Source organism: Arthrobacter sp. USHLN218 (genome assembly GCF_037144715.1).
In the GTDB taxonomy this organism is placed as follows: Bacteria; Actinomycetota; Actinomycetes; order Actinomycetales; family Micrococcaceae; genus Crystallibacter.
In genome coordinates this window covers 165,573-390,531 of the sequence record NZ_JBBCYT010000002.1, presented here as the reverse complement: position 1 = coordinate 390,531, position 224,959 = coordinate 165,573, and the positions used below count along the sequence as shown (strand labels likewise).

Sequence of the window (224,959 nt, the reverse complement as noted above, 5' to 3'; positions counted from 1 at the left end):
GGTGTCCGTCTCCGAGCGGAAGGTGTGGCCCTTGGCCACCAGGGACGCCTTGATCTCGGCGAAGTTCTCGATGATGCCGTTGTGGATCACGGCCAGCTGGTCATCGTCGGCCAGGTGCGGGTGCGCGTTCTGGTCCGTCGGCCCGCCGTGCGTGGCCCAGCGGGTGTGGCCGATGCCGGTCAGCGACTGCGGCAGCGGCCGCTCCTCGAGCTCCTCGATGAGGTTGCTCAGCTTGCCGGACTTCTTGCGGGACTCGATGCCGCCGTCCGCGATAACCGCCACGCCGGCGGAGTCATAGCCGCGGTACTCCAGGCGGCGTAGCCCCTCCAGCACCACGTCCAGGGCGCCGTGGCTGTCAATACCGGGGGCCAGATCCGAGCCGCCATCGGCGACCAGAACGTCGCGGCGGCCTACATAACCTACGATTCCACACATGGCACCAAGCCTACCTGCTGCCGCCGCCACCCACGCGGGAGGCCTGCGCGCACGGGCGCCGCGCCGCCGTCGTCGTTTTGGGTAATGCCCCGGCCAGCAGGCACAATTCTTAGGTGATTGATGACGCACCGAAGGCAGCGCCGTCGAACGGTGAGAGCAACGTCACACCCTTCGTCGAGCTGGACCGCCAGACCTGGTCGCGCCTCTCGAACGAGATCGAGCAGCCGCTGAACCACGACGACGTCGAACGGCTCCGCGGCCTCGGCGAACAGCTGGACATGAACGAGGTCCGCGAGGTCTACCTGCCGCTGTCCCGGCTGCTCAACCTCTACGTCGGCGCGGCCGGAGAGCTGCACAAGGCCACCACCACCTTCCTCGGCGAGCAGACCCGGCGCGTGCCCTTCGTCATCGGCGTCGCCGGTTCCGTGGCGGTCGGCAAGTCCACCACCGCCCGCGTGCTGCGCGAGATGCTGCGCCGCTGGGAGGGCACGCCGAACGTGGAGCTGGTGACCACCGACGGCTTCCTCTACCCGAACGAGGAGCTCCTCCGCCGCGGCCTGATGGAGCGCAAGGGTTTCCCCGAGTCGTACAACCGCCGCGCGCTGCTCCGCTTCGTCAGCGAGGTCAAGTCCGGCGCCGAGGAAGTCCGCGCTCCGTACTACTCGCACCTGACCTACAACATCGTGCCGGGCAGGGAGATCGTGGTCCGCCGGCCGGACGTGCTGATCGTCGAGGGCCTGAACGTGCTGCAGCCGGCGCGGCCCCGCGCGGACGGCCGGTCCGGCCTGGCCCTGAGCGACTTCTTCGACTTCTCCATTTACGTTGACGCGAAGACCTCCTTCATCGAAGAGTGGTATGTGACGCGTTTCCAGAAACTGCGCAGCTCCGCCTTCGCCGATCCCGAGTCCTACTTCCACCGCTACGCCTCGCTCACGGACGAGGAGGCGCGCGAGACCGCGCTGGGCATCTGGCACCGGATCAACGAGCCCAACCTCGAGCAGAACGTGCTGCCCACCCGCGGCCGGGCGCAGCTGGTGCTGACCAAGGACGCGGACCATTCGGTCCGCCGGATGCTGCTGCGGAAGACCTGAGATGAATACTGCCAAGCCCGTGCTCCTCGCCGCCGCCCTGCTCGGGTTGGCCGGCCTGATGGCGGGCTGCGCCCCCGGCGAGCCGCCCTCCCCCGGTGAAAGTACGACGGCGGTGTCCCCCGGCGGCGCATCCGCCTCGCCTTCCGCCTCTGCCGGCGGCTCCCCCTCGCAGGGAACCGGGCCCGCAACCAGAAGCCCGGAACCGGCGGAGACCTCCGCGTCGGCATCGCCGACGGGGGCGGAAACCGAAGAACCTCAGGCCCAGGGCGGGCACGACGACCCGGCGCGCATCGACGTCGTCGTTAATAAGCAGCGCCCACTGGAGCCGCTGGATTACTTCCCCGCCGACCTGGCCACCCCCGCGCTCACCCCAGGGCCCGGCGGGGACGACGCACAGCTGCGCGCCGCCGCGGCCAAGGCCGCCGAGCGGATGTTCGCCGCCGCGGCCGCCGACGGCGCCCCGATGACCGTGCTCAGCGGCTTCCGCTCCTACGAGACCCAGGTCGCGACCTACCAGCACTGGGTCGACGTGAACGGGAAGGCCGGCGCGGACCGCGTCTCGGCCCGGCCAGGCTTCTCCGAGCACCAGACCGGGCTGTCCATGGACATCGGCGATGCCTCTGGCTCCTGCCGCCTCGAGGCCTGCTTCGCCGACACCCCCGCCGGCGCCTGGGCGGCGCAGAACGCGCACCGCTTCGGCTTCGTGGTCCGCTACCAGCCCGGCCAGGAATCCGTCACCGGTTACTCCGCCGAGCCGTGGCACCTGCGCTACATCGGGACCAAGGACGCCGGCGCCATGTTCAGCAGCGGCGCGAAGACGCTGGAAACCTACTACGGCCTGCCCGCCGCACCGGATTACCGCTGACCCGTTCACGGTTTGTTCGCCGTTGATCCCTCCGGCCGGCGAGCGTCGCGTGTAGATTGAGCGCCATGCTCAAGGGATTCAGAGATTTCATCATGAAGGGCAATGTCATCGACCTTGCCACCGCCGTCGTCATCGGGGCTGCCTTTAGCGGCGTCGTCAATGCTCTGGTGAAAAACGTCCTGATGCCATTCATCGCCGGCCTGTTCGGCTCCCCCAACTTCGACGACTTCGCGGTCTGGAATTTCAACGGCAACCTCGTCCAGTTCGGTGTCCTGCTGACCGCCATCGTCAACTTCCTGCTGATCGCCGCCGCCATCTACTTCATCATCATCGTCCCGATGAACCACATCATCGAGCGCCGCAACCGCCTGCTGGGCATCACCCCGGGAGAAGAGGCCGTGGATCCCCAGATCGCGCTGCTGACCGAAATCCGCGATTCCCTGCGCACGCGCCAGTAGGCCCGCAGCCGACCCTCAACGCCAGGAGGCCTTCCCGAAATTCGGGAGGGCCTCCCGGCGCTTCGAGCCGCAAGGTGCTGGCGGGCCGGCTAGACGTCCCGCTCCCGGCGCGGCGTGCCGCCGGTCGGGGCGCCGCCCGTCGGTGCCGTGCCCGGCGCCCCGGCCCCGGTGGCTCCCGTCTGGGCGGCGTCCGACGCGTCGGTACCCACCGAGGCCTCTTGCCGCGGCGCAACGTAGCCATGGTCCTCGTTCATCGTGGTCTCGTCGAACGGGTCCTGCCCGGAGAGCACGCGCTCGGCCTGGTCCTTGTCGAACTCGTGCGTCCACTGGCCGATCACCACCGTCGCCACGGCGTTACCGGTGAAGTTGGTCAGGGCCCGGGCCTCCGACATGAAGCGGTCGATGCCGACGATCAGCCCGACGCCCTCCACCAGATCCGGCCGGTGTGATTGCAGGCCCGCCGCCAGCGTGGCCAGGCCCGCACCGCTGACCCCGGCGGCACCCTTGGACGCGATGATCATGAACACCAGCAGCGAGATCTGCTCCCCGAGGGCCAGCGGCTTGCCCATCGCCTCGGCCACGAACAGCGCCGCCATCGTCAGGTAGATGGCCGTGCCGTCCAGGTTGAAGGAGTACCCCACGGGGACGGTGATGCCGACCACGGAGCGGTCCACGCCAATGTGGTTCATCTTGGCGATCAGTCGCGGCAGCGCCGCCTCGGAGGACGAGGTCGAGACGATCAGCAGGTACTCCCGGGCGAGGTAGCGCATCAGCCGGAAGATGTTGATGCCCGTAACGAGCTTCAGGATCGGGCCCAGGACCAGCACGATGAAGAGGATGCAGGTGATGTAGAACGCCACCATCAGGGTGCCCAAGCTGACGATCGCCTGGAAGCCGGTTTCGCCGACCACCGCGGCGATCGCACCGAACGCGCCGATGGGGGCCAGCCACATGATCATGATCAGGATCCTGAACACCAGCGCCTGGATGTAGCTGACCGCCTGCAGGATCGGCACGCCGGACGGCCCCATCTTCTGCAGCGCGAACCCCACGAGCAGTGCGATGAACAATGTCTGCAGGATGTTGCCCTCGGTCAGTGCGGAGAGCATCGACGTCGGAATGATCCCGAGGACGAAGTTGACCGACCCGCCCTCGCCCTCGCCCTTCGGTGCCTCGACGCTCCCGCTGGAGATGTTCAGTCCCTCGCCGGGCTGGATGATGTTGCCGACCACCAGCCCGATGGCCAGCGCGAACGTGGACATGATCAGGAAGTAAGCGAGCGCCAGGCCGCCGACCTTGCCGACCGTCGCCGCCTTGGCGATGGAACCGACGCCGAGCACGATGGTGCAGAAGATGATCGGCGCGATCATCATCTTGATCAGCGCGATGAACCCCGTACCCAGCGGTTTCAGCGCAACGGCGACCTCCGGAGCCACGAAACCGAGGATGGCGCCGAGGACCACGGCGACGATCACGGCGATATACAGGAAGTGCGTGTGGTCCTTTTTCTTGGCGGGCGCGGCCGCCGGCGCGCGCTGTTCCGGGGGCAGCTGGTGCGAGGAAGACATTGCAGACTCCTTTGTCAGAACCGGTCTTGCCTGCTCCTCCAAATGTCCCACCGGGGACACGCCAGCACCATAGAAGCTGCCGATTCCGTGCCCTTTGCGCCTGTCTAGCGCGGCGCCCCGCGCGTAAAATGGGCGGCATCACCAGGGGCCCGCCTCGGTGACTCCTGGTCCGATCCGGACGGAGACCCCCGTGCACCCCCAACCAGCCCCTCGTTCCGCAATGCGCCCGCCCCTCGGCCGTACCGCCGCAGGCCTGCTGGGTGCAGCCGCGCTCCTCGTATCAGCCGGTTCCGCGCCGGCCTTTTCCAACAACGACGACGACCGCTCCGAGGTCATCAAGCTCCCCGGTGCGTCCTCGGCCGAAGGCATCGCCGCCGACGACGACGGCACGTTCTACGCCGGCGACCTGTTCAAAGGCGACATCTTCCTCGGCGACCTGGACGAGGGAACCGCGGAGCAGTTCATCGACGCGCCCGCCGGCAGGATGGCGCTCGGCATGGACCTCGACACCCGCAGCGACACCCTCGCCGTGGCCGGCGGCACCACCGGCGACGCCTACTTCTACGACGTGGACGACGGCGACACTATCGCGACCGTAGCCCTCACCAAGGACGCCAACGCCTTCATCAACGACGTCATCTTCACCGGCGGCGGCGCCTGGTTCACCAATTCGGTCAAGGGCGAGCTGTACTTCGTCCCGGTGGACAGAGACGGCGACATCGGGGACGTCGAAACCCTCGCCCTCACGGGGCCCGCCGCAAAAATCACCGGCGACTTCAACCTGAATGGCATCGCCGCCACCGACGACGATGACACCCTGATCGTCGCCCACACCGCCAACAAGGCGGTCTACACCGTGGACACCAACGACGGCGAGAGCCGGGTCATCGCGGGCGTCAAGGTTCCGTACGCGGACGGCATCGAGCTCGACGGCCGAACCCTCTGGGTCGTGCAGAACTTCGACAACAAGATCACCCGCTGGCGCCTCGATTCCGACCTCGAGAGCGGCAGGCTCAGGGACACCATCACCGACAAGGCCTTCCAAGTCCCGACCACGGCCGCCCGGGTCGGCGACCAGCTGCTGGCCGTCAACGCCAAGTTCGACACCGGCCTGCCGCCGAAGGCCAAGGAGTTCGAGGTGGTCGTCGTCGACGCCTACGGCGACGACTGACATCCTTCCGCGACGCGGCCTGGGCTGTCCTGGCGCGACGCGGAACGGCCGGCGCCACGACGCCCGGGTACGAGAGCAGCCCGGGCCTCGTGGCCCGGGCTGCGTCCCATTCCTGCTGCTTCGTTGGCCGCCGGTTAGCCGGCCGCTGTCTCGGCGGGCGACGCCTTCAAGGCGAGGTGCTGCTTGACCGCCTCGGCTAGGCCTTCCGCGACGGCCTGGGCGGTGTCCATGTCCGCAGCCTCGACCATCACGCGGACCACGGGCTCGGTACCGGAGGGGCGCAGCAGCACCCGGCCGGTCTCGCCGAGTTCGCGGGAGGCCTCCTCGACGGCCAGCTGCAGGCCGACATTGGTCTTCACCGCGGCCTTGTCCACGCCCTTGACGTTGATCAGCACCTGCGGCAGCCGGTTCATCGCCTTCGCCAGGTCCGAGAGCGGGCGACCGGTCTTGGCGATCTGCGCCGCCAGCTGCAGGCCGGTCAGGACGCCGTCGCCGGTGGTCGCGTGGTCCGAGAAGATCACGTGACCGGACTGCTCCCCGCCGAGCGAGTAACCGTTGGCGCGCATGCTCTCGAGCACGTAGCGGTCCCCCACCGCGGTCTCTTCGATCCGGATCCCGGCCTCCCGCAGCGCGAGCTTCATGCCCAGGTTGCTCATCACGGTCGCTACGAGCACGTTGTCCTTCAGCTTGCCCGCGTCCTTCAGAGCCAGGGCGAGGATGGTCATGATCTGGTCGCCGTCGACCACGATGCCCTGCTCGTCCACGGCCAGGCAGCGGTCCGCGTCGCCGTCGTGCGCGATGCCCAGGTTCGCGCCGTGCTTGACCACGGCCTCCTGCAGCTGCTCCAGGTGGGTCGAGCCCACGCCGTCGTTGATGTTCAGCCCGTCCGGCTCCGCACCGATCACTATGACCTGCGCGCCGGCGTCCGCGAAGACCTGCGGCGAACACCCGCTCGCGGCACCGTGGGCGCAGTCCAGCACAATCTTCAGCCCATCCAGGCGGGCCGGCAGGGTCTGCAGCAGATGCACGATGTAGCGGTCCTCGGCGTCGGAGAAACGCTGGATCCGGCCGACCTCGGCACCCGTCGGGCGGCGCCGCTCGGCCTTCATCTCGGCCTCGATCGCGTCCTCGACCTCGTCCGGCAGCTTGTGCCCGCCGCGCGCGAAGAACTTGATCCCGTTATCCGGCGCCGCATTGTGCGACGCGGAGATCATCACGCCGAAATCCGCGCCCAGGTCCGCCACGAGGTAGGCCGCTGCCGGCGTCGGCAGCACACCGGCGTCGAACACATCCACCCCGGCACTGGCCAGGCCGGCCGAAACCGCCGCGCTGATGAACTCGCCGCTGGCCCGCGGGTCCCGCGCCACCACGGCCACCGGCCTCTTGCCCGCCGGAACCTGCTCGTGGCCCAGCACCACGGCAGCAGCCTGGGAAACCTCCATGGACAGCTCGGCGGTAATCAAACCATTGGCCAAACCGCGGACACCATCGGTACCAAATAATCTAGACATCGCTAGCCATTTTACGGGAGCAGGGGCGCGAAAACTGACATGTCCCCCGCCGTCGCGGCGTTTGCACGCTCCAATCCGCGCCAGCACGGGACAGTGGTTTGCTACACATTAGGACGCCGCCGCCGTCGTTCTCCCCCTGCCGGATGCAGGCGTTCCCCGCCGACCGCAGTCGATCTTCGGGTTAAAGCGGAGCACCCCGCCCGGTGGAAAACCACTGGACGGGGTGCCGCTGCAGTCCGGGATGGGCCCGGCGAAGCAGGTTTAGCGCTTCGAGTACTGCGGAGCCTTGCGGGCCTTCTTGAGACCGGCCTTCTTGCGCTCGATGATGCGAGCGTCGCGGGTCAGGAAGCCGGCCTTCTTCAGGGTCGGACGGTTGTTTTCCCGGTCGATCTCGTTCAGCGCACGGGCAACACCCAGGCGCAGCGCACCGGCCTGGCCGGAGGGGCCGCCGCCGTGGATGCGGGCGATAACGTCGTAAGCGCCTTCCAGTTCCAGGATCTTGAACGGATCGTTCACTTCCTGCTGGTGCAGCTTGTTCGGGAAGTAGTTGGCCAGCTCGCGGTCGTTGATGGTCCACTTGCCCGAACCCGGGACAACGCGGACGCGGGCAACGGCTTCCTTGCGGCGGCCGACGGCGGAGCCGGCCACGGTCAGGGCCGGGCGCTCCTTGACAACGGTCTCGGAAGCGGGAGCGCTCTCCGAGGTGTAGCTGGTGAGGTTCTCGCCCTCGTTGTTCAGCTCTTCAGTATTCTGAGCCACGGTTCTCCTTGAATAAATTCTTTAGCTAGGTGGCCAGGACTACTGGGCGACCTGGGTGATTTCGAAGGACTTCGGCTGCTGGGCACCGTGCGGGTGCTCCGGGCCTGCGTAGACCTTCAGCTTCGACAGCTGCTGGGCAGCCAGGGAGTTCTTCGGCAGCATGCCCTTGATGGCCTTCTCAACTGCGCGCACCGGGTTCTTTTCCAGCAGCTCGGCGTAGTTGACGGAGGACAGGCCACCCGGGTAACCGGAGTGGCGGTAGGCACGCTTCTGTTCGAGCTTGGCGCCGGTCAGGGCTACCTTCTCAGCGTTGATGATGATGACGAAATCGCCCATGTCCATGTGAGGAGCAAAGGTCGGCTTGTGCTTTCCGCGCAGCAGTGTTGCGGTCTGGCTGGCAAGACGACCCAGGACAACGTCGGTGGCGTCAATGACGTGCCACTGGCGGTTGATATCGCCGGGCTTCGGAGTGTACGTACGCACGGTTTTGGCCTTCGTTTCTTGTTTGCAAGTAGCGGCGCGCCCAGTCGGGCACGCACACAAGTTCTCTCATGCGCTACCGGAATCTCAGGTGAGGACTGAAATGTAACCAGTGGTCCAAGAGGCCCCGGCCAGGTCCGCGGATCAGGTAGCCCTGCAACCGGGCAAACACACAGACATGGACGCATCGAGGTTGGACACGCACAACAGCTACCAAGGATATCGTGCAGCCCTACTAAAGGTCAAAGGGAGGGTTCCTGCTCTGCCCCCCACAGGCCGGCTGCGCAGGATCTCGTTCGCCCCGCATCGAACGAGACACGCCGATAGTTCCAGAATCACATAACGGTTTGATAACAACAACAAAAACAGCTTGGTTAAACCTTGTACTTTTCGTTTACTATGGATTTCGGTTGGGGGCCATATTCAACTCCTTCGAGACTTCCCTCTCGGAATAGTTGGGGGCATTTCTGCGGTATCTCCCTGCCATCAGTAATGAATCCGTGTAATGACTTCCCGGTCATTCTCACCTCAGGAGTTGAATCCAATGCTCGGACTGTACTTGAACGCGCGCAATTTCGTCACCAACCGCCTCTCCCGCGAAGAAAAGGGCGCCACTGCCGTTGAATACGGCATCATGGTCGCCCTCATCGCCGTCGTCATCATCACTGCAGTCACCCTGCTCGGCGGCGGCATTCAAGATATGTTTACTGAAGCGCAATGCAAGATCAACGGTGGCACATTCACTGCGGTTGCGGCTGGTGCCAAAGCCGGAACTGCAACCTGCGCCCCGTAATCAAGCCGCGGTCGAGCCTGGTTGTTGGGGCTGTCCATTTGAAAGCAGCTGGACAGCCTCAACAATCCTCGATGATCGTCCTGAATGATGCGGAGTACTTCTGAACGGGGTGCGGCAGCAGTGGAATTCGCGCTGGCCGTACCGTTACTGTTGCTAATTCTCTTAGGAATATTAGAGTTCGGGCGTGCCTACAACACGCAGATATCTCTGACCCAGGCTGCTCGTGAAGGTGTGCGGGTCATGGCAATCGAGGACGATGCTTCTCTAGCAGAAGCTTCAACAATTCAAGCGGCTGCGACGTTAGATCCCGCTCGCATGGTTATCGAAATTGAGTCACGCGATCCATCTTTGAGTGGTCCTGTGACGGTCAATGAGTGTAAGCCTGGGCATCAGGCAACAGTGCGCGTCACGTATAATCTGCAGACGCTGACAGGCTTTATCGCACCCTTCAGTCTGACGGGACAAGGGGTCATGAGATGCGGCGGGTGAAGAAGGCCGAGAACGATGATGGTGCGACAGCCGTATTGGTAGCCATTCTCTTGGTGGTATTACTGGGGTTTGTTGCACTAGCCGTTGACCTCGGGCGTCTTTATGCAGAAAAGGCTCAGCTTCAGAATGCCGCAGATGCAACGGCACTATCCATCGCCAAGTCTTGCGCTGATGCACCAGGCAGCACTCTCTGCCTCGCTCCAACTACACACGCGGAGACCTTGGCACAAGAGAACGTCAACGACGGCACAGTAAGAATTGTCAAAGCAGACACCTCTGTCCCCAACCGTGTGAGTGTGACCACCGGGACGAAGGACAATAGCGGCGAATCGCTGCCGTATCTGTTTGCTCCAATACTTGGTCTGACAGGAACTGACGTTCGTGCCTCGGCAACTGTGGCTGCGGGTGGCATCTCGGCAGGCCCGGCGGCTTTTCCCCTGGCGTTTTCGGAGTGTCAGTTCACGCTGTCCGGCGGAGTACAACTCATCGCCAGTAAAGGCGTGACCATGCCTGGATGCACATCCAAGAGCGGCAACGTCATTCCTGGAGGGTTCGGTTACCTCAAGTCACCGGACCCTACAAAGTGCGATGTTTATGCCCAGGCCTCGACAACCATCGGCGTTCCCAGCGACACGGGCAATGCCAGCCCTTCAATGTGCGAGGCGCTTCTCGAAAAGTGGATGAGCGCACTGGAGCAACCGGATGGAGAAGTCGTTGTCCTGCTGCCCGTATTCGATAAGGCCGAAGGCGCAGTCGGAACTGGATCCGGCGGGAAGTACTTCATAAAGAGCTTCGCCGCTTTCAGCGTCATGGGTTGGAAGTTCAGTGGTGGCGATTGGAAGGCGTCCAAGCCGATGGAAGATCCATACCTCTACAAGAACGCAGAGTTCGTTGGGCAGAAATGTACCGGCGACTGCCGAGGAATCATCGGCAAGTTTATTCGATTCGCAACACTCGACGAGGACTTCAAGACGGGTGGCACCAGTGAACTGGGCGCAAACCGAATCTTCTTCACCAAGTGACTAATTCAGGATTGGGGAACTAATGAAGTCACGTCTCGTAGCTGCCATCGGCGCGGCCCTTTTGGCGATAGTAGGTGCACTACTGATATTTGCATATGTAGGCAACGCCGATGATCGAGCCATGGCAGATATGCAACCTGCCTCCGTCCTCGTCGTGAAGACTGCGGTACCTGCCGGCACTCCCGTCGAATCTCTCAGCGCTTCAGTGACAGAAACGACTCTTCCTGCCTCAGCAGTTGCCCCCTCCGCGATAACAGACCTGTCCGAGAGTGCAGGGAAGGTTACCGCTGCAGATCTGGTACCTGGTGAGCAACTACTTAACGAACGACTCGTTGCTCCTGAGGACGTTCAGACAGCCGGAGCGGTCAATGTCCCGAAAGGGCTACAGGAAGTCTCCTTTCAGTTGGAACCGCAACGCGTTGCAGGAGGTCGTCTCGCGGCTGGAGAGCACGTCGGTGTCTATATCTCGATGGATAAGGGCGGTCTCGAAGCCAGTCCCGACAAGGAAACGACGCAACTCGTGGTCAGGAAAGCGCTTCTGACAGCCATCCAGCGTGCCCCACAGCCGGTGACTGAGGGGGGCGCGACCGATGCGCAAGCGCTGCCGGAAGGGTCAATGCTTGTCACCGTCGCAGTCGACGACAAAGCGGCACAGAAAATCGTGTTCGCAGCAGAATTCGCGAAGATTTGGCTGAGCAAGGAGCCTGAGGACGCAAAGGAAAGCAAGCCCGAAGTGGTTCAGCGCTCCGAGGTCTACCGATGAGCCGCTTCATTTTCATCGGTTCGGACAGTGCTTTCGAGGAGAAGCTACGTCTGGCCGTCGCGGGCGGGCTGCCGGGAGAGATCACCACTTTCAGTCCGGACGCAGCGGCGATGCAGCCAAGGGAACTGCTGTCCTTCGTCACCGGTGAGCGTCCGGAGGTCCTGATCCTAGGGCCGGGTCTTCCCGTCGAGGACGCACTGCGCCTAGCAACGGTTTTCGACGTGCAGTTTCCTGAGATCAGCACCGTTCTAGTCGCTGAGGGCACCCCCGACCTGATTCTGCAGGCCATGCGCTCGGGAATCCGCGATCTGCTGAACCCTATGGCTGACATTCCCTCAATTCGCGTTCTGTTGGAAAGGGCGTGCCAGGTTTTCGCCAGCCGCTTCCGGCTCGAACAGCCGGGCACAATCCAGCCACAGGAGCAGGGGATGGTCATCGGTGTGGTCTCGCCGAAGGGCGGGGTAGGCAAGACGACGATCGCCACTAATGTCGCGGTGGGACTGGGCAAGATGGCCCCGATGAACGTTGTCTTGGTGGATCTCGATCTCCAGTTCGGCGATGTTGCCTCCAGCCTGTACCTGAATCCCGAGCACACCATCCTCGATGCTGTTTCCAATCCTGCGAGCCAGGACGCTATGGTCTTGAAAGCGTTCCTGACCGTCCATCCCGCGAACATCTACGCCTTGTGTGCACCGCTGGACCCGGTGGCAGCCGACTTCGTCTCTGCCAATCAGGTGACCCACTTGCTGCGGCAGTTGACCGCCCAGTTCCGCTACGTCGTCGTCGACACCGGCCCCGGGCTGACCGAGCACGCCCTCGCCGCCTTGGAGCAGTGCACGGACGCCATCTGGGTGGCCGGGATGGATGTCTCCAGCGTCCGCAGCCTGCGCCTGGGAACTGATGTACTCCGCAAGCTGGAACTGCTGCCGGAGCATCGTCACGTGGTGCTGAACTTTGCGGACACGAAGTCCGGACTTGCGGTCCGGGACGTCGAGGCGAGCCTGAACGCTCCGGTCGACATCGCGCTCCCCCGCTCGAAGGCGCTGAGCTACGCGACGAACCGCGGTGTTCCTGTGCTGCAGGAGGACGTTAAGGACCCGGCCACCAAAGGGTTGAAGTCCTTGGTGGAACGCTTTGATCCGGCTTGGCGGGAGAAACGCCGGAGCCTTCACCGCAGGGCGGTGCTTCAATGAAGCTCTCCGAACGGCTGGGTGCCCTGACCCCGACTCAGCCGGAGTCGCTCCCGTCGCCCGCGGTGGTTCCTGCGCTTGTCCCGCCAGTTGCCGCCAGGCCCAAGCCTGCCCTCGTCGCGGCAGACCCGGTAGTTGCGCCGGTGGATGCCTTAGCAGGACTAAAGCAGCGGGCTGCGACGGCATTGTTCGACCGTATGGGTGCCAGGATCAGCGACACCTCGATGACCGAAGAGGACCTTCGGGCGATGGCCCGCGAGGAACTGGGCCAGATCATCGACGAGGAACAGGTGCCGCTCTCTGTCGAAGAGCGCCGTCGCCTCATCCGCGATGTCGCTGACGACGTCATGGGCTACGGGCCGTTGCAGCGCTTCCTCGATGACGAGAGCGTCACCGAAATCATGGTGAACCGGATGGACCAGATCTACGTCGAGCGCAAGGGGCACGTCACCTTAACTGACGCGCGTTTCGGCTCCGAGGAGCATCTGCGCAAGGTTATTGAACGGATCGTGTCCAAGGTTGGACGACGGATTGACGAGTCCTCGCCTCTGGTTGACGCGCGTCTCGAAGACGGGTCGCGCGTCAATGCGGTCATCCCACCCCTGGCTGTGAATGGGTCCTCGCTGACGATCCGTAAATTCAGCAAGGTGCCTCTGACAGTCCAAAACCTCATCAACTTCGGGACGATGACTCCCGAAATGGCCGAACTGCTCGATGCCTGCGTCAAGGCCAAGCTCAACATCATCGTCTCCGGCGGCACCGGCACAGGTAAGACGACGCTGCTGAACGTGCTGTCGTCATTCCTCCCCGAGTCCGATCGGATCGTTACCATCGAGGATGCCGTGGAGCTACAGCTTCAACAGCAGCACATCGTGCGGCTTGAAAGCCGGCCTCCGAACACCGAGGGCAAGGGCGCCGTGACAATTCGCGACCTCCTGCGGAACTCACTGCGTATGCGACCCGACCGAATCGTGGTGGGCGAGGTCCGCGGCGGCGAATCGCTCGACATGCTGCAGGCCATGAATACCGGTCATGACGGTTCGCTCTCGACCGTGCACGCAAACTCGCCGCGTGACGCCGTGGCCCGCCTCGAGACTCTGGTGCTGATGGCCGGAGTGGATCTGCCGCTCCGCGCGATCCGCGAACAGATTGCCTCCGCAGTGGACCTGATCATCCAGATCGCACGCCTGCGCGACGGCACGCGACGGATCACCCATGTCACCGAGGTCCAGGGCATGGAGGGTGACGTTGTCACGCTCCAGGACGCCTTCGTATTCGACTACTCCGCCGGCGTCGGTCCCGACGGCCGTTTCCTGGGCCGGCCGGTACCGACGGGCATCCGGCCCCGTTTCATCGAGCGGTTCGAGGACATGGGCGTCACCGTTTCCCCCGCTGTCTTCGGCCAGCAGTCACGACTGGGCGGGAGGCACTAGCCATGCCTCTGCTACTCATGTTGGGAGTCGTACTCGTGCTGGCCGGAATCCTGCTGGGGTTCACGGTCCTGCAACCGCAAGCAGCAACGTTGCCGCGCGACCGCCGGCGGCCGTTTGAGGAAGAATCCACCTCCAAGCTGTCACGCTTTGCGGGTGCCGCGGTACGTCTGCTTGAGGAGCAACTGAAGCGACGCCCTACCCGAATCTATCGGCGTGAACTGCTGGAACTGGCCGGTCTCAAACTAAGCCAGGCTGACTACATCATCCTAGTCACCGCGGGAACGCTCGTTGCCGGGGCCGTGGGAACCCTCCTGCGCGGCTTTGGGCTTGGGCTGCTGTTTGGGCTGGTGTCACCGTTCCTTGCACACTTCGTGTTAGTAATCCTGATCAGCCAGCGCCGTGCGAAGTTCGATTCGCAGATGGGCGACCTTTTGCAGTTGCTAAGCGGCGGTCTGCGGGCCGGCCACAGTATCCTGCGAGCCATCGACGCCGCCGCGGCGGAGGCCGATGCTCCCACGTCCGAGGAAATGCGGCGCGTCATCACCGAAACAAGCTTGGGCAAGGACCTGCTTGAATCGCTGATGGATACGGCGCAGCGGATGGAGAGCGAGGACTTCACCTGGATTGCCCAGGCGATCCAGATCAACCGCGAGGTCGGCGGCGATCTGGCCGAGGTGCTCGACCAGGTCAACGGAACGATCCGGGAGCGCGCCGAAATCAAGGGCCAGATCAAGGCTCTCTCGGCCGAGGGCAAGTTCTCCGCGTACATCCTGATGGCCCTGCCGATCGGCATTGTCGTGATGCTGAGCGTGGTAAATCCGGGCTACGTTGGTGTCCTTTTCTCCGAGCCCCTCGGCTGGGTCATGATCGGCGTATCTATCATCCTGATGATCGTCGGCGGACTGTGGCTTCGCAAGATCATCGACCTGAAGTTCTGACGGGGCGGGATTATGAGTCCAACAGTCTTACTGGGAACCCTGCTGCTCGGCGGATCCCTCGGCTACTTGTCCTGGCTGCTCCTTTCGAATGACAAGAGGGGCCGCCGCGCGGTCCTACGGAACCTCAAGCGCGGTTTCGAGGTGGGTGAGAACGGCAAGCAACGCGACCTTGGATTCTTCTACCGGCTGGGCTGGAAGCTCACTCCGGCCGGGTACGTACAGAAGCTCGACCGGTTGCTGGCCTTGGCCGGGCGTCCTGCATCCATGCCGCTGGAAAAGCTCCTGGCATCGAAGCCTGCCCTAGGGATAGCCGGAGGAGTGCTCGCGTTTCTGATGATCAGCGCGAACCTCAGTTCCACGATGGTTCTGCTCGGACTATTCCTCAGCGTTCTCAGTTACTTCATTCCGGACCTCATGCTCTACAGCAAGGGGCAGGAACGGCAGCAGAAGCTGCAACTGGAGCTGGCTAATACTTTGGACCAGATGCTGATTTCAGTGGAGGCCGGGCTGGGTTTCGAGGCGGCCATGGCCCGTGCGGGCGCGAATGGCAAGGGGCCGCTTGCTGACGAGCTGGTCCGTACCTTGCAGGACATGCAGGTGGGCAGGAGCCGCCGCGAGTCCTACCTAGCTCTGGCCGACCGCACGAACGTGCCGGAACTGCGCAGCTTTGTGAAGGCGATTGTGCAGGCCGACGCCTACGGCATTGCCCTCAGCGGCGTGCTGCGGACTCAGGCGAAGGTCATGCGTGTCAAGCGGCGGCAGCGGGCCGAGGAGAAGGCGATGAAGCTGCCGGTGAAGGTGCTCTTCCCGCTGATGTTCTTCATCTTCCCGGTGCTGTTCATCGCGATCCTGGGACCGGCCGTCATCAACGCCATCAACACCTTCAGCGGCCAGTAGGCCGACGTAGGCTCGGACGGTGGACGTGATTGTCGTGGGTGGTGCAGCCCTCCTCGGAGCGGCGGCGGGCTGGTTCGTCTTTCCGCTTGCGCAGCGGGAGGAACGGACGGCGGTGCCGCGGAGCTGGCGGGTGCAGATGGCCGTGGGGTCTGGGCTGCTGTGCGGGCTGATGGCTTGGTTCTTTGGAGCAAGTGCGGTGCTGCCGGCGTTCTGCTATTTGGCGGTGATGGGGGTCCTGCTGGGTGCGATTGATGCTCGGCACAAGCTGCTGCCGAATCGGTTGGTGCTGCCGTTCCTGGTTGGGGCGCTGGTTCTGTTGGGCTCGGCAGCGGCGGTGTCCGGGGCCTGGTTGCAGTTGCTGGGGGGCTTGCTTGGCGGGGCGGCGCTGTTTGCCTTGTACCTGGTCATGGCATTGATCAAGCCAGGCGGAATCGGCCTGGGCGACGTGAAGCTAACGGCCGTGGTGGGGCTGTACGCAGGCTACCTGGGCCTCGATGCGTGGTTGCTAGTGCTAGTTGGGGCGTTCCTGCTGAACGCTGTGGCCATTGTGGTGCTGATGCTGGCGAGGGTGCTCAACCGGAACTCGGACATTCCATTTGGGCCGGCAATGATTGCGGCTACCTTGCTTGCACCGATGCTTGCTTGAAATTTTTGTAAGTCTCCGCCGGGGGCCGGGGTGCCCGGCCGCATCAGACCAACAACCCTTGACTTACTCCGACTCAGCGGTCCGCATGGCGCGGGTCTGCTCGGCGCGTTCGAGGAGCGCGCTGGCCGGCGGGTAGGCCACTTCCTCGAGGACGAGCGGGTGCGGGGGCGCGAGCTTGGTCTTGGAGTCGCGGACCTGGGAGGCGAGGCGTTCGGCGAGCCAGGCGGGCTCCTGCTCCCCCGAGCCGACCATGAGCGAGGCGCCGACCAGGGCCCTGACCATGTTGTGGCAGAAGGCGTCGGCCTGCACCGAGGCGGTGATGACGCCGTCGTCCCCACGCTTGAATTCGAGGTGCTGGAGTTCGCGGATGGTGGTGGAGAACTCCCGCGGTTTACAGAAGGACAGGAAGTCGTTAACACCCAGGATCCGGCTCCCGGCATCGTTCAGGAGCTCGACGTCCAGCGCGTGCTTATGCCAGAGAGTGATGTTGCGCGCGAGCGGATCCCAGTTCGCGGGGCGGTCGGCGATGCGGTAGCTGTAGCGCCGCCACAGGGCGGAGAACCGGGCGTCGAAGCCCTCCGGGGCCAGCCCGGTGGTGTGGACTTCGATGGCGCCGGCGAGGTCGCGGTACGGGACGGGCGCGCCGACCCGGCCGCCGAGGACCTTGGCCAGGACTCCGCGCAGCCGGCGGACCAGGGACTCTGCGGGGTCGATGTCGCGGCCGCGGGCCAGGGCCTCCCACTCCCCCGGCTCCAGATCGAAGTGCACCACCTGCCCCCGGGCGTGGACTCCCGCGTCGGTGCGTCCGGCGACGGTCAGCCGGACCGGGCGCCGGATCAGGGTGGCGAGGGCTTCCTCGACGGCCCCCTGCACGGTCAACAGACCGGGCTGCACGGCCCACCCGCTGAACGCCCCGCCGTCGTACGCCAGATCCATCCGGACACGCAGAAGCCCGCCGTCCGGATTGGGGACGGCGGGCTTCTGTGAGGTCATACCCTCCAGTTTAGAGGGAAGGAGAAGCTACTTCTTCTCCTCGGCCTCCGGGGCTTCCTCGGCGGATTCGGCCGACGGAGCGGACTCTGCCGATTCGGCAGACTCAGCGGACTCGGCGGATTCCGGCGACTCGGTCTCGGCAGCTTCCTCAGCAACCGGAGCCGGCGCGGCGGTCTCGGCGGCCTTCTCGGCTTCCTTGACTACGGCCTGCTTCGGGGACAGCGGCTCCAGCACCAGTTCGATGACGGCCATGGGGGCGTTGTCGCCCTTGCGGTTGCCGATCTTGGTGATGCGGGTGTAGCCGCCTTCGCGGTTCTCCACTGCCGGGGCGATGCCGGTGAACAGCTCGTGGACGATGCCCTTGTCGCTGATCGTGGCGAGCACGCGGCGGCGGGCAGCCAGGTCTCCGCGCTTGGCGAAGGTGATCAGGCGCTCGGCGTAGGGGCGCAGGCGCTTGGCCTTGGTCACGGTGGTGGTGATCCGCTTGTGCTCGAAGAGCGCTGCTGCCAGGTTGGCGAGCATCAGGCGCTCGTGAGCCGGACCGCCTCCGAGGCGCGGACCCTTAGGGGGGGTAGGCATTTCTTTATCTCCTCATATGGTGCCGTTTGGCGCTACCTAGCACCACGACGGCGAATTCCTGCGTTTTAGAGTTCGTCCTCGCCGAAGGCTTCTTCGTCCTCTTCGATGGCGGCAGCGCGGGCGGCCAGGTCGAATCCTGGAGGGGAATCCTTCAGGGACAGACCCAGTTCGACAAGCTTTGCCTTGACCTCGTCGATGGACTTCGCACCGAAGTTGCGGATGTCCATCAGGTCGGCCTCGGAGCGGGCAACGAGCTCACCCACGGTGTGGATGCCCTCACGCTTGAGGCAGTTGTAGGAACGCACGGTCAGCTCGAGGTCCTCGATGGGCAGAGCCATGTCGGCAGCCAGGGCGGCGTCCGTCGGGCTCGGGCCGATCTCGATACCTTCAGCCTGCGTGTTCAGCTCGCGGGCCAGGCCGAACAGCTCGACCAGGGTGGTTCCGGCAGAGGCGACGGCGTCGCGCGGTGCGATGGAATCCTTGGTTTCGACGTCGACGATCAGGCGGTCGAAGTCGGTGCGCTGCTCAACACGGGTCGCCTCAACCTTGAAAGTGACCTTCAGGACCGGCGAGTAGATGGAGTCAACCGGGATGCGGCCGATCTCCGAGTCGCCGGACTTGTTCTGGGCTGCGGAAACGTAACCGCGGCCGCGCTCGATGGTCAGTTCGAGCTCGAACTTGCCCTTTTCGTTCAGGGTGGCGATGTGCAGGTCCGGGTTGTGGAATTCCACGCCGGCCGGCGGGGCAATGTCCGCAGCGGTGACGACGCCGGGGCCCTGCTTGCGCAGGTAGGCCACGACGGGCTCGTCATGCTCGGAGGAGACTGCCAGGTTCTTGATGTTCAGGATGATCTCGGTGACATCTTCCTTGACACCCGGAACGGTGGTGAACTCGTGCAGGACCCCGTCGATCCGGATGCTGGTAACGGCGGCACCGGGGATCGAGGACAGCAGGGTACGGCGGAGGGAGTTACCAAGGGTGTAGCCGAAACCCGGCTCCAGCGGCTCGATGACGAACCGGGAGCGGCTGTCCGCTACTACTTCTTCGGTAAGAGTTGGGCGCTGTGCAATGAGCACTTAGATTTCCTTTCAGCGAGCGTCCGCTATATGACGCAACACGAATTGGTGGAAAAGGGCGGCTAGTCAGCCGGAAGTGGCCCCTTCGGCCGCTGCCCGGATCCCCGCGAGGGAACCCGGCCAGCGGCCGAGGGAACGACGAAACGGCTAATTAGACGCGGCGGCGCTTCGGGGGACGGCATCCGTTGTGGGCGCTGGGGGTGACGTCCTGGATGGAGCCGACCTCGAGGCCAGCGGCCTGCAGCGAGCGGATGGCGGTTTCGCGTCCGGAGCCCGGGCCCTTCACGAAGACGTCGACCTTCTTCAGGCCGTGCTCCTGGGCACGCTTTGCAGCGGACTCAGCAGCCATCTGCGCGGCGAACGGGGTGGACTTGCGGGAGCCCTTGAAGCCAACCTCGCCGGCCGAAGCCCAGGAGATGACCGCACCGGTCGGGTCCGTGATGGACACGATGGTGTTGTTGAAGGTGCTCTTGATGTGCGCCTGTCCGAGCGCAATATTCTTCTTATCCTTGCGACGCGGCTTACGCACCGCTCCACGAGTCTTGGGGGGCATGTATTTCTCCTACAAAGGTTGTTTGGTAGCTAGAGGGCCAGCTGTTTAGCGGGTCTTCTTCTTGCCGGCGACGGTGCGCTTCGGGCCCTTGCGGGTACGAGCGTTGGTCTTGGTGCGCTGTCCGCGGACGGGCAGGCCACGGCGGTGGCGGAGGCCTTCGTAGCTGCCGATCTCGACCTTGCGGCGGATGTCGGCGGCGACCTCGCGGCGGAGGTCACCTTCTACCTTGTAGTTGCCCTCGATGAAGTCACGCAGCTGCACGAGCTCCGCGTCGGTGAGGTCCTTTACGCGGGTGTCCGGGTTGATCCCGGTCTCCGCGATGGTCTGCTCTGCACGGGTCTTACCCACGCCGTAGATGTAAGTCAGGGCGATGATTACCCGCTTTTCGCGGGGAATATCTACGCCAGCGAGACGAGCCATATTGGCGGTTCTCCTTGTTGTATCCGGAGGTCTGAAACAGCACCGTCCCTGTTGTCCAGGTCCCCGGCCTCCGTACCGGGGGTGTGCAGGTTACCCTGCGGTGCTGCCTTATTGAGTTACTACGCGCGGGAGCGCCCCTGCCGAAGCAGGGAGCTTAGCCCTGGCGCTGCTTGTGGCGCGGGTTCTCACAGATCACGATGACGTTACCCTTGCGACGAATCACCTGGCACTTGTCACAAATCCGCTTGACGCTCGGCTGGACCTTCATGGTTTTCCTTTGCGTTATTTGCAGTTGTTGCTTGCGTAACTACCTCGGCCCGCAGTTGCCCGCGGGAATCGGTCTTTACTTGTAGCGGTAGACGATACGGCCCCGCGAGAGGTCGTACGGGCTGAGTTCCACTACTACCCGGTCCTCGGGGAGGATCCGGATGTAGTGCTGACGCATCTTTCCTGAGATGTGAGCAAGCACAACGTGTCCGTTAGTCAGCTCAACGCGGAACATCGCGTTGGGCAGAGCTTCCTGCACAGTGCCTTCAATCTCAATGACACCGTCTTTCTTAGCCATATCCTCCGCTAACGTCAGTAACCACCACAGTGTGGGGCTGGAATTTTTGGGTTTGTTCGCCTCGAAGCCTTCGACGAAAGCCGCCGTTTCCGGCGGTTTCGGACCCGGAACTGGGCACGAAAACAGAGACAACCAACAGACAACTCTACCCCAGAGGGTCGTTTAAGTTAAATCCGGATGCTTTGCAAGTACGACGGCGGGTGTCTCCACTGCTTCGGCACTCGCCACCGCGTCCGCTATGGCCAGGCGCACCGCCTCGGCCGCGAGGACCTGCAGGTCCATCCGCGGATCGCTGTCCGTTCCGGGAACGAGCTCGCGCCGGCACGTCGCCAGGGCGAAGACGACGTCGCCGTCGGCCAGGGTGTGCGAGGGACTCAGCGCGCGGGCCAGTCCGGCGTGCGCGGCCGACGCAGTCCGCTTGGCCTGCGCGGGATCCAGCACCGCGTTCGTGGCGACCACGCACAGTGTCGTGTTGAGCGGACCGGCCTGCGGCGGACCTGGTTCGGACGGCGTCCGGTCCGGGGCCGCCGTCCCGGGTACGCCCGCCCGCGCCTGTGCCCCGGTAGCTCCCGCGCGCGACACAACTTCCGGGGCGCCGGCGGCGTTGACCACCGCGAGGGCACCCACCACGATGTCCGCGTTGTCGCCGTCCATCCGCAGCGAGGCCGTCCCCACTCCCCCTTTGAAACGGCGCCGGTCCACGGCCGCGCCGGTCCCGGCGCCGACGTTGCCCCGCCGCACCGCAGCGAACTCCCGAGAGGCGCCCGCGGCCGCTGCGGCGTCGTACCCCATCTGTTCCGTGGGCCGGGCCATCACGTCCCCGCCCCGGCCCAGATCGTAGATCGCCGCCGCCGGAACGATAGGAACCACGGCCTCGCGCGTGCGGAAGCCCCGGCCCTGCTCCTCGCACCAGCGCTGGGCGCCGTGCGCCGCGATCAGACCGAACGTGCTCCCGCCGGCCAGCACCACCGCGTCGACCTCCGGCACCAGCGTCGTCGGATCCAGCGCGTCCGTCTCATGCGTGGCCGGCCCTCCCCCGCGCACATCCACGGACCCGATTGTCGCGGGCGGCGGCAGCACCACCGTCACGCCCGTCAGCCAGCCGTCGCCGATCCGCTCGACCTGGCCCACCCGGATCCCCGGCACGTCCGTTATGGATGACATGGCCTCATCCTGCCACGTGTCCACGCGACACGGCGCCGGGCTCAGTCGAGGGCGACGGGGGTGACGCCGAGCGGGGCGAGCTTGGCGACGCCGCCGTCCTCCGCGGTGAGCACCCAGATGCCGCGCTCGTGCACGGCGACGGTGTGCTCCCACTGGCAGGAGCGGGAGCCGTCGGTGGTGACGACGGTCCAGTCGTCGTCGAGGGTCTTCGTCTCGATGTCGCCGCGGACCAGCATGGGTTCGATGGCGAGGCACAGTCCGGGGCGGATCTTCGGGCCGCGGTGCTTGGTGCGGTAGTTGAGCACGTCCGGGGCCTGGTGCATGGCGGTGCCGATGCCGTGCCCGACGTAGTCTTCGAGGATGCCCAGCGGCTTGCCGGGGACGCTGCTGACGTAGTCGTCGATGGCGTTCCCGATGTCGCCGACCCGGGACCCGTTGGCCAGGGCGGCGATACCGCGCCACATGGCCTCTTCGGTGATGTCAGAGAGGCGCTGGTCCTCCGGGTCCGCCGTGCCGACGATCACGCCGCGGGCCGAGTCCCCGTGCCAGCCGTCGATGCTGCAGCCGCCGTCGATGGAAAGGATGTCGCCGTCCTCCAGGACCTTGCCGCCCGGGATGCCGTGGACGACTTCCTCGTTCACGGAGACGCAGACCGTCGCCGGGAAGCCGTGGTAGCCCTTGAAGTTGCTCTTGGCTCCTTCGGCGTCGAGCACAGCTTCGAAGGCGGCGTCGATGTCCGCGGTGGTGGCGCCGACGACGGCGGCTGCCTGGGCGGCGTCGAGGGCGCGGCTGACCACGAGGCCGGCTTTGCGCATCCGGCGGATCTGCTCGGTGGTCTTGTATTCGATGCTGGGCTGGCCGAATGCCATGTGCTGGATTCCTTCTGTTCCTGCTAAGGCCGCAGGCCCTGTCCGGACGAACAGGGCCTGCGGTTAAGGTTGATGCCTGGTTAGGCGGTGACGCTCTTGAGCGCGTCCATGATGCGGTCGGTGACCTCGTCGATCGGCCCGATGCCGTCCACCTTGGTCAGGATGCCGCGTTCGGCGTACCGGGCCACGACGGCCTCGGTCTGCTCGTGGTAGAGGTCCAGGCGGTGCCGGATGACCGTCTCGTTGTCATCGGCGCGGCCTTCGAGCTCCGCGCGGCTGAGGAGGCGCTTGACCAGTTCCTCGTCGTCGGCGGTCAGCTGCAGGACCACGTCCAGCGAGTCCTCGCTGTCCGCCAGGATGCTGTCCAGCTCCTCCACCTGCGCGGTGGTGCGCGGGTAACCGTCGAGCAGGAAGCCCGGCTCGACGTCGTCCTGCTTCAGGCGGTCGCGCACCATGTTGTTGGTGACGCTGTCCGGGACGAAGTCTCCCTTGTCGATGTACTTCTTGGCCTCGATGCCCAGCGGGGTCTCTTCCTTGACGTTGGCGCGGAAGATGTCACCGGTGGAAATGGCGACGATGCCCAGCCGCTCGGAAATGCGGGAGGCCTGGGTTCCCTTGCCCGAACCGGGCGGGCCAATAATGAGCATCTTCGTCATCGCAATAGTCCTTCGTAGTGGCGTTGCTGTAGCTGGGCATTGATCTGCTTGACCGTCTCAAGACCCACACCCACCATGATGAGGATCGAGGTTCCGCCAAACGGGAAGTTCTGGTTCGCGTTGATCAGCACCAGTGCGATCAGCGGAATCAGGGCCACGAGGCCGAGGTAGAGGGCACCCGGCAGCGTGATCCGGGCAAGCACGTAGGAGAGGTACTCCTCCGTGGGGCGGCCGGCGCGGATGCCCGGGATGAAGCCGCCGTACTTCTTCATGTTGTCCGCCGTCTCCTGCGGGTTGAACGTGATGGAGACGTAGAAGTAGGTGAAGAAGACGATCAGCAGGAAGTAGACCACCATGTAGAGCGGATGGTCCCCGCTGACCAAGTAGGTGTTGATCCAGTTGACCCATTCCGGCGGCGCCGTGGTGCCGTCCCTGGGCGTGTTGAACTGCGCCAGCAGTGTGGGCAGGTAGAGCATCGACGACGCGAAGATCACCGGGATGACGCCGGCCATGTTGACCTTGATCGGGATGTAGGTGCTGGTGCCGCCGACAGTGCGGCGGCCGACCATGCGCTTGGCGTACTGCACCGGGATGCGCCGCTGCGACTGCTCCACGAAGATGACGGCGGCGACCACGAACAGGCCGATGATGATCACGCCGATGAAGATGTTCACGCCCTGGGCGCGGAGGATCTCACCGAGCGAGGACGGGAAGCCGGCGGCGATCGAGATGAAGATCAGGATCGACATGCCGTTGCCGACGCCCTTCTCGGTCACCAGCTCGCCCATCCACATGATCAGGCCGGTACCGGCAGTCAGGGTGATGATGAGCAGGATGATCGTGACAAGGTTGTCGTCCGGGATGATCGGCACCGGGCAGTTGCCCAGCAGGGTGCCGCTGCGGGCCAGCGAGATCAGCGTGGTCGCGTTCAGCAGGCCGAGGGCGATGGTCAGGTAGCGCGTGTACTGGGTCAGCTTGGACTGGCCCTGCGCGCCTTCCTGGTGCAGTTCCTGGAACCGCGGGATCACCACGCGCAGCAGCTGCACGATGATGCTCGCCGTAATGTACGGCATGATGCCCAGGGCGAAGATGGACACCTGCAGCAGCGCGCCGCCGCTGAAGAGGTTCACGAACTGGTAGAGACCGCCCGTGGTGTTGCCCAACGCCAAACATTGCTGAACGTTGCCGTAATCAACACCGGGGGCCGGGATGAAGGCACCCATGCGGTAGATGGTGATGATACCGAGCGTGAACAACAACTTGCGTCGCAGGTCAGGCGTCCGGAATACCCGGCCAATTGCGCTAAGCAAGCGTCCTCCTGAAAGTCATTCGATGCCGCCGAGCGGCATTACACAAGAACCGAGTCTATCGGTTCAGCATGGACCGGCTGAACTCGGGCCGGTGAATACGGGCTTTTAACGAAAAGAAACTCTTGGTGGCCGGCTTGGACCGGCCACCAAGAGTTTACTCATGGGCTGTGGATGACCACTAGCGTCGGAATCTAGAGCTCCGTGGTGGAGCCGCCGGCGGCAGCGATCTTCTCAGCGGCACTGGCGGAGAAGGCGTGAGCCTTCACATCGACCTTGACGGTGATGTCGCCGGTGCCCAGAACCTTTACAGGCTGGTTCTTGCGGACTGCGCCCTTGGCCGCCAGTGTCTCCACGGTGACCTCGCCGCCCTCGGGGAACAGCTCGTTGAGCTTGTCCAGGTTCACGACCTGGAATTCCACCTTGAACGGGTTCTTGAAACCGCGCAGCTTCGGCAGGCGCATGTGCAGCGGCAGCTGGCCACCGGCAAAGCCTGCCTTGACCTGGTAACGGGCCTTGGTGCCCTTGGTACCACGGCCAGCGGTCTTACCCTTGGAGCCTTCACCACGACCAACACGGGTCTTGGCGGTCTTGGCACCAGGGGCAGGACGCAGGTGGTGGACCTTCAGAGTCTTCTCTTCTGCCATTCCTACTTCGCCTCCTCAACCTTTACCAGGTGAGAAACAGTGTTGACCATGCCCACGGTCACGGCGTCGGCGTTGCGGACAACGGTGTGTCCGATCCGCTTCAGGCCCAGTGAACGCAGCGTGTCGCGCTGATTCTGCTTGCCGCCAATGACGGACTTGATCTGGGTGATTTCCAACTGTCCTTCGGACGGAGTCAGATTCTTCGGGGTCGTCTGCATGATTAGACACCTGCCTTCTGCTGGAGGCTGCGGAGCAGCACCGGCGGAACGACCTCGTCCATGGGCAGCCCGCGGCGGGCAGCCACGGCCTGCGGCTCTTCGAGGCGACGCAGTGCATCCACAGTGGCGTGGACGATGTTGATCGCGTTGGAGGAGCCGAGCGACTTCGACAGCACGTCGTGGACACCGGCGCACTCGAGTACGGCGCGGACCGGGCCACCGGCGATAACACCGGTACCTGCTGCTGCCGGACGGAGCATGACGACGCCTGCGGCTGCCTCACCCTGAACGCGGTGCGGGACGGTGCCGGCCACGATCGGAACGCGGAAGAAGGACTTCTTGGCCTCTTCCACGCCCTTGGCGATAGCGGCCGGAACTTCCTTGGCCTTGCCGTAGCCGACACCGACCAGGCCGTTGCCGTCGCCGACAACTACCAGAGCGGTGAAGCTGAAGCGGCGTCCGCCCTTGACGACCTTGGCGACGCGGTTGATGGTCACAACGCGCTCAAGGTACTTGTCCTTCTCGGCGTCGCGGGCGTTGTCGCGGCCACCACGGCCGCCACGGTCCCCACGTCCGCCGCGGTCGCTGCGCTCTCCACGACGGCCGCCGCGGCGGTCATCCTGGGTCGAAGCCTTCTCTGCGGCGCCTGCGGTCGCGGTGGTCTCAGTTGCTTCAGTCACCTGAGTTTCCTTTTCGTTATTCTCAGCGGTCACAGTGCCAGCCCACCTTCGCGTGCGCCGTCGGCCACTGCCGCGATGCGACCGTGGTAACGGTTACCGCCGCGGTCGAACACTACGGCCTCGACACCGGCAGCCTTGGCACGCTCGGCGACGAGCTCGCCGACGCGCTTGGACTTGGCGGTCTTGTCGCCGTCGAACGAACGCAGGTCGGCTTCCATGGTGGAAGCCGAAGCTACGGTGATGCCCTTGCTGTCGTCGACAACCTGGACGAACACGTGGCGCGCGGAGCGGTTGACCACCAGGCGCGGACGGGCCGCGCTGCCGGTGATGCGCTTACGGACGCGCAGGTGGCGGCGGCCGCGTGCGGCAGACTTGCTCTTACCCTTAATTCCGATAGCCATGATTACTTACCAGCCTTTCCGACCTTGCGGCGGATCTGCTCGCCAGCGTAACGGATGCCCTTGCCCTTGTAGGGGTCCGGCTTCCGCAGCTTGCGGATGTTGGCAGCAACCTCGCCGACCTGCTGCTTGTTGATTCCCGATACAGAGAGCTTGGTCGGACCCTCTACTGCAAAGGTGATGCCCTCGGGAGCCTTGACGGGGACCGGGTGGCTGTAGCCGAGGGCGAACTCGAGGTCCGATCCCTTGGCCTGCACGCGGTAACCGGTGCCGACGATTTCCAGGCTCTTCTTGTAGCCCTCGGTCACACCGATGATCATGTTGCTGATCAGGGTGCGGGTCAGGCCGTGGAGGGAGCGGGATTCGCGCTCGTCGTTCGGGCGGGTAACGGTCAGGGTGCTGTCCTCCAGGGAAACCTGGATCGGGGAAGCGACCGTGTGGGTCAACTCGCCCTTGGAGCCCTTGACGAAAACAACGTTGCCGTCAACCTTGACCTCGACGCCGGAGGGAACGGTGATGGGGAGACGTCCAATACGTGACATTATTCTCTTTCCTTCCCGTTACCAGACGTAGGCGAGGACTTCGCCGCCCACGCCCTTCTTGCCGGCCTGACGATCAGTCATCAGTCCGGAAGAGGTGGACAGGATAGCGATGCCCAGGCCACCCAGCACGTGCGGCAGGTTGGTGGACTTTGCGTAAACGCGCAGACCGGGCTTGGAGATACGGCGGACGCCGGCAAGCGAACGCTCGCGGTTGGGACCGAACTTGAGGTCGATGGTCAGCTTCTTGCCAACCTCAGCCTCTTCTTCCTTCCAGCCGGCGATGTAGCCTTCGGCCTTCAGGATGTCGGCAACGCGTGCCTTCAGCTTGCTGTACGGCATGGACACAGTCTCGTGGTATGCCGAGTTTGCATTGCGCAGACGAGTCAGCATGTCTGCGACAGGATCTGTCATTGTCATGGTGGGCTCTAGCCCTTCCCCGTAACGGTTTCCGTCGGTACGGACCTGTTACGTAGTTGGTTTAGTCTTCGGTCTGGAACGGGAAGCCCAGCGCCTTGAGCAGCGCGCGGCCTTCCGCGTCGGTCTTGGCGGTGGTGACTACGGTGATGTCCATACCGCGTACACGGTCAATCTTGTCCTGATTGATCTCGTGGAACATGGACTGTTCGGTCAGACCGAAGGTGTAGTTGCCGTTGCCGTCGAACTGCTTGCCGTTGAGGCCGCGGAAGTCGCGGATACGGGGCAGGGCGAGGGTGACCAGGCGGTCGATGAATTCCCACATGCGGTCGCCGCGCAGCGTAGCGTGCGCACCGATCGGCATGCCTTCGCGCAGCTTGAACTGTGCGATGGACTTGCGGGCCTTGGTGACCTGCGGCTTCTGGCCGGTGATCTGGGTCAGATCGCGGACGGCGCCGTCGATGAGCTTGGAGTCCTTGGCGGCATCTCCAACACCCATGTTGACGACAACCTTGACCAGGCCGGGGACCTGCATCACGTTGGCGTAGTTGAACTCGTCCTGCAGGGCCTTCTTGATCTCGCTGGCGTAGCGAGTCTTCAGACGGGGGACGATCTTCGTGACAGTCTCAGTCATTAGAGGTCCTTCCCGGAGCCCTTGGCAACGCGGACGCGCACGGTGCGCTCCCGGCCATTGCGCTCGACGGTTTCGGTGCGGTAGCCAACACGGGTCGGCTTCTTCGTTTCGGGATCGACAACGGCCACGTTGGAGATGTGGATCGGGGCCTCGACAGTCTCGATGCCGCCGGTCTTCGTGCCGCGCTGCGACTGGCCGACCTTGGTGTGCTTGGTGACGCGGTTGACGCCTTCAACCAGCACGCGGTTGGTCTCCGTGTAAACCTTCAGGACCTTGCCCTGCTTGCCGCGGTCGCCGCCGCGGTCCTGCTTGGCACCGGTGATGACCTGGACCAGGTCACCCTTCTTGATCTTGAACTTAGCCATGGGTTAGAGCACCTCCGGAGCAAGCGAGATGATCTTCATGAACTTCTTGTCGCGAAGCTCACGGCCCACCGGGCCGAAGATACGGGTACCGCGGGGGTCGCCGTCGTTCTTCAGGATCACTGCAGCGTTCTCATCGAACTTAATGTAGGAACCGTCCGCGCGGCGGCGTTCCTTCTTGGTGCGAACGATGACAGCCTTAACGACGTCACCCTTCTTGACGTTGCCGCCGGGAATTGCATCCTTGACGGTGGCAACGATAACGTCGCCAATGCCTGCGTAGCGACGTCCCGATCCACCGAGAACGCGGATGGTCAGGATTTCCTTGGCACCCGTGTTGTCGGCGACCTTTAGTCGCGACTCCTGCTGAATCACTTATAACTCCTGTCGTCGCGCCGGTTCTCATGAAAATGAGCCTTGCGGAACGGATATGGGATACCCCGCACCGTGCTCCCCCTGCCCGCGCGTGAGCGCAAAGCCGAAGGCGGTTGCGGGAATTTGCCTATTCTGTCCATGCGGAAAGGTGGATAGTCTTCCCAAACGGCACAGGCAAGATTACTAGTTTATTACCAAGACACCCCGGACGCGAAATTCAGCTGAATCTGCGGCCAGGGGCTCGTACTTTTCAAGGGGATCGCTCCCCTTCAAACCCATCCCCGGACAGCTCGCCGGCTGCTGCCGGAACGTGACCGAGGCGGGAAACCTAAGGGGTCGGACCCGCCCGCCGTGCGGGCGGGTCCGACCTGCAGGAACCAGGTCCTACTTAGCCTTTTCGATGATCTCGACCAGGCGCCACCGCTTGGTGGCGGAGAGCGGACGAGTCTCGGCCAGCAGAACCAGGTCGCCGATGCCGGCGGAGTTCTGCTCGTCATGGGCCTTCACCTTGGTGTTGCGGCGCATGACCTTGCCGTAGAGGGCGTGCTTCTTGCGGTCTTCGATGTCGACGACGATGGTCTTGTCCATCTTGTCGGAGACCACGTAACCGCGGGCGGTCTTCCGGTTGCCGCGAGCCTGTGCTGCTTCAGTCACAGATGCTTCCTTCTCACTCATTTGGCATCATCCTCGGCGGCCGGGGTCTCGGCGGCTTCCGCGGACTCGGCCTTCTTGGACTTCTTTGCCTTCTTCTCAGCCGGAGCTTCCTGGGAAGCTACAACCTCGGGCCGGATACCCAGCTCGCGCTCACGCAGCACCGTGTAGATGCGGGCGATGTCGCGCTTGACGGCGCGCAGGCGACCATGGTTTTCCAGCTGACCGGTGGCGGACTGGAAACGGAGGTTGAACAGCTCCTCCTTGGACTTGCGCAGCTCCTCGACGAGACGGTCCTTGTCGAAAGTCTCGAGCTGATCGGTTGCGAGTTCCTTCGAACCAACTGCCATTTCTATTCACCACCTTCGCGACGCACGATGCGTGCCTTCAACGGCAGCTTGTGGATCGCCAGGCGAAGGGCCTCGCGAGCTACCTCTTCATTGACACCGGAGAGTTCGAACAGAACCCGTCCCGGCTTGACGTTGGCTACCCACCACTCCGGCGAACCCTTACCGGAACCCATACGGGTTTCGGCCGGCTTCTTGGTCAGCGGACGGTCCGGATAAATGTTGATCCAGACCTTGCCGCCACGCTTGATGTGGCGGGTCATGGCGATACGGGCCGCTTCGATCTGGCGGTTGGTGACGTACGCAGGCGTCAGAGCCTGGATACCCCACTCGCCGAAGCTGACCTGGGTGCCGCCGGTAGCGTTGCCCGTGCGGGACGGGTGGTGCTGCTTGCGGTGCTTGACTCGACGTGGGATAAGCATTTAAGCCTCTCCTCCTTCTGCAGCCGGAGCGGCTGCTTCCGCAGCGGGAGCCTCGGCCTTGGGGGCCTCGGCAGCTGCAGAGCGGTCAGTACGACGGCGGCGGTCACCACGGTCAGCCGGGCCACGGCCCGGACGGTCGCCACGGCCGCGCGAGGACGGAGCGGCGGCCTGCTGGGCAGCCAGTTCCTTCGCGGTCACGTCGCCCTTGTAGATCCAGACCTTCACGCCGATGCGGCCGAAGGTGGTCTTGGCCTCGAAGAAGCCGAAGTCGATGTTCGCGCGCAGGGTGTGCAGGGGCACACGGCCTTCGCGGTAGAACTCCGACCGGCTCATTTCGGCGCCGCCCAGACGGCCGGAGCACTGGACACGGATGCCCTTGGCGCCGGCGCGGGTTGCGGACTGCATGGCCTTCTTCATCGCGCGGCGGAAGGCCACGCGGGAAGTCAGCTGCTCGGCGATGCCCTGGGCAACCAGCTGTGCTTCGATCTCGGGGTTCTTGACCTCGAGGATGTTCAGCTGGACCTGCTTGCCGGTCAGCTTCTCCAGCTCGCCGCGGATGCGGTCTGCTTCGGCGCCGCGGCGGCCGATCACAATGCCCGGACGGGCAGTGTGAATGTCCACGCGAACGCGGTCACGGGTGCGCTCGATTTCAACCTTGGCGATACCTGCACGCTCCATGCCGGTGGACATGAGCTGGCGGATCTTGACGTCCTCGCGGACGAAGTCCTTGTAGCGCTGGCCGGCCTTGTTGCTGTCAGCGAACCAGTGGGAGACGTGGTCGGTGGTGATACCGAGGCGGAATCCGTGCGGGTTTACTTTCTGTCCCACTTACTGGTCCTCCTCTTTCTCCGGGGTAGCGACAACAACCGTGATGTGGCTGGTCCGCTTCTTGATGCGGTACGCGCGGCCCTGGGCCCGCGGCTGGAACCGCTTCATCGTCGGGCCCTCATCGACAAAGGCCTCGCTGATGTAGAGGTCGCTCTCATCGAAGGCAACGCCGTCACGGTCCGCGAGAACGCGGGCGTTGGCGACTGCCGATGCGAGTACCTTCGAAACCGGCTCCGAAGCTGCCTGCGGGGCAAACTTCAGAATTGCCAGAGCCTCATTCGCCTGCTTGCCACGAACAAGGTTGACGACGCGCCGGGCCTTCATAGGCGTTACGCGGATGTGGCGCGCAATAGCCTTGGCTTCCATTGCTTTCCTTCTCTCGTCTTCTGCCGTACGAGCCAGCGCCTAGCGGCGCTTGCCCTTACGGTCGTCCTTCACATGGCCGCGGAAAGTCCGCGTCGGGGCGAATTCGCCGAGCTTGTGCCCGACCATCGACTCGGTGACAAACACCGGAATGTGCTTGCGTCCGTCGTGTACGGCGATCGTGTGCCCGAGCATGTCGGGGATGATCATCGAACGGCGGGACCACGTCTTGATGACGTTCTTGGTGCCCTTTTCGTTCTCTGCAGCGACCTTCACGAAGAGGTGCTGATCGACGAAGGGGCCTTTCTTCAGGCTGCGTGGCATGTTCCCAGGCTCCTATCGCTTGTTCTTGCCAGTACGACGGCGACGCACAATGAGCTTGTCGCTTTCCTTGTTGGGGCGGCGGGTACGGCCCTCGGGCTTACCGTTCGGGTTGACCGGGTGGCGACCACCGGAGGTCTTGCCCTCGCCACCACCGTGCGGGTGGTCGATCGGGTTCATGGCCACACCACGCACGGTCGGGCGGATGCCCTTCCAGCGCAGACGGCCGGCCTTGCCCCAGTTGATGTTGGACTGCTCGGCGTTGCCGACCTCGCCGATGGTTGCGCGGCAGCGCACGTCGACGTTGCGGATTTCGCCGGAGGGCAGACGGAGCTGGCCGTACTTGCCTTCCTTGGCGACGAGCTGGACCGAAGCGCCGGCGGAGCGGGCCATCTTGGCGCCGCCGCCCGGACGCAGTTCAACTGCGTGGATAACGGTACCCACCGGGATGTTGCGCAGCGGCAGGTTGTTGCCGGGCTTGATGTCGGCGCCGGCTCCGGCTTCGACAACGTCGCCCTGCTTCAGCTTGGCCGGGGCCAGGATGTAGCGCTTGGTGCCATCAACGTAGTGCAGCAGTGCGATGCGGGCGGTGCGGTTGGGATCGTATTCGATCTCGGCAACCTTGGCCGGAACGCCGTCCTTGTCGTGGCGACGGAAGTCGATCAGACGGTACTGGCGCTTGTGGCCGCCACCCTTGTGGCGGGTCGTGATCTTACCGGAGTTGTTGCGGCCGCCCGTCTTGGACAGGGGGCGGACCAGCGACTTTTCCGGAGTCGACCGCGTGATTTCAGCGAAGTCGGCTACGCTCGAGCCACGGCGGCCCGGGGTAGTCGGCTTGTATTTACGGATTCCCATAATTTATTTCCTCGTTAAAGTGGTCTCCGCTTAGGAAAGCGGACCGCCGAAGATGTCGATTGTGCCTTCCTTCAGGGTGACAATCGCGCGCTTGGTGTTCTTGCGCTGTCCCCATCCGAAACGGGTGCGCTTGCGCTTCCCGGCACGGTTGATGGTGTTGATCGAGTCGACCTTGACGGAGAAGATCTTCTCCACGGCCAGCTTGATCTCGGTCTTGTTCGAGCGCGGGTCGACCAGGAAGGTGTACTTACCTTCGTCGATCAGGCCGTAGCTCTTTTCCGAAACGACGGGTGCAATGACGACGTCGCGGGGGTCCTTAGCGGTGGTCGCGCTCACTTGGCGTCCTCCTTGTTCACAAATGCCTCGTAGGCAGCCTGGGTGAAGACCACGTCGTCGGAAACGAGCACGTCGTAGGTGTTCAGCTGATCCACGTAAATGGTGTGAACTTCCTCGATGTTGCGCAGGCTCAGGGCCGCCACATCGTTGGCACGCTCGATAACGACAAGCAGGTTCTTGCGGTCGGTAACCGAACGCAGTGCCTCGATGGCGCCCTTGGTGGACGGCTTCTCGCCGGACACCACTGCGTCGAGGACGTGGATACGACCGTTGCGGGCCCGATCCGACAGGGCGCCGCGCAGGGCAGCAGCCTTCATCTTCTTCGGGGTGCGCTGGCTGTAATCGCGCGGGGTCGGACCGTGGACAACGCCACCGCCGGTCATGTGAGGCGCACGGATCGAACCCTGGCGGGCGCGGCCGGTGCCCTTCTGCTTGAACGGCTTGCGGCCTGCACCGGAAACCTCGGCGCGGGTCTTGGTCTTGTGGGTTCCCTGGCGGGCAGCAGCGAGCTGGGCGACGACGACCTGGTGCAGCAGCGGCACGTTGGTCTGGACGTCGAAGATCTCTGCCGGCAGGTCAACCTTTACAGTGTTAGCCATTGGACTAGGCTCCCTTCACAGCGGAACGGACGAGAACGACCGACCCGCGGGCACCGGGGACGGCACCCTTGATCAAGAGCAGCGACTTCTCGGTGTCAACAGCGTGAACGGTCAGGTTCAGCGTGGTGTGGCGGACGGCGCCCATGCGGCCGGCCATGCGCAGACCCTTGAAGACGCGGCCCGGAGTGGAGGCGCCACCAATGGAACCCGGCTTGCGGTGGTTCTTGTGGGCACCGTGGGAAGCGCCGACACCGGAGAAACCGTGGCGCTTCATGACACCGGCGAAACCCTTACCCTTGGAGGTTCCGACGACGTCGATCTTCTGACCGGCTTCGAAGGTCTCCACGGAGAGTTCCTGGCCGAGCTCGTAGGACTCGGCGTCCGAGGTGCGCAGCTCAACGAGGTGGCGGCGGGGGGTGACACCGGCCTTCTCAAAGTGTCCGGCCAGCGGCTTGGACACCTTGCGGGGGTCGATCTGGCCGTAGCCGATCTGGACGGCGGTGTAACCGTCAGCATCTGCATTGCGCAGCTGAGTGACGACGTTGGAGTCGGCCTGGACGACGGTAACCGGCACAAGGCGGTTGTTCTCATCCCAAACCTGGGTCATACCGAGCTTGGTGCCCAGCAGTCCCTTTACCTGGCGTGTAGTGGTAGACATAGTAATCCGCACTCCCCTACAGCTTGATTTCGATGTTCACGTCTGCAGGCAGGTCAAGACGCATGAGCGAGTCAACGGCCTTCGGCGTGGGGTCAATAATGTCGATCAGGCGCTTGTGAGTACGCATTTCAAAGTGCTCACGGCTGTCCTTGTACTTGTGCGGCGAACGAATAACGCAGTACACGTTCTTCTCGGTGGGCAGCGGCACGGGGCCGACTACCGTTGCGCCTGCACGCGTGACCGTCTCAACGATCTTCCGTGCTGAAACATCAATGACCTCATGGTCATATGACTTCAGACGGATGCGGATTTTCTGTCCCGCCATGGCGTCTCCGCTCTCTTTCTCAGTGCTGCTCTGTTAATTTCCAGTTCTGCGCCCCCGGAAGGCCCGCACGGGCTTACCTGGCGCGCCTCCAACAGGCTGAATCCGGAAATTTCCGGGTTCCTCACCCTGCCGAGGCTCCGACCCCCGCGCTCGGGCGTGTCGCATGCATTCTGCATAGCTTCGCCCGGCAAGATTGGGGTGGGTTATATTTGGGCTCCTCGCTTCATGGAACCTGACCCTGCACCGGGCATTATCCCGGTCGGGACGCGGTCGCGCATGAAGACACACGGAAGCGCTTGAACAACTCATCTAGTGTGGCAGATATCGTCACGAAACGCGAATCGAGGGCCCGGTGCCGCGGTTTCCCATCCTTGCGGCTAGAATCCGGCAACATTGTCGCGGTTGTCGCGCGTACATCGGCCTGAAGGCCGGCAAGGGTTCCTGTGGATGGGACCGTGACTAGTCTAACCCGAGGTGAGATGCTGCTTGCTACCGGCCAGCGTGCGCCGGTCCAGTGAGCGCAAGGACCAGTCGATGGGCATCTCACCCGAAAGCCTGGCGGCCATGATTCCGCCGGAGTTCACGCTCGGGGTCGCCACGGCGGCCTTCCAAATCGAAGGCGCGCTGGCAGAGGACGGCCGCGGGCCCTCCGGCTGGGACGCTTTTGCCTCGGAACCTGGCCGCATCGTGAACGGCGACACCGCCGATGCCGCCTGCGACCACTACCACCGGATGGTCGAGGACGTGGGGCTCATCCATGCGCTCGGCGTCGACTCCTACCGGTTTTCCCTCTCCTGGCCGCGGATCCAACCGGATGGGCGCGGCCCTGCCAATCCCGCCGGCGTCGGCTTCTACGACCGGCTGCTCGACGAACTCCTCGAACGCGGCATTTCTCCGATGTGCACGCTCTACCATTGGGACACACCGCTGCCGCTCGAGGGGGCCGGCGGCTGGCTGAACCGCGAGACCGCCTACCGGCTGGCGGACTTCGCGGAGATTGCCGCGTCCGCCTTCGGCGACCGGGTGCACCGCTGGGTCACGATCAACGAACCGACGACCGTCGCACTGAACGGCTACGGGCTCGGCATCCACGCGCCGGGCCATGCCGGACTCTTCGACGCCGTGCCGGCCGCGCACCACCTGGTGCTCGCCCACGGGCTGAGCCTGCAGGCGCTGCGCGGCGCGAACGTGCCCGGAGAGATCGGCATCACGAACGTCTACTCCCCCGTGGTTGCCGCACGCGGCGGCTTCATCAACGCCCGGCTGGTCGAACTGTTCGACATCCTGCACAACGGCATGTTCTCGGACCCGGTCCTGCTCGGCCGCTACTCCGATTTCAACCCGTTGCTGACGCCGTTCCTCCACTACCTGACCGAGGTCAGCGCCGAGGACCTGGCGATCATGTCCCGGCCCCTGGACTTCTACGGGCTGAACTACTACTTCCCCACCAGGATCGCTCCCGGGCCCGGACCGAGCACCGGGCCGGACGCCATTGCGGAGGGGCTGCCGGAGCACACGCTCGACGACAGTGCCAACCTACCCTTCCACTTCACCGGCTGGGCCCAGTATGAGCGCACCGGATTCGGCTGGCCTGTGGCTCCCGATTACCTCGCTGTCGCCCTCACCGAAATGGCCCGGCGCTACCCCGGGCTCCCGCCGGTGTTCATCACCGAGGGCGGCGCGAGTTTCCATGACGTCGTGGTTCGGGACGCCCTCACCGGCGAGCCCCACATTGCCGACGTCCAGCGCATCAATTACCTTGCCGACCATCTGGCGTCGGCTATCGGCGCGACGTCGCCCGGCGGGCCTGCCGAAGCCATCGACCTGCGCGGCTACTATGTGTGGACGCTGATGGACAATTTCGAATGGGCGGCCGGCTACAGCCAGCGGTTCGGCCTGGTCTATGTCGACTTCGAGTCGCAGCAGCGGATCCCGAAGTCCTCCTACCGGTGGCTGCAGGACGTTACGTCGCTGCGGGCCGAAGACCTGAGTGTCGGCTCCCGCTGACCTCAGCGGTGCCGGGCTTGGGTGCCCGTGTTACTGCTTGTCGTAGTTATTGGCCCGGCGGATCCGCTTGGCCCGTTCGATCTCGTGCCGGAAATAGCGCCGGCCCCACATCACCGCGCTGGCGACGGCGACGACTACGCCGATGACAATCCAGAATACGATCCACTCCATGCTCCGATCCTACTGCCGTCCCGGCTCCGGCAGCGGCGGAAGTGCGGAGCCGCCGCTGCCAAATTTGTGCCGGATCCACAGGTTCGAGCGGTTCGGACGAGACTAATCTGAATAGTGTCCGAATGCTGCAATGAGGAGCTGGACTTCATGCTCACAACAACGAAAATGACTACGGTCCTGCCGGTCAAGGACATGGACCGCGCGCGCGAATTCTACGAGAAGTCTTTGGGCCTGAAAGCCAAGGGACTCCTCGATGCGGATACCTTCATCTTCACCAGCGACGGCAATACCGCGCTCGAACTGCTTCGTCGTCCGGATCTTCCGGCGTCGGAACATACGGCGGTCAGCTTCGAAGTCGCCGACCTGGATGCGGAAATGAAGGACCTGGAGGGCCACGGCGTCAGGTTCGAGGACTACGACCTGCCCGGGCTGAAGACCGAGAACCACATCGCCACCTCCGACCACGACCGGTGCGCATGGTTCACCGATACGGAAGGAAACATCCTCTGCCTGCATCAGAACCTGATGTAGCCGGCCTTAAAAACAGGAAGCCCCGCTGCAGTGCAGCGGGGCTTCCTTAGTTCGGTCCGGCTCCGCCGGGACCGCAGGGCGGCCGGCGGAACCTACGAAACCAAGTTACTTGGTGATCTTGGTAACGCGGCCCGAACCAACGGTGCGGCCACCCTCACGGATAGCGAAGCCGAGGCCCTCTTCCATGGCGATCGGCTGGATCAGCTCAACGCTCATCTCGGTGTTGTCGCCCGGCATAACCATTTCGGTGCCTTCCGGCAGGGTGATAACGCCGGTGACGTCAGTGGTCCGGAAGTAGAACTGCGGACGGTAGTTCGAGTAGAACGGGTTGTGGCGGCCGCCTTCATCCTTGGACAGGATGTAGACGTTGGCCTCGAAGTCGGTGTGCGGGGTGATGGAACCCGGCTTCACGACGACCTGGCCGCGCTCTACGTCTTCGCGCTTGATACCGCGGAGCAGCAGACCACAGTTCTCGCCAGCCCATGCTTCGTCGAGCTGCTTGTGGAACATCTCGATACCGGTGACCGTGGTCTTCTGGATCGGGCGGATGCCGACGATCTCGACCTCGGAGTTGATGGCGAGGGTGCCACGCTCGGCGCGGCCGGTAACAACGGTACCGCGGCCGGTGATGGTGAAGACGTCCTCGATCGGCATCAGGAACGGCTTGTCCTTGTCGCGGACCGGGTCCGGGATGGACTCGTCCACAGCATCCATCAGGTCCTCAACGGACTTGACCCACTGGGGGTCGCCCTCGAGGGCCTTCAGGCCGGAAACGCGGATGACGGGAGCGTTGTCGCCGTCGAACTCCTGGGAGCTGAGCAGCTCGCGGACTTCCATTTCGACGAGGTCGAGGAGTTCCTCGTCCTCAACCATGTCAGCCTTGTTCAGCGCGACCAGCAGGTAGGGAACACCAACCTGGCGGGCCAGCAGAACGTGCTCGCGGGTCTGGGCCATCGGACCGTCGGTAGCGGCAACCACGAGGATCGCGCCGTCCATCTGAGCTGCACCAGTGATCATGTTCTTGATGTAGTCAGCGTGGCCGGGAGCGTCAACGTGTGCGTAGTGACGCTTCTCGGTCTGGTACTCGATGTGCGAGATGTTGATGGTGATACCGCGCTGGCGCTCTTCCGGGGCAGAGTCGATAGCTGCGAAGTCACGCTGCTCGTTGAGATCGGGGTACTTGTCAGCAAGCACCTTGGAAATGGCAGCGGTCAACGTGGTCTTACCGTGGTCAACGTGACCGATGGTACCGATGTTGACGTGCGGCTTAGTCCGCTCGAACTTTGCCTTCGCCACGGGTTCCTCCTAGGACGTTTTGAAAAGACATGCTCTCCGGCAACGCTTCTCGCTGCCGAAACCTGAACAAGTCTACTTCGGGCTTGGATATTTGGGGAAATTACAGAGTCCTCCGGCTGCGCACAATACCTGCGCGCCCCGTCAGCCTGTGTGCAGTCCTTAGGCCGCGGCTCAGCCGCAGGACTGCGAGGTGGTTGCCGTCCCGGCGGACAGGGACGGCAACCGGAGATTACTCGCCGCGGACCTTCTGGATGATCTCGTCGGCTACTGCCTTCGGGACCTCCGAGTAGCTGTCGAACTGCATCGAGTACACCGCACGGCCCTGGGTCTTCGACCGCAGGTCGCCGATGTAGCCGAACATTTCGGACAGCGGAACGTTGGCGCGTACAACCTTCACGCCCGAGGCATCTTCCATGGACTGGATCATGCCGCGGCGGGAGTTCAGGTCACCGATGACGTCACCCATGTATTCCTCAGGGGTACGCACCTCGACGGCCATCAGCGGTTCGAGCAGGATCGGGTTGGCGCGACGAACGCCTTCCTTCAGGACCTGGGAACCGGCGATCTTGAACGCCATTTCCGAAGAGTCGACGTCGTGGTAGGCACCGTCAAGCAGGATGGCCTTGACGCCCACCATCGGGTAGCCCGCGAGGACACCCAGACGCAGTGCGTCCTGGATACCGGCATCCACCGAGGGGATGTATTCGCGCGGGATACGGCCGCCGGTGACCTTGTTCTCGAACTCGTAGAAGGTACCGCCAGCGGTATCCAGGGGCTCGAAGGAGACCTGGACCTTTGCGAACTGGCCGGAGCCACCCGTCTGCTTCTTGTGGGTGTAGTCGACCTTTTCGACGGACTTCTTGATCGTTTCGCGGTAGGCCACCTGCGGCTTGCCGACGTTGGCTTCGACCTTGAACTCGCGGCGCATGCGGTCCACCAGGATGTCCAGGTGGAGCTCGCCCATGCCGCCGATTTCGGTCTGGCCGGTCTCGTCGTTGAGGGAGACGGTGAACGTCGGGTCCTCATCGGAGAGTTTCTGGATAGCGGTCGACAGCTTCTCCTGGTCGCCCTTGGTCTTCGGCTCGATGGCCACGAAGATCACCGGCTCCGGGAAGCTCATGGACTCGAGCACGATCGGGTTCGCCGGGTCGCACAGGGTGTCACCGGTGGTCACGTCCTTGAGGCCGATGGCCGCGTAGATGTGTCCGGTGGTGACTTCGTCAACCGGGTTCTCCTTGTTGGCGTGCATCTGGAAGAGCTTTCCGATGCGCTCCTTCTTGCCCTTGGTGGAGTTGATCACCTGGGCGCCGGAAGCAGCCTTGCCGGAGTAGACGCGGATGTAGGTCAGGCGGCCGAAGAACGGGTGCGTGACGACCTTGAACGCGAGGGCCGAGAACGGCGCACTGGCGTCAGCCTGGCGCTCCAGGACGGTCTCTTCGTCGTTCACTGCGTGGCCCTGGATGCTGGGAACGTCCAGCGGGGACGGCAGGAAGTCGATCACGGCGTCGAGCATGGGCTGGACGCCCTTGTTCTTGAACGCGGAACCGCAGTAGACCGGGTAGATCTCGGAGTTGATCGTCATCTTGCGGATGCCGGCCTTGAGTTCCTCGATGCTGGGCTCTTCGCCCTCGAGGTACTTCTCCATGAGCTCTTCGGAGGACTCGGCAACGGCCTCGACCAGCTGCGCACGGTATTCCTCGGCCTTGGCCTGCAGGTCCGACGGGATCTCTTCGACGTCGTAGTCGGCGCCCATCTTGACCTCGCCGCGCCAGGTGAAGGCCTTCATGGTCAGCAGGTCGACAACGCCCTCGAAGTCGTTCTCGGCGCCGATCGGCAGCTGCATGACCAGCGGCTTGGCACCGAGGCGGTTGATGATGGTGTCAACGGTGAAGTAGAAGTCGGCACCGAGCTTGTCCATCTTGTTGACGAAGCAGATGCGCGGCACGTCGTACTTGTCCGCCTGGCGCCACACGGTCTCCGACTGCGGCTCAACGCCCTCCTTGCCGTCGAAGACGGCAACGGCGCCATCGAGGACGCGCAGGGAGCGCTCAACCTCGACCGTGAAGTCCACGTGACCGGGAGTGTCGATGATGTTGATCTGGTTGTCGTTCCAGTAGCAGGTGGTAGCCGCGGAGGTAATGGTGATACCGCGTTCCTGCTCCTGTGCCATCCAGTCCATGGTTGCGGCACCGTCGTGCGTCTCACCGATCTTGTGGTTAACACCGGTGTAGAAGAGGATGCGCTCAGTGGTGGTGGTCTTACCGGCATCAATGTGGGCCATGATGCCGATGTTGCGGACCTTCTTGAGGTCGGTAAGCACGTCGAGTGCCACAGTTTCTCCCTTTTTAGGTGAGCAATTGGCGACGGCGGCGGATCACCGCCGTCGCCGGTAAAGCTCTATTACCAGCGGTAGTGGGCGAAGGCCTTGTTGGACTCGGCCATCTTGTGGGTGTCTTCGCGACGCTTCACAGCGGCACCGAGACCGTTCGATGCGTCCAGGATCTCGTTCATGAGACGCTCGGTCATGGTCTTCTCGCGGCGGGCCTTGGAGTAACCGACCAGCCAGCGGAGGGCGAGGGCCGTGGAGCGGCCCGGCTTGACCTCGACGGGAACCTGGTAGGTTGCGCCACCGACACGGCGGGAGCGGACCTCGAGGGCGGGGCGAACGTTGTCCATGGCCTTCTTCAGGGCAGCCACGGGATCGTTGCCGGTCTTGGCGCGGGCACCTTCGAGGGCACCGTAGACGATGCGCTCGGCGGTGGACTTCTTACCGTCAACCAGAACCTTGTTGATCAGCTGGGTAACCAGCGGGGATCCGTAAACCGGATCTACGACGAGCGGCCGCTTGGGGGCCGGACCCTTGCGGGGCATATTACTTCTTCTCCATCTTCGCGCCGTAGCGGCTGCGAGCCTGCTTGCGGTTCTTGACACCCTGGGTATCGAGAGCGCCACGGACGATCTTGTAGCGGACACCCGGCAGGTCCTTCACACGGCCGCCGCGCACCAGCACGATGGAGTGTTCCTGCAGGTTGTGGCCAACACCGGGGATGTAGGCGGTAACTTCGATGCCGCCGCTGAGGCGGACACGGGCCACCTTCCGGAGAGCCGAGTTCGGCTTCTTCGGAGTGGTGGTGTAGACGCGGGTGCAGACGCCGCGCTTCATGGGGCTGCCCTTAAGCGCGGGCGCCTTGGTCTTATTGACCTTAGGTGAGCGGCCCTTGCGGACCAGCTGGTTAATCGTAGGCACTTACGTGATCTCCGTTTATCTAGGCTTTGCCTCGCCGGCTTTTTCGCGAGGCCAGGCACTGTCGGTCGTCTTCGCAGCTGCGGTGAACGACCCTAGGCATGCAAAGGTGTGGCATTCACCGCGCAAGAACCCCGCGGACCGGAAACAGGCTCCGCCTCCGCCACTCAAGAGCGGGGAAACGGCCTTCATCCACTGCCACACAAAACAATCGAGTAACAGTCTATCAGACAATCGCCGGCGCCCCTCATCTGCGGTCCCCCGCCATCATGCACGCCCACGCATAGCCTCGAGCAGCCGTTCCTCCAGCGTGGGGACGAGCGTGCGCATGTAGGTCCGGGTGATGTGGTTCTGGTCCGCGTAGATGAGCACATTGCCGATGACCGCCGGGCACGTGGTGTCGCCGCAGAAGGCGTCGGTGAAGTCGAGCACGCGTGCCTTCGGGGCGAGCCCGGCCGCCTCCCGGGTCAGGTCCTTGCCGGCCAGCCCATCCTTGCGGGCCTGCCCGCACTCCTGGGGCTCGTCGTAGTTCAGGGCCACGCAGTCACGGGCCAGTCCCCCCTCGCGGCGGGGCAAGGGCGTGTCGACGATCGGGTAGACGTCCACGCCCGCGTCGGCGAGGTCGTTCCAGTATTCCGCGAATCCTGCCGCGCCGGGACGGTGGCCGGTCTTGGAATTAACGAAGTTGGCGCCGGCGTAATAGGAGGTGACCACAGCGTCCACGTCTCCCCCGCCGGTGAGCCGTTCCATGGTCTGCTCGTTCGGTTCGGTGCACTCCAGGTTTCCGTCCCGTTCCTCCAGCCGCATTTCCGGGTTGAACGGGCAGGAGTTGTGCAGGTAGGTCAGCAGCCGCCAACCGCGTTCCTTGGCGATCGGTTCCAGCGCTGCGAACCACTGGGCGGCATGGGAATCCCCGACCAGCGCGACCGTGAAGTCCGAGTCCTTGTCGCCGAAGGCGCATTCCCGTGTCTCCGTCGATTCGGCCAAACTGGCGCAGTCCTTGCCATTGAAGACGTCCTTGGCAGCCAGCCCGGGGTCCGGCACGATCACGTGGCTGTCGGCGGTAAACGTCCTGTCGGCAGCCTTGGTCATCGCGCCGCCGCCCAGATCGTCGGGCGGGGATGCCAGCAGGGCTTCACCCTGCTCCGCCCGCTCCGCGAGGATGCGCTCCTGCTGGTTGCCCGGCACAAACGCGAGCGTCCCGACCAGCACGGTGGCGGCGGCACCGGCCGCAAGCGGGCGCCAGGCGCGGAGATTGAGCCAGCCGAACTTCCGCACCGGCGTCTCCACCCAGTAGAAGCTGAGGGCCGCCAGGGCGAACGACGCGGCGAGCAGCAGCAGGCTGGGCGCCGGGCCCGGCTCCTTCCCGGCCAGGGTCTTGTAGAAGACGATCAGCGGCCAGTGCCACAGGTAGAGCGAGTAGGAGATGTTGCCCGTCCACTGCACCGGCTTGAGGTCCACGAGGCGGTGCAGCGAAAGCCTGCCCGAGGTGCGTCCGGCGGCAATGACGGCCATGGTCCCGAGGACCGGCAGCAGGGCGGCGGCCCCCGGGAACGGGTCCGCGCCGTCGAGCAGGAAGGCCGCGGCGGCAATCGTCGCCAAGCCCGCCAGGGCCAGTAGGCTGCGCAGCTGCTGCCAGCGCTCCGTGTAGCTGAGCGCCGCGGCCAGCAGGCCGCCAAGGCCCAGTTCCCAGATCCGCGTGGGGGTGATGAAGTAGGCGGCCGGGTTGCCGGTGTCGGTGAACCAGAGCGCGAAGGCCAGCGAGGCCGCCGTCACCCAGGCAAAAAGTACGACGGCGAGCCGTGCCGGCGAGGGCCCGGAGTGCCGGGCGGCGGAGGTGAAAGTGCTGCGCCGCTTGCGGATGACGGCGACGGCCAGCAGGACCAGCAGCGGCCAGAACAGGTAGAACTGCTCCTCCACCGCCAGCGACCAGAAATGCTGCAGCGCGGTCGCCGAGTCGGCGGCAGCCAGATAGTCCACCGAGTCTGCGGCCAGTACCCAGTTCTGCAGGTAGAACGTGGAGGCCAGGGCCTGCGTGCCGACCTGTGCCCACTGGGTCATCGGGGCCAGCAGCAGCGTGGCGGCGAGCACCACGCCGATGGTCAGCAGGGCCGCGGGAAGGATGCGGCGCACGCGTGCGGCCCAGAAGTTGCGCAGCGACAGGGTGCCGGTCCGTTCGACCTCGCGAAGCATGTGGCCGGTGATCAGGAACCCCGAGATAACGAAGAAGACGTCCACGCCGACGAAGCCGCCCGGCAGCCAGCGCGGCTCCAGATGGTAGGCCACCACCATGAGCACCGCGAGGGCGCGCAGGGCTTGGATTTCGGGCAGGAACTTGCGCCGGGCCTTCAACTGCATGTCTTGCAGTCAGTCATGTCCAGGTAAACAGCGGGTTGATTCGACATGAACGCGCCACCGCCCGGCCCTGCTCAGCGGGTCTGATTGGCCGCCACGAGCGCGCTTTCCAGCTGGTCGGCAAGCGTGAGGATGTAGGTCCGCGTGACGTGGTCGCGGTCGCGGTAGATCATGACGTTCCCGATCACCATCGGGCAGGAGTCGGCGCCGCAGAATTCGTCGGAGAGGTCCACCACCCGTGCCTGCGGCGCAAGCTTGGCCGCCTCCGGTGTCAGGTCCTGCCCGTCATAGGCAGCCGAGCGCGGCTGGCTGCACCGCTCGGGGTCGTCATAGTTGAGGTCCACGCAGTCGCGCGGGTCCGCTCCGGCGCGCGCCGTGGGCGTGTCCGCGATCGGGTAGACGTCGATCCCGGCCTCGGCGAGCCGGTTCCAGTACTCCGCAAAGCCCGCGGCGCCTGGCCGGTGCCCCGTGCCCGCGTCCTCGAACTCGGAGGACGCGGAGTAGGAGGTGATGACGGCGTCGATATCTCCGCGCTCGAGCAGCCGCTCCATGGTTTCGCGGTTCGGCTCTGTGCACTGCAGGTCGCCCTCGGTTTCCAGCGTGCGCGGCTCCGGGTTAAACGGGCAGGAATTGTGGATGTAGGTCAGCAGCTTCCAGCCGCGCTCCTTGGCAATCGCGTCCAGGGCCGGCGTCCATTGTCCGGCGTGCGAGTCGCCCACCACCGCCACCGTCGGGGCATCGGCATCGCCGCCGCTGTGGTCGAAGGTGCATTCCGGGGTCTTGGCGTCCGGCTTCTGGGCCACGCAGTCGCCGAAAGCGAATTCGTCGTCGACGGCGACGTTCGGGTCGGGGACGATCACCTTGTCTGGTCCGGTGAAGCTGCGGTCAGCCGCCGGGTCCATCGCGCCCGCACCGAACCGGGCCGGCGGTGCCTGGAGCAGTTGCTCGGTGTGCGCCGTCCGCTCCGCCACCAGCTGGTCGCGCTGCTGCATCGGCGCCATGGCCAGCAGGCCGACGACGCCCATCGCCACGAGCCCGGCCGCGATCGGCCGCTTGGCATACCCGCGCAGCCAGCCCGCCCGGCGCACCGGCGTTTCCACAAAGTAGTAGCTCAGGGCGGCCAGCCCCACCGAGGCGGCGGCCAGCAGCAGGCTCTCCAACGGTCCCGGGGCCCGGTCGGCCAGCGTGCGGAAGTACATCAGCACCGGCCAGTGCCACAGGTACAGCGAGTAGGAGATGTTGCCGAGCCATTGGACGGGCCGGGCGTCCGTAACCCGATGCAGCGACAAGGAGCCCTCGGTGCGTCCCGCGGCGATCACCGCGATGGTGCCCAGGACCGGCAGCAGTGCGGCCGTGCCGGGAAAAATGGTGGCGCCGTCGAACACGAACGCCGCTGCCAGGATGGCCGAAATACCGCCCAGCGCCAGGAACTTCCGCAGCCGCGGGTGCCCGGAGGCGTCCCTGAGCACCACCGCCAGCACGCCGCCGAGCGCCAGCTCCCAGATCCGGGTCGGGGTAATGAAGTAGGCGGCCGGGTTGCCGGAATAGCTGAACCAGATACCGAACGCGAGCGACGCCGCCGCCACGACGGCCAGGGCGGGAAGGATGCCGCGGACGATATTCCGTCCGGCCCTGCGGGCGAGCACGGCCGCGGCCAGGACCAGCAGCGGCCAGAACAGGTAGAACTGCTCCTCCACCGCCAGCGACCAGAAGTGCTGCAGCCCGGTGGCGCTGCTGGCCGAGGCCATGTAGTCCACCGACTCCCCCGCCAGCACCCAGTTCTGCACGTAGAAGGTGGAGGCCAGGGCCTGGGAACCGATTCGCTCCCACTGCGTCATCGGGCTTAACCCGAAGGTTGCCAGGCAGACCACGGCGATGGTCACCAGCGAGGCCGGCAGGATGCGGCGCGCACGGGCGGCCCAGAAGGCGCCGAGCGAGACGCGGCCGGTGTCCCGCAGCTCACGCAGCAGGTGGCCGGTGATCAGGAATCCGGAGATGACGAAGAAGACATCGACGCCGACGAAGCCGCCGCGGAGCAGCCAGGGCTGGAAGTGGTAGACGACCACCAGCAGCACCGCCAGGGCCCGCAGCGCCTGCACCTCGGGCAGGAATTTCCGGGGCTTTTGGCTCGGGCTCTCCTTCGGGCGTGCGGCATCAAGGCTCGCGGTCGACAGCATGCCCGCCAATATAACAAAGAGATAACAGGGAGGTCGAAAGCGGGCTGGTGCCAGGTGCGGAGCGGTCCGGACGGGCCTGGCCCCGGGAGCGGGGCCGCCTTGGCGCGCCTAGTGCTGGGCGCGAAGCGCGTCGGTCACCTTGGCCGACGCGTCCTGGAGTTTGGGCAGCGCCGTCGCGACGGCCGCCTCGAGGTCCACGGTGCTGTCCGCCAGCGAGGCCTGCATCGACATGTTCAGCGCCGCGGCGACGCTGCCGTCCGGATTCAGGATCGGCACGGCGACCGAGCGCAGCCCGTTCTCCAGTTCCTGGTCCACCAGGGACCAGCCCTGCCCGCGGACCTTGTCCAGCTCGGTCCGCAGGGCCTCGACGGTCCCGATGGTCTTGCCGGTCAGCGGCCGCAGCTCGACCTGCGCGAGGTACTCCTCGAGCTCCTGCTGCGGCAGTCCGGCCAGCAGGACCCGCCCCATCGAGGTGGCGTAGGCCGGGAAACGCGTGCCGACGCTGATGCCCACCGTCATGATCCGGCGCGTGTGGATGCGCGCGATGTAGACGATTTCGCCGCCGTCGAGAATGGACGCGGACGTGGATTCGTGCAGCTCGGCGGAGAGTTCCTCCAGCACCGGCTGCACGAGCTGGGGAAGGGACTGACCCGCCAAATACGAGTACCCGAGCTGCAGCACCAAGGCCGTCAGCTCGAAGACCCGCCCGTCCGTCCTGACATACCCCAGGTCGACCAGGGTATGCAGGAAGCGGCGGGCGGTGGCACGGGTCAGTCCCGTTCGTTTCGAGACCTCGCTGAGGGTCATGCTGATGTTGTCGGCATCAAAGGCCCGGATGACGGCCAGGCCGCGGGCCAGCGACTGGACGAACTGGTCGCCCGGCAGTTTGGTCTCGGTCATGTTTCCCTGCTGCAGTTCTGGACGTGCTCTCCGGCTACTCGGCCGGAAGCAGCTTAACGTCCATCTTGGACTGCAGTTCCTCGATAGTGGTTCCGAAGGTCTCGCGCACGCGGACACCGTCTTCGCCAATCAGGAAGACAGCCTCATTAGTGTATACGCGGGTGACACAATTCACGCCCGTCAGCGGGTACGTGCACTCGGGCACCAGCTTGGACTTGCCGTCCTTGGTGAACAGGGACATCATCACGTAGACGTCCTTGGCGCCGGTGGCCAGGTCCATCGCACCGCCGACGGCGGGAATGGCGTCCGGCGCGCCGGTGTGCCAGTTCGCGAGGTCGCCGGCGGCGGAGACCTGGAAGGCCCCGAGCACACAGACGTCCAGGTGGCCGCCGCGCATCATCGCGAAGGAGTCGGCGTGGTGGAAGTAGGATGCGCCGGGCAGCTCCGTCACGGGAATCTTGCCCGCGTTGATCAGGTCCTCGTCGATCTCGTCGTCCTTGGCCTGCGGGCCCATCCCGAGCATCCCGTTCTCGGTGTGCAGCGTGACATCCTGCTCCGCGGTCAGGTAGTTCGAGACCAGGGTCGGCTGGCCGATGCCCAGGTTGACGAACGATCCGGGGGCAATGTCCTTGGCGACGAGCCGGGCCAGCTCGTCCTTGGTCAGCTTCTCGCTCACTGGTTCACCTCATGTTCCGTAACGGCCGGGGCCTTCCCATCGATCTTCACGACCGTGTCCACGTAGATGCCCGGGGTCACGATGACCTCGGGATCCAGTTCCCCGGTTTCGACGATCTCGTTGACCTGGACGATGGTGTGCTTGGCCGCCGCCGCCATGATCGGGCCGAAGTTGCGGGCCGTCTTGCGGTACACCAGGTTGCCGGTCTTGTCCGACTTCAGGGCCTTGATCAGCGCGAAGTCGGCGTAGATCGGCGACTCGAGCACGTAGCCCTTGCCGTCGATGACGCGGGTCTCCTTGCCCTCGGCCAGCATGGTGCCGTAGCCGGTGGGCGTGAAGAAGCCGCCGATGCCGGCGCCGGCAGCGCGGATCCGTTCGGCGAGGTTGCCCTGCGGCACCAGCTCCAGCTCGATCTCCCCGGCGCGGTAGGCGGCATCGAAGTGCCACGAGTCGGACTGCCGCGGGAACGAGCAGATGATCTTCTTGACCTTGCGCTCCTTGATCAGCAGCGCCAGGCCGGCGTCGGCCTGTCCGGCGTTGTTGTTGACCACGGTCAGGTCCTTGGCGCCGCAGGCGAGCAGCGCGTCGATCAGCTCCATCGGCTGGCCGGCGTTGCCGAAGCCGCCGATCAGCACCGTGGCGCCGTCATGGATTTCGGCTACTGCTTCCTGAGCCGATTTGGCAATCGTGAGCATACGCTCCGTGCCTCCTTACTTCTTGGTTGCGTTGACGTTTTCGAGCACGACGGCGAGGCCCTGGCCGACGCCGATGCAGATGGCGGCGACGCCCCAGCGGTCGCCGCTGGCCTCGAGCCGGCGGGCCAGCGTGCCGAGGATGCGGATGCCGGAGGCGCCCAGCGGGTGGCCGATGGCGACGGCGCCGCCCCAGGCGTTGACGATCGCCGGGTCGATGTCCCAGTTGTCGATGCAGGCCAGCGACTGTGCGGCGAAGGCCTCGTTGAGTTCGACGGCGGCCACGTCGGCCCAGCTGATCCCGGCGCGCTTGACGGCCTGGTTGGCCGCCTCGACCGGAGCGAAGCCGAAGAACTGCGGCTCCAGCGCGGAGGCGCCGCGGCCGGCGATGCGGGCCAGCGGCTGCAGGCCAAGCTCGGCGCCGGCGGCCTCGCTGCCCAGCAGGGCGGCGGACGCGCCATCGCTCAGCGGGGAGGCGTTGCCGGCAGTGACGGTGCCGCCAGCGGTGTCGTCTGAGACGGCGCGGAAGACCGTCTTGAGCCCGGCGAGCTTCTCGGCGGAGCTGTTCGGGCGGATGGTCTCGTCACGGGTGAGTTCGGTGCCCGGGACGGTAACGATCTGGTTGTCGTACTTGCCCTCGTTCCAGGCGGCGTCGGCGAGGTTGTGCGAGTTCGCGGCGAACTCGTCCTGGCGCTCCCGGGAGATGCCGTGCCGCTCGCGCAGCTGCTCGGTGGCCTCGCCCAGGGAGACGGTCCACTCCTTCGGCATCTTCTTGTTGACCAGCCGCCAGCCGAGGGTGGTGGAGGCCAGCGTCATGTCGCCGGCCGGGTACGGCTTCTCGGTCTTGGGCAGCACCCACGGGGCACGGCTCATGGATTCGACGCCGCCGATGATGATCATGTCCGCGTCGCCGGTGTTGATCTGGCGCGAGGCGATGATCGCGGCATCCAGGCTGGAGCCGCAGAGCCGGTTGACGGTAGTGCCCGGGATCGAGGTGGGCAGCCCGGCCAGCAGGGTCGCCATGCGGGCGACGTTGCGGTTCTCCTCGCCGGCACCGTTGGCGTTGCCGAAGATGACCTCGTCGATGCGGGCCGGGTCCAGGCCCGGGGCGCGCGCCACCGAGGCCTTGACGACCTCGGCGGCCAGATCGTCAGGCCGCACGCCTGCCAATCCTCCGCCGAACTTTCCAAACGGGGTGCGGATAGCGTCATAAACGTACGCCTGGTTCACTAAGGACTCCTTCGACCGCACCTCGTCCGGATGCGGGCTCTGCTCCGGTGCGGCCCCGGCGTCCACCGACAGCCGCGGCCGCACCACTGGAAATGCTCGTCATGCCGCACCCTGGACCATCATCCGAAACCTTGCGGGGTTCGCATGACGAACATGTGTGCGACATAAGAACTATAGCTAGTCCGTTCCGGCCTCGTCAAGGGTGGCGAAGACGCCTTGGGCGACCTTGAAGGCGACGTTCGCCGCCGGCACGCTGCAGTAGATGGCCGACTGCAGGATGACCTCCTTGATCTCGTCCCGGGTCATCCCGTTGGTCAGCGCCGCGCGCACGTGCATCGCCAGCTCTTCCCAGTACCCGTTGGCGATCATCGCGGTCAGCGTGATGGCGCTGCGGGTGGTGCGGGGCAGGCCCGGGCGGGTCCAGATGGTGCCCCATGCGTACCGGGTAATCAGCTCCTGGAAGTCCTGGGTGAAGTCGTCGATCCCCGCGTTGGCGCGGTCGACGTGGGCGTCCCCGAGGACCTCTCGGCGGACGGCCATACCGTCGTCGTATACGTCCTGCTGGGTCTTGGCCGGATCGAAAGTCCGGGTCATTTCACTCACTTGCGAGTGCTCCTTCGGTGTGGATTGCGGGTGGACTACTCAGGCGGCGAGGAAGAACTCGCGCAGCAGCTTGGCGGTTTCCTCCGGCGCCTCCAGCGGCGCCTGGTGCGCGGCGGAAGCAACGACGGCGGCGCGGCCGTTGCGCACGCCGGCCGCCGTGGCCTCGGCGAACGGCGGAGGGCAGACCTCGTCCTGGCCGCCGGCGATCGCGATCACGGGCGTGCCGATTTCGCCGAGGCGGTTACGGACGTCGAAGCCGGCCAGTGCCTCGCAGGCGTGGGCGTAGGCGAAGCGGTCGGCATTCTGCAGCGTGTGCAGCAGCCGCGTGGTGGCCTCGGAGTTGGCCTCGATGAAGCCCGGGGCGAACCAGCGCTGGGCCGAGCCCACCACCATGGTCGGCGTGCCCGAGTTCCGGACGGTTTCGGCCCGGTCGAGCCAGGCCTGCGGTTCGCCGATCTTGGCCCCGGAGCAGAGGACGCCGATGCCCTTGAACAGGTCCGGATAGTCCAGGCCCAGCTGCAGGCCGAGCGCGCCGGCCAGCGAGACGCCGGCGTAGTACAGCGGCGGGGCTGCTTCGATGTCGCCGGAGGCACGCAGCTTCTCCACGACGTTGGCGACGGCGGTGGCCAGTTCCGCCACCGTGAAGGTTTCCGTCGAGGCCGCGCTGGCGCCGTGGCCGGGCAGGTCGAGTCCGACAACCTGGAAGTCCGCGAGGAAGGGGACGGCGTCGATCCACAGGGCTTGGGCCCCGGTGCCGAGCCCGGCTCCGGCCAGCAGGACGGGCTTGCCGTTGCCGCCGGCCGAGAGCAGGGTGGGGGTGATTTGGGGGACGGTCATGCTTGGCTCCATTCTGCAAAGTGCTTGGTGATCCGGTTGATCAGTTCGTCGCTCTGGCCCAGGTAGTTCGCCGGGTCCAGCAGCGCCTCCAGCTGCGCGTCCGGCAGGTCCTGCTCCGGCACGGTGCGGCGCAGCTGCTCGGCGAACGGCGCTCCCCCGGAGAGGGAATCGTTCACCAGCGCCTGGACCTTGGGCTTGCCCGAACCGGGGGTCCCGCCGTCCAGCAGCGGGGCGACCGCGCCCATGATCTTCTCGCTGACCACGAGCGGACCGGTGATGGCGAGGTTCTGCTGCATCCGGTCCCGGTGGACCACGAGGCCGCCGGCGAGTTCGGCCAGGTGTTCCGCCGCTCCCCCGACCAGCCGCAGCAGCTGGCGCAGCGCCTGCCACTCGACATGCCAGGAACCGTCCGGACGCTCGTCGATCGCGCCCGCCGCGGCGGCCTGCACCTGCGCCAGATAGCCCGGCGCGGCCAGCGCCGCGCTGCGGATCAGCACGGACAGGACCGGGTTCTGCTTCTGCGGCATCGCCGAGGAGACGCCCCGGCCCTCGGCGCGGGGTTCGGACAGCTCGCCGAACTCCGGCCGGCTCAGCAGCAGGACGTCGTTGGCGACCTTGCCGGCGGCAGCCAGCACGTCCGCCAGCGCCGCGGCCAGGGCCGTCACCGGCAGGCGGTTGGTCTGCCACGGGGCGACCGGATCGGCCAGCCCCAGGCGCTCGGCGAGCCGCGCCGCAAGACCCAGCGCACCGCCGTCGTTATTCTCCCGGGAGTCCGCGACCGCAGTCAGCGCGGCCATGGTGCCGGCCGCCCCGCCCCACTGCAGCGGAAGCCGGGAGGCGGCCTCGGACAGCTGCACGCCGGACTGCCCGACGCCGGCGAGCCAGTTGGCTGCCTTGAGCCCGAAGGTCGACGGGAGCGAGTGCTGCGTCAGCGTCCGCGCCACCGTGACCGTGCCGCGGTGGTCCTCGGCGAGCTTCGCCAGGGAACGGGATGCCGACTTCAGGTCGGCCGTGATGACCTGAAGCGCGCGGGAGGCCATCACCAGCAGGGCGCTGTCCAGGATGTCCTGGCTGGTGGCGCCCTTGTGGATCGCGGCCGCCGCGGCGGGATTCCCGGGCTTCACCTGCGCCCGCAGGTCCGCCAGCAGCGGGATCACGGGGTTGCCGCCGCCCTGCGCCCGCTCTGCCAGCGACGCGGCATCGTAGTATTCGGCCACAGACGCGGCCGCCACGGCGGACGGAATGGCGGCATCGATGTAGCCGGCGTCCGCCAGCACGCGGACCCACTCCAGCTCCACGTCCAGCATGGCCTGGATGAACTTGTAATCGCTCGTTAAACGGGACACTGCTGTCCCGGCCGAGGCCGGGGACAGCAGCCCGAAGTCAGCGTCATCCGCTGTATTCATCTGTGATTAGGCTCCCGGGTAGGTCAGGAAGACCGTCTCGTTCGCGCCCTGCAGCCGGATGTCGAAACGCAGGTCGCCGTTCTCCTCGCGGGTGGCGATCAGCGTCCGGCGCCGGTCCTCCGGCAGCGATGACAGCAGCGGGTCGTTCGCCAGCGCCTCGGTGTCCTCCGGCAGGTAGATGCGGGTGAACAGCCGGTTCAGCAGGCCGCGGGCGAACACCGTCAGCAGGATGAACGGCGCCTTGCCCTCTTCGGTGGGACCCGGGTTGACCGTGGTGAAGGTGTAGTGGCCGACGTTGTCGACGGCGACGCGGCCCCAGCCTGTGAAGGTGTGGTCATCGCGCACCAGCGAGCCGTCCTTGCGGGAGATCTTGCCGTGCTCGTCCGCCTGCCAGATCTCCAGCATGGAGTCCGGGATCGGTTCGCCGTGGCCGTCGCTCACGACGCCGTGCAGCCGGATGGAACCCGCGTGGGCGCGGTGCACCAGCTCGTGGCCCTTCTCGAAGGGCAGGGCGTAGCCGTAGAACGGGCCGATGGTCTGGCCGGGGGTTGCGACAAGCTTGGTCGTTGCCTCAGTCATTATTCTGCGTCCTCGTCTTCTATCCAGGTCCGGTTGCTGCCGGTGAGCACGATGTCCCAGTTGTAGCCGGTGTTCCACTCATGGCTGGTGATGCTGTGGTCGTAGGTGGCCACCAGGCGGTCGCGGGCCTTCTGGTCCGTGATCGCCTGGTAGATCGGGTCCAGCGGGAACAGCGGATCGCCCGGGAAGTACATCTGGGTGATCATGCGCTGCGTGAAGTCCGTGCCGAACAGCGAGAAGTGGATGTGGGCCGGGCGCCAGGCGTTGTGGTGGTTCTTCCACGGGTACGGGGCCGGCTTGATCGTGGTGAACCGGTAGGAGCCGTCGTCGCCGGTGATGCAGCGGCCGACGCCGGTGAAGTTCGGGTCGATCGGGGCCGGGTGCTGGTCGCGCTTGTGCACGTAGCGGCCGGCGGCGTTGGCCTGCCAGATCTCGACGAGCTGGTTGCGGACCGGGCGTCCGTCGCCGTCGAGCACCTTGCCCTGGACCACCATGCGCTCGCCCAGCGGTTCGCCGTTGTGCTGGATGGTCAGGTCGGCTTCCAGGGCATGCACGTCGCGGTGGCCGAAGGCCGGAGACCAGAGCTCAATGGTCTCCGGGTCCGTGTGGTGCAGGTCCTTGGTCGGGTGGCGCAGCAGCGAAGAGCGGTACGGCGCGAAGTCGATCCGCGGCTGCGTCTCCTCCCGGCCGCCGTCCTCGACGCTCTTGCGGTAGGCCGCGTGGATGTCGTTGATTTCCTTGTTAATGGTCTCCTGCGAGTCCGCGGTGGCGGCAGGATCCAAAACATGGCTGTTCTCGAAACTTTCCGACTGCATTTCGGTGCTCATCGAGAACTCCTTTCTTGCGTTGCTGAGACGTGGATAGACGCGGATTAGTCGTAGATCGAGGAAATGGAACGGCGGGCGGCCGGCGCTGGCCGCCCGCGGGTCCAGTCGGCGGAACCTGGTGTTAGCTGTGCGGCCAGCCGGTGTAGGACTCGGCCAGGTACTGCTGGCCGTAGCGCGAGCTGACCACGGTCTGCAGCTCGCCCAGGGCACGCTTGACCTCGAAGGGGTTGGCGTCCTTGCGGGTGTGCAGCATGTTGGTCATCCAGTAGGAGAAGTTCTGGGCCTTCCACACGCGCTTCAGGGCGCGGTCGCTGTAGCCGTCGAGCAGTTCCTTGGACTTGGTGCTGTAGTACGAGTCGATGGCCTCGAAGAGGACCTTGACGTCCGCCAGGGCGAGGTTCAGGCCCTTTGCGCCGGTCGGCGGAACGGTGTGTCCGGCGTCGCCCGCCAGGAACATGTTGCCGTAGCGCATCGGCTCGCAGACGTAGGAGCGGAACTTCAGGATCATCTGTTCGAAGATCGGGCCGCGCTTGAGCTGGAAGCCGTCGGGGCCGTCCACGCGCTTCTGCAGTTCGTCCCAGATCTGGTCCTCGGTCCACTTCGAGGCGTCTTCGTTGGGGTCGGCCTGGAAGTACATGCGCTGGACGGTCTCGCTGCGCTGGGAGATCAGCGCGAAACCGTGCGGCGAGTTAGCGTAGATCAGTTCGTCGGAGCTCTTCGGGGCCTCGGTGAGGATGCCGAACCAGGCGAACGGGTACTCGATGAAGTTGTCCGTGCGGTGCTCCTGCGGGATGGCCCACTTGCAGATGCCCTGCGAGCCGTCGGCGCCGACGAGGATCTCGCAGTGGATTTCGAAGAGCTGGCCCTCGGAGTCGGTGAAGCGGATCTTCGGGGTGTCCGTGGTCATGTCCAGCACCTCGGTGTCGGTGACCGAGTAGCGGACGTCGCCGCCGTCGCGCTTGCGGGCCGCGGCCAAGTCGACGAAGACCTCGTTCTGCGGGTAGAGCGTGACGGTCGCGCCCACGAGATCCGGGAAGTTGAGGCGGTGCGATTCGCCGTTGAAGCGCAGGTCGATGCCCTCGTGCTCCATGCCTTCGGTCAGGACGCGGCCGTTGATTCCGGTGTCGGTGAGCATCTTGACGGAGCCGGCCTCGAGGATGCCGGCCCGGTGGGTGGTGCGGATCGTCTCGTGGTCGCGCTTCTCCACCACGATGTTCTCGATGCCGGACTTCGCCAGCAGGTGGGACAGCATGAGGCCGGCGGGGCCGCCGCCGACGATGCCGACCTGCGTCTTGATGATCTGCGCATTCGCGCTCATAAATGCTCCTTCATGGATCCTGGGAGGGCTTTGATCCAGTGTGACTGAGCCTACAAGCGGTCCGCCTGCCCAATCTCATTCAATGGGAATTGCGACGGCGGCGCTTCGGTTCCGCTCGGCTTCTCCCCTACCGCGCGGGCGATGCCGCGGGCTCCGGCCATCAGCACCGGCACAAGCGACTGCAGGTTTTCGAAGCCCAGCGGCAGGACGACGCCGATTGCCGCGATGGCGTGCCCGTTGCGTCCGAGGACGGGCACGGCGAGGCCGGTGGTGTCGGTATCCACCCTCCCGTCGAAGGCGGCGTAGCCGCGCTTGCGGATCTCTACCAGGTGGCGGCGGAAGTCGAAGGAGACGGCGTCGACGCTGGCCACGGCCTCGGGATGCCGGGTCAGGTACGACTCCTGGACATGATTGGGCGAATACGCCAGCTGGACCATGCCCAGCGCGGTCCGGTGCACGGGCATCCGGCCGGCGATCTTGGCCTGGTTGACCACCGACGTCCGGCTGGACAACCGCTCGATGACCAGCACGTCGTCATCCTTGAGGATGGCCAGTTGGGTGTGCTGGCGGACCACCGACTGGATGTCCTCCATGAAGGGCATCGCGGCCTGCGCCATGTCCACCGCGGGAGAGCTGCGGTTGGCCAGCTCCCAGAGCCGCAGCCCGAGCCGGACCTGCCCGTTGGGTTCCTTGCTCAGCAGCTCATGCCGGGCCATCTCGTCCACGAGGCGGTAGGCCGTGGCCAGCGGGACGTCGGCACGGCGCGAGAGGCTGGCCACGGTCATGGAGGACTTCGTGGCGTCGAAGGCGCTCAGGATCCGGACGAACCGTTCCAGCATCGAATCCCCGGAACGCGAATTGGCCATATGCCTAGGTTCTCACGTTAACGCAGGAGCGCCCCCTGCTCCCGCGGTGCGGGTACAGGGGGCGCTCCTCAATCAGGAAGGCCGATGCCTAGAGTAGGGCGCGAGGGAGCGCCCCTAGAGTGGGGCGCGAGGGCCCCGGCGTGGCGGCGAAGCCGACACACCGGGAGCGCCCCAATCTTTAGCGGTAGTCGCCGCCCATGTCGTAGTCATCCAGCGGGATGGCATGGAACTCGGGCGTCAGGCCGCCGTCGACTCCGGGGTAATCGAAGTCGCTGAAGGCGCTCGGGCCGGTGAACAGGTTGGCCTTGGCCTCCTCCGTCGGCTCGACCGCGACATTGTTGTACCGCTCCAGGCCGGTGCCGGCCGGGATCAGCTTACCGATGATCACGTTCTCCTTCAGGCCCAGCAGCGGGTCGGACTTGCCTTCCATGGCCGCCTGGGTCAGGACCCGGGTGGTCTCCTGGAAGGAAGCCGCGGACAGCCAGGACTCGGTCGCCAGCGACGCCTTGGTGATGCCCATCAGCTCGTCACGGCCATTGGCCGGGGTCTTGCCTTCGGACACTGCCTTGCGGTTCTCGGCCTGGAAGCGGCTGCGCTCGGCGAGCTCACCCGGCAGCAGGTCCGTCTCACCGGACTCGATGACGGTGATGCGGCGCAGCATCTGCCGGACGATGACCTCCACGTGCTTGTCGTGGATCCCGACGCCCTGGCTGCGGTAAACGCTCTGGACCTCGTCCACCAGGAACTTCTGCGCCTGGCGCGGGCCGAGGATACGCAGCACCTGCTTCGGGTCCTTGGCACCGACCACCAGCTGGTCGCCGACGTTGACGTGCTGGCCGTCTTCGACCAGCAGCCGTGCACGGCGCAGCACCGGGTAGGCAACTTCCTCGGATCCGTCGTCCGGAGTGACGATGATGCGCATCTGGCGCTCGCCGTCCTCGATGGACACGCGGCCGGCAACCTCGGACATCGGAGCCACACCCTTCGGGGTACGGGCTTCGAAGAGCTCCTGGATACGCGGCAGACCCTGGGTGATGTCGCCCGCGGAGGCTACACCACCGGTGTGGAAGGTACGCATGGTCAGCTGGGTGCCCGGCTCGCCGATGGACTGTGCGGCGATGATGCCGACGGCCTCGCCGATGTCCACGGTCTTGCCGGTGGCCAGCGAACGGCCGTAGCAGAGCGCACAGGTACCGACGGCGGACTCACAGGTGAGCACGGAGCGGATCTTGACCTCGGTGACGCCGGAGTTGATCAGCTGATCGATCAGCACGTCTCCGACGTCCGAACCGCCGGCGGCCAGCACGTTGCCTTCGGAGTCGACGACGTCGACCGCGAGGGTACGGGCGTACGCCGAGTTCTCCACGTCCTCGTGCCGGTGCAGCTCGCCGTTCGAGTCCACGGTGGCAATCGGGGTGTTCAGGCCGCGCTCGGTGCCGCAGTCCTCTTCGCGGACGATGACGTCCTGCGACACGTCCACCAGGCGTCGGGTCAGGTAACCCGAGTTGGCGGTACGCAGCGCGGTATCGGCCAGGCCCTTACGGGCACCGTGCGTCGCGATGAAGTACTCCAGCACCGACAGGCCCTCGCGGTAGGAGGACTTGATCGGACGCGGGATGATTTCACCCTTCGGGTTTGCCACCAGGCCACGGATACCGGCGATCTGGCGGACCTGCAGCCAGTTACCACGGGCACCGGAGGACACCATGCGGTTGATGGTGTTCTCCTTGGTCAGGCTCTTGCGCATCGCGTCGGCAACCTCGTTGGTGGCCTTGTTCCAGATGTCGATCAGTTCCTGGCGCCGCTCGTCGTCGGCGATCAGGCCCTTGCCGTACTGGGACTCGACCTTGGCAGCCTGTGCTTCGTAGCCTTCCATGATGGCGGGCTTCTCGGCAGGTGCCGCGATGTCGGAGATCGCGACGGTCACGCCGGAGCGGGTCGCCCAGTAGAAACCGGCGTCCTTGAGGTTATCCAGCGTGGCCGCGGTGACGACCTTCGGGTAGCGCTCGGCCAGATCGTTGACGATCGAGGAGAGCTGGCCCTTGTCCGCAACCTTCTCCACCCAGGGGTAGTCCTCAGGCAGGGTCTCGTTGAAGAGCACCTGTCCGAGCGAGGTTTCGATCAGCGCCGGCTGTCCTTCTTCCCAGCCTTCCGGAGCCGCCTGGTCCGGGCCCGGCACGAAGCCCGGGACGCGGATCTTGACGACGGCGTTCAGGTGCAGCTCGCCCGCATCGTGGGCCATGATGGCCTCCGCCGGGCTGCCGAAGACGCGGCCTTCGCCGGCGGCACCTTCACGCTTGGTGGTCAGGTGGTGCAGGCCGATGATCATATCCTGCGAGGGCAGGGTCACCGGACGGCCATCGGACGGCTTCAGGATGTTGTTCGAGGACAGCATCAGGATGCGGGCCTCGGCCTGGGCCTCCGGGCTCAGCGGCAGGTGCACGGCCATCTGGTCGCCGTCGAAGTCCGCGTTGAACGCGCCGCAGACCAGCGGGTGCAGCTGGAGTGCCTTGCCTTCAACGAGCTGCGGCTCGAAGGCCTGGATGCCGAGGCGGTGCAGGGTTGGTGCACGGTTGAGCAGCACCGGGTGTTCGGTGATGATCTCTTCCAGCACATCCCAGACCTGCGGGCGGTAACGCTCCACCATGCGCTTGGCGCTCTTGATGTTCTGCGCGTGGTTGAGGTCCACGAGCCGCTTCATGACGAAGGGCTTGAAGAGCTCCAGCGCCATCTGCTTCGGCAGGCCGCACTGGTGCAGCTTCAGCTGCGGACCGACGACGATCACGGAACGGCCCGAGTAGTCGACGCGCTTACCCAGCAGGTTCTGGCGGAACCGGCCCTGCTTGCCCTTGAGCATGTCGGACAGCGACTTGAGCGGACGGTTGCCCGGTCCGGTGACCGGACGGCCGCGGCGGCCGTTGTCGAACAGCGAGTCGACCGCTTCCTGCAGCATGCGCTTTTCGTTGTTCACGATGATCTCGGGGGCACCGAGGTCCAGCAGGCGCTTCAGGCGGTTGTTGCGGTTGATCACGCGGCGGTACAGGTCGTTCAGGTCGGAGGTCGCGAAGCGGCCGCCGTCCAGCTGGACCATCGGGCGCAGTTCCGGCGGGATCACCGGGACGGCGTCCAGCACCATGCCCAGCGGGCTGTTGGTGGTGGTCAGGAACGCGTTGACGACCTTCAGGCGCTTGAGCGCACGGGTCTTGCGCTGGCCCTTGCCGTTCTTGATGACGTCGCGCAGCGACTCGGCCTCTGCGGCCAGGTCGAAGGTCTCCAGGCGCTTCTTGATCGCCTCGGCGCCCATCGAGCCCTCGAAGTACAGGCCGTAGCGGTCACGCAGCTCGCGGTAGAGGCCCTCGTCACCCTCGAGGTCGGCGATCTTGAGGTTCTTGAAGCGGTCCCAGACCTGCTCGAGGCGGTCGATGTCCGCATCGGCGCGCTTGCGCACGTTGGCCATCTGGCGGTCCGCGGAATCGCGGGCCTTCTTCTTGTCGGCGGCCTTCGCGCCTTCGCCTTCGAGGCGGGCCAGCTCGTCCTCGAGGTCTCGGGCGATCGCCGCGATGTCGGAGTCGCGGGTGTCGGCCATCTGCTTCTTCTCCAGGTCGTGCTCGACCTGCAGGTTCGGCAGCTCCTCGTGGCGGCGTTCCTCGTCCACGCTGGTGATCATGTAGGCAGCGAAGTAGATGACCTTTTCGAGGTCCTTCGGCGCCAGGTCCAGCAGGTAGCCGAGGCGGGAAGGAACACCCTTGAAGTACCAGATGTGCGTGACCGGAGCGGCCAGTTCGATGTGGCCCATGCGCTCGCGGCGGACCTTGGCGCGGGTGACCTCGACGCCGCAGCGCTCACAGATGATGCCCTTGAAGCGCACGCGCTTGTACTTGCCGCAGTAGCATTCCCAGTCGCGGGACGGGCCGAAGATCTTCTCGCAGAAGAGGCCGTCCTTCTCGGGCTTGAGCGTGCGGTAGTTGATGGTTTCCGGCTTCTTGACCTCACCGTAAGACCAGTCGCGGATTTCTTCCGCGGTGGCAAGGCCGATTCGCATGAGGCCGAAGGAGGATTCGCTGGACATATGGTCCCTGTTCTCTCTTGTTCTCTAGATCTGAATGTCTTTGACGGGTACGGAAAGAGGTACGACGGCGGGCGGCCGGCTGGGTAGCGCCGGCCACCGCTGCGTCGCTAGACCTCTTCTACAGAGCTCGGCTCGGCCCGCGACAGGTCGATGCCCAGCTCTTCCGCGGCCCGGAAGACTTCTTCATCCGAGTCACGCATTTCAATCGTGGTGCCGTCCGTGGAGAGCACTTCCACGTTCAGGCACAGCGACTGCATTTCCTTGATCAAGACCTTGAAGGACTCGGGAACACCCGGCTCGGGGATGTTCTCGCCCTTGACGATGGCCTCGTAGACCTTCACGCGGCCGTGGATATCGTCGGACTTGATGGTCAGCAGTTCCTGCAGGGTGTACGCGGCACCGTAGGCCTCCAGGGCCCACACTTCCATTTCACCGAAGCGCTGTCCGCCGAACTGCGCCTTACCGCCCAGCGGCTGCTGGGTGATCATGGAGTACGGTCCGGTGGAACGCGCGTGGATCTTGTCGTCCACCAGGTGGTGCAGCTTCAGGATGTACATGTAGCCCACGGAGATGGGGTCCGGGAACGGTTCGCCGGAGCGGCCGTCGAACAGCCGGGCCTTGCCGGAGGAACCGATCAGGCGGTCGCCGTCGCGGGTGACGTTGGTCGAGGCCAGCAGCCCGGTGATCTCGTGCTCGCTGGCGCCGTCGAACACCGGCGTCGCAACCGTCGTCGAACCCGACTGGCGCGGCAGGTTCGGCAGGTTCTTGACCCACTCCGGATCGCCCTCGATGTTCCAGCCCTGCTTGGCGACCCACCCGAGGTGGATTTCCAGCACCTGGCCGACGTTCATACGGCCCGGAACACCCAGCGGGTTCAGGACGATGTCCACCGGAGTACCGTCCTCGAGGAACGGCATGTCCTCGATCGGCAGGATCTTGGAGATGACGCCCTTGTTGCCGTGGCGGCCGGCGAGCTTGTCGCCGTCCGTGATCTTGCGCTTCTGGGCAACGTAGACGCGGACCAGCTGGTTCACGCCCGGGGGCAGCTCGTCGTCGTTGTCGCGGTCGAAGATGCGCACGCCGATGACGGTGCCGGACTCGCCGTGGGGCACCTTCAGGGACGTGTCGCGGACTTCGCGGGACTTCTCGCCGAAGATCGCGCGCAGCAGGCGCTCTTCCGGGGTGAGTTCGGTTTCACCCTTGGGGGTCACGCGGCCCACCAGGATGTCGCCGGCCTCGACCTCGGCACCGATGTGGATGATGCCGCGCTCGTCCAGCTGGGAGAGCACTTCCTCGCTCACGTTCGGGATATCGCGGGTGATCTCCTCGGCACCAAGCTTGGTGTCGCGGGCGTCGACCTCGTGCTCCTCGATGTGGATGGAGGTCAGCACGTCGTCGGAGACGATGCGCTGGCTCAGGATGATGGCATCCTCGTAGTTGTGTCCTTCCCAGGACATGAAGGCCACCAGCATGTTCTTGCCCAGCGCCAGCTCGCCCTGGTCCGTGGAGGGACCGTCGGCGATGATGCTGCCGAGCTCGAGTCGCTGGCCCTCGGCCACCAGGACGCGCTGGTTGTACGCGTTGCCCTGGTTGGAGCGGGCGAACTTCATGATCGGGTAGTGCGTCTCGGTGCCGTCGTCGTTCAGGACGGTGACCAGGTCGGCAGACACCTCGGTGACCACGCCGGCCTTGGCGGCCACGACGGAGTCGCCGGCGTCGACCGCAGCGTAGCGCTCCATGCCGGTACCGACCAGCGGTGCCTCCGAACGCAGCAGCGGCACGGCCTGGCGCTGCATGTTGGCGCCCATGAGCGCGCGGTTGGCGTCGTCGTGCTCCAGGAACGGAATCAGGGCGGTTGCCACGGACACCATCTGGCGCGGGGAAACGTCCATGTAGTCGACGTCTGCGGCCTCGATCAGGACCGGCTCGCCCTCGCCGCCGCGCTGGCGGACCAGCACGAGTTCTTCGGCGAAGCGGTTGCTCTCGTCCAGCGGCGCGTTCGCCTGGGCGATCACGCACTCGATCTCGTCATCCGCGGTCAGGTAGTCGATCTGGTCCGTGACCAGGCCGTCGACGACCTTGCGGTACGGGGTCTCGATGAAGCCGAACGCGTTGATGCGGCCGTAGGAGGCGAGCGAACCGATCAGGCCGATGTTCGGGCCTTCAGGGGTCTCGATCGGGCACATGCGGCCGTAGTGCGACGGGTGGACGTCGCGGACCTCCATGCCGGCGCGGTCGCGGGACAGGCCGCCCGGGCCGAGCGCGGACAGGCGGCGCTTGTGGGTCAGGCCGGCCAGCGGGTTGTTCTGGTCCATGAACTGCGACAGCTGGGAGGTTCCGAAGAACTCCTTGATGGCTGCCACGACCGGGCGGATGTTGATCAGGGTCTGCGGAGTGATGGCCTCCACGTCCTGGGTGGTCATCCGCTCGCGGACCACGCGCTCCATGCGGGACAGGCCGGTGCGGACCTGGTTCTCGATCAGCTCGCCGACCGCGCGGATGCGGCGGTTGCCGAAGTGGTCGATGTCGTCGACCTCGACGCGGATCTCGTGGTCCTCGCCGTCCCGCTTGCCCGGGATGGCCTTCTCGCCGGCGTGCAGGGCGACCAGGAACTTGATCATCGCGACGATGTCGTCCAGGTTCAGGACCGAGGCGTTCGGATCATCCAGCGGGGTTTCGACGCCGAGCTTGCGGTTGATCTTGTACCGGCCGACCTTGGCCAGGTCGTAGCGCTTCGGGTTGAAGTACAGGTTCTCCAGCAGGGAACGTGCAGCGTCGACCGTCGGCGGCTCGCCCGGACGGAGCTTGCGGTAGATGTCCAGGAGTGCGTCTTCCTGGGTTTCGGTGGTGTCCTTTTCCAGGGTGGCCCGGATGGAGTCGTACTCGCCGAAGGTCTCCAGGATCTGGCCTTCGGTCCAGCCCAGGGCCTTCAGCAGCACGGTGACGGACTGCTTGCGCTTGCGGTCGAGGCGGACGCCGACCTGGTCGCGCTTGTCGATCTCGAGCTCGAACCAGGCGCCGCGGGAGGGGATGATCTTCGCGGTGAAGATGTCCTTGTCGCTGGTCTTGTCGGCGGTGCGCTCGAAGTAGGCGCCCGGAGAACGGACCAGCTGGGAGACGACGACACGCTCGGTGCCGTTGATGACGAAGGTGCCCTTCTCGGTCATCAGCGGGAAGTCGCCCATGAACACGGTCTGCTGCTTGATCTCGCCCGTGTTGTTGTTCATGAACTCCGCCTTGACATACAGCGGAGCGGAGAAGGTGGCGTCGCGGTCCTTGCACTCCGCCATCGTGTACTTGGGATCAGCAAATTCCGGCTCGGAGAAGCTCAGGGACATGGTGCCCTGGAAGTCCTCGATCGGGGAGATCTCTTCGAAGATGTCGGACAGACCGGAGGTCGTCGCTACGCCCTGGTTGTTTTCTTCCTGGGCCTTCTTGACCCGCGCCTTCCAGCGCTCATTGCCGACCAGCCAATCGAAGCTGTCCGTCTGAAGGGCAAGGAGGTTGGGGACATCCAGCGGTTCGTGAATCTTAGCGAATGAGATCCTGCGGGTGGCGCCATCGTTCGATGAGGCGTCCAGCAGGCTGTTAGCGGTATCAGTATTAGAGGTGCTCGAGGCGACCAAGAGAGGGATCCTTCCACAGACCTTCAGGCTTGTACGCGCCTCCGCACTTCCGGCACACCAAAGTGCCGGTACAACCTGACCGGATCCGCTATATGATCCAAGCCCCCGCCGGATTCCTGTTAAATACAGGAAGGCGTGGCAATGCCCACCGCTATATGAAGGCCGAAGGTTAAGAGGGAAGACGCAAATAATTATTCTACGCCGCGGTTTTGTGATTGTCCAGCGGACGGCAGAATAGCCGGAGGATGCTTCGGCCGCAACGGTCTTCCTCCGGTGTGTCGGCGATTGACGCCAGGACGACGCCAACCTCGAACCAATCGGGCCGGTCCGAGCGTGCCTCTTCCCCCCGGCATCAGCTTGGAACAACGCTTCGGTCCGCCGTGTTCCATTCTATGGGAACGCGTCGATTTCCGGCGCCAGCTAACTGTAGCCTTTGTGCAACCGCAATTTCAAGGACGAAAGCGAGCAAACGGCAGTGTCAGAGAACCAAACGGACCGCAACGACGTCGTCATCCTGGGTGGCGCACGCACGCCCCTCGGCCGTCTCAAGGGGCAACTGGCCGCCTTCAGCGCCGTCGAACTCGGCGGCAAGGCGATTGCCGGCGCCTTGGAACGCGCCGGGATTTCGCCGGACGCGGTGGACGCGGTCATCATGGGCCAGGTCGTCCAGGCGGGCGCCGGCCAGAATCCCGCGCGCCAGAGCGCCATTGCGGCCGGGATCGGCTGGAACGTGCCGACGGTAACCATCAATAAGGTCTGCCTCTCCGGGCTCGCCGCCATCACCGACGCCGCGCGGCTGATCCGCAGCGGCGAAGCCAGCGTCATCGTCGCGGGCGGCCAGGAATCGATGACCAACGGGCCGCACGTGCTTCCCGGCTCGCGCCAGGGCTTCACCTACGGAAGCGTCAACCTGCTCGACTCCGTGGCCCACGACGGCCTCACCGATGCCTTCGACCACGAATCCATGGGCGCTTCCACCGAGCGGCGGAACGCGGAGCTCGGCATCGGACGCCAAGCCCAGGACGAAGTCGCCGCCGCCTCGCACCAGCGGGCCGCCGCCGCGGCCGAGGCCGGGATCTTCGACGGCGAGATCGTGCCGGTCGCCGTGCCGCAGCGCAAGGGCGAGGACCTTGTACTCACCCGGGACGAGGGCGTGCGGCCGCAGACCACGGTGGAGACCCTGGCCCCACTGCGCCCGGCCTTCGCGAAGGACGGAACCATCACCGCCGGCAACTCCTCCCCGCTCTCCGACGGCGCCGCCGCCGTCGTTGTTACCTCCCGCGGATACGCAGAAGACAACGGACTGCCCTGGCTGGCCGTCGTCGGCAAGCCCGGACAGGTGGCGGGTCCGGACACGTCGCTGCACTCGCAGCCTTCCAATGCAATCTCCCAGGCCCTGAAGCGGGCCGGCTGGACCACCGCGGACCTGGACTTCATCGAGATCAACGAGGCGTTCGGCTCCGTGGCCGTGCAGTCGCTGAAGGACCTGGACTACCCCGCGGAGAAGTGCAACCTGCACGGCGGCGCCATCGCGCTGGGCCATCCGATCGGAGCCTCGGGCGCACGGCTCGCGCTGCACGCCGCGCTCGAACTGCAGCGGCGCGGTACGGGCAGGGCCGCCGTGTCCCTGTGCGGCGGCGGCGGCCAGGGCGAGGCCCTGCTGCTGTACCGCGACTAGGAGCGGCACATGCCCGAAGAGACCGGGATGGACCGGTTCCTGGCGGACGCGAAGGAACGCGGGCTCGACGTCGAGGTGGTACCGCGTCCGCCGGCGCGCAGCCTGCCGGAGGCGGCGGAACTGCTCGGCATCCGGCCCGCGGACATCGTCAAGTCGCTGGTCGTCAAGCACAAGGACGGTTCGTTCCTGTTTGCCCTGGTCCCGGGCGACCGGCAGATCTCCTGGCCCAAGCTGCGGGCTCTGCTGGGCGTGAACAAGCTCTCGCTCCCGCCGGCGGACGTTGCCTTCGCAGCCACCGGCTACCCGCGCGGGACCATCACGCCGCTGGGCAGCACGACGGCCTGGCCGGTATTCGCCGACGCGGCGATCACGGGCCGGCGCATCTCGATGGGCGCCGGGGACCACGGCCACTCGGCCTTCCTCCAGGCCGACGCGCTGATCGAGGCCCTCGGCGCCACCACCGCGGATATCAGCGAGCCGGCCTGACCCGCGGAGCAGGCCGGCCGGCCCGGAAACAGCAGAAGAGCCCCGCACAGCAGTGCGGGGCTCTTCTAAGTGAAGCTAAGAAGCTTACTTGACGGTGACGGTGGCACCGGCAGCCTCGAGGGCTTCCTTGGCCTTGTCGGCAGCTTCCTTGGTTGCGCCTTCGAGGACAGCCTTCGGAGCGCTGTCGACGAGGTCCTTGGCTTCCTTCAGACCCAGGGAAGTCAGGGCACGAACTTCCTTGATCACTGCGATCTTCTTGTCGCCGGCAGCTTCCAGAACGACGTCGAATTCGGTCTTCTCTTCAGCGGCCTCAGCGGCGCCACCGGCGGCCGGGCCGGCAACGGCAACGGCAGCAGCGGTAACGTCAAAGGTCTCTTCGAAGAGCTTGACGAAATCGGACAGCTCGATGATGGACAGTTCCTTGAAAGCTTCGATGAGCTCTTCGTTGGTGAGCTTCGCCATGGTAGGCGTCCTTCCTGTAAGTGGTGTTCAGCGCTTCGGCCTGGCACCAAGAGTTGTGGTTGGGAAGAGAATCAGTTCTCTTCTGCGGCAGCCTCGGCCGGAGCCTCGGTTGCCTCTGCAGCGGGAGCTTCTTCGGCGGGAGCCTCGGCTGCTGCCGCGCCCCCGTTCTCCTCCAGCTTGATGCGCAGAGCGTCGACGGTGCGAGCCAGTGCGGACATCGGGGCCTTGAGCACACCGGCCACGCGGGCCAGCTGGAACTCACGGGACTCGAGAGCGGCCAGCGCTGCAACAGCGGAAGCGTCCAGGGACTTGCCCTCGAAGAATCCGGTCTTGATGACGAGCTGCGGGTTGGACTTTGCGAAATCCGTCAGGGACTTGGCGGCTGCAACAGCGTCACCCTTGATGAAGGCGATAGCAGTAGGTCCGGCAAGCTGGCCTTCGAACGCGTCGATGCCGGCTTCCTTGGCTGCAATGCCAGTCAGGGTGTTCTTGACGACGGAGAACTTGGTGTCCTGGCCGAGAGAAACACGCAGCTCCTTGAGCTGTGCAACAGTAAGCCCGCGGTATTCGGTTAGGACTGCAGCGTTGGATTCCTTGAAATCAGTGGTGATTTCCGCAACTGCTTCCACCTTGTTTGGCGTTGCCATAACCCTCCTTCCGGGGAATAGTGCCGGTGGATCGGGCCGCACGCATAAAAAACGCCCCGGGCAGATGCACGGGGCTTCGCCTCGACATTCGGCCCTGCGGCCGACATGGAGGATTGCTTCGTTCACCTGCGCAGGCCGTCCCAATGCATGGGACTTTCGGTTCATTTCCAGGGGAAATAAACGACCGGCGGTCTTTGGTGCCTCAAGCTTACGGGACGCGTCCCCCGGTCACCAAATTGACGACGTCGTCCGCCTCCTCGGGCGGGACGCCTGCCCGCCGCCGGGGTACTGCTCCGGGCGGGGCATCAGCGGGATACCGGCACCTTGCGCCGCTCGCCCTTCAGGAAGATCAGCGTGTAGGCAAAAGCGGCCATCGCCGTGCCGACGAGCAGCAGCAGGCCGATGGCATAGCTGTTCTCCTCGGCATTGTAGGTGGCGCCCATGATCAGCGGAGGGAAATAGCCGCCCAGTCCCCCGGCCGCACTGACGATGCCGGTGACCGCTCCGACCCGCTCCGGCGGCGAACTCGTGCCCACCCAGGCGAAGACACCGCCGGTGCCGAGGCCGAGGGCGCCGGCCATCGCGAGGAAGGTCAGGCCGGCGGGGATCTCGCCGTCGGGCCGGAGGTTGACCACGAAGGCCAGGACGGCGACCGCGGCGAGCGAGAACAGGACGACGGGCTTGGACCCGACCTTGTCCGCGATGATGCCGCCGACGGGCCGGGCGATGACCGCGGCGAGGGCGAAACCCGCGGTTCGGGTGCCGGCCCCGGTGGGATCCATCGCGTAGATGTCGCGCAGGTAGGTCGGGAGGTAGTTACTGAAGGAGACGAAGCCGCCGAAGACGATGGCGTAGAGGAAGCACATCTCCCAGGTCACCCGGAGCTTGGCCGCCGCCACGAGCTTGGGGACCACCGGGTTCCGGTTGGGCTGCCAGTCCGGGGCCTCGCGCATCTGGAACCAGACGAGGCCGGCGACGGCCACCAACAGCGCCGCTACCAGCAGGTGCGTGGGCAGGTAGCCGATCCAGCCGACGAGCCGCGGCGTCATGAAGGCAGAGAGCGCGGTGCCGCCCATGCCCGCGCCGAACACGCCGGTTGCGAAGCCCCGCCTGGACGGGTGGTACCAAGGGGTCACGAAGGGAATGCCGACGGCGAAGACGGTTCCGGCCACGCCCAGCAGGAAGGCGCAGGCGACCAAGAGCACGTAGGACTCCATCATGCCCGCCATGGCCACCAGCAGGACCGCGGGCGCCGCGGCCAATAGCACGGCGGTGAACATCTTCCGTCCGCCGAACCGGTCGGTCAGGGCACCCGCGACGATGCGGCCGAGCGAGCCCACGAATACCGGCATGGCCACGAGCACGGACGTCTGCGTCGGGTTCAGGTCCAGCATGTCGGTATAGCGGGCGCTCAGCGGCGCAATGATGGTCCAGGCCCAGAACGCCGTGACGGAGGCGGTCGTGGCCAGCGCCAGGTTCCTGGCCTGCCCGGGGGTGCGAAGTTCCATCGCGGCGTCTCCCTACTTCCGTTGCCGGTCCCGCGTCCCGACAGGCTGCCAGCCGGGATGCTGCTCCCGGCTCCCGGGGGCGCGGCGCACGTCCCTGCTGCGGTAGATGATGTACGGCCGGAACAGGTAATGCAGCGGGGCCGTGAAGGCATGCACCAGCCGGGTGAACGGCCAGATCATGAACAGCAGCATGCCGATCAGCGTGTGCACGTGGAAGGACAGCGGTGCGCCGGCCATGGCGGCGATGTCCGGCTGGAAGATGAAGAGGGACCGGAACCACGGCGCCACGGTCTCGCGGTAGTTGTGCCCGTGGCCGCCCAGGAAGACGCTGGCCAGCGTGGTCCAGAGGCCGAAGACGATGGCCGCGACCAGGACGATGTACATCAGCTTGTCGTTCTTCGTCGTCGCCATGAAGACCGGCCCGGTCCGGCGCCTGCGGTAGACCAGGATGATGATGCCCCCGAGCGTGCAGACCCCGGCAATGCCGCCGACGAACAGCGCGTTGAAGTGGTAGAAGTCCTGGCTCATGCCGATGGCTTCGGTCCAGGATTTCGGGATGACGAGGCCGAAGAAGTGGCCGGCGATCACGGCCAGGAGGCCGAAGTGGAAGACCGGCGAGCCGATCCGCAGCAGCTTGGACTCGTACAGCTGCGAGGAGCGGGTGGTCCAGCCGAACTGGTCGTACTTGTAGCGCCAGATGCTGCCGCCGACCAGGATCGCGACCATGACATAGGGCAGGACGCCCCAGAGCAGAATGTCCATCAGTGCCTTCCCTGCATCGGAAGCAATCGGGGATCATAGGGCTCCAGGCCTACGCTTTCGGCCGGCGGGCCCAGGCCGGCCATCTTCATCACTTCCTGCCGGTCCGCCGGCGAGGCCCCTGGCAGCGTGCCGCAGATGGCCTGCAGGATGCTCGCGTGCGCCAGGCCGTCATCGACCAGGGCGAGGCGGAGCATTTCCAGGCTCGCGCGGTACTGGATCAGCAGCTCCCGCCCGGCCTCGAGGTCCACCGTGGCGGCGAATTCCAAGACCATGGGCAGGTAGTCGGGCAGCTCGCCGCGGGTGTTGACCAGCATCCCGCTGTCCCGGTAGACGCGCTTGAAGCGGGCCAGGACTTCGCCGCGGCGGCGGGTGTCGCCGTCGGTCCAGTAGGACAGGTGCAGGGCATGCCGCCTGCTGAGGTCGAACTCCTGGACGTAGCCGGCCTGGACTTCGGCGAGGGGCCTGGAGGCCAGCCGGTCCAGCACCGCCGCGAAGGCTCCGCCGAGCCCGCCGAACTCCGCCAACGCCGCCCGGATAAGGGGAACGCGGCCCAGCAGTTCCTCGTCCGGATAGCCCAGGCACCAGGAGGCCGCCTGGTAGAGCACCCGCTGCTGCCGCATCATCACGGTTCCCGGCCCTGCCGGCCCTCCGGCGGGTTTCCGCCCGGCCCCTCGGGCCCCGGTTCCCCGTAGTCCGGGCCCGGGCCCGCCGTTCCGCCCCCGTGGGCCGGGGAGTCGGGCGCCATCTGCGGGATGTCCTGCGACTCCGGGAACAGCCCGCGCGGAACGCCGCGGCCGTCCCAGTTCAGCAGGTTGACCCGCCCGCGCAGTTCTCCGGGTTCGGCCTGCCCGCCCGAAGTCTGCCGCTGCTTCAGGGCGTAGAAGTTCTCCACGGCCACGGGCGTTGGCCTGCCGCTGGCTTCTCCGAACGGCTCGGATGGATACATGCCCGGTCCCTCATCGAAATCCAGTGAGCAGCCCATCTCCTCGAGGTTGTGGGCCTGCTCTACGTGCGCCTTCGGGATCACGTAGCGTTCGTTGTACTTGGCGATCGCCATCAGACGGTACATCTCGTACATGGCCTCGGACTCCATTCCGACCGCTTCCGGGATGGAGTCGTCCGGGTCATTACCCAGGCTGATCCCGCGCATGAAGGAACGCATGGCGGCGAGCTTGCGGAGCACACCGGTCACGATGCCGGTATCGCCGGCGGTGAAGAGCTCGGCGAGGTACTCGACCGGAATGCGGAGCGACTCGATCGCCCCGAACAGGTTTCCCGCGTCCTCGGCATCGTGGCCCTGTTCGCTCAGCAGGTCGACCACCGGGGACAGCGGCGGCACGTACCAGACCATCGGCATCGTCCGGTATTCCGGATGCAGGGGCAGCGCCACCTTGTAGACCTTGGCCATGTTGTAGACCGGTGAGCGCCGGGCGGCGTCAAGCCAGTCTTCCGGGATGCCTTCCCCGCGGGCCGCGGCGACTACCTCGGGATCATTGGGATCCAACATGAGGTCCAGCTGGGCCTGGTACAGCAGCTTCTCGTCCTCGATCGACGCGGCCGCGGTGACCCGGTCCGCATCGTAGAGGAAGATGCCGATGTAGCGCAGCCGGCCCACGCAGGTCTCCGAGCAGACGGTCGGGATGCCTACCTCGATGCGCGGGTAGCAGAACGTGCATTTTTCGGCCTTGCCGGTCTTGTGGTTGAAGTAGATCTTCTTGTAGGGACACCCGGTCACGCACTGCCGCCAGCCGCGGCAGCGGTCCTGGTCCACCAGGACGATGCCGTCTTCCGTCCGTTTGTAGATCGCTCCCGAGGGGCAGGAGGCCATGCACGACGGATTCAGGCAGTGCTCGCAGATCCGGGGCAGGTAGAACATGAACGTCTGCTCGAACTCGAACCTGATCCTGTCTTCGGACTCCTTGCGGATCCTTTCGACGACGGGATCCAGATGTCCCATTTCCGCGGCGCCGCCCAGATTGTCGTCCCAGTTGGCGGACCACTCGACCTTCGTGTCCTTGCCGGTGATCAGGGACTTGGGCCTAGCAACGGGAAAGTCGTCCCCCAGCGGGGCGTCCGTCAGCGTTTCGTAGTCGTAGGTCCAGGGCTCGTAGTAGTCCTCCAGCTCCGGCTGGACCGGGCTGGCGAAAATGCCGAGGAGCTTCTTCAGCCGGCCTCCGCCCCTGAGCTTGAGCCGCCCGCGGCGGTTCAGCTCCCACCCGCCGCGCCACCTGTCCTGGTCCTCGTAGCGGCGCGGATACCCCTGGCCCGGCCGCGTCTCGACGTTGTTGAACCAGACGTATTCCGTGCCGGCCCGGTTGGTCCACGCCTGCTTGCAGGTGACCGAACAGGTATGGCACCCGATGCACTTGTCGAGGTTCATCACCATGCCGACCTGAGCCATGACCTTCATCAGTACGTGACCTCCTGCGAGCGCCTGCGGATTGTCGTGACCATGTCCCGCTGGTTTCCGGTGGGACCCAGGTAGTTGAACGCGTACGCCAGCTGCGCATAGCCGCCGATCAGGTGCGTGGGTTTGACCAGCAGGCGGGTGTTGGAGTTGTGGATGCCGCCGCGCCGGCCCGTGGCCTCGGATTTGGGTACGTCGATGGTCCGTTCCTGGGCATGGTGGACGAACACGACGCCCTCGGGCATGCGGTGGCTGACGATTGCGCGGCAGACGTAGACGCCGTTGGCGTTGACGCACTCGACCCAGTCGTTGTCCGACACGCCGATGGATGTGGCGTCCTCGGTGCTGATCCAGCAGGTCGGACCGCCGCGGGACAGCGAGAGCATGAACAGGTTGTCCTGGTACTCGGAGTGGATCGACCACTTGTTGTGCGGCGTGAGGTACCGGACCGTGACCTCGCGGGATCCGTCGGCGCCGAGCCGCGGTTCGCCGAAGAGGCGGTGCATGTCCAGCGGGGGCCGGTAGATCGGCAGGGCCTCGCCCATATCGCGCAGCCAGTCGTGGTCCAGGAAGAAGTGCATCCGGCCGGTGAGCGTGTGGAACGGCTTGAGCCGCTCGATGTTCGTGGTGAAGGGTGCGTAGCGCCGGCCGCCGGTTTCGGAGCCCGACCATTCCGGGGAGGTAATGACGGGCACCGGCGCGGACTGGGTGTCCGCGAAGGTGATGTGCTTCTCTTCAGAGCCCAGCGCGAGGTCCACCAGCTCGCGGCCGGTCTGCTTCTCGAGTTCCCGGAAGCCGTGGACGGCCAGCTCGCCGTTGGTGGTTCCGGAGAAGGTCAGGATGGCTTCGGCGAGTTTGGCGTCCGTCTCGATCGCCGGCCGCCCGTCCGCCGCGCCGCCGAGCATCACGCCGTTCTTCCTGGCCAGCCAGCCGAGGGCGTGGTCCAGCTTGTAGTTGATGTTCTTGACGGTGAAGCCGAGCCTGTCCGCCAGAGGCCCGATGGCGGACAGCTTGTCCGCGATCGCCGTGTAGTCGCGTTCGACGACGGTGAACACCGGCATGGTCTTGCCCGGCACGGCCGGGGTGGTTCCGTCCCGCCAGTCCCGGACCACGCCACCGGGCTGGGCGATCTGGCCGGCGGTGTCATGCTGCAGCGGCACGCTGACCAGGTCCTTGCGGACGCCGAGGTGGGTGGCGGCCTGCCGGGAGAATTCCGCCGCCAGCTCGTGGAACATCTCGAAGTCCGACTTGGTCTCCCAGGGCGGGTCGATGGCGGGAGTGAAGGCGTGCACGAACGGATGCATGTCCGTGGAGGACAGGTCGTGCTTCTCGTACCAGGTGGCCGCAGGGAAGACGATGTCGGAGAGCAGCGTCGTCGACGTCATCCTGAAGTCGGCCGACATCAGCAGGTCCAGCTTGCCTTCCGGCGTCTCCTCATGCCACGCGACCTCCCGGGGCCGGGCCATCGATGCCTCGGCCTCGTTCCCCATCACGTTGTGGTGCGTGCCCAGCAGGTTCTTCAGGAAGTACTCGTTACCCTTGGCGGACGACCCCATCAGGTTGGACCGCCAGAGCACCAGCGTCCGCGGCCAGTTCTGCGGTGCGTCCACGTCCTCGATCGCGGGATTCAGGGTGCGGTCCCGGAGCCTGTCGGCCACATAGCCCGCGGCGCTGCCTGCCAGCCCGGCATCCACGGCCCGCTCGGCCTCGGCCGCAAGGTCCAGCGGGTTCCGGTCGAACTGGGGATAGAAGGGCATCCAGCCCAGCCGTGCGGACTGGGCGATGGCGTCAGCCGTGTGCTTGCCCTTGAGGTGCCCCTCCGCCAGCGGCGAATTGAGCGAGTCGGCCGAGTAGCCGTCGTTGCGCCACTGCCCGGTGTGCATGTACCAGTACGACGTGCCCGTCATGGTCCTCGGCGGACGCGACCAGTCCAGGGCGTTCGCCAGCGACACCCAACCGGTGATCGGACGCGTTTTTTCCTGCCCGACGTAGTGCGCCCAGCCGCCGCCGTTGCGTCCCATGGATCCGGTCAGCAGCAGCAGCGACAGGATGGAGCGGTAGGTCGCGTCACCGTGGAACCACTGGCAGATTCCGGCGCCCATGATGATCATCGAGCGGCCGCCGGACTGCTCCGCGTTCCGTGCGAACTCGCGCGCGATCCTGATGCACTTCCTCGCGGGGACGGAAGTGATCGCCTCCTGCCACGCCGGAGTGTAAGGCGTGGCACCGTCGTCGTAGTCCTCCGCCCACTCCCCCGGCAGCCCGGCGCGACGGACGCCGTACTGGGCGAGCATCAGGTCGAAGACCGTGGTCACGAGCTTGCCGCCGACGCGGCGCACGGGCACGCCTCGGCGCAGCACGGAGCCGGACCCGTCCGGCGCTTCGAAGCACGGCAGCTTGATCTCCGAGGTCTCGCCGCCGGCCTCGTAGAGGCTCAGCCGGGGTTTGACGTCGCCGAGTTCCAGGTTCCACTTGCCCCGGCCGGACTCGCTGTAGCGGAAACCCATGGACCCGTTGGGGACCACCGGCCGGTCCGTCACCTCGTCCAGCAGCACGGTCTTCCACTCGGCGTCCTCGCCGCCGTCCAGGTCCGGCAGGTCCGCCGAGGTCAGGAACTTGCCCGGGACCAGGGAGGAGCCGTCCGGCGCCGGCGTGAGGGTGACCAGGAACGGCAGGTCGGTGTACTGCCTGACGTACTCCGAGAAGAAGGGCACCTGGCGCTCAACGAAGAATTCCTTGAGTACCACGTGCCCCATCGCCATCGCGAGCGCCGCATCCGTGCCGGCCTGCGCCGGGAGCCAGTCATCCGCGAACTTGGTGTTGTCCGCGTAGTCCGGGCTGACCGTGACCACCTTGGTGCCCCGGTAGCGGACCTCGGCCATCCAGTGCGCGTCCGGGGTCCGGGTGACCGGGACGTTGGAGCCCCACATCATCAGGTAGGTCGAGTCCCACCAGTCCCCCGACTCGGGGACATCCGTCTGGTCGCCGAAGACCTGCGGGCTGGCCACCGGCAGGTCCGCGTACCAGTCGTAGAAGCTGGTCATCACGCCGCCGATGAGCTGGATGAACCGCGTGCCGACGCAGTGCGAAACCATGGACATCGCGGGGATCGGCGAGAAACCGGTGCAGCGGTCGGGACCATAGGTCCTGATGGTGTGGACGTGGGCCGCGGCGGCCATCTCGATGGCTTCCTGCCAGCTCACCCGGACCAGGCCGCCCTTGCCGCGGGCCTGCTGGTACTTCTTCCGGCGCACCGGGTCGCCCACGACGTCCGCCCACGCCAGCACAGGGTCCTTCAGCCGGGACTTGGCCTCGCGGTACAGCTCCAGCAGCACGCCGCGGGCATACGGGTAGCGCACGCGCGTGGGCGAATAGGTGTACCAGGAGAAGGCGGCGCCGCGGGGACAGCCGCGCGGCTCGTACTCCGGGCGGTCGTTGCCGACGGAGGGATAATCGGTCTGCTGCGATTCCCACGTGATGATGCCGTCCTTGACGTACACCTTCCACGAGCAAGACCCGGTGCAGTTCACTCCGTGGGTGGACCGGACGACCTTGTCGTGGCTCCAGCGGTCGCGGTAGAAGACATCCCCCCTCCGCCCGCCCTCCCGGTAGACCGCGCGTCCGTCGTCGCTCTCGTCCCAGCGGGTGAAGAACCGTCCAAGAGCCAGCATCGCGTCCGAGGCGCTGCCGTCGGTTCCGGGTTTGATGGGTCCGGCTGCCATGGCCTCACCCTACGAAACGAACTGGCGGATGACTAGAGAAATTGGTATGGGATCTCCGCAATTAGCCGGCGGGAGCCTCACCATTGACCCGTCAGGCGCGGATGAAAACCGCCGATGCAGCTGCGGACTCCACCATCAGGTCGCTGAGGGCGACGACGACGTACCAGTAGGTGTGTCCGCGCGCCACCCCCGTGTCCACGAATTTCTCCGGGTTGCCGCGCCTCCGGTGGACCTGGCGCAGGGCGCCGGCCTGGGAGGGGATGTAGGCGCTGGAATTGGCGCCAGCCTCCCAGCGGTAGACGGCGTAATGCCGCGGCAGCGTTCCACTGGTGGCTCCGCGCCAGACCAGTTCGACGCCGGATCCATTCCACTTCGCGCTGCTGATCACGGGTGCGTAGGGGCGCTGGGCACCGAGGTGCGACATGACCGGGGTCATCGCGACCCGCCGGTAGAACTTGTTCTTGACCAATGTCATGCAGCCCAGCGCGTCGGCGCGCACGGACTTGGCGGAAAAGTAGACCTGTCCGGCCACCCTCGCCGTCGCCCGGCACTTGGCGCTGTGGTTGTAGAGCTCCCGGGCATCCTGCCAGTCCGCGCCCTGGGCCGGGTCGCCGACCTTGTAGGCGGCCTCGCCGATGTAGAGCTTGCAGTTGGTGCCCGCGACCTGCGCCGACCACCACTGGACCAGCGTGTTGTAGTCCGCCGCCGGATTTCCCTGGTGCCAGTAGAGCTGGGGAACGACGTAGTCGAGCCAGCCCTGCTTCACCCAGTTCCGCGAATCGGCGAAGATCCCGTCGTAGCTCTGGAAGCCGGACGTGGCCGAGCCGCGGCTGTCGGTGGAGCTGTTCCGCCAGATGCCGAAGGGGCTGATGCCGAAGAGCATCCGCGGCTTCGCGGCAAAGATACGCGTGCTCAGGTCCCGGACGAAGAGGTTGACGCTGCGGCGGCGGAAGTCCGCGAGGCTCTCCCCTGGGAGCTTGTAGGCGTTGTAGGCGGCGCTGTCCGCAATGGTCTGCCCGGCGACCGGATACGGATAGAAGTAATCGTCCAGGTGGATGCCGTCGACGTCGTACTTGGACACGACCTCCGCGATGACCTTGATGATGAAGCTGCGCACCGCGGGAAGTCCCGGGTTGTAATAGCGCCGGCCGCCATACGCGAAGGTCCAGCTGGGGTTCTTCCGCGCGGGGTGGGAGGCGACGAGGTCTGCCAGGCTGGCGGTCATGGAGGCCCGGAACGGATTGAACCACGCGTGCAGGTGCAGGTCGCGGGCGTGGGCCTGGCTGATGGCGTAGGCGAGCGGATCGTAGCCCGGGTTCCGGCCCTGCGTTCCGGTCAGGTAGCGGGACCAGGGCTCGCCGGCGGTCGAGGGCCAGAAGACGTCCCCGGACGGGCGGACCTGCAGCATCACGGCGTTGAGGTTCAGTCTGCGGGCTAGGTCCAGCCAGCCTCGGAGTTCGGTTTGCTGCACCGCGGCGGCCAGGCCGGCACGCGACGGCCAGTCGATGTTCACGACGGTGGAGAGCCAGAAGCCGCGGAACTCGTGCTTGGGCATGTCCGTGACGCGCGGCGCTTCACGCGAGGTGATCCGGTAGACACGGTTGATGACGGCGGCCGCGAGGCTCAGCTGGAGCGGGCCTTCCGGTCCGGCCTCCGTGACGGCCCGGGAGAGCCGCCCGCCGAGGAGTCCTGCGGCGCCGAGCACTGCCACGGCCGCCGCCGCCGTGAACTGGCGCCGCGAGAACGACGGTTCTGCTTGCGCTCTTAGGCTTGTTGGGATTTCCCTTCCGGTCATGCCCCGCTCCCCAACGTGGAAGGTACCGCTGAATCCACGTTACGCCCGGATCGGCTCCCGCTAAAGAGCGGCCGGATAACGGTTGGGGCGCTCAGGCAGCGGGTCCCGCCAGCCTCTTCTGCCAGGCGGCCTCGTGACCCACCGGCACGAAGCCAAGCTCCAGGTTGATGGCCAGCATGTGCCCGTTCTCGGAGGCGTTCCAGGTCAGCAGCCGGCGGGCCTCCGGCCAGATGGCGGCGGCCCGCCGCAGGTTGGCAGCCTTCACCAGCATGCCCAGGCGGTGGCCGCGGTGGGCGCCGAGGACCAGCGTGTCGTCCTGGAAGACCACCTCGGGTTGCTCCGGGTAGTACTCCAGCAAGGTGTGGCCCGCGAGCTCGCCGGTCGGGCGGTGCAGCGCCGCGGCCACGAGCGTGCGGGCTCCCTTGGCCCGCGCTTCCGCTTCATAGTGGCGCACCCGGTCGGCGTCCCAGCGCTCTTCCCCGTATTCCAGCCGGCCCTGCGGGATGTCGGTACTCATCCGCTGGCGCAGCAGGGCGTATTGGCCGACGAATTCAAGCGGGCAGCTGTCCTCCCACATGACGAGGCCGTAGTCCAAACCGGCCCGTTCCTGCGCGGCGGCCAGCAGCGCTTCGGTCCGCTCGGCATCGGGCGGCAACGCCAAGGCGGAAATCCGCTCGACCTGTTCCAGCACGAAGCCGGAGGCCAGGGCGAAGCGGACCGATGCCGACTCGGCCCGCAGCGCATCCGGGCCCGAGCGGGGCAGCACGGCCGTCGCGGAGGCCTCCGCCGGCAGTCCTGCTTGCTTGGCCCAGCTCATCAGCACCTTCCGCCCGGCGGCCGCGGCCTCCTGCTCGGCCATCCGGAGCAGCCTGGTGCCGATGCCGCGGCACCGGTACTCCGGATGGACCATCACGTGGACGAAGGCGTTCTCCAGGTTGTCCGCCAGCGGGAACTCCAGCAGTGCACGCCCGACATGCCTGCCGCCGACCTGCGCCGCCCAGAGGCGCGACACGGCGTAGCCGCTCGGCCGCGAGGACTCCAGACGCGTGGCGGGGCTGGCCCAGAAGTCGTTGTTGCCCCACGCCAGGCCATTGACCAGGTTGGCCAGCTGCGCGGAGGCAACGAAGGCCGCCGCGCCGGCGGATTCCAGCGAGTCCGGAACCGCCAGCGCGGCGATGCTGATGGAGCTCTGCGTCATCGATGCAGACTACCCCGCGCAGCCGGAGGCAACAATGAAGTATCCGGCGGCCGTCTCCCTCAGCGTGGTCACCGTGCTGTCCCCTTGGCCCATGTAGCCCTGGGAGCCGGCCGCGTAGTAGGGGTTGTAGGGGTTCGTGCCGTAGCTGACCGCCCGGCCCTTGGCCTTGTGTTCGGCGTTGGAGGCACTGCCGCAGTAGAGGGCGTCCTGGTCATTGCTGACGATGACGTTGGCCGCTGCGACGGCACTCTTGCCGGCCCGGTCCACGGCCGTGGCAGTAACGGCGGCCGTCCCGTTGGCCTGCCCGCTGGTGTCCCAGCTCCAGCTGTATGGCGCCGCCGAATCTGTGCCGAGCAGCCGGCCGCCCGCACGGAATTCGACCCGGTCCACTCCGCTGTCATCCGCCGCGTCCGCTTCGAGCCGCACCGTTCCGGACACCTCGGCGCCCTCCTGCGGGCTGAGCAGCTGCACTGTCGGGTCTTCGGTGTCCTCGACCGGCTCAGCGCCCGCCACCCGGCGGTTGTTCTCGAAAAAGAAGTCCGTGATGTAGGCCGGGTAGTTGATGCTGTTCGTGGTGACATAGCTGCCGCCGGGCCCGCCGCCCGCGGGCCAGTTGTGCCCCATGCCGGTGTTCTGGATCAGCGAGACCCGCGGCCCCTCGGCGTCCGAGTAGAGCGTCCCGGTGCCTGCGGTGTTGTTGCCGGCCAGCCCGGAGAGGCTGAATGGGCTGGTGGTCCCCGCGCCGTAGATCTCGGCCATGATGCCGGCATTGAGCACGTTATAGCCCGGAGCCACGGTGGTGTCGTTGCTGCCGTAGATGACGCTGGCCACCTGGGTCTGGAAGGCAGACCCGGTGCTGCCGGCAAAGTTGCGGCAGGTCTGGACTCCTGCGGCCTTGGAGACGGCGACGGAGCCGATCTGTCCCGAGGTGGTGCCGACGGTGGGACCGGCGTTGATCCCCACTCCGGCGAAAACATCCGGTGCCAGGCAGCCCATGACCATAGTTTCCCCGCCGCCGGACGAGAGACCGGAGATGTAGAGCTGGTCCTTGTCCAGGTTCAGGTCCTCACGCGCCAGCAGGCTTTGCGCCAGCTGCAGGAGATTGTCATCGTGCCGCGACGGATTGCTCCGGCTGTGGTTGGCATCGTAGTAGTCCCAGCAGCCGAGCAGCACGCCGCCGTTGGGTGCATCCGGCGCCGCAACCACCATGCCGTAGGCATCCGCTACGGCCTGCCAGTTGCCCGCGCTGGCCAGGGTCGAGGCGGTCTGGACGCAGCCGTGCAGGCTGACCATCAGCGCCCGTTTTCCCGCCACGGCCGGGGCGGTTGCCGGAACGTAGAGTTTGACGCTCATCCCCGCAATCGATTCCGTTGCCCAGGCCCCCGGGGATGCAACACCCGCGCCGCCGGTCCCGGCGCTGCAGCCTGGCAACGACTCAAAGCCCGGAGGACAGGCCAGCGAACCTGCGGAAGCCCCGGCCGGTGGAGTTCCTACAGCCAAAACAGCGGCCAGGCCAACCGCTGCAGCCCCCGCCGCCAGGATTCGGATCAAAGGTTTAACAAACATTCCAAGTCCTCCGCTCAACGCCATTGTCGCCACCCCAGACTAGGAAGCCCTTAAGGGTGCCGACAATGGCCAATTGTGCAGAGCAGGACTGCAGCGCTGCAGGGTACCGACGTCCCTGCAGCGCTCTTCCCGGCGACGGCCTAGGACAACGCCGTTGGTGCCGGTCAGGTGTTTTCGGCGGCCTGCGCCTCTTGGGCAGCTGCCTGCGGGGCAGGTACGGGCGGGGCCGGCCTGGCCGCGGCGGAGGGCCTCGCATCGAGCTGGCGGTTGAGCGTGATCGCAGCGTCAATGAGGGAGAGATGGGTGAAGGCTTGCGGAAAATTGCCGATCTGCTCGCCGGTGAGAGCGATCTCCTCCGAATACAGCCCCAGGTGGTTGGCGTACGTCAGCATCTTTTCGAAGGTGACGCGCGCCTTGTCGAGCTGGCCGGCCCTGGCCAGGGAGTCGACGTAGGCAAACGTACACAGGGAGAACGTGCCCTCGGAACCGCGGAGGCCGTCGGGGGAGGCTTCGGGATCGTACCGGTAGACCAGGCTGTCGCTCACCAGCTCGCCGTCCATCGCCTGCAATGTCGAGAGCCACATCGGGTCGGTCGGGGTGATGAACCCGACCGAACTCATCCGCAGCAGCGAAGCATCCAGGACATCGGTTTCATAGTGCTGCCGGAAGGCTTTGCGGGTCGGGCTCCATCCCCGTTCCATGATCTGGTCGTAGATTGCGTCCCGTTCGGCACGCCAGCGGTCCAGAGGGGCGGGACGTCCGTGGCTTGTGGCCAGGCGGATGCCCCGGTCCAACGCCACCCAGTTCATCAGCCGGCCGTAGGTGAAGTCATGCCGGCCTCCCCTGGTCTCCCAAATGCCCTCCTCGGGCTGGTCCCATTTCGCACACACCCAGTCCAGGAGGGAGCGCACCTTCTGCCATCCCTGATGTCCCATGACGAGGCCGTGCTGGTCGGCGAAGTAGATGCTGTCGAGCGCTTCGCCGTAAATGTCGAGCTGCAGTTGTCCGGCCGCTCCGTTGCCGATGCGGACCGGGCTCGACCCCCGGTAGCCCTCCCAGTGCTCGATGACCTCCTCTACGAGGTCGCTGGAGCCGTCGACCCGGTACATGATGTCCAGCGGGCCGCTGCCGCTGCCGGCTTCCTGCTCCTCGACCCGGTCCTTCAGCCAGCGGCCCAGTGCTGCGGCTTCCTCCGTGTATCCGAGGCCGAGCAGGGAGTAGACCGAGAAGGAAGCATCGCGCACCCAGGTATAGCGGTAGTCCCAGTTGCGTTCCCCGCCGACCTGCTCGGGAAGCCCCGCCGTGGGGGCCGCCACCAGGCCGCCGCTCGGCGCGTAGGTCATCAGTTTGAGCGTGATCGCGGAGCGGTTGATTGTCTCGCGCCAGCGGCCCGAGTACGTCGACAGCCCAACCCAGTGCTTCCAGAAGGCTACGGTCTCATCGAACAGCTGCTGCACCTCGGCCACCCGTACCTGCCGGATCGGACCTGCCGTGCCGGTCTCGAGGATCAGGCCGCGGGTCTGCCCGGCCCTGAGACTGAGCTCCGCGTGCACGTCACCATTCTCGTCCGCACCTCCTTTGGCGAGTCGCTCGTCGTCCGGCTCGCGGACGACGTGCATGGTCATTGCCGTCCGAGGACCCTCGAAAACGGCGCCGTCAGCGGTCAGGTGCGTCTTATGCGCCTCGCGTGCGTAGTCGAAACGGGGCGCGATGTCGAAGGCGAAGCTCATCTCGCCCCGGACGCAGCGGATCATCCGGACCAGCCGGTGCCTGTCCGACGCCACAGCGCCGGTCACGGGCATGAAGTCGATCAGTTCGCCCACGCCTGCCTCGCTCATGAACCGCGTGACGAGGATCGCCGTATCGGGAAAGTACAGTTGCTTGCTCGCGAAAACCTCCGCCGTCGGTCGCGTCCTGAGATGGCCGCCACGCTCGTGATCGAGCAGGGCCCCGAAGATGCTCGGCGAGTCGAACCGCGGCGCACAGAACCAGTCGATGGAACCGTCCGTGGCCACGAGTGCCGCGGTCTGGAGGTCTCCGATGAGGCCGTGGTCTGAGATGAGCGGGTAGCCAGACATCGGGATCCTTTCGCTGAAAGTCGGCGCCTGCCATCGGAAGGCAGGAATCGCACCCTCAGTATCCGGCCGCGCCGGTAGCGGCGAATCATCCGCAGCGGGTGATGCCACCCGCCCGTGGCTGCGGCCACACTCAAGGTGCAGCGCCCAGTGGGCGACGGTCCAGTTCCGCGGAAGGCGGGAGCCGCATGAGCGGAAGCAGTGTTTCGCAACGCCCGTCGAGCGCCCTGCGCAGGGTGCTTGTTCCGCTTGCCCTCGCCCAGTTCATCTGCAGCTTCGCCGGCTCGAACATGAACGTCATGATCAACGACATGAGCGAGGACCTCAACACCACGGTGCAGGGCATCCAGACGGCGATCACGATCTTCCTGCTCGTCATGGCCGCGCTGATGATCCCCGGCGGGAAGTTGACCGACCGTTACGGACGGAAGCGGTGCCTGATCGTCGGACTCGCCGTCTACGGGGTCGGCGCCCTGATCAGCGCAGTCTCTCCAAATCTGGGTGTCCTCATCATCGGAAACTCGATCCTCGAGGGCATCGGAACCGCACTGCTGATCCCGCCGGTGTACATCCTCACCACGTTGCTGTTCACCGAACTCACCTCGCGGGCACGCGCCTTCGGGGCGATCAGCGCGATGGGAGGTGTCGGCGCGGCTGCGGGGCCCCTGATCGGCGGCCTGATCACCTCCGCGATCAGCTGGCGGGCCGCGTTCGTCTTCCAGGCGCTGATCATCGTGCTGATTATCCTGCTCAGCCGCCATATCAAGGATCCCCTGCCGCCGGACCCGTCGAGCGTCTTCGATACCGGCGGCGCCGTCCTGTCGGCTGTCGGCCTCATTCTGGTCGTCATGGGCATCCTGGCCGCGGACAACAGCACTTGGCTGATGATTTCCCTGCTCGTCGCCGGCGCTCTCGTGCTGCTGTGGTTCTTCCTCTCGATCCGCGCCAAGGAACGTGCCGGGAAGGAGCCGCTGCTCTCGACGAGCCTGTTCCGCAACCGCACGTCCAACCTTGGCCTCGTGACGCAGAACATCCAATGGCTGGTGCTGATGGGGACGTCGTTCACGGTCGCCGCCTACCTGCAGGTGGTGCGCGGCTACAACGCCATCGAGACCGGCGTGATCTTCACGGCGGCCACGGCAGGACTGCTGCTGTCCTCCTTCGGAGCCGAGCGCTTCGCGAAGCGGCGGGCGCAGCGGACCCTGATCATCCTGGGCTTCGCCTTCACGGCCGGCGGCATCGCGCTCCTGCTCGCCATGGTGGGCAACTCGTCGACCCCCTGGGCTCTCGCGCCGGGCCTCTTCCTGATCGGGTTCGGCATCGGGGTCATGCTGACCCCTTCGGTGAACATCGTCCAGTCCAGTTTCAGCGAAGACCAGCAGGGCGAAATATCGGGCCTGTCCCGCAGCGTGTCGAACCTCGGCTCTTCGCTCGGCACCGCGATCGCCGGAACCATCCTCGTTGCGGGCCTCAGCCACGGCGGGTACGCCGCCGCCATGGCCGCGCTGGCGGTCGCCGGGATCATCGGACTCATTGTCTCTGTATTCCTCCCCCGCGGCAGGATTCCGGGAACCTCGGCGGTGGACCAGCCCGGGGCCGCCTGAAAGCCGCGCGCGGCCAGCGAGCCCGTGCCCTCGCGCATCCGGCGGTGCCGGACCTGCATGCAAGTTCCGCACCGCACATGCAAAAAGCACCCGCAGCCGATATGGCTGCGGGTGCCTTTGTGCGGCAGTAGTGCGTTACGCCGCGGTGACGACCTTGGTCACGTTCGGGTCGACGGAGATGCCGGGGCCGAAGGTGGTGGACACCGTGGCCTTCGAGATGTAGCGGCCCTTGGAAGCGGACGGCTTCAGACGCAGCACCTCTTCCAGCGCGGCGGCGTAGTTCTCGGCCAGCTTCTGGGCGTCGAAGGACACCTTGCCGATGATGAAGTGGAGGTTGGCGTGCTTGTCGACGCGGAAGTCGATCTTGCCGCCCTTGATGTCGTTGACAGCCTTCGCCACGTCCGGGGTAACCGTTCCGGTCTTCGGGTTCGGCATCAGGTTACGCGGACCGAGGACCTTGCCCAGCCGGCCGACCTTGCCCATCAGTTCCGGGGTCGCGACCGCGGCGTCGAAGTCGGTCCAGCCGCCCTGGATCCGCTCGATCAGGTCATCCGAACCCACGAAGTCGGCGCCCGCGGCGATGGCTGCTTCAGCCTTGTCGCCGGTAGCGAAGACCAGCACGCGGGCGGTCTTGCCGGTGCCGTGCGGGAGGTTGACCGTGCCGCGGACCATCTGGTCGGCCTTGCGCGGGTCAACGCTCAGGCGGAATGCGACCTCAACGGTGGCATCGAACTTGGAAGGGTTGGATTCCTTCGCCAGGGTGATCGCCTCGAGCGGGGCGTACTGCTTGCCCGCCTCGATCTTGGCTACAGCTGCCTCATATGCTTTGCTGCGCTTTGCCATCTGCTTTTTCTCCTTATGCAGTTGTGGTCTGCGGACCGCGCCCGGCCCTGCCACAACGACGGCGACCCGCGGGTCATGCGGAAGGTTCCGCCGTCGTTCTTTGTATTGTCTTGTTACCGCTGGGGACTTAGCCCTCTACGGTGATGCCCATCGAGCGGGCGGTGCCGGCGATGATCTTGGCCGCGGCCTGGATATCGTTGGCGTTCAGGTCTTCCATCTTCGAGGAAGCGATTTCCTCGACCTGGGCCTGGGTCAGCTTCGCGACCTTGACGGTGTGCGGAGTGGCCGAGCCCTTCTGCACGCCTGCAGCCTTCTTGATCAGCTCGGCGGCCGGCGGGGTCTTGGTGATGAAGGTGAAAGAGCGGTCTTCGTAGACCGTGATCTCAACCGGGATCACGTTGCCGCGCTGGGATTCCGTGGCGGCGTTGTACGCCTTGCAGAATTCCATGATGTTCACACCGTGCTGGCCAAGTGCAGGACCGATCGGCGGGGCCGGGTTGGCGGCGCCTGCCTGGATCTGCAGCTTGATGAGGCCGGTGACCTTTTTCTTGGGGGCCATATCGGGTCCTTCTCTTCTTTGCGTACCGGAGGCACAGGAGCGTGCCGGCGGTGGTTGGCCACCCTGGCGAGGTGGCCGGCCGCGCAGGACGGGTAAAGCGGGCCGGCCTGCGCGAAGTTTTTAAGATTAGTGGATCTTGGTGACCTGGTTGAACGAGAGCGTCACCGGGGTTTCGCGCTCGAAGATGGTCACCAGCACCACCAGCTGCTGGGACTCCGGCTTGATCTCGGAGATCGTGGCCGGGAGGGTCTCGAACGGGCCGTCGTTGACGGTGACCGACTCGCCGACCTCGAAGTCCACAGCGATCGGCGCAGCGGCCTGGGCTGCCTTCGCCGGCTTACCGGCTTCCGGCTTGGCCGCGGTCACGGTGTGCTCGAGCATGGAGAACACTTCGTTCAGGCTCAGCGGCACCGGGTTGTGGGCGTTGCCGACGAATCCGGTCACACCGGGGGTGTGGCGGACGGCGCCCCAGGAGGCGTCCGTCAGGTCCATGCGGACGAGGACATAGCCGGGGATGCGCACGCGGTTGACGATCTTCCGCGTGGTGTTTTTGATCTCCACGACCTCTTCCATGGGGACCTGGATCTCAAAGATGTAGTCCTCCATGTTCAGGGTCTGGATACGGGTCTCCAGGTTGACCTTCACACGGTTTTCGTAGCCGGCGTAAGAGTGGATGACGTACCAGTCGCCCGGCTGCCGGCGGAGCTTGGTACGGAAGGCTTCGACCGGATCTTCCTCCGGCTCGGTTTCTTCGGCGGCAGGCTCCTCACCCTCGCCGGTTTCTTCTGCGGCGGCCTCGGCGTCATCGCCGGACTCATCCTCAGCGTCAGGCTCCTCGCCCTCGCTGGCTTCATCGGCGTCGGCGTCGGCAAGGTCCTCGGCAACGTCGAAAGCCGGCGCCTCATCGGCGCCGGTCACGGTGGCCTGATCCGGTGTCTCCAGATCAGCGGTTTCCTCGGTGTTCTGCGACTCGAGTTCCTGCTCGGACACTTAGCTTCCTGCTTTCTTCTTCAGCTCTGGTTGGTTCGCTCTGCCTGCCTGCCAGGCCCGCGCGTTGCCCGCCGTTTCCGGTACGAACGGCAGAATCCTGAGCAAGGACGCTACTGTTCCGGCGCTCCGCCACCGAAGATGAACATTGCGCCCTGACCGAAGACGAGATCCAAGACTGTCACGATCAGCATCATGATGATGACGAAGCCAATCACCACGAGCGTGTAGTTGAGCAGTTCCTTGCGGGTCGGCGTAACGACCTTCTTCAATTCCGCGATGACCTGGCGGATGAAGAGGATGATCTTGCCGAAGAATCCACGCTTTTCGGGGCTCTTGCCCGACGGGCGTCTCGAGCTTCCGGCAGCCGTTTCGGTCAACCTGTGCCTCACTCATCTAGTCCGGTAGCCGGTGAGCCGGTCCGCGACCGGCAGCACCGCTGGCGTCACGCCATGACTTGCTTGAACTGCTGCTTCCCGCCGAGACGGTAATGCGCAGGGCAGACAGGACTCGAACCTGCAACCTGCGGTTTTGGAGACCGCTGCGCTACCAATTGCGCCACTACCCTTTGGGTTGATCCACGAGCGCCGCAACCTTCACAGGCACGGCACATCATGGCGTTCTTCAACACCGGAGATCAAGTGTACGTCAGGGAATCCCTTTCGTCGAACCGACCTCGTCCTCCCTTCAAAGGGGGACTCTCCATTATGCAACATTTCCGGCCCAGCACCGAACCGGCTTCCTCGGCCGCGCCTGCCGCGCACATGCCGCTTCCTGCCGCTTCCGGTCACGCGGGACAGGCGCGGCGGCAAAGCTTTAGACTGGCCGGGAACAGTTTTGACGCTTAATCAGACGGGAAATCCATGCCTGCCACCGCGCGCATCTCACAGCGCATCGCCGCCATTGCCGAATCCGCCACCCTGGCTGTCGACGCCAAGGCCAAAGCGTTGAAGGCAGCCGGCCGCCCGGTCATCGGGTTCGGCGCCGGCGAGCCCGACTTCCCTACTCCGGACTACATCGTGGAAGCAGCGATCGCTGCTGCCCGCCAGCCGAAGTTCCATCGCTACTCCCCCGCCGGAGGGCTCCCCGAGCTGAAGCAGGCCGTCGCGGAGAAGACCAAGCGTGATTCCGGGTACGAGGTGGAACCCGCCCAGGTGCTCGTGACCAACGGCGGCAAGCAGGCCGTCTACGAATCCTTCGCCACCCTCCTTGATCCGGGCGATGAGGTCCTCGTCCCGACCCCCTACTGGACCACGTATCCGGAGGCCATCCGGCTTGCCGGCGGCGTCCCCGTCGAGGTCTTTGCCGGCCCGGAACAGGGGTACCTCGTCACCGTGGACCAGCTGGAAGCGGCCCTGACCGAGCGGACCAAGATCCTGCTGTTCGTCTCGCCGTCGAACCCCACCGGCGCCGTGTACTCGCCGGAACAGGTCGCCGAGATCGGAAAGTGGGCCGCGTCCAAGGATCTCTGGGTCATCACGGACGAGATCTACGAGCACCTGACCTACGACGGCATGCCCTTCACCTCCATCGCTACGGCCGCCCCGGAGCTGGGCGACAAGGTGGTCATCCTCAACGGCGTGGCCAAGACCTACGCGATGACCGGCTGGCGTGTCGGATGGATGATCGGGCCCAAGGACGTCATCAAGGCGGCGACGAACATGCAGTCCCACGCCACCTCCAACGTCGCCAACGTGTCGCAGATGGCGGCCCTGGCTGCGGTTTCCGGGCCGCTGACCGCCGTCGACGAGATGAAGGTCGCCTTCGACCGCCGGCGCAAGGCGATGGTCACGGCACTCAACGAGATCGAGGGTGTGGAGTGCCCGACGCCCAAGGGCGCGTTCTACGCCTACGCGGACGTCCGCGGGCTCCTGGGCAAGGAGATCGGCGGCGTGCGTCCGGCGACATCGGCCGAGCTGGCGTCGCTCATCCTGGACAAGGTCGAGGTGGCGGTGGTGCCGGGCGAGGCCTTCGGTCCCTCCGGGTATGTCCGCCTGTCCTACGCCCTCGGCGACGAGGACCTGGCCACCGGCGTCGGCCGTCTGCAGGAGTTCCTCGGCACCGCCAAGTAGGCCCCTCAGCGCCGGGCAAACGGCGGCGCGTGCTCCGGCAGGGGGCCGAAGGCGATCATGCGCGCCGGAACCGCGCGCAGCGGCGGCAGGTGCCGGGCGGCGAAGACCAGCAGCCGCGGCACCCCGGCCGGGCTGTCACCGCGCTTGGCCGAAAAGAGGATCTTGTGCAGCCGGCGCTGTGCCTCCTGGACCAGCACGGTGGGCAGCTGCCGCCGGCGCTGGACCCTGGCGAGCTCCCGGCTTCCGACCTGGCCGCGACGCAGCGGCGCGGCCAGGAGGCGGGCGGCCGCGACGGCGTCCTGGATCGCCAAATTGATACCGACTCCGCCCGCCGGCGACATGGCGTGGGCGGCATCGCCGATGCAGAGCAGGCCCTCGCGGTACCAGCGGCTCAGCCGGTTCAGCCGTACGTCGAGCATGTGCACGTCGTCCAGGGATTCGATCGCTCCCAGCCGATCCGCGAAGTCCGGCCGCAGGTTGCGCACCCGCTCGCGGAAACGCTCCACGCCCTCGGCCCGGATCCGGGCGTCCTCGCCCTTGTGCGTCAAGTATCCGATCTGGAAGAAGTCCTGGCGAAAGAGTGCCACCATCGCTTCGTTCGGCCCGAAGGACGGCACGATGCTGGCTATCCCCCCGAGCTCATGGTGGAACCGGGGAAGCCGGAACCACCAGACGTCGAAGGGGACGGCAAACTCCCGCGGAGTGAGCCCGGCGAGCCGCCGCAGGCTCGAATCCCTGCCGTCGCACGCAACCACCAGCTCCGCGCGCAGTTCCTCCTCGGGCGCCGCCGCCTCGGCCAGCCGGGACCGGCCGCTGCCGGTATCCCGGTTGCGGTAACGCACGCCGGCCACCCGGCCATCCTCAGAGACCAGCCCGGTGACTTCCGAGTTCATCAACAACCGGAACGTCGGTTCGCGGGCGGCAGCCTCGGCCAGGAAATTCAGGAAGTCCCACTGCGGCAGCATCGCGACATAGTTGTAGGGGGCCCGCAGCCGCCCGAAGTCGCCCACCGGAAGCCTGCCGCCGGCCGGCAGGGGCAGCTGGAAATTGTCGAGACGGCTCTGCGGCAGCCGGCGGAAGTCATCGCCCAGGCCGAGTTCGTCCAGCAGCCGGATGGTGGAGGCATGGACGGTGTCCCCGCGGAAATCCCGGAGGAAGTCCGCATGCTTCTCCAGCACGGCGACTTCCAGGCCCGCGCGGGCCAGCAGCAGGCCCAGCATCATTCCGGCCGGCCCTCCTCCGGCCACGATGCAGGAGACCCTCAGGCGTCCGGCCCCGTCCCGGCGTTCCGGACCCTGCCGCCGCTGCGGATGCTCCGTTCCCGGAGGCATGGCTGCCATGCTCCAGTGTAGATCCGCCGGTGCGCGCAGGCGGACTACAGGATGCGGCGGTCCACGGCCCACCGGGTCAGCTCGTGCCGCGAGGAGAGCTGCAGCTTGCGCAGCACTGCCGAGACATGGGTCTCGACGGTCTTGATGGAGATAAACAGCTCCTTGGCCACTTCCTTGTAGCTGTAGCCTCGCGCGATCAGCCGCATGACTTCCAGCTCCCGGGCCGACAGCTTGTCCAGCTCATCGTCCACCGAGGCGACGGCGGCGGTTCCGAACGCGTCCAGCACGAACCCTGCCAGCCGCGGCGAGAACGCGGCGTCTCCCCCGGCCACCCTGGCCACGGCGTCGGATATCTCCGCCCCGGAAATGGCCTTGGTGACATAGCCCCGCGCTCCCGCGCGGATAACGGTCACCACGTCTTCCGCGGAGTCGGAGACGCTCAGGGCGAGGAACCTGGTTTGTCCCAGCAGCGCCGCGCAGCCGGCCACGACTTCCGCCCCGCCGCCGCCGCGTCCCCCGGGCAGGTGGACGTCCAGCAGAACGACATCCGGCATGAGCGCGTGGATCACCTCGATGGCTCCCTCGACGGTCGCGGCCTCGCCGACCACCTCGATCCGCGCGTCCAGGTCCGCCTTGAGGCCCGACCTGAAAATAGCGTGGTCGTCGACGACCACGGTGCGGATTGATGGGGTCATGATGCTATTCCTTCCTCGGGATACTTCAAGCTCAGCTGCACCTCGGTGCCATTGCCGGTGTTGCGGATGCGCGCCTCGCCGCCATGCCGTTCCATCCGGTTGATCAGGGACTCACGCACGCCCAGCCGGTCCGACGGCACGTTGGCCAGGTCGAATCCCGGACCGCGGTCGCGGACGAACACCTCGGCGCTGCCCGGACGGCACTCCAGGTACACCGAGATGCTGCCACCCGCGTGCTTGGCTGCGTTCTGCACGGCCTCGCGGGTGGCGTGGACCAAGGCCTCGTGGCGGTCCGTCACGGCGGCGTCACCAACGGCGACGACGTCCACGGGCTGGCCGTAGGCGTCCTCGATTTCGGCGGCGACCGACTTGATCCGGTCCACGAGGTTGCCCTGCTCCTGCCGCTTGTCCCGGTAGAGCCACTCGCGCAGTTCGCGCTCCTGGGCACGGGCCAGCCGGGTGACGTCCTGTTCCGAGGACGCCCGGTTCTGGATCAGCGCCAGAGTCTGCAGCACCGAATCGTGCAGGTGGGCCGCGATCTCCGCCCGCTCCGTTTCCCGGATCCGGCCGGACCGTTCGGACTCGAGGTCCTTCCAGTACTTCAGGCCCCAGGGCGCCAGGACGAGCCCCACCCCGGCCAGCACGGCGAGGGAGGCGAACATGGCCGGCCACATCAAGTCCCAGCTGATCGAGCCCGAGACCATCGCGAAAATCCCGGCGATGACCAGCGCCAGCCCGATACCCAGCCGCACCGCGCCTTGGGCACCGCTGGCACCGGCCCGGTCCATGATTCCGGCGCGGCGTGTGTTGTCCAGCTGCATCCAGGCGATCACGGCGCCGCCCGCAATCGCGGCCAGCGGGAGCCAGGTCCCCCAGGGCACGTTGAAGCCGGCCATCTGGGCCACGATGGCGGCGCCGGCGAGCACCAGGCCCGCGCCGAGCACGATCTCCCAGCCCCCGCGGCGCATCAGCCAGGCGGCCGGTCCGCCGTTCGGGGACGGCGCCCCGGCGGTCCCGCGGCTGCCCGAATACCCTGCGGTTGTTCCCGTGCCTGCGCCCGCGGCACCGCCGGCTCCGGCACCCGCCACGACTCCGGCGGCCGCCCCGGTCCCGGTTCCCGGGGCGTCCGGCCGAGCGCCGAAGCTGCGGGCGAAGTTCCCGGCGATGTTGCGGGGGTTGAAGGCCTGGGCCTCGTTGCGGACCGCTTCGTCCGCCGTCGGCACCAGCAGCCACAGCCACGCGTACAGCAGCAGGCCTGCTCCCCCGCCCAGGGCCAGCAGGACCATGGCCACCCGCACCAGCTGCACGGGCGCTCCCAGATGGTCCGCCAGCCCGGCACAGACGCCGGCAATGAGCCGGTCGTTGGAACGGACGAGGGGTGCGCGCATGGCTTAATCCAAACACGGACGGCCAGCCGACAGGGACCGTGGTCAGGGAGACTTCGGGGCAGGTCGGGGACGGTTCAGGGTAGCCCCCCATAGAATCCGGACCGCTGGCGTTGGAATGATCGGGTTATGACTTCCAATCCCTCTGGCCCCACCGGTCCGGAACGCCCCGGGGACGTGCCTGGCGGGGATGCTGCCCCGGAAGAGCGGCAGCAGCCCAATGACCCGAACGACGGCGGTGCCTCCTCGAGCGGCGCGGTGCCTCCGGGCGGCGGCTTCCCTCCGGGCGGCGGCTTCCCTCCGCCCGCGGCGGGCGCTGTTCCGCCGATACCCGGCAGCGTCCCGCAGCCGGACAGCAACAGCTTCTTCAACTGGTTCCGCAGCCTGGGCATGCCGCGCGGCGCGGACCGATGGATCGGCGGCGTCGCCTCCGGCGTCGGGCACCGCACCGGTCTGGACCCCGTTCTGGTCCGCGGCCTCTTCATCCTGGTCGCCCTGTTCGGCGGCTTCGGCGTCCTCCTTTACGGCCTCGCCTGGGCCCTCCTTCCGGAGGCCGACGGGCGCATCCACGCCGAGGAGGCCGGCCGCGGCCACTGGACGGCTGGGATGACCGGCGCGCTGATTGCGACGATCCTGGGCCTGTTCGACCGCCCGTTCGGCTTCTTCCGCGACGGCGACTGGGGAATCAGCGCCTACCTGTGGGCCGTGGTGTGGGTCGGCGCGCTCGGCTATTTCATCTACTGGCTGGCGACGCGCAACCGGAACAACCCTCCGGCGCCGGAGAGCACGGGCTATCCGGCGGCGGGATACCCCGGAACGACCGCACCGACCGGCCGCCCCGGCCCGGCAGCACCGGGCGATACCGGGTCCGCGGCCGGTGCCGCGTACCTGTCCGGCCAGTCCACCCCGGGCGGCCCGACCAGCAGCTTCCGCTCCGGCCCGGCCGGGCCGACCAGCGGCTTAGGCCCGGTACCCGGCGGCGCCGCTGGTTCGGCCAGCGGCCTCGGCCCGGACCCTGCACGCCCCGTCCCCGGCAGCTTCGGCTCCCCGCCCGGCATGGCCGCACCCCTGTACACCCCGCGGCCGCCGGTCCCGGCTCCGCCGCGGCCCCGGCGCCTCGGCCCCTCGGGGGTGAGTATCGCCCTCACGCTCGGAACCGCGATGGTGGCTGCCGGCGTCGTACTTGCCCTGCCGCTGCTGCTGGGCACCGATGCGGGCGTGGCCATCCTGCCGGTGGCTGTGGCGGCCGCACTGCTGTGCATCGGGGCCGGGATCGTGGTCCTCGGGCTGCGGGGCCGCACCTCGGGCATCCTCGGTTTCCTCGCCGCCGTCGGCATCGTCCTGTCCCTCGTGACCACGGCCGGCGTGCAGTGGACCACGGCGAACTACTCCGTCGGCACCCAGACCACCTGGACCAGCGAATCCGGCGCCCCGCCCAGCGAGGGCTACAGCATCGTGGCGAGCCAGGGCAGGGTGGACCTGAGCGACCTCGGTACCGGCAGTTTCGGCGGCCCGACGGAGGTGCCGGTCAACACGGTGGCCTCCAACGTCGAGATCGTCGTGCCGGCCGGAAAACAGGTGCAGGTCCAGTCCTCGCTGGCTATGGGCAACATCGAATACCCGGGTGCGGCCGGCATCCAGCGCCGGTCGGGACTGTGGCAGCCGGCCACCTTCACCATCAACGACGACGGCTCCTCGCCCGACGTCATCTTGCAGATCAGGGGCGCAGCCAGCAATGTGGAGATTGTCGAAGCGCCGGAAAGGGGTAGCTCGTCATGAGTTCGCAAACCAGTAACGACGGCGGCATCATCACCGGCCCGAGCACCGGCACCATTGTGTGGGGCCTGATCGCGGTGGCGGTCAGCCTGCTGGTGCTGCTCAGCGTCGTCTTTGGCCTCAGCTTCGATTTCGGCCAGGTGCTGATCGTGCTGCTGATCGGCTCCGGCCTGGCCCTCGTGGCCGGCGGCATCTGGGGCGTGCTGCGCACCCGGGAAAAGGCAGCCAACCCCTACCGCTCCTCCGACCGGGATACGCCGTAACGCCAGCCGGCGGCCCCGATCACCCGACCCCAGCCCTCGAGACGAAAGAACCTGCATCCATGGACTCCTTCTACCGCTTCCTTCGAGCCATCCCGCTGCGCCGTGGCCCCAACCGCTGGCTGGGCGGAATCTGCGGGGGCATCGCCGCCAAGTTCGGCTGGGACCCGACCCTGGTCCGGATCGTGACGCTCCTGCTCTTCCTGGTGCCGGGAATCGGCGTCGCCGGCTACCTGGTGGTGTGGCTGCTCCTGCCCAACTACGACGACAGCATCGCCCTGGAGCGCCTACTGGCCAACAAGAGCCTGGGCCGCTGAACGGCACTGCACCGACGCACCCGGGGCCCCCGCAGGAACCTGCGGGGGCCCCGCCTTTTCCCGACGGGGATGTGATCGGCCTCAGGGTCTGTCTAGAATCGACTGGGGCCCGACGGCGCGCTCCGGACTTACGAGCAGGCGCGAAGAAGGTGGGTTCGAAGTGAAGATCGGCATCATGACCAGCGGCGGCGACTGCCCCGGCCTGAACGCGGTGATCCGCGGTGCCGTGCTCAGGGGCATCAAGACCTACGACCACGAATTCGTCGGCTTCCTCGACGGGTGGCGGGGCGTGGTGGACGGCGAATGCATCGACCTGCCGCGGCACAAGGTACGGGGCATTTCCAAGCAGGGCGGCACCATCCTGGGCACCTCGCGCACCAACCCGTATGACGGGCCGAACGGGGGCCCGGAGAACATCGCCGCGACGCTCGCACGGCTGGGCGTGGACGCCGTGATCGCGATCGGCGGCGAAGGCACCCTCGCCGGCGCCAGGGAGCTGACGAACGCCGGCCTGAACATTGTCGGCGTCCCCAAGACGATCGACAACGACCTCGACGCCACGGACTATTCCTTCGGTTTCGATACGGCCGTCCAGATCGCGACGGAGGCGATCGACCGCCTGCGCACGACGGGCGAGGCCCACCACCGCTGCATGATCGCCGAGGTCATGGGGCGGCATGTCGGCTGGATCGCCCTGCATGCCGGCATGGCCGCCGGCGCCCACGCCATCCTGATTCCGGAACAGAAGGTCTCCATGGAGCAGGTGGCTTCCTGGGTGACGGAGGCCTACGAGCGCGGCCGCGCACCGCTGGTGGTCGTGGCCGAGGGCTGGGTCCCGGAGGACGAGGACAAACCGTGGGCCGAACGCGGCGTGGACGCTTTCGGCCGCCCGCGGCTGGGCGGCATCGGGGAGCACCTTGCCCCTGAGCTGGAGCGGATGACCGGGCTGGAAACCCGCGCCACCACGCTCGGCCACATCCAGCGCGGCGGCGTGCCCTCCGCGTACGACCGGGTCCTCGCGACGAGGCTGGGCATGGCCTCCGTCGATTCCGTGTCGGACAAGCGCTGGGGCACCATGGTGGCGCTGCGCGGGACCGAGGTCGTCAGCGTCGGTTTCCAGGAAGCGGTGGGGAATCTGAAATTTGTTCCGCAGCATCGCTACGATGAGGCGGCTGTCCTCTTCGGCTGAGCTTCAGCTGCGCGTAGGCTGACAGCATGAAATTGGACTCAGGCACATGCGACATTGTGCTGCTGGCCTGGGCACGGCTGCTGGGCTTCGAGGACACCGCTTTCGCCGGGGACGTCGGGCGGCTAACCCGCATTAACAACGACGCCGGGAAGCTCACCTTTGTGCGGCTGTTCGGCCGGTCCGCCCTGGTGGGACCCGAGTGGGCGCTGGAGGCGGCCGCGGCCTACTCCGACACCGAGCTGGCGGAGCATCGCACGCTGCTGCAGCTCAGCCGCGGCTACGGCGGAAACGGTGCCGGCAAGGCGCAGCTGTACTTCGCCGACGACCTCCCGCTCGTACAGCCGGACGAGGAAATCACCGTGTCCACCTTCACGGACGATGCGCTGCGGCTGGAGGCTTTGTGCCCGCCGGACGACGTCAATGAGGTCGGCCTGAGCGGCATGGACAAGTCGTTCGTGCTGATGGACGGCGCGGATCCGGTGGCCGGCGCGGGCTTCCAGGAATGGCAGCAGATCCTGGGGCATATCTCCGCCCTGACGCTGCCGAAGTTCCGGCAGCGCGGCATCGGCTCGCTGGTCGCCGCCATCGCCGGCCACGAGGCACTCACCGCCGGACTGATTCCGCAGTGGCGCGCCCACGAATCCAACGCGGCGTCCAAGGCGACCGCGCTGTCTTTGGGGTTCGTCGAAGCAGGGACCCAGACGTCGGTCTACCTGAAAGCCGGCACCCACTAGCCGCGGGACCGGCGCAGTCCGGCCCGGCGATGGCGAGGCGCTGTCCTCCGCCGGTTCCCCGGCCCCCGTCGGACCGGTTAGCGGGGTCCGCGGAGCAGGCCTGCGGGACGGCCGACGACCTGGCCGGCGTCCGGGGCCACGATGGCTTCCTGGGCCGCGTCGTAGGTCTCGTCCCCGTCGACCACGAGGAGGGCCGCCGACGGGTCCACCGAGCGCTTGATCACGGCGAGGGCCACCGGACCCATTTCATAGTGCTGGACAGCGGACGTCACCCGCCCAACGGCGCGTTCGCCGAGCCGCACTTCGCTGCCGCGGGCGGGCAGGGTGTGTTGGGAGCCGTCCAGCTGGAGGAAGACGAGCCGGCGCGGCGGATGGCCGAGGTTGTGCACCCGGGCGATGGTTTCCTGCCCCTTGTAGCAGCCCTTGGCGAGGTGCACGGCGGTGCGCAGCAGGTCCAGTTCGTGCGGGATGGTCTTGTCGTCGGTCTCCAAGCCGAACCGTGGCCGCCACGCGGCGACGCGGAGGGCCTCCGCGGCCCAGGCACCGGCCAGGTCCCGTCCGGCCACGGCTGCTTCCAGCTCATCCGCGGGGACGAGGTACTCGAACCAGGTGCGCTCCCGGCCGGGGTGGCTGGGTTCTTCGATACCCGTGTAGGCAAAGCCGCCGGCGCCGATCTCGGGCCAGGGGTCCTGCCAGGCGAGGCGCTCCTCGAAGCCGGCCTGCGCAGCGGCGGCACCGACCACGGCCCAGTCTCCCGATACGTCGGCTACATCCACGCGCAGCATGAACTTCATGCTCGCGAGCCAGGCGGCGAGGCCTTCGGCTTCGAAGGACTCGACGATCAGCCAGCTCGTGGCGCCGTCGTCGATGATGCTGACGTCGTATTCGATCCGGCCCTGCACGGTCAGCAGCAGGGTCTCGCGCGATTCGCCGGGCTTCAGGTCCAGCAGCAGCTGCGAGGAGAGGGTGTTAAGCCAGCTCAGCCGGTCTTCTCCGGCTACAGTCACGACGCCGCGGTGGGACAGATCCACCACAGCCTCGCCGCGGGCCAGCAGCCTCTGTTCGCGCATCGGGTCCCCGTAATGGGCGGCGACGCCGGCATCCGGTTCGGAGGCTTCGACGGCTCCGGGGCGTGACAGCAGGGGGCTTCGGTAGCTCATATCCTTGGTCAACGTCCTCGGGTCAGGGTGCATTCCCGCCCTTGCTCAGGCGAGCTTTTTCAGGATGGCGGACGCGTGCGCCTTCAGTTCCATGCCCTGGCTCGACGAAACGTCCCAGCGCCAGAACAGGTCCCCTTCGACCAGCCCGAAGATCCGGGTGGCGGCGTTGTACTCCTTGGACTGCGAGCCCCGCATCACCATGTCCGTGGCCAGCTGGATCTGCGGCCCCTTGATCTGGCCGTAGTACAGCTCGCAGATTCCGCCGGGGTGCACGATGGTTGCGGTGATGTCGAAGCCACCGGCTTCATTGCGCAGTTCCTCGACCTCGTCCGCAGACTTCAGCGCCGGAACGATTTCCGCCGGGATCAGCCCCGGCCCGACGTCGGCGTCATTGAGCTTGCGGTCCAGTGCCCAGAAGCCGGACTCGACGGACAGCGGCCTCAGCCTGGTGCCGTCCTCGTCGGTGAGCCAGCTCTCGGCGTCGTACTGCAGGAAGGGCAGGCCATGCTGCCGGAAGGTGACGGACTGGAAGAAATACTCCGAATCCGCGTCCCCTTCACCGAGCCGGCCGGCGCCCTCCCAGGTGCCCAGCAGCCAGGACAGCGGCACCAGCTCGGGTGTCAGGTCGGTGGGTAGTTCCATCGGCATGGCCGAAGATCAGTCCTTTACCTCTGGCCCTTGAACAGGCGCCATACGACCAGCCCGGCGAACCAGGCCATGGACAAACCGGCAACAACAAGCAGGGTCAGGAAGAAAATCTCAAGAGCAAGATGCGACATAGCTCCATACTAACCGGCGGGTCGGAGCGGTGATGACGCATTACGCCCCGTCGGACGGCGCGCCGAACCGGGTCCGTCAGCTCAGCAGCATCTTCTCGAGGAAGTAGACGAGGCCTCCCGATGCCATCACCGGGGCGGCCCCAACCGCGAGTGCAGCCGGCAGCTGTTCGGGGCTGCCCTCTGCCAGCACCAGGCGCCGGAAGCAGACAACGACAATGCCTACGAGGGCTCCCACCACGGCGGCGGGCAGAAGCGGAACGTCGGAAGTGACGGTGGCGCCGAGCATCCCGGTCAGCACCGCGAGCAGCACGCCCAGCGGAGCCACCAGGCGGTCCGGCCACGGCAGCACGCAGACCGCAATCGACATCAGCATGCTGATCCCGGTGACCAACATCATGCCCGTGTCGGCCTCATTGTCGGCGAGCCGGTCGGCGGCCACCCAGCCGGCGCCGAGGACCGCGAGCACCAGGCCGGTGCTTGCCCCGAAGGTCGATTCGAGGCGGTGCGGCTGTCCGGTCCCGCGGACCAGCTGCACCATGAAAACCGCCATCACCCCCAGGGCGACGACGACGACCGTCCAGGCCAGCGCCATGCCCGATGGTGCCACCGAGGCCAGCACGACGGCGCCGACGCCGGCCAGCGAGATCAGGGTGGAGAGCGTCTTGCGGGCCGGGATGCCGAGCAGCTGCGGCCAGCCGACGCCGACCATCAGCGCGCCCGCGCAGGCGACGGCGACTACCGCCGCGGGCGACCAGTAGCTTGCGCCGATCACGGCACTCAACAGCACGGCTGCAACGACCGCGACGATCCACGTTCTCACCCGGCCATCCTGCCTTATTACGGGAATGAGTGCGACAACACTCACCGCCCCGGCCCCTCGGCGCTATACTTGTGCCCAATCATCCGCACCCTGCTACAGCCTGCCCGCCGGATGATTCGCCCGTCGATGTGCGCCGAATCAGCCTTCGGGGAGGAAACATGCCGCACATTCTGCTCCTGACCAACAGCCCGGGATCCTCTGTTGAGGTGCTCCCCGCCCTGGAGCTGCTCAACCACAAGGTCCGCATCCTTGCGGCCGAGCCCACCGCACTGCTCGAGGCGGATCCCGCCGACGTCGTCCTGGTGGACGCCCGCAAGGACCTGGTGGGTGCCCGCAGCCTGACCCAGCTGCTGAAGGCCACCGGCCTGGGAGCCCCGCTGATGCTGGTCCTCACCGAAGGCGGGATGGCCGCAGTGTCCGCCAACTGGCTGGCCGACGACGTGGTCCTGGACAGCGCCGGCCCGGCCGAGGTGGAAGCGCGCCTGCGGCTCGTCGTCGCCCGCGCCAACCACGCCGAGGAGGAAACCAGCACGGAGATCCGCGCCGCCGGCATCGTGATCGACGAGGCCAGCTATACGGCCCGCGTGGGCGGCCAGCCGCTGAACCTGACCTACAAGGAATTCGAGCTGCTCAAGTACCTGGCGCAGCATCCGGGGCGCGTCTTCACCCGTGACCAGCTGCTGCATGAGGTCTGGGGCTACGACTACTACGGCGGCACCCGCACCGTGGACGTCCACGTGCGGCGGCTGCGCGCCAAGCTGGGCTCGGACAACGAGGGCCTGATCGGCACTGTGCGCAACGTCGGCTACCGCTTCACGCTGACGCGCTCCGGCGAGGCCACGGAAGCCGGCGCCGAACAGTCGGTCTGAAGCCCGCCCGTTTTACCGGCCCGCGCTAGGCTGTGGTCATGAACGCACTGTCTTCGTCCGACTGGCCGGTACAGATTTTCAAGGGCGCACCCGAGGCCGAGGTGCTGGGCAGCGTCCGCGCCCTCGCCGCCGCTGCCGAGGAGGCGGACGGGAACCCGCCGCTCTCCGAACAGACCTGGGTCAACCTCCGGGCATCGGATCCGGACCAGCTGCTCGTGCTGGCCACCTATGCCAACGAGGAGAAATCGGACCCGGCCCGGGCCAGCGCGCTGGCTGGCGTCGCCGTCGTTAATTTCCCCGCCCACGGCGAAGACGCCGGCGTACTGGAACTCGTAGTGCACCCGGAGTACCGCAACCAGGGCGTGGGCACCGGCCTCGCCGCCGAGCTTCAGGAGCACGCCGAGCTGCCCGCCCTGCGCGCCTGGTCGCACGGGGACCACGAGGGGGCGGCCAAGCTGGCCGGCCGCTTCGGCTTCGCCCCGGTGCGCGAACTATGGCGCATGCGGCTGACCCACGCGCAGCAGCTCCCCGACGTCCGGCTCCCCGAGGGCGTTTCGATCCGCTCCTTCGTGCCGGGCCGGGACGAGCAGGACTGGCTGGCGGCCAACGCCACCGCCTTCGCGCACCATCCCGAGCAGGGCGGGCAGACGCTGGCCGATCTTGAGGCGCGGATGGCCGAGCCGTGGTTCGATCCCGAGGGTTTCCTGCTGGCGGTGAATGACCAGGACGGCGCTCTGCTCGGCTTCCACTGGACCAAGATCCATCCGGGCACCGGCGCGCATCCTTCCATCGGCGAGGTCTACGTGGTCGGCGTGACGCCCCGGGCCCAGGGCACCGGGCTGGGGAAGGCACTGACCATCGCCGGCATCAAGCACCTGCACGACAAGGGCCAGCAGGCCATCATGCTCTACGTCGACGGCGACAACGCGCCGGCGGTGGCCCTCTACCGCAAGCTCGGCTTCACGCGGTGGGACACGGACGTGATGTACGCTCCGGCCGCGGCCTCGGGCGGCCGGAACGAGGGATAACCTAGTCTCATCGGCCCCGCCACGCCCGGGGCGCTCGCACCACCCTTGAAGCTGAGGAGACCTCCCATGGCTACCGAATCGGCAACTCCGGCTGCCGCCTACCGGCTCGGCTCGTCCGAAGCGGCCCCCGCCCGCGCGACCCAGGACAGGATCGACATTCCTGAATTCGCGCCGTCGCTGGTTCCGGACGGCAATTTCACGCCCGACGACAGGTTCCTCGACCGGGAAATGAGCTGGCTGGACTTCAACGCCAGGGTGCTGGAGCTGGCCGAGGACCCGGACCTCTACCTGCTGGAGCGGGTGAACTTCCTCTCGATCTTCGCCTCCAACCTGGACGAGTTCTTCATGGTCCGCGTGGCCGGGCTGAAGCGCCGGATCGCCACCGGCATCGCGGTGCCCTCCGCCGCCGGGACCAGCCCGCTGGAGCAGCTGGAACAGATCATGGTCGAGGCCCACCGGCTGCAGAGCCGCCATGCCCGGGTCTTCGCCGAGCACATCCGGCCGGAGCTGGCGTACGAGCACATCCACGTCGTCCGCTGGTCCGAACTGACGGACCAGGACCGCGACTCCCTGACCGCCATGTTCAAGGAGAAGGTCTTCCCGATCCTCACCCCGCTCGCGGTGGATCCGGCCCATCCCTTCCCCTACATCTCCGGGCTCTCGCTGAACCTGGCCGTGGTGGTGCGCAACCCCGTCAGCGAGAAGGAACTCTTCGCCCGCGTCAAGGTACCGGACCAGCTGCCGCGCCTGATTTCCATCGACGGCCCGCGGGCCGGCTCGATCCCGGGCCGCACCGCGCGGTTCATCCCGCTCGAGGACATCATCGCCGAGCACCTGGACCTTCTCTTCCAGGGCATGGAAGTCCTGGAACACCACACCTTCCGCGTCACCCGCAACGAGGACCTGGAGGTCGAAGAAGACGACGCCGAGAACCTGCTGCAGGCGCTGGAGAAGGAACTGCTCCGCCGCCGGTTCGGCCCGCCGGTCCGGCTGGAGGTCACCACGGACATCAACCCGAGCGTCCGCGAGCTGCTGGTGCGCGAACTCGGCGTCGAGGAGTCCGAGGTCTTTGCCCTGCCCGCGCCGCTGGACTTGCGCGGCCTGAGCGTCATCTCCGGCATCGACCGCAATGACTTGCACTTCCCAAGCCAGCTGGCCCACACCAGCCGCTACCTCAACGAGAGCGAGACCTCGAAGGCGGCCAACGTGTTCGCCGCGATGCGCCGCCGCGACATTCTGCTGCACCACCCGTACGACTCCTTCTCCACATCGGTCCAGGCCTTCCTGGAACAGGCCGCCGCGGATCCCAAGGTCCAGGCCATCAAGCAGACGCTGTACAGGACCTCGGGCGACTCCCCCATCGTGGACGCCCTGATCGACGCCGCCGAAGCCGGCAAGCAGGTGCTGGCCCTGGTGGAGATCAAGGCCCGCTTCGACGAGCAGGCGAACATCGACTGGGCGCGGAAACTCGAGCAGGCCGGCGTGCACGTGGTCTACGGGATCGTGGGCCTGAAGACCCACTGCAAGCTCTCGCTCGTGGTGCGCCAGGAAGGCGACCGGCTGCGCCGCTACTGCCACATCGGCACCGGCAACTACCACCCCCGCACGGCGCGCTATTACGAAGACCTGGGCCTGCTCACCAGCAATGACCAGATCGGCGAGGATCTCTCCAAGCTGTTCAACCAGCTCTCCGGCTACGCCCCCAAGTCCACCTTCAAGCGGTTGCTGGTGGCCCCGCGTTCGGTCCGCAGCGGCTTGATCGACCGGATCGAGGCGGAGATCACCAACCGCAAGGCCGGGCTGCCCGCGCGCGTGGTCATCAAGGTCAACTCCATGGTGGACGAGGCCATCATCGACGCCCTGTACCGCGCCTCGCAGGCGGATGTGCAGGTCGACGTGATTGTCCGCGGCATCTGCGCGCTGCGCCCCGGGGTGCCGGGGCTGAGCGACAACATCCGGGTCCGTTCCATCCTGGGCCGCTTCCTTGAGCACTCCCGCGTGTTCTGCTTCGGCAACGCCGGCGACCCGGTGGTCTTCATCGGCTCCGCGGACATGATGCACCGCAACCTCGACCGCCGCGTGGAGGCCCTGGTCCAGCTCGCTTCGCGCGAAGACATCGCCGAGCTGATGGGCCTGATGAACCGCTACCTGGACCCCGGAACGGCCAGCTGGCACCTGGACAGCTACGGCCGCTGGACGCGCTACCACAAGGACGACGCCGGCAACCCCCTCAGCGACATCCAGTCCTGGCTGTTGGCCAGCCGGGACCGCCAGCGCTCGGGCACCCGGCGTTGATGGCGAAGAGCAAGACCCAGAAGATGACCGATCAGGAGTCCTCGACCCAGGACGTCACCGTGACGGCCGCCGGGGCGCTCTGTTGGCGCTCCCGGCGGGGCCAGCTGGAGGTGCTGCTCATCCACCGCCCGCGCTACGACGACTGGTCCTGGCCCAAGGGCAAGCTGGACGCCGGCGAAACCAACCCGGAGTGCGCCGTCCGCGAAGTGATGGAGGAAGTCGATGTCACCGTGCAGCTGGGCATTCCGCTGCCCTCCATCGAATACCCGGTGGCATCGGGGCTGAAGAAGGTCTACTACTGGGCCGCCAAGCTGGAGAAGAGCACGCCGCGGCCGGACGGCTCCGAGGTGGACGAGATCCGCTGGTGCACGCCGGCCGAAGCGTCCCGGATGCTCAGCAACCCGTCGGACCGGGACCCGCTGCAGGCCCTGGTGGACGCGCACCGGCGCGACGAGCTGGAAACGTACCCGTTCGTCGTCGTACGCCATGCCAAGGCGCGCCCGCGCTCGTCCTGGGCCCGTGCGGAAGGCGAACGCCCCCTTGCCGCCACCGGGCAGCGCCAGGCGCTCGCCGTGTGCCGGCTGCTCAGCGCCTGGAAGCCTAAGCGGATCGTCTCCAGTCCGTGGACCCGCTGCATGCAGACCATCACGCCGTATGCCCGGTTCAACCATGCCCGGATTCGCACGGTGGACGCTATCACCGAGCACAGCGCGCACCGGAACCCGAAAAAGGCCCGCGCCGCCATCAAGGGGCTGCTGGATAAGCGCAAGTCCACTGCCGTCTGCACGCACCGCCCCGTGCTTCCGCAGGTCATCAAGGTGCTCAGCGCCCACGCCTCGGACGAGCTGGCCGCACAGCTGCCGTCCAAGGACCCTTACCTGAAGCCCGGCGCGGTGATCGTCTGCCAGGTCAGCGTGCACCACCCCGGCCGGATCCTCTCCGTAGAGCACTACGACGCCTACGACGACTGACGGGGCGCGGACCGGGGGCGGCACGAAAGGCTGGGCGGCTGGCCCTGCTTGCTTCCGGTCCGCGTCCCCGCCGTTTAGGCTGCTGGTCATGAGCACATTCAACGAACTTCTCGCGGAACAGATCGGGCACGAGTTCGCCGCGTCCCAGCAGTACGTCGCCATTGCCGTCTGGTTCGACAACGAGGACCTGCCCCAGCTGGCCAGGCACTTCTACCGGCAGTCCATCGAAGAGCGCAACCACGCCATGATGCTCGTGCAGTACATGCTGGACCGGGACCTGAAGATCAGCATCCCCGGCGTACCCGCGGTGCGCAATGACTTCGCGGACGTCGTGGATCCGATCCGGCTGGCGCTGGAACAGGAGAAGACCGTCACCCGGCAGATCGAGGCCCTCTTTGCCGCCGCCCGCGCCGAGACGGACGCGCTGGGCGAGCAGTTCATGCTTTGGTTCCTCAAGGAGCAGGTCGAGGAGGTCGCCTCCATGTCAACGCTGCTGACCATCGCCGAACGCGCGGACAACCTCTTCGACATCGAGAACTTCATGGCCCGCGAGTCCGTGGGCGACGACGGACGCGACTACGGCGCCCCCGAAGCCGCCGGCGGCTCCCTCTAGCCGCCGGCGGCTCTGCCCAGGCGGCGCTCCCGGGACCACCCGCCCCACCTCCGTCGGTGGTCCCGCGGAGCCCGGCTAGACTGGAGGGCGTGACGTCTACGCCCCCTTCTCCAGCGGACCGGCCAATTCCCACTCCCTATGAGGACCTGCTGCGCGACGTCCTCGCCAACGGGACGCAGAAGGCGGACCGCACCGGCACCGGCACCCGCAGCGTCTTCGGCCGCCAGATCCGTTACGACCTGGCCGAGGGCTTCCCGCTGATCACCACCAAGCGCGTGCACTTCAAGTCCGTGGCGCTGGAGCTGCTCTGGTTCCTCCGCGGGGATTCCAATGCGCGGTGGCTGCAGGAGCGCGGGGTGCGCATCTGGAATGAATGGGCGGACGACGACGGCGAGCTGGGTCCCGTCTACGGCGTACAGTGGCGCTCGTGGCCCACGCCGGACGGGGGCCACATCGACCAGATCGCCGAGCTCGTCGACGGGTTGAAGGCGAATCCGGACTCGCGCCGGCACCTCGTCTCGGCCTGGAACGTCGCCGAAATCAGGAACATGGCGCTGCCGCCCTGCCACGCCTTCTTCCAGTTCTACGTGGCGGACGGCAAACTGTCCTGCCAGCTCTACCAGCGCAGCGCGGACATGTTCCTGGGCGTGCCGTTCAACATCGCCTCCTACGCGCTCCTGACCCTGATGGTCGCGCAGCAGGTCGGCCTCGAGCCGGGCGAGTTCATCTGGACCGGCGGGGACGTCCACATCTACGACGACCATCTGGCGCAGGTCAACGAGCAGCTCAGCCGGGAACCGTATCGGTATCCGCAGCTGAACATCCTGCGCAAGCCCGAGAGCATCTTCGGCTACGAGTACGAGGACTTCGAGGTGGCCAACTACCGGCACCACCCGACGATCAAGGCGGCGGTGTCCGTATGAGCGCCGCGGACCGCAGGGTGGTCGGCCTGCTCTGGGCGGAGAGCTCCAACGGCGTCATCGGGCGCGACGGCGACCTGCCCTGGCATCTGCCCGAGGACCTGGCCCATTTCAAGCGCACGACGAGCGGCCATCCGGTGGTCATGGGCCGGAAGACCTGGGAATCCTTCCCGGAGAAATACCGGCCGCTGCCCGGCCGGACGAACATCGTGATCAGCCGCCGCCCGGAGCTGCGCAGCGAGGTTGAGGCCGCGGGCGCCGTCGCCGCCGAGTCCCTCGAGGAGGCCATGGCGGCCGCAGCCGGGAGCCCCGGCAGCGAGGAAATCTGGATCATCGGCGGCGGGGAAATCTTCCGCGAGGCCACCGCCTTGGCGACCACCGCCGTCGTTACCGTCATCGACATGGAGACGGACGGCGACACCTACGCCCCGCAGCTGGGCGGAAGCTGGACGGCCGAGGCCCGTGAACCGGCCGAGGGCTGGCTGACCTCGGGCAACGGCACGCGCTACCGGATCGAGCGCTGGACGCAGCCACCGGCCTGACCGCGCCAGGCGAGGCCGGGGTCACGTTTTTGCCGCTGCCCATGGCCGCTGACCTAGAATGGTAGGCATGACTTCAGCAGCAGCTTCTGCCCCTGCCCGGTCCGTCGGCCTCATCGGCTGGCGCGGCATGGTCGGCTCCGTCCTCATGCAGCGCATGCAGGACGAGGGAGATTTCGACCTGATCAATCCTGTCTTCTTCTCGACGTCGAACGCCGGCGGCAAGGCCCCCGCGTTCGCCGAGGGTGCCGGCACCCTGCAGGATGCCTACGACATCGAGACGCTGGCCAAGCTGCCGATTATCGTGACCGCCCAGGGCGGCGACTACACCTCCGAGGTGTACCCGAAGCTGCGCGACGCGGGCTGGGACGGCCTGTGGATCGATGCGGCCTCGACGCTTCGAATGGCCGATGACGCGATCATCGTGCTGGACCCGGTCAACCGCGACGTGATCGACGCCGGCCTGGACCGCGGCGTGAAGAACTTCGTCGGCGGCAACTGCACCGTCTCCGCGATGCTAATGGGCCTCGGCGGCCTCTTCAAGAACGGCCTGGTCGAGTGGGGAACCTCGATGACCTACCAGGCGGCCTCCGGCGGCGGCGCCCGGCACATGCGCGAACTGCTGAACCAGTTCGGCACCCTGCACGGCGCGGTCGCTCCGGAACTGGCGGACCCGGCGTCCGCCATCCTCGAGATCGACCGGAAGGTCCTCGCCCAGCAGCAGGATCCGGCCATGGACTCCTCGCAGTTCGGCGTGCCGCTGGCCGGCTCCGTCATCCCGTGGATCGACAAGGACCTGGGCAACGGCCAGTCGAAGGAAGAGTGGAAGGCCGGCGCGGAGACCAACAAGATCCTGGGCCGCGGGTCCGGAGAGCGCATCCCCTTCGACGGGCTGTGCGTGCGGATCGGCACCATGCGCTGCCATTCCCAGGCGCTGACGCTGAAGCTCACCGAAGACCTGTCCGTCCAGGAAATCGAGCGGATCATCGACGCCGACAACGAGTGGGCCAAGGTGGTTCCGAACACCAAGGAAGCCACGGTGGAGCAGCTGTCTCCGGTCAAGGTGGCAGGCACCCTGGACATTCCGGTGGGGCGCATCCGCAAGCTCGACATGGGTCCGGAGTACATCAGCGCCTTCACCATCGGCGACCAGCTCCTCTGGGGCGCCGCCGAGCCGCTGCGCCGCATGCTGCGGATCGCCACCGGCAACCTCTAGGCCGCGCCGGCCGCCGCGCTTCGCGGCGGCACGCTTGACGGAGCCCGCTCCCCTCTCGGGGAAGCGGGCTCCCGCCTTGCGCGGTGCTTTCCCTGCGGCTGGCCGCGGAATCGTGCTTCCGGCCGGTCGCCGGCCCGGATGTCCTACACACCCGGGCCGGCCGCCGGGCATTCCACAACCCGCTTCGACGCCCCGGCCCGGAGCCTCGAAGCGGGATAGCGTGGAAGCGTTCCCTTGACCCCGGCGGAAGGCATCCGATGAACAGACCCTGCGTGGACCGGTTGCTGGGGGTCTTCTTTTTGTTCTGCAGCGCGGAGCAGGAGCCGGTCACGGTGGAACGCAACGAGCGCGTCCACGCGCACCTGAGGAAGTACCTGGACGCCTGCGGCGACGACTACGTGAACCTGGAGCAGCTGCAGCTCCTGGCGCTGGAACGGCAGTTCCGGCCGGACGGCGCCTTCGCACGGCTGATGGGCGCCGACGAATTCCTCACGGCGCTGCCGGCCTTCCTGTCCCCGGTGTGGCTCTTGGGCCGCCGGCTCGACCGGAAGGTCCAGATCAGCATCAGCAGCAAGCTGGTGCACTGGATCTGCACGAAGCGTCTGGTGGACTTCCGGGCCCACCGCGAGGACCTGATCCTCTTTCGCAGGGCCCAGGATGCGGCGAGCCAGCGCGGACCGTAAGAATCAGAGCGAGCAGCCGATCAGCAGCGGTTCCGGGTGCAGCCGGATACCGAAGGTGCTTTCAACGCCGTCGCGGACGGTCCGTCCGACGGCGAGGATGTCTGCGGCTTCTGCGTTTCCCCGGTTGGTGATCGCCAGCGTGTGCTTGGTGGACAGCGCGGCCCGGCCGCCAGCCACCGCAACGCCGTCGACGGCTCCGTTGGCTGTTCCTGCCAGGCCGAAGCCCTTGCCGAAACCGGACCGGTCGATCAGCCATGCGGCGCTGAGCTTCACCTGGTCCCCCGTGGGCCAGCGCGGCGCGTCGGACGGCAGGTGTTCCGCCGCAGCCGGCGGGACAATCGGGTTGGTGAAGAAGGAGCCGGTGCTGTACGTGTCCCGGTCGGCCGCGTCCAGCACCATGCCCTTCGATGCCCGCAGCCGGAGGACTTCGCGGCGGACATCGGCGGCGGGCGCCTGCTCCCCCACCTCGACGCCCAGAGCCCGGGCCAGCTCGGCGTAGCGCACCGGAGCACCCAGCGCGTCGCGGCGCAGGCGGAACCGGACGGCCAGCACAACATAGCGCGGCGAGCCGTTCAGGGTGGTCTGCTTGAGCAGCGAATCGCGGTAGCCGAAGCCAAGCTCGCCGTTGGTGAAGGTTCGCACCCGGGCCTCCTGGCGGTCCCAGGCCCGGACGTTCTCCAGCGTGTGGGACACCTCGGCTCCGTACGCCCCCACGTTCTGTACCGGTGTGGCTCCGGTCAGCCCCGGGATCCCCGAGAGCGCTTCCAGCCCCGCCAGTCCCTGCCGGACGGTGGCCTCGACGAGCTCGTCCCACTGCTGTCCCGCTTCGACGTCGAGCAGGACGGCCCCGCCCGCGGCGCCATCCTCGGAAACCTCATAGCCCGAATTCGCGATCCGCAGGACCGTTCCCGGATACCCGTCGTCGGAAATCACCAGGTTGGACCCGCCGCCGATGATCAGCAGGTCCTCGCCGTGCTCGTCGGCCGACCGGACCTCGGCGATAACGGCCTCTTCGGAAACGGCCTCGACGTATTTCGCCGCCGGGCCTCCCACCTGGACGGTGGTCAACGGGGCCAACCGCACGCCGGCTGCGGCGTCGCTGCTACCAGGCACGGACCACGGCCTGCGCTTTGACCAGCACCTTCTGGCCGGCGGACGTGACCGTCAGGTCCACCCGAACGGTCGAGTTGGCCTCGTCGACGGCACCGACGACGCCCGTGACCTCGATGGTGGCGCCCGGACCGTCAAGGTCCTCGACGACCACTGGCTTGGTGAAGCGGGTCTGGTAGTCGACCACGGCACCGGGATTGCCGATCCAGTCCGTCACGACCTGCACGGCCGCACCCATAGTGAACATGCCGTGGGCAATGACGCCCGGGAGGCCGACCTGCTCGGCGAAACGGCCGTTCCAGTGGATCGGGTTAAAGTCGCCGGAGGCAGCGGCGTAGCGGACCAGGTCCCCTCGAGAGACGTCGATGGCTGCCTTGCCGATCTCCTGGCCGACGGACAGCTCGTTCAGGGCAACAGTCACTGGCCCTCCCCTCTCACCAGGATGGACGACGTCGTGGTGGCGATTGCCTCGCCTTCCGCGGTGCTGATTTCGGCGCGGGTGGTGATCATCGCGCCACCGCCCATGGACCGCACCTGGTCCACGTGGAGTTCGGCCACGAGCTCGTCGCCGGCGACAATCGGCCGGTGGTGTACGAAGCGCTGGTCGGCGTGGACCACGCGGGAGAAGTCGATCCCGGCCTCGGGGTCCTCAATCAGCTGGGCGTCCGCGCGCTGGGCCACGATGATGGCGAACGTCGGCGGTGCGACCAGGTCCTTGTAGCCGAGCTCACGGGCCGCCTCAACGTCGTAATGGGCCGAGTGGGTGGCCTTCACGGCGCGGGCAAACTCGCGGATCTTCTCGCGGCCAACACTGTAGGCATCACCGGCCGGATAGACGCGGCCGGCGAGCTCGGGGTTGACCCCCTTCTGCTCTGTCATGGAACTCCTTTGAGCGGGCGGAAACAAGCTTGGACAAGCCTAGTGCAGCGGCACCGGGAAGCCGCACGGGGCGGCGGCTCCGGAAGAGTCAGCTGCCCCTGCCGGATCGCGCGGCCGCCTGGCGGGCGCGGGCGTCCCGGGCACGGACCACCAGGCCGGCGAGGTGGGTCAGCAACCCGGTGATGATGAAGGCCAGCGCGACCCACGTCAGCGGCTGCACGCTGGCGAACGCGGCAAAGATGGACATCAGGATACCGACGCCGATGAGGACCATGGCTGAGATGACCAGTTTGCGGTACAGCGGCGAGCCAAGATCCCACGGGTTCATGCTCCAAGGTTATCGGTTGGAGCCGCAGATTCCTCAACCGGGCGAGCCCTCCCCCGCCGCACAACAACGACGCCGGGACCCGCGCAAGGCGGTCCCGGCGTCGTCGTTTAGGGTCTGGTCAGGCGGTTTGCCCGCCGTGCTTGCCCTCGGCGACTTCCTCGATGAGCTTGGCGTTGAACGCCTCAAGGTCGCCCGGGTTGCGGCTGGTCACGAGGCCCTGGTCCACGACGACTTCCTCGTCCACCCAGGTCGCCCCGGCGTTCTTCAGGTCGGTGGCGAGCGTGTGGTACGAGGTCAGCTTCCGCCCGTCGATAACGCCGGCCTCGATCAGGATCCACGGACCGTGGCAGATCGAGGCCACCGGCTTCCCGCTCTCAAAGAAGGCTCGGGTGAAGTCCACGGCGTCCTTCTCGACCCGCAAATGGTCGGCGTTGACGACGCCGCCGGGAATGACGAGGGCGTCATAGTCCGCCGCGTTGGCAGCTTCGGCGGCCACGTCGACGGGGAACTTGTCCGCCTTGTCCACGCCCTTGAAACCCTGCAGTTCGCCCGTCTTCGGGGCGACCAGCACCGGTTCCGCACCGGCGTCCTTGACCGCCTGCCACGGGCTGGTGAGTTCGACCTGCTCAACGCCGTCCGTCAGCAGGAAGGCGATCTTCTTTCCGGAAATGCTCTGTTCAGCCATGATTCCTCCAGTTCTTCGCAGAATCTTCGGGAGTTGCTCCCTCCCCTACGCTAACGAGATCGCCCGGAACTAAGCAAGCTGACTTTCTCGCAGCCGCACGCATTCCGGCAGGCATGTGGCGGTCCGGAGTCCGCCATCCCGCCAGGTCTCGATCCGGTCCGGGCGTGCCGGGCATGATAACGATCCGGCATTGCCCCCTGCCCCCTGCGCGCCCGGAGTGGGATGATCATCTCCCGGCTCTGCGGCATTTCCCCGATGCCACCCCCTGCGCCGGCCAGATTATGCAGCACTCCCGCTGGAAGGAGACTCCGGTGCCCGATCCCAACCGCGAACACGCACAGATCATGCGAGACCTGTCGATGCAGATGCTGACGACATTTCCTACGGCCTCCGTCTTTCACTGGCAAGTCGTCGAGGACCCGAAGACGGACGAGCCGCATGCCTACATAACGATGCTGCTGGATCACGAGGGCGGCCGCCTCGACGAACTGTTCCCGCCGGGCAATGTCGACTGGACGGGCTATGCGGAGCAGCAGATCGTCCGCCGCTACGAGCGGCAATTGGGCTGGGCCAGCAACGAACGCGATGCCTCCTACGTCTTCTCGGTGAAGGATGCCCGCGAAATCACGGACACCGAGGGAACCTGCACCATGGATCCGGGTTACGAAAACCACCCGGGCCTGGAGTGGCTCCGGTAGCAACGGGGACAGGCCGCGGCCCGCGGGCGGTACTGCGGGAGACCTTATCCTTGTGGGATGGAAAGCAATAAGCCGGGCATGCTGCTGGAGGACGTCGTGGACCTCCGGCAGCTTGCCGTGGCCTTGATCGATATCTCTTCGGACGTGCGCCGGAAATCCCATGAAGATGCCGGCGTCCCGCTGCTGCCCAACGGAATGGTGGACATCATGCGTGTCATCGAGGCCCACCCCGGCATTACGGTGGCCGAAGTCGCCGCCCGGCTAAACCGCCAGTTCAGCAACATCAGCACGCAGCTCCGGGAACTCGTGGCCCGCGGCCTCGTGACCCGGGTCCGCGACACTGCAGACAAGCGCTACGTCACGCTGCACCCCACTGCGGAATCGGAACGCATCAGGACCCTCCTCGAAACGATGTGGGCCGATACCTTGGGCACCGCTGCAGATAAGCTGCGCCCCGAAGAGAGGGAGCAGATCTCCGCCAGCCTGCCGGCCCTGCAGCGCCTGGCAACGCTCATCGGGGAACCGGACTAAGCTCACATCCCGGTGGGGCCCATTTCTTTTCGAGCACACTTATACTTTTGTAAGTATTATCGACTGCCCCAAATCTCTTTCAACCGGAAAGGCATCCATGAAGAACACCCTGGCAGAGAGCACTCCGCCCGGAAACGTCGCCGCGGCAGAATCCGTTGACCCCGAGAGGGTCCCGCCCAAGCGGATTGCCGCGGTAATCACGGCGCTGGTGCTTTCGGCACTGATCATGATCCTCAACGAGACGGTGCTGACCGTCGCACTGCCGAACCTCATGACGGACCTGGCCATCGAGGCCACTACCGCTCAGTGGCTGACCACCGGCTTCATGCTCACCATGGCCGTGGTGATCCCGACCACCGGCTTCATGCTGCAGCGCTTCACGACGCGCGGGCTCTTCGTCTGGGCCCTGCTGCTGTTCATCGTCGGCACCGCGCTGGCTGCCGTCGCCCCGACCTTCGCCGTGCTGTTGGCCGGACGCATCGTGCAGGCGGGCGGCACGGCCATCATCCTGCCGCTGCTAATGACTACCACCCTGACCTCCGTCCCGGTCCGGCACCGCGGCACGGTCATGGGCCTGAACTCAGTGGTCATCTCGGTAGCACCGGCCATCGGCCCCACCCTCTCCGGGGCCATCGTCGGCTCCATGAGCTGGCGCTGGGTCTTCGGCCTGATGGTGCCGGTTGCCATCATCGTGTTCCTCTTCGGCATCTTCGCCATCAAGACCGGCAGGGAGACCCGCAAGGCTCCCCTGGACGTCCCCTCGGTCATTCTCTCCGCCTTTGCCTTCGGCGGTATCGTCTACGCGCTGTCCTCCATAGCCGACCTGATGCAAGGCGCCTGGTCGCCCATCGTTGCTCTGGTGGTCGGCGTCGCGGCCCTGGCACTCTTCGTCAAGCGCCAGCGCGTCCTGCGCAAGATTGAGTCCGACCTGCTGGACCTGCGGCCCTTCACGGTGCGCAACTTCCGCGTCTCCGTGGTCATCGTCATGATCGCGATGGCGACCATGCTCGGCACCGTCATGGTGATGCCGATCTTCATGCAGAACGGCATGGGCCTGGACACGCTGACCATCGGCCTGGCCCTGCTGCCCGGCGGCCTGATCCAGGGCGTGATCTCGCCGATCGTCGGACGCATCTACGACAAGGCCGGCCCCCGCCCGATCGTCATCCCCGGCGCCGTCCTGCTCTCCGGCGGACAGTGGCTGCTCGGCAGCGTCCACGTTGACACACCGGTCGGCATGATCGTCGCCTTCCATACGGTGTTCTGCGTCGGCATGGCCATGCTCATGACGCCGCTGATGACCGTTGCGCTGGGCTCGCTGCCGCGCGAGCAGTACGGCCACGGCAGCGCCATCATGAACACGCTGCAGCAGCTGGCCGGCGCCGCCGGTACCGCCGTCCTCATCGCGGCCATGACCATCGGGACGAGCATGGCGGCGGCCAGCGGCATCGCCGGCAACGTCGCCCTGGTCGACGGCGTCCGCGTCGCCTTCACCGTCGGCGGCGTCCTGGGACTCGTCGCCATCGCGTGCGCGCCGATGGTGCGTTCCCCTCAAGACAGGCACGGACCACTCCGCCCAAGGCCTGTCGGTAGCCGCTGAAACGACGGGCTAATTGTTCGGTTCTGTAGCCTTCGAGACTGTCGGTGCCGACCAGCTGGAGAGGAGTTTAAGGTGCTCTTCGTGTTTGGTCCCGGGTTCGGCCGTGTAGACGCTGAGTTCGTTCGCCACACCCGACACCGCGGGCAGGGCGAGGGACTGGTAGAACAGTTCCAGGTAGCCGACGACGGGGTGCTGCAGGCGTTTGATTCCCTCGTGGCGGAAGCGGATGTCGTGGGCGGCCCACAGGGTCCGGAACTCGGGGCTGAGTGTGGACAGTTCTCCCACGAGTTCGCGCAGGGCCTTGTCGTCGGGCGCCCGGCCGGCTTCGGCGCGCAGGAGGGCGGCGCTGGTTGCGGCGCCGGCGTCCCAGTCAATGAAGAACTCCCGTGAGGCCGGATCGAGGAAGTGGAAGCGCGCGAAGTTCGCACGGCCGTGGGCAGTGGTCGTGGCACTGGCGAACATCGGCGCGTGAAGGGCGCGGGCCAGCGGGTTGCTGGTGAGGACGTCGAGGCGGCCGTTGCGGATGAACGCGGCCGACAGGGTGATGGAATGCAGCAGCCACCGTACCGGGTCCGCGACCTCGGTGTCCTTGGGTCGGGCCGGCCCGCGGCGGGCGGGTCGGGCTGCGCGCGCCAGCTCGAACAGGTATCTGCGTTCCTCATCGTCCAGTTGCAGTGCCCGGACGACGGCCTCGAGGACGTCGTCCGATACGCCGGCGATGTTGCCCTTCTCCAGCCGTGTGTACCACTCGGGGCTGACTCCGGCCAGAACGGCGACCTCCTCGCGGCGCAGCCCGGGAACACGCCGCCGGCTGCCGGCGGGCAGTCCGACCTGCTCCGGACGGATCCGGGCGCGGCGGCTGGCCAAGAAGTCCCGGATGTCGGCGCGGTTGTCGGGGGCGTTGTCCATAGATCCACGATAGGTCTCTCCGGCGTTGGTTAAGGGGGGAGAGTTTGTGCCCCCATAAACGCAGCCTTCTTCCCGGGTGAAGGGACAGCTGAAATCGATGTTGAGACAAATTCGATGACAGCGAGGAGTTTTTCGCATGCAAGGGGAAAACCCCTGCCTCCAGACCGAGAACCGGCCCGACACGATCGAGCGCCGGCCGGCCCGGCTTCCGTTCGTGGTCTATGTGCTGGCGTTGGGAACGTTCCTGATGCTCACCACCGAGTTCGTCGTGGCCGGCATTCTGCCGCAGATCGCAGGCGACCTGCAGGTCCCCGTCGCCGAGGCCGGCCTGCTGATCACGGTATTCGCGGCCGGAATGGTGGGCGCACCGCTGATGGCGATGCTGACACGGCGGCTGCCCCGGCGGCTGACGCTGATCCTGGCGCTGGTCGTCTTCGCGGCCGGTCACGTGGTCGTCGCCCTCGGTTCCACCACCGGGGTGCTGCTGCCCGCACGGTTCTTGACCGCGTTGGCCACCGGGTCATTCTGGGCGGTCGCAGCGGTGGTCGCCACCCGAGCCGCCGGCGAGGGCGCTAGCTCTCGCGCCTTGGGGATCGTGAACGCCGGAGGCATGCTCGCTACCGTCATTGGCGTCCCGCTGGGCGCGTTCGCCGCGCAGGTCACCAGCTGGCGCGGAACCTTTTGGGCGCTGGCCATCCTCGCCGTCGGCGCGATGGCGCTGATTGCCCGTCACGTCCCCCGGGACGGTGCCGCCCACAGGCCGGTATCGATCGGCTCGGAACTCACGGTTCTGCGCTCGGGCCGGCTGTGGCTGGCGCTGGCGGCCTGCTCCACCACGACCGGTGGGGTGCTCGCCGCCTATTCCTACATCGCGCCGCTGCTGACCGACCAGGCGGGCATGCCATCCGGTCTCGTGCCGCTGGTCCTCGCCGGTTTCGGCGTCGGGTCACTGGCGGGCTCGCTCGTAGGCGGCCGGCTGGGCGACAGCCATCCCCACGCAACGACGATCCTGGCTCCCGGGGCGACCGCCATCATCCTCGCGGGCATCTGTTTCGCGGCCGACGCCCCGATCCCCCTGACCGCCCTCATCGTTCTGCTGGGACTCGTCGGCTTGGGCGCAAACCCGGTGCTGGTCGCCCTCGCCGTCCGCTATGCCGAGCACGCCCCCACCCTGGGATCCGCCCTGGCCGTCGCGGCCTTCAACGCCGGCACCGCCGCGGCCTCCTGGATCGGCGGGATCGCCCTCGCCTCCGGCCTCGGCGCCACCGGTCCTGTGGCCGTCGGAACAGCCGTCGCCACCCTGACCCTGATCCCCACCATCGTACTCGCCCTCCTCCACCGCCGCGCTACCGCAACGGCGGCCGAACCCGTGGCTGCTGCCGCCGCGGCTGCTTAGGCACGGCGGAGCGACATCCACGTTCACTCGGGAACATGGCCACCCCGACGTCGAAAACCAGGCTATCGGAAGAAACAGAGAGAGAAATCATGCGTGCAACCCTCATGTACGGTCCCGGGGACGTCCGCGTCGAGGACGTCCCCGACTCGACCATCAAACAGCCCACGGATGCACTGGTCCGTATTACCGCCTCCTGCATCTGCGGGTCTGACCTGCACCCCTACCACTCCATGGACGCCGCCCACGGGCCGGCCCGCATGGGCCACGAACTCATCGGCATCGTCGAAGACACCGGCTCTGCGGTCACCACCCTCAGGAAGGGCGACCTGGTCGTCGCTCCCTTCGCGATCTCCGACAACACCTGCGAATTCTGCCGTGAGAACCTGCAGACCTCCTGTACCCACCACGAGGCTGGCTTCTGGGACGGAATCCCGGACGAGGGCGGCCAGGCCGAAGCGGTCCGCGTCCCCCTGGCCGACGGCACCCTCGTGAAGCTGCCCGTCGCGCCCGACTCCGCGCTCATGCCCTCCCTGCTCACCCTCGCCGATGTGCTGGGCACCGGCTACCACGCCGCAAAGATGGCGGATGTGAAGCCGGGCAACCGCGTCACCGTGATTGGTGACGGAGCCGTGGGACTGATGGCCGTGCTCTCAGCCAAGCGTCTGGGCGCCGAGCAGATCATCCTCATGGGCCGCCACCAGACCCGCACCGCCCTGGGCCGCGAGTTCGGCGCCACCGACGTGGTCGCCGCCCGCGGAGAGGAAGGCATCAGCCAAGTCCGCGAACTCACCGGCGGCCACGGCTCCCACGTGGTCCTCGAAGCCGTCGGCCACATGCCCGCCTACGAGCAGGCGATCGGCGTCGTCCGCCCCGGCGGAGTCGTCAGCCGCGTCGGCGTACCCCAGTACGAAGACGCGCCCATCGGCTTCGGCAGCCTCTTCCGCCACAACATCCGCCTCGCCGGCGGACCCGCACCCGTACGCGCCTACATCGATCAGCTGCTGCCCGACATCCTCGACGGCACCATCGAGCCGGGCAAGGTCTTCGACGCCACCACCGACCTCGACGGCATCCCTGCCGGGTACAAAGACATGGACGACCGCACCAGCCTCAAAGTCCTCATCAAGCCATAAGCCCGAGGACAGACCACGCGTAAGGAGGACCACCAGCAGGCGGCCCTCCATCCCCGGCCTCGCCGCGCACGAGCTGTGTCGTCCCGCAGGCCGGTGCGACATGAGAACCCTCTTTAGAAAAGGAATCTTCACCCATGAACCCCACCTACCAATTCGAGGGACAGGTCGCCCTCGTTACCGGTGCCGCCTCCGGCATGGGCCTGGCCGCCGCCCGCCACTTCGCCGAGGCCGGCGCCGCCGTCGTCCTCGCAGACATTGATCGGGACGCCGTGGAGAAAGTTGCGCGGACTCTTGTCGATGCCGGTCATGAAGCGCTCGGCATTAGCTGCGACGTCGCGGATGAGGAGCAGGCCGCCGCGATGGTTGACCAGACAGTCAAGGCCTTCGGTCGTCTGGACATGGCCTTCAACAACGCCGGTATCCAGGTCCCGCCCTCTGACGCCGCCGACGAGACGGCTCAGAACTTCGATCGCGTCAACGCCGTGAACCTGCGCGGCATCTGGGCCGCGCAGAAGCACGAGCTGCGCCAGATGCGCATACAAGGCTCCGGTGCAATCGTTAACTGCTCCTCGCTGGGAGGCCTGGTCGGCCTGCCCGAGCGCGCGGCATATCACGCCTCCAAGCACGGCGTGATCGGCCTGACCAAGTCCGCCGCCGTCGAATACGCACCCAAAGGCATCCGCATCAATGCCATCTGCCCCGGTGTGGTCGATACCCCGATGGTCTCCGGCATGCTGGAGACCCAGGCCGACGCTATGGCCGAGATCCTCCGGGAGCAGCCCATCGGACGCCTCGGCGGGGCTGACGAGGTTGCCGCTGCCGCGGTCTGGCTGTGCAGCCCAGGCGCGAGTTTCATTGTCGGCGTCGCCCTGCCCGTCGACGGCGGCTTTACGGCACATTGATTCCGGGCTGGTGAGCCATACGCCTGGCCGGTCACAGGCGGGCAGTCCGCCCGATCAGCCCTGTAATACGGCGTACTGGGAAGTGTGGGAACGCGGCAGGCGGGCCGCGTTCCCGACGTGCCCGGTTAGGTCGGTTCGGATCCGGGAGGCGGAAGGTCGGGGTTCAGGTCCTGGATCCGCGGGTCCTCGGCGGTCCAGACTTGGAGCACTGCCCACGTAACGGCGGCCAGCGGGACCGCGAGCACCGCCCCTATGATGCCGGCCAGGATAGTGCCTGCGGTGAGGGCAAACAGGATGACCAGGGCGTGCAGCTTCAACGACCTGGCCATCACCACCGGCTGAAGCAAATGGTTTTCGAGCTGGTTGACTGCGATCACAACCCCGGCCACTATGACGGCGACAAGCGGACCCTTCGCGACCAGCGCCACCAGCACCGCCAACACGCCGGCGAAAGTGGCGCCGATTAAAGGAACGAAGGCGCCCAGGAAAACGATCATGGCCAGCGGGACTGCCAGCGGCACCTGAAGCACCAGCAGCGTGATACCGATGGCGGTGGCGTCGATCAGGGCGATGATCGCCGTGCCGCGTACATAACTGCCCAGCACCTCAAGGGTGCGCTGACCTGCCCGGCGCAGCTTCGCTTCCCGCGCGCCGCTGAACGGACGCAGCAGGAAATTCCAGATCATTGCCCCGTCCTTGAGCAGGAAAAACAGGACAATGACCATGAGGGCTGTGCCAGCCAGGAACTCCGTGGCCACAGAAAGCCCCGTCAGTGCCCCGGAACGGGCCTGGGCACTGGTGGCGAAATCGATCAGGGCCTGGCGCCCCTGCCCCAGTTGGTCCTGCGTGATCGGCAGCGGCCCGTTCACGAGAAAGGAGTCCAGGCGGTCAAGTCCAGTGGTGCCGGCGGCAAGAAGTTCGTCCCACTGGCTGCGGACGGCCATCACGATCAGGGTACCGGTAACCGCCAGCACTGCCAGCAGACTCAAAAAGGCGATCAGGGTTGCCGGTACGCCGGGGAGGCCCTTGCGGCGGAGCAGGTTCACGAAAGGACCGATCGCCGCGGCGAGGATCAGCGCAATAAGCACCGGAATCACCAGCAAACGGACTCGCAGCAGCCCGTAGACCGCCACGCTGATCAGAGTCAGGAGCAGCAGGATCTGGGCGCACCGGCTGCCCACCCGTCCCAGCCTGTCCTGCCACGCGCCGCCCCTGAGGGCGGGTGTCGGAAACGGAGAAGATGATGCCATATTTGGTCCCTCCAAGGGTGAATGGCCGGGCGTCCAGGCATCGCGGCTTGCCGGACCGGGTGTGCGTCACAGTGTATGGCGGGCTTGCCCTGCTGTGGCGCCTCCGCCACATATTTCCCCCATCAGGCGCACCTGGAAGAAGGAGAGCAAACCTCTCGCCCTGGCCCTGGATCCCACGGGCCCGGCACCAGGACGGCCGGACGCGGTCTGGGTGAACTGCCCGTCCGGCGCCGTTCCAGCACGGGATGGGCGGCCGCGCCGGACCGGCTGCGGCCGCAGGCTCTCCGTCCGGGGCCTAAGAATTCATAGCCGGAATTCAGATCAGCTGCATCCGAGTGCTTCATGGCGTCCCGGCCCTCACCTGCCCCGCTGCTTCTTCGGTGAAGCAGGAGTGGACGCTGCGGGCCCACCGTGCTCTATCCCGTCGCCAGCCAGGTAAATCTCCCGCCCGTGTCCCGCACAGGCAGCAAGAAAGGGCAGGTCCTTCGACTCCGTGAGCCGCAGACCTGCCCTTTTGTTGTAGCGGTGCCGGGACTCGATCCCGGGACCTCACGATTATGAGTCGTGCGCTCTAACCAGCTGAGCTACACCGCCACGAATGGGAACGCCCGCGCTGCGCCTTTTCGACACAGACGCGGGCTCCGCCATTCAGAGCCCCCCACCGGAATCGATCCGGTGACCTCGTTCTTACCAAGAACGCGCTCTACCACTGAGCTAGGGGGGCAACGGAGAAATACATTACCAGCAGATTCGGCCAGAGTGAAATCGAAATGGCCTGTTTGTGTCCAGTCCCACATAAACCGGCCTCCGCCGCCGTTTTTGAGGCCTATGCGCGCTATGGAAACGCTCTTCGCTCCGCGCCGGGCGGGGACGCCCCCGTCCCGCAATCCAGGCGGCGGATCGGATGGTGCAGTGAGATTGCGCACAAAAAGCGGGAGGCACCCGCAGCCTGTCTGGCTGCGGGTGCCTCCCGAAAGGTCAGCTGGGGCGCTGAACCTTGTTCCTAGTAGCTGGAGTGCCGCGGCTTCCGCGCTCCGGCGCCGTGTCCGAAACGGGATTCCCCGCGGTCCGCACGGTCCTTGCCGAAGCCGCGCTCGCCGTCGTACTTCTTCTTGTAACCGCCACGGTCGCCATCAAACTTCTTCTTGAAGCCGCCACGATCACCGTAGCCGCCCCGGCTGCCCGCGAAATCCTCGCGGTCGCGGCGCGGTTTGCGGCCGGAGTCGAGCTCAAGGTGGATGAGCTCGCCGCCGATCCGGGTTTTGGACAGCGCGCGCAGCTGGTCCTGGGACAGGTCCGAGGGCAGCTCGACCAGGGAGTGGTCGCTGCGGATGTCGATGCCGCCGATCTGGGCGGAGGTCAGGCCGCCCTCGTTCGCCAGGGCGCCGACGATGGAGCCGGGCATGACCCGCTGCCGGCGGCCGACGGCGATCCGGTAGGTGGCGTTGCCCTCGGTCAGCGGGCGGCTGGGCCCGCGGGAGCCGAAGCCGTCCTTCTTGCCGCCAGCCAGGCGCGCCTGCTTGGCGGGCGGCGCCGGCAGTTCCTCCATCAGCAGCGGACGTCCGCCCTGGGCCATGTGGGCCAGCGCGGCGGCGATCTCCACGGCGGTCACGTCGTGGTCCGCCTCGTACTTCTCCACGAGCTCGCGGAAGACGGTCAGTTCCTCGGACCCCAGCGTTTCGGTGATCCGGCCGGCGAACTTCTCGAGACGGTTGGCGTTGACGGAGTCGACGGTCGGCAGGTGCATCAGCTCCACGCTCTGCCGGGTGGCCTTCTCGATGGCGCGCAGCAGGTACTTCTCGCGCGGCGTCATGAAGAGGATGGCGTCGCCGGTGCGGCCGGCGCGGCCGGTGCGGCCGATCCGGTGCACGTAGGACTCCGTGTCATGCGGGATGTCGTAGTTGACGACGTGGCTGATCCGCTCGACGTCCAGGCCGCGGGCGGCGACGTCGGTGGCCACCAGGATGTCCACCTTGCCTTCGCGCAGCGCTTCCACGGTGCGTTCGCGCTGCTGCTGCGGGATGTCGCCGTTGATGGCGGCAGCGGTGAAGCCGCGGGCCTTGAGCTTGTCCGCAAGATCCTCGGTGGCCATCTTGGTGCGGACGAAGGCGATGACGCCGTCGAACTCTTCGGTCTCCAGGATCCGGGTCATCGCGTCAAGCTTGTGGGCGCCCATGACCTGGACGTAGCGCTGGCGGATGTTGGAGCCGGTCGACGTCTTGGACTTGACCGAGATCTCGGCCGGGTCCTTCAGGTACTTCTTGGCGATCCGGCGGATGGCGGTCGGCATGGTGGCCGAGAACAGGGCCACCTGCTTCTCCTCGGGGGTCTTCGAGAGAATCTGGTCCACCTCTTCGGCGAAGCCCATGCGCAGCATTTCGTCGGCCTCGTCCAGCACCATGTACTGGAGTTCGGACAGGTCCAGCGAGCCCTTTTCGATGTGGTCGATGACGCGGCCCGGGGTGCCGACGACGACCTGGGCGCCGCGGCGCAGTCCGGCCAGCTGCGGTCCGTAGGCGGAGCCGCCGTAGACCGGGAGGACGGTGAAGTCCTCCATGTGGGCGGCGTAGGACGAGAAGGCCTCGGCAACCTGCAGCGCGAGTTCGCGGGTCGGCGCGAGCACCAGGATCTGGGTCTTCTTGGTGGCCGGCAGCTCGGCCATCCGGGACAGTGCCGGGATGGCGAAGGCTGCGGTCTTGCCGGTGCCGGTCTGGGCCAGGCCGACGACGTCGCGGCCTTCCAGCAGGACCGGAATGGTCGCGGCCTGGATCGGCGACGGCTTCTCGTAGCCGACGTCGGTCAGGGCCGCCAGGACACGGCCGTCAAGGCCGAGGTCGGTGAAGAGTACGGTTTCTTCCTCGGATGCCGCCTGGGCCGGCGCAGCGGCTTCGGTTTCGGACACGGTGGAGGTGGGATTTTCGGACACGAAGGTTCCTCATATTCATTTCGGGGAACGGAAGCCACGCAAAGCATGGCCGTCTCAAGGAGACGGCGACGTCCTGGGAGGCTCATTGACACAAGTCCGGCGCTGTTGCAATCCCGCGGCAGGACTTTCCGTCACAGCTGCTGGCCGCCTCCCGGCGGTCTGTATGACGCTTTCGACAGCCGGCGCTCCCAAAATGAAACTGTCCGCAATAGCTGCGGACCCAACACACCAATCAGACGCGACGCGCCGAAATAAGGGAATACCGGAGTGGGGGATGTATCCATCATACGGCATCCGCGCCGCCAGCCGGTCCGTGCAAATACGACGGCGGCGGTGAGCTTGGGCACAGGCGCCCCGAGGCGGCTGCGGTGCGGCTCCCCGCGCGACCGTCCATCGAGCAGCAAATGCCCCTGTCAGGCGCAGAAAGGGCATCTGCTGCACAGCCGGAGCTGGTCGAGGGACGGGCGGATCTGGGGGCTTCGGGCGGGCCCGCTGTCAAAGCCCGTCCAGGGTCGCCTCGGCCCACTCGACCCAGGCGTGCTCGAAGACGATGCCGGCCTCCAGCACCGCGAGCTGCAGGTGGCTGCCGCGTCCGGTGCCGCCGGTTAGGCCTGCGCTGCCGGTGCGGCCCGGCGGGAAGGTCTGTTCCTTCAAGTCGAGGTAGGTTCTCAGCTGGCGGCGGTGGAGCCCCAGATGCCGGCGCAGCTCGGGGCCGATGTCCGGCGAGCCCAGGACGGCGGAGGCCCGGAGGCGGATCATCAGTTCCTCGCGCACCGGCCGCGGATCCTGCTGCCGTCCCGTCCAGTCCGCCAGTTCCGACCGGCCGGCAGGCAGGACCTCATAGTCCTTGGCGCGGCCGCGGGAGGAGCCGCGGCCGGTGGAGCGGACCATGCCGTCGCGCTCCAGTCCGCCCAGTTCGCGGTAGATCTGCTGGTGCGTCGCCGGCCAGAAGAAGCCGAAGGACCGGTCGAAGCGCCGCGCCAGCTCCGCCCCGGACCCGGGCTTCTCCAGCAGCGCCGTCAGGATGGCGTGGCGGAGCGACATCAGATCACCGCGGCCAGCCGGACCGCCTGGTCGATGGCGCGTTTGGCGTCCAGTTCGGCGGCCACGTCGGCGCCGCCGACCAGATGGACCTTCAGGCCCGCGGCCTCGAGCTCCGGCAGCAGCTCGCGGCGGGGCTCCTGGCCGGTGCAGAGCACCACCGTGTCCACGGCGAGTACACGCTCGGTGCCCTCGACGCTGAAGTGGAGCCCGGCGTCGTCGATCCTCCGGTAGGTCACGCCCGGAATCATGGTCACGCCCTTGTCCTTCAGCTCCGTCCGGTGGATCCACCCCGTGGTCTTGCCCAGCCCGGCGCCGATCTTGCTGCTCTTCCGCTGCAGCAGGTAGGCCGTCCGCGCCGCTGGCCGCAGCCGGGGCCGGGACAGGCCGCCGGCAGCCGCGTAATGAGGGTCGATCCCCCACTGTGCGCGGAAAAGCTCCGGATCCAGCGCCTCGCTAGGGCCGGCCTCGGTGAGGAAATGCGCGACGTCGAAGCCGATGCCGCCGGCACCGAGGATGGCCACGGTGGCCCCGACCGGCTTCCTGCCCTGCAGTACGTCGAGGTAGCCCAGCACGGAGGGATGGTCCAGCCCCTCGATCTCCGGCACCCGCGGCAGCACGCCCGTGGCGAGGACGACCTCGCCGAATCCCTCGGCCTGGAGCGCCTCGGCGGTGGCACGTGTCCCCAGCCGCAGGTCGATCCCGCCTAGTTCCAGCTGCCGCCGGAAATACCGCAGCGTCTCGCGGAACTCCTCCTTCCCGGGGATCCGCGCGGCCAGGTTGAACTGCCCGCCGATCCTGTCCGCGGCCTCGAAGAGCGTGACGCGGTGCCCGCGCTCGGCGGCCGCGAGCGCGAAGCCCAGGCCCGCCGGCCCGGAGCCCACCACGGCGAGCCGCTTCTTCTCCTCGGCCGGCCGCAGGACTAGCTCGGTTTCGTGTCCGGCGCGCGGGTTCACCAGGCAGGAGCTCACCTTGCCGGCGAACGTGTGGTCCAGGCACGCCTGGTTGCAGGCGATGCACGTGTTGATTTCGTCGGCCACGCCGCGGGAAGCCTTGAGCACGAATGCCGGATCCGCCAGCAGCGGCCGCGCCATCGAGACCACGTCCGCGCAGCCGTCGGCCAGCACCTGCTCCGCGGTCTCCGGCGTGTTGATCCGGTTGGTCGCGATCAGGGGCAGGCCGGTCCGCCCCATGAGCTGCCCGGTGACCCAGGCGAAGCCGGCCCGCGGAACGGATGTGGCAATGGTGGGAATGCGGGCCTCGTGCCAGCCGATCCCGGTGTTGATCAGGGTGGCTCCCGCCGCCTCGACGCCTTGCGCCAGGTCGATGACCTCGGCCAGCGAGGAACCGCCCTCGACCAGGTCCAGCATGGACAACCGGTAGATCAGGATGAAGTCCGGCCCTACCCGCTCCCGGGTCCGGCGCACGATCTCGAGCGGGAAACGGATGCGGCTGGCGTAGTCCCCGCCCCAGGAGTCCGCCCGCCGGTTGGTCCGGGCCGTGATGAACTCGTTGACCAGGTAGCCCTCGCTGCCCATGATCTCGACGCCGTCATACCCGGCCGACTGGGCCAGCCAGGCCGCACGGGCGAAGTCCTCGATGGTTTGCTCGACTTCCGCGGCGTCCAGTTCCCGCGGGGTGAAAGGGCTGATCGGGGCCTGCTCCGCGCTGGGGGCCACCAGGTCCGGGTGCGCGGCGTAGCGCCCGGCGTGCAGCAGCTGGAGGGCGATCCTGCCGCCGGCGGCGTGCACGGCTTCGGTGATCGTCCGGTGCTCCGCGGCCTCTTCCGGGGTGGAGAGCATGGCGCCGCCGGGAGCCAACCTTCCCGCCTCATTCGGCGAGAAGCCGCCGGTGACAATCAGGCCGACGCCGCCGCGCACGCGTTCCGCATAGAACGCGGCGAGCCTCTCGAATCCGCCCGGGCGTTCCTCCAGGCCCGTGTGCATGGAGCCCATCAGCACCCGGTTGGGCAGCGTGGTGAAGCCGAGGTCGAGGGGTTCCAGCAGGCGGGGATACGGACCGGTCACACTGCGCTCCTTTGCACAACAAGTTGCATAAACGCTATGCCACGGCCGCTCGGGTGGCAAGAGCCGCGGCGGTTACGGCGCCGTCGCCGGAGCCTCGGCCTTCGCCCGCTTCAGCGCCCGACGCACCGCCCGGAGGACGTTGCCGCCTAAGGTGATTTCGCCGTCGTTCTCCGACTCCAGCAGCGCCCGTGCCTGTTCCAGGCCCAGCCCGCCGGAGACGTCCGCCACCGACACCCCGTGCCTCGGGCGGTACAGCACCTCGACGCTATCCCCCGCGGCGATCGCTCCGGCGGCGTCGACCTTCAGGTAGGCGCCGGGCAGGCCCTTGGCCAGGAAACGCTTGGCCCATTGCGGCTGGTCCATGTGGCGGCCGAAGGTGGCGCACGGGATGCGCGGCATGGTGACCGTCACCGTCACGGCCTCGCCGATCCGCCACCGCTCCCCCACCAGCGCGCCGCTGACCGGCAGCCCCTCGGTTCGCAGGTTCTCGCCGAAGAGTCCGGCGGGAATGTCCCGGCCAAGCTCCGCGGCCCACTGCGCGGCGTCTTCGGCTGCGTAGGCGTAGAGCGCCTTCAGCTCCCCGCCGTGGTTCTTCCTGTCGGCCTGGACGTCGGCGCGCAGGCCCAGTTCGTGGACGGCCACCGGACCGGCCACGGGGCGCTTGTCGATCGCCGTGATTCCCACCTTGCTCTCGTCCGGTTTGAGCGCGTGGACGCGGCAGACGGCGAGCAGGGTTCCGTGAGTCATGAGGCTAAGTCTATGTACGACGACGGCCGCCCGCCTTTCGTGCGAAAGGCGGGCGGCCGTCGTCGGTAGCCCTGGGGCCCGAAGGTGGACGCTCAGAGGCTGGCGAATGCCTGCTCGAGGTCGGCGATCAGGTCCTCGACGTCCTCGATGCCCACGGAGAGCCGGATCAGGTTCTCCGGGACGGCAAGCTCTGTGCCCTTTACGGACGCGTGCGTCATCTGGGAAGGGTAGTTGACCAGCGACTCGATGCCGCCGAGGGACTCGGCCAGCGTGAAGACGCGGGTCGATTCGGCGATCCTGCGGGCGGCGGCCTCTCCGCCGTTGAAGGACACGGACACCATTCCGCCGAAGCGGCGCATCTGCTTCTTGGCCAGCTCGTGGCCCGGGTGGTCCGGCAGGCCCGGGTAGTAGACGGCTTCCACCTCCGGCCGGCCCTGCAGCCATTCGGCGACGGCCTGCGCATTGGACGAGTGCCGGTCCATGCGGACGCCGAGGGTCTTCAGGCCGCGCGTGGTCAGGAACGCATCGAGCGGGCCTGAGACCGCGCCCACGGCGAACTGGACGAAGCCGACCTTCTCGGCCAGTTCGTCGTCGTTCAGTGCCACGGCCCCGCCGATCACGTCCGAGTGGCCGCCGATGTACTTGGTGGTGGAGTGCACCACGATGTCCGCGCCGAAGGCCAGCGGATTCTGCAGGTACGGCGACGCGAAGGTGTTGTCCACGACCAGCAGTGCCCCGGCGTCGTGGGCCACCTTGGCCAGGGCTTCGATGTCCGTGACCTTCATCATCGGGTTGGACGGGGTCTCCACCCAGACGAAGCGGGTCTTGTTGGCCTTCACCGCTTCGGCCACGCGCGCCTGGTCCGCCATGTCGACGACGGTGTGGCCGATGCCCCACGGGCCGAGCACGCGGTTGATCAGGCGGTAGGTTCCGCCGTAGGCGTCGTTGCCCAGCACGATGTGGTCGCCCGGTGCCATCAAGGCGCGGATCAGGCCGTCCTCCGCGGCGAGGCCGGACGAGAAGGAGTAGGCGTACTTGGCGCCCTCGAGGGCGGCCAACTGCTCCTGGAGCGCATCACGGGTGGGGTTGGTGCCGCGGCCGTACTCGTAGCCCTCGCGCAGCCCGCCGATGCCGTCCTGGGCATAGGTGGAGCTGAAGTGGACGGGCGGGACTACGGCGCCGGTCCGCGGTTCGAAGGCCTGTCCGGCGTGGATGGCGCGGGTGTTGAAGCCGCCGGTGTTCTCTGCAGTCATGTGGTCCTCTTCCTTCAGCTCGTCAGATAGGTCAGCAGGTCGTGGCGGGTCAGCACGCCCACCGGCGCGCCCTCGAGGGTCACGAGAAGCGCATTGGCGGTCTGCAGCTTTTCCCGCGCGGCCGACAGCGAATCCAGGGCGCCGATGAGCGGCATGGTCGCTCCCATGTGGTCCCCGATCTTGTCCGTCAGCTTGGCTTCGCCCTTGAACAGCTGGGCGGTCAGCGTGCGCTCGTCCACGGAACCGAGCACCTCGCCCATCACCACCGGCGGCTCCTGCGAGAACACCGGCAGCGTGGAAACGCCGTATTCATTCATGATCCCGACGACGTCGCGGACGGACTCGGTCGGGTGGGTGTGGACCAGTTCCGGCATCCGGCCGTTCTTGCCCTTGAGGATCTCGCCGATCGTAGCCTCCTCCCCCGCGGCGATGAAGCCGTAGGAGCGCATCCACTCGTCGTTGAAGATCTTGGCCAGGTAGCCGCGGCCGGAGTCCGGCAGGATGACCACGACGACGTCGTCCGGGCCCAGGTCCTTGGCCACGCGGAGCGCCGCCACCACGGCCATGCCGGAGGAGCCGCCGACGAGCAGCCCTTCCTCCTTGGCCAGCCGGCGGGTCATCGCGAACGACTCCGCGTCGTTCACGGCCAGCACGTCGTCCGGCACGGACTTGTCATAGTTGCCCGGCCACATGTCCTCGCCGACGCCTTCGACGAAGTAGGGGCGTCCGCTGCCGCCGGAGTAGACGGAGCCTTCCGGGTCCGCGCCGATGATCTTCACCGGGCCGGACGGGCGGTCCGCCGAGACTTCCTTCAGGTAGCGGCCGGTTCCGGTGATGGTCCCGCCCGTGCCGGCACCGATCACTACGTGCGTGACCGTGCCGTCGGTGTCGCGCCAGATCTCCGGCCCGGTGGTCTCGTAGTGGCTCTGCGGTGCGGCGGGATTGGAGAACTGGTCCGGCTTGTAGCCGCCGTCGATCTCGCGCACCAGGCGGTCCGAGACACCATAATAGGACTCGGGGCTGTCCGGGGCTACCGCCGTCGGCGTGACCACGACATCGGCGCCATAGGCCTTGAGCACGTCCCGCTTCTCCACCCCGACCTTGTCCGGCGTGACGAAGATGGACTTGTAGCCCTTCTGCTGCGCCACCAGCGCCAGGCCGACGCCGGTGTTGCCGCTGGTCGGCTCGATCACGGTGCCGCCGGGCTTGAGCCGGCCGTCCTGCTCGGCCGCTTCCAGCATCTTGACCGCGATCCGGTCCTTGATGGAGCCGCCGGGGTTGAAGTATTCAACCTTCGCCAGGACGGTGGCGGCGATCCCCTCGGTCACTTTGTTGAGTTTGACCAGCGGGGTGTTTCCGATCAGGTCCAGGACAGAATTGGCATACTTCATGCGCCCAAATCTACCGGTCCCCCCAACGGCACTCATAGCCGGCGCTAAGAAAGCTTCACATCCGAACGCTGCCGCCGCGGCCCTCGGATCGTGCGACGATTAAGCCATGCCCCCGCTGACCGCCTCCGCCGCCCCACGCGCCGACGCGGTCGCCGAGCTCATGCTCCCGGCGGACTATGACCTGGCGGGAACCCTGGGTGTCCTGGCCCGCGGGAAGCAGGACCCCACCATCCGGTTCACGCACGACGGCGTGTGGCTGGCGTACGCAGCGGCGGAGGGTCTGGTGTCGCTGCGGTTAACGGCCCGGCGCGGCCCGCAGGGCACCACCGTCGAGGCCAGGCTTTGGGGTCCCGGGGCGGACTCGGCGCTGGCCGGGCTCCCCCGCCTGCTCGGCGCCGACGACGACTGGAGCGCCTTCGATGATCCGGGCTTCCAGGCCACCCTCCCGACACTCGTGTCCCGTCCGCGCCGGCTGCATCCCGGGCTGCGGCTGCCCGCCACCGGCCGGATGGTCGACGCGCTGGTGCCTGCCGTCCTCGAACAGAAGATCACCACGATCGAGGCCCGCTACTCGTGGCGCTACCTGGTCAGCCGGCATGGTTCGCCCGCCCCCGGTCCCGCCCCCGACGGCCTGAAGGCGGCCCCTTCCGCGGGGCAGTGGCGCCGCATCCCCTCATGGGAATGGCATCGCGCCGGCGTGGACTCAAAGCGGTCGGGCACCATCCTGCGCGTCTGCGGCGCGGCCTCCGGGCTGGAACGCCTGGCCGCCGCGGAGCCGGGAGATGGACTGGCCGCGAAACTGTGCTCGGTTCCCGGGATCGGCCCCTGGACCGCCGCCGAGACGGCCCAGCGCACCCACGGCGATCCGGACTCGGTCTCGGTCGGAGACTTCCACCTCGCCGCGTTCGTCGGCTACGCACTGACCGGGCGCAAGACGGACGACGCCGGCATGCTGGAACTGCTGGAGCCGTGGCGCGGGCACCGCCAGCGCGTGGTGCGGATGCTCGTGCTCAGCGGCTTCCGCAAGCCCGCCTTCGGACCGCGGCTGGCCCCGCAGGACCACCGCTTCCATTAGTTCGCATCCGGACCGGCGTGCAGCCGCCCGGCGGCGGCCTCCCGCATCTCGCCCTTCCGGATTTTCCCGGAGACCGTCATCGGGAATTCCCGGTAGATCTCCACGTACTTCGGGATCTTGTAATGGGCCAGCCGGCCCCGGCAGAACCGATCGATATCCGGCGCCGTCAGCTCGGCCGCTCCCGGCTTGAGGATGATGCAGGCCAGCAGCTCCTCGCCGTACCTCTCGTCCGGGACGCCGATCACCTGCACGTCCTGGATGTCCGGGTGGGTGTAGAGGAAGCCCTCGATTTCGCGGGGATAGATGTTCTCGCCCCCGCGGATGACCATGTCCTTGATCCGGCCTTCGATGATGATGTAGCCGTCCTCGTCCATGCTGGCCAGGTCCCCGGTATGCATCCAGCCGTCCGGGTCGATGGCCTCGGCGGTCTTGTCCGGATCGTTCCAGTACCCCTGCATGACGCTGTAGCCCCGGGTGTGCAGCTCGCCGATCACGCCGCGCTCCAAGGTCCCGCCGGTCGAGGGATCGACGACGCGGTTCTCCAGGTGCGGCATGGTCCGCCCGACCGTCGAGGTGCGGCGCTCAATGCTGTCCTCGCTGCGCGTCATGGTCGAGACCGGCGAGGTTTCGGTCATCCCGTAGCAGATGGCGACCTCCGCCATGTGCATGTCATTGATGACGCGCTTCATGATTTCCACCGGGCACGGCGAGCCGGCCATGACCCCCGTGCGCAGGGTAGAGAGGTCGTAGTCCTCGAAGTCCTGGAGCGCGAGTTCGGCGATGAACATCGTCGGCACGCCGTAGAGGGAGGTGCCGCCGTGGTCCTGGACGGCCCGCAGGGTTTCCGCCGGCGCAAAACTGCGGCCGGGCAGGATGGCGGCGGCCCCGTGCGAGTAGATGTTCAGGTTGCCGATCACCATGCCGAAGCAGTGGTAGAACGGCACCGGCAGCACCACCCGGTCTTCGGGCGTGTACCCGAGCAGCTCGCCGATGAAGTAGCCGTTGTTCAGGATGTTCCGGTGCGTCAGGGTCGCGCCCTTGGGGAAGCCGGTCGTCCCGGAGGTGTACTGCAGGTTGATCGGATCGTCCGGCGCGAGCCCGTCCATCCGGTCCCGCAGGGCCTGCTGGGGAACCGACTCCGCGGCGCCGACCACCCTGGCAAGGTCCGTTTCCCCGGCACCTGCCGCACCGCCGTCGTTACTAATGACCACGATTCGGGTCAGGTCCGGGCACGACGCCAGCACGGCGCGGGCCATGCCGACGTAGTCGCTGCGGCTGTCCGACGGCGCGGTGATGAGCATCCGCATCCCGCACTGCCGGACGACGAACTCCACCTCATGCAGGCGGTAGGCCGGATTGACGTTGACCAGGACCGCCCCGATCTTGGCCGTGGCGTACTGCACGAGCGTCCACTCGGCGCAGTTCGGCGACCAGATGCCCACCCGGTCCCCGGCCGCGATGCCGAACGCCATCAGGCCGCGGGCCAGCAGGTCCACGTCGCGGTCCATTTCCGCATAAGTCCAGCGCCGTCCGGTCGCGGCCTCGATCAGCGCATCCCGCTCGGCGAAACGCGCCGCTGCCTCCTCGAAATCCTGGCCGATCGTGGCCTCCAGCAGAGGCGTGTCCGTGGGCGCAGCGGAATACGAGAGCATCGGCGCATCTCCTAGGGCTGAGGGGCTATTGCTCCTGCTATTCTGCCTTGCCCTGGGCTGCCTCGGCCTGCTGCGCGGCGATCTGGGCGTGGACTTCCTTCATATCCAGTCCCTTGACGGCGTCGACGAGCTCGCCGAACTGCGTCGGGTTCAGTGCGCCGGGCTGGGAGAAGACCAGCACCTTCTCGCGGAAGGCCATCAGCGTGGGGATGGAGGTGATGCCGGCCGCCGCGGCGAGGCTCTGTTCGGCTTCGGTATCAACCTTGGCGAAGACAACGTCCTCGTGCTGCTGCGAGACGGAATCGTAGACGGGGGCGAACTGCTTGCAGGGGCCGCACCAGTCGGCCCAGAAATCGACAAAGACGATGTCGTTCTCTTCGATGGTCTGCGGGAACTGGGCCTCGGTGATATTGATCGTTGCCATGTCCCCCACGTTATCGGTACGGGGTTGATGTGTCGCCTCTGTTCGCTCACCGCATGAGCGCTATCCACAGGCGCGGCATGATGCCTTCCGGTGGCGACGCTGCCGCCCCTAGGGTCTACACCAGCAAAGCGGCAACCGTGCCGCACGGCAAAGGATGTACTAAGGAGGCACCATTGGAACGCCAAACGGCACTGGTCGTTACCGCGGGGCTCCCCCTCAAAGCCGCCATCCGCCAAAGCATGCGGCTGGTTGACGGCCTCTTGGAGGGCCTCCCCTACGCCCACGACCCCTCGAGGACCGAGCTCTACGCTGCCGGAATGGCGGGGACGCTCCGGGCCAAGCTGGTCCTGCCGCGCGGGCTGCCCGGAGCCGATCCGTTCCAAACCTCGTCCGGACCGCTGCGCTTCATCTGGTCCGGCGGGGCGTGGTTCACCCCGGGCAGCTGCCCGCCCGCGCCCTGTGACGACAACGGGGCGACGGCCTGGCAGTGGCTGCACTTCAATGCCCTGCACCGGGTCCCGCCGGACTCGGCCTGTTTCCTCTGGGACATCTATCCGCTCGACGCGGCCGACGCCGCGTAGCAGCCCGGCGGCGGGTTCACGGATCCGCAGACCCGGGTTCCCGGATCGGCAGGATGCTCAGCGGCGGTCCGCCGGCCGCGGGTCCTTGGGCTGCTCGGGTTCGGCAGGCTCCGGCGGCGGGGCCTGGGACAGGATGGCCGGTTCCGTTACCGCCGAGTCACAGTCGACCTGCGCGGGGGCGGGCTCTTCCGTCTCTTCCTGCTTCTTGTTGTCCTTTTTGTCTTCGTCCTTCTCGTCTTCGTCGGCTTCCTTCTTGCGGTCTTCGGCCTGTTGGCGGGCCTCCTCCGCGGCGTCGCGGTTGTCGGCCTCGCACTGGTCCAAGGCGTTCTCATAACGGTTGCGCGCATTGTCCTGGTTCACGAAGAACAGCGAGCGCTCCGCCAACTTGGCCTCGTAGGCGTCGTAGGCCACCCAGAAGTCCGACCAGTCCTCGCCGATCGCGTCCCAGGCCTTATTGACCTTGGCCACGTCCGCCGCGTAGTCCTTGTACTCTGCCGCCTCATCCACGTAGCGGTCATAAGCGTTCCAATAGTCGAGCACGTCCTGCTGCCACCGGACGGTTCCGTCCGCCAGTTTGTCCTTGCCCGCCTGGCGGCGTTTGGCGTTGGCCTGTTCCGCGGCCTGTGCGTCGAAAACCACCGGGCTCATCCCGGTGAAGGCCCAGCCGCAGCCCGGCCCGGTCTTGTCCTCCGCGAGCACTGCGACGTTGGCCTGCGTCACGGGAGCCTCGTCCGGGCTTGCGGGCGCCTTGGGAACCTCCATCCGATCCGGCATGAGCGGCCAGACCGGGTAGACCGGCTCCGCGGCCGGACGGGCGCGCTGGATCTTGATCTTCGGGCCCGGCAGGCCGACGGCTTCCGCCTCCGCGTCCTCCGACAGCCGGGGCAGCGGAAGGTCCCGCACCGAAACCTTCTGCTCGACCGTGTACGGCTTGTACCCCTCGGCCGACCAGGGCGAACGGCGGGCATCGCCTGCTGTGGACTGCTGGTCGGCGCACACGCCTTCCAGCCGGTCCGCCAGGTGCCGGTCGAATTCCCGCGCGGCATCGGAGAGCGGGGCGCCTTCCGCTCCGGAGATGAACACCAGCACGTCGCCGCGGCGGAAGGCCACCACCTGGGCGGAGTTGAATCCTTCGTAGGTCAGGACCCGGTGCGCCTCGGCCCCGGGCTTCTTGCCGCCGAAGGCCCTGGACCGGACGGCGACGCTTCCCCCGGCGCACGAGTCCGCATCATCGATCAAGGCATCCATGACCTCGGCGCCCAGACCCGCGGAGTAGGCCGTGGTCACGACCTGGATCCGCTGGCGGTCGACGCTGAACAGCCTGGACAGCGCCACGGCCGGAGCGGTCCCATCGGGCGGGCAGGAGAACGGCAGGGGCTGCGTAGCCGATCGCTGGACGCTGCCGCCGGTCTTCCAGCCCTTGGGCGCCGTCTCCAGCGCTCCGGCCAGCGACTCCTCGGCCGGCACATCCCGGATCTTGGCCGCCACGGGCTCCGGCGCCTTTTCGACGGCCGTCGCCTGCTCGGTCGGCTCCGGCTCGGAGCCGACCAAGGGGGCGCCGGCCAGGTGCAGGGCGAACAAACCGGTGCCGGTCACCAGCGAAAGGCTCAGGGCTCCCGCGGCGAGCGCCATGCCGGGGCGCTTCTCGAAGACAGACATAACGGGCCTCCCCTATCCCTTGTCCGGTACGGTGATCGCGGTGTCGCTACCGTGGCTCAGCGTGATCGACACTTCCTGGCGGTATCGCAGCGATCCCCCGGCACGCGGAGTCTGCGCCACGACCACGCCCGGCGGCTGGAGCGGATTGGCTTTTGCCGTCTCCTCTTTCACCACCGGCGTCAGGTTGTTCCGCAGCAGCACGGTGATGGCCTCGTCGACCTTCATGCCCCGAACGTCGGGAATGGACTTGTCCGTCTGCATCCCGAGGCCGACCGAGGCGGCGTCCGGAAGCGGCTCCGCCGACTTTCCCTTCAAGGCACCTTCCATGGTCGCTTTCCAGACCGGACCGGCCACCTCCGCGCCCGTCAGGTCGTAGTAGGTGGTGCCGTAGGCATCCACCTTGTCCAGCGGATACTGCCCGCCGCCGCGGGGGTCCCCGAGCCAGACCGCGGTTGAAAGCTGAGGCGTGAGGCCCACGATCCAGTTGGCCGAAAAATCGTTGGTCGTGCCGGTCTTGGCGCCGGCCTCGCGGCCCTTGAGCTTGCCCAGGCCGCTGAGGGTGCCGCCGGACTTGAACGGCTCCTTCAGCGCGTCCGCGACGGTATCCGCCACGCCGGGATCGATGCCCTGGTGGCAGTCGGTGTCCGGAACCGGGAGTTCCTCGCCGTTGTCGGTGCGGACCGCCCCGGTGATGGTTACGGGATTGCATACCACACCGCCGCTGACGAAGGAGGCGTAGGCATTGGCCATTTCCAGCGGCGACACTTCATAGGCACCCAGCGCCAGCGAGGCCTCGTGGCCGCTCAGGCTGTCCGTCGGAATCGAGGTGATGCCAAGGGTCTCGGCGAACTTGGCCACGTCGATCACGCCGGTCCGTTCGATCAGTTTGACGAAGTAGACGTTGACGGATTTCCGGATGGCCTCATAGGCGTCGATATTGCCGTAGTTAATGAAGCCGTAGTTGTGGAACCCCTCCGCCGGGTCATCGAGCGTCGGCGAATAGTACGGACCGCTGGAGTTGTAGCGCTGCGATGCCGGGACGCCCTCGCTCAGTGCCGCGCCAAGCACGATCGGCTTCATGGAGGAACCCACCTGGAACTCGCTCTTGGCGAAGACGACCTGCGTCTTGCCTTTGCCTTGGCCCCAGCCGCGGTTCTGCGTCACCGCGGCGATGTGCCCGGTTCCCGGTTCGACGACGGCCACTCCCAGCGCGGCGCGGTTCTTGTCCCCGAGCGCCTTGGTGACCGCCTTGCGCCCTGCTTCCATTGCCTGGCGGTCGAGTCCGGTCGTCAGGATCATGCCGCCGCGGGACAGCCGATCCGCCCGCTCCTCCGGGGTGGCACCGAATGCCCGGTTCTCCAGGATCTCTTCGCGCACCAGTTCGCAGTAGAACGGGTACTCCGAATCGCCGCAGCTCGAAGGCACCGTTCCCCGCTCCAGTTCCAGCGGAGCTTTGCGTGCGGCATCAGCCTCGGCGGTCGTGATCGTGCCGTTGTTCTCCAGCACGCCCAGCACCGTGTTGCGGCGCGACGTCGCTGCTTCGGGATGCAGGAACGGGTCGTAGACGCCCGGCCCTTTGAGCAGTCCCACGAGCAGCGCGGACTGCTGGAGGTTCAGCTTGGCCGCGGTGGTGTTGAAGTAAATGCGGGCGGCGGCTTCGACCCCGTAGGCGCGGTTGCCGAAATAGACGGCATTGACGTACATCTTCAGGATCTCGTCCTTGCTGAGCGTCTGCTCAAGATGCACGGCGTACTTGGATTCACGGATCTTGGCGTTGTAGGTGTCCCCCGTGGCAACCGACTGCTCGGCCTCATCCCGGGCGTTGTTGACCATAATGTTCTGGACCAGCTGCTGGGTAAGCGTCGACGCGCCCTGCGTGTTGCTGGAGACCGCGTTGTTGACCAAGGCACGGGTCATGCCGTAGGGGTCGACGCCATGGTGCTCGTAGAAGCGCACGTCTTCGGTGCCGACGAGAGTGTCGCGGAACGTCTGGGAAACGCTTTTCAGCTCGACGTCAATGCGGTTCTCGCTGTAGAAGCGGGCGAACTCCTTGCCCTTGTTATCGAGCAGCACTGTGTGCTGCGGCAGGGAGCGATCCAACGGGACGTCGGACGGCAACTCTTCCCACAGGTTCACCAGGGAGTTCGCCCCGGCAGCCACGGCCACGGCCCCCGGGGCCACGAGCGTCCCCACGCTCAGGGCCACCACCGCCACCGCACCGGCCCACACCGCGACACGGCGACGCCAGGTGCGATCCGGCTCCGCATAGCCAGCCGGGGCAGACTCCATGAGTTCACCCAGGCTCGTCGAAGCCGTTTTCTTTCGCCCCATTCGGTTCTCCTGACAACTCAGAACGCCCTTGGTACCAGCCACTCCAATGTGTCACCGGCTATCGATATGTACAGAGTACGTGCAGTCCCACCGTCCTCAAGGGAACCAATGGAGTGTTGCTGCCACATGACTTAAGAAGTCTCCGAAGGGCGCCTTGGGGAAAGCCCGGGACACACCGGCAAAGAAAAGATCCCCGGATCCTGCATCGTTATGCAGGATCCGGGGATCTTCAGGCCCGTGGCAGATGAGGGATTCGAACCCCCGTAGGCAGTGCCAGCTGATTTACAGTCAGCCCCCTTTGGCCGCTCGGGTAATCTGCCGGGCGTCTTCAGTGAAGACCGCTTCCGTAAGTGGAAGCAAGACAACTTTACAGAAGATCTGCCGAAGAACGAAATCGGGCGGGCACGGGTCGCCTACCAGGCACCGGAGCCGCCTCCAGCCCGGCGAACCGGCGCCCTAAAGGCCGGCGCTGATCCGCGATTCGATCTGCGCGACGAAGTGCTCCGCCTGGGCCGAGGTGACCAGGCCCCAGGCGACCGCCTGGTCCATTTCGGCTCGCACCCCGTCAAGGCGCTGGCTCGCGCTCGGCCCGCCCGGCTGCCCCGCGCCCTGCGTTTCGGGCTGGCGCCGTTGGGTTAGGTCCGCTTCCCGGCGGACGTAGGTGGCGATGCCCGCAGCGGCGACCTCTGAATGCATGGCCTCGAAGGCCGGAACGGCCGCCGTGGCCGGAGACGACCCCAAGACACCGAACGCCGTCACCGCGGCCGCAGTGAGGAATGACCCCGCCGCTGCTCGTATGGATCGGACAAGGTACCGCCGGCGGCTCGCCATGCAACGTGCTCCTTCAATAGTTTGGTCGTTCAAACAACGTCTCCAGTCTTTCCGGAAAGTTTGGACAAGTACTGGCTGCTCCCTGAAGACAAGCTGGGAACGGGGAACCGCCTTCGCGGCTGCGGGACGAAGTAGGCTAGGCGCAGAGCACATCACCCTGACCAAGAGGAGGCAACATGGCCAGCGAATCATCGTTCGACGTCGTCAGCAAAGTCGACAAGCAGGAAGTCGCCAACGCCCTGAACCAGGCGCAGAAGGAACTGGCGCAGCGCTACGACTTCAAGGGAGTCGGTGCTGAAGTCGATTTCAGCGGCGAGAAGATCCTGATGAAGGCGAACTCCGAGGAACGCGTGAAGGCAGTCCTCGACGTCCTCCAGTCCAAGCTCGTCAAGCGCGGCATTTCCCTGAAGTCCCTCGACGCGGGCGAACCGTTCGCTTCCGGCAAGGAATACCGGATCGAAGCGGGGATCAAGGAAGGCATCGCCCAGGACCAGGCCAAGAAGATCAACAAGATCATCCGCGACGAAGGCCCCAAGGGCGTCAAGTCGCAGATCCAGGGCGACGAGCTTCGCGTCAGCTCAAAGTCCCGTGACGACCTCCAGGAGGTCATCACGCTGCTGAAGTCCTCCGACCTGGACGTCGACCTCCAGTTCATCAACTACCGCTAGGCGCGAGGAACCCGGGGCCAAGAGGCCCCGACCGCGCCCGAAAAGGAGCCCCAGGGCCGCAGCCGGAAAACCCAAGGCTGCGGCCCGTGGCATTCCAAGCCAAGCCCAAGCATTGAAGGCCACACTTGGGGGAAGGTCAACGCCACTACCTTCAGGAGCGCGACATGTTGTGTGACCGCTGCGGATCCCACGCCTACGTCCATGTAATTCTCGACACCGGCGGCATGCTGTCCTGGTGCGCGCATCACTACCGCGAGCACGAACAGGCCCTGTTCGCCTACGCCATCAGCATCCAGGACGAACGCCACCTGCTGGACGCCTAGCGCCGGTGCGCCTCAGGCGGCGGCGAACAGCCCCTGCCCCAGCCAGCCGTCCTGTTCCACCCCGGGCGGGACGGCAAACAGTCCGGAGCCGGTGTGCCTGAGGTACTCCGCCAGGGCGTCGTTCTTGGCCATCGCTGCCTGCATCGGCACGTAGTGCGTCCGAGGGTCCGTCACGAAAGCGATGAAGAACAGCCCGGCGTCCAGCCGGCCGAGACCGTCTGATCCGTCGGTGTAGTTGAATCCGCGGCGCAGCATCCGGACGCCGCCGTTCCTCGACGGATGCGCCAGCGCCACGTGCGAATCTGCGGGAACCAGCGGGCCTGCGCTGCCCTTGAGCGTGAAGTCCGGCTCGGTGAATTCCTTTCCTCCGGATAGCGGCGCACCTTCCCGCTTGGTGCGCCCGACCACCGCCTCCTGCTCGCGAAGCGAGGTGCGGTCCCAGGTCTCGATATGCATCCGGATGCGGCGTGCGACCAGGTAGCTGCCGCCGTTCATCCAGGCTTCGCCGCCGCCGGCGTTGGAAACCCACACATGCTTTTCCACAGCATCCGCGTCCTCGCTCTTGAGGTTTGCGGTGCCATCCTTGAACCCGAACAGGTTGCGCGGCGTGGCCTGTGCTGCGGAGGTCGATGAAGTGCGCCCGAAGCCGATCTGCGACCAGCGCACGCGGGCCCGGCCGAACGCGATCCGCGCCAGGTTGCGAACCGCGTGGACGGCCACCTGCGGATCGTCGGCGCAGGCCTGGACGACGATGTCGCCGCCGCTGCGCGCCTCCTCGAGGGCGTCGCCCGGGAAATGGGGCAGTTCGATGAGTGCCGGCGGCAGGCGGTCGGCGAGGCCGAAGCGGTCCTCGCCGTCCTGCTTAAACAGCGTGCGGCCGAAGCCGACGGTGACGGTTAGGTGGCTCGCGGTGAGGTCGGCGGCTTCACCGGTATCCTCGGGCGGAGCCTCATAGTCACCCGACGCCGCGCCGCCGACGCCGATCTCCTTGCCCTCGGTCATGGCCGCAATGGCGGCCGTCCATTCCTTGAGCAGCGAAACCAGTTCTTCTTTGTCGGCGGTCGTGACGTCGAAGGCGGCCATGTGCATCCGGTCCTGTGCGGGCGTGACGATGCCGGCTTGATGCGGACCGTGAAATGGCACGACGTCGGACACCTCCCGCTCCTGGCGCGTGCCGGCCAGTGCCGGTCCCGCAAGCACACCGGCGGCGAGGCCCAGGCCGCCGGTGCCGGCGGCCGCGAAAAGCGTACGGCGGCTCACACCGCGCCGTGGTGCCGCGGCCTCGGGGCCGCCACCGGCGGGAAGGTTGCCGCCCGCCATTACTTGACCACCGCGGCCGTCAGCTTTGACAGCGGCTCGCTGAGAGCGTCGACGGCGGCGCTCAGTTCCTGCACCTGGGCCTCGGACAGCTCGTCGTAGGCAATGAATCCGTCGCCCTTCCGATGCTGGTCCAGCAGTTCCTGCACGGCCGCGAAGTTCTTCTCCAGCGACGCGTCCAACTCGGCTTCGCCGTCGGCCAGCAGCGGCTTGAGGTCCTCGTAGGCGATCCGGGCACCCTCGATATTCGCCTGGAAATCCCACAGGTCCGTGTGCGAAAAGGCCTCTTCCTCGCCGGTCACCTTTCCGGTGGCCACCTCGTCGAGCAGTTCCTTGGCTCCGTTGGCCAGTTTGTCCGGGGTGAACTCCAGCTCCTGGGTGCGGTGATGAAGCTCTTCGGTATCGGCGACCAGCTGGTCGGCCAGTTGCTGGCGCTGGGACGCGGTCAGGGCCTTGTAACCCGAATCGGGCTGCCACAGCTCCTTCTCGGCACGGTGCCAGCCGGTCCACTCCTGGCCCGGCTCCAGGTCGGCCTCGCGGGCATCGAGGATCGGGTCGAGGTCGCCGAAGGATTCGGCAACGGGCTCGATCCGCTCCCAGTGCATCCGGGTGGGAGCATACAGCTGGCGGGCGGCCTCCGCGTCACCGGCGGCGAATGCCTTCGCAAAGTCCTTGGTCCCCGCCAGCAGCTGCTCGGACTGCTCCTTGACGTAGGCCGAATACTGGGAGGCCGCGGTCTGCTGGAGCGCGGCACGGTCGGCGGATACCGTCGTTCCCTCCGGCGGAGTCGTGACGGTGAAGGCGGCGCGGACGCCTTCACCGGCCATGCCCGGCTTGCAGGCGGCGACATACTTGCCCTCCGGCGCCATGACGACAAGATCGCGGCTCAGGCCCGGGCCGATGTTCTCCACCTCGCCGATAATCCTCAGCCCGTCCTCGGCCAGCAGGTAGAACTCCGTAACCTCGGTGCCCTCGTTCCTGACCTGGAACTTCAGGGTGCCGCCTTGGGCGGTGCCCGTGGAGAGCTTGCATTCCTGGGCGGTGCTGGTGACCTGGACGGCGCCGTCGCCGGAGGCCTGGGTCGTGTTGTCGGTACAGCCGGCCAGCAGCAGGGCCGCAGCGGTAGCGGCCGCGGCGGGGCGGAGGGCACGGGTAATCATCATGGGAAGTCGTCCTTATGGAATCAGGGTGGTTCGGGGCGGAGTGGACGGGCCGTCAGGCGGCCGCGGTCACGGACCTGTCGGCGGCAGCCTTACCGTGGCCGGAACGGATGCGGCGGAAGAACAGAATCATGGTCGGCACCACGTACAGCAGCCAGGCAGCGGCTTCGAAAGTGGTGGTAGCCGGCGAGAAGTTGAAAACGCCCTTAAGGAGCGTGCCGTACCAACTGCCCGGCGGAACGGCGGCCGAGACGTCGAACGCGAGGGCGTGCAGTCCGGGCAGGATGCCCGCTTCCTGCAGGTCGTGGACGCCATACGCCAGCACCCCGCCGGCAACGACGATCAGCACCGCGCCGGTCCAGGTGAAGAACCGGGACAGGTTGATCCGCAGCACGCCCTGGTGCAGCAGGACACCGAGCAGGATCGCGGCGGCGATGCCCAGGACGGCACCGGCGATGGGCTCCCAGGTCTCCCCCGTCGCGCGGGCGGCGGCCCAGAGGAAGAGCGCCGTCTCCAGCCCCTCGCGGCCCACGGCCAGCGCCGCGACGAGCGCCAGGCCCCAACTCTTGGCGTCCGGCGTCCCCGCGGCCTTATCCACCCGGAGGCGCAGGTCGCGCCCGAGCGTCCGGGAGGCGGCGGCCATCCAGAACACCATCCAGGTCACGAAGCCGACGGCCACAATGGACAGGATGCCGCCGATGGCCTCCTGCGCCTCGAACGTCAGCCCGCGGGGACCGAAGGTCAGCAGCGCCCCGAATCCGGCCGACACGGCGGCGGCCACTGCGACGCCGGCCCAGACGCGCGGCATGAGGTGGGCCCGCCCGGTCCTGGCCAGGTAGGCCATCAGCAGGACCACGATGAGCGTCGCTTCAAGCCCCTCGCGGAGGCCGATTAGAAAATTGGCGGTCACGGCAAGCTTCCTTCTGGTTAGCCCAGCCTAAGTTAGGCAAGGCTTGGTTCAGAAGAATTGTGCGCCGCGCTACATTCAATTGCAAACCTGCGGGCGTAAAACACGTTCGAGGACGTCATACGCCCACGTGGGCGGCGCTTCTGCCGATGCCGCTCTTACCGGCCGCCGTCCGTTTCCACCACCCCGGCTGCGGAATCGCCGGCCGGCCCGTCCGCCAGGGTATCCTCCACAGCCGGACCGCCCACGGCCTCGCCCATCCACGTCACGGCTTCCCAATCGCTGCCCGATCCTTCGAGCACGACGACGCCGGTGTTGCTGAGGATGTTGCGGGCGGCAAACTCCGCATCAAGGTTCTTGGCCCGCGCTCCGGCCCAGCTGCGGATCATCGCCCCGTGGCTGAAGAGCGCCACCGTGCCCAGGCCCTCGGCCTCCGCCTCGGCGACCACGTCGTCGAATCGGCCGAACGTTTCAAAGCCGTCCGGCCCGCCGGGCATCCTCCGGTCCAGCTCCCCGGCAGTCCAGGCGAAAACAGTGCGCAGATAGACGGCGATCGATTCGCCATCGCCAAGCATCTCGTACTCGCCGGCCGAGATCTCCCGCAGGCCGTCCCGGATTCCGACATCCAGGCGCGTGGACCCTGCCAGCGGCGATGCCGTCAGCTGCGTCCTGATGGCCGTCGAGGCATAAAGCGCCTCGATCGGCTCCTCAGCCAAGGCCACCGGCAGCGCGCGGGCTTGCTCATGGCCCAGCCGGGTCAGCTCGGGCCCGGGAACGGCGGTGTCCAGCAGCCCCTTGATATTGGACGGCGTCTGGCCGTGGCGGATCAGCAGCAGCCTCATGCGCCTGCCCCGTCAGGAGCCGAGCGGACGGCCGGCCATCCGCTCCAGCCGTGCCACCCGGTCATCCATCGGCGGATGGGTGCTGAACAGCTTGCCAACACCGCCGCCCTTGAAGGGGTTGGCGATCATCAGGTGGCTGGTATTGACGAGCTTCTGGTCCTGCGGCAGCGGAGCCGCCTGGGTACCCCGCTGCAGCTTGCGCAGCGCCGAGGCCAGGGCCAGCGGATCCTCCGTCAGCTTGGCGCCGTCCTCGTCGGCGTCGTACTCCCGGGTCCGGCTGATCGACATCTGGACCAGCGCGGCGGCGATCGGCGCGAGCAGCGACATCGCCAGCAGCGCGATCGGGTTCGCATTGCGGTCCCTGCCGCCGAAGAACAACATGAACTGTGCGACCGAGGTGATCACACCGGCGACGGCGGCGGCAACCGAGGAGGTCAGGATGTCGCGGTTGTAGACGTGCATCAGCTCGTGGCCGAGGACGCCGCGCAGCTCGCGTTCGGTGAGCAGCCGCAGGATGCCCTCGGTGCAGCAGACCGCGGCGTTCTGCGGGTTCCGCCCGGTGGCGAACGCGTTGGGGGCCTGCGTCGGCGAAACATAGAGCCGCGGCATCGGCTGGTTGGCACGCGCGGACAGCTCGCGGACGATCCGGTACATCTCGGGCGCCTGCTGCTCCGTCACCGGGTAGGCATGCATCGCCCGGATCGCCAGCTTGTCGCTGTTCCAGTAACTGTAGGCCGTCGTCCCCAACCCGATCAGCGCCATGATCCAGATCCAACTGCTGCTGCCCGTGCCGCTGGCCAGCAGTCCTCCGATCCCGAGCAGGATGGCGAACAGCACGCCGAACAGGACGGCGGTCTTCAAACCGTTGAAATGATGGTGCACCGCTTCAAGTCTCCTTCTGCGAACGACCGGCCGGCCGCCGTCGTACTGGCCGCCCCCGCGATGGGACCGGACACTTCCTATAACGTGCTGGCTTGGCCTACTGTTCCATCACGGTTCGGGATGGCGGTCATCGTAGCCGGCAAACCGCGGCTGCCAGCGGTGCAGCAGCCAGACGGCAAGCACGCAGGCCAGCCCGCCCGCAAGCGCTGCCATCCCCTCGCCGAGCCACTGGCCGTTGCCGCCGGCCACCGCGTCGCCCAGCCGCGGGCCGCCCGCGACCACCACGATAAAGATCCCCTGGAGCCGCCCGCGCATTGCGTCCGGCGTCGCGGATTGCAGAATGGTGTTGCGGAAGACTCCGCTGACCGTGTCCGCCGCGCCGGCGGCCATCAGCGCGGCCGCCGAGGGCAGCAGCCAGGGGCTAACGGTTCCGTCCAAGGGCGGACCATCGTTGCGGGCCAGTACGACGACGGCGCCAAAGACCGCGACGGCGGTTCCCCATAGTGCCACGCACCATAGCACGGCCAGGCCCTGCCGGCGGACCTGGCCCAGCGGGCCGGAAAACAGCGCTGCCAGGAAGGCGCCGGCGGCAACCGCGGCGAGCAGGATGCCCGCCGTCGCCTCCCCTCCCCCGAGCACGACGGCTCCGATGGCAGGCATCAGCGCGCGGGGCTGGGCCAGCACCATCGCGGCCAGGTCCACCAGGAACGTCATCCGGATGTTCGGCCTGGTGCGCAGGAACTGCAGGCCCTCCAGGACCGACCGCAAGCCGGCCCGGTGCACGTCACCCTCCGGGGGCAGCGGCGGCAGGCGGAACAGCGCCCACATCGCCGCGGTGAACGTAATGACGTCGATGGTGTAGGTCCAGCCAAAGCCCACGTTGGCCACGAGGACGCCGGCCAGCAGCGGGCCCAGCGCCATGCCCAGGCCGAACGTCATCATGTTCAGCGCATTGGCCGCCGGCAGCAGCTGCCGCCTGACCAGCCGCGGGATGATCGCGTTGCGGGCCGGCTGGTTGACGCCGGCGGCTGCGGAGTGGATGGCGATGAGCACATACAGCAGCCAGACCTGCCCCAGCCCGGACCACGCATGGAGGGCGAAGAGGCCGGCGCAGGCCCAGAGCACCAGCCCCGAATACAGTGCCACCTTGCGGCGGTCGTAGGCGTCCACGATGGCCCCGCCATAGAGCCCGGCGAGCACCAGCGGGACCAGCCCGACGATGCCGATCGCGCCGACCGCCAGGGTGGAGCGGGTGAGGTCATAGACTTCCAGGCTGACGGCGACCAAAGTCAGCTGGGCGCCGACCGAGGACAGCGACGTGCCGGTCCAAAGCCGCCGGAAATCCGGACTCTTCTTGAGCGGCGTTGTGTCGGCAAGGAGTCTCGGCATGAGCAGATTCTAGTTTGCTCAGGCACCTTTCCTTGGCAGCCGGTCCCTAATGATCTGCAGCGGGCGAGGATCGGCGATGACACGGAAATGCCCGAATTTCTCCAGCACGATGTTCTCGGCATCGGCCAGATGGCTCCCGCCGGGGATATGGGGATCGAACTTACTGAATACCGAGGTGATGCGGCTGTGGGCAGCCCGCTTCCTGGCCAGTGCAAGCAGCGCAGGATTCCGGGGCGCGAAGGCCCGAATGCTCGGGTCCAGGAAGAAACGGGCATAGTGCGAGCCGGAGAACGGTGTATTGACGGCAACCATATGGCGGATCCGGCCCGCCGATGCGGGCAGAGTCATCAGAAGCTTGCCGATCAACCCGCCCTTGCTGTGCGCCACAATGGTCACGTTCGAGATCTCGGCCGCCTCCAGGTAGGCAGTGACCAAGGCGGCCATCTTGGCCACCGTTCCGCGGTTGTATCCCAGAGTCCGCACGACGTGGACCGGGTGGCCATCCGCATGCAGGGCATCAGCGATCGGCTTGAGGAACTGCCAGTTTTCGTATACCCCCGGCAGCAGCAGTACGGGAGCGTCCTTACGCTCTCCGGCCTCAAGGTAGGGCAAAGGATCATGCCGGAACAGGAAGCCGTGGGCCTGCCTATGGGCCACATAGGCATAGTCCAGCAGCCAGCCCCATGCCCGGCCCGCAAGCGCCCGCAGCGCGGCCCTCGGTGTGCTCAGCATGCCCGCTCCGCGACCTCTTGGCAGTATGCCGCGACCGTTTCCGGACGGCCGAACATCAGCGCGTGGGGCTCGCCCTCGATCTCGACAAAACGACCCCTCGGTGCAGCCGCGGCCAGTTCCGCCGCCCATTCGCGCGGCACGATCGGATCGCGTCCTCCTCGGACAATCAGCGTAGGGACTTGGATTATGGGCATTACGTCCTCAAGATGGTGCCGCAGCAGCTCCTGCAGGGTTCGGAAGTACCAGCGCGGGCCGGACCGGAAGTAGTCGCTCAGGACGATCCAAACCAGCTGCGGAGACTCGCGGAGGGCGTCCTGGGCCAGCCGCAGTGCCTGCAGCCGTCCGCTGCGTTCATGCCGGTTGGCTGACGGGCTGAGCAGCACCAGTGCCTGCACCAGCCCCGGGCAGGAGACCGCCAGTTCCGCAACGATCTGCGCACCCATGGAGTGCCCGATCAGCACCGCTGAATCCACGCCGATCCGGGCCAAGGCTTCGCGGACCAATGCTGCGAACTGCGCAATGGCCACCTGTTCCTGCGGAGATTGCGCCCCGCCGAAACCGGGCAGTTCCACTGCATGTACAGTCCCTATTCTAGCAAGTGCTTCGGCCAGGGGCCCAAAGTAGCGCGGCGAGACCCCGATGCCGGGCACGAGCACGTAGGACTGGCCCCCCTTGCCCCGGGTCGTGATCCTCAACTCGCAGCCGCCGATATCGACGCTCAACTGCCGCGTTTTGTCCATCTCGTCGGCTCCGCTCTCCGTGAGGGAAATGGTAGTCCAAAGCGCCATCGACCGCCCAGGCCCGGGAGGATGCCGCACCGCTCCTCCCTCGCCTCTGATTCGTGACGGGGCCACAAAACTTTTTCTGGACTCAGTCCAGAAAACCTGCCATGATCGTGGCATGGTCGACATGAGGAAGCCGGAGGAGCTGCTGCGCGGAGCGATGTTGCGCGTGACCCGTCCTCGTACTGCAGTGCTGGAGGCAGTACGCGCACACCCTCATGCCGACGCCGACACCATCACCGGGGTGGTGCGGGACGAGCTCGGCACGGTGTCCAAGCAGGCCGTGTACGACGTGCTCTCCGCGCTGACCGACGCCAGGCTGGTGCGCCGGATCGAACCTTCGGGTTCGCCGGCCCGCTATGAGGCCAGGGTCGGCGACAACCATCACCACGTGGTGTGCCGGATTTGCGGCGCGATCGAAGATGTCGATTGCGCCGTGGGCGCAGCGCCGTGCCTTTCGGCGGCCGATGACCACGGCTTCGAGATTGACGAGGCCGAGGTCACTTACTGGGGCACATGCCCGGCCTGCGCCGCCCAGCAGGACCGTCATATGGAAGATCCGACAAGGAGCAATAAATAGATGGCTGACAACACCAAGCCGCTGACAACCGTTGCGGGCGCACCCGTAGCGGACAACCAGGACAGCTTGACCGCCGGGCCGCGCGGTCCGATGCTGCTCCAGGACGTCTGGTTCCTGGAGAAGATGGCGCACTTCGACCGTGAGGTCATCCCCGAGCGCCGCATGCACGCTAAGGGATCCGGTGCCTTCGGTACCTTTACGGTTACCCACGACATCTCGAAGTACAGCTCCGCGAAGATCTTCTCCGAGGTCGGCAAGAAGACCGAGATGTTCGCCCGTTTCTCCACCGTTGCCGGCGAGCGCGGAGCGGCCGACGCCGAACGCGACATCCGCGGCTTCGCCCTGCGGTTCTACACCGAAGAGGGCAACTGGGACGTGGTCGGCAACAACACGCCGGTCTTCTTCTTCCGCGATCCGCTGAAGTTCCCGGACCTCAACCACGCGGTCAAGCGCGACCCGCGCACCAACCTGCGCAGCGCCGAGAACAACTGGGACTTCTGGACCAACCTGCCCGAGGCCCTGCACCAGGTCACCATCGTCATGTCGGACCGCGGCATTCCCGCGAGCTACCGCCACATGCACGGCTTCGGCTCGCACACCTACAGCTTCATCAACGACGCCGGCGAGCGCTCCTGGGTGAAGTTCCACTTCCGCACCCAGCAGGGCATCAAGAACCTCAACGACGCCGAGGCAGCCAAGCTGGTCGGCGAGGACCGCGAGTCGCACCAGCGCGACCTCTTCGACTCCATCGAGCAGGGCGACTTCCCCAAGTGGACCCTCTTTGTGCAGGTCATGCCGGAAGCCGAGGCGGAGACGTACAAGTACCACCCGTTCGACCTCACCAAGGTCTGGTCCAAGAAGGACTACCCGCTCATCGAGGTCGGCGAGTTCGAGCTCAACCGCAACCCTGAGAACTACTTCGCCGACGTCGAGCAGGCTGCCTTCACTCCGGCCAACGTGGTCCCGGGCATCAGCTTCTCGCCCGACCGCATGCTGCAGGGGCGCCTGTTCTCCTACGGTGATGCCGCCCGCTACCGCCTGGGCGTCAACCACCACCAGATCCCGGTGAACTACCCGCGCGGCGCCAAGCTCGTGAACTCCTTCCACCGTGACGGCGCCATGCGCGTCGACGGCAACCAGGGCGCGACCCCGGGCATCAACCCGAACTCCTACGGCCGCTGGCAGGAACAGCCGGCCTACCGCGATCCGGCCCAGGCCGTGGGTGCCGTGGCCGACCGGTTCAACTACCGCGAGGACGACGCCAACTACTTCGAGCAACCGGGCATCCTCTTCCGCGAGAAGATGACCGAGGAACAGCGGCAGGTCCTGTTCGAGAACACCGCCCGTGCGATCGACGGAGCCTCCCAGGCGACCATCGAACGGCACATCGCCAACTGCACGCAGGCCGACCCGGCCTACGGCGAAGGTGTGCGCAAGGCGATCGAGGCCCTCCAGGCCGGCAAGATCTCCCCCGTCGATGTGAACACCGACTCCGCCTAATCTCCTAGAGGCATGACTGCCCGGGACCAGCCGACGCGGCCGGTCCCGGGCAGTTTTTTATGGTCCGGGCGGCCGGATGGTGGCCCTGGCGGTCCGGTCCGGCCGGATCGTTCTTTAGTGGCCGAGGAGATGCTCCCGGCCGAACATCTTGGCCGCGTCGCGCGCGCTCGGGGTGCCGGCGTCCACGTCCGCCCCGGCCGCGAGCAGCCTGGCCACCACGGCATCCTCGCCCTTGAAAAGGGCCCCGGCAACCGGGGACTGGTCGCGCGCATTGCGGATATCGGGATCCGCCCCGCGCTCCAGCAACATCGCAACGGTCTCCTCATGTCCGTGGTAGGCGGCCAGCATCAGCAAGGTGTTGCGGCTGTCGTCGGCCACGTCGACCGGGAGGCCGTGGTCGAGGAACTCGGCCAGCTCCGCACTCTTCCCTTCCCGCGCCAGGTCCATGGCGAGTTCGATAATCCTCTGGGTCTGTTCAGCGTTCAACGGCTCGTTGTTGGTCACGTCTCCAGCCTAGGCGAAGCCCTTCGGCGCCGACGTCATACTTCCGGAGAGGCGAAGGTACTACGGCTCCGGGTGGTCTCCGTGTTCCTTCCGCAGCCGCACCCGCTCCTCGTGTTCCCGGCGGTGCTGTTCGTGTTCCATTCGATGGTGCTCCTCCCGCTCGTATTCGAGCGGGATTAGCTCCGGATGGTTCAGCCGCGAGTGCTGCCGGCCGTACAGGAAGTAGATGACCAGGCCGATGGCCAGCCAGATCGCGAAGCGCACCCACGTGAGCGTGGTCAGGTTCAGCATCAGCCAGAAGCAGAGTACCGCCGACATGATGGGGATGACCGGCGAGAGCGGGACCCGGAAGGCACGCGGCAGGTCCGGCCGCTTCTTCCGCAGCACGACGATGCCGATGCTCACCAGCACGAAGGCCGAGAGGGTGCCGATGTTGATCATCTCTTCGAGGACGTCCACATTGGTGAAACCGGCCACGAGCGCGACCAGGGCGCCGGCCACGATCTGGACGCGCGCCGGCGTCCGCCGGCGTTCGGTGGTGTGGCTCAGCCAGCGCGGCAGCAGCCCGTCCCGGCTCATGGCGAAAACGACCCGCGCCAGGCCCAGCAGGAGCACCATGATGACCGTGGTCAAGCCGATCAGGATGCCGATCGAAATGACCTGCGCCGCCCAGTCCGCGCCGACGTTGATGAACGCGGTGGCCAGGGATGCCTCGTCCGCGGCCGCCAGGTCCGTGTAGGACACCATGCCCGTCAGGGCCAGCGTCACCAGGATGTAGAGCACGGTCACGATTGCCAGGCCGCCGAAAATGCCGCGCGGCAGGGTCTTCTGCGGGTTCCGCACTTCCTCGGCGCTGGTGGCAACGACGTCGAACCCGATGAAGGCGAAGAACACCAGGGCCGCGCCGGCCAGGATGCCCAGTACCCCGTACTGCTGCGGCTCGGCGCCGCTGAGGAAGGAGAACAGCGACTGGGTCCACGCGCTTCCCCCGGTTCCGGTAGTGGGCACCGGTTCCGGAACGAACGGCGTGTAGTTTTCCGTGCGCACGTACATGAAGCCGACGACGATCACGAACAGGACAATCGCCACCTTGATCAAGGTGAAGACGTTGTTCACCCGGGCCGACAGTTCCGTGCCAAGGACGAGCAAGGTCGTGAATATGGCAACGATCAGCAGCGGGCCCCAGGTCAGCTCGAGGCCGAAGAAGCTCACGGTGGTGGGAACGTTGATGTCGAAGAGCAGGAAGACGTTGCTGAGGTAGATGCCCCAGTACTTGGCAATGACGGCGCCGGCCGTGAACAGCTCGAGGATCAGGTCCCAGCCGATAATCCATGCGAGCAGTTCGCCGAGGGTCGCGTAGGTATAGGTGTACGCGCTGCCGGCAACAGGAATGGCGGAGGCGAACTCGGCGTAGCACATGATCGCCAGGAAGCACGTGACGGCCGCCAGCACGAAGGACAAGGTCACGGCCGGGCCTGCATAGCTGCCGGCGGCCTTCGCGCCGACGGAGAAGATGCCCGCCCCCACGGCCACCGCCACGCCCAGGATCATCAGGTCGAAGGTACTCAGCGTACGTTTAAGCTGGTGCCCCGGCTCATCCGTGTCCGCTATGGACTGCTCAATCGACTTGGTCCGGAAGAGGCTCATAGGTCAAGTATTCTCGCGAAGCCCCTCGTTGAATACCTTTTTCCGGCTATTGCCCGGGGCCGGCCGACTGCCGCCCTTGGAGCCCCTCGGCGTGTCCCGGTTGGGGGTTACGGAAACTCCAAGATGCGGGCCCCATACTGGTAGAAGGAACCGGAGCGTCAGGCCGGTCCAACCGGAAACGGTTCCACGCACAACCAAGGGGCGGGTCAAGTGGACACCAAGCGGTCGCTGCTGCAATGGTGCAGCGCGAAACTATGGGGAAGGCCGGACATTGTGCCGGCCGCACGGGACATTCCGGCGCGCCGGAACGTCCTGATCGAGGACAATTCGGACAAACTGATCACCAGCCTGCGCTCAACCTATCCGGGCGCCCGGATCAGCAGCGTCGGCGGGTACAAGGTCCGCCTCGAGCTCCCCAGCGGGGACGTGCTGAGCTTCTACGTCAACACCTGACCCGGCCCGGCCGGGGAACAGCCGGGCCGGTTCGTTCAGGCTCGGGAGATCCTGATCATGTCCTCCCGCGGCACGACCTTGACCCGCTCGCGCTTAACTTCCGGTTCGCCGTCGTCCGTTGCAATGTACGTGGCACCCAGGTGGCGCTCATGCTCGTCCAGCTTGAGCCAGCCTTCCCAGGTGGTGTATTCGACGCCGCGCTCCTCGAGCAGTGTGATAATCGCATCTTCACCCGGATTCTTGGCCGCCGGCAGGTCCAGCCGGTCCTCGAGCAGGAATCCGATGGTTTCCAGGGCATCGCCCTTGGTGTGTCCGATCAGGCCGACCGGGCCGCGCTTGATCCAACCGGTAGCGTAAATGCCGGGGACCGGCTTGCCCTCGGTATCGATGACGCGGCCACCCTCGTTCGGGATCACGCCGCGGCGCTCATCGAAGCCCACTTCCGGAAGCTCCGAGCCGAAGTAGCCGATGGCCCGGTAGACGGCCTGGACCGGGTACTCGACGAACTCGCCGGTGCCGCGCACGTTGCCCGTGCCGTCCAGCTCGTTGCGCTCGAACTTGATGCCCGCCACCTTGCCGGCGCCGTCGCCGGTTCCTTCAAAGATCTCCACCGGGGTGTGCAGGAAGTGCAGGTGCAGCCGGCGGGAGGCGCCGGTGTCCTGCTCCTCCACCAGCCAGTTGGTCAGCGTGTTGACCATGGTCTTTGTCTGGTTGTTGGAACGGATCTGCTCGTCCGAGCCCTCGTCGAAGTCGAAGTCCTCCGGGTAGAGCACGATGTCCACGTCGCGCGAGTGGGACAGTTCGCGCAGTTCCAGCGGCGTGAACTTCACCTGCGCGGGGCCGCGGCGGCCGAACACATGCACATCCGTGACCGGGGAATTCTTCAGTCCGCGGTAGACGTTCTCCGGGATTTCCGTGGTCAGCAGGTCATCGGCGTGCTTGGAGAGGACGCGTGCGACGTCGAGGGCAACGTTTCCGTTTCCGATCACCGCGATTTCCTTCGCCTCGAGCGGCCACTCGCGGGAGACGTCGGGGTGTCCGTCGTACCAGGACACGAAGTCCGCGGCGCCGAAGGAGCCCTCCAGATTGATGCCCGGAATGTCCAGGGCGGCGTCCTTGATGGCGCCGGTGGCGAAGATGATCGCGTCGTAGAAGTCCCGGAAGTCCTTCAGCGTCAGGTCCCGGCCGTAGTTGACGTTGCCGAGGAAGCGGATGTCGCCGCGGTCCAGCACCTTGTGCAGCGCAGTGACGATGCCCTTGATCCGGGGATGGTCCGGGGCCACGCCGTAGCGGATCAGGCCGTAGGGCGCCGGGTACTGGTCGAACAGGTCGATGCTGACCTCGAAGTCGCGCTCGGCCTTGGTCAGGATGTCGGCAGCGTAGACGCCTGCAGGGCCGGCTCCGATGATGGCCACCCGCAGGGGGCGCTGGCGGTCTGCGGCTGGATTAGACACTGATCGTCCTTCTTTCGGGGAATCCTGCTGCTCAATAGAGCACAGTTTCCTATTCTAAATGGCCCCGCCGCCTGCTTCCTAAAGCAGTGGCCGACGCCTCACGGCCACGCCGTCCTGCGCCGGCGTGACCGTGTGTTCGGCTCCCCCGCCGCTCCGGGCGACCTCTGCCATGACGCCGGCACCTTCCAACAGCTGCCCGGTCACCATCCGGCCTTGCGCAGCACTTCGGCCAGGTTGCGGTGCCGTACCAGGCGGAAGTCCGTGAGCTCTCCGGCCGGAACGGTGGCTTCGACGGCATCCCGTTCAGCCTGGCCGTGCCTGTGCCCCGACTGGTCCAGCAGGCTTACCAGCCGTCCACCGCTCAGCGATTTACCATCGGGCTCGCCAGCCCACCCGGTTGCCAGGCCATCCGCACCGATGCGAAGAAGACCGAATTCGTAACCGTGCCATTGGGCCTTGACGATGAACTCCTCGTAGGCCTCGAGCTCGGCAAACGGCACGATGCGCGTGAAGCGCCGGCCCCCGGGGGAGCTTTCCGCGCCCTCCTCCCATCCCGGGTCGGGCGCCTCCGCGCCTTCATAGGACAGGAGCATCAGCTTCTCGCCATCACTATAGGTGCGGGTCTCGTACCACTCTCCCCGCCACAGCGCCCATTTGCCCGGGTACGGCACACCATAGGGTGAATCAACCACGCAGTCTCTTTTCCTTCCGGCCCGACTCCATCAGCGGGCGAACTGCCTCGGACGCAGCTGCACTTCCCTCACCTCGGCGACTTCCGCCCGCGCTGCCGAGGCCCAGTACACGCCGGCATCGGACTTATTCAGGCCTGCTGCCTCCGCAGCGGCAGCATCGTGGCCAAGGTAATGGAGCTTGAAAATGTCCTGCCCCTGCTCGTCCCGCCCGAGACCCGTAATCCGGAAGCCCAGGCCGCGGAAGCTGCCGGTCCAGACTCCTTCGAACACGTCAGTGACTTCCCCGATATCGACTTTCTTCCGCCACAAGCCGCGCGCGGTTCGCCCCCAGGGCTCCCGGAACTCGTCCGCCTCGAGGTCGCCTTCCTCCGGCTCCTCGTCATCGGGCCGTTCGAAGGCGCACAGCACCACGGCTCCGCCGTCCTCCACAATGTCTGCGATATAGGGGTTGAAGTCCCATACAGCGACGGTTCCGAGCACATCCTGCGGCGCCAGCTTGTCGGCTGCAACCGGACCGCGCCATTCAACCGGGACCCACCCCGAAGCGGCATCGGGGTACACGCCCAGCAGCGTCTCGGCGCCCTGGCCGGTGATCCGCCACAGCTCAGAACCGGCGGGCACACGCACCGGGTCCAGGTAGTAGAGCGGCACCGGCACGCCTCCATCCCAGCTGGCGAACCCGGTCCCGGTGAACGGCGGATGATCCCGCACCTCAGGGGCCACCGCATCATGGCAGAATTCCCGGGCCGGTGCCGGGAACCGCAGGACATCAACGTACTCGGGTTCGGCCGGGAACGGCGAACCGGCGAAGCCGAGACCATGCACCATATGCAGTTGCGCGGGCGCCAGACCGGCGACTTGGGCAGCCGGAACCGCGAATCCTGCCAGCAGGTCCGCCGACCGTCCGAGGAACTGCTCCAGATCGAAGGCATGAACGGCCTTCTGCAAAATCGTTACCACAAGTTCCCTTTCCTGCCCGGCGATGGCCGGCATGCGCCTTCATTCCATTCCGGAATGCCATTCCCCGCCGGATTCCGGTTTGCCGGCCAGGCCGGCTAGAGCCCGGCGTCTGCCTTCATCCAGTCCGGAATGTTCTCCGGCGAACGGGGAAACCGTTCCAGTTCCTCCCCGTACAGGCCGGGCTCCACTTCCATTCCCCATGCCGGCGGCTCGTCGTAGTTGTAATCGGCGTCCGCGCTGCCGTCCGCGCTGATGGAGATCCTTACACTGAGCCATGTTCCGGTGTCCGGACGGTACATGGCCTCCTTGAGCTCCTCGAAGAGATCGATAACCTCTTCCGGAGGATCCGGCCAGGTCGTTTCCCCTCCGACGACAACATCGACCGACGCAGATCCGAAGCCCGCGGCTTCGGCGTTCCAGATTTCGATCCGATCCCATCCCGGTTCCTGGGCAGCCACGACGAGGGCAACGATGCGGCTAACGATCTCTTGGGCAGCGATGCTGCCGTCCAGAAATGACACGGCTATCCTTCCTGCCTAGACCCGATTGGTCAGGCGGAGCACTTTGGGCTTGGCCCCGTCGATACTGTACCGAACTGTGTATCGGTGCGGCACCTGCGATTCGCCCCGGAACAGGTTGCGCACATCGAATTCGATGGAAGTGCCCGGATTCGCCCGCAGGAGCGCCTCCAGTTCCCGCTCCACCCGGAAGAACGACGCTATGCCAGTTCGTCCGCCGTTCAGGATCTTGCTCATCGGCGTGTAGTTCAGCCACTCCCGGATGCCTCCGAAGGCCCTGCCCAGCCCGTGGCCGCCTTCGTACTTGGCCTGGTGCTGGTACTCCGAGTACGGGCGCTTCGCGCCGTTCTCGTCAAGGCGTATGTCCTTCCCGCCGTTGAGCTCCGCGTTACCGATGTGGCCGACTTCGGTCTGGTTCATCCGGTGCCGGCCGCCGTCTGCCAGCGAGAGTGCGTCGACGTGGGTGTGGACCGTCCTGCCCAGGTCGTCGGTCTTGACGACCATGTAGTCGTTGACATGGTAGGTGGCGTTCGGAAGCGGGTTCTGCAGGTCGGGATTCAGCCGGCCGAAGCGCTTCGTGGAGGTCTCGACCAGGACGACCTTGCCGTCGCCGTCCGTGTAGAACTTTCCGCGGCCGCTGACGTCGTAGAGCGTGTTGGGTTCCAGGTCGGTCCGTGCGCTGAATACCTCCGTCTTCCGCAGGCCCTCGACCGGGACCTCGCGGACGATCTCGGGCCTTGCAGCGTCGATGAGCTGCTGGCCGGCACTGGGGCCAGGGGTAGGTGCCCCTGACGGGGAACGGCCGCTACCGCCGTCGAACTCTGCAACGCGGTCCCAGGTGTTGCCGTTGTAGACCCCCGTGAGCGTCTCTTTGCCCGAGCCGTTGATCTCCCACATCTCAGCACCCTTTTGGTACTGCACCGCGCCGATGTCCCGGTGGGTCGCCTCTTCCGGGATCAGGTCGCCGTTCGAGGATGTGCTGCTGGTGAAACCGTGTCCGGTGTTCGGGCTCGCGTCCCGGTGGGGCGAAGGAGTGCTGTAGTCGTCCGGGGCATCCCGCCGGGCATGCGGGGCATCCGGGCCGTGCAAGGCGTCCATCATGCGCCCATCGGGAACCCGGACGTTTCCGATGGAGTCGGCCGTCCCCTGGAACCTGACCGCGTAGACCGGCTGTGAATTGTCGGGCCGGTACGGCGTGTTGTCGTAGTCCAGCCGGAGGCCGTCGTGGATGTCTGCCGGCGTCCGCAGTCCGGCGGTGTGCTCCGCCCGCGAGATGTAGCCCATCGCGCCGCCTCGGTACGGATTGGACGCATCGAAGAGGGCATCGGCGCTGCCGCGGTCCATGACCTTCTGGAACACCGTGGCGGTATCCGGTGCGGGGATGGAACGGCGGATGTCGTGTAGCGCGGCGGCATCTTCCGGCGAGAGTTCTTCGACCTGGCGTCCGACGACGTCGCGGAGCCAGTCCTCGTCCCTGCCGCTGCGTTCCAGCGCCTCGCGGACGTCGTCCCAGGCGTCGGCCTGGCGCAAGTTGGACAGGTTCGTTGCCACCTTGTGCTCAGTGCCGTCCGGGAACCGGACGACACTCGGGTTGCCGTCGGCATCGCGGATCAATTCGCCCGCGGCTGGTGTTCCCGAGGTATCGGTTCCGGGTACAGGGCCAGCCGAGCCGTCCGCCGCGACATTGCGGTCTGCAGGCGCCTCCGCTTCCGGCGTGCCGGCGGCCGGAGTGCGGTTGTCCCCCGAATCCGGCACGTACGAGGCGGCATCCGTATCCGCGGCCGAGCCGTTGGGCTCCCGTGCGGGTGCATCCGAATCCGCGTGGCCGGCCGAGCCGGCGTTCCGGGAAGCCGGGGTGTCCGTGTCCGGGGTAGCAGTTGCCCCGCGTACCGGAGCGGAGTTCGTGTCCGGGGCGGCAGCGCTTCCGCTGCCACGCACCGCGTGGGTATCAGTGCCCGACCTGGCCGTGGTGCGGACAGGCGTGGTGTCCGGGGCCGGGCCGCGGTTGGGGCGGGAGGGGCCTTCCGCATCAAAGCGGTTGATGAGGTTGTCGATCCGGGTGCTCACCGGCCCCGGTCCGTGGCCCGTGGCGACCCCGGCGTAGGCGGGACGAGGACCGGACAGCGTGTTGCCGACGTCGTTAAGGAAGTTGTCCACGCGGACTGCGGCAGGCGCCATCCGGCCGAGGGTGACGCGGGCACTGTCGGTGGCGAAGTTGATCGTGTTGACCTTAAGCGAGGACCCGAGGTCGAGGACCTTGGTGGTCAAGCCGGCCATGCGGGACAGGCCGGTCACGTTGACCACGGAGCCGATCTTGCTGCCCGTCTGGCCGATGCGGGTGACGGCGGAGGCGACCGAGCCGGTCTTGGCGACGGCGCCGCCGCCGGCGGTGAGCAGGATCGAGGCCAGGTCGAAAGTGGTGGCGCCCGCAGCGTAGGCCGGGTCCCGCTTCCAGTCGTCCCAGTGGATGGCCGCCTTGCCGACGGCCACCAGCCGTTCCCCCGCCTGGTCGGCGATGCGGCCGTTTCCGGTGGCGCGCAGGGCGACCTGGGCCATCGGAGTGGTCACGATGGCCACATCCAGGGCGAGCTGTCCGATCCCCTTCCAGGTCGCGGAGAACGTGTCCATGTCCGTGAAGTTGACCATGTTCCACAGGCCGGTCACGGTGCCGGTGATGCCGCTCCAGACGCCCTTGCCGAAGGAGACGACCCCGTCCCACGCGTCCCGGTACCAGGGCTTGTCCCATTCGGTCGGCTCGCCCCAGGGGATGTGGCCCTCGGCGGTGGCGGCGTCGAGCTGCTCCGAGGTGTAGCCGTAGGCGACTTGGTTTGTGCCGGGCCCGTCCTCGGTGGTCACCACGTAGGAAGGACCGCCGAACAGGCCGGAGATGGCGCTCGCGCAGGCACGTTCGGCAGCCATGTGATCCTCGACCAGGACGTTGGCGTCCTTCAGGATCTGGTTGTCGTCATTGACCAGGTCCTCGTTCTTGCGCCAGTCGTCGCCCTCGTCGGCGATGCGTGCCCGGACGGAGAGCCAGTCGCTGTAGAGGGCGTTGTAGCGCTGCTTGGCTTCGCGCGCCCACTCGGCATAGGTATCGATGGCGTCCGCGACGGAGTTCGAGTCCTCGAGCACCGTGTCCGCCTCGGTGAGGACCCGGTTGAACGCCGAATGGACCTGCCAGTCCCCCGGCCCCTTATAGGCCGCGGCCGTGCCCTGCCAGATGCTGTGCGATTCCGAAGCCGCGGACTGGATGCCTTCAGCCTTGGTCCGCAGCTTGCCCGCGTGCTGTTCGAGCACCTCGGCGTCCGGCAGCGGGGGAAACTCAGACGGGTTCCAGCCCATGGGTCTTTACCTTCTTCTTCGTCTCAAGCTCAGGGGGTCGGGGTGGTACGTGGCTTACTGCATTTGCGGCTGCGGGCCGCGGGGCGGGGCGCCGGACGGTGCCGGCTCCGGGATGTATTCGTCGTTGGCCTTGTCCTGGGCGGCACGGACCGACTGGGCCATGGTGGAATCCCCGGCGACGATGGCGTTCACGGCCTCGGTCGTCGAATTCAGCGCCTGGGCACTGCGGCCCTGGACCTGCGTCATGGCGGCCTGCAGCTTCTCCTCGGACAGGCTGACAAGGGCCTCCCCAACGATCTGCGACTTGGACGCCTGGATCAGGGAAGAGACCTCCGCTCCGTAATCCCCGAACAGCTGCGTGTACTTCTCCACCTGGGTCTGCACCCTGGTCAGGATGCTGTTCAGGGAGCCGGTATCGAGATCCCAATCCGCTGCCATCTTTACCTCTTACCTCCGGTCGTGATGGGGGCGGCTCCTTGGCCGCCCCCGGGTGCCCTTGCTAGCCGATGTTCTGCACGGCGGCGCGGGCACGGGCGCCGGTGTTGGCAGCGGTCTGGTCGTTCTGCTCCATGGTGCTGCGGACGAGGCGGATGATCTCCTTGACCTCGCCGGCGGCATTCTTCCAGCGGTTTTCCACGTGCTGGTACTCGTCGGAGACGCCGTCGGCCTGGTAGTCGGACATGGCGGCGGCGACGGCCTTTTCCCGGTCGGCGATGAGGCTCTCGAGGCGGCCGACGATGGACTGGATTTCGCCCTGCACCTGGGCGGAGACGTTGGTGTCGTACGTGAGGCGGTCCTGGGACATTGCTGTTCCTTTCAGAGGGCGGCGGTGCTCTGGGCCCGCCTGCAAAGCATGGGTGGAAGAGGTGCGGACAGCAGGGTCAGCGCGAGGAGCCGAAGTTGGCTGCGTCGAAATTGGCCGATCCCTGTGCCTGCGCGGCGTTGTCCGCGGACTCCTGGTCGCCGGTGTGGAAAGCGGTGTCCATCTCGCTCTGGCCGGTCAGGATCGCGGCGAGGGCGCCGTTGAGGTTGTTGGCGATCTCGTCCGCGCGGGACTTGAACTCGTCGAACTTCACGCGGGCCTGGCCGTTGAACTTGCCCTCCAGCGGAGCGACGGCGTCGACGAGGTTGCGGACCAGCTGGCCCAGGTCCTCATTGGATCCGCCGGTCTGCGAAGTCAGCTGCGACAGGGTCTGAGATCCCATATCGAATTTCATGGTTACCACCTTTGCGGGCGCATTGGCGCTCTAGTTTCGGTCTGGTTTATCGTTTCCAGAAGCTGCCCGCAGTTTGCCCTTCATCACGCGGAGGGTCTGGGGCTGTCGGCCTCTCCAATGAAACCGCAAGCGCCCAAACGTCTGCAAGGACGGGCGATGGGGAGAACTACCCACCCGGGCCGCCGCGGCCCGATTGTGTCGGCCGGAGGTGACATGATGGAAAGCGGCGGCCCTTCTTTGCCGCCGGCGAAACCTTTCCACATGCTGGATCAGCGACCAACGAGGAGTCCTGGGTGGCCAACGATTACGACAATCAGCTCATCGAGTCCGTCGTCGTCCGGCGCAACCGCATCACCTCAGCACTGCTGTTCGGCGAAAACCCGCACCAGCGGCGCTGGGTGGACAGCGTGAGGCTGTTCCTCTTCAGCGTCGCCCTGGCCACCCTGATCGCCGCCATCTGTGTCGGCTACTCCTTTATCAGCAACCTGCTGGCACAGCAGCGCGCCGAACAGCAGCAGCGCCAGTCCGCCGCCGTCGAACTGCAGCAATCCATTGGACCCGGGGCCGAGCCCCTCGAATTCTTTCCGGGAGCCTGACCGCAATGCCCCTTGCCTTCACCCGCGTCACGCTGATCGGTGACAGCCGGCATCTGGACCTGCTGCTCCCCTCCGAAGAGCCCGTCGGCACGCTCATGCCGCAGATCCTCGACATGATGGCGGACTCCCCGCGGGACAATGTTGCCGCAAAGCTCCTGGTGCAGGCCTCCGGCGAGCCGCTGGCGGAACAGCAGAGCCTCGCGGACCACGGAGTCACCGACGGCAGCAAGCTCACCCTGTTCAGCGCGTCGGACGCCCCTCCGCCCGCCGTGGTCTACGACGTCACGGACACCGTCGTGGAGCAGACCGAGGCCGTGGCCGGCCGCTGGGACGAGCGCTGCCGCCACGCGGCCGCCGGCGTGTTCGCGGCGGCGGGCAGCTGGGCGGCGCTGGAGATCATGCTGGCCTCCTTTGCGGCACCGCATGCGTGGTGGATCCTGCTGGCCCTCGCCGTCCTGCTGCTGGGCACGTCCACGGGCTTCGGTGCCAAGCCCCGGCGAAGCATCGGCCTGACCCTGGCCGGGACCGGCTGGCTGTTCGGGCTGGGCGGCGTGCTGCATCTGCCCGCGACGCCGGAGGTCAGGGTGCTGGTCCTGGCGGGACTGTCCGCGGCCGCCTTGGCCGCCGTCGGAATGGTGCTGGGCCGCTCCCGGGCCATGTTCGGCGCGGCCGGGACCCTGGTGGCGCTGACCGCCATCTGGGCAGCCAGCGGATTCGCCGGCGGCACCGCCCCGCGCACGGCAGCCATCGCCGGCGTCCTCAGCATTGTCGGGCTGGGCCTGCTGCCAAAAACCGCCCTCTCCCTATCCGGCCTGGCGACGCTGGACGACCAGCGCTCGCAGGGCCGCTCCATCCGCAGGACGGACGCGCTGGCCGCGATTCACGACGCGCACCGTACCCTCGCCGTCGCAACCATCCTGGTGGCGGCTTCGCTCGCCGCGGCAATGTGGCTCCTGGGCACGGACGCCGCGGACCAGGCCTGGACCCTGCCGCTGCTGGCCGCGCTGGTCCTGGCCACCGCGCTGCGCGCCCGGTCCTTCCCCCTGGCCGTCGAACGGCTGGCCCTCTACGCGGCCGCGTCGCTCGGGGTCGCCGCCTTGGCGCTTTCCGCGGCCCGGTTCATGGCGGGCTCCGAATGGCTGGTGGGCCTGCTCCTGCTGGTGACCGCGCTGATCATCGGCTCCGCCCTCGCGCTGCGGCTGCCGGCACATTCGGCCGCACGGCTCCGGCTCGCCGGCAACCGCTTCGAAACCATCGCCATCCTGGCCACCGTGCCGCTGGTGCTGGGACTGTTCGGCCTCTTTGCCCAGCTGCTCGCCAGCTTCTCGTGACCGCTATGCCCTCCGTCCGCCCCGCCCCACTCCGTCCGGAAGGATGCCCCTAGTGACTCTCGATCCGTGGAGCCCGCAGCCCGGCCCGCAGACCCGCCGCCAGGCCCAGGCCCTCGCCGCAGCGGACAGCGGCGGCGGTTTCGAATCCGCCTCGGAGGCGTCCCGCCGCCGGCTGCGCACCCGGCCCGGCATGCCTGCCGGCCGCCGGTTCCTGCGCCAGCTCACCGGCCTCTTCCGTTCCGACGACTACTCGCAGCGGCTGATCGCCGCGGCCGCCGGGGCCCAGGACCCGGTATCCACCGGCCGCAGGATCGCGGTCATCAGTTCGCGCGGCGGGTCCGGCAAGACAACGACGACGGCGGTCCTCGCCTCGGTCTTCGCGTCCATGCGGCAGGACGCCGTGGCGGCCGTGGACAACGACCCGGGCCTCGGCTCGCTTCCCCTTCGCCTTGGTCTCGATTCCGCTCCGTCCCTCGACATGCTCGCCTCCGCCGTCGTTAAAAAGGCACCGGAGACGCGCGACGAGCTTGCCGCCAAGATGGCCGCCGCGGACGGAAACCTCTTCGCGACCGGTGCCCGGCTGTGGCATCCCCGGGCGGATTCGCAGGCGCTGGACCGCGCAGTGACCAGCATCAGCCGCTTCTTCCCCATCGCCCTGCTGGACTCCCCCACGGGGATCAGCCACCCGGATGCCGTCTGGGCGGTCAAGGCAGCGCACGCGGTGCTGCTGGTGGTTCCGGCGACCGTGGCCGGGACGCAGGACGCGCTCGTCTACCACCAGGCCTGGCAGCAGGACCCGGCGACCCGCGAGGTCCCGCTGTTGGCCGTGGTGACCGGCACGGATTCCGACGCCCCGCTGGACCCGGTGCGCGAGGCCGTCCGGCTCAGCCGCGACGGACTGGACGCCATGACCCTGCCCTACGACCGGCACCTGGCCGCCGGCGTGGAGATCGACCTGTCCCTGCTCGCGCCGCAGACCCGGCTGGACGCGACGGCGCTGGCCTCGCGGGTGCTGCGGGCAGCCAACGGGAACCGCTGACCATGGGCGTGACACTGATCCACCGCCCCGCCCGGACCACCGCGCCGGCCCGCAGCGCCGAGCCATACGCCCTGGACGCGCCGCCGCCCGTCACCGACCGCCCGGGCGGCGTCAACATGATGTCGCTCGTCCCGCTGCTCGGCGCGGGCGCATCGATGACGGTAATGATGCTCTTCCGTGGTTCCTCGCTGGCGGCGGTCGGCGCGCTGATGATGATCGTGACCATCCTCGCCTCCATTGCCCTGATGATCAGCCAAAAGGGCAAACAGGCCCGGCAGGGCCGCGAGCAGCGCGAGCGCTACCTGGAGTACCTCGAGCGCGCGCGGACCGAGCTGCGCAACGACGAGCAGCAGGCGATCAGGGTCGCGCGCATCGCCAGCCCGCCGCCGTCGGCTTTGTTCGACATCATCCGCAATCCCAAGCGGCTGTGGGAACGGCGGCGGCGCAATGAGGACTTCCTTCACGTCCGGCTGGGCAGCGGGGAACGGCGCAACCGTGACATCCGGGTCAACGATTCCTCCTCCGGCCTGCAGCAGAGCGACACGTTCATGACCACCGAGTTGGAGATCCTCCGGCAGCGGTTCGAGTCCTCCCCCGAGCTGCCGCTGACGGTGCCGCTGGATTCGGCCGGCAACGTCAGCGTGGTCGGCTCCCGGGAGTTCGCCCTGGCCGTCTGCCGGAACCTCCTGGTGGAGGCGGCCGCCTTCCATTCGCCCGAGGACCTGCACGTCGCGCTCTCCGTCCCCGAGGACCGTTACGGCGACTGGGCTTGGGCGACGTGGCTGCCGCACCTGGCCGACCAGTCCAAGACGCATGCCACCGGTCCGGTGCGGCGGCTCGCGCCGTCGCTGGATGCGCTGGCGGACGTCCTGAAGGATGACCTGCAGGGCCGCTCCACCAAGGCCGCGGAGGCGCGGCAGAACCATCTGGGCCGCAGCGGAGGCGGCGTCGGCAGCGGCATGCCGCGGCTGCTGGTCATCGCGGACACCTACGGCGCGGAGCCGCAGGAGCTCGCGCTGCCGGAGCAGCATTCGAGCCCGGGCCAGCTGGGCATCACCGTCATTTACTTGGCCGGGAACCGCGGCTCCGAGCCGGGCGAGGTCAGCATCCGGATCAGCGAAACCGGCCCGGGCGCTTTCGCGAGCCAGAACTACCGGGAGGATCCGGTCGAACCGCTGACCGAAGAGGGAATTCTCGACGCGCTCCCCGTGGCCACGGCGGAAGCGCTGGCCCGCGAGCTGGCCCCGTTGCGGCTCTCCCCCGACTCGCTGGAGCACAACAGCTCCGAGAGCTCGACGGACTACCTGGAGATGCTCGGGCTGTCGAAGCGGCTGGATGCCGAGGACATCCGCCGGCTCTGGCGGCCCCGCGGCGAGATCGATTTCCTGCGCGTGCCGCTGGGGCCGGACGACCACGGCAAGCCCGCGATGCTTGACCTCAAGGAGGCAGCCCAGTTCGGCATGGGCCCGCACGGCCTCTGCGTCGGCGCCACCGGCTCGGGTAAGTCTGAAATGCTGCGCAGCCTGGTGCTCGGCCTGCTCGCCACCCACTCTCCCGAGGTGCTGGCCATGGTGCTGGTGGACTTCAAGGGCGGCGCGACGTTCGCCCCGTTCGAGGGTGCCCCGCAGGTCACCGGAATCATCACGAACCTCTCCGACGACCTGTCCCTGATCGAGCGCGTCTACGCCAGCCTGAACGGCGAGATCCTGCGCCGCCAGGAACTGCTCAAGGCCGCCGGCAACATTGCCAACATCACCGACTACCAGCTGCACCGCCAGGAGCGGCTGGCCCGCGGGGAGCACATGGAGCCGCTGCCCCACTTGGTGGTCATCATCGACGAGTTCGGCGAACTGCTGACCGCCCGGCCGGACTTCATCGAACTGTTCCTGTCCATCGGCCGCATCGGCCGCTCTATCGGCGTGCACCTGCTGCTCAGCAGCCAGCGCATCGAGGGCGGCAAGCTGCGCGGCCTGGACACCTACCTGTCCTACCGGATCGGGCTGCGCACGCTCTCCGAGGCGGAAAGCCGCACCGTCCTGGACACGCCGGACGCCTTCCACCTGCCGCCGGCCCCGGGATTCGGCTACCTCAAGGTGGACACCACCACCTACACCCGTTTCAAGTCCGGCTACGTGTCCGGTCCCGTGGACATGGAAGAGGACGACGACGAGCCGCAGGCCGCCGAGCCTATGGTCCTCCCCGCCCCGCGCTATGCCGCGGTGCTGGAGGCGCCGCCGTCGTCCGCCGCCGGGAAGAAGTCCGGCCTGAAGACCAAGGCGTCCCAGCGCACCACCGGCCCAACGGTCATGTCCACCCTGATGGACACCCTGCGGACCTTCCCGCGCTCGGTGCAGCCAATCTGGCTGCCGCCGCTGCCGCAGGGCATCGCGCTGGACAAGGCCGCGGGTCCGGCCGCGGTGACCAGCCAGGGCATCCGGCTGGCCAAGGGCGGCAACCTGCGCGTGCCGATCGGGCTGCTGGATGATCCGGCCAAGCAGTGGCAGGGCCTGTGGGAGCTGGACCTGAACAACGCCGGCGGCAACGTCATCATCTCCGGCGGCCCGCAGTCGGGCAAGAGCACGGCGCTGCGCACCATCGTGGCCAGCCTGGCGCTGACCCACGGCCCCGCCGAGATGGGCATCTACGCTGTCGACCTGCTGGGCAGTTCGCTGCTGCCGCTTGAGGGCCTGCCCCACGTGGGCGGCGTGGCCGTGCGCACCAACCGCGAGGTCGTGCGGCGGACGATCGAGGAGATCGCGGCGATGCTGACGCTGCGCGAGCAGGTGTTCGAGCGGTACCAGATCGATTCGCTCCAGACGCTGCGGCGGATGTGTGCCAAGGGCATGATCCCCGAACTGGCCAGCGCGGACATTGTCCTGGTGCTGGACGGCTACGGCCAGCTCAACGACGAGTTCGATGACATCGAGAAGCAGGTGCATTCGATCATCTCGCGTGGAGGCGGCTACGGCATCCACGTCATCGCGACCTCGGTCCGCACCAACGAAGTACGCATTGCGCAGCAGAGCTTCTTCGGCAACCGGATCGAGCTGCGGCTGGGCGACCCGGCCGAATCCGCGTTCGGGCGGAAGCTCGCCGAAGGCATCAGCGCGGACCGGCCCGGCCGCGGCCTGACGGACCAGAAGCTGATCGGACACATCGCGCTGCCGAGGATCGACGGGAATCCGGATCCGGACAGCGCCGTCCAGGGCATGCGGGACCTGGCGGCCGCGGTGGCCGCCTCCACGGACGGGCGCGCCATGCAGGTCCGGGTGCTTCCGCCGCTGGTAGACGCCGAGACGGCCCGGATTCCCGCCCGGCAGGGCCGGATTCCGCTGGGCCTGCGCGAGACGGATCTGGGCACCGAGTACCTGGACATGCATTCGAAGGACCGGCACCTGGTGGTGCTCGGCGACGAGGGCGCGGGCAAGTCCAACCTGATGCGCTCGGTGATCCGTTCCCTCTCCGCCCAGCACGGGCCCGAGGAGCTGGTCTTCGCGGTGTTCGATCCGCGCCGGGGGCTGGCCGACGAGGTGCCCGAGGCATACCTGGGCGGCTACGCCACGAGCCCGGCGCTTGCGGAGCAGCTGGCCGGCGCCGTCGCCACGGAGCTGGACAAGCGGGTCAACGGCGGCGGCGATGCCGGCCACGGCGGGAAACCGCCGCGCGTGGTCCTCCTGATTGATGACTACGACGTGCTCACCGCTGGCGGCTCCTCGCCGCTGAGCCGCCTGGTGCCGTACCTGCCGCTGGGACCCGAGATCGGCCTGCATGCCGTGCTCACGCGCCGCGTGCGCGGGGCCAGCCGGGGCATGTACGAGTCCTTCTTCATGTCATTGCGGGATTCGGGCAGCACCGGCCTCCTGATGTCCGGCGACCGCGGCGAGGGCGCCCTGCTCAACGGGATCCGTGCACGTGCGCTGCCGCCGGGCCGGGCCCAGCTGGTGCAGGCGGGTAAGCCCGTCAACACGGTCCAGCTCTACTACCACAGCACGGAAGAGGAAGCCGATGAGCTCTGATTGGACCGTGGTCAGCCTCCGCGAGCCGGACCAGCTGACCCTGATTGAAGCTATGGTGGCGGCCGTGCCGGACCTGAATGTCCGCCAGGCTGCTGACGATTCCCTGCTGGAGCTGCTCGATGATGCGGACGAGCTCCAGCTGGCCATCGAGCTGCCCCGGCTCGTCCGGGTGCCGCAGGAAGTGACGCGGCTGCTTGCCGGGGCCGAGATCTCGGCCGTGCCCGGCACCACCGTCCCGGCCGTCTTCACCCCGGGCAGCGGGGATCCGGCGGACCAGCCGCTTTGGTGGCAGGAGGTCCATGTCCGCGACGGCGCGCCGCAGGCATCCGTCCGGGCGGAATCCCTCTGCCACGAAATCGCCCGCCGGTGCGATGGCGTCGTGGCCCTGCCGCAGGGTGGCGGCGTATGAGCCACGAGTCCGCCTTCGATTTCCGCAGCGCCGGCACCGGCGTAGTGTTCCAGAACAAGCCGCTGGCCACCCTGTCTCCCTGGCTGGCTAAGTCGCGCGCCGCCGCGGCCGCGGACGCCATGCAGTTTGTCCTGGTCACGCCGAGCTCCACCGCCGTCAGCCTGCCGTTGTCGGCGCTGCTCGCAGAACCGGGCTGCCAGTGGCTGGCGACCACGGCGGACGGCACCTTCTTCGACGGGTTCACCGGCCGCGTGCATCACTGGGACGGTGCCGCCTTCCAGCCCATGGACGAGATCGGAGAGGACTTCCTGCTCACACCGGCGCTGCCCGGCGGCCTGGTCCACGTGCGGGCTGAAACCATGCATCCGGCCAGCCACTCCACCCGGATCGGCGGCTTCACCGAGCAGCTGTTCATCGAACTCACCGGCGCTGCACCCACCGGCTGGGGCGTGGCCGAACCCGTCAGCGAACCGTGGGACGAAGCTGCCGTCACCGCGCACTGCTTCGATCTCGCCCCGGAGACGGCCTTCCTGGTCGTGGTGGGGCACGCCCGGGTAGGCACCGCTGCGCCGGCGATCGCCGTCGTCACCGTGGAACGCTCCGCGGCCGGCGTCCACGAAAGCGTCGAACTGCTGGTGGAGAGCCCGGAGCCGCTCGACGCCGCGGCGCTGGATTCCTTCAGCGCGCGCATGCACCGGATCCCTGCCCGCACCGCCGTGCTGGGGCACGCCCTCGCCTTCAGCAGCCTCGCCCGGCCCGCCCGTTTTACGGGAGTGTCGGTGCCCGCGTGTGCGGTCTTCGGCCCGGAGGCCCTGCGGGATTACGGTGCCGATGCCGCACTGGGAGCAGCCGGACCCCGTGCCAGGCTGATCGGTGTTGCACCGGCCCAGTCGCTGGCGGTCCAGTACCAGCAGGAGCCGGACGGGGGCCGCCACCCGCTGGAGGAGTGGGCCATGCTTTGCGCGCGGCTCTCGGGAGAACCGGAACCGGCAGACGGAATGGAATAGCTCCGCCGGAGATGATGTTATGAGCCTTGTGCCTCATAACGACGGCGTCAGCGCCTCCCTGCCAGATTCTTCCCTGACCGCTGCGGCGGCTGTGCCTCCTGCCAACGTAGGTGCGGACGCGGGGCGGGCCGCCGGCGCACTGCCGGCCGCGGGGCCGCCCCCGGCATCCCGACCGGACGCCGCCGGCCGTGGCAAGGGCCGCCGCCCGCGCAGCGAGGCCAGTGTGGGCCTGGCCTTCGGACTCGCCGCCTACGGCATCTGGGGCATCCTGCCGCTGTACTTCGCCACGCTCGATCCCGCCGGGCCGCTGGAGATCGTAGCCAACCGGATCGTCTGGTCCCTGCTCTTCTGCGTGCTGCTGATGACGGCGATGCGCAGCTGGCGCCCCTTCCTCGTGGCCGTGCGGAACCGCCGCATCCTGGGCATTCTCTCGCTCGCGGCCCTGCTCATCGCCATCAACTGGTTCACCTACACGGTCGCCGTGCTGAGCGAGCGCACCGTGGAAGCCTCGCTGGGCTATTTCATCAACCCGCTGGTGTCAGTGCTGCTGGGCGTGTTGTTGTTGAAGGAAAAGCTGCGCCGGGCCCAGTGGGCCGCGCTCATCGTCGCCTTCATCGCGGTCCTGGTGCTGGCCTTCGGCTACGGCAACGTCCCCTGGCTGTCGCTGGTGCTGGCGCTGAGTTTCGGTTTCTACGGGCTGGTCAAGAAAAACGTCGGCAGCAGGGTGGATGCGGTCTCCAGCCTGAGCGTCGAGACGCTGGTCCTGACACCCGTCTCCGCCGTGATCATGGGCGTGCTGCTGGTGCAGGGGCAGGCGACGCTGATGGACAACGGACCGGGCCACTTCTGGCTGATGGCTGCCGGCGGCCTGATCACCGCCCTGCCGCTGCTGTTCTTCGGGGCGGCCGCCCGGAGGCTGCCGCTGAGCACCGTGGGTCTGCTGCAGTACCTGGCGCCCCTGCTGCAGTTCATCACCGCGCTGTTGGTCTTCCACGAACCGATGCCTCCGGAGCGCTGGGCCGGCTTCGCCCTCGTCTGGCTCTCGCTGGTCATCCTGACGGCGGACATGGTCGTGGCCTACCGCAAGGCGCCCCGCCCCGTCGCCGCGTGACCGCCGTCGTATCCTAGCGCCGCCCCGCGCGGCCGCCGTCGTCCCCCGACCTCTCGGCGCGGACGCCGTCAGACGTGCGGCACCCGCCGCTCGCCCGCCCCGTGCTCGTGGGGGCGCGGCACAACGACCATCGGCACCGGCAGCGCCCGCAGCACCTTCAGCGCCGTGCTCCCCAGGAACAAGCGGTTGTGCTGGGCGAGCCGGCCGGAGCCGATGATGACCAGTTCGCCGTCTTCCCAGTCCAGCGAATCGATGGCCTGCTCGATGCTCCGCCCGTGCGCCACGGTCACCGTCGCCGTCCCTTCCAGCAGCTTGGAGGCCGCCTCGGCCAGCACGGAGTTGGCGTGCAGGTGGGCCTGGTGGATGGCCTCGCCGGAGTCGGAATGCTCATGGGTGTCCAGCGCGACCAGGGAGACCAGGCGCAGCGGCAGCCCGCGGCGGGAGGCAGCGGACACCGCGACGTCCCGCGCCGCCTGTGCGCCGGGCCGGTCGCCAATGAAGGCCGTGAGCCGCGTCAGCGGTCCCTGGTTCTGGTAGCCCCGCGGGGCCAGTGCCACCGGCACGGGTGAGGCGTGCAGCAGCGCGTTGGCCACGCTGCCGATCGTGAAGCGCTTGAAGACGCCGGACGAGGCGGCGCCGATGACGATTAGGGCCGCCTCGTCCTCGTGGGCGGTCTTGATCAGGCCCTCGGAGAAGGAGTCGGCGTCCACCACGCGGAAATCGGCCTCGACATCGGACGGCACGAGCTTCAGCGCCTTCCGCCGGGCGTTCGTTATCTCCTGTTCGCCGGCCCGGATCCGGCGGCCGCGCGGCTGGACCGAGACAAAGGGGGCGTTCTCGGGAACCACGTAGACGATGTCCAGCCCCACCCCCTGGGCCCGGGCGATAGCGACGCCCAGGGCGACGGCATCAGCCCCGCGCTCATCCGGCTGGTATCCGACGACATAACGCATGAGTCACTCCCCCTCGCGGCATCTGGTGGAACAGACTCTACCGTCAGGGTGCCGACAAATCATCAGGTCAGCGGGCAGCCGAAAGGGGCAGGCGCACCACTAATCGGTGCCCCTGCCCCTCACTGTCGCTGCGGTGGGCGGCCCGGGTCGGGCCGCCCTGCTAACGGCTCCTTAGGCCGCTTCGCGGATGGCCGCCTCCAGCACGTCCAGCGCGTCGGCCAGGAGCTCGTCGCTGATGACCAGCGGCGGGAGCAGCCGGATGACGTTGCCGTAGGTGCCGCAGGTCAGGATCACGACGCCGGCCTTCAGGCACGCGTTGGCGATCGCCTTGGTCGCGGCGGCGTTGGGCTCCTTGGTGGTGGCGGCGGTGCCGGCCTGGACAAACTCCAGCGCCAGCATGGCGCCGCGGCCGCGCACCTCGCCGATGATGCCGTTCTCCCCCAGTTCCTCGGCAAGCCTGCGCAGCCGGCCCATGACCTGCTCCTCGATGGCCCGGGCCCGGGCGTTCAGGTCCTGCTGCTCCATGGTCTCGATCGCGGCCAGTGCGGCCGCGCAGGCTACCGGGTTGCCGCCGTAGGTGCCGCCGAGGCCGCCGGGATGCACGGCGTCGAGCAGGTCGGCGCGGCCGGTGATCGCGGACAGCGGCATGCCGCCGGCGATGCCCTTGGCCATGGTGATGATGTCCGGGACGATGCCCTCGTGGTCGGAGGCGAACCAGGCGCCGGTGCGGCAGAAGCCCGCCTGCACCTCGTCGGCGATGAAGACGACGCCCTTCTCCTTGGCCCAGGCCGCCAGCGCCGGCAGGAAGCCCTCGGCCGGGACGATGAAGCCGCCCTCGCCCTGGATTGGCTCGATCAGGATGGCGGCGACGTTCTCGGCGCCGATCTGCTTCTCGATCATGGTGATGGCGCGGCGGGCAGCGTCCTCGCCCTTCAGCTCCGCCTCTTCACGGAACGGGTAGCTCATCGGCACCCGGTAGATCTCCGGGGCGAAGGGGCCGAAGCTGCCGGCCGGGCTGGACTTGTAGGGATTGGCCTTGGCGGTCAGCCCCATGGTCAGGTTGGTCCGGCCGTGGTAGGCGTGGTCAAAAGCGACGACGGCGGTGCGGCCCGTGGCCACGCGGGCCACCTTCACCGCGTTCTCCACCGCTTCGGCGCCCGAGTTGAAGAGCACCGAACGCTTCTCGTGGTCGCCCGGCGTGAGCTGGGCGAGCTTCTCGGCGACGGCGATGTAGCCCTCGTAGGGGCTGACCATGAAGCAGGTGTGCGTGAAGTGCCCGACCTGCTCCTTGACTGCGTCCGCCACCGCCGGGTCGGAGGCACCGACGCTGGTCACGGCGATGCCGGAACCCAGGTCGATGAAGGAGTTGCCGTCGACGTCCACGATGATGCCGCCGTCGGCGTCCGCCACATAGACCGGAACACTGGACGCCACGCCGCCGGCAACAACCTTCGCCCGGCGGGCCGCGAGTTCCGCCGACTTCGGGCCCGGGAACTCGCCGGTGATCCTGCGCTTCTGTTCCAGCCGGTAGGTCGGCTGGGTGGTCTGCGTCGTCATCAGGGTGCCTTTCTTGCAAATGTTCAGGGTGCATCGGCGCACGGCGGGCGGCCGGCAATGCGGAAACACTGCCGACCTTATGCCCCGCCTCCGGCGCCGGGCCATGGCCCCTTGCACACAGATTCCCCCGCACCTTGGTGCATTTGTCCAGCGGCCCGGCTGCCGGCGCCGCGGCTACAGTTCGGGAGCGTGGTCTTCCGGCATCATCGTGTCGTCTTCGGGGTGGCGCTGCAGGTTCAGCAGGGCGAGCGCCAGCCCGCCCCAGACGGTCAGGATGGCGATGATCAGCATAATGATCGAGGCGGTGCTCATCGGGCGGCCTCCTTCCGGGCGTTGGCTTCCGCGTCCAGGACGGGATGGTTGGCTGCGGAACGGCTGCTCCACGGGATCAGCGACAGGATGAACGCCACCACGATGAGGGCGCCGGCCATGCCCCAGCCGAAGACGCCCACGAACCATGCCGGCATGTCGTTGTAGCCTTCCTGGATCCTGGCGATCAGCTCGTTGACCAGGATGTAGCCCAGGACGATCGGGGCGACCACGCCTGCCATGATGCGCCAGCCGAGGCCCAGCTTGATCGAGGACGTCTCATTGACGTGGCCGCCCAGCATGGGCAGTGCGCGGAAGCCGTAGGCGAGCATCAGCACCGCAACAAGCGCCGCCGCCATGATGCCGAAATTGTTGACGAAGGCGTCCGTGACGTCGAGCAGGTTCAGCCCGGTCGTCGTCGGGAACAGCAGAATGGACAGCACGGCCAGCGGCAGGCCCACGGCCATGGTTGCCGGCACCCGCTGCAGGCCCAGCTTGTCCTGGACGGCGGCAATGATGACTTCGACGATGCTGATCAGAGAGGTCAGCCCGGCGAACACCAGCGAACCGAAGAAGAGCACGCCCAGCAGGGTGCCCAGCGGGGCCTCGGAAATGATGGTCGGGAAGGCGATGAAGGCCAGGCCGATGCCGCCGGAGCCGGCGACCTCGCCAACCGGCGCGCCGGCCGAGTGCGCCATGAAGCCGACCGCCGCGAAGACGCCGATGCCGGCCAGGATTTCGAACCCCGAGTTGGAGAAGGCCACGACATACCCCGAGCCGGTCAGGTCGGTCTTCCGCTTCAGGTAGGAGGCGTAGGTGACCATGATGCCGAACGCCACCGAGAGCGAGAAGAAGATCTGCCCAAACGCCGCGGCCCATACACCGGTATCCGCCAGCGCGGCCCAGTCCGGCCGGAACAGGGCATCCAGCCCCTCGCCGGCGCCGGGCAGGAACAGCGCCTGCACCACCAGCAGCAGGAACATCACCAGCAGCAGCGGCAGGAAGATGATGTTGGCCCGGCCAATACCCTTCTGCACGCCGGCGGCGAGCACGAACAGCACGACGGCCCAGACCAGGACGAGCGGGATCAGGACGCCAGGCACGAAATCGAAACCGATGTTCACGTTATCGCTGACCTGCAGGAACTCGCCCAGGAAGAAGCCCTCGGGATCGTCGCCCCAGGCCTCGGTGACGGAGAAGATCATGTACATGGCGGCCCAGGCGATGATGACCGCGTAATAGACGGCGATGACGAAGCAGATGGCGACCTGCCACCAGCCCAGTCCTTCCGCCCGAGGGTGGAGCCTACGGTAGGCCAGCGGCGCCGAACCGCGGAACTTGTGCCCGACGGCGTAGTCCAGGAACAGCAGCGGAATGCCGGCGGTCAGCAGTGCGACCAGATAGGGGATGATGAAAGCGCCGCCGCCGTTCTCATAGGCGACGTACGGAAAGCGCCAGATGTTGCCTAGGCCGACGGCGGAACCAATCGCCGCGAGGATGAAGACTTTTCGGGTGGACCAGGTTTCCCTCTTGGGACCGGCCTCGGGCGTCGCTTGTGGGGACGCGGTGTTACTCATCGGAACCTCATTGTGTTGTCCGCGGGTGATCCCGACCATCCTAGTCAGCCGCCTTACCTCCCCATGCACGGCCCTACGTACGCCGCAGTGCGGATGCACAAAGATTCCCCGTATAGTGGCCTCATGGCTGTCACTCTCGCCAATCTCCTGGCCAGCAAGTCGCTCCACCTGCGGGTGGCCGGCCACGCCTCCGGCAACCCGGACGCCGTCGTGACCTGGGTGGCCACCACCGAGCTCGAGGATCCGCTGCCGTTCCTCAGCGGGGGCGAAGTCGTCCTGACCACCGGCCTGCGGCAGAAATCCGCCGCAGCGCAGCGCCGCTTCGTCACCCGCGTGCACGAGGCCGGTGTGGTCGCCGTCGGCTTCGCCCTGGGCCTGAGCCACAGCAAGATCCCGCCGGCGGTCCTGGCCGAAGCCGACCGGCTCGACCTGCCCGTCTTCGAGGTCCCCTACGAGACACCCTTCGTCGCGATCAGCCGGATGGTGGCGGACGCGATTTCGGCGGACCACTACGGCAAGCTCGAACAGCTGCTGAAGGACCACCAGGCCCTGGCGTCCGCGCTGCTTGGCGGCGGTGGCCTTCCGGCCCTGCTGCGCACGCTCGCGACGACGCTGCGCACCGACGTCGTGCTGTCCCAGTACGGCACCCAGGTCTTCGCCTCCTCCAAGAAGCAGCACGCAAACTGGCACACGGTGCCCATCTCCACGGGGATGAAGGACCGCTGCACGCTGGCCCTCGCCGAGCCGTTCGAACGCAACGCCATCGTGGACTACGCGCAGAGCCTGATCAGCCTGGAACTGAACAACCAAGCCAAGCATCGCGAACGCGAACGCCGGACCAACGGACAGATCCTGCAGGACGTGGTGCGCGGGACCCTGCAGGGCCAGGACGCCGCGCTGCGGCTCGACAACATCGGCATCGACACCTCGCTGCGCCAGCAGCTCATCGTGGTGCAGGCCTCCGCGAACCACCGGCGCGCGCTGCGTACGCTGCCCCTTCCGGCCGGCATGGAGGGCACGATAACCGGCCTGCTCGACGACCGGCTGGTCCTCATCCTGCAGGACGCCGAGCCCGCGGAGGAACCCGGCCGCCGGCTCAGCGAGTATTTCCGCGAGGCAGGGCTGTCCGCCACCGTGGGCGTCGGCGGCGGCTATGCCCAGGCGAACGGCCTGCGCTGGAGCTACTTCGAAGCCAAGGAAGCGCTCAGCCACGGCCGGCCGCTCAACGTGCCGCAGCGGCTCTCGCTGACCTCGCTGCTGCTGGCCTCCGAGGACGTCCCGCTGGCCGACCTAGCCGCCGAGGCTCTGGACCCCCTGGTCGCCTTCGACGCCGCGCACGCCGGCCAGCTGATGTCCACGCTGGAGACCTACCTCGACCTCAACGGCTCCGTCGCCGCGGTCGCCGATTCCCTCGGCCTGCACCGCAACTCCGTGCGTTACCGGCTGGGCCAGATCGTCGACCTGACCGGCTACGACCCGGCCATCACCGCGGACCGCGTGCACCTCTGGCTCGCCCTGACCGTGCGGCGGCTGGAGTCCGAAGCCGGCTGACCCTTGCCATGCGGGCGCCGAGGCACGAGGCTGTGACCATGCACGAAACCCACGAATCCCGGACGCATGCCTGGCTCGGCGAGGACGACCCCAAGCGGGCCGACACCGCCACCATCAACCTCGAACCCGAGCGCCTCACCGCGCACGGCGCAACCCGCACGGCCGGCTACGCCGCCAGCTGGGCCCTGCGCTGCGGCGAGAACTGGATCACCGAGCATTTCGAGATTTCCGTCCATGGCCAAGGCTTCAGCCGGCACCTGTGGCTGGACCGCGCACCGAACGGAACCTGGAGCGTGCAGGCCAAGCAATCTGGCACCGCCGACCTGCCCGAGCCTGGCCTTGCGGACCCGCATGTCCTCGACCTCGCCCTCGACTGCGACCTTGAGGCCTGCCCCGCGACCAACACCATGCCGATCCTGCGGCTGGGCGCCGTGCACAACCCGGACGCCCAACACACGTTCACCATGGCCATGATCCACCTGCCCAGCCTGCAGGTCACCGCCTCGGAACAGAACTACAGCAGCGTCCGCACGTACGACGACGACTCCCGCACCGCCGTCGTCAACTATTCTTCCAACGGGTTCAGCGCGGACCTTGTGGTGGACGCCGATGGCATCGTGATCGATTACCCCGGGCTGGCGAAACGCCGCCGCAGCTGAAGCTTCCCGGCCCGCGTCGGGGCGGCGCGGACCGGGGCGAGGCGGCCAGGGGCGGGCGCATATGGCTGCTCAGCGGGACACACCCGCGCCGACGCGTAGGATGGTCTCGGGACCTCCAGCCCGCCCTTTTACCGTCCCCTTCTCCCGCCAGCCAAGGAAGCAGCAGCATGCCTGAAATGTTCGTTGACAAGTTCCGTTCCCTCGTGCCGAAGTACCTCGGCCGGAAATGGTCCGAAGAGGACGGCATCTCCTACGACGACCTCGAGGGGCTGCTCGGCGAGCACAAGTTCCAGGTCCCGCAGGCCCTGGTCGAGTTCTACCACGCACTCGGCGGCTGCGAGGACCTCATGGAGGCCCACGACTTCTTCTGGGACCCGGACGAGCTGGAGATCGAGGACGGCTACCTGCTGTTCCTCGACGAGATGGACGAAGAAGCCAACTGGGGCTTCCGCGAGGAGCACCTGACGGTGCCGGACCCCATCGTCTGGATCCGCACCAACACGAGCAACCAGGGCTGGCAGAGCGAGGATGCCACCTTCAGCGAGTTTGTCTTCGACATGTTCGACTGGGTCTTCAGCGACGAAGAAGACGACGACTAAGCCGGTCGCGGCATCCCCCTCGGCGGCCGGCGGAGCCGGAGTCCCGGGGTCCCTGGGCCCGGCAGTCGCCTCAGCGCCTCGCCCCCGGCGAACCGATCCGCACGGGTCTAGCGTCCTGACACAGCGCCGGAATCTGACAGATTATGGCGCGAACGTGCGGGTTTTTAGCAGCCTCCCCTTGCGCTGACCTGCGGTTTCATCGGACGCACCTGCAGAAAGCTTGCAGTTATCCGCCGCCCGTCTTGGGCGACTGACCCAACATGCCTTGTCAGCCGGGCTGGCGCGGCCAGCCGCAGGACGGGCACCGACCTCATCGGGCCGACATCGTCTGGTCTCTCCTCCACAGGCTGGTCGACCGGATTGTTGTCCCCACACCGGTCACCCGGGCAAGCGCACCAGCATTGTCCCGGGCATGGTGTGTGGCATGGAACTGGTTGCGCTGCTTCACTCGTTCGGGGATTCAGCGAGGGTCAAAGACCTGTTGGCGTCGGGCGCCTCGGAGCGCCAACTGCGCTCGGCCTTGGACGCGAAGGTGTTGTTTAGGCCGCGTCGGGGAATCGTCGCGTTGCCCGGGGCCAGACAAGATTTTCTGGCAGCGAGGATAGCTGGCGGGGTGCTCACCTGCACGTCTGCGGCGCTCCATCACGGGCTCTGGCAGCTCAGACCAGACGGGCACGTTCATCTTGCTTCGGTCCGGAACTGCCGCGAGCGGGAGGTCAGCCACGGGACTATATCTGTCCCTCCAATGCAGCGGCTGCCAGTAGCCGGACTGGTCGATGTCGTGATCCATGCGCTGCGCTGCCTGCCCGAGGATGACGCTCTGGTCATCGCTGAATCAGCCCTGAAGTCCGGCAACGTGGCACTGGAGGTGCTGAAGTTCCGCCTTCGAGGGCCACGGAACGGGACCGGCCGCCGGCGGCTTGAGCTCGCGGATGGACGTGCGGATTCGGCTCCCGAGGTCGTTGTCCGTGGAATGCTTCGGCGCGCGGGACTGGAGTTCAGGCACAGGGTCTGGGTGAAGGGCATCGGCGAAGTAGACTTCCTCGTTGATGGCTGGCTGATCATCGAGTTCGACGGCGCGGCCTTCCATATGGACCGCAAGTCATTCCGGCGGGACCTCCGCCGCAATAATGCTGGCGTGGTCCGCAGCTACGTCACACTGCGCTTCGTATATGAAGACGTGTTCGGAAACCCGGCGGGAATGCTCCGGGACATCCAGCAGGCGTTGCAGCGCCGCCCCAGGGGCGTGGCCTGAGTGCGACGGAAAAGAGCACCGTTTCAACGGCGTCCCGAATGAACGCGCAGGTCAGCGGATTGGGCGCCGGGATAAAGCGCGTCGGTTTCCGCCAAAGTCTGCGGCTTTCCGACGCCGTGCCGCCGCTGGGTGCGTCGGCGGCGGCTAGACGTCGCGGTCGACGACGGCTTCGGCGAATGCGGCCAGCGCGAACTTGACGGTGCTCTCCGGCAGCGGGTCCAGGGCGGCCTTGGCGGCGGCGGCCCATTCGCGGGCCGTGTCCCAGGACTGCTGGGTGACGGGGTGCTCGCGCAGGGCCTCGACGGCCTTGGCCAGGGCCTCGTCGGAGGTCAGGTCGGCGTCCACCAGTTCCAGCACGGCCGCGGCGGAAGCATCGCCGGCGGCTGCCGCCTTGCGGAGCAGCAGCACGGGCAGGGTGGGCACGCCCTCGCGCAGGTCGGTGCCCGGGGCCTTGCCGGACTTGGCTTTGAGGCCGGTCACGTCGATGACGTCGTCGGCCAATTGGAAGGCCACGCCAACGCGTTCGCCGTACTCGACCATCACATCGACCACGTCCTGGCCGGCGCCGGCAAACATGGCGCCGAGCTGGCCGGCGGTGGCAATCAGGGAACCGGTCTTGCCGCCGATGACGGACAGGTAGTGCTCCACCGGGTCCTCGCCGTCGCGCGGGCCCACGGTCTCCTGCAGCTGCCCCAGCACCAGGCGTTCGAAGGTTCGGGCCTGGATCAGCACGGCCTCCGGCCCCAGTTCCGACACCAGGATGGAGGCCCGGGCGAAGATCAGGTCGCCGGCGAGGATGGCCACCTGGTTGCCCCAGACCTCGTGGGCGGTGGGAGCACCGCGGCGGTAGGGCGCCGAGTCCATCACGTCGTCGTGATAGAGCGTGGCCAGATGCGTCAGCTCCACGACCACCGCGGCCTGCAGCACCTCGGCCACCGGCCCCTTGCCCAGCTGCGACGCCAGAATGGTCAGCAGCGGCCGGACGCGTTTGCCGCCGGCCTCCACCAGGTGCCGGCTGGTCGCGTCGGCGAGCGGGTCCGAATGCGCGATGGCCACCCGAAGCTGCTTCTCCACGCGCGCGAGGGCGGTGGAAACGGCCGGTCCGAGATCAGGATCCTGGGCCACGAGGCCGAAGCCTGCCGGGAGGTTCAGGCTTGAGGCGATGGCGGCAGTAGCCGTGTCCAGCTCCAGGGAATCCGGAACGTGGCCGGCAGGAGTCCAGCTCGGGTTTGCGTCAGTCACGGTTCAACACTAACTAATCGTCGGGACGGTTGGTCTGCGGTCAACGGTTGCGCCGCCGGTCTGGTTTGAGGCCTGCGGCGTAATTTTCTCCAGCAAATGAATAACTCTATCCTCAAAGCCCGCGCCGTTCGCGTCCGTCAGGTTGGCCAGCATGCGCACCACGAAGCGCATCAGCGGCGGGACGGGCATGCCGGTGCGCAGCGCCAGCTTCATGATCGCCGGCTGGCCGATCAGGCCGGCAAAGACCCGCCCGAGCGTGAAGTGGCTGCCCCACTGGCCCCGGATGATTTCCGGGTAGCGGGCCAGGACCTGCTCGTCCAGCTCTCCGGACCCCGACTGTGCGTCGATGATGAGCTCCGCCGCATACCGGGCCGACTCCATCGCGTAGGAGATGCCCTCGCCGTTGAACGGGCTGACCATGCCGCCGGCGTCGCCCAGCAGCAGCAGGCCCGGCGAGTAGTGCGGCGTGCGGTTGAAGCCCATCGGCAGCGCCGCGCCCCGCACCTGCCCCACTTGGTTCTCCTCCGTGAAGCCCCATTCCTCGGGCATCCCGGCGGTCCAGTCCCGCAGCACCTGCCGGTAGTCCAGCTTGCCGAAGGACTTCGACGAGTTCAGGATGCCGAGACCCACGTTGGACGTGCCGTCGCCGACGCCGAACACCCACCCGTAGCCGGGCAGCGGGTTCCCCTGGGCATCGGGCAGCTCCAGCCAGCCCTCCATCCAGTCATCTTGGTGCCGGGGGCTGGTGAAGTACGTGCGCACGGCCACGCCGAGCGGCCGGTCGTCCCGCTTTTCGATGCCGAGGCTCAGCGCGGTGCGGGCGGAGTTGCCGTCAGCGGCAAGAACGACGTCGGCAGTAAAGTCACGCGTGTCGCCCGTCTTCCGGCCGCGGTCGTCCAGGACGCTGGCACGCACTCCGGTGACCCGTCCGGCGTCGTCACGCAGCGCCTCGGACACCGAGTGCCGTTCCAGCACCCGGGCCCCGGCCGCGTCTGCATGCCGGGCCAGTTCCTCGTCGAAGCCAAGCCGGGTGCGAATCAGGCCGTAGTCCGGGAAGTCGGACAGCTCGGGCCAGGGCAGCTCCAGGCGGCGGCCGCCGGCGATCAGGCGCAGCCCGCGGTTGCGCCGCCAGCCGGCGGTTTCCTCGTGCGGCAGCCCCAGCAGCTGGATCTCGCGGACGGCGCGCGGCGTCAGCCCGTCGCCGCAGACCTTCTCGCGCGGGAAGGACGTCTTCTCCAGCACCGTCACTTCGATGCCGGCCTTGGCCAGATAGTAGGCAGCGGTCGACCCGGCAGGTCCTGCCCCGACAATCAGTACGGACACGTCAGCCGGCGGTCCTGGAACTCCGGCGGCGCAGCGCGGTTTGGGAGTCCGCGTTGGACGCGTCGGCGCGGCCCGGCTTTTCCGCGCGGTGGACGGCCACGATGCCGCCGCTGAGATTGCGGTAGGCGACGTTCTGCCAGCCCTCTTCCCTGATCCAGGCTGCGAGGCCGTGCTGGTCCGGCCACGCGCGGATGGACTCGGCCAGGTAGACGTAGGAGGCCGGGTTGGAGGAGATCTTGCTGGCAATCGCCGGCAGCGCCCGCATCAGGTACTCGGTGTAGATGGTCCGCCAGACCGGCAGGGCCGGCGAGGAGAACTCGGCGATCACCAGCCGCGCACCGGGCTTGGCCACCCGCAGCATCTCCCGCAGGGCCGCGCGCGGCTCGTTCACGTTGCGCAGGCCGAAGGAGATGGTCACGGCGTCGAAGGAGTTGTCCGCGAAGGGCAGGTTGGTGGCGTCGCCGGCGACGAAGTCGATGTCCGGACGGCGGCGTTTGCCCACCTCGAGCATGCCCAGGGAGAAGTCGCAGGCGACGACCTCGATCCCGGCGTCCGCGTACGGCTCGCTGGAAGTACCGGTCCCGGCGGCCAGGTCCAGGACCCGCTGGCCCGGCTTGGCGCCCACGGCATCGACCACCACGCGGCGCCAGCGGCGGGTCTGTCCCATGGATAGGACATCGTTGACCAGGTCGTATTTGGGGGCGACGTCGTCGAACATTGCGGCGACTTCGTCGGGGCGCTTCTCCAGGGATGCTCGGTTCACGGCTTCATTCTCTCAAAGTTTGCCCCGGCGGCCGAACCCGTGGTTCCGGCCCCGGGAGGCCGGTGGCGCTGCGGGTTCCGCCGAAGGGTACCCTTGAATCCATCATGACCTCCCTGCGCTCCGTCACCGTCGACCTCGGCGGGCTCTCCTCTTCCACCGGCATTCTGGATTACCTGGTGCGTGATGACGCGCACTGCTGGATCCGCCACGGGGCAGGGCTGGTGGCCTTCGGCGAGGCGGCCAGGTTCACGTCCTCCGGCCCGGAGCGGTTCAGCGACGCCGCCGAATGGTGGCAGGAGACCGCCCGGACGGCCGAGGTGGAAAACGTGCTCAGCGCTCCGGGCACGGGCCTGGTGGCCTTCGGCTCGTTTGCCTTCTCCAAGACGTCGGCCTACGAATCCCGGCTGATCGTTCCGCGCATCGTGGTGGGAGCCGACGAGTCCGGTTCCTGGCTGACCCTTATTACTAACGACGACGGGGCCGAGCCGACGGCCGACGCGGCCCGGGCCGAACTGGCCGGCTGGCTGGAGGAGGTCTCGCCCGAACACGGACCGGACGGCGCCGACACGCTGCATCCCGGACAGGTGTCCGAGGAGGCCTATATGGCGGCCGTCGCGGCCGGCGTCGAGCGCATTGCCGGCGGCGGCCTGACCAAACTGGTGCTTGCCCGCGACCTGGTGGCGGACCTGTCCTCCCCCATCGCCACCGCCCAGGTGCTCCGCGAACTGGCCGCGCGCTACCACGACTGCTGGACCTACAGCGTGGACGGGCTGATCGGTTCCACACCCGAGATGCTGATCAAGGTGGAGGACAACGTGGCGCGGGCGCGGGTGCTGGCGGGGACGCTGGACCGGGCCAACACGCACAAGATCGAGGGCGAGTCGGACGCGGCCTACGCCGAGCGGGTGCTGGCCGGCTCGGAGAAGCAGCAGCACGAACACGAGATCGCGATCGACTCGCTCACGCGCAAGCTCCAGCCCTATACCTCCGCCATGACCTCGCACAGCGAGCCGTTCGTGCTGGAACTGCCCAACGTCTGGCACCTGGCCTCCGACGTCTCGGCCGACCTCGCGCTCGACGGCGGCAGGACGCCGTCGTCCCTTAAACTCGCCGAGGCCGTGCATCCCACCGCCGCCGTGTGCGGCAGCCCCACGGAAGCCGCCGGGGACCTTATCCGCGAGCTCGAGCAGATGGACCGCGGCCCTTACGCCGGGCCGGTCGGCTGGACGGACGGTGCCGGCAACGGCGAGTGGGGCATCGCCCTGCGCGGGGCCGTCGTCGAGACCCCGACCCGTGTTCGGCTCTACGCGGGCTGCGGGATCGTGGAGGCCTCGACTCCCGAAGCGGAGCTGGCCGAGACGTGGGCGAAGTTCCGGCCGATGATCGAATCGCTCGGGCTCCGCCGCTGAGGCCGGGGCCCGGTTCCCTGACCCCGCCGCTGGTTACTCATAGGCAAAACCTGTAGCCTGTGGGGCAAGTCATAATGTGACGCTAGAATTACGTTTGTTTTGCCAGCTCTGCTAGATCGCTTCAAGTAAAGGATTGCCCACCATGCGGCTCACCATCTCCAAGTCCTCGCGGGTTGCTGTCCTATTGGCAGCCTCCGCCCTGGCCCTGACAGCCTGCGGCAGCGGCTCGTCCTCCGACGGCGGCAGCCAGGCCGCGGACAACCAGCTCGGGCTCGTGACTCCCGGAACCCTGACGGTCTGCTCGGACATTCCCTACCCGCCGTTCGAATTCGAGAAGGACGGCCAGTACACCGGCTTCGACATGGACATGGTGGGTGAAATCGCCAAGGGCCTCGACCTGGAGCTGAAGGTCCAGGACGTCGGCTTCGACGGCCTCCAGAGCGGCGTCGTGCTGAACGCCGGACAGTGCGACATGGGCGCCAGCGCCATCACCATCACCGAGGAGCGCAAGAAGAACCTGGCCTTCACCGAGCCCTACTACGACTCGCTGCAGTCGCTGCTCGTGCCGGCAGGCTCCGACATCAAGACCATCGAGGACCTCTCGGGCAAGTCCGTAGGCGTCCAGCAGGGCACCACCGGCGAGAAGTACACCCGCGAGAACGCGCCGTCCGACGCCGAGATCCGCGCCTACCCGTCCGACGGCGAGCTCTTCCCGGCGCTGCAGTCCGGCGGCGTCGACGCCGTGCTGCAGGACCTCCCGGTCAACCTTGGCCACCTGGAGAACGGCAAATACGAAGTGGTGCAGGAGTTCAAGACGGACGAAAAGTACGGCTTCGCCATGAAGAAGGAAGGCACCGAAGCCCTGCTCCAGGCCGTCGACGGCCAGCTGAAGGACCTGCGCGACAGCGGCAAGTACCAGGAAATCTACGACAAGTACTTCAAGCAGTAGCAGCCTCGGCTCCGCCCCGGACCACCAGCGTCCGGGGCGGAGCCCGTTCCCTGACCTTTGGAAGGCCACCTTGTGAAACCATCTGCCCGCCGGCGCCTCTTCCGCGGCGTGCTGTACGCCGTCTTCGTCATCGTCCTCGCCGCCGTGCTCTTCGCCGCGGACTGGGAGGCGATCCAGACCAACTTCTTCAACCCGCAGGTCGCGGCCGCTACCTTCCCCGACGTGATCGTTGTCGCGGCGAAGAACACGATCATCTACACGGCCATCGCGTTCGTCGGCGGCCTGATCCTGGGCCTCATCCTGGCCTTGATGAAACTCTCCCCCGTCGCACCGTACCGCTGGGTGGCCACGGGCTATGTGGAGCTCTTCCGCGGCCTGCCCGCGCTGCTGGTCATCTTCGGATTCGCCTTCGCCGTGCCGATCGCCTTCAATTGGCGGCCGCCGGGCGGCAGCGCCGGCGCGGGGCTGATCGCCCTGATCATCGTCTCCGGCGCGTACATCGCCGAGACCCTGCGTGCCGGCATCGAGGCTGTTCCCGCCGGCCAGCGCGAGGCCGCCCGGTCGCTGGGCATGAATCCGGCCTGGACCATGGTTTCCGTCGTGCTGCCGCAGGCCTTCCGCATCGTGACCCCGCCGCTGACCAACGAACTGGTCATCCTGATCAAGGACACCTCGTTGCTGTTCATCGCCGGCATGGCTCTGAACGAGCGGGAGCTCACCACCTTCGCACGCGACTCGGTCTCCCAGTCCGCCAACGCCACGCCGCTGGTGATCGCGGCGCTGATGTACCTGATCATCACCCTGCCGCTGACCCAGCTTGTCGCCAGGCTCGAACGACACAACAAGAGAGGCCGGTAAGCGATGGCCACCAATAGTCCGCTGCAGAAGGACCGTCCGGCGATCGAGGTCCGGAATCTCTGCAAGAACTTCGGTGACAACGAGGTCCTCAAGGGCATCGATTTCCACGTCGACCAGGGCGAGGTGGTCTGCGTGATCGGGCCCTCCGGCTCCGGAAAGTCCACCCTGCTCCGCTGCGTCAACCGGCTGGAGGAGCCCACCAGCGGCACGGTGCTGGTCGAGGGCGTGGACATCACGGACCCGGAGACGGACCTCGACAGGATCCGTACCCGGATCGGCATGGTCTTCCAGCAGTTCAACCTCTTCCCGCACCTGAGCGTGCTGCGGAACCTGACGCTGGCCCAGCAGCGGGCCAAGCGGCGCCCGAAGGCCGAGGCCGTCGAGATCGCGCGGAAGAACCTGGCCAAGGTCGGGCTGGCCAACCGCGAGGATGCCTATCCGTCCCAGCTTTCCGGCGGGCAGCAGCAGCGGGTGGCGATCGCCCGCGCCCTGTCCATGAACCCGGACATGATGCTCTTCGACGAACCCACCAGCGCCCTGGACCCCGAACTGGTCGGGGACGTGCTCGGCGTGATGCGCCAGCTCGCGGACGAGGGCATGACCATGATGGTGGTGACCCACGAGATGGGCTTCGCCCGCGAGGTCGGCGACCGCGTCGTCTTCATGGACGGCGGCGTCGTCGTGGAACAGGGCGACCCCAAGGACGTGCTCGGAAACCCGCAGCATGCCCGGACCCAGGCCTTCCTCTCCAAGGTCCTCTAGGCCCCGGGGGCCCTTTCCCGAGGCCTAGGCTCCCCTCCGGACCCGCGACTCCCCCCCTTTCGCTGCGTTGTGGAAATCCGCCGCCGTTTCAAACCGCCGGCAGATTTCCACAACGCAGCTTTTTTGACGCCGCGGCGCGGAGCAGGCGCGGCGCCGCCCGGACGATCAGGCCTGCTGCGGGACCAGCGGGGCGACGGCGGCGCCGACGGCGGCGGCGATCCGGGCGTGCAGGTCCCGGAGCCGGGAGCGGTCCGTCCGGATTTCCAGCAGGCTGCGCCCGGCAATGGGCTCCTGCAGCGTGGCATCCAGCCCGCTTTCATCCTCGACCAGGCGGTACCGCACGCCGTACGCGGTTGCCAGGGCCGCCAGGTCCACCCGGTGCGGCGTTCCGAAGAGGCGTTCGACGGCGGCGGTGTAGTTTGCCTCGAGCCCCACCTTCCCGTGTTCCAGCAGGGTGAAGATTCCGCCCCCGCCATCGTTGAGCACCACGATCTGCAGGGCCGGCTCCGCTTCCCCCGCGCCGAGGAAGAGGCCGCCGGGATCGTGCAGGAAGGTCAGGTCGCCCAGCAGCACCCGGGTGGGTTCCTGCGCCGCCAGCGCGACGCCGGTGGCGGTGGAGACCGTGCCGTCGATCCCGGCGAGCCCGCGGTTGGCGTGCACGAAGGCGGCCGGTTCCGCTGCGGCCGGGCCGAGAAGATCCACGTCGCGGATGGGGTTGGAAGAGCCGAGCACCAGCCTGCCTGCAGTATGGCGCCACACCGCCGCACCGACCCGCAGCCCGGTCAGCCCTGGTTCGGCGGCCAGCACCTGAGCCGCGGCCGCGGCTCCCGCGTCGCCCGCCTGCTGCCAGCGCTCCAGCCAGCCGTCAGGTCCCACGCCGGAGAAGAGGGACAGGTCGGAGGGTTCGTCGATGAGCCGCTCCCGGCGGCGCCCCGCGTCGAACCAGGCCACGGGCTCGGGCATGAAAAGCGCCGTCTGTACGTCCTCGCGGGCCAGCAGGGCGGCCACCGGCCGCGAAAGCGTCGGCCGCCCGAAGACCACCACCCGCTCCACCGCGGCTCCCAACTGGGCCAGCAGCATCCGGTAGACGCCCACGGCATTGGGTCCGAAGCGGGCGTTGGACGACGGCTCGGCCAGCAGCGGCAGCCGGTGCGCGCGGGCAAAGGCTTCCGCGTAGGCGCCGGCCCCGTGGCCGGCGACGACGACGGTGCGCCGCTCCTCGGCGGTTTCCACGGTCGGCACCGGCGCCCGCTTCGGCGCCTCCAAGGGTACGGGCGCCCTCAAGGGTTGGGACGCCGGGTCCCCGTCGACAGGAACAGCGCCGCTGCCCACCGCGACAGGCTCCCCCAGCCCCGCAGCCGGGCCGCCGCCGTCGTCAAGCAACGGCACCAGCGGATCCCGCAGCGCCAGATTAATGTGCACCGGCCCCACCGCTCCCTGGTGATGGTCCGGTCCGGCGGCCGCCGGGGCGCCCGGCGACGGCGTGGCCGCGAGGCTATGGATGTCCCTGGCACTGCCGGGCGCCGGGAGCGGAATGCCCTTGGCCGCCAGCAGGCCGACGGCCACCGGCTCGGCCGGGTCGGCACCGGCGGCGACGTCGACGGCATAGCGGACGTGGCCGCCGAAGATGCCGGGCTGCACCGTGGTCTGGTTGGCGCCGGTCCCACGCAGTTCCTCGGGACGGTCCGCGCTGAGCACCACGAGTTCGACGCCGGCGTGGTTGGCTTCCATCACCGCCGGCAGCAGCTCGCCCACGGCCGTGCCGGAGGTCGTCACCACCGGGACCGGCCGCAGCGAGCCGAGCGAGAGCCCGAGCGCGGTGAATCCCGCCGCCCGCTCGTCGATGCGCACGTGCAGCCGCAGTTCGCCGCGCGCCTCCGCCTCGGCCAGCGCGTAGGCCAGCGGGGCGCTGCGTGATCCGGGGGCGACGACGACGTCCCGCACCCCGCCCTCGAGCAGGGCGCGGACGGCGGAACGGGCGGCATCGATGGCATTGAGCGCGGCAGTCACGGTTCCATCCTAGGCAGACGGCCCCGGCGGGTCCGCCCGAGGCCCGGCCGCCAGCACGCAGCCAAGCACGAAGGCCGCGCCCACCCATCGGTGGACGCGGCCTTCGCGGCGAAGCACGGCGGCCGGAACCCCGGACGGGGCCGGCCGCCGTCGCGGGCTAGAATCCGGTCTTGCCCTTGTACATCTGGATCACGGACGGGCGGGGCAGGCCGCCCTTGCCCGACGGCGTGCCGGCCGGCAGGTAGTCCGGGAACAGCGAGTGCTGCTTGTCCCAGGAGCCGTCCTCGCCCGGGTGCTGGACGGCCACAAAGACCATCCCGTCCTGGTCGTGGATGAGCGGGCCGCAGGTCTCGGCCTCGGTCGGCACGGCCATGAACTGCTCCACCTTGCCGCGCTCCGGTCCTTCCAGCGTGACGCGGTACAGGGCGTCGTTGCGCTGGATGGTGCCCGGCTGGCCGTCGGTGGAAACCCACAGGTTGCCGACGGAGTCGAAGGCCACGTTGTCCGGGCAGGAGATCGGCTGGACCTTGTCCGCCGGGTAGCCGCCGAAGTAGACGCTTTCGTCCGCCGCCGGGTCGCCGGCCACGAGGAGGAGGTTCCAGGTGAACCCGGTCGAGGCCTGGTCGCCCGTCTCGGACAGCTCGACGATGTGGCCGTGCTTGTTGTTCGCCCGCGGATTGGCTTCGTCGGCCTGGGCCGCGGTGCGCTTGGTGTTGTTGGTGCAGGCCACGTAGACCTTGCCCGACACCGGGTTGACCTCGACGTCCTCCGGGCGGTCCATCTTGGTGGCGCCCATCTTGTCCGCGGCGAGGCGGGTGTAGACGAGGACCTGGTCGATGGACATGTCCGGTACCAGGGACTTGCCGTCCTTGGTCAGCTGGATCCAGTGTCCGGTGCCGTCGAAGGCGCCGTCGGACGGCAGCACGCCGGCGCCGTCGATCTGGTTGGCCGGCGAGTTGCCGGTGAAGCTGGCCACGAAGAGGTCGCCCTCGGTCAGCAGGGTCATGTTGTGCTTCTTGTCGCCCTCGACGTACTTGCCCTTGGAGACGAACTTGTACAGGTAGTCGAAGCGCTCGTCGTCGCCGGAGTAGGACACCACGTGGCCGGACTTGGCAATGGTGACATTGGCGCCCTCGTGCTTGAAACGTCCCAGCGCGGTGTGCTTCCGCGGCGTGGAGGTCGGGTCGAAGGGGTCGACCTCCACGATCCAGCCGAACCGGTTGTCCTCGTTCTTGCCTTCCGGCAGGTCGGTGTCGAGGCGGGTCTCCTCGAGGTGCCAGCCGCGGCCCGGGTTGGGATCGGTCAGGCCGTAGCGGCGCTGCTCAGCGGTCGGGTTGGAGACCTTGAAGTACTGGTTGAAGTTCTCTTCGCCGGAGAGGATGGTGCCCCACGGGGTGGTGCCGCCGGCGCAGTTGTTCTGCGTCCCGAGCACCTTGCGTCCGGTCGGGTCCGCCTTGGTCTTCAGCAGGCTGGAGCCGGCGGCCGGGCCGGTGAGTTCGTACTCGGTGTCGAGCAGGAAGCGGCGGTTCAGCTTGGCTCCGCGCACGTATTCCCAGGGCTGCCCCTTGCCCTTGCGGCGCAGTTCGACGACGCTCAGGCCGTGGGCGGCCATGGCGGTGCGGCGCACGTCCGAGGCCGACATGGTCGCCGGGAACATGATCGCTTCGTTGGTGTACTCGTGGTTGGAGAACAGCACCGCGCGCTTGCCGTTAGTGCCCGGGATCTCGAGGATGTCCAGGTAGTCGTTGTTGTAACCGAACTGGCCGGCCTGGGATTCCGGGCTCTGGTTCTCCGGATCGAACTCGGCGGAGTCGGCGAACAGCGGGTCGCCCCAGCGGATGACCGGCTTCCAGTTGTACCCCTTGGGCACCGTGACGTTGTCCACGGTCGCCTCGACGCCGTCGATGCCCGTGAACTTCAGCTTGCTGCCGGCTCCGGAGGCCACCTTGGCGGCCGGGGACAGGCCCGCGGCGGAGGTTGCGTTGGCCGCCGCGCTTCCGCCGAAGACCAGGGCGAGCACGCCCGCGCTGCTGACACCGAGCATGTTGCGGCGCGAGAACTCGGCGGACACGACATCCCGGAAATAGTTGTTGGCGGAGGTGTTGCAGACACCCTGCGCACAGGCGTTGCCGCATTTGAGCGCGCAGGTCACAGCGCTGCGCTTGCCCGAAACATGTCCCAGCATGGGCAGCAGACGCTTCTTGAGATCAGACACTTCAGGAGGCCTTCCAGATTTGAACGGTTAAGCAACGCCTCCCAAGTTCCCAGCCGAATCCGACCTTGAAGCCGAGTACAGGTGAACGCGGGGCAAACAACTCACGACGCCGGAGCGAACCTTATCGGTGCAGGGTTGCCAAACGCCGGTAGGTGCGGGACAGCCTCCCGGCCCACCATTCCTCCCTGTCCGGAGCGGCCCGGTACCGCCCGAGCAGTTCCGGATCCGCGGCCGCCGCGCGCACCGGCAGGGACCCGTCCACCGGGACCATCCGGTCCCGGACCACGTCACCGTCCATCAGGGCCACCGTGCCCAGGCCGCACGCGTACGGCAGATCCGGCAGGGCCGCCGCGAGCGCCACTCCGGCGCTGATCCCGACCGACGAGTCCAGCGCGGAGCTCACGACCGCGGGCAGGCCGGCCTCTGCGACGATCTTCAGGGCCCGCCGCACCCCGCCGAGCGGCTGGACCTTCACCACGATCAGGTCCGCGGCATCCTGGCGCGCCACCAGCAGCGGATCGGATTCCTTGCGCACGCTTTCGTCGGCTGCCACCGGCACCGCGATGCCCCTGCGGCGCAGTTCCTGCCGTACCCGGCGCAGGCCCGCGATGTCCGGCGCGGGCTGCTCCGCGTACTGCAGCCCGAAGGGGGCGAGCCGGGACAGGATATCGACGGCGGTGTCCGGGTCCCAGCCGCCGTTGGCGTCGACCCGCAGCGCCGCGTCCGGCAGCACGTCGCGGACCGCCGCCACCCGGGCCACGTCCTCGTCCGCGGTCTGGCCGGCCTCCGCCACCTTGACCTTCACGGTCCGCGGGCCGTCGTAGCGGGCGAGCACGGACGGCACGTCCTCGGGGCCCACGGCCGGCACCGTGGCATTGACCGGCACGCTCGTGCGCAGCGGCGGGGGGAAACCTTGCCACCCCGCCTCGATGGCCGCACCGAGCCACGAAGCCGCTTCGGCGTCGTCGTACTCCAGGAACGGTGAGAATTCCGCCCAGCCCGCGGGCCCCTCGAAGAGCATGAGCTCACGCTCCAGCACCCCGCGGAACTTGACCCGCATGGGCAGCGAGACCACGCGCGCCGCCGCCTGGAGCTCCTCGAGCGGAGGCAGCGGAAAACCGGTCTCGGGCTGGGGCGTCGTCACGGCTCCACTGTACGCCGTGCGCCTCCCTGCCCCGGCCATGGCCTCCCGTAGGGCCGCCGCCCCCGGTGCGGAATGGGCCTTCGCCCAGCTTGGTGTGGCACCCTTGAGTCGATGAACAATCGGCAGAAGCAGCAAACCCGGCCCGCTCTACGCCGCCGTCCGGGGCACAGTCCGTACCTGTTCTGGCTCGGCGCCGGCCTGTGCGCGGCTGCCTTCGCCTTCAACTACTACGCCCTGGTCCGGACCACCACCGGTCAGTTCGCCGACGAGTCCGCGTGGGCCGAAGCCGAAGCCGGCTGGAGCTTCGGACGGGGCGTCTTCCTCGACTTCCTGGACCTGCTGCCCGACGTGTCGGCGGTGGTCGCGGCCGTGGTGCTGGTCATCGTCGCGCTGGTGCGGCGCCGGTGGAAGGCCGCCGGAATCGCGGTCGGGGTAGTCCTCGCCTCGGCGGCAACAACGTGGATCCTCAAGAACCTCGTCCTCGACCGCCCCGACCGCGGCGTGCCCACGCTGGAGCACAACTCCCTGCCGTCGGGCCACACCACCATCGCCGCCGCGGCGGCGCTGGCCGTGTTCCTGGTGGTCTCGCCGCGCTGGCGGCCGTTCGCGGCCGCGGCCGGCGGGGCCTACGCGGTGCTCGCGGGAGCGGCCACGCTGATCAACGGCTGGCACCGGCCGTCCGACGTGGTGGCCGCGTTCCTGGTCGCGGGCTTCTGGGCGCTGCTGGCCGGGCCCGCGGTCCTGCGCTCGGGCGATACCTGGAACGATTTCCGGGGCTACGGCAGCCACTGGTCCTCGTCCCCGGTCTGGCCGCGGCTGTGCTGGCTGCTCGCGCTGCTGGGCCTGGCCCTGGCCGCCGGCCTGTACTGGATTGTCCAGCAGGTGGGCGCCGCTCCGGTCCCCGGGTCGGGGCGGCTGCCGCTGTTCTTCTGGGCCGGCATGGCACTGATCCTCGGCTGCGGCATGCTGATGAGCGCGCTGCTCACCTGGCTGTTCAGCTCGCAGACCCGGCGGCGCTGACCCCGGTACCCGGGGCTGCTCCCCGGGCACCGGGCGCGGCGTCCCCCTGCTCCTAGCGCGGCGGCGTCTGCAGCCGCTTCAGCAGGGCCCGGGACTGCAACGGCCCGTAGGGCAGAATCGGAATCGCCTTGGTGGAATCCCCCGGCGTCTCGCGGCTGGCCTGTTCCGCCTGCCGCACGGCCATGTTCATCGTCTCCCACATGCTCCGCACGAAGGCGTCGGACACGGTCTGGCCGTGCCCCGGTACCAGCACGTCGTACTCGTGGCGCAGGCTGGACACCCGCCGCAGCGTTTCCACCCAGTCGCGCGGGTAGGAGTCCTCGAAGGCGGGCGGCGCGCCCTGCTCCACCAGGTCGCCCGCGAACAGGGTGGACGGCGTACCCACCAGCAGATCGCCGTCCGTGTGGCCGCGGCCCAGGTAGAACAGCTTGACCGGCATGTCCCCCAGGTTGACCGTCAGTTCCTGGTCCACCGGCTTGGTGGGGACCTTGATTCCGGTGTGCGGGCCGTTCCCGGCCGCCATCTCGGGCTCCGTGTCCGCCACCAGCTCGCGCTGGAGCTTCGCTGTCTCGGCCATGTCGTGGGCGCAGTTGCGCTGCGCGTAGAACTCGTGGACACCGTTGTCCGCGAAGTAGGCGTTGCCGAAAATATGGTCGAAGTGCGAGTGCGTATTGGCCACGACCAGCGGCAGCTTGGTCAGCGAGCGCACGGTCCGGTAGATGAGGCTGGCCTGGCGCGGACCGGCGCCGGTGTCAATCACCATGGCCTTGGTCCGCCCCACCACCAGGCCCGAGTTCAGCGAGTAGTTCCCGGTGCGGATGACATAGTTCCCTGGTGCGACCTGGACGTACTCGGCCATGTCCTTGGTCTGCACGGTTTCGCTCATGCTTCGCGGTACCTCCGTTGGCGCCATTCCTGAGGCCGCCTCGGCGCGGCCTTCCCCCTAACCGTACCCGGCCCCGGCGGCGGCCACCGCTCCGCCCTGCGCTGCAAGCCGGCAGCGTCGCGGTTTTCAGCCAGCCGCCATCCAGCCGCCCATCAGTCCCATATGTAGCCTTCGTGGATCTGGCCGAACGGGACGCGTTCGTCCACCACGGCCTGGACGTGCTGTGAGCCCGCCCCGCGGACCAGGACGCCGTGGTCGCCCTCGGCCGCGGACTCCATGAACACGGGACGCAGCGCGTCCGCTTCGGCCGGGCTCAGCTTGGCCAGGTAGCTCTGGTAGGCCTCTGGAAGAGCTTTCATGGCACAAGGGTAGACCTGCGGCCGCGGGCGGTACAGGGCCGGTGGGCCGCCCGCAGCCGCAGGTCCCGCTACAGTTCGGCGAGGATGCCGGCAGGGTTCTCGATCGCGTCCGCCACGAACCGCAGGAAGCCGCCGGCGGTGGCGCCGTCGCAGACCCGGTGGTCGAAGGACAGCGTCAGCTCGGTGACGCTGCGGACGGCGAGCACGCCATCCACCACCCACGGCCGCTCGATGATCCGGCCCAGGCCCAGGATGGCCACCTCCGGGTAGTTGATGATGGCGGCGCTGCCGTCCACCCCGAACACGCCGTAGTTGTTCAGCGTGAAGGTTCCGCGCGTCAGCTCCTGGGGCGTCGCCTTCCCGGAACGTACGACGGCGGTGAGCCGGCGGATCTCCGCGTCCAGTGAGCGGGCGCTGAGCTTTCCGGCGTCGCGGACGCTCGGCACCATCAGGCCGCGGTCGGTCTGGGCCGCGAAGCCGAGGTTGATGCCGTCGAAGCGCACGATGTCTTCGCCGTCGATGCGCGAATTCAGCTCCGGGTACTTGCGCAGCCCGGCCGTGACGAACCGGCCGATGAAGGCGAGCAGGCCCGGGGTGCCGTCCGGATCCTTCCGCTTCAGGGCCGCGCGCAGCTCGAGCAGCGCGGTCGCGTCGACGTCCACCCACACGGTGGCCTCGGGAATTTCGCGCCGGCTGCGCGCCATGGCGGACGCGACGGTCTTCCGCACGCCGCGCATCGGGGTGCGCTCGGCGATGGCCAGCCCGCTCCGGGTGTCCAGCTCCGGCGCTCCGGCCGCGGTCTCCGGGACCTGCGCCGCCGGGTAGCCCGGCGCTGCTGCGCCGCCGGGCCGCGCGAGTCCGCCGGCCAGCGCGGCCTCGACGTCCCTGCGCAGCACCAGCCCGCCCGCCCCGGAACCGTCGATGTCCGCCAGCCGGAGGCCCGCGTCCCGCGCCAGCTTGCGGACCAGCGGCGAGATCACCAGCGGAGCCTGCCCAAGTGCCGCCGGCCGTTCCGCAAGCCCGGCCGGTGCCGAAACCGCGGCCCGGGCCCCGGGCTCGGGGGCAACGGAGCCGGCGTTGCTTGCCCCGCCGGGCGCGGCGCCCGGCAAGCCCGCAGCCTCCCGGCGGGCAGCGCCGGGAGTCCCCGCGCGCGGCCGCCGGGTCCGCTTCGCCGGGCCGTACCCGCCGCGCGTCCCGTAGCCGATCAGCACGTTTCCGGAGCCGCTCTCGGCGGCCGCCTCGGGGGCGGGCCCGGCCGCGGCCGCCGGCTCCGCGCCGGCCCGCTCTTCCTGGCGGTACGCCACGGCCGCGGGATGCTCACCGGCAGGCCCCTGGCTACGTCGGTCGCCGGCCTCGACGGAGATCAGCGGCTTGCCGACGTCGATAGTGTCCCCGGCCTTTCCGTGCAGTTCGGCCACGGTCCCGGCGAACGGGCTGGGCACCTCCACCATGGACTTGGCGGTTTCCACTTCCGCGATGGGCTGGTCCACCCTGATCTCGTCGCCGACGCCGACCAGCCAGTTGACCAGTTCGGCCTCGGTCAGGCCTTCGCCGAGATCGGGCAGCATGAATGTCTGTCGGGCCATGGTCACGCGTCCTCCCACTGGAGTGCATCGACGGCGTCGAGGATCCGGTCCACGCTGGGCAGGTAGAAATGCTCCAGCTTCGGCGCGGGATACGGAATGTCGAAGCCGGTGACCCGCAGGACGGGCGCGGCGAGTGAGTGGAAGCAGCGTTCCTGCACGCGCGCGACGATTTCCGAGGCCACCGAGGCGAACCCGGGGGCTTCGGCGATGACGACGGCGCGGCCGGTCTTCCGCACGGACGCGGACACGGTCTCGTCATCGAACGGCACGATGGAGCGCACGTCGACCACCTCGAGCGAGCGGCCCTCCTCGGCGGCAGCGGCCGCCGCATTGAGCGCGGTGGCGACGGACGGGCCGTAGGTGATCAGCGTTGCGTCCGTCCCCTCGCGGGCCACCACGGCCCGCCCGAAGGAGCCGGCCGTGGACCGCAGCGCCTCGAGCTCAAGGTCCTCCTTGGACCAGTACAGCTTCTTCGGCTCCAGGAACACCACCGGGTCCGGATGGCGGATCGCCTCGCGCAGCATCGTGTAGGCGTCCGGCACCGTCGCCGGTGACACCACGGTCAGGCCCGGGGTATGGGCGTAGTAGGACTCCGACGAGTCGCAGTGGTGCTCCACGCCGCCGATCCCGCCGGCGTAGGGAATCCGGATGACGAGCGGCAGCTTGACCTTGCCGCACGTCCGGTTGGGCATCTTGGCCACGTGCGAGACCACCTGCTCGAAAGCCGGGTAGGCGAACGCGTCGAACTGCATCTCCACCACGGGCCGCAGGCCGTTCATCGCCATGCCGACGGCCATCCCCATGATGCCGGATTCCGCCAGCGGCGTGTCGAAGCAGCGCTCCTCGCCGAAGCGCGCCGTCAGGCCGTCCGTGATGCGGAAGACGCCGCCCAGCGCGCCCACGTCTTCGCCGAAAACGACGACGGTGGGGTCGGCTTCCATTTCATCGGCCAGGGCGGTGTTCAGCGCCTTGGCGAACGTCAGTGTCGTGCCCATCCGGCTACGCCCCGCTTCCGGGCGCCGCGGGCTCGTCGCGGGAAAGCTCCTCGCGCAGCTTGGCCGCCTGTTCGCGCAGCTGGCTGGTCTGTTCGGTGAAGACGTGGCGGAACAGGTCTTCGGGGTCCACCTGGGTTTCGGCGTTCAGCCCGTCGCGCAGCGCCGTGGCGACGCGCTCGGCCTGGCCCGCGATGTCCTCCTCGGCCGCGTCGTCGAGCAGCTTCAGCTCCGCAAGATAGGTCCGCATCCGCTGCAGCGGGTCCCTGGGCACCCACTGCGCGACTTCGTCCTCCGTGCGGTAGCGCGTCGCGTCGTCGGCGTTGGTGTGCGACTGCATCCGGTAGGTGTGGGCCTCCACCAGGGCCGGGCCGCCGCCGTCGCGCGCCCGGTCCACGGCCTTGCCGAGGACGGCCAGCAGGGCGGCGAGGTCGTTGCCGTCGACACGCTCCCCGGGCATCCCGTAGCCGATTGCCTTGTGGGCCAGCGACGGGGCGACGCTCTGCCGGCTCAGCGGCACGGAGATGGCGTACTGGTTGTTCTGCACGAAGAAGACCACAGGCAGGTGGAAGACCGCGGCGAAGTTCAGCGCCTCGTGGAAGTCCCCCTCGCTGGTGGCGCCGTCGCCGCACATGGCCAGGACCACCGTGTTCTCGCCCTTGAGTTTGGCCGCGTGGGCGACGCCGACGGCATGCAGCAGCTGGGTGGCCAGCGGAGTGGCCTGGATGGAAACGTTGTGCTCGTAGGGGTCGTACCCGCTGTGCCAGTCGCCGCGCAGGAGGGTCAGGGCCTGGATCGGGTCCACGCCGCGGGCCAGCACGGCCACGGTGTCCCGGTAGGTCGGGAACAGCCAGTCGCCGGCTCCGAGGCAGAGGGCTGCGGCGACCTGGCAGGCCTCCTGCCCGTGCGAGGAGGGGTATACCGCCATGCGGCCCTGCCGGACCAGGGCATTGGCCTGGTCATTCACGCGCCGCCCGACCACCAGCTCGCGGTAGGCCGACAGGAGGGCGCCGCCGTCCGGCAGCGGGTAGGTGTCGTTGTGGACGTGGCGGCCTTCGGGATCCACCAGCCGGACCGGCTCGGCCGAGGGCAGCATGTAGGACTCGACGGCACGCCGGGCGTCGAGGTCCGCGCCGCCCGAAGGTTCCTGCATGGAGCCGTGCCACGGACTTCCCGTTGAAATGGTCATGGGCATCTCCTCTGCCGAGTCGTTCTGGTGTGGAAACTGTGTGGCTTCAGTATGCGATTCGGTGACTTTTCGTATCCACTTTGCTGGGAAACAGTGGAAGAAGCTGTCCTAGCTCCGTATTCTGGAAGACGAATTGCCATTGTGAACTGGATTACTTATCGAGGTGTAGACGAATGCCAGAGTCCTCTCCCGGCGCCAAGCTGGATGACATCGACCGCCGGATCCTGGCCGAACTGACCAGGGACGGCAGGCTCTCGGTCACGGCGGTCGCGGAGAACGTGCACATCTCGCGGGCGCACGCCTACTCTCGCATCGCGCGGCTGACCGAAGCGGGGGTGCTCACCAAGTTCACGGCGCTGGTGGATCCGATCAAGGCCGGCCTGAAGGCGTCGGCCTACGTAACGCTGAAACTGCGCCAGCACTCCTGGCGGGAGCTGAAGGAGGCCCTGCGGGCCATCCCGGAGGTGCACCACATAGCCCTGGTGGGCGGCAACTTCGATGTCATCCTGCTGGTGCGCGCCGTGGACAACGTGGACCTTCGCCGTGTCATCTTCGACCAGATCCAGTCCATGCCCGGCATCCTGGACACCCAGACCTTCCTCGTGTTCGAGGACCTCGATACCAGATGACCGCCTGGTAGCCTCAGGCAGGGCACTGGCCGCCAGATAGCCGCAGGCCGGAAAATTGAAACGCCGCCGGGCGTGGACCGGCGGCGTTTCGGTTTCGGCTCCCCCGCGACAGCACCTGCTGGAGGCGGAACGGCATGGCGCTTTCCGCCTTCCCCCATGAGGCCTCAGGTACTGCGTGGACTACCGATATTCAGTTAGCGGGCCGGCCCGACCCGGCATATGCACCGGGTCCGCAAATTTGTTGAATCGATTCTGCGCCGGACCCACGGGGCTGTCAATAGCCTGGTGAACGGTTCAATGCGAGGGGGCGGAATTCCCGCGGAACACCGGCTTGCGCTTCTCCTGGAAGGCCTTGAACCCTTCGGAGTAGTCCTCGCTCTTGCAGAGCCGCCCCTGGGCGGCGTTCTCTTCCTCCACCGACGCCCACAGTCCCAGGCGCTGGTCCCGGATGGCCGCGACGAGTTCCTTCGAGGCGGCGAATGCCCCGGTGGCACCTTCGGCCACCTTCGCCACCGTCGCCCTCGTGTGCTCGAGCAGGTCCCCGGCCGGGAGGGCCCGGCTGAACAGGCCCGAGGCCACCGCTTCCGAGCCGCTCATCAGCTCGGCCGTGTAAATCAGGTCGAGGGTGCGGTGTGCCCCCAGCCGTTCGGTGAAGAGCCAGTGCCCGCCCGAGTCCAGCGTGGCGCCCAGGTTGGCGAACGGCGATCCGATCTTTGCGTTGTCCGCCACGTACACCACGTCCGTGGCAATCAGCAGGCCCAGCCCGACGCCGAGGCAGGCACCCTGCGCGGCGGCGAAGGTGGGCGCCGGGAATGCGGACATCTTCCTCAGCAGGGGCGTCACGAGGTCGCCGAGGTATCCGTAGGCGTCGTCCGTCTCAGGAATGACGGCGGAGATGTCGCGGCCGGCACAGAAACCGCGGCCTTCGCCGCGCAGCAGGAGCGCCCGGACGCGGCCCTGGGCTGCGGCGGCAGCCGCCTCGTCGTACGCCTCCCCCAGCTCGGCCAGCGCGTCTTCGTTGAGCGCGTTCATCTTCTGCGGCGCGTTGAGCACCACCTCGGCTACGTTGTTCTCGATCGAGAGCTCGATCATGCCCATGCTGTTCTCCTTTGCAGGCGGCGGCCTATCAGGCGTCGTAGTCGACCGTCAGTTCGTCGCTGGTGGGTCGGGTCTGGCAGGTCAGGACGTAGCCGCGCTCGATCTCTTCGGGTTCCAGGGCGTAGTTCTCTTCCATCTCGAACGTTCCGGAAACCACCTTGGCCCGGCAGGTGCCGCAGACGCCGCCGGCACAGGCGAAGGGCACGTCGGGGCGGACCCGGAGCGCCGCGTTCAGCACGGACTCGCGGGCGTGCTTGGGGCTGGCCACCTTGCCGGAGAGCCCGTCCAGGCGGAAGTTGATTTCGAAGTTGTCCGCGTTCGGATCCACCTCGACCGGGCGGCCGATGTTGCCCTGCGGCTTGGTCGGCTCGCCGGTGGTGAAGAGTTCGAAGCGGATCTTCTCCGCGGGAACGCCGCGGGCCGCGAGGGTGTCGCGGCAGAGCTGGACCAGCTCGAACGGGCCGCAGAGGAACCATTCGTCCACGTCGTCGGTGCGCAGCACGTTGTCGAAGAGGCTGGTGAGCTTCTCCGCGTCGATGCGTCCGGACAGCAGCGGCGAGATGCGCTGCTCACGGGAGAGGACGTGGTGCAGCGCGAAGCGGGACGGGTACTTGTCCTTCAGGTCCGCCAGCTCCTCGACGAACATGACGTCCATGGCAGCCTTATTGGCGTAGACCAGGTCGAATCGGACCGAGGGATCGGCGGCCAGCACCGTCCGGGCGATGGAGATGACCGGAGTGATGCCCGATCCGGCCGCGAAGGCAACGAAGACATTCTCGGCGGCGGTATCGATGTTCTCCGGATGGTTCATCTCCGTCATCGTGTGCTTGGAGATGAACGCACCGGCGGGGCTCATGACGTCCAGGACGTCGCCGGCCTTCAGATTGTCGTTGGCCCAGTTGGAGAACAGGCCGCCGATGTCGCGCTTGATGGCCACGCGGATCTCGCCCGGCTTCGGCTCGGCGCAGATCGAGTAGCTGCGGCGGACCTCCTGGCCCTCCATCTGCGTCCGCAGCGCCACGTACTGGCCCGGCACGTAGTCGTACTGGCCGTGCAGCTCGCCCGGGACGGCGAAGGTGACCTCGATGGCCTCGTCGGTGAGGCGGCGGACCTCGGCGACCGCCAGCGGGTGGAAGGTGCCGCGGCGCTTGCCGGTGTCGGCGCCGTCGGCCTGGTTCCGGGCCGCGTCGGCCTCGGGAATGGAAGTAGTCATCTAGAGCACCTTGAAGTAATCGAAGGGTTCCTTGCACTCATTGCATTGGTAGAGCGCCTTGCAGGAGGTCGACCCGAAGCGGGTCAGTTCTCGGGTATTCAGCGAGTTGCAGCGCGGGCACTTCACGCTCAGGCCCAGGCTGATGGGGCCGGTCCGCACCCCGGCCAGGCCGGTGGGCGGCGCGATGCCGTACTCGTTGAGCTTGGCCTTGCCCTCGGCCGTCATCCAGTCCGTGGTCCAGGCCGGTGCCAGCACCAGCTTGACCCGAACGTCGCCGTAGCCGTTCGCCGCGAGGGCCGCCACGACGTCGTCCCTGATGGCATCCATCGCGGGGCACCCCGAGTAGGTGGGCGTGATGGTGACCTCGACCGCCGGGTTGCCGGCGCCGTCGTACTCCCCCTCGACGGTGCGGACGCTGCGGAGGATACCGAGTTCCGCGATGTTGATGACCGGGATTTCCGGGTCGCACACCGTGGTGGCAATGTCCCAGGCCTTGGCGGCCTCGGCGTCGGCCGGGCGGACTGCAGTGTTCGTGGACATGGCGGTTACCAGGTAGCGCCCGGATGTTCGCGGGCCAGCACCTGCATCTCGGCGAGCAAATAGCCCAGGTGTTCGCTGTGCCGGCGCCGGGACTTGTCCGTCATGGCATTGGGCAGCTGCGGCACTTCAAGGCCGGCCTCGGCGAGCACCGCGGCGATGTAGGCGTCGAAGGGTTCGCGCAGTTCCGAGGGACGGACCGCAACGCCATCAAGCCGTTCGATCAGCTCGTCGTCCTGGAACAGCTGGTCGACGTACGGCCAGACCGAGACCAGGCCGGCCGTGATGCGGCGGTTCGATTCCTCCGTCCCGTCGCCGAGCCGCAGGGTCCACTGCCTGGCGTGGTCGCGGTGGTAATCCACTTCCTTCAGCGCCTTGGCCGCGATGGCCGCCAGCGTGGCATCCCTGGAGCCGACCAGGCGCGAGTAGAGCTCGCGCTGGTAGACGGAGACGACCAGCTGGCGGGCGATGGTCTTGCCGAAGTCGCCGTTGGGCTGTTCGACCAGGTAGCTGGAGCGGAAGCCGTCCTCGCCGCGGAAGTAGGCCAGGTCGTCTTCGCTCTTGCCCCAGGCCGCGCCGGCATAGGTCAGGAAGGACCGGGCATGGCCGATCTGGTCCAGCGCGATGTTGCCCAGCGCGATGTCCTCTTCCAGCTCCGGGGCCCGGGAGATCCACCAGCCGAGCCGCTGCGCGAGGATGAGGGCGTCGTCGCCGAGGCGCAGGGCGTATTCGGCCACATCCTCGCCGACCTCCAGGCCCTGCGCCACCTGGGCGGCGACATCCTCGGGACGGAAGGCGTTGCCCGGGGTGATCCGGGTTGCGCTTTCTCCGCTCACAGGTGCTTCACCCCTTCGCTCTTGGTGTAGTACGTCGCGTGCCGGTAGTCCTTGCCCTTGGGGGACTCGAAGAACTCATCCTTGGCGTCCGGGTCGCTGGCCACAATGGCCGACGCCGGGACCACCCAGAGCGAGACGCCTTCGTTCCGCCGGGTGTACAGGTCGCGGGCATTGCGCACGGCCATCTCGGCGTCGGGCGCGTGCAGGGATCCTGCGTGGACGTGGGAGAGCCCGCGGGAGGAGCGGACGAAGACTTCCCACAGCGGCCAGGCCTGCTTGCCATGGCCTTCCGCAGCGGGCGTCTCCACCGTCTCGACCGGCTTGGCCATTGCTGTCTGGTCTCCTGTTGCCATCTAGGCCACCTGTGCTTTCTGTGCCTTCTTCTCGGCGTAGGCTGCGGCGGCTTCGCGCACCCACGCACCGTTCTCATGTGCTTCGCGGCGGCGTTCCATCCGCTGCGCGTTGCAGGGACCGCGGCCGGCGAGCACTTCGTAGAATTCGTCCCAGTTGAGCTCGCCGTGTTCCCACAGGCCGGTCTCTTCGTTGTAGCGGATCTTGTCGTCCGGCAGCGTCAGGCCCAGGACCTTGACCTGCTCCTGGATCATGCCGACGAACCGCGAGCGCAGCTCGTCGTTGGAGAAGCGCTTGATGTTCCACGCCATCGACTGCTGCGAGTTGGGCGAATCGGTATCCGTCGGGCCGAACATCATCAGCGCCGGCGCATAGAAGCGGTTGACCGCGTCCTGGGCCATCTGCTTCTGGGCAGGGGTGCCGTTGGCCAGCTCGAGCAGGATCTCGAAACCCTGCCGCTGGTGGAACGACTCTTCCTTGCAGATGCGCACCATGGCACGGCCGTAGGGACCGTACGACGCGCGGCAGAGCGGCACCTGGTTGGCGATGGCCGCGCCGTCCACGAGCCAGCCGATGGCGCCCATGTCCGCCCAGCTGTTGGCCGGGTAGTTGAAGATCGACGAGTACTTGGCCTTGCCTTCCAGCAGCTGCTGGTTGAGCACATCGCGCGGGGTGCCCAGCGTTTCCGTCGCCGAGTAGAGGTAGAGACCGTGCCCGGCCTCGTCCTGGACCTTGGCCATCAGGATGGCCTTGCGCTTCAGCGAGGGCGCGCGGGTAATCCAGTTCGCCTCCGGCTGCATGCCGATGATCTCCGAGTGGGCATGCTGCGACATCTGGCGGACCAGCGTCTTGCGGTACTTCTCCGGCATCCAGTCCGCCGGTTCGATCCGGGAGTCCTCGGCGATGATCTTGTCGAAGTAGGCCTGCCCTGCTTCGTCTTCTGCCGACGGAACAGCCTGCAGCGATGCTTGCGTCTGCACTGCCATTGGTGTCACCTCACTATGGGGAAAGTCTGGGCGCAAATATTTACCGACCGTTCGTTCAGAATATAGTGTCACCCACGGGCCGTCAAGACGTTTGCGGGACCGCGCCGGCCAGCGGGATCGAAGAAGGCGGTCCGGACCTCCGGGGCCCTCGACCCGCTGGTCATCGGCGCCGTTCCGCTGGCCGCGATCGCCGTACTGGCGGGCGGGCAGGCATCTATATATTGGTGCCATGACGCACACCCCCGCCGAGACAGCCCACCCCGGAACCCCGGGAACCCCGCCGCAGCCGCCGCAGGCGCGCAAGGTTCCCGTCGAGCGCGAGCACCACGGTGACGTCTTCGTCGACGACTACGAGTGGCTCCGCGAGAAGGACAACCCGGAGGTGGTGGCCCATCTCGAAGCCGAGAACGCCTACACCAACGCCATAACCGCCGGCCAGCAGCCGCTGCGCGACGCGATCTTCAACGAGATCAAGAAGCGCACGCAGGAGACGGACCTCTCCGTGCCGGTGCGCAAGGACGGCTGGTGGTACTACGGCCGGATGGAGGCGGGCCAGCAGTACGGCATCCAGTGCCGGACCAGGGCATCGGACACCGGCGATGCGGCCGCGGACTGGACGCCGCCCGCCGTGGAGCCGGGGACGCCGGTGCCGGGCGAGCAGATCCTGCTGGACGGCAACGCGGAGGCCGAGGGCAAGCCATTCTTCTCCCTCGGCGGCGTGGCGATCACCAAGGACGGCCACCTCTATGCCTATGCGGAGGACAATGCCGGCGACGAGCGGTTCACCCTGCGGATCAAGGACCTGCGGACCGGCGAACTCCTGCCGGACGTGGTGGAAAACGTCTTCTACTCCCTGGCCTTCTCGCCGGACGGGACGCGGGTCTTCTACACCGTCGTGGATGAGTCCTGGCGGCCTTACCAGATCAAGGCCCACACGCTGGGCACCGAGGTGACGGACGACGTCGTTGTTTTCCAGGAGGACGATCCGGCCATGTGGACCGGATTCGACCTCTCCGCCGACCGGCGGCACCTGGTGGTGGGCATCGGCTGCTCCGAGTACAGCGAAACGCGGCTGCTGGACTTCGAGGACCCGGACGCGGGGCTGCAGGTGCTCGTCCCGCGCAGCGAGCGGCTGCTCTACGACGCCGAGCCCTTCATGCTGGACGGCGTGCAGAAGGTGCTGCTCACGCACAACAAGGACGCGGTCAACTCGATGGTCTCGCTGGTGGACCTCGCCGAATTCGGCAAGCCCCTGGCGGAGCAGCGCTGGGCCACCGTGCTGCCGCACGACGATGCCGTCCGGGTCAACGGCGCCGGCGTCACGGCCACGCACGCGGTGCTGTCGGTCCGTAAGGACACGATCGAGCGCGTCCAGGTCATCCCGCTGGAAGGCCTGGGCACCCCGGCGCAGGCCCCGGCGGCGGAGCCCGACTTCGACGAGGAGCTCTACACGGCCGGCATGGGAGGGTCCGACTACGAGGCGCCGCTCATCCGGCTGGCCTACACCTCCTACTTCACGCCGCCGCGGATCTACGACTACGAGCTCGCCACCGGCCGGCTCTTCCTCCGCAAGGAGACGCCGGTGCTGGGCGGCTACGACCCCTCGGACTACGTCGCCGAGCGCGCCTGGGCCACGGCCGGGGACGGAACCCGGATCCCGCTCTCCGTCCTGCGCAAGGCCGGCGTGGAGCGTGACGGCACGAACCCGGGCCTCGTCTACGGCTACGGCAGCTACGAGGTCAGCATGGATCCGGGGTTCCACACCGCCCGGCTCTCGCTGCTGGACCGCGGCGTGGTATACGTGGTGGCCCATGTGCGCGGCGGCGGCGAGGTCGGCCGCAAGTGGTACGACGACGGCAAGAAGCTGCAGAAGAAGAACACCTTCACCGACTTCGTCGCCGCTACCGACTGGCTGGCGGCCTCGGGCTGGGTCGACCCGGCGCGGATCGCCGCGATGGGCGGCTCGGCCGGCGGCTTGCTGATGGGCGCCGTGGCCAACCTGGCGCCGGAGAAGTACGCGGCCATCCTCGCGCAGGTCCCGTTCGTCGACGCGCTGACCTCCATCCTCGATCCCGACCTGCCCCTCTCCGCGCTGGAATGGGAAGAGTGGGGCAACCCGATCAAGGACGCCGAGGTCTATGCCTACATGAAGTCCTACTCCCCCTACGAAAACGTCCGGCCGGCCGGCTACCCCCGCATCGCGGCCGTGACCAGCTTCAACGACACGCGCGTGCTGTATGTGGAACCGGCCAAGTGGGTCGCCAAGCTGCGGGAGGCCAATACCGGGACCGAGCCGATCGTGCTCAAGATCGAGATGGCGGCAGGCCACGGCGGCGCCTCCGGCCGCTACGAGGGCTGGAAGGACCGGGCCTGGGACTACGCCTTCGCGCTCGACGCACTGGGGGCCCGCGAACTGCTCTAGCCGCGGGCCGGGAAGGGGAAGTACGACGGCGCCGCGCGGCAGTGCGCGGCGCCTCTCCTTTACCGGGTTCGGGCGGTTTTTTCATCACCGGCATCGCCTTCGCCTCCCCGACCCTTGGAGGCGTCCTGGTCTTGTTTTCGGCAGCCGCGGGAGCCGGCCGCACGGTCCGTCGCCGGCTAAGCCGGACTTGACTTGAATCACAAATCAGGATTACCTAATGAACATTCGGTAAATACCACTGAGAGGGCTCACATGACGGACATTGAGGTCGGTCCGGTGACCGGACCAGCCCCGGCCGGGTCCCCCGACTCCGGGAATCCGCCGGTCCACCCCGCCTTCGTGAACGATCGTGCCGCCGAGTGGCTGGGCGTGGAGGTTCTCAAGGCCGAGTTCGGCGACGTGCTGATCCGCATGCAACTGCGCGAAGAGATGCTCAACGGGTTCGGCATTGCACAGGGCGGCATGGTGTTCGCCTTCGCCGACGTGGCCTTCGCCCTCGCCTGCAACGACCCGCGCGGCGACGGAAGCACCGTGACGGTTGCGTCCGGCGTCGACGTCAACTTCATGAATCCCGGCCATGCCGGAAGGAACCTCACCGCCAGCGCCACCCTGGTCAACCAAACCGGCCGCAGCGGTCTCTTCGACATCCGAGTAACCCAGGAGACGCCCGACGGCGGCGAAGAGATCATTGCCGAACTGCGCGGCCGCTCCCGCACCATCCTCAATCCCGCTGCCCGCAATGACTAGCAAGGACCGTTCAATGACCATCACCACGGGAACGAAAGCCCGCAAGTCCACTCCAGCCGAACCCGAAACCCTGGATCCCGAAGAGCTGATGAGCCGCGACGAGATCGAGGCCCTCCAGCTCAGCCGGCTGAAGCACACCGTGGCGTACGCCTATGAGCGCGTGCCGATGTACAAGAAGAAGTTCGACGACGCCGGGGTCCGGCCCGAGGACCTGAAGGAACTGGGCGACCTCAAGAACTTCCCTTACACCGACAAGGAAGACCTGCGCCAGGCCTACCCGTTCGGCATGTTCGCCGTCCCGCAGAACGAAGTCGCGCGGATCCATGCATCCTCCGGCACCACCGGGCGGGCCACCGTCGTCGGCTACACCAAGGGCGACCTGGAGCGCTGGGAGACCCTCTTCGCGCGCTCGCTGAAGGCCTCCGGCGTCAAGCGCGGCTGGAAGGTCCACAACGCCTACGGCTACGGCCTGTTCACCGGCGGCCTCGGCGCCCACTACGGCGCGGAGCGGCTCGGCTGCACCGTGATTCCGATGTCCGGGGGCCAGACCGAGAAGCAGATCCAGCTGATCCAGGACTTCGAGCCGGACGCCATCCTCTGCACGCCGACGTACCTGCTGACCATTGTCGACGCGATGGAGAAGTCCGGGCTCGATCCCGCCAAGACCTCGCTGAAGGTTGCCGTGCTCGGCGCCGAGCCGTGGACCGAGGAGATGCGGCACGAGCTCGAAAGCAAGCTGGACATCGACGCCTGCGATATCTACGGCCTGTCCGAGGTCATGGGCCCGGGCGTCGCCGGCGAATGCATCGACTATAAGGACGGCTCCACGATCTGGGAGGACCACTTCCGTCCGGAGATCATCGACCCGCTGACCGACGAGATCATGCGAGACGGCGAGCACGGCGAGCTGGTCTTCACCTCGCTGACCAAGGAAGCCATGCCGGTCATCCGGTACCGCACCCATGACCTGACCCGCCTGCTGCCCGGCACCGGCCGGCCGAACATGCGCCGCATCGGGCGCATCACCGGCCGCAGCGACGACATGATCATCCTGCGCGGCGTGAACCTCTTCCCCACCCAGATCGAGGAAATCGCCCTGCGGATCCCCGGCCTGAGCCCGCACTTCATCCTGGAGATCACCCGGCCCAACCGCATGGACGAGCTGACGGTGAAAATCGAACGCCGCGAGGACTGCTCGGCCGAGACTGCCGCCGCCGCAGCAAAGGACCTGCAGAAGCAGATCAAGATCCACGTCGGCTCCAGCTGCCGGATCGACATCGCCGATCCGGGCACCCTGGCCCGTTCCAGCGGAAAGCTGCGCCGGATCTATGATTTGCGCAACCTCAACGGATAGTTTGTCCGCCTAACCAAGAACGCTCTGGAAAGATTAAGACCATGGTGAAGATGAACGGCCAGGAACCGGCCCGTCGGGGACGACCAGGCTACGACCAGCAGTCGGTGCTCAATGTTGCGGTTGAAGTCTTCAACAAGCATGGCTACGAGGCGACCTCCATGGGCATCCTCGCGGAGAACCTCGGCATTTCCAAGAGCGCCATCTACCACCACGTTCCGTCCAAGGGCGACCTCCTCAGGCTCGCCTTGGAGGAAGCGCTGGGCTCGCTGGAAGCGATTCTGGACGAGCCCGGCGCCTCCTCCGGCCGGGCGGACGACCGGCTGGAGTACGTGGTCCGCCGGACCGTCGAAGTCCTGACCGGCAAGCTGCCCTACGTCACCCTGCTGCTACGCCTGCGCGGCAACACGGAGATCGAACGCAGCGCCCTCGAACGCCGCCGGCAGTTCGACCACAAGGTCGCGGGCCTGGTCGACGCGGCGCGCGCAGAAGGCAGCCTGCGCGGCGACATCGACCCGCGCACCACCACCCGGCTGCTCTTCGGCACGATCAACTCGATCGTGGAATGGTACAAGCCCGGCGGCAAGCTCACGGGCAAGAAACTCGCCGACGACCTAATCTCGATGATTTTCGACGGCCTGCACCTGCCTGCAGCGGCCCGCATCATCGCCTAGGAATTTCCCGGCTCCGCCGGCCCCTTGCCTCCCTCCCCCTGTCGGGCGCGCCGGACCGGCTGCTAACCTAGCCTCAACCACTTCACGTCAGGGGGGACGTCATGGAATGGTTTGGGGCCTCTTCCGCAGGGACCGATCCGCTGCTGTGGCTGACGGTCTTTGTCTCCGTGCTCACGGTAGCGGGCATCGCGCTGTTCGCCTTCCGGAACCGCTGGGCCTGGCTGCCGCCGGCCGCCGGCTTCCTGCTCTTCCTTGCCCTGAGCTCCGCCGCGGGGCCGGCACAGCTGGGCTTCGGCGACCTCTTGCTGCCCGCCGTCTGCGTCTACGGTTTCCTGCGCTGGCAGCATGCCCGGGCCGCCAACGAAGGCGTCCTGCCGCTCCGGCGCGCCACTCCGGAGGAATGGGGAATCGGCGCCGGCCTGCTCATCCTCTTCGCCCTGATCAAGGGGTTCTCCGGCCTTGAACTGCTGGCTGTTATCGGCCCCGAACTCATCCTCAACGCCGTACTGTCGTCCCTGCCGCTGGTGGTCTACCTTGGCCTGGCCCACGGCATCGCCGACGCCTGGACCGCAGGGGTGGCCTTCGGCCTGCTCAACCTCGGGAATGCCACCGCCGCGGGTACGCCGCGCATCGCCCTGGTGTATGCCGCCGCGGCGGTCGGGCTGTACGTACTAGGACTGATTAAATGGCGGACGGCCCTGGAAGCCCAGGACCGTCCGCGCGAGTTAGCCTCTACGGCCAGCCGGTAAACCGGCTTGTTTGGTGAACCGGCCTACTTTTCGACCAGCGTCAGCACATCGTAGGTGGCCACGATCTCGTCGTTCTGGTTGGTCAGCACCGCGTCCCAGGCCACCTCGCCGTACTCGTCGGTCTCGCGCGGGGTGATCTTCTTGGCGGTCAGCGTGACGCGGATGGAATCCCCCGCGGCCACCGGAGTCACGAAGCGCCCGTTGTCGAGGCCGTAGTTGGCCAGCACCGGCCCCGGGGCCGGCTCGACGAAGAGGCCGGCGCCCCAGGCCAGCAGCAGGTAGCCGTGCGCCACGATGCCCGGGAAGAACGGATTGGCTTCGGCCGCGGCCTGGTTGGTGTGCGCGTAGAAGGTGTCCCCGGTGGAATTGGCGAACTCGGTGATGTCTTCCAGCGTGATCTGGCGCAGATCGGAGCGGATGGCGTCGCCGATCTTCAGTTCGGCCAGGCTCTTCCGGAACGGATGCACATCGCCGAAGTTGCGATCCGCGCCGGTGTGCCAGACGCCGGTGATGGCGGTCAGCATGTTCGGGGAACCCTGGATGGCCGTGCGCTGCATGTGGTGTAGCACGGACCGGATGCCGCCGAGCTCCTCGCCGCCGCCAGCCCGGCCCGGGCCGCCGTGGACAAGGTGCGGGACGGGCGAACCGTGCCCCGTCGACGTGCGGGCGTCCTCGCGGTTGAGGACCAGCACGCGGCCGTGGTGGGCGGCGATGCCGGTCACCAGCTGGCGGGCGGCTTCGGGATCGTTGGTCGCCACGGTGGCCACGAGCGAGCCGGAGCCCATGGCGGCGAGCCGAATGGCGTCGTCGATGTCCTCGTAGCCGATCACGGACGAAACGGGGCCGAAGGCCTCGCGCGAGTGCACGGCCTCGGCCTCGGCGTCGGCCCAGGTGAGGAGGACCGGGGACATGAACGCCCCACCGTCGGCCACGCCCACGCTGCCGTCCTGGCGGGTGACCTTCGGCGCGTCCAGCGAGCCGTAGGCGAGTTCGCCGCCCGCGTCCAGCATGTCCTGCACCGCGGCGCGTACATCCGCCAACTGCTCCAGCGAAGCCAGCGCACCCATGGTGACGCCCTCGGCCCGCGGATCGCCGACCACGACCCGCTCGTCGATGCGCGCTTGGACGGCGGCAACCACGTCCTGGACCCAGTCCTTCGGCACGATGGTGCGGCGGATGGAGGTGCACTTCTGGCCCGCCTTGGCCGTCATCTCGGTGACCAGGGACTTAATGAAGGCATCGAACTCGGGCGTTCCCGGAGCGGCATCGGGGCCCAGGATCGCGGCGTTGAGCGAGTCTGCCTCGGCGGTGAAGCGGATGCCGCCCCGGGCCACGTTCGGGTGCGACTTGAGTTTGTTGGCAGTCGCGGCGGAACCGGTGAAGGCCACGGCGTCGCGGTAGTCGAGATGGTCCAGCAGGTCGCGGGCCGACCCGGAGATCAGCTGCAGCGAACCGGCGGGCAGGATGTTCGATTCGATGATCAGCTTGACCGCGGCGGCCGTGACGTAGCCGGTGGGTGTCGCCGGCTTGACGATGGTCGGAACACCGGCGATGAAGGCCGGGGCGAACTTCTCCAGCATGCCCCAGACCGGGAAGTTGAAGGCATTGATCTGCACCGCAACGCCGGGGATGCGGGTGTAGATGTGCTCGCCGATGAATGAGCCGTCCTTGGACAGCACCTCGGCCGGCCCGTCGATGACGACCTGGGAGTTGGGCAGCTCGCGGCGGCCCTTGGAACCGAAGGTGAAGAGCACGCCGATGCCGCCGTCCACGTCGATCATGTTGTCGATCTTCGTGGCACCCGAGCGATGCGAGATCTCGTACAGCGCCTCGCGGTGGCCGTTGAGGAACTGGGCCAGCTCCTTCAGTTTCAGGGACCGCTGGTGGAAGGTGAGCTTCCCGAGTCCGGCCTGGCCCACGGTCCGGCCGTAATTAACGACGGCGGCCAGGTCCAGCCCCTCGGTGCTCACCTGGGCCAGGGCCTCGCCCGTGCTGGCGTCGCGGACCTCGGCTCCGGTTGTTGCGGTCTCCGGCGTCCACCAGGCGTCCTGGACGAAGCTCGGTACGAAATCAAGGCCAACAGTGGTTGAGGTCATCGTTGACTGCCTTTCCCCTCCCGCGGAGCTGGCCGGCGTCCGACGGAAGTCATAAACAAACTGAACGGTCGTTCGGTAACGTGTCTAGCCTACATGAAGAAGCGCCGGAGCGCAGGGGCGGTTTCGGCGGACGGCAGTCCGGGCAGGAGCCGCGAGGACCTGCTGTTTGCCGCCGGCGCCACTGCAGCCGGTCCGGCCCCGGTTCAACGCGGCTACCGCAGCCGGCGGCGCAGCCGCTCGAGCTCGTCCCGCTCCAGTCCGTGCTCGGTGAGGTAGCGCTCGGCGTCGAGCTCCGAGACCAGGTCCAGCAGCGCGCCGCGGGTCTCCTCCACCCTGGCGGCCAGGTCCGGGCCCGAGATGTAGCGCTCCACCGGGTGGCGATACGGGCTGATCCGGTGCCATTCGTTGATCCCGCGAAGGCCGAATTCGTAATGGTCCGCGATCGTTTCCGCGGACTCCCCGCGCAGCTGCAGGAGCAGCGTGGCGACCAGTCCGGTCCGGTCCCGGCCGGCGGAGCAGTGGACGACGACGGCGCCCTCGGCCTCCGCCAGGACCCGCGCAATGGCGACGATGTTGCCGGGGAAGAGGCGCAGGTTGTCCGGATACTGCCGCGGATGCGACATGTACGGTCCGGCAAGCCGGCGGAACTCCTCGTGGTCAGGCTCCTCGGTGGGGCAGTTGCGCAACGTGAAAAGCGAACGGGCCTCCGGCGGCACGTCCGGATCCGTCTCGCGGCGCGACCGCTCGCCGTCGTTGCGCAGATCGACGATGGTGCGCACGCCGTCGTCGTACATTTGCCGCCAGCCCGCCTCGGTCAGCCATTCGGCGCGGCCCATGCCGTAGATGTCCCCCGCGATCCGGCGGGCGTTGACCGCCCCTTCCCACTGCACCCGCTTGATCGAGTCCGGTTCGGCGCCCATCAGGCCAGGCTCCCGACGCCGGCCCGCGGCGTGCCGACCGGACGGGCCTTCTCCACCCGCGCCTGCAGCCCGCGCCGGACGCTCGGCCATTCGCTGTCCAGCACGGAGTAGACCACGGTGTCCCGCAGGCTGCCGTCCGGCATCCTGGTGTGGTTGCGCAGCACGCCGTCCTGCTTGGCGCCGAGGCGTTCGATGGCTGCCCGCGACTGGTGGTTCATCCAGTGCGTGCGGAACTCCACGGCGCGGCAGCCCAGCGTTTCGAACGCGTGCGTCATGAGGAGCAGCTTGCTGTCCGGGTTGGTCCCGGTGCCTTGGGTGCTGGCGCGGTTCCAGGTGTAGCCGATCTCCACGCGCGGCGTCGCGGCGTCGATGTTGCAGAAGGTCGTCATGCCCAGGACGCCGTCGTCGGCCAGGCGCCGAACGGTGAACGGCAGCATGGAGCCCTGTTCCTGCTTCTCGAGGCGCTGCCGGATTTCCAGTTCCATGGTCTCCGGGGAGGGCACCTGCGTGTACCAGAGATTCCAGAGCTCCCCGTCTCGGACGGCGTCCTCGAGTTCCGGCATGTGGCTCATTCGCAGGGGCTGTAGCCGGACGTACTTGCCGACCAGGGACAGGGGCTCAAACAAGGGCATGAATTCATCGTAGACAACCATTCCGCCCAAGGCGCCGATCGTTTAGCGTGAAGCCATGGTTCCTGAAGTGGATAACCGCGCCGGCAAGTCCCTCCGTACCGCCATGCTGGCGGCCCTGTCGGCGGTCGCGCTGGCCTGGGCCGCGGCGTCGCCCGCTGCGGCCGCCGAGCCCAAGGCCATCGACCTTGTGGCGCTGGGCGATTCCTACTCCGCCGGCGTGGGCGCAGGTCCGCTGCAGGAAAGCCCCCTGGCACCAGGCAGCGGATGCCTGGTCGCCGCGCCTGGCTATGCGGAGGCGCTGGACCAGCTGCCCGGCGTGGGAACCGCGGTCACCGCGGCATGCTCCGGCGCGACCAGCAGGCAGGTCCCGGACCAGGTGTCGGCCGCCCGGCAGCTGGGCGTCCTCGGCAAGCAGACCGAACTTGTCACGCTCACCGCCGGCGCCAACGACGTCCATTACGAAGGCGTCATCGCGGCCTGCGCCTTAGGCACCGTTGCAATCTGCCAGGCCGCCGTCGATGCCGCTGTCGGGGCGGCGCGCAGCAACGTAGCACCCCGGCTTGCGGCCGACTACCGGGTGGTCCATAAAGCGGCCCCCCGGGCCGACATAGCCGCCATCGGATATCCGCACTTGTTCGCGGACGGCGGCGCCGAAGGTGTGATGAGCGCGGACGCGGCGGCCGTGCTCAATGTTGGAGTGGACGAACTCAACGGCATCATCGAACGGGCCGCCCGGACGTCGCCGCGCACGCTCTACGTGGATGTAGCGGACGACTTCGAGGGCCACGAGATCGGCTCGTCGGACCCGTGGATCAATCTGGGCTCCTACCCGGCGGCCGACGGCACGGACTTCCACCCCACGGCCGAAGGTTATGCCGAGGGCTACGCCGTCGCCGTGGCCGCCGAAGTGAAGTCCCTCAGCCGATAGTCAGCTGTCCCAGCTGAAGAAGCCCTTGCCGGTCTTCCGGCCGAGTTCCCCCTTGGCCACCTTGTCCCGCAGGATCTGCGGCGGGGCGAACCGGTCGCCCAGCGTAGTGTGCAGGTACTCCGCGATGCCCAGCCGGACGTCCAGGCCCACGATGTCCGTGGTCTTCAGCGGGCCGACCGGGTGCTTGTACCCGAGGACCATCGCGGCATCGATGTCTTCGGCGGAGGCCACGCCTTCCTCGACCATCCGCATGGCCTCCAGTGCGATGGCCACGCCGAGGCGGGAGGAGGCAAAACCGGGGGCATCGTGGACAACGACGGCGGTCTTCCGCAGTGCTTCGACCCATCCCTTGGAGGCGGCGGCCAGCTCCGTGGAGGTCTGGGGCGCCAGGACGACCTCGACCAGCTGCGAGGCCGGGACCGGGTTGAAGAAGTGCAGGCCGCAGAAGCTGCCCGGTCGCTGGAGCTGTTCGGCGAGCTTGCCGATGGACAGCGACGAGGTGTTGGTGGCCAGCCACGCCGTCGGCGCCAGCTGCGCCTCGACGGACTTCAGGGCCGTCGACTTCAGCTCGAAGTCTTCCGGCACGGCCTCGACCACGAGGCCGCAGTTGCCGAAAGCGGCGTAGTCGACCGAAACGGCCAGCCGCTTCACCAGTGCGTCGATGGTTTCCGTGGTCGTGCCGCGCTCCACGCTCTTGAGCAGCGCATCGGTCACGCGGCGGCGGGCGCCTTCGGCCGCGTCCTCGTCGCGTTCAACGACGACGACGCTGGCGCCGGCGGTCAGGAAGGCATGCGCGATGCCGGCTCCCATCCGCCCGCCGCCCAGCACGCCGACTTTTTCCGGTACTGATTGCACTGCGTTCATTTCTTCTTGTCTTTCTTCTTGTCCAGGAAGGCCTGCATGCGGTCGAACTTCGCCTCGGATTCGAACAGAATTCCCTGGGCGATCGTGTCGATCACCGGATGGACCTCGCGCGGGGTATGGAAAACGCTCTTGGTGATGCGCACGGCCAGCGGGTCCTGGGCCCCGATCCGGTCCGCCAGCGCGTGGGCCGCCTCGATCAGCTGGCCGGCCGGATGGATCTCCGTCACCAGCCTCGCGGCCAGGGCCTCCTCGGCGTTGAGGATCCGTCCGGCGAGCAGGATCTCCTTGGCCAGCGGCTCCCCCACCAGTTCCTTCAGCCGCCAGGTGGCACCGGCGGCCGCCATGATGCCGAGGTTGGTCTCCGGCTGGCCGATCTTGACGGTATCCGTCGCGATGCGGAAGTCGGCGGCGTAGGCCAGTTCCGCCCCGCCGCCTAGCGCGAAGCCGTCCAGCGCGGCGATGACCGGCATGGGCAGCTGGGCGATCCGGTTGAAGATCGTGGAGTTGATGCCCGCGAGCGCGTCTTCGCGGCGCCGCTCGCGCAGCTGCCCGATGTCCGCCCCGGAGGCGAAGATGCCCTTGCCGTTGACTTCGGTGCCGGACATGATCAGGATCCGCGGCTCGCGTTCGAGGACCGAGCAGACTGCGTGCAGCTCGTCGACCATGGCCTGGTCGATCGCGTTGCGGACCTCGGGCCGGTTCAGCTTCAGGTGGACGCGGTCGTCGCGCTCATCGACCAGCAGGGTCTTGAATTCGTAGGAGGCGAAGAGCATCAGACCCGCTCAACGATCATCGAAGTGCCCTGGCCCACGCCGACGCACATGGTGGCGAGGCCGCGGCGGGCGTCCTCCCGCTCCATGCGGCCCAGCAGGGTGACCACCAGGCGCGAGCCGCTGGAACCCAGCGGATGGCCCAAAGCGATCGCGCCGCCGTCGTTGTTCACGATTCCCTGGTCCAGCTTCAGCTCGCGCAGCACCGCCAGCGATTGGGTGGCAAAGGCCTCGTTCAGCTCGACGGCGCCGAGGTCGCCGATGCTCCAGCCGGCGCGCTCCAGCACTTTGCGGGTCGCCGGAACGGGGCCGACTCCCATGATCTCGGGGGCGACGCCGGCGGAGGCGCCGTCGACGATCCGCGCCCGCGGGGTGAGGCCGAACTTTTGCACTGCCGCCTCGGAGGCGACGACGATGGCCGAGGCGCCGTCGTTCAGCGAGCTGGAGTTGCCCGCAGTCACGACGCCGCCGGGTTTGATGATGGATTTCAGGCCGGCGAGGACCTCCATGCTGGTGCCCGCCCGGGGACCCTCGTCCGTCTCCACCATGGTGGTGGCGCCCTTGCGGCCGTGCACCGCGACGGGGACGATCTCGTCCTTGAGCCGGCCGCCCTCGATCGCCGAAATGGCGCGCTCGTGCGACTGGACGGCAAACGCGTCCGCGTCCTCGCGGGAAATGTTGTAGACCTCGGCGACTTCCTCCGCCGTTTCCGGCATGGAGTACGTCATCTTGCCGCCGCGCGAGAGGTCGCCGTGGGTGAAGTGGTGGTTCACGAAGCGCCAGCCGATCGACGTGTCGAACTGCTCGCCCGGCTTCGCGAAGGCCTTGGCGGGCTTCTCCTGCACCCAGGGCGCCCGGCTCATGGATTCCACGCCGCCGGCGACGACGATGTCCGCCGCTCCGGCCTTGATCATGTGGGAGGCCATGATGATGGCGCTGAGGCCGGAGGCGCACAGGCGGTTCACGGTGATTCCGGGTACATGGTCCGCGTAGCCGGCGAGCAGCCAGGCCATCCGCGCGACGTTGCGGTTCTCCTCGCCGGCGCCGTTGGCGTTGCCGAAGATCACTTCGTCCACTGCGTCCGGATCGATGCCGGCGCGCTGGACGGCTTCCTTGACCACCAGCGCTGCCAGGTCATCCGGCCGGACCGAGGACAAGGCCCCTCCGTAGCGGCCCACCGGGGTCCGGGCCCCGCCAATCAGGAATGCTTCAGCCATTGAAAGTCCCTCGAGTCTGTGTTCTGTGGGTTCCGTCAGACGGTTCGCGCGGGAGCAGCCCGGGCAGAAATTACCGACCGACCGTTCTATAAAGAATCCCATGCAGGGTTGCGGCGGTCAACTGCGCCGATCGGACGCCGCAATAATCCGCCACCGGTTCCGCGCCGTAGACGCCACGGGGACGCCCGGGGCTGCGGGACCGTCGGCTAGTCCAGCGTCCGCTCGTAGAGTTCCACCAGTTCGGGGACGGGGGTCTGCGGGACCGGCTCCGCGTCCTCGCCGGCGAGCATGGCGGCGAGCTGTTCGAAGCAGCTGTGCCAGCCGGCGGCAACCCTGGCACTGGTCTGCGGGTCCTGGAGCGTGTTGGTCATCATGAGCCGGCACCCCTCCGCATCCGGGTGCAGCTGCCAGCGCAGGACTTCCTCGTCCCAGGTGAAGGCCAGCCGGCTCTCGGACTCGAACTCCAGCACCTCGCCCTGGACGGGTTCCTCGCCGGGAAACAGGAATTCGATCCGGCCGCCGGCGCGTTCCTCGAGCCGGACCCGGCAGGGGAACCATGCGGACAGCTGCTCGTCCACCGTCAGGGCCTGCCACACCCGGGACAGGCTCTGGCCGAACCGGCAGCGGAACCGCAGCAGGGACCCGCCGTCGATAGTGCTCTCGAGGCTCACGTGGATCCGGAAGGCGTCATTCATGCGAGGCCTCCCGCCTGGCCTCCGCCGCGGCGGCGATATCGTACAGGTCCTGGTTGATAGCCTTCCGTGCGGCGTGCATTCCCAGCCTGCCGAACAGCGCCATCGCCAGCCGGTGCTGCCAGCCGGGATTCTGCGCCTCGGCTCCGAAGGACATCCGCAGCTTCGTGCCCGCCCCTGCGGGTGTGAGCGTGAACCTCGTCGTGTAATCGGTGCCGCCGGACGCCGCCTTGACCGTCGTCGAATGCGGGGCATCCACGTCCGCGACCCACATTTCCTCGGTGGCTTCCTTGCCCAGCATCCGGCGGGTTTCCCGCCAGCGGAAGCCCTCCCGGTAGGCGCCCGGGGTCAGGACCTCGACGCCGGCGACTCCGGAGAGGGTCGACGGTGACCGGCCGATGTCGGTCAGCACGGTCCACACCACGTCGGCGGGCGCGTCAATATAGCGGTCCAGTTCCAGCCCATAGGTCATCGGCTTGCGTCCCCTCATCGCGTCGTTGCTTGCCCTCACAGTAGCGGATGCCCCGCTGCGGAGCGGGCATGACCACGGCGCGGTGGGCAAGAAGACGCGGCAAACAGGACCAAAGCCGTCCGGTATCCCCTGTTGCCGGCGGGCGAGCGCTCCTAGAGTCGGTGCATGACCTTCAACATCCAGGTAGCCGTAGACAGCGCCGATCCGCACAAGCAGGCCGACTGGTGGGCGGAAACCCTGGGCTGGATCGTGGAGCCGACGGACCAGGAGTTCGTCTCGGACATGATCGCCAGGGGCTATGCCAGCGACGAGGACACGATCATCCACAACGGTGTCCGGGTCTGGAAACCCGGGGCCGCGATCTGTCCCGGCAGCGAGTCCGGCGAGCGCGGACGCCGGCGCATCCTGTTCCAGGCCGTGCCCGAGCCCAAAACAACCAAGAACCGCGTGCACTGGGACGTGGACCTCGCCGGTGAAGACAAGGACGAGGCCAGGGCGAGGCTCGAAGCGCGGGGAGCCAAGTTCCTGCACGACGGACGGGAAGGCCCGCACATCTGGTACGCGATGGCCGATCCGGAGGGCAACGAGTTCTGCATCTCCTGAACCGGCGGAACCCGTTGACCCGGCTGGACCGGGGCCTGTCCGCCCGGCGGCGATAGACTCGAGGGCGTGAGTTCAGATCATGCCGCACCAGCACCAGCCGACGTCCTGCCCGCAAAGGTCTCGGACGTGTTCGACCCGACCCGGTGGCGGGAGGTCTCGGGCTTCGGTTTCCAGGACCTGACCTACCACCGCCAGGTGGAGCGCGACGCCGATGGCCGGGTACTCCGCGACCTGCCGACGGTGCGGATCGCCTTCAATCGCCCGGAGGTGCGCAACGCCTTCCGGCCGGGAACGGTGGACGAACTCTACCGGGCCATGGACCATGCCCGGATGACCCCTGACGTTGCCACCGTGCTGCTCACCGGAAACGGCCCCTCCCCCAAAGACGGCGGCCACTCCTTCTGCTCCGGCGGGGACCAGCGCATCCGGGGCCGCGACGGCTACAGGTACGCAGACGGGGAAACCCAGGAGACCATCGACCCCGCCCGCGCCGGACGGCTCCACATCCTCGAAGTCCAGCGGCTGATGCGCACGATGCCCAAGGTGGTCATCGCCGTCGTCAACGGCTGGGCCGCGGGCGGAGGGCACAGCCTGCACGTGGTCTCCGACCTGACGATTGCGTCCCGCCAGCACGGGAAATTCAAGCAGACGGACGCCACGGTCGGCAGCTTCGACGCGGGCTACGGCTCGGCGCTGCTCGCCCGCCAGATCGGGCAGAAGGCGGCGCGGGAGATCTTCTTCCTGGCCCGCGAGTACTCGGCCGAGGACATGGTCCGGATGGGCGCCGTCAACGAGGCCGTGGACCACGAACGGCTCGAGGAAGTGGCCCTGGAATACGCCGCGGACATCGCGCGGCAGTCCCCGCAGGCCATCCGCATGCTCAAGTTCGCCTTCAACCTGGCCGACGATGGCCTGGCCGGCCAGCAGGTCTTTGCCGGAGAAGCGACCCGGTTGGCCTACATGACGGACGAGGCCGTCGAAGGCAAGGACGCCTTCCTGCAAAAGCGGGATCCGGACTGGTCCCGCTTCCCGTACTACTTCTAGGCGCCGCCGATGGAACTGGCAGCAGCGCTGGGGGCCCTGTCCGCGGCGATGGCCGGGCAGGGTCCCGCCATCGAACTGGCGGCTGACGGCACCCCGAACCCGGTAGCGTCCGGCGGCCTGGCCCCGGGCACCGCAGCGGTGGTGCGCACCTCGGGCTCCACCGGAACGCCCAAGGCCACCATGCTCGGAGCCGAAGCCCTGGCCGCGTCCGCCCGCGCCACCGCGCAGCGCTTGGGCGGCGAAGGGCAGTGGCTCCTGGCGCTCGGACCGAACTACGTAGCCGGCCTGCAGGTGCTGGCGCGCTCGATCCACGCGGGCACCCGCCCGGAGGTGATGGACCTGTCGGCCGGGTTCACGCCGGAGGCCTTCACGGAAGCCGCCGACCGCATGACCGGACGCTTCCGCATCACGTCCCTGGTGCCGACGCAGCTGCACCGGCTGCTCGAGTCTCCTTCCCAGGGCGCGGTCAAGGCACTGTGCAGGTTCGACGCGATCCTCCTTGGCGGCGCCCGGCTGCCGGACAGCCTGCGCGCCGCGGCCGCACGGCATGCCCTCAAGATCGTGCAGACCTACGGCATGAGCGAAACCTGCGGCGGCTGCGTGTACGACGGCGTGCCGCTGGACGGGGTGCGCCTGGCTTTCGACCAGGGCCGGATCCTGATCGGCGGCGACGTGGTTGCCGCCGGCTACCTGGACAACCCGGAACTGACGGCCGCCCACTTCCACCGCGCCGAGGGCACGCGCTGGTTCCGCACCTCGGACCTCGGTGCCGTGCACGACGGCGTCCTCTCGGTCAGCGGTCGCGCGGACGATGTCCTCATCACCGGGGGCGTCAAGGTGTCGGCCGCAGCCGTCGCCGCCGCCATCGAGGCCGTGCCAGGTGTGCGGGCGGCCCTGGTGGCCGGTATCGACAACCCCGAATGGGGCACCCAGGTGGGCGCCGCCGTCGTCGGCACCGCTACCGAGGACGAGATCCGCTCCCACGTCCGCAGGGAACTCGGCGGACCGGCCACCCCGCGCCACATTGTGACGCTGGACGCGCTGCCGCTGCTGGAAAACGGCAAGCCGGACCGGCTGGCCGTCGCCGAGTTGCTGAAGAGCACGGCCGACGTGGCGCCGGCTGGACGCCGCCGGCCGCCGGGTGCGGGAGAATAGAACGTTGCGGCCGCGTGCCGCCCCCTGAGCTTCGAGACTGAGAAGGACCTAACCGTGGCAACAGCCGGCCAATGGATTGAAGGCGCCCGCCTTCGTACCCTCCTCATGGGCGTCGCCCCCGTGATCGCGGGCAGCGCCGCCGCCTACGACCTTGAGGCGTTCCACCCGCTGCGGGCGCTGCTGGCCCTGCTCACCGCGCTGCTCTTCCAGATCGGCGTGAACTACTCCAACGACTACTCGGACGGCATCCGCGGCACCGACGACGTGCGCGTCGGGCCGCTGCGGCTGACCGCCTCCGGCCTGGCCTCGCCTAAGTCGGTCAAGTACGCCGCCTTCGGCTGCTTCGGGGCGGCCATGCTGGCCGGGCTGGTGCTGATCATGCTGTCCGGCACCTGGCCGCTGCTGCTCGTCGGCGTCGGCTGCGTGATCGCCGCCTGGGGCTATACGGGCGGCAAGAACCCCTACGGATACATCGGCCTCGGCGAGGTCTTCGTCTTCCTGTTCTTCGGCCTGGTTGCCACCATGGGCACGACCTACACGCAGGCCCTCGCCGTCAGCTGGGCCTCGTTCCTGGGCGCCGTCTCGATCGGGCTGCTGGCCAGCGCCCTGCTCATGGCCAACAACGTCCGGGACATCCCCACCGACCGGGAGGCTGGCAAGATGACGCTCGCGGTGCGGCTCGGCGACGAGGCGGCACGGATCAGCTACGTCATGATGCTGGCGCTGGCCCTGCTGCTGCCGCTGCTGCTGATCAACGACCACCCGTGGATCCTGCTGGTGCTGCTGGTCTCGCCCCTGTGCATCACGCCGTCCTGGGTGATGCTGCGCAGCCAGCGGCGGCAGGACATGATTCCGGTGCTGAAGCAGACCGGCGTCATCAGCCTGTGCTTTGCCGCCGCGTTCACGCTCGGAATGGTGCTGACGCAGCTGGTCTAGCCGGCAGGGCGGGGGTCAGTCCTTCCGCGGACGGGGCTTGCGGTCCGCGTCCACGCCCAGCTGGCCATGGCGGTCGACCGCCTCGTCTTCGGCCATCGCGTCCGAGATCTCCGTCGAGGTGCGCAGCGGGGCGGCCTTCCCGGAGAAGCGGTACTGCAGGCTCGCCGACGCCGCATCGCGCATCTTGCGGAAGAACAGGTACGTCACGCACCAGGCGATGACCACGGCAACGATCGCGGAGTACACGATGCCAAGATGCAGGAAGAGTCCAAGGATGAAGACCAGGACGACGATCCCGAGCCTGAGTGCGGTAAATTTCCAGAAAGCCACCACACAAGTTTACGCCGTCGCGGACGTCAAGGGCCGCCGTCGTGCCCTTAGCTGAATACGCCCTCCCGCCGTCCGGGTCCAGCCGCCGCTCAACTACAATTTAGATATGGTTCGCGTGTACATTCTGCTCGTCGTGGTGGCTGTCGCAGTCATCATCTATGCGCTCATCGAGTGCATCCGCTCACGGCCGCAGGAAGTGCGCAGCATCTCCAAGCCTGCCTGGATCCTGACTATCCTGCTGGTTCCGCTGATCGGCGCGCTGCTGTGGTTCCTCTTCGGCAGGCCGCGCTCCACGCCGCAGCCCCAGGTCCAGCAGCGCCGCCCGATGGCTCCCGACGACGACGTGGCCTTCCTGCGCAAGCTGGAGCACCAGCGCCGCGTGCAGCAGCGGGAGGCGGAGCGGCAGAAGCGCGAATACGAGGCCAAAAAGAAGGAGCAGGGCGGAGCCGCGGACAAGCTCGGCGAGCAGGACCCGGACAACCCGGGGCCCCGCTAAGCCCCCGCAGGCGAAAGGGACCGCACCCGCCCTTCCCCTGCACCCCGCACAAACAGAGAGCCCCGCAGGATCATCCTGCGGGGCTCTCTGCGTCTCTCTGCATCTTTCCCGGTTTCTTCCCGGTCAGAGCAGTCCGTGCGGCCTACTGGAGGCCGGAGTAGCTGTGCAGCCCGGAGAAGAAGACGTTGACGATGGAGAAGTTGAAGATCACGCACAGGTAGCCGACGATCGACAGCCAGGCGGCACGCGTGCCGGTCCAGCCGCGGGTGGCGCGGGCGTGCAGGTAGCCGGCGTAGACAACCCAGATCACGAAGGTCCAGACTTCCTTGGTGTCCCAGCCCCAGTAGCGGCCCCAGGCCTTCTCGGCCCAGATCGCGCCGGCCATAAGCGTGAAGGTCCAGAGGACGAAGGCGACGGCGTTGATCCGGTAGGCGACGTTCTCGAGGGTCAGCGCGGACGGGGCCAGGCGCATGAACGCCAGCCGGTCCGGCTGTCCGGCGCGGGCGCGGGCCTCGCGGTTGGCCTGCAGCAGCTGCAGCACGGACATCGCGAACGTGAGCGTGAACAGCGACGAGGCGATCACGGCAACGGATACATGGATGACCAGCCAGTAGCTCTGCAGCGCCGGGACGAGGTGGGCGACCGGCGTCGGGAATCCGATAGCAGCCGCGCACAGCATGATGACGACCAGGCCGATCACGAAGGAGCCGAGGAACCGCAGATCCTTCTTGACCAGGGTCAGCAGGTACACCACGGCCACCACCAGGGCGCCGGTGGTGCAGAACTCGTACATGTTGCCCCACGGCACGCGGTGCGCAGCAATGCCGCGGCTGATCACCCCGGCGGCCAGGATGATGGCACCGAGGACGCTGAGGGCGACGCCGATGCGGGCGGCGTTGCGGCGTTCGCCGGCGTAGTTCATGGACTCGTCCGCAACGGCGATATCCGCCGGGGTATCGGCGGCCGGCCCTGCACCGCCCCCGACGGTGGCCGGGACCTTCTGTTCGGCGCGCTGTTCGGCGAGCCGGTTCTCCACCGCGCGGATGGTCTTGCTGGAAGTTGCCAGGTCCCAGCAGAAGGCGATGAAGGCCACGGTGAACGCCATGGCCGCCAGCAGTATGAACAGCTCGCTGTATTGGCCGAGGGTTTCGTCAATGCTTGGCATGCTCGGGCACGTCCTTAGGATTCGTTGACGCCGACGGCGTCCCGGTCATTGTGGGCAGGCCGGTCCCCGGCCAGCCACTCTTTTTCGAAAAGCTTGCGCAGCGCGGCCGATTCGGCAGCCAGCCGCGGATCCTCGCCGCGGGCCAGCAGGCCCCATTCGACCATGGTACGGCCGTCCTCGTGAGTTCCCGTCCGGACCCAGACACGGCGCCGTCCGATGAACAGCGAGGCGCCCAGCCCCAGCAGCGCGAGCGTCGAGAACACCAGCGCCCCGCCCTGGCCCGGATCATGGTCGACGTCCAGGGCGACGTACCGCTTGAGCCCGTCGAAGGTGATGCTCCCCAGGCCGTCCGGCAGCTTCGCGCTTTCGTAGGCGCCGAGTTCGATACCGCCGGCTTCCTGCTTGCGGTCGTTGAGGACCGTCAGGCCGCTGGTGTCGAGCACGTACACGTTTTTCGGATCGCCGTTGTCCAGGCCCAGGTCGCCCTTGTACGAGTTCAAGTACAACCGCGGATTGAACGGATCCGGATCGCTGCCCACGGCCACGCCGTCTTCGCCCTCGACGGCCGTCGGCAGGAAGAAGCCGACAAACCCGAGCTGCTCCGGCTTGGCGTCCGGCACCTTGATCGCCATGGTGGACGTGTAGGCGCCGTCATTCGGCACCGCGACGACGGGGCCCTGGTACGCCACGTTGCCATCGCCGTCGCGCACCGTCACCACGGGAGCGTAGCCGTTGCCGACGAGGTAGACGTTGGTCCCGCCGATCGCCAGCGGCTCGTTCACCTTCAGGACCTGCTTCTTCGCCTCGGCCCCCGGAGCGTCGCGCGTGGTCATGTTCGCGGTGAAGTCCAGCGGCTGGCCATAGTGGGTCTTGGACTCGCGGTCGAACTCCACCTCGAACTTGTCCAGCTGCAGCGAGTACGGCGCGAGCCGGTCCTCGTGGAAGTTGCTGCCCGGCGTGAAGTTGTCGTAGCTGACCAGCGTGTTGACGAAGGACTCGCCCTCCACGATGATCTTCTGCCCGCGGTAGCCGAACAGGCCGCCCACCGCCACGGAAATCAGCACCCCGATCAGGGACACGTGGAAAACCAGGTTGCCGACTTCCTTGAGCATGCCGCGCTCCGCCCCGACGGACGGGCGGTCCGTGTCGGTGTCGCGCACGTGGACGCGGTAGCCCCGGCGCTTCAGCACCCGGGCGGCATCTTCGACGGCGGTCTGCCGGGTTACCGACGAGCCCGCCGGCAGCGCCATGGCCGCGTACTCGGGCAGCCGGGAGAGCCTCCGGGGGGTCCGAGGCGGCTGCGCGCGCATGGCCTGCCAGTGCTTGATGGCCCGCGGGATCACGCAGCCGATCAGCGAAACGAACAGCAGCAGGTAGATCGCGGAGAACCAGACCGACGAGTACACATCGAACAGCTGGAAACGGTCCAGCCACGGTCCGGTCTGCGGATGGTCGGTGATGTACTGGGTCACCACGGCGGGGTTGGCCGGGCGCTGCGGGAACAGCGAACCGGGGACCGCGGCCACCGCGAGCAGCAGCAGCAGGAACAGCGCGGTGCGCATGCTCGTCAACTGGGCCCAGATAAAGCGCACGGTGCCGAGGAAGCCCAACTTGGGCAGCTCGACGTCGTACTTTTTGGCGGTTGTCTTGCTCATCAGATGGGGAGCCTCACTTCGTTGGCGAACCAGTCCTGCAGTTGCGTGACCCAGCTCCCCCACAGGCCGCTGGCCATCAGCAGGCCCAAAACTACCAGCAGGCCGCCACCGGCCCGCTGGAGGAACAGCCGGTGGCGGCGGAAGAAGGCCATCGCGCCCATGCCGCGGCGCACGCCGAGGGCAATCAGCAGGAAGGGGACCCCGAGGCCAAGGCAGTAGACAAAGGCCAGGAAGGCGCCCTTCGTGGCGTCGGCGCCGCCGGAGAAGGCCAGCGCCTGGACGGCGGAGAACGTCGGCCCGATGCACGGCGCCCAGCCCAGGCCGAAGGTGATGCCCAGCACCGGCGCACCCCAAAGGCCGGCCGGCGGGCGGGAGTGGATCTTCCGGTCCCGCTGGAACCAGCTGAGTCCGCCCATGAAAACGATGCCCATGACAATAACGACGACGCCGAGCAGTTGCGTTACCCATGCGGCTTCCGTGCCCTTGAGCCAGGCGCCCAGCTGGCCGAACACCGCTCCGATCGCCACGAAGACGGCGGAGAAACCAAGGACGAACAGGCCGATTCCGGCGAACATGCGGCCGCGGCGCTGGCTGTCCAGGTCCACGCCGGTCAGGCCCGTGACGTAGCCCAGGTAACCCGGCACCAGCGGCAGCACGCACGGTGACATGAAGGAGACGAGTCCCGCCAACATGGCTACCGGAATGGCCAGCAGCACGGAACCGCTGAGTACGGTTTCGCCGAAGAGGTTGCCGACCGAGCCGGGGATGTAGCTGATTCCCACGGTCAGGCGGCCGCGGTGTCGCGGATCAGGGTCTTCAGCGTGCCCTTGTCGGCCACCCCGAGAATCCGGGCGGCAACGCGGCCTTCCTTGTCCAGCACCAGTGTGGTGGGGACGGCCTGCGGGGGGACGTAGCTGGTCATGGACAGCAGGATGCCGCCGTCCTTGTCCTTGAAGCTCGGGTAGGTCACACCGAAGTTGCGCTCGAATGCCTCGGCCGTCGCCTTCTCGTCGCGCACGTTCACGCCGTAGAACCGGGCGTCCTTGCTGAATTCCTGGCTCAGGGCCTGCAGGTCCTTGGCCTCCAGCCGGCACGGCGCGCAGGCCGCGTACCAGAAGTTGAGCACGGTCACTTTGCCCGTCCAGCCGGACGAGTCGACCTTGCTGCCGTCGAACAGCGTGCCGGTCAGCCGGACGGGTTCGCCGCGGCTGCCCGGGTCATATTCGGTGACCGATCCGTCGCCGGCGATATAGTTCTTGTTGTCGCCGGCGTTGGCCTGCTGGGCCAGCGAGTCCTCCACCGTGCAGGCGGCCAGCGGCAGCGCGAAGACCAGCGCGGCGCTCATCTTGAGCAGGGACCGGCGGTTCAAAGGCTCAGGGGTATTCGCAGTCACAATCACACTTTTCTACGTGGGCTGGGGGCTTCCCACTTCTACAACGCGTAGTAATTCTATTACGCTC

At 67.3% G+C, this 224,959-nt stretch carries 222 protein-coding genes and 4 tRNA genes (2 of these 226 only partly in view); 74 read left to right on the top strand and 152 right to left on the bottom strand.

The window, feature by feature from the left end:
- Window positions 1-435, bottom strand: partial view of a glutamine--fructose-6-phosphate transaminase (isomerizing) gene (gene glmS, locus WFH44_RS05525; protein WP_336712345.1) — the 5' portion only. Its footprint begins 1,482 nt before the window's first position; the window shows 435 of its 1,917 coding nt (coding positions 1-435); its start codon is at window positions 433-435; the stop codon falls past the left edge of the window.
- Window positions 436-548: 113 nt separating this feature from the next.
- On the opposite strand from glmS, the gene coaA reads away from it, so the two are divergent.
- From coaA to mscL, 3 genes are all read left to right on the top strand, one after another.
- A complete protein-coding gene (coaA, locus tag WFH44_RS05520) occupies window positions 549-1,526 on the top strand; it encodes a type I pantothenate kinase (protein WP_442892872.1) in 978 nt (325 codons plus the stop codon).
- Window position 1,527: 1 nt separating this feature from the next.
- Window positions 1,528-2,391, top strand: coding sequence for a M15 family metallopeptidase (locus WFH44_RS05515; protein ID WP_336712344.1), 864 nt, complete (start codon window positions 1,528-1,530; stop codon window positions 2,389-2,391).
- A gap of 65 nt (window positions 2,392-2,456) precedes the next feature.
- Window positions 2,457-2,849, top strand: coding sequence for a large conductance mechanosensitive channel protein MscL (gene mscL, locus WFH44_RS05510; protein WP_336712343.1), 393 nt, complete (start codon window positions 2,457-2,459; stop codon window positions 2,847-2,849).
- A gap of 89 nt (window positions 2,850-2,938) precedes the next feature.
- Here the strand turns inward: mscL and WFH44_RS05505 are convergent, their stop codons facing one another.
- A complete protein-coding gene (locus tag WFH44_RS05505; RefSeq protein WP_336712342.1) occupies window positions 2,939-4,417 on the bottom strand; it encodes a cation:dicarboxylate symporter family transporter in 1,479 nt (492 codons plus the stop codon).
- A 220-nt stretch (window positions 4,418-4,637) separates the two neighbouring features.
- Between WFH44_RS05505 and WFH44_RS05500 the strand changes: the two genes are divergently transcribed.
- The gene (locus WFH44_RS05500) at window positions 4,638-5,588 is read left to right on the top strand and encodes an SMP-30/gluconolactonase/LRE family protein (RefSeq protein ID WP_336712341.1); all 951 of its coding nucleotides are present in this window, start codon (window positions 4,638-4,640) and stop codon (window positions 5,586-5,588) included.
- A 134-nt stretch (window positions 5,589-5,722) separates the two neighbouring features.
- Here the strand turns inward: WFH44_RS05500 and glmM are convergent, their stop codons facing one another.
- The 3 genes from glmM to rplM form a co-directional block, all read right to left on the bottom strand.
- Window positions 5,723-7,099 carry a phosphoglucosamine mutase gene (glmM, locus tag WFH44_RS05495; RefSeq protein WP_336712339.1) on the bottom strand — a complete coding sequence of 459 codons (1,377 nt, stop codon included), beginning with the start codon at window positions 7,097-7,099 and terminating at the stop codon, window positions 5,723-5,725.
- A 261-nt stretch (window positions 7,100-7,360) separates the two neighbouring features.
- Window positions 7,361-7,858 (bottom strand): 30S ribosomal protein S9, encoded by a 498-nt coding sequence (gene rpsI / locus WFH44_RS05490; protein WP_336712337.1) that lies wholly within the window; start codon window positions 7,856-7,858, stop codon window positions 7,361-7,363.
- A gap of 39 nt (window positions 7,859-7,897) precedes the next feature.
- Window positions 7,898-8,341, bottom strand: coding sequence for a 50S ribosomal protein L13 (gene rplM / locus WFH44_RS05485; protein WP_264795253.1), 444 nt, complete (start codon window positions 8,339-8,341; stop codon window positions 7,898-7,900).
- 541 nt (window positions 8,342-8,882) lie between these two features.
- On the opposite strand from rplM, the gene WFH44_RS05480 reads away from it, so the two are divergent.
- From WFH44_RS05480 to WFH44_RS05440, 9 genes are all read left to right on the top strand, one after another.
- Window positions 8,883-9,131 (top strand): Flp family type IVb pilin, encoded by a 249-nt coding sequence (locus WFH44_RS05480; protein WP_336712335.1) that lies wholly within the window; start codon window positions 8,883-8,885, stop codon window positions 9,129-9,131.
- A gap of 120 nt (window positions 9,132-9,251) precedes the next feature.
- On the top strand, window positions 9,252-9,620 hold the full coding sequence (locus tag WFH44_RS05475) for a TadE/TadG family type IV pilus assembly protein (RefSeq protein ID WP_336712333.1): 369 nt from the start codon (window positions 9,252-9,254) through the stop codon (window positions 9,618-9,620).
- The gene (locus WFH44_RS05470) at window positions 9,617-10,642 is read left to right on the top strand and encodes a pilus assembly protein TadG-related protein (protein ID WP_336712332.1); all 1,026 of its coding nucleotides are present in this window, start codon (window positions 9,617-9,619) and stop codon (window positions 10,640-10,642) included. Before WFH44_RS05475 ends, WFH44_RS05470 begins: the two co-directional genes overlap by 4 nt.
- A gap of 22 nt (window positions 10,643-10,664) precedes the next feature.
- Window positions 10,665-11,405, top strand: coding sequence for a Flp pilus assembly protein CpaB (cpaB, locus tag WFH44_RS05465; RefSeq protein WP_336712331.1), 741 nt, complete (start codon window positions 10,665-10,667; stop codon window positions 11,403-11,405).
- Window positions 11,402-12,598, top strand: a complete 1,197-nt coding sequence (locus WFH44_RS05460) for an AAA family ATPase (RefSeq protein ID WP_336712329.1) — start codon at window positions 11,402-11,404, stop codon at window positions 12,596-12,598. The genes cpaB and WFH44_RS05460 overlap by 4 nt, the downstream gene beginning before the upstream one ends.
- On the top strand, window positions 12,595-14,028 hold the full coding sequence (locus WFH44_RS05455; protein WP_336712328.1) for a CpaF family protein: 1,434 nt from the start codon (window positions 12,595-12,597) through the stop codon (window positions 14,026-14,028). Before WFH44_RS05460 ends, WFH44_RS05455 begins: the two co-directional genes overlap by 4 nt.
- 8 nt (window positions 14,029-14,036) lie before the next feature.
- A complete protein-coding gene (locus tag WFH44_RS05450; protein ID WP_336712916.1) occupies window positions 14,037-14,966 on the top strand; it encodes a type II secretion system F family protein in 930 nt (309 codons plus the stop codon).
- A gap of 12 nt (window positions 14,967-14,978) precedes the next feature.
- Entirely contained in the window at window positions 14,979-15,863 is an 885-nt protein-coding gene (locus WFH44_RS05445) for a type II secretion system F family protein (RefSeq protein WP_336712326.1), read from the top strand.
- A 19-nt stretch (window positions 15,864-15,882) separates the two neighbouring features.
- Window positions 15,883-16,509: a prepilin peptidase gene (locus tag WFH44_RS05440; protein WP_336712324.1), complete on the top strand. Its 627-nt coding sequence runs from the start codon at window positions 15,883-15,885 to the stop codon at window positions 16,507-16,509.
- Between the two features lie 63 nt (window positions 16,510-16,572).
- Here the strand turns inward: WFH44_RS05440 and WFH44_RS05435 are convergent, their stop codons facing one another.
- The 31 genes from WFH44_RS05435 to rpsJ form a co-directional block, all read right to left on the bottom strand.
- Complete coding sequence (locus tag WFH44_RS05435; RefSeq protein WP_336712322.1) at window positions 16,573-17,502, bottom strand: tRNA pseudouridine synthase A; 930 nt, start codon at window positions 17,500-17,502, stop codon at window positions 16,573-16,575.
- A 27-nt stretch (window positions 17,503-17,529) separates the two neighbouring features.
- Complete coding sequence (rplQ, locus tag WFH44_RS05430) at window positions 17,530-18,081, bottom strand: 50S ribosomal protein L17 (RefSeq protein WP_262105781.1); 552 nt, start codon at window positions 18,079-18,081, stop codon at window positions 17,530-17,532.
- Between the two features lie 65 nt (window positions 18,082-18,146).
- Window positions 18,147-19,157 (bottom strand): DNA-directed RNA polymerase subunit alpha, encoded by a 1,011-nt coding sequence (locus tag WFH44_RS05425; RefSeq protein WP_264795263.1) that lies wholly within the window; start codon window positions 19,155-19,157, stop codon window positions 18,147-18,149.
- Between the two features lie 151 nt (window positions 19,158-19,308).
- On the bottom strand, window positions 19,309-19,710 hold the full coding sequence (gene rpsK, locus WFH44_RS05420) for a 30S ribosomal protein S11 (RefSeq protein WP_005267760.1): 402 nt from the start codon (window positions 19,708-19,710) through the stop codon (window positions 19,309-19,311).
- Window positions 19,711-19,755: 45 nt separating this feature from the next.
- On the bottom strand, window positions 19,756-20,130 hold the full coding sequence (rpsM, locus tag WFH44_RS05415; protein WP_336712321.1) for a 30S ribosomal protein S13: 375 nt from the start codon (window positions 20,128-20,130) through the stop codon (window positions 19,756-19,758).
- Window positions 20,131-20,284: 154 nt separating this feature from the next.
- Window positions 20,285-20,398: a 50S ribosomal protein L36 gene (gene rpmJ / locus WFH44_RS05410; RefSeq protein ID WP_005267758.1), complete on the bottom strand. Its 114-nt coding sequence runs from the start codon at window positions 20,396-20,398 to the stop codon at window positions 20,285-20,287.
- 75 nt (window positions 20,399-20,473) lie between these two features.
- Window positions 20,474-20,695, bottom strand: a complete 222-nt coding sequence (infA, locus tag WFH44_RS05405) for a translation initiation factor IF-1 (RefSeq protein ID WP_005267757.1) — start codon at window positions 20,693-20,695, stop codon at window positions 20,474-20,476.
- A 162-nt stretch (window positions 20,696-20,857) separates the two neighbouring features.
- Window positions 20,858-21,859: a P1 family peptidase gene (locus WFH44_RS05400; protein WP_336712320.1), complete on the bottom strand. Its 1,002-nt coding sequence runs from the start codon at window positions 21,857-21,859 to the stop codon at window positions 20,858-20,860.
- Between the two features lie 41 nt (window positions 21,860-21,900).
- Complete coding sequence (map, locus tag WFH44_RS05395; protein ID WP_336712319.1) at window positions 21,901-22,728, bottom strand: type I methionyl aminopeptidase; 828 nt, start codon at window positions 22,726-22,728, stop codon at window positions 21,901-21,903.
- Between the two features lie 80 nt (window positions 22,729-22,808).
- A complete protein-coding gene (locus WFH44_RS05390) occupies window positions 22,809-23,384 on the bottom strand; it encodes an adenylate kinase (protein WP_336712317.1) in 576 nt (191 codons plus the stop codon).
- A complete protein-coding gene (secY, locus tag WFH44_RS05385) occupies window positions 23,381-24,694 on the bottom strand; it encodes a preprotein translocase subunit SecY (protein ID WP_336712316.1) in 1,314 nt (437 codons plus the stop codon). Before secY ends, WFH44_RS05390 begins: the two co-directional genes overlap by 4 nt.
- A 191-nt stretch (window positions 24,695-24,885) precedes the next feature.
- A complete protein-coding gene (rplO, locus tag WFH44_RS05380; protein WP_264795269.1) occupies window positions 24,886-25,338 on the bottom strand; it encodes a 50S ribosomal protein L15 in 453 nt (150 codons plus the stop codon).
- Between the two features lie 2 nt (window positions 25,339-25,340).
- Window positions 25,341-25,556 carry a 50S ribosomal protein L30 gene (gene rpmD / locus WFH44_RS05375; RefSeq protein ID WP_262105789.1) on the bottom strand — a complete coding sequence of 72 codons (216 nt, stop codon included), beginning with the start codon at window positions 25,554-25,556 and terminating at the stop codon, window positions 25,341-25,343.
- Between the two features lie 2 nt (window positions 25,557-25,558).
- Window positions 25,559-26,269, bottom strand: coding sequence for a 30S ribosomal protein S5 (gene rpsE, locus WFH44_RS05370; protein WP_442892871.1), 711 nt, complete (start codon window positions 26,267-26,269; stop codon window positions 25,559-25,561).
- Entirely contained in the window at window positions 26,266-26,637 is a 372-nt protein-coding gene (gene rplR, locus WFH44_RS05365) for a 50S ribosomal protein L18 (protein WP_336712313.1), read from the bottom strand. The genes rpsE and rplR overlap by 4 nt, the downstream gene beginning before the upstream one ends.
- Window positions 26,638-26,639: 2 nt before the next feature.
- Complete coding sequence (gene rplF / locus WFH44_RS05360; protein ID WP_336712312.1) at window positions 26,640-27,176, bottom strand: 50S ribosomal protein L6; 537 nt, start codon at window positions 27,174-27,176, stop codon at window positions 26,640-26,642.
- Window positions 27,177-27,194: 18 nt separating this feature from the next.
- Entirely contained in the window at window positions 27,195-27,593 is a 399-nt protein-coding gene (gene rpsH / locus WFH44_RS05355; protein WP_262105793.1) for a 30S ribosomal protein S8, read from the bottom strand.
- Between the two features lie 61 nt (window positions 27,594-27,654).
- Window positions 27,655-28,224, bottom strand: coding sequence for a 50S ribosomal protein L5 (gene rplE / locus WFH44_RS05350; protein WP_336712311.1), 570 nt, complete (start codon window positions 28,222-28,224; stop codon window positions 27,655-27,657).
- Window positions 28,224-28,589: a 50S ribosomal protein L24 gene (gene rplX / locus WFH44_RS05345; protein WP_264795590.1), complete on the bottom strand. Its 366-nt coding sequence runs from the start codon at window positions 28,587-28,589 to the stop codon at window positions 28,224-28,226. Before rplX ends, rplE begins: the two co-directional genes overlap by 1 nt.
- A gap of 3 nt (window positions 28,590-28,592) precedes the next feature.
- Entirely contained in the window at window positions 28,593-28,961 is a 369-nt protein-coding gene (gene rplN / locus WFH44_RS05340; protein WP_005267743.1) for a 50S ribosomal protein L14, read from the bottom strand.
- 384 nt (window positions 28,962-29,345) lie between these two features.
- A complete protein-coding gene (gene rpsQ / locus WFH44_RS05335) occupies window positions 29,346-29,636 on the bottom strand; it encodes a 30S ribosomal protein S17 (RefSeq protein ID WP_043845659.1) in 291 nt (96 codons plus the stop codon).
- Window positions 29,633-29,962, bottom strand: coding sequence for a 50S ribosomal protein L29 (rpmC, locus tag WFH44_RS05330; protein WP_275116372.1), 330 nt, complete (start codon window positions 29,960-29,962; stop codon window positions 29,633-29,635). Before rpmC ends, rpsQ begins: the two co-directional genes overlap by 4 nt.
- A 2-nt stretch (window positions 29,963-29,964) precedes the next feature.
- On the bottom strand, window positions 29,965-30,381 hold the full coding sequence (rplP, locus tag WFH44_RS05325) for a 50S ribosomal protein L16 (protein WP_262105798.1): 417 nt from the start codon (window positions 30,379-30,381) through the stop codon (window positions 29,965-29,967).
- Window positions 30,382-31,209: a 30S ribosomal protein S3 gene (gene rpsC, locus WFH44_RS05320; RefSeq protein WP_262105799.1), complete on the bottom strand. Its 828-nt coding sequence runs from the start codon at window positions 31,207-31,209 to the stop codon at window positions 30,382-30,384. It abuts the gene before it with no gap.
- Window positions 31,210-31,575: a 50S ribosomal protein L22 gene (gene rplV, locus WFH44_RS05315; protein WP_005267738.1), complete on the bottom strand. Its 366-nt coding sequence runs from the start codon at window positions 31,573-31,575 to the stop codon at window positions 31,210-31,212.
- 39 nt (window positions 31,576-31,614) lie between these two features.
- On the bottom strand, window positions 31,615-31,896 hold the full coding sequence (gene rpsS, locus WFH44_RS05310) for a 30S ribosomal protein S19 (protein WP_262105800.1): 282 nt from the start codon (window positions 31,894-31,896) through the stop codon (window positions 31,615-31,617).
- A gap of 12 nt (window positions 31,897-31,908) precedes the next feature.
- Window positions 31,909-32,748 carry a 50S ribosomal protein L2 gene (gene rplB / locus WFH44_RS05305; RefSeq protein ID WP_264795593.1) on the bottom strand — a complete coding sequence of 280 codons (840 nt, stop codon included), beginning with the start codon at window positions 32,746-32,748 and terminating at the stop codon, window positions 31,909-31,911.
- 30 nt (window positions 32,749-32,778) lie between these two features.
- A complete protein-coding gene (gene rplW, locus WFH44_RS05300) occupies window positions 32,779-33,084 on the bottom strand; it encodes a 50S ribosomal protein L23 (RefSeq protein ID WP_139005744.1) in 306 nt (101 codons plus the stop codon).
- On the bottom strand, window positions 33,081-33,683 hold the full coding sequence (gene rplD, locus WFH44_RS05295) for a 50S ribosomal protein L4 (protein WP_336712310.1): 603 nt from the start codon (window positions 33,681-33,683) through the stop codon (window positions 33,081-33,083). Before rplD ends, rplW begins: the two co-directional genes overlap by 4 nt.
- A gap of 4 nt (window positions 33,684-33,687) precedes the next feature.
- Window positions 33,688-34,341 (bottom strand): 50S ribosomal protein L3, encoded by a 654-nt coding sequence (rplC, locus tag WFH44_RS05290; protein ID WP_264795595.1) that lies wholly within the window; start codon window positions 34,339-34,341, stop codon window positions 33,688-33,690.
- 16 nt (window positions 34,342-34,357) lie between these two features.
- Complete coding sequence (gene rpsJ, locus WFH44_RS05285) at window positions 34,358-34,666, bottom strand: 30S ribosomal protein S10 (protein ID WP_003803825.1); 309 nt, start codon at window positions 34,664-34,666, stop codon at window positions 34,358-34,360.
- Between the two features lie 534 nt (window positions 34,667-35,200).
- Here rpsJ and WFH44_RS05280 point away from each other — a divergent pair.
- On the top strand, window positions 35,201-36,673 hold the full coding sequence (locus WFH44_RS05280; RefSeq protein WP_336712308.1) for a glycoside hydrolase family 1 protein: 1,473 nt from the start codon (window positions 35,201-35,203) through the stop codon (window positions 36,671-36,673).
- A gap of 30 nt (window positions 36,674-36,703) precedes the next feature.
- Here the strand turns inward: WFH44_RS05280 and WFH44_RS05275 are convergent, their stop codons facing one another.
- A complete protein-coding gene (locus WFH44_RS05275; RefSeq protein ID WP_336712306.1) occupies window positions 36,704-36,844 on the bottom strand; it encodes a hypothetical protein in 141 nt (46 codons plus the stop codon).
- 147 nt (window positions 36,845-36,991) lie between these two features.
- On the opposite strand from WFH44_RS05275, the gene WFH44_RS05270 reads away from it, so the two are divergent.
- On the top strand, window positions 36,992-37,375 hold the full coding sequence (locus tag WFH44_RS05270; protein WP_262105806.1) for a VOC family protein: 384 nt from the start codon (window positions 36,992-36,994) through the stop codon (window positions 37,373-37,375).
- Window positions 37,376-37,480: 105 nt separating this feature from the next.
- On the opposite strand, the gene tuf is transcribed toward WFH44_RS05270, so the two are convergent.
- The 19 genes from tuf to rpoB all read right to left on the bottom strand — a co-directional run bounded on the left by tuf (window position 37,481) and on the right by rpoB (window position 64,076).
- Window positions 37,481-38,671, bottom strand: coding sequence for an elongation factor Tu (gene tuf / locus WFH44_RS05265; RefSeq protein WP_262105807.1), 1,191 nt, complete (start codon window positions 38,669-38,671; stop codon window positions 37,481-37,483).
- 229 nt (window positions 38,672-38,900) lie between these two features.
- On the bottom strand, window positions 38,901-41,003 hold the full coding sequence (gene fusA, locus WFH44_RS05260; protein ID WP_336712305.1) for an elongation factor G: 2,103 nt from the start codon (window positions 41,001-41,003) through the stop codon (window positions 38,901-38,903).
- A 68-nt stretch (window positions 41,004-41,071) separates the two neighbouring features.
- Window positions 41,072-41,542 carry a 30S ribosomal protein S7 gene (rpsG, locus tag WFH44_RS05255; RefSeq protein ID WP_264795604.1) on the bottom strand — a complete coding sequence of 157 codons (471 nt, stop codon included), beginning with the start codon at window positions 41,540-41,542 and terminating at the stop codon, window positions 41,072-41,074.
- A gap of 1 nt (window position 41,543) precedes the next feature.
- The gene (gene rpsL / locus WFH44_RS05250) at window positions 41,544-41,918 is read right to left on the bottom strand and encodes a 30S ribosomal protein S12 (protein ID WP_262105810.1); all 375 of its coding nucleotides are present in this window, start codon (window positions 41,916-41,918) and stop codon (window positions 41,544-41,546) included.
- 264 nt (window positions 41,919-42,182) lie between these two features.
- Window positions 42,183-44,273, bottom strand: coding sequence for an acyltransferase family protein (locus WFH44_RS05245; protein WP_336712303.1), 2,091 nt, complete (start codon window positions 44,271-44,273; stop codon window positions 42,183-42,185).
- 71 nt (window positions 44,274-44,344) lie between these two features.
- Window positions 44,345-46,447, bottom strand: a complete 2,103-nt coding sequence (locus WFH44_RS05240) for an acyltransferase family protein (RefSeq protein WP_336712302.1) — start codon at window positions 46,445-46,447, stop codon at window positions 44,345-44,347.
- A gap of 108 nt (window positions 46,448-46,555) precedes the next feature.
- Window positions 46,556-47,347 (bottom strand): IclR family transcriptional regulator domain-containing protein, encoded by a 792-nt coding sequence (locus WFH44_RS05235; protein ID WP_336712300.1) that lies wholly within the window; start codon window positions 47,345-47,347, stop codon window positions 46,556-46,558.
- A gap of 34 nt (window positions 47,348-47,381) precedes the next feature.
- A complete protein-coding gene (locus tag WFH44_RS05230; protein ID WP_336712298.1) occupies window positions 47,382-48,023 on the bottom strand; it encodes a 3-oxoacid CoA-transferase subunit B in 642 nt (213 codons plus the stop codon).
- Window positions 48,020-48,718: a 3-oxoacid CoA-transferase subunit A gene (locus WFH44_RS05225; RefSeq protein ID WP_336712296.1), complete on the bottom strand. Its 699-nt coding sequence runs from the start codon at window positions 48,716-48,718 to the stop codon at window positions 48,020-48,022. The genes WFH44_RS05230 and WFH44_RS05225 overlap by 4 nt, the downstream gene beginning before the upstream one ends.
- Window positions 48,719-48,733: 15 nt before the next feature.
- Window positions 48,734-49,945 carry a thiolase family protein gene (locus WFH44_RS05220; RefSeq protein ID WP_336712294.1) on the bottom strand — a complete coding sequence of 404 codons (1,212 nt, stop codon included), beginning with the start codon at window positions 49,943-49,945 and terminating at the stop codon, window positions 48,734-48,736.
- A gap of 177 nt (window positions 49,946-50,122) precedes the next feature.
- The gene (gene pcaC / locus WFH44_RS05215; protein ID WP_264795902.1) at window positions 50,123-50,539 is read right to left on the bottom strand and encodes a 4-carboxymuconolactone decarboxylase; all 417 of its coding nucleotides are present in this window, start codon (window positions 50,537-50,539) and stop codon (window positions 50,123-50,125) included.
- 48 nt (window positions 50,540-50,587) lie between these two features.
- Window positions 50,588-51,385, bottom strand: coding sequence for an alpha/beta fold hydrolase (locus WFH44_RS05210; RefSeq protein WP_336712293.1), 798 nt, complete (start codon window positions 51,383-51,385; stop codon window positions 50,588-50,590).
- Entirely contained in the window at window positions 51,382-52,791 is a 1,410-nt protein-coding gene (locus tag WFH44_RS05205) for a lyase family protein (protein ID WP_336712292.1), read from the bottom strand. The genes WFH44_RS05210 and WFH44_RS05205 overlap by 4 nt, the downstream gene beginning before the upstream one ends.
- Before the next feature lie 6 nt (window positions 52,792-52,797).
- Window positions 52,798-53,370: a protocatechuate 3,4-dioxygenase subunit alpha gene (pcaG, locus tag WFH44_RS05200; protein WP_336712290.1), complete on the bottom strand. Its 573-nt coding sequence runs from the start codon at window positions 53,368-53,370 to the stop codon at window positions 52,798-52,800.
- A complete protein-coding gene (gene pcaH / locus WFH44_RS05195) occupies window positions 53,370-54,197 on the bottom strand; it encodes a protocatechuate 3,4-dioxygenase subunit beta (protein WP_442892870.1) in 828 nt (275 codons plus the stop codon). The genes pcaG and pcaH overlap by 1 nt, the downstream gene beginning before the upstream one ends.
- 121 nt (window positions 54,198-54,318) lie before the next feature.
- Window positions 54,319-55,515, bottom strand: a complete 1,197-nt coding sequence (locus tag WFH44_RS05190) for a 4-hydroxybenzoate 3-monooxygenase (RefSeq protein WP_336712289.1) — start codon at window positions 55,513-55,515, stop codon at window positions 54,319-54,321.
- A gap of 50 nt (window positions 55,516-55,565) precedes the next feature.
- Window positions 55,566-56,381, bottom strand: coding sequence for an IclR family transcriptional regulator (locus WFH44_RS05185; RefSeq protein ID WP_336712287.1), 816 nt, complete (start codon window positions 56,379-56,381; stop codon window positions 55,566-55,568).
- Between the two features lie 178 nt (window positions 56,382-56,559).
- A complete protein-coding gene (locus tag WFH44_RS05180) occupies window positions 56,560-60,450 on the bottom strand; it encodes a DNA-directed RNA polymerase subunit beta' (RefSeq protein WP_336712285.1) in 3,891 nt (1,296 codons plus the stop codon).
- 107 nt (window positions 60,451-60,557) lie between these two features.
- Window positions 60,558-64,076, bottom strand: a complete 3,519-nt coding sequence (gene rpoB, locus WFH44_RS05175) for a DNA-directed RNA polymerase subunit beta (protein ID WP_336712284.1) — start codon at window positions 64,074-64,076, stop codon at window positions 60,558-60,560.
- Between the two features lie 475 nt (window positions 64,077-64,551).
- On the opposite strand from rpoB, the gene WFH44_RS05170 reads away from it, so the two are divergent.
- Window positions 64,552-65,754, top strand: coding sequence for an acetyl-CoA C-acetyltransferase (locus WFH44_RS05170; RefSeq protein WP_336712282.1), 1,203 nt, complete (start codon window positions 64,552-64,554; stop codon window positions 65,752-65,754).
- Window positions 65,755-65,763: 9 nt separating this feature from the next.
- The gene (locus WFH44_RS05165) at window positions 65,764-66,240 is read left to right on the top strand and encodes an aminoacyl-tRNA deacylase (RefSeq protein ID WP_336712280.1); all 477 of its coding nucleotides are present in this window, start codon (window positions 65,764-65,766) and stop codon (window positions 66,238-66,240) included.
- Between the two features lie 84 nt (window positions 66,241-66,324).
- On the opposite strand, the gene rplL is transcribed toward WFH44_RS05165, so the two are convergent.
- The 11 genes from rplL to WFH44_RS05110 form a co-directional block, all read right to left on the bottom strand.
- A complete protein-coding gene (gene rplL / locus WFH44_RS05160) occupies window positions 66,325-66,702 on the bottom strand; it encodes a 50S ribosomal protein L7/L12 (protein WP_262105826.1) in 378 nt (125 codons plus the stop codon).
- Window positions 66,703-66,773: 71 nt separating this feature from the next.
- The gene (rplJ, locus tag WFH44_RS05155) at window positions 66,774-67,349 is read right to left on the bottom strand and encodes a 50S ribosomal protein L10 (protein WP_262105827.1); all 576 of its coding nucleotides are present in this window, start codon (window positions 67,347-67,349) and stop codon (window positions 66,774-66,776) included.
- Between the two features lie 305 nt (window positions 67,350-67,654).
- Window positions 67,655-68,857, bottom strand: coding sequence for an MFS transporter (locus WFH44_RS05150; RefSeq protein WP_336712278.1), 1,203 nt, complete (start codon window positions 68,855-68,857; stop codon window positions 67,655-67,657).
- A gap of 12 nt (window positions 68,858-68,869) precedes the next feature.
- The gene (narI, locus tag WFH44_RS05145) at window positions 68,870-69,619 is read right to left on the bottom strand and encodes a respiratory nitrate reductase subunit gamma (protein WP_336712276.1); all 750 of its coding nucleotides are present in this window, start codon (window positions 69,617-69,619) and stop codon (window positions 68,870-68,872) included.
- The gene (gene narJ / locus WFH44_RS05140; RefSeq protein ID WP_336712274.1) at window positions 69,619-70,242 is read right to left on the bottom strand and encodes a nitrate reductase molybdenum cofactor assembly chaperone; all 624 of its coding nucleotides are present in this window, start codon (window positions 70,240-70,242) and stop codon (window positions 69,619-69,621) included. Before narJ ends, narI begins: the two co-directional genes overlap by 1 nt.
- Window positions 70,242-72,029 carry a nitrate reductase subunit beta gene (gene narH / locus WFH44_RS05135; protein WP_336712273.1) on the bottom strand — a complete coding sequence of 596 codons (1,788 nt, stop codon included), beginning with the start codon at window positions 72,027-72,029 and terminating at the stop codon, window positions 70,242-70,244. Before narH ends, narJ begins: the two co-directional genes overlap by 1 nt.
- Window positions 72,029-75,748 carry a nitrate reductase subunit alpha gene (locus tag WFH44_RS05130; protein ID WP_336712272.1) on the bottom strand — a complete coding sequence of 1,240 codons (3,720 nt, stop codon included), beginning with the start codon at window positions 75,746-75,748 and terminating at the stop codon, window positions 72,029-72,031. Before WFH44_RS05130 ends, narH begins: the two co-directional genes overlap by 1 nt.
- A 91-nt stretch (window positions 75,749-75,839) precedes the next feature.
- Window positions 75,840-77,543 carry a glycoside hydrolase family 10 protein gene (locus WFH44_RS05125; RefSeq protein WP_336712271.1) on the bottom strand — a complete coding sequence of 568 codons (1,704 nt, stop codon included), beginning with the start codon at window positions 77,541-77,543 and terminating at the stop codon, window positions 75,840-75,842.
- 91 nt (window positions 77,544-77,634) lie between these two features.
- On the bottom strand, window positions 77,635-78,741 hold the full coding sequence (locus WFH44_RS05120; RefSeq protein WP_336712269.1) for a GNAT family N-acetyltransferase: 1,107 nt from the start codon (window positions 78,739-78,741) through the stop codon (window positions 77,635-77,637).
- Window positions 78,742-78,750: 9 nt separating this feature from the next.
- Window positions 78,751-80,094 carry an extracellular catalytic domain type 1 short-chain-length polyhydroxyalkanoate depolymerase gene (locus WFH44_RS05115; protein ID WP_336712268.1) on the bottom strand — a complete coding sequence of 448 codons (1,344 nt, stop codon included), beginning with the start codon at window positions 80,092-80,094 and terminating at the stop codon, window positions 78,751-78,753.
- Window positions 80,095-80,471: 377 nt separating this feature from the next.
- Complete coding sequence (locus WFH44_RS05110) at window positions 80,472-82,385, bottom strand: glycoside hydrolase family 15 protein (RefSeq protein WP_336712267.1); 1,914 nt, start codon at window positions 82,383-82,385, stop codon at window positions 80,472-80,474.
- Between the two features lie 185 nt (window positions 82,386-82,570).
- On the opposite strand from WFH44_RS05110, the gene WFH44_RS05105 reads away from it, so the two are divergent.
- A complete protein-coding gene (locus tag WFH44_RS05105) occupies window positions 82,571-83,986 on the top strand; it encodes an MFS transporter (RefSeq protein WP_336712266.1) in 1,416 nt (471 codons plus the stop codon).
- A 135-nt stretch (window positions 83,987-84,121) separates the two neighbouring features.
- Here the strand turns inward: WFH44_RS05105 and rplA are convergent, their stop codons facing one another.
- From rplA to WFH44_RS05080, 5 genes are all read right to left on the bottom strand, one after another.
- Window positions 84,122-84,829, bottom strand: a complete 708-nt coding sequence (rplA, locus tag WFH44_RS05100; protein WP_336712265.1) for a 50S ribosomal protein L1 — start codon at window positions 84,827-84,829, stop codon at window positions 84,122-84,124.
- Between the two features lie 127 nt (window positions 84,830-84,956).
- Window positions 84,957-85,388, bottom strand: a complete 432-nt coding sequence (rplK, locus tag WFH44_RS05095; RefSeq protein ID WP_264795631.1) for a 50S ribosomal protein L11 — start codon at window positions 85,386-85,388, stop codon at window positions 84,957-84,959.
- A 126-nt stretch (window positions 85,389-85,514) separates the two neighbouring features.
- Entirely contained in the window at window positions 85,515-86,378 is an 864-nt protein-coding gene (gene nusG, locus WFH44_RS05090; protein WP_336712264.1) for a transcription termination/antitermination protein NusG, read from the bottom strand.
- 110 nt (window positions 86,379-86,488) lie between these two features.
- The gene (secE, locus tag WFH44_RS05085; protein WP_336712912.1) at window positions 86,489-86,755 is read right to left on the bottom strand and encodes a preprotein translocase subunit SecE; all 267 of its coding nucleotides are present in this window, start codon (window positions 86,753-86,755) and stop codon (window positions 86,489-86,491) included.
- A 115-nt stretch (window positions 86,756-86,870) separates the two neighbouring features.
- A tRNA-Trp gene (locus WFH44_RS05080) sits at window positions 86,871-86,943 on the bottom strand.
- Window positions 86,944-87,238: 295 nt separating this feature from the next.
- Between WFH44_RS05080 and WFH44_RS05075 the strand changes: the two genes are divergently transcribed.
- The gene (locus WFH44_RS05075) at window positions 87,239-88,447 is read left to right on the top strand and encodes a pyridoxal phosphate-dependent aminotransferase (protein ID WP_336712263.1); all 1,209 of its coding nucleotides are present in this window, start codon (window positions 87,239-87,241) and stop codon (window positions 88,445-88,447) included.
- A gap of 5 nt (window positions 88,448-88,452) precedes the next feature.
- Here WFH44_RS05075 and WFH44_RS05070 read toward each other — a convergent pair whose 3' ends face one another.
- From WFH44_RS05070 to WFH44_RS05060, 3 genes are read right to left on the bottom strand one after another with little or no spacing between them, the layout of a single operon-like run.
- A complete protein-coding gene (locus WFH44_RS05070) occupies window positions 88,453-89,787 on the bottom strand; it encodes an FAD-dependent oxidoreductase (RefSeq protein ID WP_336712262.1) in 1,335 nt (444 codons plus the stop codon).
- A 35-nt stretch (window positions 89,788-89,822) separates the two neighbouring features.
- Window positions 89,823-90,473, bottom strand: a complete 651-nt coding sequence (locus WFH44_RS05065; protein ID WP_336712261.1) for a response regulator transcription factor — start codon at window positions 90,471-90,473, stop codon at window positions 89,823-89,825.
- Window positions 90,470-91,861, bottom strand: coding sequence for a PspC domain-containing protein (locus WFH44_RS05060; protein ID WP_336712260.1), 1,392 nt, complete (start codon window positions 91,859-91,861; stop codon window positions 90,470-90,472). The genes WFH44_RS05065 and WFH44_RS05060 overlap by 4 nt, the downstream gene beginning before the upstream one ends.
- 126 nt (window positions 91,862-91,987) lie before the next feature.
- On the opposite strand from WFH44_RS05060, the gene WFH44_RS05055 reads away from it, so the two are divergent.
- The 5 genes from WFH44_RS05055 (at window position 91,988) to WFH44_RS05035 (ending at window position 96,134) form a co-directional block, all read left to right on the top strand.
- On the top strand, window positions 91,988-93,637 hold the full coding sequence (locus WFH44_RS05055) for a PspC domain-containing protein (RefSeq protein ID WP_336712258.1): 1,650 nt from the start codon (window positions 91,988-91,990) through the stop codon (window positions 93,635-93,637).
- A complete protein-coding gene (locus tag WFH44_RS05050; RefSeq protein ID WP_336712257.1) occupies window positions 93,634-93,897 on the top strand; it encodes a hypothetical protein in 264 nt (87 codons plus the stop codon). The genes WFH44_RS05055 and WFH44_RS05050 overlap by 4 nt, the downstream gene beginning before the upstream one ends.
- A gap of 59 nt (window positions 93,898-93,956) precedes the next feature.
- Window positions 93,957-94,211, top strand: coding sequence for a PspC domain-containing protein (locus tag WFH44_RS05045; RefSeq protein ID WP_336712256.1), 255 nt, complete (start codon window positions 93,957-93,959; stop codon window positions 94,209-94,211).
- A gap of 160 nt (window positions 94,212-94,371) precedes the next feature.
- Window positions 94,372-95,400 (top strand): ATP-dependent 6-phosphofructokinase, encoded by a 1,029-nt coding sequence (locus WFH44_RS05040; protein ID WP_336712254.1) that lies wholly within the window; start codon window positions 94,372-94,374, stop codon window positions 95,398-95,400.
- 26 nt (window positions 95,401-95,426) lie between these two features.
- Window positions 95,427-96,134, top strand: a complete 708-nt coding sequence (locus WFH44_RS05035) for a GNAT family N-acetyltransferase (protein ID WP_336712253.1) — start codon at window positions 95,427-95,429, stop codon at window positions 96,132-96,134.
- Between the two features lie 77 nt (window positions 96,135-96,211).
- Here WFH44_RS05035 and ygfZ read toward each other — a convergent pair whose 3' ends face one another.
- From ygfZ to WFH44_RS05020, 3 genes are all read right to left on the bottom strand, one after another.
- On the bottom strand, window positions 96,212-97,294 hold the full coding sequence (gene ygfZ / locus WFH44_RS05030; RefSeq protein WP_336712251.1) for a CAF17-like 4Fe-4S cluster assembly/insertion protein YgfZ: 1,083 nt from the start codon (window positions 97,292-97,294) through the stop codon (window positions 96,212-96,214).
- A gap of 45 nt (window positions 97,295-97,339) precedes the next feature.
- A complete protein-coding gene (locus WFH44_RS05025; RefSeq protein WP_336712249.1) occupies window positions 97,340-97,942 on the bottom strand; it encodes an FABP family protein in 603 nt (200 codons plus the stop codon).
- Window positions 97,943-98,149: 207 nt separating this feature from the next.
- Window positions 98,150-98,893 (bottom strand): hypothetical protein, encoded by a 744-nt coding sequence (locus WFH44_RS05020; RefSeq protein ID WP_336712248.1) that lies wholly within the window; start codon window positions 98,891-98,893, stop codon window positions 98,150-98,152.
- Window positions 98,894-99,051: 158 nt separating this feature from the next.
- Here WFH44_RS05020 and WFH44_RS05015 point away from each other — a divergent pair, with 158 nt between their 5' ends.
- From WFH44_RS05015 to WFH44_RS04975, 9 genes are all read left to right on the top strand, one after another.
- Complete coding sequence (locus WFH44_RS05015) at window positions 99,052-99,762, top strand: winged helix-turn-helix transcriptional regulator (protein ID WP_336712247.1); 711 nt, start codon at window positions 99,052-99,054, stop codon at window positions 99,760-99,762.
- A 38-nt stretch (window positions 99,763-99,800) separates the two neighbouring features.
- On the top strand, window positions 99,801-100,790 hold the full coding sequence (mshD, locus tag WFH44_RS05010; protein ID WP_336712245.1) for a mycothiol synthase: 990 nt from the start codon (window positions 99,801-99,803) through the stop codon (window positions 100,788-100,790).
- A 66-nt stretch (window positions 100,791-100,856) separates the two neighbouring features.
- Window positions 100,857-103,085, top strand: coding sequence for an RNA degradosome polyphosphate kinase (locus WFH44_RS05005; RefSeq protein ID WP_336712244.1), 2,229 nt, complete (start codon window positions 100,857-100,859; stop codon window positions 103,083-103,085).
- On the top strand, window positions 103,085-104,056 hold the full coding sequence (locus tag WFH44_RS05000; protein WP_336712242.1) for an NUDIX hydrolase: 972 nt from the start codon (window positions 103,085-103,087) through the stop codon (window positions 104,054-104,056). Before WFH44_RS05005 ends, WFH44_RS05000 begins: the two co-directional genes overlap by 1 nt.
- A gap of 82 nt (window positions 104,057-104,138) precedes the next feature.
- Entirely contained in the window at window positions 104,139-104,669 is a 531-nt protein-coding gene (locus WFH44_RS04995; protein ID WP_336712910.1) for a ferritin, read from the top strand.
- A gap of 89 nt (window positions 104,670-104,758) precedes the next feature.
- Window positions 104,759-105,592 carry a thymidylate synthase gene (locus tag WFH44_RS04990; RefSeq protein WP_336712240.1) on the top strand — a complete coding sequence of 278 codons (834 nt, stop codon included), beginning with the start codon at window positions 104,759-104,761 and terminating at the stop codon, window positions 105,590-105,592.
- On the top strand, window positions 105,589-106,131 hold the full coding sequence (locus tag WFH44_RS04985; RefSeq protein WP_336712237.1) for a dihydrofolate reductase: 543 nt from the start codon (window positions 105,589-105,591) through the stop codon (window positions 106,129-106,131). The genes WFH44_RS04990 and WFH44_RS04985 overlap by 4 nt, the downstream gene beginning before the upstream one ends.
- 67 nt (window positions 106,132-106,198) lie before the next feature.
- Window positions 106,199-107,344 carry an aspartate-semialdehyde dehydrogenase gene (gene asd / locus WFH44_RS04980; protein ID WP_336712235.1) on the top strand — a complete coding sequence of 382 codons (1,146 nt, stop codon included), beginning with the start codon at window positions 106,199-106,201 and terminating at the stop codon, window positions 107,342-107,344.
- Between the two features lie 257 nt (window positions 107,345-107,601).
- Window positions 107,602-108,027 (top strand): hypothetical protein, encoded by a 426-nt coding sequence (locus WFH44_RS04975; RefSeq protein ID WP_336712234.1) that lies wholly within the window; start codon window positions 107,602-107,604, stop codon window positions 108,025-108,027.
- A gap of 3 nt (window positions 108,028-108,030) precedes the next feature.
- Here the strand turns inward: WFH44_RS04975 and WFH44_RS04970 are convergent, their stop codons facing one another.
- From WFH44_RS04970 to WFH44_RS04950, 5 genes are all read right to left on the bottom strand, one after another.
- On the bottom strand, window positions 108,031-109,140 hold the full coding sequence (locus tag WFH44_RS04970; protein WP_336712233.1) for a UDP-N-acetylmuramate dehydrogenase: 1,110 nt from the start codon (window positions 109,138-109,140) through the stop codon (window positions 108,031-108,033).
- Complete coding sequence (locus WFH44_RS04965) at window positions 109,130-109,558, bottom strand: MaoC family dehydratase (protein ID WP_336712231.1); 429 nt, start codon at window positions 109,556-109,558, stop codon at window positions 109,130-109,132. The genes WFH44_RS04970 and WFH44_RS04965 overlap by 11 nt, the downstream gene beginning before the upstream one ends.
- Window positions 109,555-110,016, bottom strand: a complete 462-nt coding sequence (locus WFH44_RS04960) for an FAS1-like dehydratase domain-containing protein (RefSeq protein WP_336712230.1) — start codon at window positions 110,014-110,016, stop codon at window positions 109,555-109,557. The genes WFH44_RS04965 and WFH44_RS04960 overlap by 4 nt, the downstream gene beginning before the upstream one ends.
- 88 nt (window positions 110,017-110,104) lie before the next feature.
- On the bottom strand, window positions 110,105-110,344 hold the full coding sequence (locus tag WFH44_RS04955; RefSeq protein WP_336712229.1) for a hypothetical protein: 240 nt from the start codon (window positions 110,342-110,344) through the stop codon (window positions 110,105-110,107).
- A 118-nt stretch (window positions 110,345-110,462) separates the two neighbouring features.
- Window positions 110,463-111,029, bottom strand: a complete 567-nt coding sequence (locus tag WFH44_RS04950; protein WP_336712227.1) for a type 1 glutamine amidotransferase domain-containing protein — start codon at window positions 111,027-111,029, stop codon at window positions 110,463-110,465.
- A 311-nt stretch (window positions 111,030-111,340) separates the two neighbouring features.
- Here WFH44_RS04950 and WFH44_RS04945 point away from each other — a divergent pair, with 311 nt between their 5' ends.
- From WFH44_RS04945 to WFH44_RS04935, 3 genes are all read left to right on the top strand, one after another.
- Window positions 111,341-111,727 (top strand): hypothetical protein, encoded by a 387-nt coding sequence (locus WFH44_RS04945; RefSeq protein WP_336712225.1) that lies wholly within the window; start codon window positions 111,341-111,343, stop codon window positions 111,725-111,727.
- A gap of 57 nt (window positions 111,728-111,784) precedes the next feature.
- Window positions 111,785-112,258 (top strand): MarR family winged helix-turn-helix transcriptional regulator, encoded by a 474-nt coding sequence (locus WFH44_RS04940; protein ID WP_336712223.1) that lies wholly within the window; start codon window positions 111,785-111,787, stop codon window positions 112,256-112,258.
- Between the two features lie 97 nt (window positions 112,259-112,355).
- Window positions 112,356-113,858 (top strand): MDR family MFS transporter, encoded by a 1,503-nt coding sequence (locus tag WFH44_RS04935; RefSeq protein ID WP_336712222.1) that lies wholly within the window; start codon window positions 112,356-112,358, stop codon window positions 113,856-113,858.
- Between the two features lie 9 nt (window positions 113,859-113,867).
- On the opposite strand, the gene WFH44_RS04930 is transcribed toward WFH44_RS04935, so the two are convergent.
- On the bottom strand, window positions 113,868-114,767 hold the full coding sequence (locus WFH44_RS04930; protein ID WP_336712220.1) for a helix-turn-helix transcriptional regulator: 900 nt from the start codon (window positions 114,765-114,767) through the stop codon (window positions 113,868-113,870).
- Window positions 114,768-114,903: 136 nt separating this feature from the next.
- On the opposite strand from WFH44_RS04930, the gene WFH44_RS04925 reads away from it, so the two are divergent.
- From WFH44_RS04925 to WFH44_RS04915, 3 genes are all read left to right on the top strand, one after another.
- Window positions 114,904-116,163, top strand: a complete 1,260-nt coding sequence (locus WFH44_RS04925; protein WP_336712219.1) for an MFS transporter — start codon at window positions 114,904-114,906, stop codon at window positions 116,161-116,163.
- A gap of 89 nt (window positions 116,164-116,252) precedes the next feature.
- Window positions 116,253-117,296 carry a zinc-dependent alcohol dehydrogenase family protein gene (locus WFH44_RS04920; protein ID WP_336712218.1) on the top strand — a complete coding sequence of 348 codons (1,044 nt, stop codon included), beginning with the start codon at window positions 116,253-116,255 and terminating at the stop codon, window positions 117,294-117,296.
- Between the two features lie 134 nt (window positions 117,297-117,430).
- Window positions 117,431-118,198 (top strand): glucose 1-dehydrogenase, encoded by a 768-nt coding sequence (locus tag WFH44_RS04915; protein ID WP_336712216.1) that lies wholly within the window; start codon window positions 117,431-117,433, stop codon window positions 118,196-118,198.
- A gap of 125 nt (window positions 118,199-118,323) precedes the next feature.
- Here WFH44_RS04915 and WFH44_RS04910 read toward each other — a convergent pair whose 3' ends face one another.
- The 9 genes from WFH44_RS04910 to WFH44_RS04870 all read right to left on the bottom strand — a co-directional run bounded on the left by WFH44_RS04910 (window position 118,324) and on the right by WFH44_RS04870 (window position 128,833).
- On the bottom strand, window positions 118,324-119,448 hold the full coding sequence (locus WFH44_RS04910; RefSeq protein WP_336712215.1) for an AI-2E family transporter: 1,125 nt from the start codon (window positions 119,446-119,448) through the stop codon (window positions 118,324-118,326).
- Between the two features lie 520 nt (window positions 119,449-119,968).
- Window positions 119,969-120,042 (bottom strand) — tRNA-Met (locus tag WFH44_RS04905).
- 58 nt (window positions 120,043-120,100) lie between these two features.
- Window positions 120,101-120,172 (bottom strand) — tRNA-Thr (locus tag WFH44_RS04900).
- Between the two features lie 279 nt (window positions 120,173-120,451).
- Window positions 120,452-122,374 (bottom strand): DEAD/DEAH box helicase, encoded by a 1,923-nt coding sequence (locus WFH44_RS04895; protein ID WP_336712213.1) that lies wholly within the window; start codon window positions 122,372-122,374, stop codon window positions 120,452-120,454.
- A gap of 495 nt (window positions 122,375-122,869) precedes the next feature.
- The gene (locus WFH44_RS04890; RefSeq protein ID WP_336712211.1) at window positions 122,870-123,418 is read right to left on the bottom strand and encodes a PadR family transcriptional regulator; all 549 of its coding nucleotides are present in this window, start codon (window positions 123,416-123,418) and stop codon (window positions 122,870-122,872) included.
- Complete coding sequence (locus tag WFH44_RS04885) at window positions 123,418-125,442, bottom strand: NADPH-dependent 2,4-dienoyl-CoA reductase (protein ID WP_336712210.1); 2,025 nt, start codon at window positions 125,440-125,442, stop codon at window positions 123,418-123,420. Before WFH44_RS04885 ends, WFH44_RS04890 begins: the two co-directional genes overlap by 1 nt.
- 72 nt (window positions 125,443-125,514) lie before the next feature.
- On the bottom strand, window positions 125,515-126,189 hold the full coding sequence (locus WFH44_RS04880) for an MOSC domain-containing protein (RefSeq protein ID WP_336712209.1): 675 nt from the start codon (window positions 126,187-126,189) through the stop codon (window positions 125,515-125,517).
- 92 nt (window positions 126,190-126,281) lie between these two features.
- A complete protein-coding gene (locus WFH44_RS04875; protein ID WP_336712208.1) occupies window positions 126,282-127,442 on the bottom strand; it encodes a cystathionine gamma-synthase in 1,161 nt (386 codons plus the stop codon).
- A gap of 14 nt (window positions 127,443-127,456) precedes the next feature.
- The gene (locus WFH44_RS04870) at window positions 127,457-128,833 is read right to left on the bottom strand and encodes a cystathionine beta-synthase (RefSeq protein WP_336712206.1); all 1,377 of its coding nucleotides are present in this window, start codon (window positions 128,831-128,833) and stop codon (window positions 127,457-127,459) included.
- A gap of 106 nt (window positions 128,834-128,939) precedes the next feature.
- Here WFH44_RS04870 and WFH44_RS04865 point away from each other — a divergent pair, with 106 nt between their 5' ends.
- Window positions 128,940-129,908 (top strand): DNA-3-methyladenine glycosylase family protein, encoded by a 969-nt coding sequence (locus WFH44_RS04865; RefSeq protein ID WP_336712204.1) that lies wholly within the window; start codon window positions 128,940-128,942, stop codon window positions 129,906-129,908.
- On the opposite strand, the gene WFH44_RS04860 is transcribed toward WFH44_RS04865, so the two are convergent.
- Together WFH44_RS04860 and trxA are read right to left on the bottom strand one after the other, a co-directional pair.
- Window positions 129,905-131,560, bottom strand: a complete 1,656-nt coding sequence (locus WFH44_RS04860; protein WP_336712203.1) for an AMP-binding protein — start codon at window positions 131,558-131,560, stop codon at window positions 129,905-129,907. The two genes, WFH44_RS04865 and WFH44_RS04860, sit on opposite strands and share 4 nt — an antisense overlap.
- Before the next feature lie 37 nt (window positions 131,561-131,597).
- Window positions 131,598-131,984 (bottom strand): thioredoxin, encoded by a 387-nt coding sequence (gene trxA / locus WFH44_RS04855; RefSeq protein ID WP_336712202.1) that lies wholly within the window; start codon window positions 131,982-131,984, stop codon window positions 131,598-131,600.
- Window positions 131,985-132,157: 173 nt separating this feature from the next.
- Here trxA and WFH44_RS04850 point away from each other — a divergent pair, with 173 nt between their 5' ends.
- Window positions 132,158-132,565, top strand: coding sequence for a hypothetical protein (locus WFH44_RS04850; RefSeq protein WP_336712200.1), 408 nt, complete (start codon window positions 132,158-132,160; stop codon window positions 132,563-132,565).
- A gap of 57 nt (window positions 132,566-132,622) precedes the next feature.
- On the opposite strand, the gene WFH44_RS04845 is transcribed toward WFH44_RS04850, so the two are convergent.
- The 4 genes from WFH44_RS04845 to WFH44_RS04830 all read right to left on the bottom strand — a co-directional run bounded on the left by WFH44_RS04845 (window position 132,623) and on the right by WFH44_RS04830 (window position 137,386).
- A complete protein-coding gene (locus tag WFH44_RS04845; RefSeq protein WP_336712198.1) occupies window positions 132,623-134,224 on the bottom strand; it encodes a hypothetical protein in 1,602 nt (533 codons plus the stop codon).
- Window positions 134,225-134,236: 12 nt separating this feature from the next.
- Entirely contained in the window at window positions 134,237-136,555 is a 2,319-nt protein-coding gene (locus WFH44_RS04840; RefSeq protein WP_336712197.1) for a penicillin-binding protein, read from the bottom strand.
- Between the two features lie 238 nt (window positions 136,556-136,793).
- Window positions 136,794-136,875, bottom strand: a tRNA-Tyr gene (locus tag WFH44_RS04835).
- A 136-nt stretch (window positions 136,876-137,011) separates the two neighbouring features.
- The gene (locus tag WFH44_RS04830; RefSeq protein ID WP_336712196.1) at window positions 137,012-137,386 is read right to left on the bottom strand and encodes a hypothetical protein; all 375 of its coding nucleotides are present in this window, start codon (window positions 137,384-137,386) and stop codon (window positions 137,012-137,014) included.
- Between the two features lie 176 nt (window positions 137,387-137,562).
- Here WFH44_RS04830 and WFH44_RS04825 point away from each other — a divergent pair, with 176 nt between their 5' ends.
- Both WFH44_RS04825 and WFH44_RS04820 read left to right on the top strand, forming a co-directional pair.
- Window positions 137,563-138,054: a YajQ family cyclic di-GMP-binding protein gene (locus tag WFH44_RS04825; RefSeq protein ID WP_336712195.1), complete on the top strand. Its 492-nt coding sequence runs from the start codon at window positions 137,563-137,565 to the stop codon at window positions 138,052-138,054.
- Between the two features lie 164 nt (window positions 138,055-138,218).
- On the top strand, window positions 138,219-138,377 hold the full coding sequence (locus WFH44_RS04820) for a DUF7455 domain-containing protein (RefSeq protein WP_336712193.1): 159 nt from the start codon (window positions 138,219-138,221) through the stop codon (window positions 138,375-138,377).
- A 12-nt stretch (window positions 138,378-138,389) separates the two neighbouring features.
- Here the strand turns inward: WFH44_RS04820 and efeB are convergent, their stop codons facing one another.
- The 8 genes from efeB to WFH44_RS04780 form a co-directional block, all read right to left on the bottom strand.
- Entirely contained in the window at window positions 138,390-139,697 is a 1,308-nt protein-coding gene (efeB, locus tag WFH44_RS04815; protein ID WP_336712192.1) for an iron uptake transporter deferrochelatase/peroxidase subunit, read from the bottom strand.
- Window positions 139,697-140,857 carry an iron uptake system protein EfeO gene (gene efeO, locus WFH44_RS04810; RefSeq protein ID WP_442892868.1) on the bottom strand — a complete coding sequence of 387 codons (1,161 nt, stop codon included), beginning with the start codon at window positions 140,855-140,857 and terminating at the stop codon, window positions 139,697-139,699. The genes efeB and efeO overlap by 1 nt, the downstream gene beginning before the upstream one ends.
- 52 nt (window positions 140,858-140,909) lie before the next feature.
- Window positions 140,910-141,764 (bottom strand): iron uptake transporter permease EfeU, encoded by an 855-nt coding sequence (gene efeU, locus WFH44_RS04805; RefSeq protein ID WP_336712190.1) that lies wholly within the window; start codon window positions 141,762-141,764, stop codon window positions 140,910-140,912.
- 155 nt (window positions 141,765-141,919) lie between these two features.
- Window positions 141,920-142,603: a histidine phosphatase family protein gene (locus WFH44_RS04800; protein WP_336712188.1), complete on the bottom strand. Its 684-nt coding sequence runs from the start codon at window positions 142,601-142,603 to the stop codon at window positions 141,920-141,922.
- Between the two features lie 12 nt (window positions 142,604-142,615).
- Complete coding sequence (htpX, locus tag WFH44_RS04795; RefSeq protein WP_336712187.1) at window positions 142,616-143,485, bottom strand: zinc metalloprotease HtpX; 870 nt, start codon at window positions 143,483-143,485, stop codon at window positions 142,616-142,618.
- A 108-nt stretch (window positions 143,486-143,593) separates the two neighbouring features.
- Complete coding sequence (locus tag WFH44_RS04790) at window positions 143,594-144,874, bottom strand: MFS transporter (RefSeq protein ID WP_336712185.1); 1,281 nt, start codon at window positions 144,872-144,874, stop codon at window positions 143,594-143,596.
- Window positions 144,875-144,892: 18 nt separating this feature from the next.
- The gene (locus WFH44_RS04785) at window positions 144,893-145,606 is read right to left on the bottom strand and encodes an esterase/lipase family protein (RefSeq protein WP_336712184.1); all 714 of its coding nucleotides are present in this window, start codon (window positions 145,604-145,606) and stop codon (window positions 144,893-144,895) included.
- Window positions 145,600-146,394 carry an alpha/beta fold hydrolase gene (locus WFH44_RS04780; RefSeq protein ID WP_336712183.1) on the bottom strand — a complete coding sequence of 265 codons (795 nt, stop codon included), beginning with the start codon at window positions 146,392-146,394 and terminating at the stop codon, window positions 145,600-145,602. The genes WFH44_RS04785 and WFH44_RS04780 overlap by 7 nt, the downstream gene beginning before the upstream one ends.
- Window positions 146,395-146,506: 112 nt before the next feature.
- Between WFH44_RS04780 and WFH44_RS04775 the strand changes: the two genes are divergently transcribed.
- Together WFH44_RS04775 and WFH44_RS04770 are read left to right on the top strand one after the other, a co-directional pair.
- Window positions 146,507-146,968 carry a Fur family transcriptional regulator gene (locus WFH44_RS04775; protein ID WP_336712182.1) on the top strand — a complete coding sequence of 154 codons (462 nt, stop codon included), beginning with the start codon at window positions 146,507-146,509 and terminating at the stop codon, window positions 146,966-146,968.
- Entirely contained in the window at window positions 146,969-148,468 is a 1,500-nt protein-coding gene (locus WFH44_RS04770; protein WP_336712181.1) for a catalase, read from the top strand.
- Window positions 148,469-148,582: 114 nt separating this feature from the next.
- Here the strand turns inward: WFH44_RS04770 and WFH44_RS04765 are convergent, their stop codons facing one another.
- Together WFH44_RS04765 and WFH44_RS04760 are read right to left on the bottom strand one after the other, a co-directional pair.
- Entirely contained in the window at window positions 148,583-148,915 is a 333-nt protein-coding gene (locus WFH44_RS04765; protein WP_336712907.1) for an ankyrin repeat domain-containing protein, read from the bottom strand.
- Window positions 148,916-149,032: 117 nt separating this feature from the next.
- Window positions 149,033-150,619 carry an APC family permease gene (locus tag WFH44_RS04760; RefSeq protein WP_336712179.1) on the bottom strand — a complete coding sequence of 529 codons (1,587 nt, stop codon included), beginning with the start codon at window positions 150,617-150,619 and terminating at the stop codon, window positions 149,033-149,035.
- Between the two features lie 210 nt (window positions 150,620-150,829).
- Here WFH44_RS04760 and WFH44_RS04755 point away from each other — a divergent pair, with 210 nt between their 5' ends.
- A complete protein-coding gene (locus tag WFH44_RS04755; protein ID WP_336712177.1) occupies window positions 150,830-151,072 on the top strand; it encodes a hypothetical protein in 243 nt (80 codons plus the stop codon).
- 35 nt (window positions 151,073-151,107) lie between these two features.
- Here WFH44_RS04755 and WFH44_RS04750 read toward each other — a convergent pair whose 3' ends face one another.
- The 8 genes from WFH44_RS04750 to WFH44_RS04715 all read right to left on the bottom strand — a co-directional run bounded on the left by WFH44_RS04750 (window position 151,108) and on the right by WFH44_RS04715 (window position 159,255).
- Complete coding sequence (locus tag WFH44_RS04750; protein ID WP_336712175.1) at window positions 151,108-152,526, bottom strand: FAD-dependent oxidoreductase; 1,419 nt, start codon at window positions 152,524-152,526, stop codon at window positions 151,108-151,110.
- A 200-nt stretch (window positions 152,527-152,726) separates the two neighbouring features.
- The gene (locus WFH44_RS04745; protein WP_336712174.1) at window positions 152,727-153,218 is read right to left on the bottom strand and encodes a hypothetical protein; all 492 of its coding nucleotides are present in this window, start codon (window positions 153,216-153,218) and stop codon (window positions 152,727-152,729) included.
- A gap of 30 nt (window positions 153,219-153,248) precedes the next feature.
- Window positions 153,249-154,178 (bottom strand): hypothetical protein, encoded by a 930-nt coding sequence (locus tag WFH44_RS04740; protein ID WP_336712173.1) that lies wholly within the window; start codon window positions 154,176-154,178, stop codon window positions 153,249-153,251.
- Window positions 154,179-154,273: 95 nt separating this feature from the next.
- A complete protein-coding gene (locus WFH44_RS04735; RefSeq protein ID WP_336712171.1) occupies window positions 154,274-154,699 on the bottom strand; it encodes a hypothetical protein in 426 nt (141 codons plus the stop codon).
- Between the two features lie 15 nt (window positions 154,700-154,714).
- Window positions 154,715-158,038 (bottom strand): DNA/RNA non-specific endonuclease, encoded by a 3,324-nt coding sequence (locus tag WFH44_RS04730; RefSeq protein WP_336712170.1) that lies wholly within the window; start codon window positions 158,036-158,038, stop codon window positions 154,715-154,717.
- Window positions 158,039-158,092: 54 nt separating this feature from the next.
- Window positions 158,093-158,476, bottom strand: a complete 384-nt coding sequence (locus WFH44_RS04725; RefSeq protein ID WP_336712169.1) for a DUF6507 family protein — start codon at window positions 158,474-158,476, stop codon at window positions 158,093-158,095.
- A gap of 61 nt (window positions 158,477-158,537) precedes the next feature.
- Window positions 158,538-158,843, bottom strand: coding sequence for a pore-forming ESAT-6 family protein (locus WFH44_RS04720; protein WP_336712168.1), 306 nt, complete (start codon window positions 158,841-158,843; stop codon window positions 158,538-158,540).
- A gap of 76 nt (window positions 158,844-158,919) precedes the next feature.
- The gene (locus tag WFH44_RS04715; RefSeq protein ID WP_262105891.1) at window positions 158,920-159,255 is read right to left on the bottom strand and encodes a hypothetical protein; all 336 of its coding nucleotides are present in this window, start codon (window positions 159,253-159,255) and stop codon (window positions 158,920-158,922) included.
- A gap of 293 nt (window positions 159,256-159,548) precedes the next feature.
- On the opposite strand from WFH44_RS04715, the gene WFH44_RS04710 reads away from it, so the two are divergent.
- From WFH44_RS04710 to rarD, 7 genes are read left to right on the top strand one after another with little or no spacing between them, the layout of a single operon-like run.
- Window positions 159,549-159,851 (top strand): hypothetical protein, encoded by a 303-nt coding sequence (locus WFH44_RS04710; protein ID WP_336712167.1) that lies wholly within the window; start codon window positions 159,549-159,551, stop codon window positions 159,849-159,851.
- Between the two features lie 5 nt (window positions 159,852-159,856).
- A complete protein-coding gene (gene eccD, locus WFH44_RS04705) occupies window positions 159,857-161,182 on the top strand; it encodes a type VII secretion integral membrane protein EccD (protein ID WP_336712166.1) in 1,326 nt (441 codons plus the stop codon).
- Window positions 161,183-161,234: 52 nt separating this feature from the next.
- Entirely contained in the window at window positions 161,235-162,221 is a 987-nt protein-coding gene (locus tag WFH44_RS04700; protein WP_336712165.1) for a MinD/ParA family ATP-binding protein, read from the top strand.
- Window positions 162,222-162,223: 2 nt separating this feature from the next.
- A complete protein-coding gene (gene eccCa / locus WFH44_RS04695) occupies window positions 162,224-166,237 on the top strand; it encodes a type VII secretion protein EccCa (RefSeq protein WP_336712164.1) in 4,014 nt (1,337 codons plus the stop codon).
- A complete protein-coding gene (locus WFH44_RS04690; protein ID WP_336712163.1) occupies window positions 166,227-166,646 on the top strand; it encodes a hypothetical protein in 420 nt (139 codons plus the stop codon). Before eccCa ends, WFH44_RS04690 begins: the two co-directional genes overlap by 11 nt.
- Window positions 166,643-167,653, top strand: a complete 1,011-nt coding sequence (locus WFH44_RS04685) for a DUF6177 family protein (protein ID WP_336712161.1) — start codon at window positions 166,643-166,645, stop codon at window positions 167,651-167,653. Before WFH44_RS04690 ends, WFH44_RS04685 begins: the two co-directional genes overlap by 4 nt.
- A gap of 19 nt (window positions 167,654-167,672) precedes the next feature.
- The gene (rarD, locus tag WFH44_RS04680; RefSeq protein WP_336712160.1) at window positions 167,673-168,764 is read left to right on the top strand and encodes an EamA family transporter RarD; all 1,092 of its coding nucleotides are present in this window, start codon (window positions 167,673-167,675) and stop codon (window positions 168,762-168,764) included.
- A 68-nt stretch (window positions 168,765-168,832) separates the two neighbouring features.
- On the opposite strand, the gene WFH44_RS04675 is transcribed toward rarD, so the two are convergent.
- From WFH44_RS04675 to WFH44_RS04660, 4 genes are all read right to left on the bottom strand, one after another.
- Window positions 168,833-169,717, bottom strand: a complete 885-nt coding sequence (locus WFH44_RS04675; protein ID WP_336712159.1) for a universal stress protein — start codon at window positions 169,715-169,717, stop codon at window positions 168,833-168,835.
- A 171-nt stretch (window positions 169,718-169,888) separates the two neighbouring features.
- The gene (gene gabT / locus WFH44_RS04670; RefSeq protein WP_336712158.1) at window positions 169,889-171,274 is read right to left on the bottom strand and encodes a 4-aminobutyrate--2-oxoglutarate transaminase; all 1,386 of its coding nucleotides are present in this window, start codon (window positions 171,272-171,274) and stop codon (window positions 169,889-169,891) included.
- A gap of 174 nt (window positions 171,275-171,448) precedes the next feature.
- A complete protein-coding gene (locus WFH44_RS04665; protein ID WP_264795707.1) occupies window positions 171,449-171,586 on the bottom strand; it encodes a methionine/alanine import family NSS transporter small subunit in 138 nt (45 codons plus the stop codon).
- On the bottom strand, window positions 171,583-173,160 hold the full coding sequence (locus tag WFH44_RS04660) for a sodium-dependent transporter (RefSeq protein WP_336712157.1): 1,578 nt from the start codon (window positions 173,158-173,160) through the stop codon (window positions 171,583-171,585). The genes WFH44_RS04665 and WFH44_RS04660 overlap by 4 nt, the downstream gene beginning before the upstream one ends.
- Window positions 173,161-173,283: 123 nt before the next feature.
- On the opposite strand from WFH44_RS04660, the gene WFH44_RS04655 reads away from it, so the two are divergent.
- The 4 genes from WFH44_RS04655 to WFH44_RS04640 all read left to right on the top strand — a co-directional run bounded on the left by WFH44_RS04655 (window position 173,284) and on the right by WFH44_RS04640 (window position 177,224).
- Complete coding sequence (locus WFH44_RS04655; protein WP_336712155.1) at window positions 173,284-174,711, top strand: PucR family transcriptional regulator; 1,428 nt, start codon at window positions 173,284-173,286, stop codon at window positions 174,709-174,711.
- Between the two features lie 38 nt (window positions 174,712-174,749).
- Complete coding sequence (locus WFH44_RS04650) at window positions 174,750-175,370, top strand: putative glycolipid-binding domain-containing protein (protein WP_336712153.1); 621 nt, start codon at window positions 174,750-174,752, stop codon at window positions 175,368-175,370.
- 167 nt (window positions 175,371-175,537) lie between these two features.
- Window positions 175,538-175,969: a hypothetical protein gene (locus WFH44_RS04645; RefSeq protein WP_336712152.1), complete on the top strand. Its 432-nt coding sequence runs from the start codon at window positions 175,538-175,540 to the stop codon at window positions 175,967-175,969.
- A 424-nt stretch (window positions 175,970-176,393) separates the two neighbouring features.
- On the top strand, window positions 176,394-177,224 hold the full coding sequence (locus WFH44_RS04640) for a DUF559 domain-containing protein (protein WP_336712151.1): 831 nt from the start codon (window positions 176,394-176,396) through the stop codon (window positions 177,222-177,224).
- Window positions 177,225-177,368: 144 nt separating this feature from the next.
- Here the strand turns inward: WFH44_RS04640 and WFH44_RS04635 are convergent, their stop codons facing one another.
- From WFH44_RS04635 to WFH44_RS04625, 3 genes are read right to left on the bottom strand one after another with little or no spacing between them, the layout of a single operon-like run.
- A complete protein-coding gene (locus WFH44_RS04635; RefSeq protein WP_336712149.1) occupies window positions 177,369-178,466 on the bottom strand; it encodes a polyprenyl synthetase family protein in 1,098 nt (365 codons plus the stop codon).
- A gap of 9 nt (window positions 178,467-178,475) precedes the next feature.
- Window positions 178,476-179,789 (bottom strand): geranylgeranyl reductase family protein, encoded by a 1,314-nt coding sequence (locus tag WFH44_RS04630; RefSeq protein ID WP_336712146.1) that lies wholly within the window; start codon window positions 179,787-179,789, stop codon window positions 178,476-178,478.
- Window position 179,790: 1 nt separating this feature from the next.
- On the bottom strand, window positions 179,791-180,552 hold the full coding sequence (locus WFH44_RS04625) for a demethylmenaquinone methyltransferase (RefSeq protein WP_336712144.1): 762 nt from the start codon (window positions 180,550-180,552) through the stop codon (window positions 179,791-179,793).
- 104 nt (window positions 180,553-180,656) lie between these two features.
- Between WFH44_RS04625 and WFH44_RS04620 the strand changes: the two genes are divergently transcribed.
- The 4 genes from WFH44_RS04620 to WFH44_RS04605 all read left to right on the top strand — a co-directional run bounded on the left by WFH44_RS04620 (window position 180,657) and on the right by WFH44_RS04605 (window position 184,530).
- Window positions 180,657-181,961, top strand: a complete 1,305-nt coding sequence (locus tag WFH44_RS04620) for an isochorismate synthase (RefSeq protein WP_336712142.1) — start codon at window positions 180,657-180,659, stop codon at window positions 181,959-181,961.
- Window positions 181,962-182,103: 142 nt separating this feature from the next.
- On the top strand, window positions 182,104-182,910 hold the full coding sequence (locus tag WFH44_RS04615; protein ID WP_336712140.1) for a basic amino acid ABC transporter substrate-binding protein: 807 nt from the start codon (window positions 182,104-182,106) through the stop codon (window positions 182,908-182,910).
- Window positions 182,911-182,982: 72 nt separating this feature from the next.
- The gene (locus WFH44_RS04610) at window positions 182,983-183,768 is read left to right on the top strand and encodes an amino acid ABC transporter permease (protein ID WP_336712139.1); all 786 of its coding nucleotides are present in this window, start codon (window positions 182,983-182,985) and stop codon (window positions 183,766-183,768) included.
- 3 nt (window positions 183,769-183,771) lie between these two features.
- Window positions 183,772-184,530, top strand: coding sequence for an amino acid ABC transporter ATP-binding protein (locus WFH44_RS04605; RefSeq protein WP_336712138.1), 759 nt, complete (start codon window positions 183,772-183,774; stop codon window positions 184,528-184,530).
- A gap of 165 nt (window positions 184,531-184,695) precedes the next feature.
- Here the strand turns inward: WFH44_RS04605 and menD are convergent, their stop codons facing one another.
- From menD to WFH44_RS04590, 3 genes are all read right to left on the bottom strand, one after another.
- Entirely contained in the window at window positions 184,696-186,540 is a 1,845-nt protein-coding gene (gene menD / locus WFH44_RS04600; RefSeq protein WP_336712137.1) for a 2-succinyl-5-enolpyruvyl-6-hydroxy-3-cyclohexene-1-carboxylate synthase, read from the bottom strand.
- Window positions 186,541-186,697: 157 nt separating this feature from the next.
- Window positions 186,698-188,725, bottom strand: coding sequence for a PhoX family protein (locus WFH44_RS04595; RefSeq protein WP_336712905.1), 2,028 nt, complete (start codon window positions 188,723-188,725; stop codon window positions 186,698-186,700).
- A gap of 151 nt (window positions 188,726-188,876) precedes the next feature.
- Window positions 188,877-189,899 (bottom strand): o-succinylbenzoate synthase, encoded by a 1,023-nt coding sequence (locus tag WFH44_RS04590; RefSeq protein WP_336712136.1) that lies wholly within the window; start codon window positions 189,897-189,899, stop codon window positions 188,877-188,879.
- Between the two features lie 111 nt (window positions 189,900-190,010).
- Between WFH44_RS04590 and WFH44_RS04585 the strand changes: the two genes are divergently transcribed.
- The gene (locus WFH44_RS04585; protein ID WP_336712135.1) at window positions 190,011-190,919 is read left to right on the top strand and encodes a phosphatase PAP2 family protein; all 909 of its coding nucleotides are present in this window, start codon (window positions 190,011-190,013) and stop codon (window positions 190,917-190,919) included.
- 52 nt (window positions 190,920-190,971) lie between these two features.
- Here the strand turns inward: WFH44_RS04585 and WFH44_RS04580 are convergent, their stop codons facing one another.
- The 5 genes from WFH44_RS04580 to pdhA form a co-directional block, all read right to left on the bottom strand.
- Window positions 190,972-191,805, bottom strand: coding sequence for an MBL fold metallo-hydrolase (locus WFH44_RS04580; RefSeq protein ID WP_336712134.1), 834 nt, complete (start codon window positions 191,803-191,805; stop codon window positions 190,972-190,974).
- Window positions 191,806-191,957: 152 nt separating this feature from the next.
- On the bottom strand, window positions 191,958-192,164 hold the full coding sequence (locus tag WFH44_RS04575; RefSeq protein WP_336712132.1) for a hypothetical protein: 207 nt from the start codon (window positions 192,162-192,164) through the stop codon (window positions 191,958-191,960).
- Between the two features lie 68 nt (window positions 192,165-192,232).
- Window positions 192,233-193,750 (bottom strand): dihydrolipoamide acetyltransferase family protein, encoded by a 1,518-nt coding sequence (locus WFH44_RS04570; RefSeq protein ID WP_336712130.1) that lies wholly within the window; start codon window positions 193,748-193,750, stop codon window positions 192,233-192,235.
- A 2-nt stretch (window positions 193,751-193,752) separates the two neighbouring features.
- Window positions 193,753-194,745, bottom strand: coding sequence for an alpha-ketoacid dehydrogenase subunit beta (locus tag WFH44_RS04565; protein ID WP_336712128.1), 993 nt, complete (start codon window positions 194,743-194,745; stop codon window positions 193,753-193,755).
- Window positions 194,746-194,749: 4 nt separating this feature from the next.
- Complete coding sequence (gene pdhA / locus WFH44_RS04560; protein ID WP_442892867.1) at window positions 194,750-195,931, bottom strand: pyruvate dehydrogenase (acetyl-transferring) E1 component subunit alpha; 1,182 nt, start codon at window positions 195,929-195,931, stop codon at window positions 194,750-194,752.
- Window positions 195,932-196,104: 173 nt separating this feature from the next.
- Here pdhA and WFH44_RS04555 point away from each other — a divergent pair, with 173 nt between their 5' ends.
- Complete coding sequence (locus WFH44_RS04555; protein WP_336712126.1) at window positions 196,105-196,560, top strand: Lrp/AsnC family transcriptional regulator; 456 nt, start codon at window positions 196,105-196,107, stop codon at window positions 196,558-196,560.
- Between the two features lie 294 nt (window positions 196,561-196,854).
- Here WFH44_RS04555 and WFH44_RS04550 read toward each other — a convergent pair whose 3' ends face one another.
- Genes WFH44_RS04550 through paaA form a run of 6 tightly spaced genes read right to left on the bottom strand, consistent with a single transcriptional unit; the run spans window position 196,855 to window position 201,581 of the window.
- Window positions 196,855-197,652, bottom strand: a complete 798-nt coding sequence (locus tag WFH44_RS04550; protein WP_336712901.1) for an enoyl-CoA hydratase/isomerase family protein — start codon at window positions 197,650-197,652, stop codon at window positions 196,855-196,857.
- 34 nt (window positions 197,653-197,686) lie between these two features.
- Window positions 197,687-198,871: a 1,2-phenylacetyl-CoA epoxidase subunit PaaE gene (gene paaE, locus WFH44_RS04545; RefSeq protein ID WP_336712125.1), complete on the bottom strand. Its 1,185-nt coding sequence runs from the start codon at window positions 198,869-198,871 to the stop codon at window positions 197,687-197,689.
- Window positions 198,872-199,411 carry a 1,2-phenylacetyl-CoA epoxidase subunit PaaD gene (gene paaD / locus WFH44_RS04540; RefSeq protein WP_336712124.1) on the bottom strand — a complete coding sequence of 180 codons (540 nt, stop codon included), beginning with the start codon at window positions 199,409-199,411 and terminating at the stop codon, window positions 198,872-198,874.
- A gap of 5 nt (window positions 199,412-199,416) precedes the next feature.
- Window positions 199,417-200,244, bottom strand: a complete 828-nt coding sequence (gene paaC, locus WFH44_RS04535; RefSeq protein WP_336712122.1) for a 1,2-phenylacetyl-CoA epoxidase subunit PaaC — start codon at window positions 200,242-200,244, stop codon at window positions 199,417-199,419.
- Window positions 200,241-200,573: a 1,2-phenylacetyl-CoA epoxidase subunit PaaB gene (paaB, locus tag WFH44_RS04530; protein ID WP_336712899.1), complete on the bottom strand. Its 333-nt coding sequence runs from the start codon at window positions 200,571-200,573 to the stop codon at window positions 200,241-200,243. The genes paaC and paaB overlap by 4 nt, the downstream gene beginning before the upstream one ends.
- 24 nt (window positions 200,574-200,597) lie before the next feature.
- Window positions 200,598-201,581, bottom strand: a complete 984-nt coding sequence (gene paaA / locus WFH44_RS04525; protein WP_336712121.1) for a 1,2-phenylacetyl-CoA epoxidase subunit PaaA — start codon at window positions 201,579-201,581, stop codon at window positions 200,598-200,600.
- 229 nt (window positions 201,582-201,810) lie between these two features.
- On the opposite strand from paaA, the gene WFH44_RS04520 reads away from it, so the two are divergent.
- The 5 genes from WFH44_RS04520 (at window position 201,811) to WFH44_RS04500 (ending at window position 207,524) form a co-directional block, all read left to right on the top strand.
- Window positions 201,811-204,003: a S9 family peptidase gene (locus WFH44_RS04520; protein WP_336712119.1), complete on the top strand. Its 2,193-nt coding sequence runs from the start codon at window positions 201,811-201,813 to the stop codon at window positions 204,001-204,003.
- A gap of 252 nt (window positions 204,004-204,255) precedes the next feature.
- Complete coding sequence (locus WFH44_RS04515; protein WP_336712118.1) at window positions 204,256-204,750, top strand: hotdog fold thioesterase; 495 nt, start codon at window positions 204,256-204,258, stop codon at window positions 204,748-204,750.
- 13 nt (window positions 204,751-204,763) lie between these two features.
- Window positions 204,764-206,104, top strand: coding sequence for a phenylacetate--CoA ligase PaaK (gene paaK, locus WFH44_RS04510; RefSeq protein ID WP_336712117.1), 1,341 nt, complete (start codon window positions 204,764-204,766; stop codon window positions 206,102-206,104).
- A 41-nt stretch (window positions 206,105-206,145) separates the two neighbouring features.
- Window positions 206,146-206,775: a TetR/AcrR family transcriptional regulator gene (locus WFH44_RS04505; RefSeq protein ID WP_336712116.1), complete on the top strand. Its 630-nt coding sequence runs from the start codon at window positions 206,146-206,148 to the stop codon at window positions 206,773-206,775.
- Window positions 206,776-206,876: 101 nt separating this feature from the next.
- Entirely contained in the window at window positions 206,877-207,524 is a 648-nt protein-coding gene (locus WFH44_RS04500; RefSeq protein WP_336712114.1) for a nicotinamide mononucleotide transporter, read from the top strand.
- Window positions 207,525-207,547: 23 nt separating this feature from the next.
- Here the strand turns inward: WFH44_RS04500 and paaZ are convergent, their stop codons facing one another.
- The 3 genes from paaZ to WFH44_RS04485 form a co-directional block, all read right to left on the bottom strand.
- The gene (gene paaZ / locus WFH44_RS04495; protein ID WP_336712111.1) at window positions 207,548-209,620 is read right to left on the bottom strand and encodes a phenylacetic acid degradation bifunctional protein PaaZ; all 2,073 of its coding nucleotides are present in this window, start codon (window positions 209,618-209,620) and stop codon (window positions 207,548-207,550) included.
- A gap of 212 nt (window positions 209,621-209,832) precedes the next feature.
- Window positions 209,833-210,540: a tyrosine-protein phosphatase gene (locus WFH44_RS04490; RefSeq protein WP_336712110.1), complete on the bottom strand. Its 708-nt coding sequence runs from the start codon at window positions 210,538-210,540 to the stop codon at window positions 209,833-209,835.
- Window positions 210,540-211,172, bottom strand: a complete 633-nt coding sequence (locus WFH44_RS04485) for a GNAT family N-acetyltransferase (RefSeq protein WP_336712108.1) — start codon at window positions 211,170-211,172, stop codon at window positions 210,540-210,542. Before WFH44_RS04485 ends, WFH44_RS04490 begins: the two co-directional genes overlap by 1 nt.
- A 55-nt stretch (window positions 211,173-211,227) precedes the next feature.
- Here WFH44_RS04485 and WFH44_RS04480 point away from each other — a divergent pair, with 55 nt between their 5' ends.
- On the top strand, window positions 211,228-212,100 hold the full coding sequence (locus WFH44_RS04480; RefSeq protein WP_336712107.1) for an SGNH/GDSL hydrolase family protein: 873 nt from the start codon (window positions 211,228-211,230) through the stop codon (window positions 212,098-212,100).
- Here the strand turns inward: WFH44_RS04480 and WFH44_RS04475 are convergent, their stop codons facing one another.
- From WFH44_RS04475 to WFH44_RS04455, 5 genes are all read right to left on the bottom strand, one after another.
- Window positions 212,101-212,964, bottom strand: a complete 864-nt coding sequence (locus tag WFH44_RS04475; protein ID WP_336712106.1) for a 3-hydroxyacyl-CoA dehydrogenase family protein — start codon at window positions 212,962-212,964, stop codon at window positions 212,101-212,103.
- Window positions 212,961-213,737 (bottom strand): enoyl-CoA hydratase/isomerase family protein, encoded by a 777-nt coding sequence (locus WFH44_RS04470; RefSeq protein WP_336712104.1) that lies wholly within the window; start codon window positions 213,735-213,737, stop codon window positions 212,961-212,963. The genes WFH44_RS04475 and WFH44_RS04470 overlap by 4 nt, the downstream gene beginning before the upstream one ends.
- On the bottom strand, window positions 213,737-214,951 hold the full coding sequence (locus WFH44_RS04465; protein WP_336712102.1) for a thiolase family protein: 1,215 nt from the start codon (window positions 214,949-214,951) through the stop codon (window positions 213,737-213,739). Before WFH44_RS04465 ends, WFH44_RS04470 begins: the two co-directional genes overlap by 1 nt.
- 206 nt (window positions 214,952-215,157) lie before the next feature.
- Window positions 215,158-215,646 carry an SRPBCC family protein gene (locus WFH44_RS04460; RefSeq protein WP_336712100.1) on the bottom strand — a complete coding sequence of 163 codons (489 nt, stop codon included), beginning with the start codon at window positions 215,644-215,646 and terminating at the stop codon, window positions 215,158-215,160.
- Entirely contained in the window at window positions 215,639-216,133 is a 495-nt protein-coding gene (locus tag WFH44_RS04455; RefSeq protein ID WP_336712098.1) for an SRPBCC family protein, read from the bottom strand. Before WFH44_RS04455 ends, WFH44_RS04460 begins: the two co-directional genes overlap by 8 nt.
- 147 nt (window positions 216,134-216,280) lie before the next feature.
- On the opposite strand from WFH44_RS04455, the gene WFH44_RS04450 reads away from it, so the two are divergent.
- The 4 genes from WFH44_RS04450 to WFH44_RS04435 all read left to right on the top strand — a co-directional run bounded on the left by WFH44_RS04450 (window position 216,281) and on the right by WFH44_RS04435 (window position 219,853).
- Window positions 216,281-216,718: a VOC family protein gene (locus tag WFH44_RS04450; protein WP_336712096.1), complete on the top strand. Its 438-nt coding sequence runs from the start codon at window positions 216,281-216,283 to the stop codon at window positions 216,716-216,718.
- Between the two features lie 66 nt (window positions 216,719-216,784).
- The gene (locus WFH44_RS04445) at window positions 216,785-217,762 is read left to right on the top strand and encodes a 1,4-dihydroxy-2-naphthoyl-CoA synthase (protein WP_336712095.1); all 978 of its coding nucleotides are present in this window, start codon (window positions 216,785-216,787) and stop codon (window positions 217,760-217,762) included.
- Between the two features lie 9 nt (window positions 217,763-217,771).
- On the top strand, window positions 217,772-218,917 hold the full coding sequence (locus tag WFH44_RS04440) for an AMP-binding protein (protein ID WP_336712093.1): 1,146 nt from the start codon (window positions 217,772-217,774) through the stop codon (window positions 218,915-218,917).
- A 54-nt stretch (window positions 218,918-218,971) separates the two neighbouring features.
- Window positions 218,972-219,853, top strand: a complete 882-nt coding sequence (locus tag WFH44_RS04435) for a 1,4-dihydroxy-2-naphthoate polyprenyltransferase (RefSeq protein WP_336712092.1) — start codon at window positions 218,972-218,974, stop codon at window positions 219,851-219,853.
- Window positions 219,854-219,868: 15 nt separating this feature from the next.
- On the opposite strand, the gene WFH44_RS04430 is transcribed toward WFH44_RS04435, so the two are convergent.
- Complete coding sequence (locus WFH44_RS04430) at window positions 219,869-220,183, bottom strand: DUF4229 domain-containing protein (RefSeq protein ID WP_336712091.1); 315 nt, start codon at window positions 220,181-220,183, stop codon at window positions 219,869-219,871.
- Window positions 220,184-220,289: 106 nt separating this feature from the next.
- Here WFH44_RS04430 and WFH44_RS04425 point away from each other — a divergent pair, with 106 nt between their 5' ends.
- Window positions 220,290-220,679, top strand: a complete 390-nt coding sequence (locus WFH44_RS04425; protein ID WP_336712090.1) for a PLD nuclease N-terminal domain-containing protein — start codon at window positions 220,290-220,292, stop codon at window positions 220,677-220,679.
- Window positions 220,680-220,821: 142 nt separating this feature from the next.
- On the opposite strand, the gene ccsB is transcribed toward WFH44_RS04425, so the two are convergent.
- The 5 genes from ccsB to WFH44_RS04400 form a co-directional block, all read right to left on the bottom strand.
- The gene (gene ccsB, locus WFH44_RS04420; RefSeq protein ID WP_336712088.1) at window positions 220,822-221,844 is read right to left on the bottom strand and encodes a c-type cytochrome biogenesis protein CcsB; all 1,023 of its coding nucleotides are present in this window, start codon (window positions 221,842-221,844) and stop codon (window positions 220,822-220,824) included.
- 14 nt (window positions 221,845-221,858) lie between these two features.
- The gene (resB, locus tag WFH44_RS04415) at window positions 221,859-223,499 is read right to left on the bottom strand and encodes a cytochrome c biogenesis protein ResB (RefSeq protein ID WP_336712086.1); all 1,641 of its coding nucleotides are present in this window, start codon (window positions 223,497-223,499) and stop codon (window positions 221,859-221,861) included.
- Window positions 223,499-224,281 carry a cytochrome c biogenesis CcdA family protein gene (locus tag WFH44_RS04410; protein WP_336712084.1) on the bottom strand — a complete coding sequence of 261 codons (783 nt, stop codon included), beginning with the start codon at window positions 224,279-224,281 and terminating at the stop codon, window positions 223,499-223,501. Before WFH44_RS04410 ends, resB begins: the two co-directional genes overlap by 1 nt.
- Before the next feature lie 2 nt (window positions 224,282-224,283).
- Entirely contained in the window at window positions 224,284-224,844 is a 561-nt protein-coding gene (locus tag WFH44_RS04405; RefSeq protein ID WP_336712897.1) for a TlpA family protein disulfide reductase, read from the bottom strand.
- A gap of 107 nt (window positions 224,845-224,951) precedes the next feature.
- Window positions 224,952-224,959: the final stretch of a histidine phosphatase family protein gene (locus tag WFH44_RS04400; protein ID WP_336712082.1), read on the bottom strand. It continues 655 nt past the right edge of the window; only the last 8 of its 663 coding nucleotides appear in the window; its start codon lies beyond the right edge, outside the window; its stop codon occupies window positions 224,952-224,954.

Excerpts from the sequence above, each read along its gene's own strand:
- WFH44_RS04470 (WP_336712104.1), bottom strand. The coding sequence starts at position 213,737 with ATGCTCTTCGCCTCCTACGAATTCAAGACCCTGCTGGTCGATGAGCGC.
- WFH44_RS04455 (WP_336712098.1), bottom strand. The coding sequence starts at position 216,133 with ATGAGGGGACGCAAGCCGATGACCTATGGGCTGGAACTGGACCGCTAT.
- eccCa (WP_336712164.1), top strand. The coding sequence starts at position 162,224 with ATGGGCGTGACACTGATCCACCGCCCCGCCCGGACCACCGCGCCGGCC.
- WFH44_RS04490 (WP_336712110.1), bottom strand. The coding sequence starts at position 210,540 with ATGGGCGCCGAACCGGACTCGATCAAGCGGGTGCAGTGGGAAGGGGCG.
- WFH44_RS05500 (WP_336712341.1), top strand. The coding sequence starts at position 4,638 with ATGCGCCCGCCCCTCGGCCGTACCGCCGCAGGCCTGCTGGGTGCAGCC.
- WFH44_RS04660 (WP_336712157.1), bottom strand. The coding sequence starts at position 173,160 with ATGAGTAACACCGCGTCCCCACAAGCGACGCCCGAGGCCGGTCCCAAG.
- rpmJ (WP_005267758.1), bottom strand. The coding sequence starts at position 20,398 with ATGAAGGTCCAGCCGAGCGTCAAGCGGATTTGTGACAAGTGCCAGGTG.
- WFH44_RS05110 (WP_336712267.1), bottom strand. The coding sequence starts at position 82,385 with ATGTCTGGCTACCCGCTCATCTCAGACCACGGCCTCATCGGAGACCTC.
- rpsM (WP_336712321.1), bottom strand. The coding sequence starts at position 20,130 with ATGGCTCGTCTCGCTGGCGTAGATATTCCCCGCGAAAAGCGGGTAATC.
- WFH44_RS04890 (WP_336712211.1), bottom strand. The coding sequence starts at position 123,418 with ATGTCGCTCCGCCACGCCATCCTGACGGCGCTGCTGGAGAAGCCCGGG.
- WFH44_RS05240 (WP_336712302.1), bottom strand. The coding sequence starts at position 46,447 with ATGCTGTCGACCGCGAGCCTTGATGCCGCACGCCCGAAGGAGAGCCCG.
- pcaG (WP_336712290.1), bottom strand. The coding sequence starts at position 53,370 with ATGACTGAGGCAACGACCAAGCTTGTCGCAACCCCCGGCCAGACCATC.
- WFH44_RS05115 (WP_336712268.1), bottom strand. The coding sequence starts at position 80,094 with ATGAGCGTCAAACTCTACGTTCCGGCAACCGCCCCGGCCGTGGCGGGA.
- paaD (WP_336712124.1), bottom strand. The coding sequence starts at position 199,411 with ATGTCCACGAACACTGCAGTCCGCCCGGCCGACGCCGAGGCCGCCAAG.
- WFH44_RS04685 (WP_336712161.1), top strand. The coding sequence starts at position 166,643 with ATGAGCCACGAGTCCGCCTTCGATTTCCGCAGCGCCGGCACCGGCGTA.
- rpmC (WP_275116372.1), bottom strand. The coding sequence starts at position 29,962 with ATGGCAGTTGGTTCGAAGGAACTCGCAACCGATCAGCTCGAGACTTTC.
- WFH44_RS04845 (WP_336712198.1), bottom strand. The coding sequence starts at position 134,224 with ATGTCTGTCTTCGAGAAGCGCCCCGGCATGGCGCTCGCCGCGGGAGCC.
- WFH44_RS04595 (WP_336712905.1), bottom strand. The coding sequence starts at position 188,725 with ATGCTGGGACATGTTTCGGGCAAGCGCAGCGCTGTGACCTGCGCGCTC.
- paaZ (WP_336712111.1), bottom strand. The coding sequence starts at position 209,620 with ATGACCTCAACCACTGTTGGCCTTGATTTCGTACCGAGCTTCGTCCAG.
- WFH44_RS04505 (WP_336712116.1), top strand. The coding sequence starts at position 206,146 with ATGGTGAAGATGAACGGCCAGGAACCGGCCCGTCGGGGACGACCAGGC.
- WFH44_RS04775 (WP_336712182.1), top strand. The coding sequence starts at position 146,507 with ATGGTCGACATGAGGAAGCCGGAGGAGCTGCTGCGCGGAGCGATGTTG.
- WFH44_RS04650 (WP_336712153.1), top strand. The coding sequence starts at position 174,750 with ATGCACGAAACCCACGAATCCCGGACGCATGCCTGGCTCGGCGAGGAC.
- gabT (WP_336712158.1), bottom strand. The coding sequence starts at position 171,274 with ATGACGACGCAGACCACCCAGCCGACCTACCGGCTGGAACAGAAGCGC.
- WFH44_RS04780 (WP_336712183.1), bottom strand. The coding sequence starts at position 146,394 with ATGGCGCTTTGGACTACCATTTCCCTCACGGAGAGCGGAGCCGACGAG.
- WFH44_RS04550 (WP_336712901.1), bottom strand. The coding sequence starts at position 197,652 with ATGATCGAGCTCTCGATCGAGAACAACGTAGCCGAGGTGGTGCTCAAC.
- rpsG (WP_264795604.1), bottom strand. The coding sequence starts at position 41,542 with ATGCCCCGCAAGGGTCCGGCCCCCAAGCGGCCGCTCGTCGTAGATCCG.
- WFH44_RS04875 (WP_336712208.1), bottom strand. The coding sequence starts at position 127,442 with ATGACTGCAGAGAACACCGGCGGCTTCAACACCCGCGCCATCCACGCC.
- WFH44_RS04585 (WP_336712135.1), top strand. The coding sequence starts at position 190,011 with ATGAACAATCGGCAGAAGCAGCAAACCCGGCCCGCTCTACGCCGCCGT.
- rpmD (WP_262105789.1), bottom strand. The coding sequence starts at position 25,556 with ATGCAGACGACCCCGAAGAATCTGACTCCGTCCGAAGGACAGTTGGAA.
- WFH44_RS04460 (WP_336712100.1), bottom strand. The coding sequence starts at position 215,646 with ATGAATGACGCCTTCCGGATCCACGTGAGCCTCGAGAGCACTATCGAC.
- rplB (WP_264795593.1), bottom strand. The coding sequence starts at position 32,748 with ATGGGAATCCGTAAATACAAGCCGACTACCCCGGGCCGCCGTGGCTCG.
- asd (WP_336712235.1), top strand. The coding sequence starts at position 106,199 with ATGACTTCAGCAGCAGCTTCTGCCCCTGCCCGGTCCGTCGGCCTCATC.
- WFH44_RS05150 (WP_336712278.1), bottom strand. The coding sequence starts at position 68,857 with ATGGAACTTCGCACCCCCGGGCAGGCCAGGAACCTGGCGCTGGCCACG.
- WFH44_RS04480 (WP_336712107.1), top strand. The coding sequence starts at position 211,228 with ATGGTTCCTGAAGTGGATAACCGCGCCGGCAAGTCCCTCCGTACCGCC.
- WFH44_RS04500 (WP_336712114.1), top strand. The coding sequence starts at position 206,877 with ATGGAATGGTTTGGGGCCTCTTCCGCAGGGACCGATCCGCTGCTGTGG.
- rpsH (WP_262105793.1), bottom strand. The coding sequence starts at position 27,593 with ATGACAATGACAGATCCTGTCGCAGACATGCTGACTCGTCTGCGCAAT.
- WFH44_RS04920 (WP_336712218.1), top strand. The coding sequence starts at position 116,253 with ATGCGTGCAACCCTCATGTACGGTCCCGGGGACGTCCGCGTCGAGGAC.
- rplO (WP_264795269.1), bottom strand. The coding sequence starts at position 25,338 with ATGGCAGAAGAGAAGACTCTGAAGGTCCACCACCTGCGTCCTGCCCCT.
- map (WP_336712319.1), bottom strand. The coding sequence starts at position 22,728 with ATGGCATTCGGCCAGCCCAGCATCGAATACAAGACCACCGAGCAGATC.
- WFH44_RS05210 (WP_336712293.1), bottom strand. The coding sequence starts at position 51,385 with ATGACCGTCCCCCAAATCACCCCCACCCTGCTCTCGGCCGGCGGCAAC.
- WFH44_RS04865 (WP_336712204.1), top strand. The coding sequence starts at position 128,940 with ATGCCCCCGCTGACCGCCTCCGCCGCCCCACGCGCCGACGCGGTCGCC.
- WFH44_RS04940 (WP_336712223.1), top strand. The coding sequence starts at position 111,785 with ATGGAAAGCAATAAGCCGGGCATGCTGCTGGAGGACGTCGTGGACCTC.
- WFH44_RS04950 (WP_336712227.1), bottom strand. The coding sequence starts at position 111,029 with ATGGCTGAACAGAGCATTTCCGGAAAGAAGATCGCCTTCCTGCTGACG.
- narI (WP_336712276.1), bottom strand. The coding sequence starts at position 69,619 with ATGGACATTCTGCTCTGGGGCGTCCTGCCCTATGTCATGGTCGCGATC.
- WFH44_RS04790 (WP_336712185.1), bottom strand. The coding sequence starts at position 144,874 with ATGCCGAGACTCCTTGCCGACACAACGCCGCTCAAGAAGAGTCCGGAT.
- WFH44_RS04925 (WP_336712219.1), top strand. The coding sequence starts at position 114,904 with ATGCAAGGGGAAAACCCCTGCCTCCAGACCGAGAACCGGCCCGACACG.
- WFH44_RS05245 (WP_336712303.1), bottom strand. The coding sequence starts at position 44,273 with ATGCAGTTGAAGGCCCGGCGCAAGTTCCTGCCCGAAATCCAAGCCCTG.
- WFH44_RS04645 (WP_336712152.1), top strand. The coding sequence starts at position 175,538 with ATGCCTGAAATGTTCGTTGACAAGTTCCGTTCCCTCGTGCCGAAGTAC.
- rpsS (WP_262105800.1), bottom strand. The coding sequence starts at position 31,896 with ATGCCACGCAGCCTGAAGAAAGGCCCCTTCGTCGATCAGCACCTCTTC.
- WFH44_RS05055 (WP_336712258.1), top strand. The coding sequence starts at position 91,988 with ATGACTTCCAATCCCTCTGGCCCCACCGGTCCGGAACGCCCCGGGGAC.
- rplF (WP_336712312.1), bottom strand. The coding sequence starts at position 27,176 with ATGTCACGTATTGGACGTCTCCCCATCACCGTTCCCTCCGGCGTCGAG.
- WFH44_RS05125 (WP_336712271.1), bottom strand. The coding sequence starts at position 77,543 with ATGACCGGAAGGGAAATCCCAACAAGCCTAAGAGCGCAAGCAGAACCG.
- WFH44_RS05000 (WP_336712242.1), top strand. The coding sequence starts at position 103,085 with ATGGCGAAGAGCAAGACCCAGAAGATGACCGATCAGGAGTCCTCGACC.
- narH (WP_336712273.1), bottom strand. The coding sequence starts at position 72,029 with ATGAAGGTCATGGCTCAGGTCGGCATGGTGATGAACCTCGACAAGTGC.
- WFH44_RS04450 (WP_336712096.1), top strand. The coding sequence starts at position 216,281 with ATGACCTTCAACATCCAGGTAGCCGTAGACAGCGCCGATCCGCACAAG.
- paaB (WP_336712899.1), bottom strand. The coding sequence starts at position 200,573 with ATGGCCAAGCCGGTCGAGACGGTGGAGACGCCCGCTGCGGAAGGCCAT.
- WFH44_RS04830 (WP_336712196.1), bottom strand. The coding sequence starts at position 137,386 with ATGGCGAGCCGCCGGCGGTACCTTGTCCGATCCATACGAGCAGCGGCG.
- WFH44_RS05180 (WP_336712285.1), bottom strand. The coding sequence starts at position 60,450 with ATGTCCAGCGAATCCTCCTTCGGCCTCATGCGAATCGGCCTTGCCACC.
- WFH44_RS04860 (WP_336712203.1), bottom strand. The coding sequence starts at position 131,560 with ATGCTCTCGTATTCCGCTGCGCCCACGGACACGCCTCTGCTGGAGGCC.
- WFH44_RS04820 (WP_336712193.1), top strand. The coding sequence starts at position 138,219 with ATGTTGTGTGACCGCTGCGGATCCCACGCCTACGTCCATGTAATTCTC.
- WFH44_RS04690 (WP_336712163.1), top strand. The coding sequence starts at position 166,227 with ATGAGCTCTGATTGGACCGTGGTCAGCCTCCGCGAGCCGGACCAGCTG.
- WFH44_RS04665 (WP_264795707.1), bottom strand. The coding sequence starts at position 171,586 with ATGAGCACCGCCTCGATCATTATGCTGATCATCGCCATCCTGACCGTC.
- rplV (WP_005267738.1), bottom strand. The coding sequence starts at position 31,575 with ATGGAAGCCAAGGCTATTGCGCGCCACATCCGCGTAACGCCTATGAAG.
- WFH44_RS05105 (WP_336712266.1), top strand. The coding sequence starts at position 82,571 with ATGAGCGGAAGCAGTGTTTCGCAACGCCCGTCGAGCGCCCTGCGCAGG.
- WFH44_RS05270 (WP_262105806.1), top strand. The coding sequence starts at position 36,992 with ATGCTCACAACAACGAAAATGACTACGGTCCTGCCGGTCAAGGACATG.
- WFH44_RS04580 (WP_336712134.1), bottom strand. The coding sequence starts at position 191,805 with ATGAGCGAAACCGTGCAGACCAAGGACATGGCCGAGTACGTCCAGGTC.
- WFH44_RS04730 (WP_336712170.1), bottom strand. The coding sequence starts at position 158,038 with ATGGGCTGGAACCCGTCTGAGTTTCCCCCGCTGCCGGACGCCGAGGTG.
- WFH44_RS04515 (WP_336712118.1), top strand. The coding sequence starts at position 204,256 with ATGACGGACATTGAGGTCGGTCCGGTGACCGGACCAGCCCCGGCCGGG.
- WFH44_RS05515 (WP_336712344.1), top strand. The coding sequence starts at position 1,528 with ATGAATACTGCCAAGCCCGTGCTCCTCGCCGCCGCCCTGCTCGGGTTG.
- rplQ (WP_262105781.1), bottom strand. The coding sequence starts at position 18,081 with ATGCCTACCCCCCCTAAGGGTCCGCGCCTCGGAGGCGGTCCGGCTCAC.
- ygfZ (WP_336712251.1), bottom strand. The coding sequence starts at position 97,294 with ATGAGCTACCGAAGCCCCCTGCTGTCACGCCCCGGAGCCGTCGAAGCC.
- WFH44_RS04425 (WP_336712090.1), top strand. The coding sequence starts at position 220,290 with ATGGTTCGCGTGTACATTCTGCTCGTCGTGGTGGCTGTCGCAGTCATC.
- WFH44_RS04935 (WP_336712222.1), top strand. The coding sequence starts at position 112,356 with ATGAAGAACACCCTGGCAGAGAGCACTCCGCCCGGAAACGTCGCCGCG.
- WFH44_RS05070 (WP_336712262.1), bottom strand. The coding sequence starts at position 89,787 with ATGGCAGCCATGCCTCCGGGAACGGAGCATCCGCAGCGGCGGCAGGGT.
- WFH44_RS05205 (WP_336712292.1), bottom strand. The coding sequence starts at position 52,791 with ATGAATACAGCGGATGACGCTGACTTCGGGCTGCTGTCCCCGGCCTCG.
- rplL (WP_262105826.1), bottom strand. The coding sequence starts at position 66,702 with ATGGCGAAGCTCACCAACGAAGAGCTCATCGAAGCTTTCAAGGAACTG.
- paaK (WP_336712117.1), top strand. The coding sequence starts at position 204,764 with ATGACCATCACCACGGGAACGAAAGCCCGCAAGTCCACTCCAGCCGAA.
- WFH44_RS04615 (WP_336712140.1), top strand. The coding sequence starts at position 182,104 with ATGCGGCTCACCATCTCCAAGTCCTCGCGGGTTGCTGTCCTATTGGCA.
- rplA (WP_336712265.1), bottom strand. The coding sequence starts at position 84,829 with ATGGCAAAGCGCAGCAAAGCATATGAGGCAGCTGTAGCCAAGATCGAG.
- paaE (WP_336712125.1), bottom strand. The coding sequence starts at position 198,871 with ATGACTACTTCCATTCCCGAGGCCGACGCGGCCCGGAACCAGGCCGAC.
- WFH44_RS04960 (WP_336712230.1), bottom strand. The coding sequence starts at position 110,016 with ATGACAGAGCAGAAGGGGGTCAACCCCGAGCTCGCCGGCCGCGTCTAT.
- WFH44_RS04575 (WP_336712132.1), bottom strand. The coding sequence starts at position 192,164 with ATGAAAGCTCTTCCAGAGGCCTACCAGAGCTACCTGGCCAAGCTGAGC.
- rplK (WP_264795631.1), bottom strand. The coding sequence starts at position 85,388 with ATGGCCCCCAAGAAAAAGGTCACCGGCCTCATCAAGCTGCAGATCCAG.
- pcaC (WP_264795902.1), bottom strand. The coding sequence starts at position 50,539 with ATGACCCGGACTTTCGATCCGGCCAAGACCCAGCAGGACGTATACGAC.
- WFH44_RS05225 (WP_336712296.1), bottom strand. The coding sequence starts at position 48,718 with ATGCTCACGATTGCCAAATCGGCTCAGGAAGCAGTAGCCGAAATCCAT.
- WFH44_RS04785 (WP_336712184.1), bottom strand. The coding sequence starts at position 145,606 with ATGCTGAGCACACCGAGGGCCGCGCTGCGGGCGCTTGCGGGCCGGGCA.
- WFH44_RS05015 (WP_336712247.1), top strand. The coding sequence starts at position 99,052 with ATGCCGCACATTCTGCTCCTGACCAACAGCCCGGGATCCTCTGTTGAG.
- WFH44_RS05390 (WP_336712317.1), bottom strand. The coding sequence starts at position 23,384 with ATGACGAAGATGCTCATTATTGGCCCGCCCGGTTCGGGCAAGGGAACC.
- WFH44_RS05005 (WP_336712244.1), top strand. The coding sequence starts at position 100,857 with ATGGCTACCGAATCGGCAACTCCGGCTGCCGCCTACCGGCTCGGCTCG.
- WFH44_RS04555 (WP_336712126.1), top strand. The coding sequence starts at position 196,105 with ATGCCAGAGTCCTCTCCCGGCGCCAAGCTGGATGACATCGACCGCCGG.
- WFH44_RS05025 (WP_336712249.1), bottom strand. The coding sequence starts at position 97,942 with ATGCCGATGGAACTACCCACCGACCTGACACCCGAGCTGGTGCCGCTG.
- eccD (WP_336712166.1), top strand. The coding sequence starts at position 159,857 with ATGCCCCTTGCCTTCACCCGCGTCACGCTGATCGGTGACAGCCGGCAT.
- WFH44_RS05165 (WP_336712280.1), top strand. The coding sequence starts at position 65,764 with ATGCCCGAAGAGACCGGGATGGACCGGTTCCTGGCGGACGCGAAGGAA.
- WFH44_RS05460 (WP_336712329.1), top strand. The coding sequence starts at position 11,402 with ATGAGCCGCTTCATTTTCATCGGTTCGGACAGTGCTTTCGAGGAGAAG.
- WFH44_RS05185 (WP_336712287.1), bottom strand. The coding sequence starts at position 56,381 with ATGGCCAATTCGCGTTCCGGGGATTCGATGCTGGAACGGTTCGTCCGG.
- WFH44_RS04915 (WP_336712216.1), top strand. The coding sequence starts at position 117,431 with ATGAACCCCACCTACCAATTCGAGGGACAGGTCGCCCTCGTTACCGGT.
- WFH44_RS05280 (WP_336712308.1), top strand. The coding sequence starts at position 35,201 with ATGGGCATCTCACCCGAAAGCCTGGCGGCCATGATTCCGCCGGAGTTC.
- WFH44_RS04870 (WP_336712206.1), bottom strand. The coding sequence starts at position 128,833 with ATGAAGTATGCCAATTCTGTCCTGGACCTGATCGGAAACACCCCGCTG.
- WFH44_RS04955 (WP_336712229.1), bottom strand. The coding sequence starts at position 110,344 with ATGAACCCGTGGGATCTTGGCTCGCCGCTGTACCGCAAACTGGTCATC.
- rplC (WP_264795595.1), bottom strand. The coding sequence starts at position 34,341 with ATGTCTACCACTACACGCCAGGTAAAGGGACTGCTGGGCACCAAGCTC.
- WFH44_RS05400 (WP_336712320.1), bottom strand. The coding sequence starts at position 21,859 with ATGTCATCCATAACGGACGTGCCGGGGATCCGGGTGGGCCAGGTCGAG.
- WFH44_RS04655 (WP_336712155.1), top strand. The coding sequence starts at position 173,284 with ATGGCTGTCACTCTCGCCAATCTCCTGGCCAGCAAGTCGCTCCACCTG.
- WFH44_RS05190 (WP_336712289.1), bottom strand. The coding sequence starts at position 55,515 with ATGAGCGCGAATGCGCAGATCATCAAGACGCAGGTCGGCATCGTCGGC.
- WFH44_RS04475 (WP_336712106.1), bottom strand. The coding sequence starts at position 212,964 with ATGAACGCAGTGCAATCAGTACCGGAAAAAGTCGGCGTGCTGGGCGGC.
- pcaH (WP_442892870.1), bottom strand. The coding sequence starts at position 54,197 with ATGAGCACCGAAATGCAGTCGGAAAGTTTCGAGAACAGCCATGTTTTG.
- WFH44_RS05445 (WP_336712326.1), top strand. The coding sequence starts at position 14,979 with ATGAGTCCAACAGTCTTACTGGGAACCCTGCTGCTCGGCGGATCCCTC.
- rplE (WP_336712311.1), bottom strand. The coding sequence starts at position 28,224 with ATGACTGAGACTGTCACGAAGATCGTCCCCCGTCTGAAGACTCGCTAC.
- WFH44_RS04760 (WP_336712179.1), bottom strand. The coding sequence starts at position 150,619 with ATGAGCCTCTTCCGGACCAAGTCGATTGAGCAGTCCATAGCGGACACG.
- rplJ (WP_262105827.1), bottom strand. The coding sequence starts at position 67,349 with ATGGCAACGCCAAACAAGGTGGAAGCAGTTGCGGAAATCACCACTGAT.
- WFH44_RS04770 (WP_336712181.1), top strand. The coding sequence starts at position 146,969 with ATGGCTGACAACACCAAGCCGCTGACAACCGTTGCGGGCGCACCCGTA.
- WFH44_RS04620 (WP_336712142.1), top strand. The coding sequence starts at position 180,657 with ATGACCTCCCTGCGCTCCGTCACCGTCGACCTCGGCGGGCTCTCCTCT.
- WFH44_RS05455 (WP_336712328.1), top strand. The coding sequence starts at position 12,595 with ATGAAGCTCTCCGAACGGCTGGGTGCCCTGACCCCGACTCAGCCGGAG.
- WFH44_RS04440 (WP_336712093.1), top strand. The coding sequence starts at position 217,772 with ATGGAACTGGCAGCAGCGCTGGGGGCCCTGTCCGCGGCGATGGCCGGG.
- WFH44_RS05275 (WP_336712306.1), bottom strand. The coding sequence starts at position 36,844 with ATGGAGTGGATCGTATTCTGGATTGTCATCGGCGTAGTCGTCGCCGTC.
- trxA (WP_336712202.1), bottom strand. The coding sequence starts at position 131,984 with ATGGCAACGATCAATATCACCGAGGCCCAGTTCCCGCAGACCATCGAA.
- WFH44_RS04570 (WP_336712130.1), bottom strand. The coding sequence starts at position 193,750 with ATGGCCCGACAGACATTCATGCTGCCCGATCTCGGCGAAGGCCTGACC.
- mscL (WP_336712343.1), top strand. The coding sequence starts at position 2,457 with ATGCTCAAGGGATTCAGAGATTTCATCATGAAGGGCAATGTCATCGAC.
- WFH44_RS04975 (WP_336712234.1), top strand. The coding sequence starts at position 107,602 with ATGAACAGACCCTGCGTGGACCGGTTGCTGGGGGTCTTCTTTTTGTTC.
- rarD (WP_336712160.1), top strand. The coding sequence starts at position 167,673 with ATGAGCCTTGTGCCTCATAACGACGGCGTCAGCGCCTCCCTGCCAGAT.
- rplD (WP_336712310.1), bottom strand. The coding sequence starts at position 33,683 with ATGGCTAACACTGTAAAGGTTGACCTGCCGGCAGAGATCTTCGACGTC.
- efeO (WP_442892868.1), bottom strand. The coding sequence starts at position 140,857 with ATGATGATTACCCGTGCCCTCCGCCCCGCCGCGGCCGCTACCGCTGCG.
- paaA (WP_336712121.1), bottom strand. The coding sequence starts at position 201,581 with ATGGCAGTGCAGACGCAAGCATCGCTGCAGGCTGTTCCGTCGGCAGAA.
- WFH44_RS05045 (WP_336712256.1), top strand. The coding sequence starts at position 93,957 with ATGGACTCCTTCTACCGCTTCCTTCGAGCCATCCCGCTGCGCCGTGGC.
- pdhA (WP_442892867.1), bottom strand. The coding sequence starts at position 195,931 with ATGACCATTTCAACGGGAAGTCCGTGGCACGGCTCCATGCAGGAACCT.
- WFH44_RS04985 (WP_336712237.1), top strand. The coding sequence starts at position 105,589 with ATGAGCGCCGCGGACCGCAGGGTGGTCGGCCTGCTCTGGGCGGAGAGC.
- WFH44_RS04565 (WP_336712128.1), bottom strand. The coding sequence starts at position 194,745 with ATGGGCACGACACTGACGTTCGCCAAGGCGCTGAACACCGCCCTGGCC.
- rplR (WP_336712313.1), bottom strand. The coding sequence starts at position 26,637 with ATGGCTATCGGAATTAAGGGTAAGAGCAAGTCTGCCGCACGCGGCCGC.
- WFH44_RS05075 (WP_336712263.1), top strand. The coding sequence starts at position 87,239 with ATGCCTGCCACCGCGCGCATCTCACAGCGCATCGCCGCCATTGCCGAA.
- WFH44_RS05130 (WP_336712272.1), bottom strand. The coding sequence starts at position 75,748 with ATGGCAGCCGGACCCATCAAACCCGGAACCGACGGCAGCGCCTCGGAC.
- WFH44_RS05060 (WP_336712260.1), bottom strand. The coding sequence starts at position 91,861 with ATGCGCGCACCCCTCGTCCGTTCCAACGACCGGCTCATTGCCGGCGTC.
- WFH44_RS05065 (WP_336712261.1), bottom strand. The coding sequence starts at position 90,473 with ATGACCCCATCAATCCGCACCGTGGTCGTCGACGACCACGCTATTTTC.
- WFH44_RS05120 (WP_336712269.1), bottom strand. The coding sequence starts at position 78,741 with ATGACGCAGAGCTCCATCAGCATCGCCGCGCTGGCGGTTCCGGACTCG.
- WFH44_RS05235 (WP_336712300.1), bottom strand. The coding sequence starts at position 47,347 with ATGACCGAGACCAAACTGCCGGGCGACCAGTTCGTCCAGTCGCTGGCC.
- WFH44_RS05035 (WP_336712253.1), top strand. The coding sequence starts at position 95,427 with ATGAAATTGGACTCAGGCACATGCGACATTGTGCTGCTGGCCTGGGCA.
- WFH44_RS04520 (WP_336712119.1), top strand. The coding sequence starts at position 201,811 with ATGACGCACACCCCCGCCGAGACAGCCCACCCCGGAACCCCGGGAACC.
- mshD (WP_336712245.1), top strand. The coding sequence starts at position 99,801 with ATGAACGCACTGTCTTCGTCCGACTGGCCGGTACAGATTTTCAAGGGC.
- rplX (WP_264795590.1), bottom strand. The coding sequence starts at position 28,589 with ATGGCTAAGTTCAAGATCAAGAAGGGTGACCTGGTCCAGGTCATCACC.
- rpsJ (WP_003803825.1), bottom strand. The coding sequence starts at position 34,666 with ATGGCGGGACAGAAAATCCGCATCCGTCTGAAGTCATATGACCATGAG.
- cpaB (WP_336712331.1), top strand. The coding sequence starts at position 10,665 with ATGAAGTCACGTCTCGTAGCTGCCATCGGCGCGGCCCTTTTGGCGATA.
- WFH44_RS04640 (WP_336712151.1), top strand. The coding sequence starts at position 176,394 with ATGGAACTGGTTGCGCTGCTTCACTCGTTCGGGGATTCAGCGAGGGTC.
- rplP (WP_262105798.1), bottom strand. The coding sequence starts at position 30,381 with ATGCTTATCCCACGTCGAGTCAAGCACCGCAAGCAGCACCACCCGTCC.
- WFH44_RS05050 (WP_336712257.1), top strand. The coding sequence starts at position 93,634 with ATGAGTTCGCAAACCAGTAACGACGGCGGCATCATCACCGGCCCGAGC.
- WFH44_RS05505 (WP_336712342.1), bottom strand. The coding sequence starts at position 4,417 with ATGTCTTCCTCGCACCAGCTGCCCCCGGAACAGCGCGCGCCGGCGGCC.
- infA (WP_005267757.1), bottom strand. The coding sequence starts at position 20,695 with ATGGCTAAGAAAGACGGTGTCATTGAGATTGAAGGCACTGTGCAGGAA.
- WFH44_RS04765 (WP_336712907.1), bottom strand. The coding sequence starts at position 148,915 with ATGGACCTGGCGCGGGAAGGGAAGAGTGCGGAGCTGGCCGAGTTCCTC.
- WFH44_RS04465 (WP_336712102.1), bottom strand. The coding sequence starts at position 214,951 with ATGGCTGAAGCATTCCTGATTGGCGGGGCCCGGACCCCGGTGGGCCGC.
- WFH44_RS04715 (WP_262105891.1), bottom strand. The coding sequence starts at position 159,255 with ATGAAATTCGATATGGGATCTCAGACCCTGTCGCAGCTGACTTCGCAG.
- rpsK (WP_005267760.1), bottom strand. The coding sequence starts at position 19,710 with ATGCCCCCCAAGACTCGTGGAGCGGTGCGTAAGCCGCGTCGCAAGGAT.
- WFH44_RS04720 (WP_336712168.1), bottom strand. The coding sequence starts at position 158,843 with ATGTCCCAGGACCGCCTCACGTACGACACCAACGTCTCCGCCCAGGTG.
- rpsQ (WP_043845659.1), bottom strand. The coding sequence starts at position 29,636 with ATGAGTGAGAAGGAAGCATCTGTGACTGAAGCAGCACAGGCTCGCGGC.
- resB (WP_336712086.1), bottom strand. The coding sequence starts at position 223,499 with ATGAGCAAGACAACCGCCAAAAAGTACGACGTCGAGCTGCCCAAGTTG.
- WFH44_RS04800 (WP_336712188.1), bottom strand. The coding sequence starts at position 142,603 with ATGAGGCTGCTGCTGATCCGCCACGGCCAGACGCCGTCCAATATCAAG.
- WFH44_RS05435 (WP_336712322.1), bottom strand. The coding sequence starts at position 17,502 with ATGACCTCACAGAAGCCCGCCGTCCCCAATCCGGACGGCGGGCTTCTG.
- WFH44_RS04910 (WP_336712215.1), bottom strand. The coding sequence starts at position 119,448 with ATGGCATCATCTTCTCCGTTTCCGACACCCGCCCTCAGGGGCGGCGCG.
- WFH44_RS04605 (WP_336712138.1), top strand. The coding sequence starts at position 183,772 with ATGGCCACCAATAGTCCGCTGCAGAAGGACCGTCCGGCGATCGAGGTC.
- WFH44_RS04485 (WP_336712108.1), bottom strand. The coding sequence starts at position 211,172 with ATGCCCTTGTTTGAGCCCCTGTCCCTGGTCGGCAAGTACGTCCGGCTA.
- ccsB (WP_336712088.1), bottom strand. The coding sequence starts at position 221,844 with ATGCCAAGCATTGACGAAACCCTCGGCCAATACAGCGAGCTGTTCATA.
- glmM (WP_336712339.1), bottom strand. The coding sequence starts at position 7,099 with ATGTCTAGATTATTTGGTACCGATGGTGTCCGCGGTTTGGCCAATGGT.
- WFH44_RS04725 (WP_336712169.1), bottom strand. The coding sequence starts at position 158,476 with ATGGCAGCGGATTGGGATCTCGATACCGGCTCCCTGAACAGCATCCTG.
- WFH44_RS04880 (WP_336712209.1), bottom strand. The coding sequence starts at position 126,189 with ATGACTCACGGAACCCTGCTCGCCGTCTGCCGCGTCCACGCGCTCAAA.
- WFH44_RS04840 (WP_336712197.1), bottom strand. The coding sequence starts at position 136,555 with ATGGGGCGAAAGAAAACGGCTTCGACGAGCCTGGGTGAACTCATGGAG.
- narJ (WP_336712274.1), bottom strand. The coding sequence starts at position 70,242 with ATGATGCGGCAGCAGCGGGTGCTCTACCAGGCGGCCTCCTGGTGCCTG.
- WFH44_RS04825 (WP_336712195.1), top strand. The coding sequence starts at position 137,563 with ATGGCCAGCGAATCATCGTTCGACGTCGTCAGCAAAGTCGACAAGCAG.
- efeB (WP_336712192.1), bottom strand. The coding sequence starts at position 139,697 with ATGGCGGGCGGCAACCTTCCCGCCGGTGGCGGCCCCGAGGCCGCGGCA.
- WFH44_RS04675 (WP_336712159.1), bottom strand. The coding sequence starts at position 169,717 with ATGCGTTATGTCGTCGGATACCAGCCGGATGAGCGCGGGGCTGATGCC.
- WFH44_RS04405 (WP_336712897.1), bottom strand. The coding sequence starts at position 224,844 with ATGAGCGCCGCGCTGGTCTTCGCGCTGCCGCTGGCCGCCTGCACGGTG.
- WFH44_RS04930 (WP_336712220.1), bottom strand. The coding sequence starts at position 114,767 with ATGGACAACGCCCCCGACAACCGCGCCGACATCCGGGACTTCTTGGCC.
- WFH44_RS05480 (WP_336712335.1), top strand. The coding sequence starts at position 8,883 with ATGCTCGGACTGTACTTGAACGCGCGCAATTTCGTCACCAACCGCCTC.